This is a genomic window from Ornithinimicrobium pratense, from assembly GCF_008843165.1.
In the GTDB taxonomy this organism is placed as follows: domain Bacteria; phylum Actinomycetota; class Actinomycetes; order Actinomycetales; family Dermatophilaceae; genus Ornithinicoccus; species Ornithinicoccus pratensis.
This window is the reverse complement of the sequence record NZ_CP044427.1, coordinates 1-228,831: the sequence shown is the minus strand read 5'-3', so window position 1 is coordinate 228,831 and position 228,831 is coordinate 1. Positions and strand designations below refer to the sequence as shown.

General features: G+C 70.8%; 202 protein-coding genes, 3 tRNA genes and 1 pseudogene (1 of these 206 only partly in view). 93 read left to right on the top strand and 113 right to left on the bottom strand.

Annotation, left to right across the window (positions count from 1 at the left end):
• The 6 genes from FY030_RS01005 to FY030_RS00980 all read left to right on the top strand — a co-directional run.
• Positions 1-475, top strand: the final stretch of a protein-coding gene (locus FY030_RS01005; RefSeq protein ID WP_238348496.1) for a 3-hydroxyacyl-CoA dehydrogenase NAD-binding domain-containing protein. Its footprint begins 782 nt before the window's first position; 475 of the gene's 1,257 nt are visible here — the last part of the coding sequence; its start codon lies off the left edge, out of view; the stop codon is at positions 473-475.
• Positions 472-948: a hydroxyphenylacetyl-CoA thioesterase PaaI gene (gene paaI / locus FY030_RS01000; RefSeq protein ID WP_238348495.1), complete on the top strand. Its 477-nt coding sequence runs from the start codon at positions 472-474 to the stop codon at positions 946-948. Before FY030_RS01005 ends, paaI begins: the two co-directional genes overlap by 4 nt.
• 315 nt (positions 949-1,263) lie before the next feature.
• Entirely contained in the window at positions 1,264-4,632 is a 3,369-nt protein-coding gene (locus FY030_RS00995) for an FtsX-like permease family protein (RefSeq protein WP_158059885.1), read from the top strand.
• Positions 4,632-7,490, top strand: a complete 2,859-nt coding sequence (locus FY030_RS00990; RefSeq protein WP_158059884.1) for an ABC transporter permease — start codon at positions 4,632-4,634, stop codon at positions 7,488-7,490. Before FY030_RS00995 ends, FY030_RS00990 begins: the two co-directional genes overlap by 1 nt.
• A gap of 2 nt (positions 7,491-7,492) precedes the next feature.
• A complete protein-coding gene (locus FY030_RS00985) occupies positions 7,493-8,590 on the top strand; it encodes an ABC transporter ATP-binding protein (protein WP_158059883.1) in 1,098 nt (365 codons plus the stop codon).
• Complete coding sequence (locus FY030_RS00980; protein ID WP_158059882.1) at positions 8,590-9,327, top strand: ABC transporter ATP-binding protein; 738 nt, start codon at positions 8,590-8,592, stop codon at positions 9,325-9,327. The genes FY030_RS00985 and FY030_RS00980 overlap by 1 nt, the downstream gene beginning before the upstream one ends.
• Before the next feature lie 4 nt (positions 9,328-9,331).
• On the opposite strand, the gene FY030_RS00975 is transcribed toward FY030_RS00980, so the two are convergent.
• Positions 9,332-10,225 (bottom strand): M56 family metallopeptidase, encoded by an 894-nt coding sequence (locus tag FY030_RS00975; protein ID WP_158059881.1) that lies wholly within the window; start codon positions 10,223-10,225, stop codon positions 9,332-9,334.
• A 3-nt stretch (positions 10,226-10,228) separates the two neighbouring features.
• On the bottom strand, positions 10,229-10,615 hold the full coding sequence (locus FY030_RS00970; RefSeq protein WP_158059880.1) for a BlaI/MecI/CopY family transcriptional regulator: 387 nt from the start codon (positions 10,613-10,615) through the stop codon (positions 10,229-10,231).
• Positions 10,616-10,685: 70 nt separating this feature from the next.
• On the opposite strand from FY030_RS00970, the gene galE reads away from it, so the two are divergent.
• From galE to purB, 3 genes are read left to right on the top strand one after another with little or no spacing between them, the layout of a single operon-like run.
• Entirely contained in the window at positions 10,686-11,717 is a 1,032-nt protein-coding gene (gene galE / locus FY030_RS00965) for a UDP-glucose 4-epimerase GalE (RefSeq protein ID WP_158059879.1), read from the top strand.
• Between the two features lie 48 nt (positions 11,718-11,765).
• On the top strand, positions 11,766-12,110 hold the full coding sequence (locus tag FY030_RS00960) for a hypothetical protein (protein WP_158059878.1): 345 nt from the start codon (positions 11,766-11,768) through the stop codon (positions 12,108-12,110).
• 19 nt (positions 12,111-12,129) lie between these two features.
• Positions 12,130-13,596: an adenylosuccinate lyase gene (gene purB / locus FY030_RS00955; RefSeq protein WP_158059877.1), complete on the top strand. Its 1,467-nt coding sequence runs from the start codon at positions 12,130-12,132 to the stop codon at positions 13,594-13,596.
• A 173-nt stretch (positions 13,597-13,769) separates the two neighbouring features.
• Here the strand turns inward: purB and FY030_RS00950 are convergent, their stop codons facing one another.
• Both FY030_RS00950 and FY030_RS00945 read right to left on the bottom strand, forming a co-directional pair.
• Positions 13,770-14,198 carry a hypothetical protein gene (locus tag FY030_RS00950; RefSeq protein WP_158059876.1) on the bottom strand — a complete coding sequence of 143 codons (429 nt, stop codon included), beginning with the start codon at positions 14,196-14,198 and terminating at the stop codon, positions 13,770-13,772.
• The gene (locus FY030_RS00945; RefSeq protein WP_158059875.1) at positions 14,185-14,379 is read right to left on the bottom strand and encodes a helix-turn-helix transcriptional regulator; all 195 of its coding nucleotides are present in this window, start codon (positions 14,377-14,379) and stop codon (positions 14,185-14,187) included. Before FY030_RS00945 ends, FY030_RS00950 begins: the two co-directional genes overlap by 14 nt.
• Positions 14,380-14,559: 180 nt before the next feature.
• Between FY030_RS00945 and FY030_RS00940 the strand changes: the two genes are divergently transcribed.
• The 3 genes from FY030_RS00940 to FY030_RS00930 all read left to right on the top strand — a co-directional run bounded on the left by FY030_RS00940 (position 14,560) and on the right by FY030_RS00930 (position 17,520).
• Positions 14,560-14,841 carry a metal-sensitive transcriptional regulator gene (locus FY030_RS00940; RefSeq protein ID WP_158062561.1) on the top strand — a complete coding sequence of 94 codons (282 nt, stop codon included), beginning with the start codon at positions 14,560-14,562 and terminating at the stop codon, positions 14,839-14,841.
• Positions 14,842-14,907: 66 nt separating this feature from the next.
• Entirely contained in the window at positions 14,908-15,186 is a 279-nt protein-coding gene (locus FY030_RS00935) for a heavy-metal-associated domain-containing protein (protein WP_158059874.1), read from the top strand.
• Positions 15,187-15,270: 84 nt separating this feature from the next.
• A complete protein-coding gene (locus tag FY030_RS00930) occupies positions 15,271-17,520 on the top strand; it encodes a heavy metal translocating P-type ATPase (protein ID WP_158059873.1) in 2,250 nt (749 codons plus the stop codon).
• A 49-nt stretch (positions 17,521-17,569) separates the two neighbouring features.
• Here the strand turns inward: FY030_RS00930 and FY030_RS00925 are convergent, their stop codons facing one another.
• The 10 genes from FY030_RS00925 to FY030_RS00880 form a co-directional block, all read right to left on the bottom strand.
• On the bottom strand, positions 17,570-18,217 hold the full coding sequence (locus FY030_RS00925) for a VOC family protein (protein ID WP_158059872.1): 648 nt from the start codon (positions 18,215-18,217) through the stop codon (positions 17,570-17,572).
• 44 nt (positions 18,218-18,261) lie between these two features.
• Positions 18,262-19,068: an RNA methyltransferase gene (locus FY030_RS00920; protein WP_238348494.1), complete on the bottom strand. Its 807-nt coding sequence runs from the start codon at positions 19,066-19,068 to the stop codon at positions 18,262-18,264.
• A 15-nt stretch (positions 19,069-19,083) separates the two neighbouring features.
• On the bottom strand, positions 19,084-19,914 hold the full coding sequence (locus tag FY030_RS00915; protein ID WP_158059871.1) for an HAD family hydrolase: 831 nt from the start codon (positions 19,912-19,914) through the stop codon (positions 19,084-19,086).
• Between the two features lie 123 nt (positions 19,915-20,037).
• Complete coding sequence (locus FY030_RS00910; protein ID WP_158059870.1) at positions 20,038-21,288, bottom strand: ABC transporter permease; 1,251 nt, start codon at positions 21,286-21,288, stop codon at positions 20,038-20,040.
• On the bottom strand, positions 21,285-22,169 hold the full coding sequence (locus FY030_RS00905) for an ABC transporter ATP-binding protein (RefSeq protein ID WP_158059869.1): 885 nt from the start codon (positions 22,167-22,169) through the stop codon (positions 21,285-21,287). The genes FY030_RS00910 and FY030_RS00905 overlap by 4 nt, the downstream gene beginning before the upstream one ends.
• Before the next feature lie 124 nt (positions 22,170-22,293).
• Positions 22,294-23,049 carry a response regulator transcription factor gene (locus tag FY030_RS00900; protein WP_238348493.1) on the bottom strand — a complete coding sequence of 252 codons (756 nt, stop codon included), beginning with the start codon at positions 23,047-23,049 and terminating at the stop codon, positions 22,294-22,296.
• A gap of 79 nt (positions 23,050-23,128) precedes the next feature.
• Positions 23,129-24,502, bottom strand: a complete 1,374-nt coding sequence (locus FY030_RS00895) for a sensor histidine kinase (protein WP_158059868.1) — start codon at positions 24,500-24,502, stop codon at positions 23,129-23,131.
• 171 nt (positions 24,503-24,673) lie between these two features.
• Positions 24,674-27,046 carry an HNH endonuclease signature motif containing protein gene (locus FY030_RS00890; RefSeq protein ID WP_158059867.1) on the bottom strand — a complete coding sequence of 791 codons (2,373 nt, stop codon included), beginning with the start codon at positions 27,044-27,046 and terminating at the stop codon, positions 24,674-24,676.
• A gap of 340 nt (positions 27,047-27,386) precedes the next feature.
• On the bottom strand, positions 27,387-28,205 hold the full coding sequence (locus tag FY030_RS00885; protein WP_158059866.1) for a class F sortase: 819 nt from the start codon (positions 28,203-28,205) through the stop codon (positions 27,387-27,389).
• Positions 28,206-28,285: 80 nt separating this feature from the next.
• On the bottom strand, positions 28,286-29,335 hold the full coding sequence (locus FY030_RS00880; RefSeq protein ID WP_158059865.1) for a hypothetical protein: 1,050 nt from the start codon (positions 29,333-29,335) through the stop codon (positions 28,286-28,288).
• Between the two features lie 202 nt (positions 29,336-29,537).
• Between FY030_RS00880 and FY030_RS00875 the strand changes: the two genes are divergently transcribed.
• The gene (locus tag FY030_RS00875; RefSeq protein ID WP_158059864.1) at positions 29,538-29,999 is read left to right on the top strand and encodes an NUDIX domain-containing protein; all 462 of its coding nucleotides are present in this window, start codon (positions 29,538-29,540) and stop codon (positions 29,997-29,999) included.
• A gap of 22 nt (positions 30,000-30,021) precedes the next feature.
• Here the strand turns inward: FY030_RS00875 and serS are convergent, their stop codons facing one another.
• Positions 30,022-31,299 carry a serine--tRNA ligase gene (gene serS / locus FY030_RS00870; protein ID WP_158059863.1) on the bottom strand — a complete coding sequence of 426 codons (1,278 nt, stop codon included), beginning with the start codon at positions 31,297-31,299 and terminating at the stop codon, positions 30,022-30,024.
• A gap of 90 nt (positions 31,300-31,389) precedes the next feature.
• On the opposite strand from serS, the gene FY030_RS00865 reads away from it, so the two are divergent.
• Complete coding sequence (locus FY030_RS00865) at positions 31,390-32,400, top strand: diacylglycerol/lipid kinase family protein (protein WP_158059862.1); 1,011 nt, start codon at positions 31,390-31,392, stop codon at positions 32,398-32,400.
• 30 nt (positions 32,401-32,430) lie between these two features.
• On the opposite strand, the gene FY030_RS00860 is transcribed toward FY030_RS00865, so the two are convergent.
• Positions 32,431-32,871: a DUF4446 family protein gene (locus FY030_RS00860; RefSeq protein WP_158059861.1), complete on the bottom strand. Its 441-nt coding sequence runs from the start codon at positions 32,869-32,871 to the stop codon at positions 32,431-32,433.
• Positions 32,872-32,949: 78 nt separating this feature from the next.
• Between FY030_RS00860 and FY030_RS00855 the strand changes: the two genes are divergently transcribed.
• Positions 32,950-35,292: a hypothetical protein gene (locus tag FY030_RS00855; RefSeq protein WP_158059860.1), complete on the top strand. Its 2,343-nt coding sequence runs from the start codon at positions 32,950-32,952 to the stop codon at positions 35,290-35,292.
• Here the strand turns inward: FY030_RS00855 and FY030_RS00850 are convergent.
• Complete coding sequence (locus tag FY030_RS00850; RefSeq protein WP_238348492.1) at positions 35,240-36,103, bottom strand: glycosyltransferase family 2 protein; 864 nt, start codon at positions 36,101-36,103, stop codon at positions 35,240-35,242. The two genes, FY030_RS00855 and FY030_RS00850, sit on opposite strands and share 53 nt — an antisense overlap.
• 19 nt (positions 36,104-36,122) lie before the next feature.
• Complete coding sequence (locus FY030_RS00845) at positions 36,123-37,028, bottom strand: DUF5926 family protein (RefSeq protein WP_158059859.1); 906 nt, start codon at positions 37,026-37,028, stop codon at positions 36,123-36,125.
• Positions 37,029-37,065: 37 nt separating this feature from the next.
• Between FY030_RS00845 and FY030_RS00840 the strand changes: the two genes are divergently transcribed.
• The 3 genes from FY030_RS00840 (at position 37,066) to lgt (ending at position 39,158) form a co-directional block, all read left to right on the top strand.
• Positions 37,066-38,133, top strand: coding sequence for an enoyl-CoA hydratase/isomerase family protein (locus tag FY030_RS00840; RefSeq protein WP_158059858.1), 1,068 nt, complete (start codon positions 37,066-37,068; stop codon positions 38,131-38,133).
• Between the two features lie 90 nt (positions 38,134-38,223).
• Positions 38,224-38,574 carry a prolipoprotein diacylglyceryl transferase family protein gene (locus FY030_RS16675; protein ID WP_238348491.1) on the top strand — a complete coding sequence of 117 codons (351 nt, stop codon included), beginning with the start codon at positions 38,224-38,226 and terminating at the stop codon, positions 38,572-38,574.
• Positions 38,511-39,158, top strand: a complete 648-nt coding sequence (lgt, locus tag FY030_RS00835; RefSeq protein WP_337692505.1) for a prolipoprotein diacylglyceryl transferase — start codon at positions 38,511-38,513, stop codon at positions 39,156-39,158. Before FY030_RS16675 ends, lgt begins: the two co-directional genes overlap by 64 nt.
• Before the next feature lie 122 nt (positions 39,159-39,280).
• Here the strand turns inward: lgt and FY030_RS00830 are convergent, their stop codons facing one another.
• Positions 39,281-40,786, bottom strand: a complete 1,506-nt coding sequence (locus tag FY030_RS00830) for a UDP-N-acetylmuramoyl-L-alanyl-D-glutamate--2,6-diaminopimelate ligase (protein WP_158059857.1) — start codon at positions 40,784-40,786, stop codon at positions 39,281-39,283.
• Between the two features lie 73 nt (positions 40,787-40,859).
• On the opposite strand from FY030_RS00830, the gene FY030_RS00825 reads away from it, so the two are divergent.
• Genes FY030_RS00825 through FY030_RS00815 form a run of 3 tightly spaced genes read left to right on the top strand, consistent with a single transcriptional unit; the run spans position 40,860 to position 44,754 of the window.
• Positions 40,860-42,251, top strand: a complete 1,392-nt coding sequence (locus FY030_RS00825) for an SLC13 family permease (protein WP_158059856.1) — start codon at positions 40,860-40,862, stop codon at positions 42,249-42,251.
• On the top strand, positions 42,248-44,275 hold the full coding sequence (locus FY030_RS00820) for a sensor histidine kinase (RefSeq protein WP_158059855.1): 2,028 nt from the start codon (positions 42,248-42,250) through the stop codon (positions 44,273-44,275). Before FY030_RS00825 ends, FY030_RS00820 begins: the two co-directional genes overlap by 4 nt.
• Positions 44,272-44,754 (top strand): response regulator, encoded by a 483-nt coding sequence (locus FY030_RS00815; RefSeq protein WP_158059854.1) that lies wholly within the window; start codon positions 44,272-44,274, stop codon positions 44,752-44,754. Before FY030_RS00820 ends, FY030_RS00815 begins: the two co-directional genes overlap by 4 nt.
• 25 nt (positions 44,755-44,779) lie before the next feature.
• Here FY030_RS00815 and FY030_RS16670 read toward each other — a convergent pair whose 3' ends face one another.
• The 6 genes from FY030_RS16670 to FY030_RS00790 form a co-directional block, all read right to left on the bottom strand.
• The gene (locus FY030_RS16670) at positions 44,780-45,247 is read right to left on the bottom strand and encodes a hypothetical protein (RefSeq protein WP_238348490.1); all 468 of its coding nucleotides are present in this window, start codon (positions 45,245-45,247) and stop codon (positions 44,780-44,782) included.
• Complete coding sequence (locus FY030_RS00810; RefSeq protein WP_238348489.1) at positions 45,244-46,764, bottom strand: alpha-amylase family glycosyl hydrolase; 1,521 nt, start codon at positions 46,762-46,764, stop codon at positions 45,244-45,246. The genes FY030_RS16670 and FY030_RS00810 overlap by 4 nt, the downstream gene beginning before the upstream one ends.
• 91 nt (positions 46,765-46,855) lie before the next feature.
• Positions 46,856-47,782 carry an ABC transporter permease subunit gene (locus tag FY030_RS00805; protein ID WP_202879736.1) on the bottom strand — a complete coding sequence of 309 codons (927 nt, stop codon included), beginning with the start codon at positions 47,780-47,782 and terminating at the stop codon, positions 46,856-46,858.
• Entirely contained in the window at positions 47,779-48,984 is a 1,206-nt protein-coding gene (locus FY030_RS00800; RefSeq protein WP_158059853.1) for a carbohydrate ABC transporter permease, read from the bottom strand. Before FY030_RS00800 ends, FY030_RS00805 begins: the two co-directional genes overlap by 4 nt.
• The gene (locus FY030_RS00795) at positions 48,981-50,312 is read right to left on the bottom strand and encodes an ABC transporter substrate-binding protein (protein WP_337692469.1); all 1,332 of its coding nucleotides are present in this window, start codon (positions 50,310-50,312) and stop codon (positions 48,981-48,983) included. Before FY030_RS00795 ends, FY030_RS00800 begins: the two co-directional genes overlap by 4 nt.
• Before the next feature lie 190 nt (positions 50,313-50,502).
• Entirely contained in the window at positions 50,503-51,051 is a 549-nt protein-coding gene (locus FY030_RS00790; RefSeq protein WP_158059851.1) for a SprT-like domain-containing protein, read from the bottom strand.
• A gap of 53 nt (positions 51,052-51,104) precedes the next feature.
• On the opposite strand from FY030_RS00790, the gene FY030_RS00785 reads away from it, so the two are divergent.
• From FY030_RS00785 to FY030_RS00775, 3 genes are read left to right on the top strand one after another with little or no spacing between them, the layout of a single operon-like run.
• On the top strand, positions 51,105-51,491 hold the full coding sequence (locus FY030_RS00785; RefSeq protein WP_158059850.1) for a DUF6394 family protein: 387 nt from the start codon (positions 51,105-51,107) through the stop codon (positions 51,489-51,491).
• Between the two features lie 30 nt (positions 51,492-51,521).
• Positions 51,522-53,324, top strand: a complete 1,803-nt coding sequence (locus FY030_RS00780) for an NAD-binding protein (RefSeq protein ID WP_158059849.1) — start codon at positions 51,522-51,524, stop codon at positions 53,322-53,324.
• A 24-nt stretch (positions 53,325-53,348) separates the two neighbouring features.
• Complete coding sequence (locus tag FY030_RS00775) at positions 53,349-53,849, top strand: DUF3806 domain-containing protein (RefSeq protein WP_158059848.1); 501 nt, start codon at positions 53,349-53,351, stop codon at positions 53,847-53,849.
• A 50-nt stretch (positions 53,850-53,899) separates the two neighbouring features.
• Here FY030_RS00775 and FY030_RS00770 read toward each other — a convergent pair whose 3' ends face one another.
• Positions 53,900-54,472: an LURP-one-related/scramblase family protein gene (locus FY030_RS00770; protein WP_158059847.1), complete on the bottom strand. Its 573-nt coding sequence runs from the start codon at positions 54,470-54,472 to the stop codon at positions 53,900-53,902.
• Positions 54,473-54,631: 159 nt separating this feature from the next.
• On the opposite strand from FY030_RS00770, the gene FY030_RS00765 reads away from it, so the two are divergent.
• The 5 genes from FY030_RS00765 to FY030_RS00745 all read left to right on the top strand — a co-directional run bounded on the left by FY030_RS00765 (position 54,632) and on the right by FY030_RS00745 (position 59,227).
• Complete coding sequence (locus FY030_RS00765; RefSeq protein ID WP_158059846.1) at positions 54,632-54,865, top strand: heavy-metal-associated domain-containing protein; 234 nt, start codon at positions 54,632-54,634, stop codon at positions 54,863-54,865.
• A gap of 41 nt (positions 54,866-54,906) precedes the next feature.
• The gene (locus FY030_RS00760; protein ID WP_158059845.1) at positions 54,907-56,883 is read left to right on the top strand and encodes a heavy metal translocating P-type ATPase; all 1,977 of its coding nucleotides are present in this window, start codon (positions 54,907-54,909) and stop codon (positions 56,881-56,883) included.
• A 255-nt stretch (positions 56,884-57,138) separates the two neighbouring features.
• The gene (locus tag FY030_RS00755) at positions 57,139-57,609 is read left to right on the top strand and encodes a pyrimidine dimer DNA glycosylase/endonuclease V (RefSeq protein WP_158062556.1); all 471 of its coding nucleotides are present in this window, start codon (positions 57,139-57,141) and stop codon (positions 57,607-57,609) included.
• A gap of 36 nt (positions 57,610-57,645) precedes the next feature.
• Positions 57,646-58,182 carry a pyridoxamine 5'-phosphate oxidase family protein gene (locus FY030_RS00750; protein WP_158059844.1) on the top strand — a complete coding sequence of 179 codons (537 nt, stop codon included), beginning with the start codon at positions 57,646-57,648 and terminating at the stop codon, positions 58,180-58,182.
• A gap of 124 nt (positions 58,183-58,306) precedes the next feature.
• Positions 58,307-59,227 carry a glucose 1-dehydrogenase gene (locus FY030_RS00745; protein ID WP_158059843.1) on the top strand — a complete coding sequence of 307 codons (921 nt, stop codon included), beginning with the start codon at positions 58,307-58,309 and terminating at the stop codon, positions 59,225-59,227.
• Between the two features lie 42 nt (positions 59,228-59,269).
• On the opposite strand, the gene FY030_RS00740 is transcribed toward FY030_RS00745, so the two are convergent.
• Positions 59,270-60,661 carry a cryptochrome/photolyase family protein gene (locus FY030_RS00740; protein WP_158059842.1) on the bottom strand — a complete coding sequence of 464 codons (1,392 nt, stop codon included), beginning with the start codon at positions 60,659-60,661 and terminating at the stop codon, positions 59,270-59,272.
• Between the two features lie 92 nt (positions 60,662-60,753).
• On the opposite strand from FY030_RS00740, the gene FY030_RS00735 reads away from it, so the two are divergent.
• Positions 60,754-61,434 carry a TetR/AcrR family transcriptional regulator gene (locus FY030_RS00735; RefSeq protein ID WP_158059841.1) on the top strand — a complete coding sequence of 227 codons (681 nt, stop codon included), beginning with the start codon at positions 60,754-60,756 and terminating at the stop codon, positions 61,432-61,434.
• Positions 61,431-62,348 carry a TIGR01777 family oxidoreductase gene (locus FY030_RS00730; protein ID WP_158059840.1) on the top strand — a complete coding sequence of 306 codons (918 nt, stop codon included), beginning with the start codon at positions 61,431-61,433 and terminating at the stop codon, positions 62,346-62,348. The genes FY030_RS00735 and FY030_RS00730 overlap by 4 nt, the downstream gene beginning before the upstream one ends.
• Positions 62,349-62,592: 244 nt before the next feature.
• On the opposite strand, the gene FY030_RS00725 is transcribed toward FY030_RS00730, so the two are convergent.
• Together FY030_RS00725 and FY030_RS00720 are read right to left on the bottom strand one after the other, a co-directional pair.
• Entirely contained in the window at positions 62,593-63,297 is a 705-nt protein-coding gene (locus tag FY030_RS00725; RefSeq protein WP_238348488.1) for a class I SAM-dependent methyltransferase, read from the bottom strand.
• 212 nt (positions 63,298-63,509) lie between these two features.
• Complete coding sequence (locus FY030_RS00720; protein ID WP_158059839.1) at positions 63,510-64,094, bottom strand: maleylpyruvate isomerase family mycothiol-dependent enzyme; 585 nt, start codon at positions 64,092-64,094, stop codon at positions 63,510-63,512.
• A 51-nt stretch (positions 64,095-64,145) separates the two neighbouring features.
• Between FY030_RS00720 and FY030_RS00715 the strand changes: the two genes are divergently transcribed.
• Entirely contained in the window at positions 64,146-64,976 is an 831-nt protein-coding gene (locus tag FY030_RS00715) for a helix-turn-helix domain-containing protein (RefSeq protein WP_158059838.1), read from the top strand.
• Between the two features lie 180 nt (positions 64,977-65,156).
• On the top strand, positions 65,157-65,624 hold the full coding sequence (locus FY030_RS00710) for a GNAT family N-acetyltransferase (protein WP_158059837.1): 468 nt from the start codon (positions 65,157-65,159) through the stop codon (positions 65,622-65,624).
• Positions 65,625-65,717: 93 nt separating this feature from the next.
• Here the strand turns inward: FY030_RS00710 and FY030_RS00705 are convergent, their stop codons facing one another.
• The 16 genes from FY030_RS00705 to FY030_RS00630 form a co-directional block, all read right to left on the bottom strand.
• On the bottom strand, positions 65,718-66,929 hold the full coding sequence (locus FY030_RS00705; RefSeq protein ID WP_192498667.1) for an MFS transporter: 1,212 nt from the start codon (positions 66,927-66,929) through the stop codon (positions 65,718-65,720).
• Between the two features lie 118 nt (positions 66,930-67,047).
• Positions 67,048-68,256 carry an ATP-binding protein gene (locus FY030_RS00700; RefSeq protein WP_158059835.1) on the bottom strand — a complete coding sequence of 403 codons (1,209 nt, stop codon included), beginning with the start codon at positions 68,254-68,256 and terminating at the stop codon, positions 67,048-67,050.
• A 170-nt stretch (positions 68,257-68,426) separates the two neighbouring features.
• Positions 68,427-68,708, bottom strand: coding sequence for a WXG100 family type VII secretion target (locus FY030_RS00695; RefSeq protein ID WP_158059834.1), 282 nt, complete (start codon positions 68,706-68,708; stop codon positions 68,427-68,429).
• A gap of 175 nt (positions 68,709-68,883) precedes the next feature.
• Positions 68,884-73,632, bottom strand: a complete 4,749-nt coding sequence (locus FY030_RS00690) for an FtsK/SpoIIIE domain-containing protein (protein ID WP_158059833.1) — start codon at positions 73,630-73,632, stop codon at positions 68,884-68,886.
• Positions 73,633-73,636: 4 nt separating this feature from the next.
• The gene (locus FY030_RS00685; protein ID WP_158059832.1) at positions 73,637-76,600 is read right to left on the bottom strand and encodes a LysM peptidoglycan-binding domain-containing protein; all 2,964 of its coding nucleotides are present in this window, start codon (positions 76,598-76,600) and stop codon (positions 73,637-73,639) included.
• A 29-nt stretch (positions 76,601-76,629) separates the two neighbouring features.
• On the bottom strand, positions 76,630-77,598 hold the full coding sequence (locus FY030_RS00680; RefSeq protein WP_158059831.1) for a hypothetical protein: 969 nt from the start codon (positions 77,596-77,598) through the stop codon (positions 76,630-76,632).
• A gap of 16 nt (positions 77,599-77,614) precedes the next feature.
• Entirely contained in the window at positions 77,615-78,427 is an 813-nt protein-coding gene (locus FY030_RS00675) for a hypothetical protein (RefSeq protein ID WP_158059830.1), read from the bottom strand.
• Complete coding sequence (locus FY030_RS00670; protein ID WP_158059829.1) at positions 78,387-78,848, bottom strand: Tad domain-containing protein; 462 nt, start codon at positions 78,846-78,848, stop codon at positions 78,387-78,389. Before FY030_RS00670 ends, FY030_RS00675 begins: the two co-directional genes overlap by 41 nt.
• An 11-nt stretch (positions 78,849-78,859) precedes the next feature.
• Positions 78,860-79,324 carry a TadE family protein gene (locus FY030_RS00665; protein ID WP_158059828.1) on the bottom strand — a complete coding sequence of 155 codons (465 nt, stop codon included), beginning with the start codon at positions 79,322-79,324 and terminating at the stop codon, positions 78,860-78,862.
• Between the two features lie 99 nt (positions 79,325-79,423).
• The gene (locus FY030_RS00660) at positions 79,424-79,921 is read right to left on the bottom strand and encodes a TadE/TadG family type IV pilus assembly protein (protein WP_158059827.1); all 498 of its coding nucleotides are present in this window, start codon (positions 79,919-79,921) and stop codon (positions 79,424-79,426) included.
• Positions 79,890-80,096 (bottom strand): hypothetical protein, encoded by a 207-nt coding sequence (locus tag FY030_RS00655; protein ID WP_158059826.1) that lies wholly within the window; start codon positions 80,094-80,096, stop codon positions 79,890-79,892. Before FY030_RS00655 ends, FY030_RS00660 begins: the two co-directional genes overlap by 32 nt.
• A gap of 122 nt (positions 80,097-80,218) precedes the next feature.
• A complete protein-coding gene (locus FY030_RS00650; RefSeq protein ID WP_238348486.1) occupies positions 80,219-81,160 on the bottom strand; it encodes a type II secretion system F family protein in 942 nt (313 codons plus the stop codon).
• The gene (locus tag FY030_RS00645; protein ID WP_238348485.1) at positions 81,157-82,116 is read right to left on the bottom strand and encodes a type II secretion system F family protein; all 960 of its coding nucleotides are present in this window, start codon (positions 82,114-82,116) and stop codon (positions 81,157-81,159) included. The genes FY030_RS00650 and FY030_RS00645 overlap by 4 nt, the downstream gene beginning before the upstream one ends.
• Before the next feature lie 2 nt (positions 82,117-82,118).
• A complete protein-coding gene (locus tag FY030_RS00640) occupies positions 82,119-83,474 on the bottom strand; it encodes a TadA family conjugal transfer-associated ATPase (protein WP_158059825.1) in 1,356 nt (451 codons plus the stop codon).
• Positions 83,471-84,466, bottom strand: coding sequence for a CpaE/TadZ family protein (locus FY030_RS00635; RefSeq protein ID WP_158059824.1), 996 nt, complete (start codon positions 84,464-84,466; stop codon positions 83,471-83,473). Before FY030_RS00635 ends, FY030_RS00640 begins: the two co-directional genes overlap by 4 nt.
• A 7-nt stretch (positions 84,467-84,473) precedes the next feature.
• Positions 84,474-85,157, bottom strand: a complete 684-nt coding sequence (locus FY030_RS00630) for an SAF domain-containing protein (RefSeq protein ID WP_158059823.1) — start codon at positions 85,155-85,157, stop codon at positions 84,474-84,476.
• Between the two features lie 138 nt (positions 85,158-85,295).
• On the opposite strand from FY030_RS00630, the gene FY030_RS00625 reads away from it, so the two are divergent.
• Complete coding sequence (locus tag FY030_RS00625) at positions 85,296-85,622, top strand: rhodanese-like domain-containing protein (protein WP_158059822.1); 327 nt, start codon at positions 85,296-85,298, stop codon at positions 85,620-85,622.
• A gap of 49 nt (positions 85,623-85,671) precedes the next feature.
• Complete coding sequence (locus FY030_RS00620) at positions 85,672-86,184, top strand: hypothetical protein (protein WP_158059821.1); 513 nt, start codon at positions 85,672-85,674, stop codon at positions 86,182-86,184.
• Positions 86,185-86,190: 6 nt separating this feature from the next.
• Here FY030_RS00620 and FY030_RS16665 read toward each other — a convergent pair whose 3' ends face one another.
• The 11 genes from FY030_RS16665 to FY030_RS00565 form a co-directional block, all read right to left on the bottom strand.
• The gene (locus tag FY030_RS16665) at positions 86,191-86,856 is read right to left on the bottom strand and encodes a putative acetyltransferase (protein WP_238348484.1); all 666 of its coding nucleotides are present in this window, start codon (positions 86,854-86,856) and stop codon (positions 86,191-86,193) included.
• A 79-nt stretch (positions 86,857-86,935) separates the two neighbouring features.
• A complete protein-coding gene (locus tag FY030_RS00610) occupies positions 86,936-87,796 on the bottom strand; it encodes an Fpg/Nei family DNA glycosylase (protein WP_158059820.1) in 861 nt (286 codons plus the stop codon).
• Entirely contained in the window at positions 87,789-88,847 is a 1,059-nt protein-coding gene (locus FY030_RS00605; protein ID WP_158059819.1) for an App1 family protein, read from the bottom strand. Before FY030_RS00605 ends, FY030_RS00610 begins: the two co-directional genes overlap by 8 nt.
• Before the next feature lie 67 nt (positions 88,848-88,914).
• Entirely contained in the window at positions 88,915-89,397 is a 483-nt protein-coding gene (locus FY030_RS00600; RefSeq protein ID WP_158059818.1) for a hypothetical protein, read from the bottom strand.
• A gap of 99 nt (positions 89,398-89,496) precedes the next feature.
• Entirely contained in the window at positions 89,497-89,745 is a 249-nt protein-coding gene (locus tag FY030_RS00595; protein WP_158059817.1) for a hypothetical protein, read from the bottom strand.
• Between the two features lie 11 nt (positions 89,746-89,756).
• Entirely contained in the window at positions 89,757-90,263 is a 507-nt protein-coding gene (locus FY030_RS00590; RefSeq protein ID WP_158059816.1) for a twin-arginine translocation signal domain-containing protein, read from the bottom strand.
• Positions 90,260-90,859, bottom strand: coding sequence for a hypothetical protein (locus tag FY030_RS00585; protein WP_158059815.1), 600 nt, complete (start codon positions 90,857-90,859; stop codon positions 90,260-90,262). The genes FY030_RS00590 and FY030_RS00585 overlap by 4 nt, the downstream gene beginning before the upstream one ends.
• Entirely contained in the window at positions 90,856-91,470 is a 615-nt protein-coding gene (locus tag FY030_RS00580) for a MauE/DoxX family redox-associated membrane protein (protein WP_158059814.1), read from the bottom strand. The genes FY030_RS00585 and FY030_RS00580 overlap by 4 nt, the downstream gene beginning before the upstream one ends.
• Positions 91,467-92,180: a hypothetical protein gene (locus FY030_RS00575; RefSeq protein ID WP_158059813.1), complete on the bottom strand. Its 714-nt coding sequence runs from the start codon at positions 92,178-92,180 to the stop codon at positions 91,467-91,469. The genes FY030_RS00580 and FY030_RS00575 overlap by 4 nt, the downstream gene beginning before the upstream one ends.
• A 73-nt stretch (positions 92,181-92,253) precedes the next feature.
• On the bottom strand, positions 92,254-93,798 hold the full coding sequence (locus FY030_RS00570) for a cell wall-binding repeat-containing protein (protein ID WP_192498666.1): 1,545 nt from the start codon (positions 93,796-93,798) through the stop codon (positions 92,254-92,256).
• A 15-nt stretch (positions 93,799-93,813) separates the two neighbouring features.
• Positions 93,814-95,604 (bottom strand): peptidoglycan-binding domain-containing protein, encoded by a 1,791-nt coding sequence (locus FY030_RS00565; RefSeq protein ID WP_192498665.1) that lies wholly within the window; start codon positions 95,602-95,604, stop codon positions 93,814-93,816.
• A gap of 367 nt (positions 95,605-95,971) precedes the next feature.
• On the opposite strand from FY030_RS00565, the gene FY030_RS00560 reads away from it, so the two are divergent.
• Complete coding sequence (locus FY030_RS00560) at positions 95,972-98,710, top strand: cell wall-binding repeat-containing protein (RefSeq protein ID WP_192498664.1); 2,739 nt, start codon at positions 95,972-95,974, stop codon at positions 98,708-98,710.
• Between the two features lie 120 nt (positions 98,711-98,830).
• Here the strand turns inward: FY030_RS00560 and FY030_RS00555 are convergent, their stop codons facing one another.
• The 12 genes from FY030_RS00555 to FY030_RS00505 form a co-directional block, all read right to left on the bottom strand.
• Entirely contained in the window at positions 98,831-99,673 is an 843-nt protein-coding gene (locus FY030_RS00555) for a TspO/MBR family protein (RefSeq protein WP_158059809.1), read from the bottom strand.
• A 61-nt stretch (positions 99,674-99,734) separates the two neighbouring features.
• Complete coding sequence (locus FY030_RS00550; protein ID WP_238348483.1) at positions 99,735-100,742, bottom strand: ABC transporter substrate-binding protein; 1,008 nt, start codon at positions 100,740-100,742, stop codon at positions 99,735-99,737.
• A gap of 43 nt (positions 100,743-100,785) precedes the next feature.
• Positions 100,786-101,472, bottom strand: coding sequence for an ABC transporter permease (locus FY030_RS00545; RefSeq protein ID WP_158059808.1), 687 nt, complete (start codon positions 101,470-101,472; stop codon positions 100,786-100,788).
• Positions 101,469-102,104, bottom strand: a complete 636-nt coding sequence (locus FY030_RS00540; protein WP_158059807.1) for an ABC transporter permease — start codon at positions 102,102-102,104, stop codon at positions 101,469-101,471. Before FY030_RS00540 ends, FY030_RS00545 begins: the two co-directional genes overlap by 4 nt.
• The gene (locus FY030_RS00535) at positions 102,101-103,171 is read right to left on the bottom strand and encodes an ABC transporter ATP-binding protein (RefSeq protein ID WP_158059806.1); all 1,071 of its coding nucleotides are present in this window, start codon (positions 103,169-103,171) and stop codon (positions 102,101-102,103) included. The genes FY030_RS00540 and FY030_RS00535 overlap by 4 nt, the downstream gene beginning before the upstream one ends.
• A 9-nt stretch (positions 103,172-103,180) precedes the next feature.
• Positions 103,181-105,505 carry a glycosyltransferase gene (locus tag FY030_RS00530; RefSeq protein ID WP_158059805.1) on the bottom strand — a complete coding sequence of 775 codons (2,325 nt, stop codon included), beginning with the start codon at positions 105,503-105,505 and terminating at the stop codon, positions 103,181-103,183.
• Positions 105,502-106,458 carry a WcbI family polysaccharide biosynthesis putative acetyltransferase gene (locus FY030_RS00525; RefSeq protein WP_158059804.1) on the bottom strand — a complete coding sequence of 319 codons (957 nt, stop codon included), beginning with the start codon at positions 106,456-106,458 and terminating at the stop codon, positions 105,502-105,504. Before FY030_RS00525 ends, FY030_RS00530 begins: the two co-directional genes overlap by 4 nt.
• Positions 106,459-106,461: 3 nt before the next feature.
• Positions 106,462-107,610 carry a glycosyltransferase family protein gene (locus tag FY030_RS00520; RefSeq protein ID WP_158059803.1) on the bottom strand — a complete coding sequence of 383 codons (1,149 nt, stop codon included), beginning with the start codon at positions 107,608-107,610 and terminating at the stop codon, positions 106,462-106,464.
• A complete protein-coding gene (locus FY030_RS00515) occupies positions 107,607-108,476 on the bottom strand; it encodes a glycosyltransferase family 2 protein (RefSeq protein WP_158059802.1) in 870 nt (289 codons plus the stop codon). Before FY030_RS00515 ends, FY030_RS00520 begins: the two co-directional genes overlap by 4 nt.
• Positions 108,473-108,937: a glycosyltransferase gene (locus FY030_RS16515; protein ID WP_202879735.1), complete on the bottom strand. Its 465-nt coding sequence runs from the start codon at positions 108,935-108,937 to the stop codon at positions 108,473-108,475. Before FY030_RS16515 ends, FY030_RS00515 begins: the two co-directional genes overlap by 4 nt.
• Positions 108,937-109,548, bottom strand: coding sequence for a hypothetical protein (locus FY030_RS16510; RefSeq protein WP_202879734.1), 612 nt, complete (start codon positions 109,546-109,548; stop codon positions 108,937-108,939). Before FY030_RS16510 ends, FY030_RS16515 begins: the two co-directional genes overlap by 1 nt.
• Positions 109,545-110,699 (bottom strand): glycosyltransferase, encoded by a 1,155-nt coding sequence (locus FY030_RS00505; protein WP_202879733.1) that lies wholly within the window; start codon positions 110,697-110,699, stop codon positions 109,545-109,547. Before FY030_RS00505 ends, FY030_RS16510 begins: the two co-directional genes overlap by 4 nt.
• A 183-nt stretch (positions 110,700-110,882) precedes the next feature.
• On the opposite strand from FY030_RS00505, the gene FY030_RS00500 reads away from it, so the two are divergent.
• Together FY030_RS00500 and FY030_RS00495 are read left to right on the top strand one after the other, a co-directional pair.
• Positions 110,883-111,524 carry a response regulator transcription factor gene (locus FY030_RS00500; RefSeq protein ID WP_238348482.1) on the top strand — a complete coding sequence of 214 codons (642 nt, stop codon included), beginning with the start codon at positions 110,883-110,885 and terminating at the stop codon, positions 111,522-111,524.
• Between the two features lie 94 nt (positions 111,525-111,618).
• Entirely contained in the window at positions 111,619-112,875 is a 1,257-nt protein-coding gene (locus FY030_RS00495; protein WP_158059800.1) for an NAD(P)/FAD-dependent oxidoreductase, read from the top strand.
• On the opposite strand, the gene FY030_RS00490 is transcribed toward FY030_RS00495, so the two are convergent.
• The 3 genes from FY030_RS00490 to FY030_RS00480 form a co-directional block, all read right to left on the bottom strand.
• Positions 112,872-113,615 (bottom strand): CPBP family intramembrane glutamic endopeptidase, encoded by a 744-nt coding sequence (locus tag FY030_RS00490; protein WP_238348481.1) that lies wholly within the window; start codon positions 113,613-113,615, stop codon positions 112,872-112,874. The genes FY030_RS00495 and FY030_RS00490 overlap by 4 nt on opposite strands.
• 59 nt (positions 113,616-113,674) lie before the next feature.
• Positions 113,675-114,469 carry a class F sortase gene (locus FY030_RS00485; protein WP_158059799.1) on the bottom strand — a complete coding sequence of 265 codons (795 nt, stop codon included), beginning with the start codon at positions 114,467-114,469 and terminating at the stop codon, positions 113,675-113,677.
• 149 nt (positions 114,470-114,618) lie between these two features.
• On the bottom strand, positions 114,619-115,419 hold the full coding sequence (locus FY030_RS00480) for a DUF4397 domain-containing protein (protein ID WP_158059798.1): 801 nt from the start codon (positions 115,417-115,419) through the stop codon (positions 114,619-114,621).
• 148 nt (positions 115,420-115,567) lie between these two features.
• Between FY030_RS00480 and FY030_RS00475 the strand changes: the two genes are divergently transcribed.
• Entirely contained in the window at positions 115,568-116,539 is a 972-nt protein-coding gene (locus FY030_RS00475; protein ID WP_158059797.1) for a MerR family transcriptional regulator, read from the top strand.
• Positions 116,540-116,556: 17 nt separating this feature from the next.
• Here the strand turns inward: FY030_RS00475 and FY030_RS00470 are convergent, their stop codons facing one another.
• Positions 116,557-118,017 (bottom strand): tryptophan-rich sensory protein, encoded by a 1,461-nt coding sequence (locus FY030_RS00470; RefSeq protein ID WP_238348480.1) that lies wholly within the window; start codon positions 118,015-118,017, stop codon positions 116,557-116,559.
• 133 nt (positions 118,018-118,150) lie between these two features.
• Here FY030_RS00470 and FY030_RS00465 point away from each other — a divergent pair, with 133 nt between their 5' ends.
• Together FY030_RS00465 and FY030_RS00460 are read left to right on the top strand one after the other, a co-directional pair.
• Complete coding sequence (locus FY030_RS00465; RefSeq protein ID WP_158059796.1) at positions 118,151-118,417, top strand: hypothetical protein; 267 nt, start codon at positions 118,151-118,153, stop codon at positions 118,415-118,417.
• Positions 118,414-119,448, top strand: a complete 1,035-nt coding sequence (locus FY030_RS00460; RefSeq protein WP_158059795.1) for a hypothetical protein — start codon at positions 118,414-118,416, stop codon at positions 119,446-119,448. The genes FY030_RS00465 and FY030_RS00460 overlap by 4 nt, the downstream gene beginning before the upstream one ends.
• 14 nt (positions 119,449-119,462) lie before the next feature.
• On the opposite strand, the gene FY030_RS00455 is transcribed toward FY030_RS00460, so the two are convergent.
• A complete protein-coding gene (locus FY030_RS00455) occupies positions 119,463-121,007 on the bottom strand; it encodes an ATP-dependent DNA ligase (RefSeq protein ID WP_158059794.1) in 1,545 nt (514 codons plus the stop codon).
• Between the two features lie 520 nt (positions 121,008-121,527).
• On the opposite strand from FY030_RS00455, the gene FY030_RS00450 reads away from it, so the two are divergent.
• The 6 genes from FY030_RS00450 (at position 121,528) to FY030_RS00425 (ending at position 127,891) form a co-directional block, all read left to right on the top strand.
• Positions 121,528-122,976 carry a sensor histidine kinase gene (locus FY030_RS00450; RefSeq protein ID WP_192498663.1) on the top strand — a complete coding sequence of 483 codons (1,449 nt, stop codon included), beginning with the start codon at positions 121,528-121,530 and terminating at the stop codon, positions 122,974-122,976.
• A 62-nt stretch (positions 122,977-123,038) separates the two neighbouring features.
• Complete coding sequence (locus tag FY030_RS00445; RefSeq protein WP_202879789.1) at positions 123,039-123,692, top strand: response regulator transcription factor; 654 nt, start codon at positions 123,039-123,041, stop codon at positions 123,690-123,692.
• Between the two features lie 46 nt (positions 123,693-123,738).
• Positions 123,739-124,557 (top strand): DUF4097 family beta strand repeat-containing protein, encoded by an 819-nt coding sequence (locus tag FY030_RS00440; protein ID WP_158059791.1) that lies wholly within the window; start codon positions 123,739-123,741, stop codon positions 124,555-124,557.
• A 126-nt stretch (positions 124,558-124,683) separates the two neighbouring features.
• Positions 124,684-126,459 (top strand): carbon starvation CstA family protein, encoded by a 1,776-nt coding sequence (locus tag FY030_RS00435; protein WP_158059790.1) that lies wholly within the window; start codon positions 124,684-124,686, stop codon positions 126,457-126,459.
• 40 nt (positions 126,460-126,499) lie between these two features.
• Entirely contained in the window at positions 126,500-126,775 is a 276-nt protein-coding gene (locus FY030_RS00430) for a cory-CC-star protein (protein WP_158059789.1), read from the top strand.
• Positions 126,776-126,862: 87 nt separating this feature from the next.
• The gene (locus FY030_RS00425; RefSeq protein ID WP_158059788.1) at positions 126,863-127,891 is read left to right on the top strand and encodes an ArsA family ATPase; all 1,029 of its coding nucleotides are present in this window, start codon (positions 126,863-126,865) and stop codon (positions 127,889-127,891) included.
• A gap of 110 nt (positions 127,892-128,001) precedes the next feature.
• On the opposite strand, the gene FY030_RS16990 is transcribed toward FY030_RS00425, so the two are convergent.
• On the bottom strand, positions 128,002-131,673 hold the full coding sequence (locus FY030_RS16990) for a S8 family serine peptidase (protein WP_158059787.1): 3,672 nt from the start codon (positions 131,671-131,673) through the stop codon (positions 128,002-128,004).
• 239 nt (positions 131,674-131,912) lie between these two features.
• Here FY030_RS16990 and FY030_RS00415 point away from each other — a divergent pair, with 239 nt between their 5' ends.
• Genes FY030_RS00415 through FY030_RS00405 form a run of 3 tightly spaced genes read left to right on the top strand, consistent with a single transcriptional unit; the run spans position 131,913 to position 136,894 of the window.
• On the top strand, positions 131,913-133,661 hold the full coding sequence (locus FY030_RS00415) for an ABC transporter ATP-binding protein (RefSeq protein ID WP_158059786.1): 1,749 nt from the start codon (positions 131,913-131,915) through the stop codon (positions 133,659-133,661).
• Entirely contained in the window at positions 133,658-135,727 is a 2,070-nt protein-coding gene (locus FY030_RS00410; protein ID WP_192498662.1) for an ABC transporter ATP-binding protein, read from the top strand. Before FY030_RS00415 ends, FY030_RS00410 begins: the two co-directional genes overlap by 4 nt.
• A gap of 48 nt (positions 135,728-135,775) precedes the next feature.
• On the top strand, positions 135,776-136,894 hold the full coding sequence (locus FY030_RS00405) for a lycopene cyclase family protein (RefSeq protein WP_158059785.1): 1,119 nt from the start codon (positions 135,776-135,778) through the stop codon (positions 136,892-136,894).
• 16 nt (positions 136,895-136,910) lie between these two features.
• On the opposite strand, the gene FY030_RS00400 is transcribed toward FY030_RS00405, so the two are convergent.
• The 5 genes from FY030_RS00400 to FY030_RS00380 form a co-directional block, all read right to left on the bottom strand.
• Positions 136,911-137,441: a dihydrofolate reductase family protein gene (locus FY030_RS00400; RefSeq protein WP_158059784.1), complete on the bottom strand. Its 531-nt coding sequence runs from the start codon at positions 137,439-137,441 to the stop codon at positions 136,911-136,913.
• A 95-nt stretch (positions 137,442-137,536) separates the two neighbouring features.
• Positions 137,537-138,112, bottom strand: a complete 576-nt coding sequence (locus FY030_RS00395) for a phosphotransferase family protein (RefSeq protein WP_192498661.1) — start codon at positions 138,110-138,112, stop codon at positions 137,537-137,539.
• Positions 138,113-138,116: 4 nt separating this feature from the next.
• Entirely contained in the window at positions 138,117-139,247 is a 1,131-nt protein-coding gene (locus tag FY030_RS00390; RefSeq protein WP_158059782.1) for an ABC transporter permease, read from the bottom strand.
• Positions 139,244-140,431 (bottom strand): ABC transporter permease, encoded by a 1,188-nt coding sequence (locus tag FY030_RS00385; protein ID WP_192498660.1) that lies wholly within the window; start codon positions 140,429-140,431, stop codon positions 139,244-139,246. The genes FY030_RS00390 and FY030_RS00385 overlap by 4 nt, the downstream gene beginning before the upstream one ends.
• 2 nt (positions 140,432-140,433) lie before the next feature.
• The gene (locus FY030_RS00380) at positions 140,434-141,378 is read right to left on the bottom strand and encodes an ABC transporter ATP-binding protein (RefSeq protein WP_238348479.1); all 945 of its coding nucleotides are present in this window, start codon (positions 141,376-141,378) and stop codon (positions 140,434-140,436) included.
• A gap of 96 nt (positions 141,379-141,474) precedes the next feature.
• Here FY030_RS00380 and FY030_RS00375 point away from each other — a divergent pair, with 96 nt between their 5' ends.
• The 4 genes from FY030_RS00375 to FY030_RS16985 all read left to right on the top strand — a co-directional run bounded on the left by FY030_RS00375 (position 141,475) and on the right by FY030_RS16985 (position 147,696).
• The gene (locus FY030_RS00375; protein WP_158059780.1) at positions 141,475-142,194 is read left to right on the top strand and encodes a methyltransferase domain-containing protein; all 720 of its coding nucleotides are present in this window, start codon (positions 141,475-141,477) and stop codon (positions 142,192-142,194) included.
• 44 nt (positions 142,195-142,238) lie between these two features.
• The gene (locus tag FY030_RS00370) at positions 142,239-143,930 is read left to right on the top strand and encodes an FAD-dependent oxidoreductase (RefSeq protein WP_158059779.1); all 1,692 of its coding nucleotides are present in this window, start codon (positions 142,239-142,241) and stop codon (positions 143,928-143,930) included.
• Positions 143,927-145,159 (top strand): cytochrome P450, encoded by a 1,233-nt coding sequence (locus FY030_RS00365; RefSeq protein ID WP_158059778.1) that lies wholly within the window; start codon positions 143,927-143,929, stop codon positions 145,157-145,159. Before FY030_RS00370 ends, FY030_RS00365 begins: the two co-directional genes overlap by 4 nt.
• Before the next feature lie 233 nt (positions 145,160-145,392).
• A complete protein-coding gene (locus FY030_RS16985) occupies positions 145,393-147,696 on the top strand; it encodes an HNH endonuclease (RefSeq protein ID WP_158059777.1) in 2,304 nt (767 codons plus the stop codon).
• A gap of 81 nt (positions 147,697-147,777) precedes the next feature.
• On the opposite strand, the gene FY030_RS00355 is transcribed toward FY030_RS16985, so the two are convergent.
• The 7 genes from FY030_RS00355 to FY030_RS00325 all read right to left on the bottom strand — a co-directional run bounded on the left by FY030_RS00355 (position 147,778) and on the right by FY030_RS00325 (position 154,331).
• Positions 147,778-148,191 carry a hypothetical protein gene (locus FY030_RS00355; protein WP_158059776.1) on the bottom strand — a complete coding sequence of 138 codons (414 nt, stop codon included), beginning with the start codon at positions 148,189-148,191 and terminating at the stop codon, positions 147,778-147,780.
• On the bottom strand, positions 148,191-149,126 hold the full coding sequence (locus FY030_RS00350; protein WP_158059775.1) for a phytoene/squalene synthase family protein: 936 nt from the start codon (positions 149,124-149,126) through the stop codon (positions 148,191-148,193). The genes FY030_RS00355 and FY030_RS00350 overlap by 1 nt, the downstream gene beginning before the upstream one ends.
• Positions 149,123-150,637 (bottom strand): phytoene desaturase family protein, encoded by a 1,515-nt coding sequence (crtI, locus tag FY030_RS00345; RefSeq protein ID WP_158059774.1) that lies wholly within the window; start codon positions 150,635-150,637, stop codon positions 149,123-149,125. Before crtI ends, FY030_RS00350 begins: the two co-directional genes overlap by 4 nt.
• Positions 150,634-152,394: an isopentenyl-diphosphate Delta-isomerase gene (gene idi, locus FY030_RS00340; RefSeq protein ID WP_192498659.1), complete on the bottom strand. Its 1,761-nt coding sequence runs from the start codon at positions 152,392-152,394 to the stop codon at positions 150,634-150,636. Before idi ends, crtI begins: the two co-directional genes overlap by 4 nt.
• A gap of 117 nt (positions 152,395-152,511) precedes the next feature.
• A complete protein-coding gene (locus FY030_RS00335; RefSeq protein ID WP_158059773.1) occupies positions 152,512-152,910 on the bottom strand; it encodes a hypothetical protein in 399 nt (132 codons plus the stop codon).
• 67 nt (positions 152,911-152,977) lie between these two features.
• Complete coding sequence (locus FY030_RS00330) at positions 152,978-153,898, bottom strand: exodeoxyribonuclease III (RefSeq protein ID WP_202879731.1); 921 nt, start codon at positions 153,896-153,898, stop codon at positions 152,978-152,980.
• 43 nt (positions 153,899-153,941) lie between these two features.
• Entirely contained in the window at positions 153,942-154,331 is a 390-nt protein-coding gene (locus FY030_RS00325; RefSeq protein WP_202879730.1) for a DUF2237 family protein, read from the bottom strand.
• A 146-nt stretch (positions 154,332-154,477) separates the two neighbouring features.
• Between FY030_RS00325 and FY030_RS00320 the strand changes: the two genes are divergently transcribed.
• From FY030_RS00320 to FY030_RS00310, 3 genes are read left to right on the top strand one after another with little or no spacing between them, the layout of a single operon-like run.
• A complete protein-coding gene (locus FY030_RS00320; RefSeq protein ID WP_158059772.1) occupies positions 154,478-155,275 on the top strand; it encodes a hypothetical protein in 798 nt (265 codons plus the stop codon).
• A gap of 48 nt (positions 155,276-155,323) precedes the next feature.
• Positions 155,324-155,650, top strand: a complete 327-nt coding sequence (locus FY030_RS00315; protein WP_158059771.1) for an ArsR/SmtB family transcription factor — start codon at positions 155,324-155,326, stop codon at positions 155,648-155,650.
• A 1-nt stretch (position 155,651) separates the two neighbouring features.
• A complete protein-coding gene (locus FY030_RS00310; protein WP_158059770.1) occupies positions 155,652-156,137 on the top strand; it encodes an SRPBCC family protein in 486 nt (161 codons plus the stop codon).
• Positions 156,138-156,236: 99 nt separating this feature from the next.
• Here the strand turns inward: FY030_RS00310 and FY030_RS00305 are convergent.
• A tRNA-Leu gene (locus FY030_RS00305) sits at positions 156,237-156,320 on the bottom strand.
• Between the two features lie 162 nt (positions 156,321-156,482).
• Between FY030_RS00305 and FY030_RS00300 the strand changes: the two genes are divergently transcribed.
• From FY030_RS00300 to pknB, 6 genes are read left to right on the top strand one after another with little or no spacing between them, the layout of a single operon-like run.
• Entirely contained in the window at positions 156,483-157,328 is an 846-nt protein-coding gene (locus FY030_RS00300) for an FhaA domain-containing protein (RefSeq protein WP_158059769.1), read from the top strand.
• Positions 157,328-157,795 (top strand): FHA domain-containing protein FhaB/FipA, encoded by a 468-nt coding sequence (locus tag FY030_RS00295; protein ID WP_158059768.1) that lies wholly within the window; start codon positions 157,328-157,330, stop codon positions 157,793-157,795. The genes FY030_RS00300 and FY030_RS00295 overlap by 1 nt, the downstream gene beginning before the upstream one ends.
• Before the next feature lie 2 nt (positions 157,796-157,797).
• Entirely contained in the window at positions 157,798-159,312 is a 1,515-nt protein-coding gene (locus FY030_RS00290) for a PP2C family protein-serine/threonine phosphatase (RefSeq protein WP_158059767.1), read from the top strand.
• A gap of 32 nt (positions 159,313-159,344) precedes the next feature.
• Complete coding sequence (locus FY030_RS00285; RefSeq protein WP_158062543.1) at positions 159,345-160,730, top strand: FtsW/RodA/SpoVE family cell cycle protein; 1,386 nt, start codon at positions 159,345-159,347, stop codon at positions 160,728-160,730.
• Positions 160,727-162,184 (top strand): peptidoglycan D,D-transpeptidase FtsI family protein, encoded by a 1,458-nt coding sequence (locus FY030_RS00280; protein WP_158059766.1) that lies wholly within the window; start codon positions 160,727-160,729, stop codon positions 162,182-162,184. Before FY030_RS00285 ends, FY030_RS00280 begins: the two co-directional genes overlap by 4 nt.
• The gene (gene pknB, locus FY030_RS00275) at positions 162,181-164,370 is read left to right on the top strand and encodes a Stk1 family PASTA domain-containing Ser/Thr kinase (protein ID WP_158059765.1); all 2,190 of its coding nucleotides are present in this window, start codon (positions 162,181-162,183) and stop codon (positions 164,368-164,370) included. The genes FY030_RS00280 and pknB overlap by 4 nt, the downstream gene beginning before the upstream one ends.
• A gap of 17 nt (positions 164,371-164,387) precedes the next feature.
• Here the strand turns inward: pknB and FY030_RS00270 are convergent, their stop codons facing one another.
• Complete coding sequence (locus FY030_RS00270) at positions 164,388-165,164, bottom strand: DUF881 domain-containing protein (protein WP_158059764.1); 777 nt, start codon at positions 165,162-165,164, stop codon at positions 164,388-164,390.
• 68 nt (positions 165,165-165,232) lie between these two features.
• Here FY030_RS00270 and FY030_RS00265 point away from each other — a divergent pair, with 68 nt between their 5' ends.
• Complete coding sequence (locus FY030_RS00265) at positions 165,233-165,496, top strand: cell division protein CrgA (protein ID WP_158059763.1); 264 nt, start codon at positions 165,233-165,235, stop codon at positions 165,494-165,496.
• Between the two features lie 73 nt (positions 165,497-165,569).
• On the opposite strand, the gene FY030_RS00260 is transcribed toward FY030_RS00265, so the two are convergent.
• Positions 165,570-166,322, bottom strand: coding sequence for a rhomboid family intramembrane serine protease (locus FY030_RS00260; protein ID WP_238348478.1), 753 nt, complete (start codon positions 166,320-166,322; stop codon positions 165,570-165,572).
• Positions 166,323-166,506: 184 nt separating this feature from the next.
• Positions 166,507-167,025: a peptidylprolyl isomerase gene (locus FY030_RS00255; RefSeq protein WP_158059761.1), complete on the bottom strand. Its 519-nt coding sequence runs from the start codon at positions 167,023-167,025 to the stop codon at positions 166,507-166,509.
• 198 nt (positions 167,026-167,223) lie between these two features.
• Between FY030_RS00255 and FY030_RS00250 the strand changes: the two genes are divergently transcribed.
• From FY030_RS00250 to FY030_RS00215, 8 genes are all read left to right on the top strand, one after another.
• Positions 167,224-168,666: a hypothetical protein gene (locus tag FY030_RS00250; protein ID WP_158059760.1), complete on the top strand. Its 1,443-nt coding sequence runs from the start codon at positions 167,224-167,226 to the stop codon at positions 168,664-168,666.
• A 223-nt stretch (positions 168,667-168,889) separates the two neighbouring features.
• Complete coding sequence (locus FY030_RS00245; protein WP_158059759.1) at positions 168,890-171,160, top strand: acyltransferase family protein; 2,271 nt, start codon at positions 168,890-168,892, stop codon at positions 171,158-171,160.
• Between the two features lie 32 nt (positions 171,161-171,192).
• Entirely contained in the window at positions 171,193-172,410 is a 1,218-nt protein-coding gene (locus tag FY030_RS00240) for an ATP-grasp domain-containing protein (protein ID WP_158059758.1), read from the top strand.
• Positions 172,400-173,395: a hypothetical protein gene (locus FY030_RS00235; protein WP_158059757.1), complete on the top strand. Its 996-nt coding sequence runs from the start codon at positions 172,400-172,402 to the stop codon at positions 173,393-173,395. Before FY030_RS00240 ends, FY030_RS00235 begins: the two co-directional genes overlap by 11 nt.
• Complete coding sequence (locus FY030_RS00230) at positions 173,392-174,576, top strand: alpha/beta hydrolase-fold protein (RefSeq protein ID WP_158059756.1); 1,185 nt, start codon at positions 173,392-173,394, stop codon at positions 174,574-174,576. The genes FY030_RS00235 and FY030_RS00230 overlap by 4 nt, the downstream gene beginning before the upstream one ends.
• A 29-nt stretch (positions 174,577-174,605) precedes the next feature.
• Positions 174,606-175,166: an NYN domain-containing protein gene (locus FY030_RS00225; protein WP_158059755.1), complete on the top strand. Its 561-nt coding sequence runs from the start codon at positions 174,606-174,608 to the stop codon at positions 175,164-175,166.
• 91 nt (positions 175,167-175,257) lie between these two features.
• The gene (locus FY030_RS00220) at positions 175,258-176,724 is read left to right on the top strand and encodes a protein adenylyltransferase SelO (protein WP_158059754.1); all 1,467 of its coding nucleotides are present in this window, start codon (positions 175,258-175,260) and stop codon (positions 176,722-176,724) included.
• 48 nt (positions 176,725-176,772) lie between these two features.
• The gene (locus FY030_RS00215; RefSeq protein ID WP_158059753.1) at positions 176,773-177,057 is read left to right on the top strand and encodes a ribosomal L7/L12 family protein; all 285 of its coding nucleotides are present in this window, start codon (positions 176,773-176,775) and stop codon (positions 177,055-177,057) included.
• Positions 177,058-177,120: 63 nt separating this feature from the next.
• On the opposite strand, the gene FY030_RS00210 is transcribed toward FY030_RS00215, so the two are convergent.
• Positions 177,121-177,546, bottom strand: a complete 426-nt coding sequence (locus FY030_RS00210; RefSeq protein WP_238348477.1) for a nitroreductase/quinone reductase family protein — start codon at positions 177,544-177,546, stop codon at positions 177,121-177,123.
• Between the two features lie 47 nt (positions 177,547-177,593).
• Positions 177,594-178,373, bottom strand: a complete 780-nt coding sequence (locus tag FY030_RS00205; RefSeq protein WP_158059751.1) for a glucose 1-dehydrogenase — start codon at positions 178,371-178,373, stop codon at positions 177,594-177,596.
• 148 nt (positions 178,374-178,521) lie between these two features.
• On the opposite strand from FY030_RS00205, the gene FY030_RS00200 reads away from it, so the two are divergent.
• Positions 178,522-179,166 (top strand): TetR/AcrR family transcriptional regulator, encoded by a 645-nt coding sequence (locus FY030_RS00200; protein WP_158059750.1) that lies wholly within the window; start codon positions 178,522-178,524, stop codon positions 179,164-179,166.
• A gap of 51 nt (positions 179,167-179,217) precedes the next feature.
• Here FY030_RS00200 and FY030_RS00195 read toward each other — a convergent pair whose 3' ends face one another.
• The 3 genes from FY030_RS00195 to FY030_RS00185 form a co-directional block, all read right to left on the bottom strand.
• Complete coding sequence (locus tag FY030_RS00195; protein ID WP_192498658.1) at positions 179,218-179,673, bottom strand: SRPBCC family protein; 456 nt, start codon at positions 179,671-179,673, stop codon at positions 179,218-179,220.
• Positions 179,670-180,014, bottom strand: a complete 345-nt coding sequence (locus FY030_RS00190; protein ID WP_158059748.1) for an ArsR/SmtB family transcription factor — start codon at positions 180,012-180,014, stop codon at positions 179,670-179,672. Before FY030_RS00190 ends, FY030_RS00195 begins: the two co-directional genes overlap by 4 nt.
• A 110-nt stretch (positions 180,015-180,124) precedes the next feature.
• Entirely contained in the window at positions 180,125-181,045 is a 921-nt protein-coding gene (locus FY030_RS00185) for a hypothetical protein (RefSeq protein WP_158059747.1), read from the bottom strand.
• Between the two features lie 107 nt (positions 181,046-181,152).
• Between FY030_RS00185 and FY030_RS00180 the strand changes: the two genes are divergently transcribed.
• The gene (locus FY030_RS00180) at positions 181,153-182,346 is read left to right on the top strand and encodes a sensor histidine kinase (protein WP_158059746.1); all 1,194 of its coding nucleotides are present in this window, start codon (positions 181,153-181,155) and stop codon (positions 182,344-182,346) included.
• Positions 182,343-182,972, top strand: coding sequence for a response regulator transcription factor (locus tag FY030_RS00175; protein WP_158059745.1), 630 nt, complete (start codon positions 182,343-182,345; stop codon positions 182,970-182,972). Before FY030_RS00180 ends, FY030_RS00175 begins: the two co-directional genes overlap by 4 nt.
• 211 nt (positions 182,973-183,183) lie before the next feature.
• Here the strand turns inward: FY030_RS00175 and FY030_RS17250 are convergent.
• A pseudogene (locus FY030_RS17250) lies at positions 183,184-184,785 on the bottom strand (transposase).
• Positions 184,786-184,906: 121 nt separating this feature from the next.
• Here FY030_RS17250 and FY030_RS00160 point away from each other — a divergent pair.
• From FY030_RS00160 to FY030_RS00135, 8 genes are all read left to right on the top strand, one after another.
• Positions 184,907-185,113: an excisionase family DNA-binding protein gene (locus tag FY030_RS00160; RefSeq protein ID WP_158059744.1), complete on the top strand. Its 207-nt coding sequence runs from the start codon at positions 184,907-184,909 to the stop codon at positions 185,111-185,113.
• A complete protein-coding gene (locus tag FY030_RS16635; protein WP_238348476.1) occupies positions 185,113-186,843 on the top strand; it encodes a DEAD/DEAH box helicase family protein in 1,731 nt (576 codons plus the stop codon). Before FY030_RS00160 ends, FY030_RS16635 begins: the two co-directional genes overlap by 1 nt.
• Positions 186,750-188,372, top strand: a complete 1,623-nt coding sequence (locus FY030_RS16630; protein WP_337692504.1) for a C-terminal helicase domain-containing protein — start codon at positions 186,750-186,752, stop codon at positions 188,370-188,372. Before FY030_RS16635 ends, FY030_RS16630 begins: the two co-directional genes overlap by 94 nt.
• Entirely contained in the window at positions 188,365-189,048 is a 684-nt protein-coding gene (locus FY030_RS00150) for a DUF4391 domain-containing protein (protein WP_192498657.1), read from the top strand. Before FY030_RS16630 ends, FY030_RS00150 begins: the two co-directional genes overlap by 8 nt.
• Positions 189,049-189,050: 2 nt before the next feature.
• Positions 189,051-191,012, top strand: a complete 1,962-nt coding sequence (locus FY030_RS00145; protein WP_158059742.1) for a site-specific DNA-methyltransferase — start codon at positions 189,051-189,053, stop codon at positions 191,010-191,012.
• A 425-nt stretch (positions 191,013-191,437) separates the two neighbouring features.
• Entirely contained in the window at positions 191,438-192,439 is a 1,002-nt protein-coding gene (locus tag FY030_RS16505) for a site-specific DNA-methyltransferase (protein WP_238348475.1), read from the top strand.
• Positions 192,427-193,320 (top strand): DNA methyltransferase, encoded by an 894-nt coding sequence (locus FY030_RS16500; RefSeq protein ID WP_202879729.1) that lies wholly within the window; start codon positions 192,427-192,429, stop codon positions 193,318-193,320. Before FY030_RS16505 ends, FY030_RS16500 begins: the two co-directional genes overlap by 13 nt.
• 4 nt (positions 193,321-193,324) lie before the next feature.
• On the top strand, positions 193,325-196,435 hold the full coding sequence (locus tag FY030_RS00135) for a type III restriction-modification system endonuclease (protein WP_158059741.1): 3,111 nt from the start codon (positions 193,325-193,327) through the stop codon (positions 196,433-196,435).
• 173 nt (positions 196,436-196,608) lie between these two features.
• Here FY030_RS00135 and FY030_RS00130 read toward each other — a convergent pair whose 3' ends face one another.
• The 5 genes from FY030_RS00130 to mobF all read right to left on the bottom strand — a co-directional run bounded on the left by FY030_RS00130 (position 196,609) and on the right by mobF (position 206,377).
• Positions 196,609-197,070, bottom strand: coding sequence for a hypothetical protein (locus FY030_RS00130; protein WP_158059740.1), 462 nt, complete (start codon positions 197,068-197,070; stop codon positions 196,609-196,611).
• A gap of 309 nt (positions 197,071-197,379) precedes the next feature.
• Positions 197,380-199,827 carry an AAA family ATPase gene (locus FY030_RS00125; protein ID WP_158059739.1) on the bottom strand — a complete coding sequence of 816 codons (2,448 nt, stop codon included), beginning with the start codon at positions 199,825-199,827 and terminating at the stop codon, positions 197,380-197,382.
• Complete coding sequence (locus FY030_RS00120) at positions 199,820-200,419, bottom strand: hypothetical protein (protein ID WP_158059738.1); 600 nt, start codon at positions 200,417-200,419, stop codon at positions 199,820-199,822. The genes FY030_RS00125 and FY030_RS00120 overlap by 8 nt, the downstream gene beginning before the upstream one ends.
• The gene (locus FY030_RS00115) at positions 200,416-202,155 is read right to left on the bottom strand and encodes an SIR2 family protein (protein WP_158059737.1); all 1,740 of its coding nucleotides are present in this window, start codon (positions 202,153-202,155) and stop codon (positions 200,416-200,418) included. The genes FY030_RS00120 and FY030_RS00115 overlap by 4 nt, the downstream gene beginning before the upstream one ends.
• A 412-nt stretch (positions 202,156-202,567) precedes the next feature.
• Positions 202,568-206,377, bottom strand: a complete 3,810-nt coding sequence (mobF, locus tag FY030_RS00110; protein WP_158059736.1) for a MobF family relaxase — start codon at positions 206,375-206,377, stop codon at positions 202,568-202,570.
• A gap of 284 nt (positions 206,378-206,661) precedes the next feature.
• On the opposite strand from mobF, the gene FY030_RS00105 reads away from it, so the two are divergent.
• From FY030_RS00105 to FY030_RS16495, 5 genes are all read left to right on the top strand, one after another.
• Complete coding sequence (locus FY030_RS00105) at positions 206,662-206,910, top strand: helix-turn-helix domain-containing protein (protein WP_238348474.1); 249 nt, start codon at positions 206,662-206,664, stop codon at positions 206,908-206,910.
• On the top strand, positions 206,907-208,136 hold the full coding sequence (locus FY030_RS00100) for a tyrosine-type recombinase/integrase (RefSeq protein ID WP_158059735.1): 1,230 nt from the start codon (positions 206,907-206,909) through the stop codon (positions 208,134-208,136). The genes FY030_RS00105 and FY030_RS00100 overlap by 4 nt, the downstream gene beginning before the upstream one ends.
• Before the next feature lie 272 nt (positions 208,137-208,408).
• On the top strand, positions 208,409-209,437 hold the full coding sequence (locus FY030_RS00095) for a nucleotidyltransferase domain-containing protein (RefSeq protein ID WP_192498656.1): 1,029 nt from the start codon (positions 208,409-208,411) through the stop codon (positions 209,435-209,437).
• Positions 209,438-209,698: 261 nt separating this feature from the next.
• On the top strand, positions 209,699-210,181 hold the full coding sequence (locus FY030_RS17245; protein ID WP_420371866.1) for an HIT family protein: 483 nt from the start codon (positions 209,699-209,701) through the stop codon (positions 210,179-210,181).
• Positions 210,182-210,911: 730 nt separating this feature from the next.
• Entirely contained in the window at positions 210,912-211,055 is a 144-nt protein-coding gene (locus FY030_RS16495; RefSeq protein ID WP_202879728.1) for a hypothetical protein, read from the top strand.
• 27 nt (positions 211,056-211,082) lie between these two features.
• Here the strand turns inward: FY030_RS16495 and FY030_RS00080 are convergent, their stop codons facing one another.
• Positions 211,083-211,889: an SDR family NAD(P)-dependent oxidoreductase gene (locus tag FY030_RS00080; protein WP_158059732.1), complete on the bottom strand. Its 807-nt coding sequence runs from the start codon at positions 211,887-211,889 to the stop codon at positions 211,083-211,085.
• 173 nt (positions 211,890-212,062) lie between these two features.
• Here FY030_RS00080 and FY030_RS00075 point away from each other — a divergent pair, with 173 nt between their 5' ends.
• Together FY030_RS00075 and FY030_RS00070 are read left to right on the top strand one after the other, a co-directional pair.
• Complete coding sequence (locus FY030_RS00075; protein ID WP_158059731.1) at positions 212,063-212,329, top strand: helix-turn-helix domain-containing protein; 267 nt, start codon at positions 212,063-212,065, stop codon at positions 212,327-212,329.
• Positions 212,326-213,630: a HipA domain-containing protein gene (locus tag FY030_RS00070; protein WP_158059730.1), complete on the top strand. Its 1,305-nt coding sequence runs from the start codon at positions 212,326-212,328 to the stop codon at positions 213,628-213,630. The genes FY030_RS00075 and FY030_RS00070 overlap by 4 nt, the downstream gene beginning before the upstream one ends.
• A gap of 262 nt (positions 213,631-213,892) precedes the next feature.
• Here the strand turns inward: FY030_RS00070 and FY030_RS00065 are convergent.
• The 3 genes from FY030_RS00065 to FY030_RS00060 form a co-directional block, all read right to left on the bottom strand.
• Positions 213,893-213,965, bottom strand: a tRNA-Ala gene (locus tag FY030_RS00065).
• Positions 213,966-214,031: 66 nt separating this feature from the next.
• Positions 214,032-214,163, bottom strand: a complete 132-nt coding sequence (locus FY030_RS16625; protein WP_238154388.1) for a DLW-39 family protein — start codon at positions 214,161-214,163, stop codon at positions 214,032-214,034.
• A 37-nt stretch (positions 214,164-214,200) separates the two neighbouring features.
• Positions 214,201-214,277, bottom strand: a tRNA-Ile gene (locus tag FY030_RS00060).
• A 164-nt stretch (positions 214,278-214,441) separates the two neighbouring features.
• On the opposite strand from FY030_RS00060, the gene FY030_RS00055 reads away from it, so the two are divergent.
• The 3 genes from FY030_RS00055 to FY030_RS00045 are packed head-to-tail and all read left to right on the top strand — an operon-like array spanning position 214,442 to position 216,467.
• Positions 214,442-215,377 carry an ABC transporter ATP-binding protein gene (locus tag FY030_RS00055; protein ID WP_158059729.1) on the top strand — a complete coding sequence of 312 codons (936 nt, stop codon included), beginning with the start codon at positions 214,442-214,444 and terminating at the stop codon, positions 215,375-215,377.
• A complete protein-coding gene (locus tag FY030_RS00050) occupies positions 215,374-216,225 on the top strand; it encodes an ABC transporter permease (RefSeq protein WP_158059728.1) in 852 nt (283 codons plus the stop codon). The genes FY030_RS00055 and FY030_RS00050 overlap by 4 nt, the downstream gene beginning before the upstream one ends.
• Before the next feature lie 5 nt (positions 216,226-216,230).
• Entirely contained in the window at positions 216,231-216,467 is a 237-nt protein-coding gene (locus FY030_RS00045; RefSeq protein ID WP_158059727.1) for a helix-turn-helix transcriptional regulator, read from the top strand.
• A gap of 66 nt (positions 216,468-216,533) precedes the next feature.
• Here FY030_RS00045 and FY030_RS00040 read toward each other — a convergent pair whose 3' ends face one another.
• The 8 genes from FY030_RS00040 to dnaA form a co-directional block, all read right to left on the bottom strand.
• Positions 216,534-217,277: a DUF3566 domain-containing protein gene (locus tag FY030_RS00040; protein ID WP_238348473.1), complete on the bottom strand. Its 744-nt coding sequence runs from the start codon at positions 217,275-217,277 to the stop codon at positions 216,534-216,536.
• Positions 217,274-220,006 (bottom strand): DNA gyrase subunit A, encoded by a 2,733-nt coding sequence (gyrA, locus tag FY030_RS00035; RefSeq protein WP_158059726.1) that lies wholly within the window; start codon positions 220,004-220,006, stop codon positions 217,274-217,276. The genes FY030_RS00040 and gyrA overlap by 4 nt, the downstream gene beginning before the upstream one ends.
• Before the next feature lie 106 nt (positions 220,007-220,112).
• Positions 220,113-222,254, bottom strand: a complete 2,142-nt coding sequence (gyrB, locus tag FY030_RS00030; RefSeq protein ID WP_158062540.1) for a DNA topoisomerase (ATP-hydrolyzing) subunit B — start codon at positions 222,252-222,254, stop codon at positions 220,113-220,115.
• A gap of 250 nt (positions 222,255-222,504) precedes the next feature.
• Positions 222,505-223,014: a DciA family protein gene (locus FY030_RS00025; protein WP_158059725.1), complete on the bottom strand. Its 510-nt coding sequence runs from the start codon at positions 223,012-223,014 to the stop codon at positions 222,505-222,507.
• The gene (locus FY030_RS00020) at positions 223,011-224,300 is read right to left on the bottom strand and encodes a DNA replication/repair protein RecF (RefSeq protein ID WP_158059724.1); all 1,290 of its coding nucleotides are present in this window, start codon (positions 224,298-224,300) and stop codon (positions 223,011-223,013) included. Before FY030_RS00020 ends, FY030_RS00025 begins: the two co-directional genes overlap by 4 nt.
• A 15-nt stretch (positions 224,301-224,315) precedes the next feature.
• Positions 224,316-225,404, bottom strand: coding sequence for a phosphogluconate dehydrogenase (NAD(+)-dependent, decarboxylating) (gnd, locus tag FY030_RS00015; protein WP_158059723.1), 1,089 nt, complete (start codon positions 225,402-225,404; stop codon positions 224,316-224,318).
• Between the two features lie 70 nt (positions 225,405-225,474).
• Positions 225,475-226,608, bottom strand: a complete 1,134-nt coding sequence (gene dnaN, locus FY030_RS00010) for a DNA polymerase III subunit beta (RefSeq protein WP_158059722.1) — start codon at positions 226,606-226,608, stop codon at positions 225,475-225,477.
• A gap of 680 nt (positions 226,609-227,288) precedes the next feature.
• Positions 227,289-228,731, bottom strand: coding sequence for a chromosomal replication initiator protein DnaA (dnaA, locus tag FY030_RS00005; protein WP_158059721.1), 1,443 nt, complete (start codon positions 228,729-228,731; stop codon positions 227,289-227,291).
• Positions 228,732-228,831 lie beyond the last annotated feature (100 nt).

Below are 228,831 nucleotides of genomic sequence, written 5' to 3'. Positions count from 1 at the left end.
CTTCGAGCTGACCGACCTCATCGGGCAGGACGTCAACCTCGCGGTCGGAGAGTCGGTATGGCGCCAGACAGGTGAGGATCCCCGCTATGCCCCCACCGACTGGCAACGCGCCCTGGTGCGGGAGGGTCGCCTGGGCCGCAAGACCGGACGCGGCGTCTTCACCTACGCCGAGGACGGCTCCGCTACCGACGCCGCGCCCGACGAGCAGCTCGCGCAGCGTCTCGTGGGCGGCCCGGTGCACCAGGACCCGGTGGCGCGCACCCTGGCGATGCTCGTGAACGAGGGCGTCGACCTCGTCCACCGCGCGGAGGCTACTGCGGAGGACGTCGACACCGCGATGCGCCTGGGCACCAACTACCCCAAGGGCCCGTTCGAGTGGCTCGAGGAGCTGGGCGCGGGCACCGTGCGTTCGGTGTTGACCGAGCTCGACGCCCACTACCCCGGCGGTCGCTACCGGCGCAGCGAGGCGCTGTGAGCGAGACCGATCCCGGTCAGCTGCCCCAGGCGCACCAACGACCCTGGCCTGACCTCCCCCACGTGCGGGACATGTGGTCCGCAGACGAGGCGTCCCGCGCGCTCGGCATCGAGGTGCTCGAGCTCGGCATCGAGGCTGGCGGCCCTACCCCTCTCGGCCACGCCCGGACCCGGATGGAGGTCGGCCAAGCCATGGTCAACGGGCACGACATCGCCCACGGCGGCTACCTCTTCACCCTGGCTGACTCCACCTTCGCCCTGGCCTGCAACGCGACCGGGCAGCTCACCGTCGCGGCCGGCGCCGACATCACCTTCGTCGCCCCTAGCCGGCTCGGGGACGTCCTCGTCGCGGAGGCCCGAGAGCGGGTGAGGTACGGCCGCAGCGGGGTCACCGACGTGACCATCACGCGTGAGAGCGACGGGGCTGTCATCGCTGAGTTCCGCGGGCGCAGCCGGTCGCTGCCCCCGCGATAGGCGCGGGCGGTCCCCATCACGATGGCATCACGGCCTGCCTGGGGTGTTGTCCCGAGACCGGTGCCTACCTAAGATCCCCCGCATGACGTGGCTCGGCTTCGCCCTCGCGCGCGCCCGGGCCGCCTCGGGGCTGCTGCTGACCCTCCTGGCCCTGGTGACCGTCACCACGGCGATCATCGCCGGGACGGTCGGCTACTCGCAGGCCGCGGCAACCACCGCCGCGCGGGGCGCCCTGAGCTCCGGAGAGCCCACCGAGACCGGGGTCCAGGTGCAGACGCGGCTCGCCGAGACCCCGAGGAGCAGGACACCCTGGCCTTGCAGGCCATCGTCGGCGCCTTCGCCCCCGCCCCCGTCGACGTCGGCCGGACGGTGGTCACCGAGCCGCGGCCGGCGGAGCTCGACGGGGAGCCGCTGGCCGGCCGGGTGGTGCTCCTCGGCGGGCCTGACCTCGCTCTGGACGGAGAAGGCTCACGGGTCAGGGACCTGGTCGCGGTCGTGGACGGCGCCTGGCCCAGCCCGGCGGGCAGGGACGTCCCCGAGCAGGGCTCGGGTGCGCTGCACGTGGGCGCCGCGCAGGCCTGGGGGCTCACCGTCGGCGATGTCGTGGTCGTGGAGGGGCAGGAAGTCGAGCTGAGCGCGACGTGGGAGCCCGTCGACCCGCAGGACCCGTACTGGTTCGGAGACGACCTGGCCCGCACCGGCCAGGTGGACGACGACCACGGCCCGCTCATCGTCGACGAGGCCCTGGCCAGGGACATCGGTGCCCCCTTCGTGCGCTGGTCGGTGCGCCCCGACGCCGCGGAGATCTCCCCCGAGGATCTGTCCGTGCTCGCGTCTGGCGCCGAGAGCCTGCGCAACGCGCTGCGTGACGTCGACGGCGTCGGCGTGCGCGGGCTGACCGTCGAGGGCGACCTCGCACCGACCGCGGCCACCGCGGCCAGCAACCTGGCCACCGCGCGCGCCCTGGGCGTGGTCCCGCTCTCGGTGCTCGTCCTCGTCACCGGCCTGGCCGTGGTCCAGCTGGCCCGGCTGCTCACCACCACCCGCGAGGGTCAGGTCCAGCTGCTGGTGGCCCGCGGCGCAGCCCGTCACCAGGTCCTGCTGACCGGCCTCCTGGAGTCCTCGGCCGTCGCTGTGCTCGGTGCCGGACTGGGCGCCGCAGCCGCGTCGGGCGTGATGCAGCTCGTCCCGGGCGGTGACCTCGTCGCAGGGACCGTGCTCACCGTCGCCCTGGTGACCCTGGCCGGGGTGCTGCTCGTCCTGGCCGCGGTCGCCTCGCTGCAGGCCGGGCGCCTAGCCGGCGGTCAGGCGGTCGGCGACCGGTCCGGCCGGGCTCGGGCCGCGACTGCGCTGGCCACGCTCGTGCTCGTGCTCGCCGCGGCCGGCGTGGCCTGGTGGCAGTTGGACCGGGCTGGTTCCCCCCTGGTCCGCCGTCCCGACGGGACGTTGACCACTGACCTCGTCGCTGGGGCCGCCCCCGCGCTGCTGCTGGCGGCGGCCGCCGTGGTCGCCGCCGCGCTGCTCGGCCCGCTCTCCCGCGCCGTCGAGCTGGCGACCCGGCGCTCGCGCTCGGCGGGCAGCCACCTCGCCTCCGCGCAGGTGTCCCGCCACCTGACCGTGTATGCCGTGCCCGTCGTCCTCACCGTGCTCGCCATCGGCGCCACCACGATGGCCGCCCTCTACGCCGGGACCTCCGCCCAGCTGCGCGATGACCTCGCCAACGTCACCGAGGGCGCTCCCCTGCGGGCAGACATGACCCGGCCCCCGGCCACCATCGAGCCGGGCATCATGCCGCCCCCGCCGATGGACCTGACCTCCCTGACCGAGATCGACGAGGCCACGCTGGTCTGGCTGGACGAGAACGCCCGCGTAGGCGACCTCGTCGTCCCGCTCACCGCGGCAGATACCCGTGGCCTGGACGCCGTGGCCAACCGGCTGGCCGGCCACCGCTCGCTGGTCCCGACCGGGCTCGACCAGCTGCGGTCCGAGGACGGCGGCGAGATGCCAGTCGCCGGTGCCATCGAGGTGCCGGAGGGCGTCGAGACGCTCACCGTCGAGCTGGCGGTTGACCGTGAGCTGGACCCGTGGGGGGTCGCCTACCTGGAGAGCCTCCAGGCCTCCAACGAGCAGTTCGTCGAGGCGCTGACCTCGGCGGACCTGTCGCGCGAGGACGAGCTCGACCCCCGGGAGATGACGGTGCAGGAGCTGGAGCAGACGGCCGCGAGTCTGTCTGAGCCCACCGGGGTCGAGATCCGGCTGCTCGTCCGGGATACCGCCACGGGCGTCGCCAGCATGGTGCCGGGAACGCCGGTCGTCGTCCCGGGCCTGGAAATGACCCTGGACGAGGACGAGCTGACCGACATCACCGTGGACAGCACCTCAGCGAGCGACACGGTCCACTTCGCCCTCCGGCCGGGCCGCGGCGTCACGATCGAGGCGATCGAGGTCGTGCTGTTGGGATCGCAGCAATCCCACTTCGGAATGGGCGCGGTCGACTGGTACCTCCAGAACGAGGTCCGGCTACGCCTGGAGGGCGGCAGCCAAGACCTCCTGGCCGACACCGCCGCGGCCTGGGGCTCCCGGGACGCGATGACGCCCGACCAGGCCGCCGATGACCTCGCCGAGCGCGCCGCCAACCTTGAGGAGGGACCCTTCCTCCGGCAGCTGGTCGAGGTCCAGGACGACGGCAGCTGGTGGACCACCTTCGAGTCCAACCATGTGTCGGTCGAGCCTGTGCTCGACACGGACGGCGCCACCTGGACCCTCCAAAGCCACCATTCCATGACGGAGGACCCGACGGAGGGCACGCGACTGACCATCGCACCCGGCGCGGAGTACGTCCGGCCTCCGAACCTGGGTGGCGTCGTTCCGGGTGGGGGGGTCTCGGACACCGAGGAGGATGCAGCCACCAGCGGCCCCCGCGTGCCCGTCGCCCTGACCCCCGACGCGGCCGCGGCGGCCGGTCTGACCGTCGGCGACACCCTCGAGCTGACCATGTCCGGTCAGCGCCGCCCGGCTGTGCTCACCGACCTGGTGCCCGCCGTCCCCGGCCGGGCCCAGCCGCAGGCCGCCCTGGTCGACAGCACCGCCCTGGGCACCCTGCTCGCCACCACCCAGGCCAGCCTGCCCTGGCCGAGCCAGGTGTGGGCCACCCCGGCGGTCCCGGCGGAGGACGCCGTAGCCGTGCTGCGTGAGCAGCCCGAGCTGCGCGCGGTCACCGGCCCGGATAGCGTCACCGTCACCGACGCGACCAGCGCCGCCCGCCTGGTCTTCTGGGTCGCCTCCGCCGGTGCAGTGCTGCTGGCCCTCACCGGCATCGCAGCGGTCGTGGCCACCCTGGTGTCCGGCCGCCGACCCGAGGTCGCTGTGCTGCGCGCCCTGGGTATGGAGCCCGGCGCCCAGGCGCGCTCCCGCGCCGCCGAGCTGGCCGGGGTGGTCCTGGTCGCCGTGCTGCTCGGCCTGGCTGCCGGCTGGTTGGTCAGTGCCCTGGTGGTGCCCGAGCTGGCCTCCTCCACGACCCAGCCCGGGCGGGTGCAGCTGCCGGCCGTCCTGCGGCTCGAGGCCGGGCCGTGGGCGGTCCTCCTCGCCTCCGGCGCGGTGGTGCTGGGCCTGCTCAGCGTGGTCCTCACCCGCCGGGTCCGCGACCAGGCCCTGGACCACGAGTACCGTGAGGAGGTGCGTTGATGGGCCGGCATTCCGCCCCCTCCCGCCGCACCGGACGGCGCGGTTCAGGCGGCCTGACCGCAGGTCGACTCGGCGGCCGGCAGTTCACCGCCGACCCCTGGGTCTCCCTCGGGTTGGCGCTGCTGATCGGTCTGGTCGCCCTGCTCCTGACGGCGGTCCCGCGTGCGCTGAGCGACGTCCAGTCCCGGCAGCTGGTCCAGGACGTCACCAGTCTCTCGGCGGCGCAGCGCGACGTCGTCGGGACGTGGAACCGGACGGTGGAGGTCCCCAGTTTCCAGGTGTGGGCACCCGACCTGGTCGGGCTCGGCGAGGAGGAGCACGAGGAGCTGGTCCAGGACCCGTGGGGACCGTTCCGCGCCGGCGCCGACCGGATCCGGGTCGAGCAGCCACCGCCACTGCGGGACGTGCTGGACCCGGCGCAGATGGTGGCCGAGCTGAACCGCCCTTTCAGCTGGGTCCCACAGGTGGAGAGCGACTTCGTCTCCGCGACCTTCACCCTCACCGTCGACCCGGACCTGACCTCGCACGTGGAACTGGTCGACGGCGACTGGCCGGCGCTGACCTACCGGGACCGCGAGAGCTTCAGTGGCGTCTCCCCGGGGCCGGGTCGCGAGGAGGGCGAGCGGGAGACCGGCGACGACGTGCCGGAGGTCATGCTCTCCCAGGACGCGGCCGACCGGCTGCTCCTCGAGGTCGGTGACGTCATCGAGGACGTCAACGGCGAGACCGTGCTGCTCTCCGGCACCTACCGGGTCAGCAACCCGGACGACCCGCGCTGGCAGCACGTCACGGCGGCCGACCGGCTGGGGATCATCCCGGACCCGGACGCCGGCACCTCAGGGTTCGCGGCGGCGTTCCTGTCCCCGCAGAACCGCGGCGCCCTCGGGCAGCCGGCGACGGTCGACATGCGCCTGTGGTACCCCATCGACCCGACCGGGATCACCGGTCGCAGCGACGAGGTGGCGACCCTCCGCACCCAGCTCACCACCCTGATGGCCCAGCAGCAGGTCCTGGTGCCCGCCGCCGAGGTGTGGGACGGCCCCGACCAGATCCCGGTCTTCTCCGCCGACCTGGCCCCCACCCTGGACCGGATCGCGGCGCAGCAGCGCGCGACCAGCTCCTTGATCGCGGTCGTCGCCGCCGGCCCCCTGGGGGTCGCGCTGGCCGTGGCGGCGCTGGGGGCGAGGCTGGTCGTCCACCGCCGGCGGCCCGCCCTGGCGATGGCGCTCGCCCGCGGTGCCGCACCCACCCAGCTGCGCACGCTGGTGGCCCTGGAGGGGCTGGTGCTCGGCATACCCGCGGCTGTCCTGGGCCACCTGGGCGCGACGCTGCTCCTGCCCGGCTCCACCCCGTGGTGGCGGTGGGCGGTGACCGCGGTGGTCGCGCTGGTCCCGTCGGTGACCCTGGCCGCCTCGCTCGACGACGCCTCCCTGCTCCAGCGACGCACCGACCTCAGCGGGCGCAGCAGCAGCCGGTGGCGGTGGGTGGTCGAGCTCGCCCTGGTCGGCCTCGCCGCGCTGTCGACCTGGCGGCTCCTGGACCGCGGCGCCCGGGGTGACGACGCCGCCGCGAGCGGCGTCGACCTGCTCGCGGCGGCCACGCCGGTGCTGCTGGCCCTGGCGGCCTGCGTGATCACGCTGCGCCTCTACCCACTTCCCCTTGCCGCGCTGACCCGTGCCCTGCGCGGGCGACGGTCGCTGACCCCGTTCCTGGGGGCCGCGCGGGCTCTGCGCGACCCCGCCGGCGGGCTGGTCCCCGCGCTGGCCGTGGTGCTCGGGACCGCCATCGCCCTGGTCAGCGCAGTCCTGCTCTCCACCGTGACGCGGGGGGCCGAGGTGGCGGCGTGGGAGAACAACGGCGCCGCGATCCGGGTGACCGGGCCGCCGTTGACCGACGACCTGCGCGAGCGACTGGAGCAGGTGGACGGGGTCGCCGCGGTCGGTGGCATCGCGGACAGCGGGCAGACCGCCAGACTCGACGCAGATGGCAACCGTCGAGCGGCGCGCGTCTGGCTGGTCGACGAGGCGGTGCAGCGGGTGCAGGCCGACGCCCCGGTCGACCTGCTACCGGCGGAGCTCTTCGCCGCTGGTGCCGACGGCCGGGCCCCCATCGCGACCCTGCGCAGCCTGAGTGCGGACGACGACGTGAGCGAGGGGCTCACCCTGTCCCGGGTCGGTGACGTCGAGGTGGTGGCGCACCTGCCTGAGCTGCCGGGAGCCGCACACGCCGGTGGCGTCGTCGTGGACCGCGCCGTCTGGGAGGCCACCGGGAGCAGCGGCCCGCTGGCCAACATCATCCTCATCGGTCTGGCCGACGGCGCCGACGCCGACCAGGTCGCGGCCGGGGTCGAGCACACCATGGGTGAGCGCTCCGGGGTGCGGACCACGGTGGCCGAGCAGCTGAGGTCGTTCACGCAGGCCCCGGTGACCGAAGGGCTGACCCGGCTCTTCGTCGGCGCCACCATCATCTCCGGCCTGCTCACCGTGCTGGCCGTCGTCGTGGTGCAGCTGATGGGCTCCGCCGCTCGAGCCCGACTGCTCGCGGTCCTGCGCACCCTGGGGCTGGCGCCCGCGCAGACCCGTGCCCTCACCGCCTGGGAGCTGGCGCCGCTGCTCGTCGTCTCCACCGTCGTCGGGGGGTTGCTCGGTCTCACCATCCCCTGGGTGCTGCTGCGCGGGCTGGACCTCACCGGCCTCACCGGAGGCCCGGCCCAGCCGGCGCTCCTCCTGGACCCGGTGCTGCTGGCCCTCGTGCTGGGTGCCGTCGTCCTCACAGTCCTGATCGCCATCGCCGTCAGCGCCTGGCTCGCCGGCCGCACCAACCTCGCGCAGGCACTGCGCGTCGGGGAAGAGAGATAACCATGGCCACCGTCCCAGACGACACGACCACCGATGCCGCAAGGACCCGGCAGGAGGAGCGTGCGGCTCAGGCATCCAAGGCTCCCCCAAGGCAGGCACCGGCGGCCGAGGCACTCGCGGCCCGTGGCGACCAGTTTTCCAGCCAGCCTGTCATCTGGTGCGAGGACCTGGTCCGCATCTACTCCACCGAGGGGGTCGAGGTGCAGGCCCTGCAGGGGCTGAACCTGGTGGTGGACGCCGGCGACGTCGTCGCGCTCGTCGGCGCCTCCGGCTCGGGCAAGTCGACCCTGCTGGGCATCCTGTCGGGCCTGGACAAGCCCACCGGCGGCCGGGCCCGGGTCGCCGGGGTGGACCTGCTGACGATGAGCCGGGCGCAGCGGGTGGACTACCAGCGGCACACCGTCGGCTTCGTCTGGCAGCAGACCTCCCGCAACCTGCTGCCCTTCCTCACCGCCGCCGAGAACATCGCGCTGCCCATGGTCATCAGCGGCCGTGCCGAGCGGGCGGCCCGCGTCGGGGAGCTGCTGGGCCTGCTCGGTATCGGCGACCTCGGGGCACGCCGGCCGGCCGAGCTGTCCGGTGGTCAGCAGCAGCGGGTGGCGATCGCCACGGCGCTGGCCAACACCCCCGCGGTGCTGCTCGCCGACGAACCCACCGGCGAGCTGGACGACGCCTCCTCCGCGCAGGTGCTGGACACGATGCGCCAGGCCGCGGGCGAGCTGGGCACTACCGTCCTCGTGGTCACCCACGACCCGACGGTCTCCGACCACGTGCGGCGCACGGTCGCCATCCGTGACGGCCGCACCTCCACCGAGGTGCTGCGGTATGTCGTGACCGACGCCGACGGCACGGTGCGGCAGATCGCCAAGGAGTACACCGTCATCGACCGCGCCGGCCGCATCCAGCTGCCCAAGGCCCACGTCGAGGCGCTCGGGTTGCGCGACCGGGTCCGGATCGAGAAGGAGACCGAGCACGTGCAGGTCTGGCCCGACGACGAGCACGAGCGGCGGAGCGGGGACGAGCCTGTCCCGGCACAGGGCGAGGCGGACGAGACGATGCAGCGCGAGATATCTGCGGCGACACAGGACGAGGAGCGGTGATGGGCAAGCGGACGGCATACCCGGACGAGGCGTCGCTCACGCGGAGCAGCGCGGTGCTGGTCGGCCAAGGGCTGCGTCGCACCTTCGGCAGCGGCGCGACCGAGGTGCACGCGCTGGACGGGGTCGACATCGAGGTGCCCGCGGGGGCGATCACGGTCGTGCGGGGCCCGTCGGGATCGGGCAAGACCACGCTGCTCAACCTGCTCGGCGGGCTGGACCGGCCGAGTGCGGGGCGGGTGCTGCTCGACGACGGGCGGGTGCTTTCCGAGCTGGCCGAGAAGGAGGTGCTTGCCGTGCGGCGGCAGCGGATCGGTTACGTCTTCCAGAGCTTCGGGCTGGTGCCGGTCCTGTCCGCCGCCGAGAACGTGGAGGTGCCGCTGCGGCTGCAGAAGGTCGCGGTCGGCGAGCGGACCGAGCGGGTCGAGCAGGCGCTGGCCATGGTGGGGCTGGAGCGGCACGCGAAGCAGCGGCCGTACGAGCTCTCTGGCGGTCAGCAGCAGCGGGTCGGCATCGCCCGGGCCTTGGTCTCGCGGCCGGACATCCTCATCGCCGACGAGCCGACTGGGCAACTGGACTCCGAGACCGGCGCGCTCGTCATGGACCTGCTGGCGCGGGTGACGCACGAGCAGCAGATCGCCTCGGTCGTCTCCACCCACGATCCGGTCCTGATGGGTCGGGCCGACCAGGTGGTGCAGCTGCAGGACGGCAGGCGAGTCGCCCCCGACGCCGACCGCTGAGCCCTCAGACCCACCACAGCAGCAGCACCAGCGTCACCGGGAGGCCCAGCACCGCGACCGTCCCCCCGGTGAGGGTGGCGCGCAACCGGCGGGTGGGGGGTGGTGCGGCGAGCAGCTGCAGGCGGGTCCCGACCTGCGTGGTCGCGGCACTCAGGGCGTGCTCGCGGGAGGCTTGGCGGGGGCCGAGTGGGTGAGGGGCCGCCATCGCCACCAGAGCCCGTGCCAGTGCCGGGGCTGAGGCGCGGGCGGCGGCGCGGTGGTCGGCCAACACCTCGACGAGCAGGCGCACCTCAAGCATGGCGGCCTGCGCCCGGACCGGGGCGGGGACCGCCTCGTGCAGCACGGTGAACAGCTCCAGGAGCAGGTCGTGGCGGTGGTCCAGGTGGGCCTGCTCATGGGCCAGCACCGCGCGCAGCTCCACCGGGCCCATCCGCTCGATCGTGGTGCGGCTGAGGACGATCCGGTCACCCTTGCCCGGCAGGCAGAAGGCAGTGGGTGCGGGGTGTGCCAGGATCCGGACGGGGTCGGGCACGGCGCCACCCTCGAGGCCCTCCATACGCTCCCCCAGCAGGTCCACCAGGGCCCGGTGCTCGGCGCGCAGCCGACGCAGGTCGGTGCCGACGCGGTGGCCGGACCACAGGACCCGGGCAAGCATGACCGCGGAGACCGAGATCGCCAGGCCGAGCAGGAGCGGATGCCCCAGACCCCGGCTGAGTGCGGCGACCGGCGCAGCCAGCAGCGCGCACACCACCCCGGAGATCGAGACGGACTGCCACAGCAGCAGGGCCCGGGCGGGGTCGTAGCGCTGCGGCCGCCAGTGGGCCAGGGTCCGCGGCACCACCAGGGTGAGCAGCAGCGCGCTCACGATGAGCGCTACCGTGACGAGGGCTCCCGCCACGGGTCAGCCGTGACGCTGCTCGACCTCGGCGAGAGCGGCTCGCAGGTCATCGAGCTCGGCCGGGGAGGCGTCGTCCAGGAAGTGCAGCATCGCGACACGGCGGTCCGCCTGCACGGTGTCGAAGGCGGAGCGCAGTGCGGTGGCAGCCAGCTCCTCACGGCTTGCCGCGGCGGTGTAGCGCCACGCCCGACCATCACGCGTCCGGTCGGTCAAGCCCTTCTTGGCCAGCCGGTCCAGCACGGTCATCACGGTGGTGTAGGCCAGTTCCTTGTTGCCGGCCGCCAGCAGCTGGTCCATGACGTCCCGCACGGACAGATCCGGTCCGTGGGACCAGAGGGCATCCATGACGGCGCGCTCAAGGTCGCCAAGGGAGGTTGAGCGAAGGGGCATCTTCTTATTCTACTGCACCGTGTCGTAGTCAGGACAGACGTCCGGGCGGTGTTCTGGCAGGATCGTGTCCATGCACGTCCTCGTCACCGGCGGAGCCGGTTACATCGGCTCCCACACCGTCCTTCAGCTGGTCGCCGCGGGGCATCAGGTGCTCATCGTCGACGACTTCTCCAACAGCCGCCGTAGCGTGCTGGACCGGCTCGCCGAGCTGGCGGGGGGGCCCATCCCGAACCGCGCCTTCGATGTTGCCGACGCCGAGCAGCTGGACGCCCTGCTGACCGAACAGGAGCGGGAAGGTGTGCCGGTCGACGCGGTCATCCATTTCGCGGCGTTCAAGGCGGTGGGCGACTCGGTCGCCCACCCGCTGGCCTACTACCGCAACAACCTCGGCGCCACGCTGGCGGTCGCTGAGGCGATGGTGCGGCACGGCATACCGGACCTGGTCTTCTCCTCCTCAGCGACCGTCTACGGCGCGGACGCCCCCGTCCCGATGACCGAGGACCTGCCGGTGTCGGCCACGAACCCGTATGGGTGGACCAAGGTGATGAACGAGCAGATCCTGCGGGACGCCGTCATCGCCCACCCCGGCCTGCGCGTGGCACTCCTGCGCTACTTCAACCCGGTCGGCGCCCACCCCAGCGGCCGGATCGGTGAGGACCCGGCGGATGTCCCCAACAACCTGATGCCCTACCTCGCCCAGGTCGCGGTCGGCCGGCGGGAGAAGCTGTCGGTCTTCGGCGACGACTACAACACCGTGGACGGCACCGGGGTGCGCGACTACATCCACGTCGAAGACCTGGCCGCCGGCCACCTGTCCGCCCTGGACCACCTGCGCGCGCAGGACGAGCCGCTGTCGGTGTGGAACCTGGGCACTGGGCGAGGCACCTCGGTGCTGGAGCTGGTCGCCGCCTTCGAGCAGGCCAGCGGCCGACCGATCCCCTACGAGATCGTGGGCCGGCGCCCAGGCGACATCGCCAGCTCCTACGCCGACCCCTCCCGCGCGGAGGCGGAGTTGGGCTGGAGAGCGACGCGGACGGTCGAGGATATGTGCGCCGACACCTGGCGCTGGCAGCAGTCCAACCCCGAGGGCTATCCCGCCTGAGGTCCGCTCGCAGGGCGCAGGGCCCGGGGATCGGCTAGGTTCGCCTGCATGGCCGACATCGACCCGATCTGGTGGATCATCCTCGCGGTCGTCGTGCTCGCCGCCCTGATCGTGTGGGCCCTCATCGCCCGCAGGAAGCGTCTGGAGGCCGCCCGCAACGAGGCAGCCACCCTGCGCACCCGGGCCCAGCAGGGCGAGGGCATCGCGGCAAGCGCTGAGGAGCGGGCCGCCCACCTGCAGACGCAGGCCCGCGACGCGCAGAAGAAGGCGGACGAGCTCTACGCTCAGGCGGAGGACGCCACCCGGGAGGCCCGCGAGCGGCGCGACCGGGTGACCGACACCTTCGTGGACGCCGACGAGGTCGACCCCGACGCGAAGAAGAAGCGGCACTAGGGCCTGCGAGAATACGGGCATGCTGCCTGCTGCCCGCACCCCTCTCGCCGAGCTTTCCCCACCCATCGCGCTGGGTGCCCTGGACGGTCGCTACCGGGGCGCCGTGGTCCCCCTGGTGGACCACCTCTCCGAGGCCGCGCTCAACCGGGCCCGGCTGCACGTCGAGGTCGAGTGGCTGATTCACCTGGTCACCCAGGACGTCATCCCCGGGGCCGACCACCTCGCGGAGGAGGAGCAGGCCCGCCTGCGTGAGCTGGTGACCCGCTTCGACGCCGCCGCGATCGAGGAGCTCGGGCAGATCGAGGCCGAGACGGTGCACGACGTCAAGGCGGTCGAGTACTACGTGCGCCGACGCCTCCTCGGGATTGTCGGGGAGCAGCGCGCGGCCACGCTGGGCGAGCTCGTCCACTTCGCCTGCACCAGCGAAGACATCAACAACACCTCCTACGCCCTGATGGTGCGCGGCGCGGTCGAGCAGGTCTGGTTGCCGCGTGCGCGGGCTCTGGTCGACCAGCTCACGGGGATGGCGCGCGACCTCGCCGAGGTGCCGCTGCTGGCGCACACCCACGGACAACCGGCGACGCCGACGACCATGGGCAAGGAGCTGGCCGTGCTGGCCTGGCGACTGACCCGGCAGCTGGACCGGGTGGGCAGCACGGCCTACCTGGGCAAGTTCAACGGCGCCACCGGCACCTTCGGCGCGCACGCGGTAGCAGTGCCGGGAGCGGACTGGCAGCAGGTCAGCCGATCGTTCGTGGAAGGGCTCGGGCTGACCTGGAACCCGCTCACCACCCAGATCGAGAGCCACGACTGGCAGGCCGAGCTCTACGGCGACATCGCCCGGTTCAACCGGATTCTGCACAACCTGTGCACCGACGTGTGGACCTACATCTCGATGGGCTACTTCGCCCAGGTCCGGGGTCAGGGCACCGTCGGCTCCTCGACGATGCCGCACAAGGTCAACCCGATCCGCTTCGAGAACGCCGAGGCCAACCTGGAGGTGTCCAACGCCCTGCTGGACGTGCTCGCCTCGACCCTGGTCACCAGCCGGCTGCAGCGCGACCTCACCGACTCCTCCATGCAGCGCAACATCGGCACCGCGCTAGGGCACAGCCTGCTGGCCGTCGACAACGCCTCCCGTGGTCTGGCCGGGCTGGACGCGGTGCCCGCGGCGATGGCGGCCGACCTCGACACGAACTGGGAAGTGCTGGCCGAGCCGATCCAGTCGGTGATGCGGGCGCTGGCCGCACGGGGCGTGGAGGGCATGGCCAACCCCTACGAGCGGCTCAAGGAGCTGACGCGGGGACGGCGGATCGGCCAGGCGGAGCTGGTCGAGTTCGTCCAAGGGCTGGGTCTGCCCGCGGAGGAGGAGGCGCGCCTGGCCGCCCTCACACCCGCCTCCTACGTTGGGATCGCCCCTGTGCTGGTGGAACACCTCCCTGCCGGCCCCCGGACGCAAGACTCGGCACCCGTCCAGGGTTCGTGAGGGACGGCCCTCGTCTGGGAGGACGCAGGGCTGCTGCGCGAGGCCGATGACTGCGCCAGGCAGCTCCTGGCGGGGATCCTCGACGAGGCCCAGGTGCCGACCATTGCGGTGGCCGGGTCGGCCAGCACGGGTGCTGCCGCCACAGATCCGACGGCGGACACAGGTCCGTCCGGTCAGCTGCGCCGGGCGATCACCACATACGCGACCACACCCACCGCCAGCTGGGCGATGAGCAGGAAGAACATGACCATCGCCACCTCGGCCCCCAGCCCGATCGCGACCGCTGCGGCGCCCGTGAGCGGGAAGGCGGCCAGGCCCAGGACCGCCAGGGCGCGGGTCAGCAAATCGTCGTCGCGCTCGTCGCCGGAAGAGGTGAAGGCACGCTCGAAGGAGGACGCCTTGTCCGGTGCGCGAGAGACCCGCCAGAGCACCACGGCGAAAGCCACCAGGCCCACCGCGGCGCCCTGCAGGAAGCCCGTGCCCATGTTGCCTGGGCCGTGCTCGCGTAGTAGCAGGCCGACCCCGACGACGACGACAAGCAGGATCAAGACGCTCAACAGGGTGCCGGTCTTCTGCCGGGCGGTGAGCTCACGGGTCCACATGGAAGATCTCCTCGACGGTGGTGTTGAAGTGGCGGGCGATGACGATGGCCAGCGGAAGGGACGGGTCGTACTTCTCGGTCTCGATCGAGTTGATCGTCTGCCGCGAGACGGACAGCTGCTCGCCGAGCTCCCGCTGCGACAGGCCCGCGGCCAGCCGGAGCCTCCTGACCTCGTTGCGCATCGACCCTCCTGTGGTCGTCGGGACGGTTGCTTGGGCGACAAGCGACCTTGACATGTCAAACCTACTTGACTTCACGCGGCCATGTCAAGGGACCTTGACTCAATCCGCTTTTCTGGCCGGCCTGCGCAGCCCGCCCGACTTGTCGCTTATACCCCAAGGGGGTATCCTGGTCCTATGTCTGTGCGCGGGTACACCGGGACCAAGGACGACTACCTCAAGCGGCTGCGCCGTGTCGAGGGACAGGTCCGCGGCATCGCCCGCATGGTCGAGGAGGACACGTACTGCATCGAGGTCCTCACCCAGGTGAGCGCGGTGACCAAGGCGTTGCAGGCAGTGAGCCTGGGACTGCTGGAGGACCACATCGGCCACTGCGTGGTCGATGCCGCGGCCGAGTCTCAGGAGGCCAAGGATGTCAAGGTCCGCGAGGCCGCCGACGCCATCGCCCGGCTCGTCCGCAGCTGAGCCCCCCGGCCTGACCCGTCCCACGGGCCGGCGCACGGCATACCCACCACCATCCAAGGAGAGAGCATGACCGAGCAGCAGCACAGCGACCCCCCCGCCGTCGAGCAGGCCGAGGAGACCGGCCAGGTCCAGACCACGAAGGTCGTCGTCAGTGGCATGACCTGCGGCCACTGCACCTCCGCGGTGACCGAGGAGCTCAAGGAGGTCCCCAGCGTCCTCGAGGTCCGGATCGACAATCTGGTCGCCGGCGGCGACACCGACGTCTTCGTCGACTCCGATGGTCCGCTCGACCTCGAGGCGGCCCGGGCCGCCGTCGAGGAAGCGGGCTACACCGCCACCATCTGACCGAGCCCCGCACCTGGCCCACCCCGTCGAGACGTTCGCGTGTCACCGTTGGGGCCTCACGCGTGTTCTGTGGAAGAGAGAAGCATGAGCAGCAGCACCAGCACCGCCCGGCACGACCGCTCCGCCGCGGGCGGGCCGGTGGCATCTGCCGGCCTTCAGCACATCGACCTCGACATCACCGGCATGACCTGCGCGTCCTGCTCGGCCCGGATCGAGCGCAAGCTGAACAAGCTGGACGGGGTGCAGGCCAGCGTCAACCTGGCCACGGAGAAGGCGAGCGTCGACTTCCCGGCCGACCTGTCGGTGGCCGACATCGTCACCACGGTCGAGAAGACCGGGTATGGCGCCTCGCCCGTGCAGGAGGAGCGCGGCGGTCTGGCCCCGGCCATGACGCACGACGTGGTGGACCGGGACTCGCTGCGGCTGCGGATGATCGTGGCCAGCGTGCTGGCCTTCGTGGTCTTCCTGCTGCACATGGTCCCTCCGGTCCGGGACGCGCTGGGCACGGCCGGACACTGGCTGCAGTTCCTGCTCACGCTGCCGGTCTACTTCTGGGCCGGTTGGCCCTTCCACCGGGCCGCGGCGATCAACGCGCGCCACCTCGCCTCAACCATGGACACCCTGGTCTCGGTCGGCACCACGGCCGCGATGGGGTGGTCGGTCGTGGCCCTGTTCACCGGGTTCAGCCACGATATGTACTTCGAGGTGGCCGCGGTCGTGATCGCCTTCCTCCTGATCGGTCGCTACATCGAGGCCCGGGCCAAGGCTCAGGGCCGCTCGGCGCTGACCTCGCTAATGCAGCTGGGAGCCAAGGAGGTCGCCGTGCTGCGGCACGAGACCGGCAGCGGCGCCTGGAGCGAGCACCGGATCCCGGTGGAGGAGCTGGCCGTGGGGGACCGGTTCGTGGTCCGGCCCGGGGAGAAGGTCGCGACCGACGGCCGCATCGTCGACGGCACCAGCACGATCGACGCCTCGATGGTGACCGGTGAGTCGATGCCGGTCGAGGTAGCCCCCGGGGAGGACGTGGTCGGGGCGACGGTCAACGGCCACGGCCGGCTGATCGTCGAAGCCGTGCGGGTGGGCAACGAGACGACCCTGGCCCGGATCACCGCCCTGGTGGAGCAGGCCCAGACCGGCAAGGCCCCGATCCAACGGCTCGCCGACCGGATTTCGGCGGTCTTCGTACCCGTCGTGCTCGTGGTGGCGCTGCTGACCTTCGCGGTCTGGCTCGTGGTCTCCGGCGGCGACGTGGCCCGCTCACTGATGCCGGCGGTGGCCGTGCTGATCATCGCCTGCCCCTGCGCTCTGGGGCTGGCCACGCCGACCGCCCTGCTCACCGGCACCGGACGGGGAGCTGAGCTGGGCATCCTCATCAAGGGCCCGCAGATCCTGGAGTCCACCCGCCTCGTCGACACGGTCGTCCTGGACAAGACCGGCACGCTCACCACCGGCGAGCCCGTGCTCACCGAGGTCGTCCCGGTCGGCACCCTGCCGGCCGACGCAGCGTTGAAAGCCGCGGCCAGCGTCGAGACCGGCAGCGAGCACCCGGTGGCCCGCGCGATCGTCGAGGGGGCTCGCGAGCGCGGCGTCCACCCCTCCCCGATCACCGACTTCGTCAACCTCCCCGGGCAGGGCGCCCGTGCCCGCATCAAGGACACCGCGGTCACCGTCGGCAAGCCGGACCTCTTCGAGCAGGTGCCCGAGGCACTGGCCCAGGTCCTGGCCGCCGGGACCGGCACCACGGTGCTCGTCGGCTGGGACGGGGTGGCCCGCGCCGCGATCACCGTCGCGGACACCCCGCGCCCCAGCAGCGCCTCGGCCGTCAGCCGGCTCAAGGAACTGGGTCTGACGCCCTACCTGCTGACCGGCGACAACGAGCACACCGCCCGTCGCGTCGCCCAGGTGGTCGGGATCGACGCCGCCAACGTCGACGCCGGCGTGCTGCCCCAGGACAAGTTCGAGCACGTTGTGGCCCTGCAGGAGCAGGGCCGGGTGGTGGCGATGGTCGGCGACGGTGTCAACGACGCGGCTGCCCTCGCCCAGGCCGACCTGGGTATGGCGATGGGATCAGGCACGGACGTGGCCGCCGAGTCCGCGGACATCGTGCTCATGCGCTCGGACGTGGACACGGTCGCCGACGCGATCGGACTGTCCCGCAAGACCCTGCGGATCATCAAGGAGAACTTGGTGTGGGCCTTCGGCTACAACACCCTGGCGATCCCGCTCGCCGCGCTCGGCCTGCTCACCCCGCTCATCGCGGGGGCCGCCATGGCGCTGTCCAGCGTCTTGGTCGTGCTCAACAGCCTGCGGCTGAAGGGGTACGCACGTCGCTGAGCATGCGTTCGCGAGCAGAGCTGTGAGCGATAAGGGTTGAGCGCGAGGCTCAGATCTCCACGTCACCCCGGTCGGTGGTGAAGGTCACGTGGAATAGGCAGGGGTGCTCGTCGTCCTCGACGAAGCCGAACTCGATTTGGCTCTCGAAGGCACCCGCGGGCGCGTCGCTGATCCCCAGCCAGTCCCGGACCTGGTCGACGTCGCCGCCGATCGTCAGGCCCTTCAGCCGGACCGTGGAGGTCCCCAGCTGCGAGGGGTGGTCCTCCGGAGGGCAGTCCCAGCGCACGAAGAAGGGCTGGTTGCCATTGTCGATGACGTTCTTGACGCCGATCTGGTGCCAACGCAGGTCCACGCCCTGGGGGGTGTGGCGGTTGCCCTCGACCGCGGCGCGGCCGAGACGCTGCTCCACTGGGGCGAGGTCGTCGACCGCGACAACCCAGGCCATCCAGCCGCCACCGCGTGCGGACCGCGCCCGCACCGCCTGACCGAAGGGCATCTTGTCGGAGGAGGGGTGGTCGAGCACCTCCACCACCTCCAGGTAACGCCGCTCAGCGAGGGGCAGGATGATGTTGCGGGTGCCGAACCGGGGGTGCACCCCGCCGTCGCACGGGGTGACGTCGAGCAGCTCCCCCAGGCGCTCCGCCGTCGCCTGCAGACCCTCGGGGCCTGCGGCATAACTGACGTGGTCGATACGCATGCCGTCATCGTGACACACCGCTGCGGGCGCGCAGACATGGCCCCTCACCCGCGCTGGCGGACCGCCTCATACACGATGATCGCGGCGCTGGTGGCGACGTTGAGCGAGTTCGCCCGGCCCACCATCGGGATCCGCACCCGGTGCTGGGCCACGGCGACCATCGCCTCGGTCAGCCCCGTCTTCTCCGCCCCGACCGCGATCGCGACAGGGCCGCGGTAGTCCACCTGGGTGTGCGTCGTGCCCGTGTCCGGGGTCGCCGCCACGAGGGGTATGCCGTGTGCTCGCAGCCAGTCCACGGTCACCGCGGAGGTGTCGCTGGCTACCGGGACGGAGAACACGGTGCCCTTGGAGGCCCGGACGGTGTTGGGGTTGCCCCAGTCGGTGACCGGGTCCGCGGCGACCACGGCGTCCACCCCCGCGGCGTCCGCGGTGCGCAGCATCGCTCCCAGGTTGCCCGGCTTCTCCACCCCCTCGCAGACCAGGATGAGCGGGTCCTGCGGCAGGTCCAGGTCGGCGCACCGTCGGTCGACCGTGCCGACGACCGCGAGGAAACCGTCCGGCCCTTCCCGGTAGGCCACCTTTTCGAAGGCTGCGCGCGAGAGCTGCACCAGGTCGACGCCAAGCTCCCCGGCCTTCTGCACCAGGCCTCCGGTGCGCGCCTGCTCCCCCATCAGCTCGGGACAGATGTACAGCTCGGCCGGGACCACGCCCGCGTCCATGGCCAGCCCCAGCTCCTCATACCCCTCCACGAGCGTCCGGCGCTCCTGCTCCCGCGTCCTACGCCGGCGCAGGGCCAGCAGGGTCTTGAGCCGCGGGTTAGCCGGGGAGGTGATGGTCAAGGGTGCGGGCACGACGCGCTTTCTCCGTCAGACCCACTCGGCGAGCACGCGGTCAAGGACAACCGCCAGGCCGTCCTCCTCCACGGTCGCGGTCTGCTCGTCCGCAGCTGCGACCACCTCCGGCGGCGCCTGCCCCATTGCCACCCCCAGCGCCGCCCACTGCAGCATCTCCACGTCGTTGCGCTGGTCCCCGACGGCGACGGTCCGGTGCGGCTGGATGCCGAGCGAACGACGGACCAGCTCCAGGCCGGAGGCCTTGCTCACCCCTTCGGGCGCCAGGTCCAGCCAGGCGCTGTAACCGACCGCGTAGGAGACGCCGTGCAGACCGATGCGCTCCACCAGCCGGCTGAACTCCTCCGAAGTGGCGTAGGGGTCGCGGAAGGTCACCCGGGTCACCGGCTTGGCGGCGAGCTCCTCCAGAGGCACCACCGTCTCCTGGCCCCACAGCTCCCCATGGGGGAAGTTCATGCTCACCTTGAAGCCGACGCCCACATCCTCCACCGCGATGAGCGCCTGCGGCATCTCGCGCCGGACCAGCTCGATCGCCGGGCCCGGGTCGAAGGTGACCACGTCGACGAGCCGGTAACCCTCCTGCGTGTCTTCGTCGATCTCGAGGGTCACCGCCCCGTTGGAGCACACGGCCGCTCGTCCCTGGGTACACAGCCCCAGCGCGTCCATCACCGGCAGGGTCGCTTCGAGCGAGCGGCCGGTGGCGATCACCACGGTCACCTGGGGCACGGACTCCAGAGCCCGGATTGCGTCGGCCACCCGCGGGGCCAGGTGCCCGTCGTGGTGCAGGATCGTCCCGTCGATGTCGAGGGCGATGAGAAGCGGCTGGGCCGCGTGGGTGCTGGTCACCCTGGCAACACTAACGACCCGCGATCGACGACGACGCCCCGCCGGTGACCGGCGGGGCGTCGTGCGGACGGGGTAAGTCGCTCTACCGCTGTCGTGACGCGCGCGGCATACCGACGGGTCGGGTCAGTCCTTGCGGCCTAGCGCGCCACGCCAGGTCAGAGCGCCCTGCGTGTGGAGCAGCGCCCGCTCGTAGAGCTTCGCCCCGAGCCAGATCGACCCCGCGCAGAAGAGCGCGACGAGGGCCAGCGCCAGCAGCGGCTCCCAGAGGGCAGTGTCGCCCTCGACGATCCGCATGGGCATCACGAAGGTGGAGGCGACGGGGACGAAGGACAGGACCTCTCGCAGCGTGCCCGAGGAGTTCAGAGCAAGGATGAAGATCACGACCAGGAACATGGTCAGCGGCATCGAGGTGGACTGCACGTCCTCGGTGCGTGAGGCCAGCGCCCCCGCGGCCGCCCAGATGCAGGCCAAGGCGAGGAAGCCCAGGACGAAGAACGGCAGGTACCACAGCAACGCCTCGGCGATGCCTGGCAGCGCCACGTCGAACCCGGTGAGCGGCATGGCCACCAGGGCGACGACCACGATGAGGGCGATCTGCCCGAAGGCCAGGATGGTGTTGCCCAGGACCTTGCCGAGCAGCAGCTGGCGGACCGGGATCATCGCGGCCAGGATCTCCACAATCCGCGACTGCTTCTCCTCCACAACGCTGTTGGCGATCTGCAGCCCGAAGGTGAGGGCGGCCATGTAGAAGAGGATGGCGAAGACGAAGCCGAGGATGAACTGCATGAACCCTGGCATCCCGTCCTCGGACTCCGACAGGTCCACCGGGATCAGGACCGAACCGGCAGTGAGGTCTTCGACGCTCAGGCCGGCCGCCTCGGCCCGCTCGGTGAGTGCCTGGGTCCGGACCGCGTCGGACAGGACGCTATCGAGGCCCAGTGAGGGCGCCCCGTCGGACAGCAGCTCCCACGCGCCGGGCTCACCCACCAGGGCGGCGTCGACGTCGCCGTCACGGACCGCCTGCTCGGCAGCCGCACGGTCCGCGACCGTCTCGGCGGTCAGGCTGGCCTCCTCGTCCTCGGCCTGCAGGGTGGTCTCCGCCTGCTCGACGACGGCCGCGGCGGGCTGGCCGGTGACCGCGACCTGGTAGCTGGCCGCGCCGCCGCCGAAGAAGGACGGCAGCACGAGTGCGGCGATGAGGAAGACCAGGGTCAGGACGGTGCCCCAGATGAAACTGCGGTCCTTGAGCTTGACGGCGATCTCGCGCTGCAGCACCAGGGTCCACGGGGACCGTGTGGCGCTCGCGGTGGTGCCCTCCTGCCCGGAGGCCTGGCTGGCGGGGGGCGTGTTGCGGGGGTCGGTCACGGTGCTCATGCGATAGCCACCTCTCGGTAGATCTCGGACAGGGTCGGGATGACTCGGCTGAACTCGCGGACGCCGCCGCGGGCGACGGCCTCGCTGAGCAGCTGCTCGGCGGCCTGCTCGTCCACCGGCGCCAGCAGGACGCTGGGGCCGTCCAGGTCGACGATCTCGATGCCCGGCCGGCCCCGGACCCAGCCGGTGTCGCCAGTCATGGTGAGCCGGTAGCGCAGCGGGGCGCCGCTGCGCAGGTCGGCCGAGGTGCCCTGGGCGACAACGCGGCCGGCGTTGAGCACGACGATCGAGTCGCAGAGCCGGTCGACGAGTTCCAGCTGATGGGAGCTGAAGAGGACGGGGACCCCGGCCGCGGTGTGCTCGCGCAGCAACTCGCTCATCTGGTCCACCGCGGCCGGGTCCAGGCCGCTGAAGGGCTCGTCCAGGACCAGCAGCAGCGGGTCGCCGAGCACGGAGGCGATGATTTGCGCGCGCTGCTGGTTGCCCAGGGACAGCTCCTCGACCTTGCTGGTCAGCCGCTCTCCCAGACCGAAACGGGTGAGCAGTTCCTGGGAGCGGTCCTGGGCGGCGGCACGCGTCATACCGTGCAGCTGGCCAAGGTAGGTGAGCTGGGCCAGGACCGGCTGCTTGGGGTAGAGCCCCCGCTCCTCGGGCATGTAACCGAACCGGCTGCGCTCGGCGCGACCGGCCGGGCGCCCGCCCCACAGGACCTGGCCGGAGGTCGGGGCGAGCACGCCCATGGTCATCCGCATGGTGGTGGTCTTGCCGGCACCGTTGCCGCCAACGAAGCCCACCATGGCCCCAGCGGGGACGGTGAAGCTGACGTCGTCGACTGCGGTGACGTCGCCGTAGCGCCTGGTCAGGCCCTGCAGTTCGAGCACGGTTCTCCCCTTCGTCGTAGCGGCCGGATCTCGACCGTGCCACCACGCTAGTGAGTGGGGGTATGCCGCACATCGGCTACAGGCGGGAGATTCCGTCTCCCCCCTGGGGCGGAGAAGGAGGTGCTCAGGCGGGCCGGACCAGCCCGGAGTCGTAGGCGCTGACCACGGCCTGGACCCGGTCCCGCACGCCCAACTTGGCCAGGATGTTGGAGACGTGGGTCTTGATCGTGGCCTCGCTGACGAAAACCTGCTGGGCGATCTCGGCGTTGGACAGCCCTTTGGCGACCAGGACGAGCACCTCTCGCTCGCGGCTGGTGAGCTGGGGCAGCGGTTCGGCGGTGCGGTCGGCGGCGGGCGGGGCAGGTGCTCCGCGTCCGTCGCTGAGGGCTGCTGAAGGGCTCACCGGGCCAGGTGCCGTGGTGCTGCTCCGGCCAGAGACAGTGGCGCTGCCGGAGCCTCCCGCCGTCATCGCACCGATCACCCGTCGGGTCACCTCGGGAGCCAGCAGCGCGTGCCCCTGTGCCACCGTGCGGATGGCGTCGACAATGTCGTCGGCGTCGGCGTTCTTCAGCAGGAAGCCGCTGGCGCCGGCGGTGAGCGCGTCGAAGAGGTAGTCGTCACGGTCAAAGGTGGTCAGGATGATGATCTTGACGTCCGTGGAGGCGCTGGCGATCTGGCGGGTAGCTTCGATGCCGTCGAGGACTGGCATCTGCACGTCCATGAGCACCACGTCGGGGGTCAGCTTGGGGACCGCCTCGACCGCCTGTGCACCGTCGGTGACCTGACCCACGACCTGGATGTCGTCCTCGGTGGACAGGATCATCGCAAAGCCCTGCAGCAGCAGCGGCTGGTCGTCCACCAGCAGCACGCGGATCGTCACGGATGTCCCCTCGGTGGCTCGGCTGGCTCAGTGGTGGGCGGCCTCGGCAGCGTTCTCCGGCTCCTCCCGGCCCAGACGATCAGGCCCGGGTCGGCACGAGCGTCTGCCCGCTCTCCACCGCACGACCGTCCAGCGGGAACCATACTCGCACCCGCCACCCATGGCGCCCGGTGCGAGGCCCGCTCTCGACGCCGCCGCCGAGGTACTGGGCGCGCTCCCGCATCCCGAGCAGGCCCAGCCCGGACCCCGATGTCCCGACACGGGGGGTCCCGTCGTCGACGACCTCCACCTCCACCTGCTGAGCCTGCAGGTCGACGCGGACCACCGCCGAGGCGTTGCGGGCGGTCGAGTGCCGGCGCACATTGGCCAGGGCCTCCTGGACGACGCGGTATGCCGAGAGCTGCACCGGCGCGGGCACGTGCGCCCCTGCTCCGGGCTCGGACTCGACGAGCTCCACGGTGACGGTGCAGGTCGGGGTACTCGCCTCGGCGGCCAGGGTGGCCAGGTCGAACAGCGTGGGCTGGGGGCTGCGCAGGCCTTCGTCAGCGTCCGCCGAGCCGGCCTCGCGCTCCCCGCTGCGCAGCGTGCCCAGCAGGTCCCGCATCTGTCCGACCGCGCTGCGGGAGGACTGCTCGATCGCCGCCAGGGACTCCCGTGCGGCGTCCGGGTCGCGGTCGAGCACCCGCCGGGCAGCCGCAGCCTGCACACCCATCACCGATACGTGGTGGGCGACGACGTCGTGCAGCTCCCGGGCGATCCGCAGGCGCTCGGCGACCACCGCCTGGTCGCGTAGCCGGAAGTTCTGCGCCTGGATGGTCCGATGCCGTTCCGCGGAGCGGTGCCGTTCGAGGGCTCCCCGCCAGCTGACGAGGCCCAGAGCGATGGCGAAGCCGAAGTAGATGATGTTGACCAGGATCGTGTAGAGGATCAGAGCCATTACCGGGCTGAGGAAGCCGTACCGCTCTATCCCCTCCTCGGCCAGGTTCTCGGCAATCTGCGTGTAACCGGACCCCAGGGCGAGCCACCAGGCCAGCCATAGCGCCATCACCAGGAGGACTGCGAGCGTGGCGAGCACTGCACCGCGCCGGTCCCGCGCCCAGGCGATGCCGGAGAAGAAGAGGAAGAACGCTAGCAACTGCATCGGCAAGGAGGCCATGACGACGGGCATCAGCTCGCCGGCGACGATGAAGTGGGCGGCGGCCAGCAGCATGACGGTCAGCGGAGCGATCCGTCGGAAGGCCACCAGCACCGCGCCGGAGACGACCGCGACATACTGCGCCCCCATGCCGAACGTCTCGTCGGCCAGGCCGCCCCCCATCCTGATGAACTCCAGCCCGATGGCGGCCACCACGAAGGCGAACACGGCCCAGTGCACGTCTTGGCGTCGATCCGCCGAGGTCGCCACCCTCTCCCAGCGCTCCTCGGCGCCGAACCAGCGCTCCAACCGTTCCATGGTCTGCCTCGCTCTCGCCGATCTTCGTCGGCTGCCCGCTTCCGTGCTGTCCGGCCTGACCGCTGCCTGCCGGATCAGCCTAGGTGCGTCTGGAGAACCGGGCCTCCCCCTGAGGAGGGAGTTCCATGGTCGCTGTTGGGTTGACGTCCGACCTTAGACGGAGCCGCCCGCTCAGAAGGGCGGGTCGTCGTCGTGCCGCGCGCTCCAGGGTGCCGGCCGGGCCTGCTGGTCCGAGGCGGCGCGGTCGGTGAGGTGCCAGCGGTGGCCGCCGGGATAGCGCGGCCGGTCACCGTCGCCAGGCTCCGCGGGGCTCGCGTTGCTGTCCGTGGCAGGCGGTGCGGTGCGGGTGGTGGCGGCGGTGGCGGCGGCGCCGGTCTGGGCGGCAGGGGAGGGACCGGGGGTCCGTCGCCCGGTGGCCGGGTCGGTGTGGGACAAGGAGATGGTGATGTCGCCGCCGAAGCGGGCCAGGTGGGTTTCGTCGTAGGTGTCGTCATCGCCTTCGTTGAGCCGTTCGCCACGATCGCGGTAGCACAGGGCGTGGTAGACCTCGGTGTTGATCTGGTCAGCCACGTCCTCTTCGGGGACGGCCGCGACGCGGTCCAGGGCATCGACGATCAGGGTGACGAGCTCGCGGTAGTCGTGCACGCGGGTGCGGTAGACCCTGGACAGGGCCGTGGTCCAGGTGACGTCGCGGTTGGCGTGCAGGACCGCGTCCCAGGCTTTGGCGGTCTTGGGGTCGTGGTGCCAGGTGTCGAGCAGTTGCCCGTTGCTCTCCCGCGTGTGACCACCGGGGGTGCCGTGCTCGGTGACGTGGTCGACCTGACAGCCCCCGGCATGGTGCTCACAACCCGGCGCCCGACAGGTCACGTCCGCCGCCGCCAGCTGGGCCCGCATCGACGCATCGAAGCTGTAGGCGGTGGTGGAGCGTTCCAGGCAGCGTCCGTCGGACGGGTCCACCAAAAGTCGCACGAGGGTGCTGCCCGGTGAGAGTGCCAGGCGGCGGACCAGGTCTGGGCCCACGAACCCCGGGTACTTCCCCAGCACCCGACCCGTCCACGCCACCCGGGGCACGTTCCGCTGCCCGTGGGCAGAGTTCTCCTGTGGACCCGGCTTGTCGTCGCCTGCGTCCTGGCGGGCTTGCTGGCTGGTCTTGTCGATGTCGTGGTTGCGGGCGGCGCGGACCGAGGGCAGGCAGGCCGGACACCCAGCAGCGCCCGTGTGACCACCCTCCCCGTCCGTCTCGCCAGCTGCCTCACCGGCCTCCCGGCTCACTGCGACTGCCTCGCCGGCCTCCCGGCTCTCGCCGGCTCCTTCGCCGGTCGGGTCGCTGATCTCATTGGCGGGACTGGTGGTGGTGCGGTGGACGCCGGGTAACTGGTGGGCGGTGGTGGGGTCGTGCAGCGCCAGCAGTGGCACCACGACCTGCAGCACCGCCGCAGGCAGGGCGGACAGGGCAGCGATGACCTGCGGGGTCCACCCCGCCGCAGCCAGATCCTCCGGGGTAGGTGTGGTGGTGGCGGCGAAGATGTCCAGGTCCGGCAACTCGTGCGCCCCGACCGTGGCATGCCCCAACAACGCGATACCAATGTCGTTAGCCAACTGCGTCACCGTCCGCGCATCCCCCGCACCCCGCGCCGCACGGGCGGCCCTGTCCAACCGATCCCCCAGGGCCAAAACCTTCAGGGTGGTCCCGGTGAAACACACCTGCGCCGTACCGTCCTCATTCACCCGGATCGACATCGACCGGGCCCGGTAGGCCGCCTCCCTGGCCGCCCGCGCCTCCTCCACCGCTTTCACCGACGCCTCATCACCAGGGTCGGGGCAGGCCGCGACCTTGGCCACCTCCCGCTCCAACGCCACCCAGAACGCCCCTAGCCCCCACGGCCCCGCAGCCACGGACCCGTCTGCCTCGAGCCGTTCCGGCACGCACGTGCCCGGGTCATCACCCAACAACACCGTCGCGACGTGCGCGGCATCCGCCGCGGACAAGCGTGCCTTGTCGCACGCCCGCCACAACCCGCGAACCAACACCCACGTCACCGTCCCCCGGGCCAGAGCCGAGGTCACCGGGGCCCGGAACGCCGCCGGCGCCGTCGCGACCGCCACCATCGACGCGGTCTCCGCCCGCGACCACCCCGTAGCCGGAGCCAGGTCCTGCCGCACCCGCGCCTTCGCCCGCCACCGCCACCGCTCCCGACCCGTGGCCGACAACTCACCAGGGTCGGCCAGGCCACGGCGGGCCAACTCCACCCGACCCATCGCCACCACCCCCTCACCCACCGCCACCAACCGCACCCGCTCCAGGCGCGAGATCACCTGGTTCACCGCCTCCACCGCCCCCTGCGCCCGATCCGCCGTCGCGCACAACGCGTCCACCGACCCCTCCTCCTCCTCCACCTGGGCGGTGCTGCCTCCTTCCACCGCCGACACCGAGGACGGCACGAACCCCGTCCCTACCCCCGCCACCGACCCACCCGACGACACGGCCCCCGCCAACAACGCCGCATCCGCGAACACCGTCACCGCCCCCGCATCCAACCCCACCCGTGACAGGACAGACTCCAACTCACCCCGCAGCCGCCCATCACCCGTGGCCGGACCCCCGACCGCCTCCGCCGCCACGTCACCACGGTCATCACCAACTCCCGACGCGCCCCCGCGTTCACCATCCCGCCTCACCCCGACCACCCCCTCCAGCGGCCTCACCCCGGCCCGACACCCCCGCCCGGAACCCCTCCCCGACAGTTCGTGACCGGTACCCACATAATAGAACACCTGTACGACATACCCAGGGCTCGTCCACAGCGTGTCGGTGATCTTTCAGGACACCGGCGGTCCTACATCAAGAGTCAGCCACAGTGATGGTGCAAGGGGCGGACGCACGTCATCCCCTCAGCGTGGCCTGCACCACCCAGTTGTTCACGCTGTGGCCGGTCAGGTCCAGGCCCTGGGCCGGGTCGCAGGAGAAGATCGAGACTGTGCGCCCTGGCTCCGCAAGCCGCCAGACCCAGGCGTACTCGGCGTCCGCCTTCTCCGTGACGTCGTTCTTGGGCACTGACAGCGCGTCCATGTCGGCCTCGAAGACCGCTTCGGAGCCATCGGCGTAGCCGATGGTCACCACGTCACCTGCCCGCACCTCTCCCAGCCTGTAGAAGACGTCCCGACTGCCACCGTGGGTGGTGTGCCCGGCCAGGACGCCGGGGTATGCCGAGAGCTCCCCCGGCACGGTGGCCCAGTCGGGCGGACCGTACCAACCCACGACGCCTGACGGGGGGTTCAGCTCCTCACGCTCGTTCAACTGCGTGAGGGCGACCGGCGCGTCGACGAGGACGTCCGCCGCACGGGTGATCCGGACGTGCACGGGCCCCTCGCTCACCTCGGCCGGCGCCGGGTCAGTGACGGTTGGCGCCGGCTCCGTCGTCGCACTGAAAGTCGGGGCGGCCGACGGTGAGGGCGCGGGCCCGGAGGTCCGCCCCGGGGAGACGGCCGTCGGCCGCTCCTGCTCCGCCGGGACCGAGGTGGCCACCGGCGCAGAGGTCGTGGCCGGATGGGTCGGGGGCTGCACCTGGTCCGCGACAGTGGGGACCCCGCCCCGCCAGCCCCAGAAGGCGATGAGCGCCCCCACAAGCACCACGGCAACCAGCAGCGCCAGGCCCGCCGTACCCCTGGCCCGCCGTGCTCTGGCGTTTTGGCTAGTGGCCACGGTGTGCTCCTCACCTCAGGTGGTGGACGCACCCCCACGCAGCCATCGGGCTGCGCGGGGTCGTCCGGGCAACGACGTGCTCAGCTGCTCCGACGCACCAGCGCCGCCCCGGCCAGGACCATCAGACCCAGGCCGAGGGCCATCGTGGAGGCGCTGGCGCCACCGTCGGTCTGCACGCGACCAGGGACCCGGTGACCCTCCCCAGGCTGGGCGGGAGCACCGGGCTCGCCCGGCTCACCGGGAACGCCCGGGCCGTGAGCGCAGTCCTGCTGGACCTCCACCTCACCGTCACCGGCGAAGAAGAGCTCGTCCTCAACGGGCTCAGCGGCCTCGTCCACGCCCACGAAGCTGACCCAATAGACCAAGCCGTGGGTGATCTCCGCGGTGTGCGACTGACCTGGGGCGAGGAAGATGTAGTTCTCCTCGCCGCCCCAGTCATCCTCGTCCTCGATCCCGAACCAGAGGACGGTCACGTCCTCCTCCGCACGGCTGGTGAAGGTGATCGTCTCGCACCCCGCCTCCGCGACCGTCCACTGCTCCTCCGGCAATGTGGGGAAGCCCCAGTCATCGCAGTCCTCGGCGAAGGGGGCGCCGGTCACCGTCATCGGCCCGTGGAGCACGGTCAGCTCCGCCGGGGCGCCGCGGCGGTAGACGACAACCCTGAAGGTCGCGGACTCACCCTCGTCCAGGTGGTCGCTGTAGATGAACGCCTGGCCGTCGTAGAAGCGCTCGGTGCGCAGCGTCTCCCACATGCCGTCAACCTCCTCGTGGAGCGCCAGCCGCAGATCGTCGGAGTCGGCGAGGGTCGTGACTGCCACGTTGTACGAGCTGTCCCAGCATTCCGGACCGACGTACTCGACCTCGAAGTCTTCCGGCGCGGGGCCTACTCCCGGCTGCTCCGCAGGGGGCGGCTCCTGGGTGTTGGCGGCGTCATCAGTGGCGTCATCAGTGGCGTCATCAGTGGCGTCATCAATGTCGGCTGCGTCGTCGGAGGCGTTCTCGTCGTCGTTGACGGCCGTCTGCGTGGCGGAGTCCGGTGCCCCGGCGGCCCACGCCGGCGCGGACGTCAGACTCAACGCGAGGGCCAGTGTGGCGAGGACCGCGAGGAGGAAGGTGAGGGGACGAGACACGACCAGAGGTCGGGACATGAGCTGCTCCAGGAATGGCTCAAAGGGGTGCGTCCCGCAGAACGCGAGCCGGGCGGAGCAACGCCCCGTCGCGGGGAAGACTAAGGCATTTTTCAGCGGCCGAGAAGAGTCGGGAATACCCAACTCGATGTGATTCAGGTCACATGCGTGCGGGCCAGCCGCCGCAGCCCGCTACGTTAACCGTATGCCGGTCGCTCCACATATCGCCCAGCTCCGAGAGCAGGTGGGCCACGACCTGCTCTTGTTGCCGTCCGTCGCCGTGCTGCCGATCGACGAAAGTGGGCGCGTCCTCCTGGCGCGTCAGACCGACTTCGGCACCTACGCCACGGTCGGGGGCGCCATCGACGTCGACGAGTCACCCCTGGACGCCGCGCATCGGGAAGCACGCGAGGAGATCGGTTCAGACGTCGTGATCACCGGACTCATGGGGGCCGTCGGGGGCCCGGAGTTCCGCATCACCTACCCCAACGGCGACCAGACGGCCTACGTCTGCGTCGTCTACGAGGCCAAGCTCAGCGACGCGGGCGCCCTCCACCCGGACGGGGTCGAGGTGGACCAGGTCAGGTGGTTTCAGCGCATCGAGCTCAACAACCCCGAGGTGGGACCGTTCGCGCAGGCGACCTTCCGGGCGATCGGCTGGATCTGACCAGATCGGGTCTGTCCGCGCCTCACCGGGCCGCGAGCGTCTCCATACCTCCCAGGAAAGGTCGCAAGGCCTCCGGGACGCGCACGGTGCCGTCGGCCTGCTGGTGGTTCTCCAGCAGCGCCACGATAGGCCGGGTGCTGGTCGCCGCGGTGCCATTCAAAGTGGCCACGACCCGTGTGCCGGACCCGTTCGGGTCCCGCTCCCGCGTGTTCAGCCGGCGCGCCTGGAAGGTGGTGCAGTTGGAGGTGGAGGTGAGCTCGCGGTACCTCTCCTGCGTCGGGATCCACGCCTCGCAGTCGAACTTGCGCGCAGCCGGCCCGCCGAGGTCACCCGCGGCGACGTCGATGACCCGGTAGGGCAGTTCGAGCGCGTCGAGGATCCGGCGCTCGACCCGCAGCAGGTTGGCATGCTCGGCCTCCGCGTCCTCGACCCGGCAGTAGACGAACATCTCGGTCTTCTGGAACTGGTGGACGCGGAAGATGCCCTTGGTGTCTTTGCCGTAGGACCCCGCCTCGCGGCGGTAGCAGGTGGAGGTCGCGGCATACCGGAGCGGACCGGCTGAGAGGTCGATGATCTCGTCGGCGTGCAGGCCGGCGAGTGCGACCTCCGAGGTGCCGGTGAGGTAGAGGTCGTCGGCGGGCAGGTGGTAGACCTCGTCCGCGTGCTCATCGAGGAAGCCTGCGCCGAACATCGTCCCCGGCCGCACCAGGTTGGGCACGACGAGCGGGCTGAAACCCTCCTCCTGCGCGATCTGCTGCGCCAGCCCCATGAGCGCGTGCTCCAGGCGAGCCCCGTCCCCCTTGAGGTAGTAGAAACGGGCACCGGACACCTTGGCGCCCCGCGCCATGTCGATGATGCCCAGGGCCTCACCGATCTCCAGGTGATCCTTGGGCACAAACCCGTCGTCGGCGAAGTCGCGCGGGGTTCCGACGTGCTCCAGCACCACGTAGTCGTCCTCCCCGCCCACGGGGATGCCGTCCATGATGAGGTTGCCGATCTGCGCCATGGCCGCGTCCCGCTGGGCCGCCGCGAGGCTGGCCACGGAGTCCAGCTCCTTGACCCGGCCGGCGAGCTTCTTCACCTGCGCGAGCAGTTGGTGCTTCTCCTCCCCTTGCGCCTGGGCGACCTTCTTGCCGAAGGCCTTCTGCTCCGCGCGCGCGGTTTCGAATGCGGACAGGGCCTCCCGATGCCGCGTGTCCGCGGCCAGCGCCGAGTCCACCGCCAACGGGTCGGCTCCGCGAGCCTGCTGGCTCAGGCGGGCACGGTCAGGGTCGGCGCGGAGGTCACGGAGGTCGAGCATGCCGCCAGCCTATCCGGGCCGTCCAGGGGTTTCGCCGGTATGCCGTGCGCCCGCGACGCTAGCCACCGCCCGCCGGATAGCGTGAGGCCCATGCAAACTCAGGCGACGGCCGCAGTCGTAGTGAACCCGACGAAGTTCACCGATCTTGGCCTCGTCCGTCGGCGTGTGCAGGCGGCGTGCACCCGCAACGGCTGGTCCGCGCCGATGTGGCTGGAGACCACCCCGGAGGACACCGGGCAGGGGCAGGCCCAGCAGGCGATCGCAGCCGGCGTCGACCTGGTCTGCCCGCTTGGTGGCGACGGCACGGTGCGCGCGGTCGCCTCGACGATGGCCAACACCGGCATCCCGGTGGGCCTGCTGCCAGGGGGCACTGGCAATCTGCTGGCCCGCAACCTCGACCTGCCCATCGACTCCCTCGGCCGGGCGCTGGAGATCGCGCTCACCGGAAAGACCGCCGCGATCGACACCTGCGTGCTGGAGCTGGTCCGCCCCACCTCGGGCGAGCTCGCCAGGCGGCTGCGGGACGAGGATGACCCGGCGCGGACCATCGACTTCCGGGACGCGGTGGACGACCGGACCTCCGAGGAGGTCCGCGAGCAGCACCGGTTCCTGGTGATGGCCGGTTTGGGCTTCGACGCCGAGGTCATGGCCGCGGCGCCCGAAGGGCTCAAGGCGCGGATGGGCTGGTTCGCCTACCTGGTGACAGGGCTGCGTCACCTCAAGGGGCCGCAGTTCACGGTGGCGCTCAAGGTGGACGATGCCGAGCCGATCCGGCGCCGGGTGCGCAGCCTGATGGTCGGCAACGTCGGCCGGCTGCAGGGTGGGATGGAGCTCCTGCCCGACGCGGTGGTGGACGACGGCATGATCGACGCGGTGCTGCTGTCGCCGGAGGGCATCGTCGGCTGGGCGGCGATGACCGGCCAGCTCATCACCCGACAGCGCATCGGCCACTCCCGCGTCGATCAGCTCCAGGCCCGCGAGGTGCGGGTGGTCTGCGACAAGCCGGTCGAGATCGAGCTGGACGGCGACACCCTCGGGGCGGTCTCGGCGATGCGGGTCGTCGTGGACCCCGGCAGCCTGCTCGTGCGCCTGCCGCCCTGACCCTGGGGGCCGGCCGGAGGCGGTCGGGCGTCAGTCCTCGCTCCCCGTGCGGGCGGCGTCCAGCGCCTGGCGTTCCTCGGGGGTGAGGACGATCTCGGAGTCTCCCCCGACGATGCCCTTGGCGTAGGTTCGGCTCTCCCCCCGCGCATGGATCGAGCTGATCACCATGCCGTCGCCGGTGTCGTCGACAATCGCGGCCGAGAAGCTCATCCGCCCGCCCATGTCGCCGAACGCGTCATACCGGACGACGGCCACGTGCCGCAGCGCCTGCGCGAGGTCACCGCGGAGGGCGGCCACCTCACCCTCCAGCGCGTCCAGCCGCTCCCGCTCCGGTGTGGTCGGCGCCCCCGCGTCGATCAGCGCCCGCAGCCCCCGGTCGACCACCCGCAGGCGCACCCAGGCCACCACGGCGAGCAGCAGCGCGAGCACCGCCACCCCCACCGCGACCCAGGTCAGCAGCTCATGGTCCACGGGCCAAGGGTATGCCGTCCAGGCTCCTGTCGGTCACGCGTGGGACCATGCCGTCACCGACCGGCAGGAGGTGAAGGTATGCGGTCACGTCGCACCGTGGGCGCCTGGGCGCTCGTCGTGTCCGTGCTGGCCGCATGGCTCCTGGCGACGGTCGCGGTGTGGGCAGGGCTGGCCCCGTCGGTCGCGGAGCCCGAGGAAACGGTGGCGCTGGGCACCTCGGCTGACCTGCCGACCGAGGACCGTCAGGTCGTGCTCGTCGGGATCCCCGGCCTGACCTGGGACCTCGTCTCATCGGACACGGCACCGGAGCTGGTGCGCCTGGCCCGGGAGGGCGGGTCGGCGGCGCTGGTCCTACGCGGGACCCACGAGGTGACGTGCGAGGCCGACGCCTGGCTCACGGTGGGGGCAGGGCAGCGGGCCGCGACCGACGTGGAGAGGTGCGGAGACGCCGAGGGCGTCGGCGTGGAGGGCGTCGGCGTCGAGGGCGTCGGCGTGGAGGGGGGTGACGTGGAGGTGGGTGACGCGCAAGGGACCCCCGAGACGGGCGCCCAGACCGCGATCGCCGAGACGCAGATCGAGGAGCAGCGCTGGCGCTCCTGGCAGGAGGCCGCGGCCGGACGGGCACTTGGCCCGCAGCTGGGCACCCTGGCCGGGCTGGCGGAGCAGGGCGGGACGTGCGTCACCGCCTACGGCCCCCCAGCGGTCATCGGTGCCGCCGACGCGGACGGGAGAGCCGAGGTGGTGCTGGACGCCGGGAAGGACCCGCTGTCCGCTCTGGAGGTCGCAGCAACCGGGCTGAGCGACTGCCGCATCCACCTGGTGTCCGGGCCGTTGGTACATCCGGGTGACCGCAGCGACGTGATGCCCGAGGTCAACGCCGCCGTCGCACGGCTCGCCGAGTCGCTGCCGGACGGGACCACACTCCTGGTTGCAGGACTGGGCCATGACTCCGCCTCCGGGCCGGACGCCCAGGTGCTGGTGGCTGCGCCCGTCGGCGAGCACCCGGGAGCAGCGGCGTTGACATCGGGGTCCACCCGCCAGGCGAGCCTCGTGCAGCTCACCGACCTGACGCCGACCCTGTTGTCCCTGGCCGGCGTCGAGGTGCCCTCCTCGGCCCGGCTGGCAGGTGAGCCCGTGGTCGCCGGGCCGGCCGTCCGAGGGCCGTTTGGCGGGCTGTTCATGGGTGAGCAGGGGGCGGGTGAGCAGAAGGCGAGCGACGGGGCAGGTGGCGAAGTGATCGCCCCAGCGAGGGACCTCGCCGACGGGATCTCCTGGGTCAAGAGGGTGGCTCCGTTCGTGCTCGGCGTCCTGGTCGCCGCGGCGCTGGCGCTGCTCGCTGTTGGCGCGGCGTTGTTCCGGTGGGGAGGGCCGCGCAGCCGTGCTCGACGCACCGGCCGCGTCCTCATCCTCGGCGCTGCGAGCTTCGCGCTGGCCGGGCCGGTGGCGACCTGGCTGGCGGGGCTGCTCCCCTGGTGGCGCGCCGGCCAGCCGGCAGTGGCGCTGCTGGCTGGTATCGCGCTCTGGACGCTGGTGGTCGCGGCCGTCGCCTGGGCAGGCCCGTGGCGCGCTCATCCCCTCGCGCCGCCAGCGGTGATCGGTGCGATCACGCTGGTGGTGGTCTACGTCGACGTGCTCTGGTCCGCGCGGCTTGGAATGGTGTCCGTGCTGGGACTGCAGCCGATCACCGCGGGTCGCTTCTACGGGCAGGGCAACGTGGGCCTGGGGATCGCCCTTGGCGCGACCCTCGTGCTGATGGCTGCACTGCTGACCTGGCTGCGCGAGCGCCCCCGTCAGGCCGCGGGCGCCGTGGCTGCCATCGGAGTGGGCGCCGCGGTGCTCAACGGCGCGCCGACCGCAGGTGCCGACTTCGGTGGAGTGCCGGCCCTCGTGGTCGCGACCGGACTGCTGATCCTGCATGCCCTAGGGATCCGGTGGGCCTGGCGCCCGTTGCTCGCGGTGGCGGTCGTCGGTGGCTTGGCGGCCGCGGCACTCATGGTCCTGGACTGGCTGCGCGGGCCGGAGCGGCGCACCCACCTGGGCGGCTTCGTCCAGTCGGTCCTGGACGGGGATGCCGGGGGCATCATCGCCCGCAAGCTGTCGCAGAACGTCGGGATCCTGCTCGGCTACCCGATCGCCTGGCTCGTGATCCTCCTCCTGGTCCTGGTGATCCTCGTCGTCGTCGGGCGACCCTCATGGTCGGCCGGGCTCTGGCAGCATTCCGGCACCCGCCCGGTGGCACTGGCAGGGGTGGCTGCGATGGTCCTGGCCTGGCTGCTCAACGACTCCGGCCTGCCCGCGATGGGCGCCTGTCTGGCGGTGCTGATCGCCGCGGGGCTCATCGTCCTGGCCCGCCCTGAAGCCTCGCCCTTCAGGGCCGTTGGTCCTCGCCCTCCCGGGACAGTCGTCGGGAGGCGGAGCTGACGGCCGTGGTGACCCTGCGTGCGGCGCCGCGCGCGCCCCGGCCGGCCAGTCCCCGCGCTCCTCGCATGGCCATCCCGGCCCGAGCGAAGACCTTCTCCTTGGCTCCCGAGCGGTCAACCAGCGCCCGGGTGACGTCAGCGAGCTGACGCGCCCGGTGCGCCTGCGAGCGCAGGTCGCGGCCGGTCACCCGGTGGTGCAGCTCGCACGGCACCTCCAGCACCCGGCCACCCGCCCGGAGCACGTCGACGGTCAGCCCCACCTCCACCCCCCAGCCGGACGCCAGCGGCAGCGCCGCATCCAGGGCCTCGCGGCTCAGGCAACGCTGACCCGAAAGCGGCTGCGTCGGGGTCCAACCGGTCAACCGGCGGATGCCGTCACGTGCGGTGCGGACCACGATCCCGAAGCCGCCTCCAGGCCCCCTCTGGGGCGGCAGCACGGCGATCGTCATGTCCGCCTCACCGATCAGCACGGGTTCGACCACCGGCCCCAGGTTCCCGGCCGAGCTCTCGAGGTCCGCGTCGACGAAGAGCACGGGCACCCCGGGCGCCAGCTCGGCGGCCCGGGCAGCGCCGGTCGTCATCGCCGCGGCCTTGCCCCGGTTGCGGTTGTGCCGCACCACCTCGACCCCGCCGGTCCACTCCGCGACCGCTGCGGTCTGGTCGGTCGAGCCGTCATCGACCACGATCACCGGACCGACCGAGCCGATCTGCTCCAGGGCGGCGATGGTGATCCCGATGCGGGCCTCTTCGTCCTTGGCCGGGATGACCGCGACCACCTCGAGGGGCCGGGGGGAGGAGGGCAGGGCGCTCACGGCATACCCACGTCGGGTGTCAGCGCAGGGTGACCTGGCGGGAGACCAGGCCGTTGCGCGCACGGCGCTCCTCGGCGGTCAGCTCGCCGCCCTGCTCCAGCGCCTTCATGTAGCGCGCCTGCAGCTGCGACAGGGCATCGGCGTGGGCGTCGGCCTTGCTCTGGGGGTCCACCTCGATGACCGGGACGAGCAGCCCGCAGGCACGGAAGGCACCGAGCAGGTCGGTGTCCTCACCCAGGGTGTGCTCGCCGGCGGCGGACAGGCGGGAAAGAGCCTCGAGAGCGGTGTCCTCGTCCTGGCTAAGGATCCAGCGGATATAGCTGCGCCCGCTCATGTGGCACCAGAATGCTGAGGGCGCGCCCTCGACCCGGGCCATCGGCACGGCAGTGTCGTTCATCTCTTGCAGGGCCGCCTTCTGCTCCTCGGTGGCGTTCTCGCCGAGCCAGAAGCCGAAGTCCTCGTGCACCTCGACCTTGAGGCGCTGACCCTCAGGCAGCAGGTCCTGCAGCCGGGGGGTGTCGGCGGTCGCCGGGCGCACCGAGTTGATCGACGTGCCCGGCTCGCTCACCACCGCGGTGAGGATCGCCTGGGCCACGTCGCGGGAGGCGTCGCCGCTGGAGGTGCGCGACTGCAGGGCCACCAGCACCTCGCCGGTGTCGCGATGCACGGCCGGCATCGCGGCGGGCAGGACGGACACGAGGGTCACCTCGCGTTCCCCCGCGGGGACGTCACGTCCGCTGATCTGCAGACCCTCGGGGACGACGACCTGCACGGTTGCGGTCGCTGCGGGCAGGATCTCGCGCATCGCCACCCAGTCGCTCTCGTCGGCCAGCCCCTCGAAGGGCCGCGCGACGAACGGCGCGCGCCGCGCCTTCTGCTCGGACGAACCCGTGGCCTGCCGCTTCTTGCGTGATGCCTTACCCATGCGGGGGAGTCTACGTGCGTCGTTAGAGTGGCTGGACATGAGCGAGGAACAGCTGAGGTGGGAGCCCGCGGCCGGGCACGGCGACCAGGTCTTGTCTGCGGTGGATGGCCCTCTCGGGCGGGTCCGCCTGAACCGGCCTCGGGCGATCAACGCGCTGGACAGGGCCTCGGTCGACTCGCTGCGGCAGGTGCTCACCGACTGGGCCGAGGAGGATGGTGTGCACGCCGTGCTGATCGACGGCGCCGGCGAGCGCGGACTGTGCGCCGGCGGCGACGTCCGGGCGCTGCGGGAGGCGATCCTGGCGGGGGACGTGCAGTTGCCGGTCGACTACTGGGCGGCCGAGTATGCCCTCAACCAGCAGGTCGCCGACTTCCCCAAGCCCTATATCGCCTGGATGGACGGCATCGTCATGGGTGGCGGGCTCGGGGTGTCCACGCACGGGTCGGTCCGCCTGGTCACCGAGCGCACCCAGCTGGCGATGCCCGAGGTGATCATCGGCTTCTTCCCCGACGTGGGGGTGCTGCACCTGCTCGCGCAGGCTCCCGGCGAGACCGGCACCCACCTGGCTATGACCGGGTCGCCAGTGAGCGGCGCTGACGCGGTGCTGCTGGGGCTGGCCGACGCGCAGGTGCCCAGCGACGCATACGGCCAGGTGGTGGACACACTGCGGGAGGACCCGACGCTGGGTGCCGAGGCGCTGGTGCAGCGGGTAGGGGCGCTCGGCGGGGACGAGGCCGAGTCGTGGCTGCAGACCCAGCGGGCCTGGGTCGACGAGTGCTACGCCGGTGACGACGCCGCGCTGATCCTCGAACGGCTGCGCTCCCGGCCCGAACCCGAGGCCCGAGAGGCGGCGCAGACCATCGCTTCACGGTCGCCGCACTCGGTCGCGGTGACCCTGGAGGCATTGCGTCGAGCGGCATCCCTGGACCTGGGCGGGGTCCTCGCCCAGGACTTGGCGCTGGGCCCCGCGTTCGCCCAGCATCCCGATTTCGCCGAGGGGGTCCGCGCCCAGCTGGTGGACAAGGACCGCTCGCCACGCTGGACCCACGCCTCTGTCGCCGACGTCCCCCGCTCGGAGGTCCTGGCCGCCTTCGGCCCTGGGTGAGACCGCCGGCTGGATCAACCGTGGGCGGGACCCGTTCTCGGGATGCGAGGTGTCCTGCCGCATACAGAGGCACCGGCTAAGGTCGGTTGCGTGCTGCTGCTGACCGACCTGGCCCACCTCGTCTCCGATCCCGGGGCGCTGGTCGCCTCCTCGGAGCCGCTGCGGTGGGATGAGCTCGGGCTGCGGCAGGGGATCGAGATCGGGCCGCTCATGCTGCGGTTCTACTCGCTGGCCTACCTGGCCGGCATCCTCGGTGGCTACTGGCTGCTGGCCCGGATGATCCGCCGCCCCGGCTCACCGATGGACCGGGACCAGCTCGACACGCTGATTCTCGGCCTCATCATCGGCATCATCGGGGGGGCCGGCTCGGCTACGCCCTGTTCTACAACCCCAGCCTGTTCACCTCCCTGGACCTGTTCAAGCTCTGGGAGGGCGGGATGAGCTTCCACGGCGGGCTCATCGGCGTGCTGCTCGCCGTGGGCTGGGTGGCCTGGCGACACCGGCTCAACGTGCTTCGGGTGACCGACTATGTCGCCACCGTAGTGCCGCTGGGCATGCTGCTGGGACGGCTCGCCAACTTCATCAACGGGGAGCTGTGGGGTCGGCCGGGTGATGTGCCCTGGGCCATGATCTTCCCGGCCGCCGACGACCAGGCCCGGCACCCGAGCCAGCTCTACCAAGCCCTCGGGGAGGGCCTGATCCCACTGCTGGTCCTGAGCTGGCTGTTCTGGCGGACCGGGGCCCGGCTGCGGCCGGGGCTGCTGGCCGGTGTCTTCGCCGTCGTCCTGGGGCTGGCCCGGTTCGTCGTCGAGTTCTTCCGCCAGCCGGATTCGCAGTTGACCTGGCTGGTCGAGGCGACCGGGCTGTCGATGGGCCAGTGGCTGACCGTGCCGCTCGTCCTGTTCGGCGTCGGTCTGCTGTGGTGGGCACTGCGCCACCCGCCCGTTCAGGCACTGGACGAGGACCCGGGCGGCAACGGGAAGCCCACCGCGGGGCAGGAGAGGCCGGGCATCACCTTGCTCTGACCGCACCGGACACGCAGACCGTGTCGCCGGTCGGGGACAGACCGTGTCGCCGGTCGGGGACAGACCGTGTCGCCGGCCAGGGGCAGACCGTGTCGCCGGCCAGGGGCAGACCGTGTCGCCGGTCAGACGTCCGCACGGCGACGGGCGGCCAGCGCGCGACGGGCCTCCTCGATCTCCACCCAGGGGATGAGCTCGGTGCCGCGCTCCAGGGTCTGCTCCGGGCCCTTGCCGGCCAGGACCACCGTGTCATCGGGGCTGGCCTCGTGCACGGCATACCGGATCGCCTCGGTGCGGTCGCCGATCGAGACGAAGTTGTCGTTGCCCGCTTCGCGGGCGCCCCGCTCCATCTCCGCCAAGATGTCCTGCAGCGGCGTGGTCCGGTGGTCCTCCTCGGTGAAGACCGCGTGGTCCCCGTAGGTCGTCGCCACCCGGCCTAGCGGCGCCCGCTTGGACGGGTCGCGCTGACCGCCCGCGGAGCCGATGACCACCCACAGCTCGCCGTCGGTGGTCACCCGCACCGTCTCCAGCGCCTTCTGCAGGCTGGGCGCGGTGTGTGCGAAGTCCACGATCACGCGCGGCTCACCCGCGCCCCGCTCCACCATCTCCATCCGGCCCGCTACCCCCGGGAAGGTCGCCAGGGCCTCCACGAGATCCTTCAGCCCGACGCCGGCCCCGGAGACGCCAGCCATGGCGGCGAGGGCGTTGGCCACGTTGAACCGGCCGATCATCGGCAGGGTCGCCTCGGCGACGCCCTCGGGACTGTGCACGGTGAAGGTGAGGGCTTCCGAGCTCTCCCGCACATCGGCGGCCCGCCAGTCGGCCTCCCTGCCCTCGGCGGAGTATGAGGTGAACGTCCCGCCGTCTTCCTTGGCCAGTGGGATGAGCCGCTCGAACCAGGGCTCGTCGTCGGCGTTCAGCACGCTGTGGCGGGAGCGCTGGACCAGCTTGGCCTTGTCGGCGAAGTACTGCTCCATCGTCCCGTGGAAGTCGAGGTGCTCGCCGGTGAGGTTGGTCCACACGCCGACGTCGTAGGACACCCCGCGGACGCGGTCCATCGCCAGCGCGTGGCTGGAGGACTCCACGACGGCGTGCGTGGCCTCGTGGGTGACCATGTCGCGCAGGATCTGCTGCACCTGCGGCGCCTCGGGGGTGGTGAAGTGCGCGGGCGGCTGGCGCAGCACCCCGTCGGGCAGCTCGTAGCCGATAGTGGCCAGCAACCCGGTCCGGTGACCGGCCCGGCGCAACAGGTGCAGGGCGATCGCGGAGGTGGTGGTCTTGCCGTCGGTGCCGGTCACACCCAGCACGGTCAGCCGGTCGCTGGGCCGCCCCGCCACCTCGGTGGCCGCGTCGGCGAGCGCTTCCCGGGCGTTGGCCACGACCAGGTAGGGGACGTTGCAGACGGTGCTGGTCGGCAGCCCTTCGCCGATGACCGCCACGGCCCCGCGCTCGATGGCGTCGCTGATGAAGCCATGGCCATCGAAGTGGGCCCCCCGAATGGCCACGAAAGCCTGGCCGGGGCGGATCCAGTTGGCCTGGTGGCTGACCCCGGTGACCACCACCCCGCTGGGGTGACTGGGGGTGTCGACCAGCTCGGCATCGAGGGCTGCGACGAGGTCCAGGAGCTCCATGGCCCCACCCTAGTCAGCGGCTGCCAGGGATGCCCCCCTGCCTCGGCGTGCCCGTCGGCCATAGCCTGGGGCCATGGCCGCGCCCACCACCTTGCCGCTGTCCCGCAGCCGGGTGGCCGGTCTACTCGCCGCGCTGTTGGCCTTCCTGGCCCCGCTGGCCCTCGACGTGCCCGGGCTGGACGAGCCGGGCGAGCGGATGCTGGCGATCTTCCTGATGGCGATCGTGCTCTTCGTCAGCGAGGCGATCCCTCTGGTCGCGACCGCGGTGCTGGTCATCTTCCTCGAGGTGCTGATGCTCACCGAGCAGGCGCTCCTGCCGCTCGCAGAGCCGGCCGCCAGCTCCCGGGAGATCTGGGCCACCCTGGCCGACCCGGTGATCATCCTCTTCCTGGGCGGCTTCCTCATCGCCGACGGTGCCGCGAAGTACGCCCTCGACCGCAACCTGGCCGCGCTCATCCTCACACCCTTCCGGAGTGATGCCCGCCGGGCGATGCTGGCGCTGATCCTGATGACCGCCGTGCTGTCGATGTTCATGTCCAACACCGCGACGACAGCCACCATGTTCGCCGTCCTGCTGCCGGTGCTGGCCGGGCTGCCGAGCGCGGCGGCGCGGACGGGTTTCGCGCTGGCGGTGCCCGTCGCGGCCAACGTCGGCGGCATCGGCACCCCGGTCGGCTCCCCGCCCAACGCCATCGCCCTGGGTGCCCTGGCGGCGCAGGGGGAGACGATCTCGTTCATCTCCTGGATGGTCGCGACCGTCCCGCTGATGCTCCTGCTGCTGCTCCTGGCCTGGGCCTACCTCGGCTGGCGCTACGTCCCGGCCCGGACCCCGCTGGCGCTGAATCTGAGCACCAACTTCGACCGGTCCCCCGCCGCGATCGTCTTCTACCTCACGGCTGGGGCGACGGTGCTGCTGTGGCTGACCGAGGCGGTGCACGGCATCCCCTCCACCACGGTCGGCTTCCTGCCCGTCGTGGTGCTCCTGGCCACCACGGTGATGACCGGCGACGACGTGCGGGCGCTGCAGTGGCCGGTGCTGTGGCTGGTCGCCGGCGGGATCGCCCTGGGGCACGGCGTCGCGAGCAGCGGGCTGGACGACTGGCTCATCGGGCTGGTCGACTGGTCAATGCTGCCGCCCGCGATGCTGTTGCTGGTGCTCGCAGGGATGGCGCTCCTCCTGAGCGCCGTCATCTCCAACTCGGCCATGGCCAACCTGCTGATCCCGATCGCGCTGGCCCTCGCCGGCACGCTGGGGCTAGACATGGTGCTCGTCGCGCTCGTGGTGGCGGTCGCGTGCGGCCTGGGCATGTTCCTCCCGGTCTCGACCCCGCCCAATGCGATCGCCTACGCCACCGGCACCGTGACCACCGCGCAGATGGCGGTTGCCGGCGCGGCGGTGGGGGTGCCCGGGACCCTCGTCCTGGCGCTGGTGCTGCCGCACTACTGGTCCTGGATCGGGATATGACTGTCGCCACGGGCCGGTCCTCCGGCCCTCCAGAACAGGGGGACGCCCTCCCCTGCGCGGTGGTGGTCGGCGCCGGAGAGCTGGCCGCGGGGGCAGCCCAGGAGCTGGCTGGCGTCTGCGGGTGCGTGCGACGGACCGAGAGTGTGGCGCAGCTGGAGAGCTGGGAGCCGGAGGCGGGCCGCTGGGTGGCGCTGGTGCTGCTGGTCGACGACCACGACCTGCCGGCGCTCGACCACGTCGTGCACGCCCTGGTCGGACGGCCCGCCTTCACCCAGGCCCGGCTGCTGGTGGTCACCGCCCGATCCTCGCTGACCGATATCTCGGGCAGCGTGGACTCCGGTCGCATCGACGGCGTGGTCGCCGCGCCCTGGACGCCCGGCAACCTGGCCCGGTATGCGCAGGCGCAGATCGCCCGCGCGACCGTCCTGGCCGGACGTTCCGAGCTCGGCGACGGGCCCACGCCCGCGCTCCTGCGGCACTTCTCCAGCGGGGCCGAAGATGCGGCGGCAGAGTTGCTGCAGCTGCTGGAATCGGTGCTGGGGCCGCGGCCCCGGGTGCACCTGCGCGAGGGCGTGCGGATCACTGTGCCCGAGGGTTGGCTCAACCAGATCTTCCTGGTCGTGCGCGGGCGGGTGGCGTTGACCGTGACGTCCGACGCCGGGGAGGTGGTCCTGCACCACGCCTCGACCGGGCCCCTGGTCGGCCTGCTCGCCCTGACCGAGATGACGCAGAGCACGGTCACGGCCCGCACCACGACCGAGTGCGAGATGGTCTCGCTGACCCTGGACCAGCTGGACTACGCGCTGGCCCGCGAACCCCGGATCGGCGCGACGCTGACGGCGCTGGCCATGCGCGCCCTTGCCACCCGGCTGCGCAGCTCCGAGCGGCTGCACGTCAAGAACGCAGCCCTCACCGCCGAGCTGCGCGCCACGGTGGCCGAACTGCGGGCCACTCGCGCCGAGCTGGTCGACCAGGCACGGCTGGCGACGCTCGGCGAGCTGGCTGCCGGGATCGCCCACGAGCTGAACAACCCGGCCGCCACGGTCACCCGGGGCGTCGAGCACCTGTCGACCGATCTGCGCAGGCTGCTCGCCCCGGAGCCATCGTCGGCGCGCCGGGGCCGGGGGGCGATGCGTCGACTGCGGGGAGGACGCAGAAGGTCCGGCGCACCCGGCGCGGGTGCCTCCGCCGTGCTCGATGCCCTGGTCGCGGCCGAGGACCGCGATCACGTCCCCGCCCGAGATGAGCGCGCCCTCCGGCGGTCGCTGAGTGGGACCGTGTCCGACCCGACGCTGGTCCGTCGGCTGGTCGCCGCCGGTGTCACCGACCCCGGCCGTGCCCGGGCCCTGCTCGAGGGCCCGCCGGAGCTGCTGGCCCGGGTCGAGGACGCGGCCGGGATCGGGGCCGCTCTGCGCGCCGTGCGCGTGGCGGGGCACCACATCGCCACCCTGGTCTCGACGCTGCACACCCATGCCCGACCGCAGTCCCCCGAGCAGGACCTGATGGAGCCGACCGACGTCGGCGCGACCGTCCAGGACGCCCTGCTGCTGCTCGATCACCGTCTGCGACAGGTGCCGGTCGAGGTCGAGGTCGAGGCCGACGAAGGGCTGCCACCGGTCCTCAGCGGTCCCGGGCTGCTCACCCAGGTGTGGACCAACCTGGTGACCAACGCCGCCGACGCGCTTGCCCGGGAGGGCGAGGGGCGGATTACGGTCCGGGTCACCGGATGTCGACCCGCCGACCCGGCCGGCCCGCATGTCGCACCTGCGGCGATCCTGGTCGAGGTCGAGGACGACGGGCCGGGCGTCCCGGAGGGTCTGCGCGAGCAGATCTTCACGTCGCGGTTCACCACCCGACGCGGGGTGGTGCGCTCCGGTCTGGGCCTTGGTCTGAGCATCGTGCGGAGCATCGTGGCCCGGCACGGGGGGCGGGTCACGCTGACCTCCCAGCCGGGCCGGACCGTCTTCAGCGTCGTGCTGCCGGCGGCGGGCTCCCCGCCGTTGACCCCCGAGGAGGAACGATGAGACTGGCCGTGCTGGTGCTCGAGGACGAGCCTGACGTCCGTGAGGCTCTGGAGCGGGACCTGGAGCCCCTGGCGAAGCACGTGCGGGTGGAGCCCGCCGAGGACGCCGCCGACGCCCGTGCGGTGATCCGGGAGATCGCCGCCGACCACGACCTGCTTGCCGTGGTGCTCGCCGACCACCGGCTACCAGGCACGACGGGTGTCGACTTCCTGGTCGAGCTCGCCAACCAGCCGGAGACCGCGCACGTGGCTACCGTGCTGGTGACCGGCCAGGCCGACCACCAGGACACGATCCGGGCGGTCAACCAAGGGGGCCTGGACTACTACCTGGCCAAGCCCTGGGCCCCGGAGGAGCTGCGGTCCGTGGTGCGCACGACCCTGACGGACGTGGTGGAACAGCGCCGGCTGGACCCGTTGCCACACCTGGCCGCCCTGGACGCGGTCCGGGCTATGGAGCTGGTGCGGCGCCGCTCGGAGTAGCAGCACTCCGCCCTCCGCCCCCTGGTCAGTGCACGAGCCACACCGGCTGGTAGGTCGACAGATGGACCGACCCGTCGGGGCTCAGATTGGGCGGGTAGCCGTTCAGCGCGTCCTGGGCGTGCTCCAGCTGCAGGCCGTGCTCGCGGACCCACCAGGCGGGGACGGTGCGAGGCTGCTCGGTGATGTTGTAGAGCCCGATCATCGGACCGACAGGGTGGCGTCGGACCACGGCGAAGACACCGGGGTCGGGCGTCGCGACCAGCTCGGGGGCGACGCCAGCGTGCAGGTGGGGCAGGGTGGTCCGCACCCTGGCCAGGTGTCGCAGGCCGGTCAGGACCCGGCCGATGGGTGACTCGGGCTCAGCGCGCGCCTGCTGGACCCGGCCCCAGTCCAGCGCTGGTCGGTGCGCCCACCGGTTGTCGTCGGCGTGCTCGGGCACGGACGCCCAGTCGGGATCGTTGAGCGCCGCGACCTCGTCCCCCGACCAGATCACCGGGATCCCCCGAAACCGAAGACGATCGCGTAGCCGACCAGCAGCCGCGCCACTGCCTCGTCCACCGCCGCGGTCGCGGCCTCTAGCTCCTCCATCGCCGGGGCCGCGCCCAGCTCTTCCAGGGCCACCTCCAGCCCGGCAAGGCTGGCGGCCGACCCAGAGATGCGCATGTCCCCGGTCGCCGGGTTGTGCTGGAAGACCAGGCCCCGCGCCGTCGACCCGGCGAACTGTCCGGAGTAGAACTCGGACAGGAACGTGCGATGGCCCCAGCCGTGTACCCCCACCGCGCGGGCGTCCGCGTCGTCGATGGCCCAGCCGATGTCGTCGTGACAGCGCAGATAGGTGATCCAGGCCGTCGTGGCCGGGACCGGCGGGAAGCGGCCCAACGCGTGGGTGGCCAGCCGGCTGTCCCGGCTGGCCAGCATCGACCAGATCTGCACCATGAGACTGTTGTGATAGGCGAGATCGGAGACCTTGCCGTGGTGCGCCCCCTGGCCCAGGTAGTGCACGAGCTCGTTGGGGCCCACGATCGCCTCGGCCTTGAAGGCGAGCGCGGGTGTCGCGATCCGGGTCAGCGCGCGCAACGCCTGGGTGAGCTGGTGCACCTCGGGCTCGTTCTGGCACTGGGTGCCCATCCGCTTCCACAGGAAGGCGATGGCGTCCAGGCGCAGCACCTCGACCCCTTGGTTGGCCAGCAGGAGGATGACGTCGGCCAGCTCGCAGAAGACGTCAGGGTTGTCCCAGGCGAGGTCCCACTGGTAGGCGTTGAACGTCGTCCATACCCACCCCTCCAGCTCGTCGTCCCAGGTGAAGCTGCCGGGCGCGAGGCCCGGGAAGACCTCCGGCAAGGTGGCCTCGTAGGCGTCGGGCAGGGTGCGATCGGGGTAGACATGGAAGTAGCGGCGGTAGCGCTCGTCACCGGCACGGGCCGCCTGCGCCCACGCATGTTCGCGGGCGACGTGGTTGAGCACGAGGTCCAGGCACAGGCTGATGCCCTCCCCGCGCAGGCTGCGGGCCAGCTCGCGCAGGTCCTGCATCGTGCCGAGGTCCGCCCGCACCTGCCGGTAGTCGGCCACCGCATAGCCACCGTCGTTGGGTGCCGGACGCGGTTGCAGCAAAGGCATCAGGTGCAGGTAGCTCACCCCGAGGTCGCGCAGGTGACCAACCCGGTCGGCCACCCCCGCCAGACCCGTGTCCGGCGCGGCGAGCTGCTCGGCGTACGCGGCGTAGCCCACCACCGCGGGTCGCTGGAACCAGTCCGGCTCAAGCAGGCGACGCTCGTCCAGCAGGTGCAGCTCGTCCTCGCGGTCCCGGTATGCCGCTGCCGCCAGCACCAGCGCGCGGCCGGCCACCGCCTCGCGGTCGGGGTAGGGCGACAGCCCGTCGAGGAGGTCCGGCCACCAGCGGGCCACCCGGAGTGTGAAGGTCGTACGGCGGTGCCCCGGGAGGGCAGCCAGGATCGTGTCGAGCCGGGCTCGGGCGCTCTCGGGCAGTGCGGTGGGCCAGGGGCTGCTCACCTAGCCATCCCACCACACCGCACCGACCCGGGCCTGCCGTGCTGGCGGGCCCGGGTCGGTGCGGTCACGGGACGGGTGGGTCTGAGCAGGACTAGCCCTTGACGGCACCGCTCGTCATGCCGCGGACCAGGAAGTTCTGCAGCGCGAAGAAGACGATCATCGGCACCACCATGGAGATGAAGGCACCTGCGGTGAGCAGCTCGGCGCCCTGACCCTGAGTGCCCAGCAGCTGCTGCAGCTGGACGATCACCGTGGTGTTGTCGGGCGACAGGAACAGCTTGGCGATGAGCAGGTCGTTCCACACCCACAAGAACTGCAGGGTGGCAAAGGCCGCCATCGCGGGCATCGCCATCGGGGCCACCAGCCGCCAGAAGATCTGGAAGTTGGAGCACCCGTCGATCCTGGCTGACTCAACCACGCTGAACGGCAGCGAGGCCATGTAGTTGCGCAGCACGTAGATGCACAGCGGCATACCAAAGCCCGTGTGCAGCAGCCAGACCGCGAGGTACTCCCCGGAGATCCCGAGGCCTCGCGGACCGAAGAGGTCCAGCAGCGGCTGGAAGGCCACGTGGATCGGCACCACCATCACCGCGACGATGGTGATGAACAGCGTCTCCTTGAACCGGAACTGCAAGAAGGTGAAGGCGTAGGCCGCGAAGGCGGCGAACATGATCGGGATGATCGTGGCCGGGATGGACACGGCCAGCCCGTTGATCAGCGCCGTCCCCATGTTCGCCTGGTCGAAGACCGCTGTGTAGTTGGAGAGGGTCCACGAGGTCCCAAACGGGTTGATGATCGCCTCCCACCAGCCGCCGGACAGGGCGTCGTCGCGGCTGCGGAAGCTGGTCACCAGCAGACCCACGGTGGGCAGCGTCCAGAGCAGCGCCAGCAGGAACATGGTCACCATCGAGAACGGGCTGCGGCGGCGTCCGTCCTTCATCCGTTTCTGGGTCTTGGTCCGGGTAGCCGGCCTGGACGTGGGGTCCGACGTCGACGGTGTCGTGGTGTGAGCGCTCATCGCATGGCCTCCTGCTTCCGGAAGTCCCTGACCTGGTAGATCAGGATCGGGATGACCGCCACCAGAAGGACCACGATGAGCGCAGTCGCCCGGCCGGCGTTCTGGTTGGTGAACAGCTCGCGGAAGAACATGTTCGCGATCACGTCGGTGTTGTTCCGGCCGTTGGTCAGCACATAGACGATGTCGAAGACCTTCATCACCAGGATCAGGACGGTGATGAAGACGGTGACGATCGTGCCCCAGATCTGCGGGATGACGACCTGCCAGAAGATCTGCAGTTCGCTGGCCCCGTCGATCCGGGCCGCCTCGATGGTGTCCTCGGGCACGTTCTTGATCGCCGAGGACAGCAGCACCATCGCGAACCCGGTCTGCAGCCAGATGAGGATCACCATCAGCAGCAACGAGTTCAGCCGCCCGGTGGAGATGTCCAGCCAGGGCTGGGGGTCCATGCCCAGCACGTTCACCGCGAAGGCGTTCAGCACCGCGATCTGCGGCTCACCCGGGGGGCGGTAGCCGTAGATCGTGGTCAGCCAGATCGTTGAGGCAGCCACGAAGCTGATCGCCATCGGCAGGAAGATGAAGCTCTTGCTCCACTTCTCGCCGCTGGCTGAGAGCTTGTCCGCCAGGACCGCCACCGCGACGCCCAGCGCCACCGTGACCGCCGGCACGATCGCGATCCACAGCAGGTTGTTGAAGATCGCCGACCAGAAGGCGGAGCTCGCGAACAGCGCCTGGTAGTTGGCCCAGATCGGCTCGGCATACCGGGTGCTGTCGCGGTTGGCGAAGCTGTAGTGGATCGTCTGGATGGTCGGGTAGAGCAGCATCAGCCCGATGAGGCTGAAGCCGGGCAGCAGGAAGGCATAAGGCATCACGCCGTGCTCGAGCCGACGTGGCAGCGCCTCGATGGCCAGGTTGAGGAACCAGAACAGCACCGCGGCGCCACCGACGCCGGCAACCAGGCCGAGGGTGGCCATCAGGATCCTGCTGTTGAAGAACCAGCCGGGGTACCAGGCGAAGGCCAGGAAGAGGTTGCCGAGGAACCAGACGGTCAGGGCGATGCCGAGCACGCCGATGAGCAGTTTGACCGGCTGCAGCCCTGCGTCCTTGGGGCCGGTCGAAGGGGTCTGCTGCTGGACCGCGCTGACGTCCGGGCTCTGCGGCACGTCCTCCCCGACCGGGGGGGTGGACTGGGACGTGGTCATTGGTCATCCCCCACGTCGGACTGGTCCTCGGCAGCCTCCTCGGGCCACTGCTGCTCGATCTGGTCGACGACCTGCTGGGCGTCCTTGTCCCCGGCCTGGAACTCCACCATGCCGGTCCAGAAGGTGCCCGAGCCGACCTCGCGGGGCATCACGTCGGAGCCGTCGTAGCGGAAGACGTCGGCGTCCACGGCCATCTGTGCGATCCCGCGCGTGGTCTCGTCCGGGTAGAGCGAGAGGTCGAAGGTGGTGTGCGGGCTCAGCCAGCCACCCGCCTGCGCCCACGGACCGCCGAAGTCGGCGCTGGTGAGGAACTCCATCACCTCGATGGTGTCGGTGTCGTAGCTGAACGCCGCAGCGAGGTCACCTGCCCCCAGGATGGGCTGGCCGTCGTAGCCGTCCTCGGCCCGGGGGAAGATGAAGGTGCCGACCTCCTCGTCGAGGTTCTCCTGGACATCGTCGGGGAGGAAGCCGGTCGCGAAGTTGCCCTGGCGCATGAGGTAGCACCCCGGGTCTTCCCTGAACGCGGGGTTCATGGCGTCCCCGAACGGAGTGTTGAGGATGCCCTGCGAGCCGCCCAGGACGTTGCCCTCCTTGTTGGCGAGCTCGCCGTAGGCCTCGAACGCCTGCACCACCAACTCGTCGTTGAACGGCATCCGGTGGTAAATCCAGTCGTCGTACACATCCGGGCCGTGCAGCCGCAGCATGTACTCCTCGATCCAGTCCGTGCCCACCCAGCCGGTCGCCTGGTCCGCCTGCCAACCGATGCACCAAGGGGTGGCCCCGGTGTCGGCACGGATCTGGTCGGCCAGCTCCTGGAGCTCGGCCAGGGTCTCCGGCTCCATGTCCCAACCCGCCTCCTCGGCGGCTTGCTTCGGGTACCAGACGATCGACTTGACCGCCATCCGCATCGGGGCCGCGTAGACCCGGCCCTGGTAGCGGGCGGAGTCGAGGAAGCCCGGGACCAGCGAGGCGTGCAGGGCGTCGTAGTCGAGGAAGGCGTCGATCGGCACAACATGACCGGCGTCGGCCATGTTCATCACCCCGCCCGGCTGGGGGAACAGGCCGATGTCGGGGGGGTCACCGGCGTTGACCCGCACCTGGACCGTGTTGGTGAAGTCCTGGTCGCTGACGTAGGTGATGCTGATCCCGCTCTCCTGCTGGAACTCCTCCAGCGAGGCCAGGAACTGCGCCTCCTCGTCACCTCCGAACGCCCCCATGATCGAGACGCTGCCGTCTCCCTCCTCGGGCTCGCCGACACCGGCGGCCGCGGCATTGCCGCGACCGGCATCGGGGTTCTGCAGACATCCAGTGAGGGTCAATGCCGCCACTGCCGCGATCGCGGGGGGCGCAAGCCTTCTCCACCGTGAGTTCGCCACCATTGGCTCCTTCCGCCGCGGGGTCGGTGGCCTGTGGCCGGGAGCGGCACACGCATGCTGACACCGACACTCCTGGGCTGACGGTAATACAGGAGAGTGCTCCAGATCACACTGGAGCACATCACGCTTTGGTCACGGTTGTTCATCCCCGCCCGGTAACCTGCCCGGTCGCGCCGTCCTGGGCGCGCAGCTGGGCCAGCACGCGCGCCATCTGTGGACCCAGCTCCTGGTCCGTCACCGGCACCCCGTCGTGGGTCCACCGCAGCACTCTGTCCAGGGTCGACCGGCCACGGCACCGTGTGCACACCAGGACCCGGGTGGGCCGCCGATGTCGGTGCACCACGTGCCCCGCCACGCACCGGCCCTGCCAGCGTCCCGGCACCGCCGGATCCTCGCCCGCCGCGTAGCACCGCCGCCCGGTCGACCCGATCGCCAGGGCGCGGGCCCGCCATACCTCGTCGTGGCCGTGCCCAGGGCCGACCAGGGCGTGCGCGATCTCGTGCAGGAGGGTCTCACGCACCTGGGCCTGGTCGTGCGCCCGCGTCAGATGAGGGCTGAGGGTGATCAGCCGGTCGTCATAGTGGCAGGCCCCGGCGCGGACCCGGGCGCGGTCAAAGGCGAACGTCCAACCGGTCAGCGCGTGCTCAGCCAGCAGGCTCTGCGCCAGCGCGGCGGCCCGGTGCATTTCCATACCTTCCAGGGTAGGAACCGCCTCCGACGCACCTGCGGGGTTATGGTCGGCGTGTGAACCTAGAGAAGGTCGTCTTCGGCTTCTTCGTGCTGATGGCCGCGACGTTGAACTTTGGCTACGTCCTCGGGGACATCAGTGACCCTGATCTGCACAACGTCTACGAGCTCTACGCCGCAGTGGTCGTCAACATCATCGCCACCATCCTGAAGTTCGGAGACCGCACCCAGATCGGTGCCGTGCACCTGGCCACCAGCCTCGTCGCCAGCATCCAGCTCATCATCGCCGCGCTGGTCTGGGTGTGGGCCAACCACGTCGACCCGGTGGAGGTCACCGGCGCCCACATGGCCAGCGTCGTCTCGATCGCCGCTGGGGCCCTGCTCGCCAACATCGTCTCGATCATCCTGCTCGTCGTCGAGACCGTGTCCTACCGGCGGCGCTGACCGCTCCAGGCGGAGCAGCACGGCATCACGATGGCAAACCTGCTGAAGCGGCTGCGGGGTGGCAGGCCGGCGCAACCCCGCCCCGACTCGCTGAGACGGGTCGAGGTGGATATCCCCGCCGAGCCCCCCTCCACCGACGCCCTCTTTATGGTGCTGCGGCGCATGCGCACCCCGCTGGTCGTCGTGATCAGTGTCTTCGCGGTCATGACCTTCGGACTCTCGGTCATACCCGGCACCCCTGAGAACCCCCGGGCGCTGACCGTCTTCGAGAGCTTCTACGTCATCAGCTACACCGGCCTGACGATCGGTTTCGGCGAGGTCCCGCACGAGTTCAGCACCCAGCAGCGGATGTGGGTCGTCCTCACGATCTACGCCGCAGTGGGCGCGTGGAGCTACTCCATCGCCTCACTGCTTGCCCTGGTGCAGGACCAGACCTTCCGTCAGGCGATCGCGCTGCAGCGCTTCACCCGCCAGATGCGGCGGGTCAAGGACCCTTTCGTGCTCGTCGTCGGTTACGGGCACGCCGGGGAGGCGGTGTGTCGAGCGCTCGATGACCAGGGCCGGGCCTTCGTCGTGCTGGACCAGGACAACAACCGGATCCAGCAGCTGGCCCTGGACGGGTTCACCACCGACCACCCTGCCTACGCAGCGAGCGGGCGGGACCCCCGGATGCTCGGGCTGGCCGGCCTGGCGAGCGAGCACTGCGAGGCCGTGGTGGCCCTGACGGACAACGATGAGACCAACCTGTCGGTGGTGATGACCGTCAACCTGCTGCGGCCCGAGCTCATGGTCATCGCCCGGTCCGGCGACCGGGAGCATGCCCAGCAGATGCACGACTTCGCCGCAAACGTGATCATCAACCCCTTCGACCGGTACGGTGCGTACCTGGTCATGGCGCTGCGCCGGCCGCACGCCTTTCGGCTGGCCTCCTGGCTGATGAGCAAGCGCACGACCGAGCTGCCGGACCACCTGGAGCACCTGACCGAGGGCCGATGGGTCGTGTGCGCCGACGACACCTTCGGCTTCGAGGTGACGCGCGACCTGGAGAGCGCGGGACTGGACGTGGTCGTGGTCGACCCGGCCGACGGACGGCCTGACGTCAAGGACGCGGTGGGTTTCGTCGCCGGTGCCCGGTCCGACATCATCAACCTGGCCCTCGCCGCGCACGCCCGGATCGAGAACAGCGAGCTCTTCATCGCGGTGCGGCAGAACTCCACGGTCAATGAGGTCCCCCTCACCGCCTTCGACCCCGACTCCGTCTTCATCCCCACCCAGCTGCTCGCCCGGGAGGCGGTGGCGCGGATCACCTCACCCAACTACTGGAGCTTCGTCGACCATGCACTGCACGAGGACGACGAGTGGTGCGAGCAGGTGATGGAGGACATCGTCTCCGCAGTCGGAGTCGAGACCCCGGTTTCCCAGCGCCTGGACCTGAACCTCGCGCACGCGCCGGCGGCGGTGCGGTGGATGCGTAGCGAGAAGTTGCGGATCAAGGACCTGCTGCGCGACCCCGAGGACCGCGACGTGCAGCTGGCCGCCTACCCGGCTGTGCTGGTCCGCGACGGTCGCCGCACCTACAGCCCGGACCTGGGACTGACGGTGCAGGAGGATGACACCCTGTTGCTCCTGGGCCGGGGAGGCGACCTCGACCTCATCGTCTCCACCCTCTTCGACGACTCCGCGGTGGAGTACATCGCCACCGGCCGCGAGGTCGCCAGCGCCTGGGCCTTCCGCCGGCTGCAGGTGTGGCGCTGGTCCCGCCGCGGCCACCACAGCCGTCTGCCCAGCGCCCCCGAGCGCCGGCCGCCCTACCCACCGCGGCCCCCGGTCTAGCATCCTGCGCACTAGGCTGTCCGGATGAGCTTCCTCGACCGGCTCAAGAGGGTCGCCTCGACGCGGGAGGGCGAGCCCGAGCCACGGGTGTCGACCCTGCCGGACCCCGGCGACGAGCCGCTGGCGGACCTCCCCCTGACCCCCGAGACGCGCCGGATCGGCGAGGAGGAGAAGGCCCACATCGCCCAGGCCCTCGAGGCGCTGGCCACCGAAGGCGTCGATGTGGACGACCTGGCCTCCATCAGCGCCGGCCTGGACCGTGCGCTCGCGTCCTGGCTGACCGACCGAAGCGGCGACCACGACGCAATCGTGCAGCGGTATGCCGTGGCGATCGGTGAGCACCTGCATCGCCACACCGACCTGGCCTGGGAGGTCGTCACCGACGCCTTCGGCACCGACCTGGCGGTCGCCGCGGGCGACTTCGTCGTAGTGCCGGCCAACCTGGTCGCGGTGCGGTGGATGCGGCGCGAGCAGGGCTGGGTGCCCTCGGTCGTGGGTCACCTCGTCACGGTGCGCAGCTGGTAGCACTGGCCGACCGTGGACGAGAGGGCCTCCCGCTGACCGGGCTGACCGGGTCAGCTGGAGGACGCGGCGGCCGAGCCGTCGTCCTTGGCCTTCATCAGATCGATCGCGATGACCGTGCCCAGGATGACCTGGCGCAGCCGGGGGCTGGCGCCGGGTAGGAAGGTCACCGCATACCGCTGCCCGCCGAACAGACTGGTGGCCAGCCCGGCCCACCGCCGCGAGATCTGGGCCACCGGCTCGTTGCGGACCAGGATCGAGTAGTCGTAGCCGAAGAAGGAGCCGCGCACCTCGAGCGGGTCGCCACCGTCGGCGGGCAGGAAAGAGACTTTCTTGGCGAAGAGGGTGAACTCCCGGCGCAGGGTCCCCAGCGGGTGGTCCGCCCCGTCCAGCACCTCGTAGGTGTCCCGGCTCATGAAGTTCATCACGTCCCTGAGCCGCAGCACCTGCGTGCCGTCCGGCTCGGTGACCAGGAACTCCCGGTTGCCGCCGAACATTCTCGCCATGGCGCTGCCTTGCGTGGTGATGCGGCCGACGACGTCGTCGCCCTCGTGGATCTCGAAGTCGCTGCGGAAGAGCCGGGTGAGCTGGTCGATGACTAGCGCGTCGGCGTCGATGAGCCCCATGGGGACTGTTCTACCAGTCCCCGTGGGGACTGTTCTGCCAGCCCCGGGACTACCCGGTGGCGCGGACTTGACCTACGTCAAGGACCTGCGGCCGCGATCTTCGTAAGTTGCCAGTGACGGCCCCGCGGAGGGGACTCGCATCACACCGGGAGGAACATCATGACCACCACCACCAGCACGAAGACCATCCTGCGCGCCGAGGGCTTCTCCTGCCCCAGCTGTGTGGCCAAGATCGAGAAGCAGGTCGGGCGGCTCGAGGGCGTGGAGTCGGTGAGGGTGCACTTCGCCTCCTCCCGCGTCGAGGTCCAGCACGACCCCCTCGCGGTCAGTGCCGACGACCTCGTCGCCGCGGTCGGCAAGGCGGGCTACCCGTCCAAGCCCGCCGCCTTCTGAGGCATCGACTCCACCGCAAGCACGCAGAGAGAAGGGAACGCATGAACAAGGTCCAGACCTGGCTGCACGGCCGGTGGGCCGTGCCTGCGGCCGCCGGGCTCCTGATCCTGGCCTCGGTCGCGACCAGCCGGCTCTGGCAGCCCCAGCCCTGGGGTGACCTGCTGATGGTCGCCGCCGCGGTCGTCGCCGGAGCCCCCGTGGTGCGCAAGGCCTGGTCGGCGCTGGCCGTCAAGGTGATCGGCATCGACCTGCTGGTCTCCATCGCCGCGATCGGCGCGATCATGATTGGCGAGTACTGGGAGGCCGCCGCGGTGACCTTCCTGTTCGCCATCGGGCACGCACTGGAGGACGGCACGCTGGCCAGGACCCGCTCGGCCCTGGCCGAACTGGTCGCGGTGGCGCCGGACGTGGCCATCGTCCTGCGCGATGGCGAGCAGGTCGAGGTGGCTGCCCACGAGGTGGGCCTGGGCGAGGCCGTCCTGGTCAAGAACGGCGCCAAGGTCCCGGTCGACGGGTTGGTCATCGGTGGCACCGGAGCGCTGGACGAGGCCTCCATCACCGGCGAGTCCATCCCGGTCGAGAAGACGACCGGCGATCAGGTCTTCGCCGGCACCATCGCCACCAGCGGCTTCCTGCAGGTCAGGACCACCGGCGTCGGCGCCGACACCACCCTGGCCCGGATCATCCACCGGGTCGAGGAGGCCCAGGACGCCAAGGCCCGGACGCAGACGTTCATGGACCGCTTCTCGTCCTGGTACACCCCGGCGATCATCGTGCTGGCGATCGTGCTCGGCCTGTCCACCGGTGACATCGTCCTGGCCCTGACCCTGCTGGTCATCGCCTGCCCGGGCGCCCTGGTCATCTCCATCCCGGTCTCGATCGTGGCCGGCATCGGCCGCGGCGCCAAGGACGGCATCCTGGTCAAGGGCGGGGAGTTCCTGGAGACCTCCGCCAGGATCGACGCCGTCGCGCTGGACAAGACCGGCACCCTCACCGAGGGCCGCCCGCAGCTGACCGACGTGGTCGTGCTCGACACCGATCTGGGTCCGGACCACCCGCCGGTCGACGAGGAGGAGGTGCTGCGATATGCCGCCCGCGCCGAGGCCGGCTCCGAGCACCCGCTGGCGCGTCCCATCCTGGAGGCCGCCGCCGAGAAGGGCCTCGCAGTGCTGGGCCTGCCCCAGCACACCGAGCCGGTCCCCGGCAAGGGCATCGTGGCCACCCTCGACGGTCACCGCGTCGCGGTCGGCAACCTGGCCCTGCTCCAGGCCGAGCAGGTCGAGGGCAGCGAGGACACCGGCCAGGCCGCGCAGGTGGTGGCCGACCTGGCCGCCCGGGGCCGCACCCCGATGGTCGTCGCCTGCGACGGCCGTGCCATCGGCGTGGTCGCCGTGGCGGACACAGTCCGCCAGGACGCCCCGGAGATGGTGCGTCGGCTGCACCGCGCCGGGGTCAAGAAGGTCGTCATGCTCACTGGCGACATCGAGCCGGTCGCCAGAGCCGTGGCCCAGCAGGTTGGGATCGATGAGGTCCGGGCCGGGCTGCTGCCCGAGGGCAAGCTGGAGGCCGTGGACGAGCTGCGCCAGCAGGGTTACACCGTGGCCATGGTGGGCGACGGCGTCAACGACGCCCCCGCCCTGGCGACCGCCGACATCGGCGTGGCGATGGGCGCGGCTGGCAGCGGCGTCGCCATCGAGACGGCCGACATCGCCCTGATGATGGACAACCTGCTCAAGCTGCCCGAGGCGGTCTCGCTCGCCAAGCGCACGGTCGCCAACATGCGGCAGAACATCGTGATCGCGCTGGCTACCGTGGTCGTGCTGATGGCCGGCGTCCTCTTCGGTGGCGTGACGATGGCCGTCGGGATGCTGGCCCACGAGACCTCGGTGCTGGTCGTCATCGTCAACGCCATGCGCCTGCTGCGCCGCAAGGAGGACCCGGCCGCCCGGGCCACCGGCGCCCGTCCGAGCGCCTCATCCTCCGCGCCGAGCCGGGAGCGGGTCCCGCAGCGGGCTTAACGTGCTCCGGGCGGACGGCCAGCAGAGCGTCCGCCCATGGCCGGACGTGGACAACGTTCTGCACCGCAGACAACGTCGGCGACGTTGTCTGCGGTGCAGGACGTTGCCTGTCTCCCATGACCTCCCTGAGGATGGTCGCGTATTCCCCTTTCTAGGATTGAGGACAGATCGTCGAAGAGAGCCTCATCGAAGCTACGACCGCTGCCCCGCGACCACCGACTGGCGTCCGGTGGACGAACCGTGTCTGATCGGATGATGCGTCTGTGGAGCCTGCACCCTGCACACCTGGACCGGCGGGGCCTGGTCGCCCTGTGGCGCGAGGCCCTGCTCGCACAGGCCGTCCTCGCCGGCCGGACCCGCGGTTACCGCCACCACCCCCAGCTCGAGCGCTTCCGCGCCTGCCCTTCCCCCGGAGGCGCGGTGGCGGCATACCTGGACGTGGTGCAGCAGGAGGCTGCGGTGCGGGGCTACCGCTTCGACCCGGCCCGCGTGGATGAGGTGCAGCGGTGGGAGGGGCAGCTCACGCTGACCACCGGCCAGCTGGACCTCGAGCGCGCGCTCCTGCTCGACAAGCTCGCGGTGCGCAGCCCGACGGACCACGTGGTGCAGCAGAAGCTTGAAATGGGGGCGCATCCCCTGTTCGCTGTGATCGCCGGTCCTGTCGCCCCGTGGGAGCGGGCCGGCGGCGCACCGGTCCGACCTGCCGACCCAGTGGTGCGCGACTAGCGTCGCGAGAGCACAGGAACCTACGGAGGAGAACCCATGACCCAGCACCAGGACCGCGGCACCGACGACAGCGTTCGGGTGAGCGATGACCCCGCCGACGTGGAGAAGGTCCGCAACCTCATCTCCGACATGGACGTGGCCATGCTGACCACCGCCGACTCCAGCTCCCCGGACCGTCGCCTGATCAGTCGGCCGCTGTCCACCCAGGTCGCCGAGGACGACGGCGACGTGCTCTTCCTGGTGCGCGGCGGCAGCTCCGTCGCCGCGGACGTCCGCGCAGACCCCCGCGTCAACGTCGCCTACTCCTCGATGAAGGCGTGGGTGTCGCTGACCGGCACCGCCACCCTGATCGAGGACCGGGACCTGGTCGAGCAGCTGTGGTCCAAGGGCGCAGCGGCCTTCATGGAGGGCGGCCCGGGCAACCCCGACAACGTCGTCCTCAAGGTCTCCGGCGACACTGCGCACTACTGGGGCGGCGAGTCGCTGGTCGGCACCGCGGTGAGCACCGTCAAGGCGCTCACCGGCAGGAACAAGGACGACGAGGGCTCCTCCACTGTCGTCGAGCTGCCCTGACGCTCGACCACCGTCGCGGGTCCCGCCCCCAGGGGTGAGGGGTCCGTTCCAGGGTGCGACCACCGTGCGTGGTTCGCAGACTGGACAGGACGGCACACGCCATACCGAAGCGAAGGAGACACCCATGGCTTCCGAGGACACCGACACCACCCAGACCGACCAGCTCGTCTTCCAGGACCCGGTCAAGCGCTACCCCGTGATCAGCCCGCCGGAGCAGACCCAGGAGGAGCCGGGGTTGCAGTCCGAGATGACGCCGAAGCCGGACATCGGCGAGTTCTCCTACCGCGGCACCGGCCGTCTGGAGGGCCGCAAGGCGCTGGTCACCGGGGGCGACTCCGGCATCGGCGCAGCGGTGGCCGTGGCCTTCGCCCGGGAGGGCGCCGACGTGGCCATCCACTACCTGCCGGAGGAGGAAGTAGACGCCGATGAGGTCGTCCGGATCATCACCGAGACGGGCCGTCAGGCGGTCAAGGTGCCCGGCGACCTGATCGACCCCGAGCAGTGCCGGGATATCGTGCGCCGCGCCGCCGAGGAGCTGGGCGGGCTGGACATCCTGGTGAACAACGCGGGCAAGCAGGTAGCCAACGAGAGCCTGGAAGAGACACCGGACGAGCAGATTCAGCAGACCTTCCAGATCAACATCATCGCGATGTTCACCCTCACCCGGGAGGCCCTCAAGCACCTTCCGGCAGGGTCGGCGATCATCAACACCACCTCGATCCAGGCCTACGAGCCGTCCCCGCCGCTGCTGGACTACGCAGCGACCAAGGCGGCGATCAACAACTTCAGCAAGGGCCTGGCCCAGGAGCTGGCGCCGAAGGGGATTCGCGTCAACGCCGTGGCACCCGGGCCGATCTGGACGCCGATCCAGCCCTCGCACGGCCAGCCCACGGAGGACCTGCCGGAGTTCGGGCAGAGCGTCCCCCTGGGGCGTGCCGGACAGCCCACCGAGCTCGCGCCGGCCTACGTCTTCCTGGCCTCGCCCGAGTCGAGCTACGTCCTGGGCGAGACGCTGAACGTCAACGGGGGTTCGCCCACCCCCTGAGCCGCAGCTCAGACCCGCCCTGCGCGAGGCCGCCCGGTGTGCTCACCGGGCGGCCTCGTAGCGCTCCAGCGCCTCCCGCCGCTCCTCGGCGTGGTCGACGATCCGGCGCGGGTAGTCGTGGGAGTAACCATCCTCCTGGTCCCACGGCCGGTGGGCGGACGCCCCCGGCAGGTGCCGCAGCTCGGGCACCCACCGGCGCACGTAGTCACCGTCGGGGTCGAACTTCTCCCCTTGGGTGACCGGGTTGAAGACGCGGAAGTAGGGCGCAGCGTCGGTCCCCGTGCCCGCCACCCACTGCCAGCCGTGGTTGTTGGAGGCTAGGTCGCCGTCGACGAGTCGGTCCAGGAACCAGCGCGCACCGACCGGCCACCACACGTGCAGGTCCTTGGTGAGAAAGCTGGCGGTGATCATCCGCACCCGGTTGTGCATCCAGCCGACCGCGAGCAGCTGGCGCATCCCCGCGTCGACCATCGGATAGCCGGTCCGGCCCTGCTGCCAGGCGAGGACCGCGTCCTCCGGGTCGTCGTAGCGCAGCTGCGCCAACGCCGGCCGCAGATCGCTCCAGGCGCTGGCGGGCTGCTGGTGCAGGACGTCGGCGTAGAACTCGCGCCATGCCAGCTCGGTGACGAAGGTCTGGGCACCCTCCCCTGTCTCCTCGGCCAGGTCGGCGAGCAGCGTGCGCGGGTGGAGGGCCCCGATCTTCAGGTAGGCCGAGAGTCGGCTGGTCCCGTCGATCGCCGGGCGGTCCCGGTCCTGACGGTATGCGGGGAGGTCCTGCTCGCGGAACTCGCGCCAGCGCCGCAGGGCTGCCGTCTCGCCGGCGGGCGGCAGCTGCGGCAGGCCGTCGAGCCTGAGCGCCTCGTCGAGCAGGCGCCGCGCTTGGTCGTCGGAGGGCAGGTCGAGCACGTCGAGCCGGTCGGATCGGGGGGCCGGCGTAGGCCAGCCGTGCTCGCGCCAGGCTCGGGCGAACGGGGTGAACACCTTGTAGGGCTCGCCCTGTTTGGTCCGCACCAGGCCTGGGCCGACCGCATAGGGCGTGCCGGTCTCCACCCACCCGGTGCCGTCACGGTCCCTGAGGTCCTGGAGCGCCGCGCGGACGCGCCGGTCCCGGCGCACGCCATACCCGTTGGTCTCACGGGACAGGTGCACGCTGGCCGCCTCGACCTCGCGGACGACCTGCGGCACGACCTGGGCAGGGTCGCCCAGGCGCAGCACGAGCCGGCCGTCGAGGTCCTCGTCGAGAGCCCGCAGGGAGGCGGCCAACCAGGCCCGGCGGACCGGGCCGCCGGCTTCCCACAGGGCCGGGTCGAAGACGAAGAGCGGCACGACAGCAGCGCCGGGGCCGGCTGCATCCTGAGCGGCGAGGAGCGCCGGGTGGTCGCCGCGCCGCAGGTCACGGCGGAACCACAGCACCGAGGGTGAGGAACGGGTCATGGCTCACCCTGACACGGTCCGGCTCCGCGAAGCCGGTCCCGGCCAGGATGGCCTATTTTGAACATGTTCAAAACACGGTGTAGGTTGCGAATATGACCACCAAGGCGGAGCGCACCCGGGAGCTCCTGGTCGAGACGGCGCTGCGCCTGTTCCGGGAGCGCGGTTACGAGGCGACGACCATGCGCCTGATCGCACACGAGGCGCGGATGTCACCAGGCAGCGCGTACTACTACTTCGAGGGCAAGGACGCCCTGGTCCATGAGCTGTATGTGCGGATCCAGCAGGAGCACCGGCAGCGGGCACTGCCGCTCCTGCAGGACGGGGCGGGGCTGGCGGACAACCTGCGCACGGTGCTGCATACCGGCCTGGACACCATGGCGCCTTACCACGCGTTCGGCTCCACGATGCTGCACGTGGCACTCTCGCGGTCATCGTCGGTCAGCCCCTTCTCGGAGGAGTCCGCGGCCGCCCGCGCGGCGGCGACCTCCCTCATGCGCGAGGTGCTGACCGTTTCGCGGGGCCCCCGCGGGACCTCGACCCACCCCCGGCTCGCGGAGCTGTTGTGGCTGGGCTACCTGGGGGTCACTCTGCATTGGGTCACCGACACCTCACCGGACCAGCGGCGCACCCGTGTGCTCGTCGACGGCGTGGCCCCGATCATCGCCCGCACGGTGACGCTGAGCCGGCTGCCGGTGGGGCGGCGGCTGGCCGGGGACGTCTTCCGCTTGATGGACCGACTTGCCTCACCCACCGCTGACAGGAGCGACCCATGAGCACCATCGTCATCGCCGGAGCGACCGGTTTCATCGGGCAGCACCTGTGCCGGGCCCTCCGGGCAGATGGGGTGGACGTGCGGACGATCGGGCGAAGCGCCGGTGACGTCCGGTGGGGCGAGGATCTGCGTCCTGTCCTGGACGGCAGCGACGCGGTGGTCAACCTGGCCGGTCGCTCGGTGAGCTGCCGCTACACCAAGCGGACCGCCGACGAGATCCTCACCTCCCGCACCGAGACCACCAAGGCCCTTGGCGCCGCCCTCGCCGGTTGCACCTCCCCGCCCCCCGTCTGGATCAACTCCAGCACCGGGACCATCTACCGCGACGCCCGGGACCGGCCCCAGGACGAGGCAACGGGCGAGCTGGGCGCTGGCTTCTCCGTCGCGGTCGCACGGGCCTGGGAGCACGAGCTGTATGCCGCACCCACGGGTGTGCGCAAGGTCGCGCTGCGGGCCGCCATCGTGCTCGGGCCAGGTGGGGGTGCCCTCAACCCGCTGATCAACCTGGCCAGGATCGGCTTCGGCGGCACCCAGGGCGACGGTGGGCAGATCTTCAGCTGGCTGCACGTCGACGACATCCACGGCGCCGTGCGGCACGTCATCGACCACGAGCAGATCAGCGGACCGGTCAACCTGGCCACGCCGCACCCGGTCACCAACGCCGAGCTCATGGCGGCAGTGCGCCGGCACCTGGGCCGCCCGGTGGGCGTCCCGCTGCCGTCGTGGTCGCTCGAGGCGGGCGCCCGCATCATCCGGACCGAGGCCGAGCTGGTGCTCAAGAGCCGCTGGGTCCACCCCGCCGTCCTCCTGCGCACCGGCTACGCCTTTCGCCACGCCACGCTGGACAACGCCCTCGCGGCGATCGCCGCCCAGACACGGCGAGGCTTGCTGCCGGTGCAGCTGGGCAACGCATGAGTTGACTCATCTGGGTCGGTCAGCCTCCCGGCCCATCGGTGACGGCGCCCGCTGCACCGCCTTGGCCTGGGCTGCGCCGGTGTCGGCCGGCAGCGGCTAGTCCACCTTGTCGGGCTTGCACAAACTCGCCCCTGGGGAGCCACCGACGGACAGGTCATCGACCCTCATGCCTGCACTGGTTCATCGGATCCGAGCACGACGACACCCCCTGAGCGCACTGTCTTGCCGTGCCCCGGGCGTCGGTTCAGGCGTTCGTCCAGGTGTGGAGGAGGTTGCCGTAGGAGAGCCCGGTGCGGTCCGGGTGCTCGTGTAGCCAGTCGTCGGCGACGTCCTGTGGAAACTCCAGGTGCAGGACCGCTTCAAGGTCCGCGCGGGTGTCGAACTCCCAGCTGCTCATGACGGGGGTGGTGCGGGCGCCCTTGTCAGCCCACCAGTGGAGCGCGTAGGTGTCCTGGCCTTGGCTGGCTGCCCAAGGGCTGGCCTTCAAGAGTGAGGCGAACTCTCCCTCTTCGGTGTCGTTGTCGATCACGACGAGCCTGCCGCCTGGCTTAAGGACCCGCCCGACTTCAACCAGTCCGGGGGTGGGGTCGAAGCCGTGGTGGGGGAAGAAGTAAGCAAAGCGGGCGTGGACGACGTCGACCGAGTCGTCCGCTAGCGGGATGTGCTCGGCGGAGCCGTGTAGCACCCGCGCCCGGCCTGGGCGGGCGCGCGCCAGATCGAGAAGGTTGGCATCGGGCTCGACACCGATGACCTCGGCCGCGCCTTCGTAGCGTGGTAACCAGAACCCCGAACCGCAACCCAAGTCGAGCAGCACGCGACCTTCCCAGGGCCCCTGACGCTGCAACGCCGCCCAGAGAAGGCCGCGCCGATCGATGGCTGCGTTCTCGATCTCATAGAGCGCCGGGTCAACGCCTTGGTTGCCAGCCCGGATGAAGTCCTCAAAGTCCACGACCCGAATCCTGCCCCACACCCTCTCCGTCTCCAACGGATTTAGGCAGCGAGGATGACCACGAGACGCACGACTTCGCCGCCTCAAGGACGGCTGCTCCCGTTGGCCTTCGCCGGGGGTGCAGTGGGTCACCGAAGGCACTTCTTGGAGAGCGATTGGTGGGAGCGAGCCGAGCAATCTCTGGGCCCGAGCGGCTCCTGCGACGCATCTGCTCAGGTGGGTTGCCAGTGTGGGTCGCGGCCAAGCCGAGCGAGGAGACGGTCGGTCGCGGAGGCGCTTGGGGCGACCTCGACGGGTGCGGCGCAGATGCCCTCTGAGTAGAGGGCTTCGCCCCAGCCGTCGGCCGCGGCGTGCAGTACCTGCGCCTCCTCATCGCTGATCGACCACTGCTGGCCGGTGGCGCGAGCCACATCAGAACCGTGCACGACGAGATCCCAGCCGTAGAAGTCGGTCATCGTGGCGCCGATCGTGGTCGGGCCGAAGTAGCCTTCGTACTCCCGCTCCGCGACGCCGTCGTGTCCCAGCACGGCCACCACGTGCTCGCGGTGGACCTCCCACGCGGCGGCGGGGAGGGTGAGGTCAGCCACAGCTCCGGCGTCCAGGCCCCGATCGGCGAGGGAGTCGCGCTGCGTGTCGATCACGTGGGCGACGACGTCCCGGACGCTCCACCCCGCGCACGGTGTCGGGGCATCCCAAGCGTCGCCGGCGGCAATGAGGATGCTGGTGAAGCCGGCGGCCCGGCCAGCGAAGGTCGGGGCGTGCTGATCCTGAGTGGTGGTCGATGTTCTCTGAGTCATGGGACAACCGTGGCAGGACACATAGCCCCGCCGCTTGTGATAATCCGACACATGCCTGCGCCCGGGATCCCGCGTCCGGTCGACCCGGTCGACAGGGCGCACCTGACAGGACTCAGCCGGCCATCGCCGCCGATCCATCGCTACGCCCCGAGCGGCCATCTCGCCGACCTGGTGTCTCGATACTGGATCCCGGTGTGGTCGCTACGCGAGCCCTCCACGCAGAGCACCCTCCAGTACCCAGTGTGCCTGGTCGTGATCAGCGACAGCTACGCCCGGCTGTATGGCGTGGCGCGGGGCCGTTCCAGCGTCACCCTCGAGGGTGAAGGCTGGGCCGTCGGCACCATGCTCAGCCCCGCCGCCGGACGTTTGGTGCTCGGGCGGTCCGTGGCCGAGCTCACCGACACGTGGACGGACCTGACCGGGGTCGACGGCGTTCCCGGCGCCTTGGTGCCCGACGTGCGGGACACCATGGCGGCCGACCCGCACGATCCGAGCGCCCACACGGCGTCGATCGCAGTGGTGGAGCGGTGGCTGGCGGAGTACCTCCCGGTGGACGAACAGGGATTGCTCATCAACCGGGTTGTGGCCTGGCTCCGTGACAACCCCGATGTGACGCGGGTGGAGCAGGTGGCCCGCGAGTTCGGTCTCACCGAGCGCAGCCTGCAGCGCCTGGTGGAGCAGCGGGTGGGGCTGACCCCCAAGTGGCTGGTCAAGCGCCGGCGCCTGCACGACGCGGTGCAGGCGCTCAAGACCGGCACGACCAGGCTGGCTGACTTGGCGGCCGCGCTCGGCTACACCGACCAGGCACACTTCACCCACGACTTCCGCACGATCACCGGCATGACGCCGGGGCAATACCTGCGCGACCAGCCCACCCAGTGATCAACCCCGCAGAGAGTGGGCGTCGTGACCCGCTCATGTGGGCGGGCAGGCCGCAACAGCAGGCGTTCAGGCAGCGTAACTCCGTTGCCCCAGGCCAGTCGGACTGGCACGGTGCTCGGGTGGACTCACGAAGAATGCGCCCGCGGGGACGTGGGCGGGAAGACCTCTTGGACAAGACACATGGTTGAGACAGCAGTGACCATCTCGCGGAGCCAAGACCCCGACGCGGTCCGCCGCATCCTGGGGGCACTCCCGTCCTGGTTCGGGATCCCTGAGGCCAATGAGCACTATGCGCGGGCAGCCAGCGCAAAGGCGAGCTACCTCGCCCGCATCGGTGATGAGGTCGTCGGTGTGGCACTGGTTGACCGCCACTTCCCGGCGACTGGTGAGATCCACCTCATCGCGGTGACGCCGCACCACCACGGCTCGGGTGTTGGCACAGCCCTTGTGACGGCGGTCGAAACCGACCTGATAGCCGACGGTGTCCGCCTGCTCGAGGTCAAGACTGTGGGCCCCTCCTACGAGGACCAGGGATATGCGGCCACACGGGCCTTCTACGCAGCCCGAGGGTTCCTCCCCCTTGAGGAGGTCACGGGTCTGGACTGGGACGGACCCACGGTGATCATGGTCAAGCCACTCATCCCCTAGCGCCGCGGGGCGCACCCGAGGACCCCTGGTGAGGACGAGCCGACGAGGCGAGGTCAACGACAGCGCTCACGCCGCGGGTGGTTCGTCCTGAGGTCATGATCGGCGTAGGTGCCACGGGAGCCAGAGGGCGGAGGTGAGCAGTCCGATCCCGGCGGCGGCTATGGCCGCGCGGGTTGAGCTCAGCGTGGCCAGTGCGCCGAGGGCGGTGATGGAGATCGGCCAGATCATCCGGTTGGTGATGGTCCAGGCCGCCGAGACCCGGGCCATGAGCTCGTCGGGAATCACCGCGAAGCGATGGGCGACGAACAGCGGGTTGAACGCCCCAGCGCACACCAGGAGCAGGGTGTCGCACACGATGATGACGGCTGCGCCCGCCAGGCCGGGTGGGGCGAACGCGATCGGGATGAGCCACACCGCCCGGGCCGCCCCCAGGACCACCATCAGGCCATCACGGTTGCTCACCAGGCGTTCCAGCCGGGGAGCCAGCAGGGCACCGACCAGGCCCCCGAGGGCGGGCACGCCCAGGGCGAGCCCGAACAGCCAGGCAGGTAGACCTAGGTCGTCGAGCATCAGGTACATGATCAACGGGCTGGAGGCCGCGATCATCGCGCCGAAGACCATGGCGTTGATGAACAGTGGCCGCAGCGTGGGGTGGCCAAGGATGAACCTCCACCCGGTGCTGACCTCCCGCCGCCAATGGTGGTCAGGCGCGCGGGGTGGGGGTGCCGGCTCGGGCCTGCGGATCCGGCTGATCCCCAGTGCTGAGGCCAGGAAGGCGATCGCGTTCAGCGTCACCGTCACTGTTGGTCCGACCGCAGCCAGCAGCGAGCTGCCGATCGGTGGGCCGGCGGTCGCGGTGATCCACTGCGTCGTGTCGATCCAGCTGGCCGCTGCGGTCCGCTGATCAACCCCGACCAGCGCCTTCAGGTGCGCGGAACTGGCCGTGTTGTTCAGCACGTGACCCAGCGCGGTGAGCGTGGCCGCGGTGAGCAGGTGGGCGTAGGTCAGGACGTCGGCAAGGTAGGCGATGGGGATGCTGAACAAGGCCGCAGCACGCGTCAGGTCCGCCGCGATCATGACCGGCCGCTTGCGATGGTGCTCGACCCAAGGACCCACCGGCAGCGCCAGTACTCCGGCCACCAGCGCCGAGAAGGCCACGATCACCGACAGGTGCAGCTGGGAGACCCGCAGGACCTCGACCGCGATGAATGGGATCGCCCCGGTCGCCAGCCCGGTACCGGTCTGACTCGTCGCCACCGCTGCCCACAGACGCCCGAAGTCCTCACTCAGCCCCGTGGACGCCACCACAAAACCCTAGACGTGCCCGGTGACGAACCCAGTCAGCCGAACCGCCGGCGCGCACCCCCACTGCCGTCTGCGGCGTGCATGCCTGGGGCGCACCGCCGGCCCAGGGCTGGTCGTGCTAGGTCTGGGCCCGCAGGTAGCGTCCGAAGTGCGGGACGGTGAACGCGATCCGGCCGCGCTCGCCGGAGTAGATCAGGCCCTTCTTCAGGAGGGCGTCTCGGGCGGGTGAGAGCGACTGCGGCTTGCGCCCCAGGTGGGCGGCGATGTCGGCGGTCGCGACCGACTCGACCTCATCCAGCTCCTCCCCCGCGGCCTGCTGCGCCGCGGCCAGGTCGGCCATCGCCCGCAGGTACTCCCGCTCACCCGGGGTCGCCCGCTCGTAGCGGGAGCCGAAGAAGCCGACGGCCAGCTCGGCCTCCGCGGCCGGGGAGGCGACGCGGACGTCCTCGACCTGGATCGGCGACTGCGGCGCCTGGTCCCAGACCTCCTTGCCGTAGGCCTGGATGAAGTAGGGGTAGCCGCCGGTCGCGGCATACATCGCGTCCAACGCCTGCGGGGCCCAGGAGGCGTCCTCGTCCTCGGCGGGCAGCTGCAGCGCCCGAGCGGCCTCCTCCCGGGAGAGGCGGTCGATCCGGTTGTATCGGAAGAGCCGCTCGGAGTAGGACTTGCTTGCCGAGAGCACGGCCGGCAGGTGGGGCAGCCCGGCCCCCACGACGATCACTGGCAGCGCCGTCTGCGACAACTCGTGACAGGCGGCGCACAGGGCCGAGACGTCGTCCGGCTGCAGGTCCTGCATCTCGTCGATGAAGATCGCCACACCCTTGCCGATGTCGGCAGCCAGCCCACCGACATCGGTGAACAGCTCGACGAGGTCGATCTCGATGTCTCCGGAGTCGGCCCGGCCGGTGATGGCGGGGGCGTCGATCCCCGGGTTCCACCGGTCACGCAGCTTGGCCCCCGGCTGGTCCTTCTGCGCGAACGCCTTGATCACCCCTAGGACGTGATCCACCTCCTGCCCCTGCGGGTGCCCCAGCTCGCGCACCGCGACGTGCAGAGCAGCCGCAACCGGCCGGCGCATGCCCTGCTCGGGGCGGGCTTCATACTTGCCGGTCCCCCACCGCGAGCGGACGGCCGTGGAGCGCAGCGCGTTGAGCAGCACCGTCTTGCCGACCCCCCGCAGCCCGGTCAAGACCATGGAGCGCTCGGGCCGCCCCCGGCGGATCCGCTCCAGCACCACCTGGAAGCGGTCCAGCTGCTCGTCCCGCCCGGCGAGCTCGGGCGGGCGCTGGCCGGCGCCGGGGGCATACGGGTTCCTGATCGGGTCCACGATGGGACTGTATGTCGTTCTCTAGCGTGCGCGGTACAAACACGCAGAGAAGTCGAGCATCGCCCCCCAGATGCCGCGATCGTTCCGGTGGGCCGGCCCCCGATCCAAGACAGCCAGAAGGCCAGGCCGCGCCCAGTGCGCGACCCGGCCTTCGGCTCGAAGAGGTCCGCTCAGATGCGGGCGCCCTCGCCGGTGGCCTCGGCCAGGTTGTTGTGCTGGATGCGCACATCCTCCTTGGCCTCGTTCAAGGCGTCGACCAGACGCGGGGTCAGGGTCGGCTTGAACTCCTCCCACGCGCCACGGAACTTCTCCGAGTTGGCACCGGTCCACACGGCGTCGCGCAGGGCGCCGTCAATGTCACCGGACACCCGCTGGATGTCCTCCGCGGAGTTCTGCAGGGTCCGGAAGAGGCGCTCGAGTGTCCCGAGCTCGCCACCAACTGCACCAGCCATGATTGTCTCCATTTCCGAGGGTTTGATCGGTCTAGACCGCACCCCCCAACGTTCCCCTCGGCGGGGCGATCCAGGCATCACGCTATGCAAGGCCCGTGGGTCCTGTCCACCGCTGCGTGGGCATCATCAGGTCAAGCGGAGTGTTTGGCACGAACCTGCCGCGCGGGCCCGTGACCTACCCCGGCCAGATGAGTTGCACGCGCTCGGCTTGACCCCCCGTGATCAGGTAACCCCCGCCCGGCGGGAGGGCCTGGCCGTAGGCCGACCGGTTGAGCCGGGCGCCGAACATATCGGCGTCCGAGCTGCTCTGCGGGCTGAGCATGATGCCACTGCCGGACTTCTTCAGCGTGGCGGCCGGGCCCCGGTAGTGCGACTGCAGGTCACCTGGCGAGCCGGCCCCGACGAGGATCTTGGGCGCGTCCCGCATCGCCTCGAGGGTCTTGACCAGGGCGTCAGCCAGCCAGCCGTCGGCGCCGACCAGCTCCAGGTCATCGACCGCCACCAGCAGCGGTCCATCGGCGGCCGCCAGCTCGGCCAGCTGGGCAGTGACCTCGCTCTGGTCGCTGGTCAGGTCCCACGGCCCGTGCACCCCGGGCCGTCCCGCCAGCGAGCGCAGTGGGCTGGTCCGGGGGGTGACCACGACCACCGGCCAATCCCGGGCCAGGGCGGCGCGCACCATCTGCAGCAGGGCCGAGGAGCGGCCGGTGCGGCGGGAGCCGGTGACGAGCAGGCCCGGGCCGTGGTCGATGGCGTCCAGGTAGCGGATGCCGAGGGTGTCGCCACCGACCGCGACCGGCAGCGAGGTCTCCGGCACGGACAGCCCCTGCTCGACCTCCTCCACCGCCATCCGGTCCGCCTGGTCGGCGTCAAAACGGACCGGCAGCACGTCGACGTGGAAGGGACGGCGGGAGCGGGGCAGCTCGGCATACCGGGCGGTGGACTCCCGCCCCAGCTCCTGCAGGGCTCGCACCTGCGCGGTGCCTGCAGGGTCGGCGTCGAGCAGCGCCACCTGGGTCTCGCGCAGTCCCTCAGCCCGGAAACCCCGGCCCTCGGGCATCGAGTCCGGCACCTGCTTGCTGTTCATCCCGATCGAGGCAAAATCGGACTTGTCCGTCATCCGCAGCATGATCTTGTCGTCCAGCAGCGTCGACATCCGGCCCAGGGACAAGGATCGGTCGCCGGTCATCACCACCCGCACGCCGACCGCGCCGCCCTCCTGCAGGATCTGCTGGAAGGCGGTCACCAGGCGTCCTCCGTCCAGGGCGTCGTAAGCCTGGTAGAAGCCCTCCCACCGGTCGAAGAGGATGAGGACGTAGGGCAGGCGACGGTCCGGCTCGACCGCGGCGCGCTGCTCGGTGATGTCGGCAAAACCGGCCTCGGCGAGGTGCTGCTGACGCTGGCTGATCAGCCCCCGCAGGCGGGTCACGAGTCGGTCCATCCGGTCCGTCTGGTCACGGCTGACGACCGCGCCGACGTGCGGCAGGGTCACCAGGGGCAGGAGCGCGTTGTTGCCGCAGTCCACTCCGTAGACGTGCACGTCGGCCGGGGAGACGTCGCGTGCGACGGCCCCGGCGATCGCCCGCAGCAGGGTGGAACGGCCGCTGCGGGCCGCCCCGACGACCGCCAGGTGACCGCCGGCGCGCAGGTCGTAGGTCGCCACGTCGCGGCGCTGCTCCGCCGGCAGGTCCACGGCACCCAGCGGCAGCACCAGCCGGTCAGCGGTGGGGGCGCCGTGGGGAAACTGCTCCAGCACCTCCTCGAGGGTGACAGCCTCCTCCAGCGCGGGCAGCCACGGGCTGGGCGGGGCTTGGATGCCGGAGGATGCACTGGCCTCCTGGCAGGCAGCCACCAGCGTGGCCAGGTCGCTGGGGATGCTGGCGTCCTCCTCCCCGGCGGCGACCCGGGGTGGGGCCACCCCGAGCTCGCGGAACGGCATACCCCGCAGCTCCACGTCGGCGGCCCTGCCCTGACCGCGGGGCCGACCACCCACTCGGGAGGACTGGAAGGGGATGAGGCTGCTGTGGCCCAGCCGGGCGTAGGCGCGACCGGGCGTCGTCTTGGCGATGTGCGCGGCGTCGGGGGCCTCGATGACGTCCTGGGAGTCGTTGGTGTCGGTGACCCGCAGCGCGATCCGCAGGTTGGTGTTGGACTTGATCTCGGCGCTGACCACGCCGGCCGGGCGCTGGGTGGCCAGAATGAGGTGGACCCCGAGCGAGCGGCCCCGCCGGGCGATGTCCACCAGACCGGTGACAAAGTCGGGCAGCTCGGCAACCAGGGCGGCGAACTCGTCGATGACGATGAGCAGCCGCGGCATCGGCGGATCGTCCGGCCGCCGCGTCGCCAGGTAGTCCTCGATGTCCTTGGCGTCGGCGTCGGCCAGCTGGTGCTCGCGGCGGCGCAGCTCGGCCCCGAGGGACTCCAGCGCCCGCCCGGTCAGGTGGCCGTCGAGGTCGGTGACCATGCCGACGGTATGCGGCAGCCGGTTGCAGTCCTTGAACGCCGCCCCGCCCTTGTAGTCGACGAGCACGAAGGTCATCTCGTCGGGCCGGTTGTGCGCCGCCAGCGAGGCGATGACGGTCTGCAGCAGCTCGGACTTGCCCGATCCGGTGGTGCCGGCCACCAGCCCGTGCGGTCCGTCCTTGACCAGGTCGATGCTGAAGCTGCCGTCGACGCCCTCGCCGACGACCGCCTCCGTGGTCCGCCCGACCTGCTGCCAGCGCTGCTCGATCGCCGCCCCGGTGGGCGGGTCGAGGCGCAGCACGTCCAGCAGCCGGCTCGAGGAGGGGATGCTGGCGGCCGCCTCCTGGGCCGAGACGTCGCGCACCGGGGCGATGGCCCGCCCCACCCGCTCGGCCCAGGCCGGGCTGACCAGGTCGGGCCGGACGGCCTCGACGACCGTGCGTTGGGTGAACCGGAGGCTCATCAGCGGCTCGTCGGCCTGCACGACCGCCCGGCACTCCTCGGGTAGCAGCCGCACGTCGTCGTCGAGGCACAGGAAGGTCATGCCCACCGAGGGGCCCTGCTGCAGCAGCGCCACCATGCCGGGCAGCAACCGCAGCCGCCGCGAGCCGTCGAGGACGACCAGCATCGGGGCGTAGGCAGGGCGGTTGGCCGAGCTCAGCCCCGAGTTGCCCCCGGCCTCGGCCAGTCGTGCCTCCAGGATGCCGACCAGCTCGCCGATCCGTCGGCCAGTCGTCTGGTCATCTACCCCCACCTGCGCCAGCTCGGGGTCGCCGTCGTCGGAGCGCAGGTGCGGGAGCCAGCGGGCCCAGTGCCAGTCCTCCTCACCGTCCTCGGTGGTCAGCAGGGTCATGTCCAGGTCGACGGGCGAGTGCAGGACGGCGAGCTGGGCGAGCACCCAGCGGGCGACCGCGCGGCGCGCGGGGCCCGCGATGCCGGTGACCCCCGACTCGTGCAGCCGCACGGTGACCGGCACGTCGGGGGCGGTCCACACCAGGTCGCCCTCGTGCTCCTCGCGGCTGCTCACCTTGATCTGCACGCTGGAAAGCTGGTCCGCGGTCCCGAACCTGGCGACCAGCCAATCGGGGTCGGTCCTCCTGCGCTCCCACAACCGGGCGCGGGGACCGATGGCCGTCATGAGGATCTCGCCGGGGTCGGCGAAGTCCCGGCGGCGCGCCGTGCGCTCGTCGGTGAGCCCCTCCAGCGCCGCCTGCTGCACCTTGCGGGTGCGCCGGGTGAACTCGGCGAAGTCGGCGCGGTAGCGCTTGCGGTCGCCGGTCCGGCCCATGATCCAGTTGCTCAGCGCCATCAGCGGGGTCAGCACGATGAAGATCAGGGCGGCAGGGCGCTGGTAGATCATGTACAGGGCGACGCCGGCCACCGCGGGGAGCAGGATCATCGGCCAGGGGATCATCTGCGAGACCGAACGCTTGGGCTCGGTCGGCAGGGTGAACTCGGTCTCGCGCGGCGCCGGCAGCAGCCGCGGCGGCCGGTTGTAGTCCAGCGTCGCGCCCTGCGGGCTTGGCGACAGCGAGGCGTCCGGTGCGGTAGGGATGGTCAGCTCCAGCAGGCAGGGGCCCACCGCCAGCGACTGGCCCGGCTCCCACGTCTGCCCCTGGGCGACCTCTTCCCGCTCCAGGTGCAGCATCGGCACCGGGTCCTCCGGGCTGAGCACCCGGGTGCCCGGCGGCAGCTCGGCATAGGTGCTCTCGCCGGCCTTGCGCTGCTTGATCTCCCCGTCGACGTCGAGCACGATCGGCCCGGCCAGCGCGCGGCTGCGCTGCACCGGCTGCTGCAGGGTGCCCAGCAGGTCCGGCTCGGGCAGGAGCTCGACGGACCCGTCCCACTGCACCCGGAGGGTGAGGCACAGGTCGGGTATGTCGAAGCCCTCCGGCAGGGTCACCACCGCCTGGGGGTCGGCACCGACCGGGTGGTCCCCGACCTCAAGTCGGGTAACCAGGCCGGCGCCCGGGCCCGAGGCGATCCGCACCTCGATTAGTCCGGCCGGCTCGGCGAGCACGTCGGACACCGGTGCGTCCAGACCCACGATGGCCCCGTGCCGGACCGGGCTCTGCGACAGCGGCTGGCTCGGGTCGAGCCGCAGCCGGCCCAGGTAGAGCTCGGGGGGTGTCGTGGCGGCGGCAGGATCCTGGGTTGACACCGTGAGGCCCGCTCCGCCGCCGTGGCGCTGGCCCATGGCGCCGGGGAAGCCGGGGGCCTGGTGGGCGCTCGACCCGCCGGAGTTGGGGGCCCCCGCGTGGGCGGCGTCCGGCCCGGCCGCAACCAGCCGAAGGTGCCCTCCCTCACCGTGGCGGCTCTCGGCCAGCGGCGTCTGGAGGCGGCGTCCCAGCGCGAGCGCAAGGTCACCGACGGTGGCGTCGTCCTCGGTCTCCACGACCATGTCGTGCGGGAACGCCGGTGCTCCAGGGACGGTGCTGGCGACCGCCGTGATCAGCAGTCGCACCCGGTCATCCCGACTCGCGTGCGGCAGGTGCCAGGTGGCCTACCAGGGCGGCTGTCTCCGGCTCGAACCCATCGTCGGCCAGCACCGTGGTCATGTCCTGCGCCACCCTGGAGGCGGTGTCCGGGTCGTGGCCGCCCAGCAGACGCAGCAGGTCGCGCCACAGCGCCTGCGAGCGGGGGACCAGGGTCAGTCCCGAGCGCAGGGTCTGCTCGGCAGCAGTGCTGTCGCCGGCGCCAGCCTGCGCCGCCGCGGCCCGCCGTGCCGCCGCGGTGGCCACCACGCGCCCGTCCCGGGCCGCGGCGTGGAAGGCCAGCCAACGGTAGCGGTCGGCCGGGGTGGCCGAGAACATCTCGCCGCGCGCCTGCGCGAGGACCGCGCCGAGCCGTTGCGGGTCGTCGGCGTGCTGCTGGGCGGCCGCGGCCAGCTCCAGCCAGTCCACGTGCACCGCCGGGGACAGGCGCCAGCGGCCCTCGTCATCCCGCGCGAGCAGAGGGACGCCCTGGGGGTCGGTCCCCAGCCACCGGATCGCCGCGGCCAGCGTGGCCTCGACCACGTCGTCCTCGACCCCGCGGGGCCACAGCGAGACCCGCAGCACCGACTCGTGCACGCCGCCAGGGTGCAGAGCAACCAGGCAGACCAGCTCGGTGAGCAGCGCCTCACGGGCCGGGTCGACCTGGTGCGGCGCCTGCACCTGGACCGGACCGAGCAGGCGGACGTGGGCCAGGGCGCGGGACCGGTCGTGCATCGCGCCGGCGGTCCGGACATGCCCAGCACCCGCCTGGGGCAGGGTCGAGACGGCCTCCTGCGGACCCATCGCGGCCACGGTGCCGGTGGCCTGGGTGGCGGCTTCGCTCGCGTCGCGCAGCCAGTGCGCCACCGAGGACAGGTCCTCGTGCCGCAACCGGCGGGCGCTCCCGCTGAGGCCGAGCGCACCCAGGTCGAGCAGCCCTCCCCCGTCGACGGTGAAGCGCCAGCGGGCGGCCAGGGTCTGGCCGACGCACACCGCGGCGAGGCTGTTGCGGCCCTGGGTGAGCAGCTGGGTCAGGCGCTGCGCCTCCTCGGCACCGGGCTGACCGGACAGCACCACCACGTGGGGACGCAGGTCTGCACCGGCACCGGCGAGCCGCCCGGCGAGCACACCGTCGACGCCGAGCCGACGGGTGAGCTCCTCACGCTCCGCGACCCCGGCCTGGAGCCGGCCCAGGACGTCCTCGAGCGAGGTTGCGGCGTGGACCCGGCCGGGCGCCAGGTCGGCGAGGGCATCGGCCCCGGCGAAGCCGACCAGGGTGACCTGCACCCCGTCGGACCAGGGGTGGGTGAGCAGGTCGACGACCGAGGCGAAGGCGACCTCGCGGGCCACACTGACCTCGCCGCCGATGCTGACCAGTCCGGGCGCCGCCTCCAGGTCGACGAGCAGGTCGAATCCATGCGAGACGGCGATGTTGACCAGGGCCGGCCAGGGCGCGGACGCCGCGGGCTGCAGCCCGGCCAGGTCCTCGCGCCGCACGGACCAGACGCGACCGTCCTCGACCTCACGCCAAGGGGCAGGCGGGGCGGCGTGGCCGGAACCGGCGAGGTGCACCAGGACCTGCTCGTCGTTCACGTAGACCGCGGTCGGGTCGGGCAGCGGCAGCTGCTGCTGGGCGCGCCCCTCGGCCAGGACCCGCAGGGCCAGGTCTAGCAGGGCGGCGCGGCCGGGGGTGCCGGCCAGGAGCAGCGCCTCCTCCTGCGTCGAGGGGTCTCCGTAGGGACCCCGGCGCGTCGACAAGGCCAGGGCAAGGCCGGCGAGGATCATGCCGCCACCCAGGGTGAGGTCGCCAAGGTCGACGCCGTTGCGGGCGGGCTGACCGGCCAGCGCGCTCGGCATACCGGCTCCGTCCTGTCCCGCGCCGGCGCGTGTCTCATCGGCATGTACGGCGCCGCTCGCACCCAGGGTGGAACCAGTGGCTGCCCCCGCCTGCAGGTCGCCAGCCCCGTCGGCGCTGCCCAAGTCGATCCCTGTCTCGCCGGCGGCGGTGCCGGCCTCCACCACGGCGGCGGTGTCGGTCTCCAGCGGTGTGCTGGTGAAGGGCAGATGGGCACGCACTGCGGTGATGGCCGGGCCGGAGGCGTCGGCCGGCATGACCAGTTGCCACCCAGGCTGGATGAGGTCGGCGTCGACCAACCGGCGCCCGTCGGGCTGGACGCGCTCCTTGTTGAGCTCGTAGATCTCCTTGTAGCGGAACGGGTCGCCGAGCGTCCGCTCCGAGATGTCCCACAGGGTGTCGTAGTTGCGGCCCTCAGGCGGCTTGACCTCGTAGAACTTGGTCACCTGGGCCTCCGCGCGCGGACCCGCGGCCAGGCCCGCCGCGTCCTGCGCCACCTGCCCGGTGGCCTCGCCCGCCCGCTGCACGGCCGAGTGCACCGAGGCCCCGGGCCCCTCCAAGTTCGCCAGTGCGCTCGACGCGCTTGCCCCGGCGTCGGTGGTGACGACGGCCGTCGGCTCCTGCTGGCCGGGCATGGTGCCGGTGGCCGTGGCAGTGCCTGCGAGCAGCAGCACCCCGGCCACCAGACGCCGGGCCAGCAGCTGCGAGCCACCGCCGGCGGGCACCAGGTGGGGCAGCCGACCGGCCCGGGCAGCCCGCCACTCCGCGACCAGGCAGACCACGAAGTGCGCCCACACCACCCAGATCAGGGCGGCGACGATGTTGATGAGCGCGTCGGAGGTGATCGGCGCGGTGAGCCAGCTGGTGCTGGGGGCCGAGGTCGGCAGCGGGTTGCCGACGAAGTACACGAGCGCCGCAGGCACGCCGACGACGAGCAGCAGGATACCCAGCAGGGAGAGGGCCCCTGCTCCGGCAGCGCGCTCCTGGCGGGGCGGGCGGGGCAGGTGGTCCTCGGCCGTCCGGGGACGGTATGCGCTGCTGGCGCCGCCGCCCTTGTCGGTCTTCGCGCCTCGATCCGGACGTCGAGGTGTGGTGGTGCTCATAGGCTCTCCCCGCTGTTGCCTCGGCCGGCTCAGGGCCGGACCAGCGCCTGGACCTCGTTGACCGGGATCTGCGCCGTGCCTGACTTGGTAAACTCGTGGAACTGCTCCCAGCGGCCGTTGATCCGGGCGTCGACCTGCCACTTGACGTGGATCTCGGCCTCGAAGAAGTCGCCGGGCTGGTTGAGACTGGACTGTTCGTAGGCGTACCAGCACGCGTCGGGCAGAGTCTGCGGGGTGTCGTTGGCATCAGCCTGCGTCCCGGGGCCGGGGCAGGTGATGGACGGACCCTCCCGACCCTCCGGGTAGACCAGCATCTCGGTGATCTTGGCCCGCATCTCCACGCCCGGGGCGGCCAGGCTGACCCGCATCTCGTCGTCGCCGAAGTTGTAGAAGGCGATGTCGTCGTTGACGAACGGTAGGGGGTTGGGCGAAGCCATCAGGACCGGGACGGGCACATTGCCCCGGTTGACGAAGCGGTCCATGAACCGCTGCTGGTTCTCGGTGAGGAAGACCAGGTCTGGGTCGCCGTGCTCGAAGGGCCAGATGCCGACTGCGAGGTGGATGCCGTCAGGCTCGATCTCGAAGGTCTCCGGGTCGATCCCCCGCAGGCAGCGGTGCCAGTACCAGGCGGCGTCATCGCTGTTGATGAGGTTGGCTGCCTGCAGTTCCTCCTCGTTCAGCGGCTCGTCCCAGCACTCCGGGAGCGGGTCATCGCCCAGGATCTCCTCGATGGTGACCCCGCTGAAGGCGTTCGCCCGCACGCAGACACCGCCGATCGAGCTGGGCGAGGCGATGAGCGAGCATGCGCCGTCACCGGTCTGGTAGGTCTTGATCCGGACCTTCTTGCCGTTGTTCCAACTCCCACCGCCGTCACCGGGCTTGACCGGGGGATCGCCGAGCGCGGCCGCCTGCGGGGCGAGGAGGGCGAGGCTGACGCCGGCGGCAGCCAGGGCCGCCAGGCCCCGGCGCAGGGCTCGGGTTCTGCGCTGCGTGGTCATGTCGGTCCTCCCCAGGTCACCAAAGGCGGGCTGGCACGTCAGTGGTCAGGCAATCGTATGCCCCGGCCCACATCGCCTCAACCAGCCAGGCGTCCGGCTCCGCCGGGTCCTCGACCAGAGCGTACTCGACAGAGGTGATGGTGGTATCGGTGAAGCCCTCGGCGCCCAGGGCGAAACCGGTGGAGATGATGCAGCCCTGGACGCTCGCTGTGCCGTCCTCGTCGCCGGGACCGATGTCCAGCGGGGTGAAGGGCAACGGCCCTGGGTAGGTCTTGCCGAACTCGTCCCCGAGGTAGTCCATCAGGGCCTCGTGCTCGTCCGGGTCGAGGGTAGCCAGCCAGTCCGCGCGCTGGGGGTCGTCGGCGTTCACGGCGCGGGCGAACTCTGCGTTGAAGCGCAGCACGGCCTGCAGCCGTGGATCGTCGGCGAACGCCTCGGAGACGTCCCCCGGAACCCGGCCTGGCTCGGCCGTGAAGGTGGCCCACACCTCGGGCTCGTCGTCCTCGACCGGGGGTTGCGTGGTGCGCGCGTCCACATCCACGGCGTCCGGGGCCGTCGCGGGCTCGGTTGTCCCGTCCGCGCCGTCCGCGCCGTCCGCGTCGTCCGCGGGGGGCCGGCTCGCGGTGGGCGTCGGGGTCGGGTCCGTCGTGCTGCTGGCGAGGGCACCCGGGGCGACGGTCGCGGCGCCGTCGGGGCCACCGCTGCCGCCGGCGCAGGCCCCCAGGGCCAGCACCACAGGGAGCAGGAGCAGGCCGGCCGGTCGCGCCGTCGCTCGGCGCCGGCTACGGCTACGGCTCTGGGACGGGCTCAGGGACGGGCTCAGGGACATCGAGCACTCCTTCGACAGGCTGGGCCCGGCCCTCGCCGGACGCGGACAGGGACTGGACGCCCACCATCCCAAGCAGGGTGGTGGGGATCTGGGTCTGCACTCGGACGACCACGACCAACGGCCGGGGCGGGCCCTCGGGGGCCGGGTCGAGGCGGATCAGCTCGCAGCCGGTCACGTGCTGCTGTCCGAGGACCGTGGAGCAGTACTCGGCGACCAGGTCGCCCGCCTCGGCGGGATCCAGCGCCAGCGGCAGTTGGGGCTGGATCGCCTGGGCCCCGGCACGAGCCGCCTCCTCGGCGTAGGCGACGGCCTGGCCGCGGGCGTTGAGCTGCCGGGAGGCGTCGATGACCAGCCCGGCCAGCATGAGCATGACCAGCGCCATGATCGGCACGATGGGCAGGATCGAGCCCCGATCGCTCACCCCCACCCCCCTCACGGTGAGATCCCGCGCCTCTGGTCGATGACGGAGGAGAAGGTCGCTGTCGGGGTCATCGTGCCCGGAGCCCCCGGCAGCCCGATGTCGGAGAGGCTGTAGCTGCAGCTGGCCCGAATGGTCAGCGTGCTCCCCGGCTCGAAGGTGCCGGTCAGCATGACGGCCGCGGTCTCCCCGCAGCCGGTGACAGCCTCGGTGTTCTCCTGGACCACCGCGAGCGCGTTGGCCCTGGCCTCCTCGACCGAGCGGGACTGGGTCGCCACCCGCGCGGCGTCGCGGGCACCGGCCTCGAGGTGGCCGTTGGCCCAGGCCACGCGGCCGTAGGTCCACGCCAGGGCCAGGAGCAGAAGCACGATGGGAGCGGCGAAGGCCATCTCCAGCGCGATCGAGCCGCGCTCGCGCCGTCGGCCGCGCCGCGGTGGCCGCCGGTGCGAGCCGGTAGGGCCAGCGAGGTCGGTGGCCATGCGGCTCCTCTCCGTGTGGGCGGTGCGGTCGTGGGGGTATGCAGCGGGGTATACGGGCGAAGTATGTCGGCTGGCGGAGTCTGCGGGGGTGGGACGGGGCTAGGAGCCGGCCGGCTCCAAAAAGCGTTCGACGGTGCCCGAGGCCTCGGCGCTGGCGGTGAGGTCGAGGCCGGGGACCAGGGTGATGACCCGCCCCGTGACGGTCACGCTGACCCGGGCGCTCCCGTCCCCCTGCTCCAAGTAGCTGCTCTCGGCCGAGGGGTCGACCAGCCCGGCGCCCCCGACACTGGCCGCGAACCGTTCGGTGCGCTCCAAGGCCGGGTCACGCAGCAGCGCATACGTCTCCTGGTCCTCGGCGAGCCGCAGCTGGGAGACGCCCTCGCGGGCCGCCTGGGTCGCGGCGGCCCGGCCGTAGAAGAAGAAGGCCGCCTGCAGGCTGAAGAAGATCAGGGCCAGCAGGGTCGGCGCGACGATCGCCAACTCGAGGGCGGCGCTGCCACGCTCCCGGGCGTGCCGCCGCCACGGGAGAGCGACGCGCCGGCGGCCCGCCACCGGGCCGGCCACGTCAGCAGGTGCCGCCGGGGCCGAGATTCCCACACTCCTGCACCGTCGCGGCCCGGGACTCGATGACGTTGTAGACGGCGGCGCCGATGAGGGCGGCCGCGACCACCACGACGGCTGCGATCAGCGCCCATTCCAGGGCCGAGGCCCCGCGGTCCTTCCGGGCCAGCAGGTCGCGGCGCACCCGGTGCAGGTAGGTGACAGGCTTCATCCTCGTGCTCTCCTCGTCATGACGAGCGTGTGCTCATGGGGCCAAGTGTGGAGGTGGTGGTCCGGTCTCTGCCCCTGACCCCCGCCTGATCTTCCCACGCCGCACACGCTACGCCAACCCGGTCATGTGGGCTGGGCCATCAGAGCCGTCAGGGCGGGGTAGGCCAGGTAGATCAGGAAGGCGATGACGAGGAGCATCTGCGCGACCAGCATCGACTGCGACCGCTCCCCCTCATCACCCTCGGACTCCGAGAGCGCCTTGCGGCGCATCGTGGCCGCGCGGGCCGACAGCGACTGCCGGATCTTGGCCCCATCGTCCGCCGCGAGGAGCAGAGCTCCCGACAGGCTCTCCAGCTCCTCCAGGCCGATGTCGCGGCCGAGCTCGCCGAGGGCCTCCCACGGGGTGGTGCCGAACAGGCGGGCGTTGGCCAGGGTCTGGCGGATGCGGACCATGGACCAGTGGTCGCTGACCGAGGAGGCGGCCAGCAGAGCCTCGGGCAGGCCGCGCCCGCCGGCCAGGTTCATCGAGACCAGGTCCAGGAAGATCCCGACCGTGCGGCGGAACTCACGGCGACGCTTGTCCGCCTCGGCGCGCAGGGTCAGGTCCGGCAGGAAGAAACCGAGCAGGCCCAGCAGCAGCGCTACCCCCAGGGGCAGGGTGCTGCCCAGGTCCAGCCCGCCCAGCCGGGCCGCGCCCCAAGCCAGGGGTGCGACCAGGATCATGATCAGACCGCTCACCACCTTGGTGGCCAGCATGGCGCCCACGCTGCGGTTGAGGATGGTCAGGTCTGTCCGGTGCCGGGACAGCTGCCAACCGCGGCGGGCCGCCACGACCTCCAGCCGGTCGGCCAGGGTGGTCATGACGGTCCGCCCCCGCCGGCTCATCTCTGCGAAGGAGGTGTCGAAGTCGCTGAGGGTGTGGGTCTGCATGGACCGGGACCCGGCGTCGATCCGGGCCACCAGGGTGGCCACCCCGGGGCGGGGCCGCAGCAGGGCCCGGACGAACAGGTACACCCCTAGCCCGGCCAGGCCTCCGGCCAGCATGGGCCACAACAACGGGGTCACCGGCGGTCACCGTCCCGGGCGCCGCCGCGGACGGCTTCACCCTCACGCACGCCGTCCTCGACCTGCCCCATGAGCCGCTCCATGTCACGGGCCCGGGCGGTGCGGTCCACGACGAGGAAGCGGCTGATCTGCTCCGGCTGGGAGAGCCTGCGCATCCACAGCAGCCCCGCCCCGAACACGGCGGCCACCAGGACCAGGACGATCTGGCCCTCCAGGGTGCCGTAAGGCTCGACGTAACGCTGGTTGAAAATTGCCAGCCCGCCCATGACGCCGAGCACGAGCCCCACGATGATCTTGACCGACCGGCGGATCGAGCGGCGCCCTGCCGCGATCCGGCGGCGCATGTCCAGCTCCTCGCGGGTGGACTGCGCGAGCGCCCCGAGCACGTCCCGCAGGCCTGGTCCCCGCAGCCGCGCATTGAGCACCAGCGCCGAGCAGATGACGTCGGCCGAGGGGTCGTCCAGGTCCTCGGCGAAATGGATCAGCGCCTCGGGCAGCGGCTCCCGGATCCGCAGCCGGTCCACCATCAGGTTGAGCGAGGGACGGATGGTCGCCCCGGCGTTCGTGGCCGTCGCCGGGATCGCCTGCTCCAGGCCCACGGCCCCGGCGATGGTGTCCCGCAGGGACTCGGTCCAGGTGGCCAAGGCCTCCAGGGTGTTGATCCCGCGTGTCTCGGCGCGGGCGTCGCCGGTGAGCTGGTCCCAGAAGGCGACCAGCATCCCGATGCCGACCCCGGCCACAACCCAGCCGGTGAGCAGCAGCACCAGCAGCCCGGAGACGACACCCAGGGAGAGCCTGGTGGTGACCCCCTTGAGGGTCACCCCGCGGAACCGGCTGGGCGTGCCCGGGTCCCGCTCGGGCAGCCCGACGACGGCGAGGACGGCGACATACAGGCCGAGCCCGATCAGGGCGCCGGTCGCCATCGGCAGCAGCAGCTGGTAGAGCCCCCCGCCCACGCTCACTCCCAGCGGTGGAGCATGGCCGGGGAGTAGCCGTACGCCACCAGGTCGTCGATGCACTCGATCGGGGCGCGGGCACGGGCGACACCGTCGGGGCCGGCGGCGAAGACCTCTGAGGAGAGCACCCGCCCGTCGATCCCGGTGACCTCCCGGATCGACTGCACCCCGCGGGCCATCCCCCCGCCCGTGGCGTGGTCGTTGCGCTTGCGCATGAAGACCACGAAGTTGATCGACCCCGCGATGAGCATGTGCGTGGCCTCGACCGGCAGGTTCTCCTCCGCCTGCAGGGCGTAGGTCGCGATGCGGTTGAAGACCTCCATCGAGGAGTTGGCATGGATGGTGGACAACGAGCCGTCGTTGCCCTGGCTCATGGCGTTGAGCATGGTGACGATCTCATCGCCGAGCACCTCGCCGACGATGACCCGGGAGGGGTTCATCCGCAGCGAGCGCCGGACTAGCTCGGCCATGGTCACCGCGCCCAGGCCCTCGGAGTTGGGCAGGCGCTCCTCGAAAGCCACGACGTTGGGGTGCTGGTCCTCGAACTTGTCCAGGCCCAGCTCGAGCGCCCGCTCGACGGTGACGAGCCGCTCGTGGGCCGGGATCTCGGCCGCGAGAGCCCGGAGCATGGTGGTCTTGCCGGAGTTGGTGGCGCCGGCGATCATGATGTTCTTGCGGGCGTGCACCGCGGCCCGCAGGAAGTGCATCACATCCTCGGAGAAGGTGCCGGTGGCGCGCAGGTCCTCCAGGGTGACCTGCCCCAGGCGCGCGCGGCGGATCGACAGGCTGGGCCGCTGGCACACGCCCATGACGGCCGAGAGGCGGGAGCCGTCGGGCAGCCGCAGGTCCAGTTGCGGGTTGGCCGAGTCGAACGGCCGGGAGGTCAGGCCGACGTTGGCGGCCAGGATCTGGATCAGCTCGATGAGCTCCTCGTCGCTGTCGGCGACGGGCGGGGCCATCTCCTCGCGGCCGTCGGCGTAGCCGACGAAGACCTTGTCGCAGCCGTTGATGTCGATGTTCTCGACGTCACGGTCCTCCAGGAGCGGCTGCAGGCGGCCGACGCCGAACAGGGCGGCGTGGATGGCCCCGGCGATCCGCTCCTCCTCTGCCGCGCTCGGTGGGACCCGGCCCTCGGTGATCTGGAGGGTGGCGTGGTCCTCGAGGACCTGGACGATCAGGGAGCGCGCGTAGTGCCGCTCGTCCTCGGCGCTCATGGGTCGCCGTCCAGCGACCTCGTCCCGGCGGCGCTGCTGGTTGAGCCGGTCGGCGACCTGGGCGCGCAGGGTGCGGACGAGGTTGTTCGTGGCGGTCAGCTCCTCGCGGCTGCCGGGGATGATGTCCGAGCTGGTCAGGCTCATCGCTGGACCCTCCACTTCTTCTTCTTCAGGTCACGGCGCGACATCGGCCGGTCTGCGTCGGGCTGCTCCTTCTGCGCCGCGCCAGCGTCCGCGCCGCCGTCGGGAAGACCAGACGCATCCCCGGCCTCGATCGCGTCGGTCGAGCCGGCCTGGGCGCCCGAGCCAGCTGGGCCGGCCTGGTCGACCTGGTCTGCTCCCCGCCCGGCCGGCGCGGGGTCCGGATCGGGCGCAGCGCCGTCGAGCAGGCTGCGCACCCGCTCGACGAGGGATCGTCCCGAGCGCACCAACATGGTCCGCTCCGGACGCACGAGCAGGTCGCCGTGGAACATCCGCTCGGCACGTGGCTCGTGCGCCACCATCCCCAGGTGGTGCACCTCGGGGACGTCGGTCAGCACGGTCGCTAGTGCGGAGGACGCCTCGGCCTGCTGCTGGACGTCGGCGATCGCGACCAGCCCGACCAGGGGTGCGTCGGGCCCCAGCGTGGCCAAGGTCCGGGTGAGGGCCGTCAGGCGCTGACGCATGTGCAGCACGCTGGCGGGGGTGGGGCGGATGACCCCGATGAGCATGTCGCTGCGCTCTGCCAACGACATCTGGCTGGACCGGACGCTGAGTTGCCCGAGGTCGAGGACCACGTCGGTTCCCGGCAGGTCGTGGAAGTTGCGGCCCAGGATCGGCCAGAAGGCGGCGGAGGCCTCGGCCTGCTCCGGGGAGTCCAGGCCCACGAGCACCCGCTGCCCGCCCTGGACGACCTGGCTGTGGTCGAGGACCACGCCTGGGGCCAGCCCATGCCGGGCTAGCGGCAGCAGGGTCAGCAGACCAGGGCGCTGGGTCAGCGCCATCCCGGCGTCGGTGGGCAGCCGCATGAGCAGGTCCCCGCCCGCGGGGTCCGCGTCGACCAGCAGCGTCGGCCGGGGCCACAGTGCGGCGGTCAGCATCGCGGTGCTGGTGGTGCCGGGGGCGCCCTTGGCCGAGAAGAAGGAGATCAGTGCCATGCCGGCCTCACTCGGTGCGCCAGTCCACGCTGGGCGCGGTGTCGGAGGCCAGGATCGAGACGGCCGCCGTGCCGGCAGCACTGGCGGAGATCACCGACGGCGCCGCGTCCTGGGGCAGGAGCAGGGTCACGTGCACGGTGTCCCGGGTCTCCAGGACCGGCCCGACCGCGACCACCTTCGCGGCAGCCACCAGCTCCTCGGCGTCGGTCGCGGCGGCGGTGCCGGAGGGGTCGGTGCGGTAGACGCGGACGATGTCGTTGACCTGCACCGCCGAGGAGGGGCGGCCCACCGAGGCGACGACCACGCCCACCTGCTCGGCGGCGGCAGGGGCCAGCGCCCGGGTGGTGAACATCTGCGCGGAGATGATGCTGCCCTCGGGGACGTAGGCGACCGAGGTGCTACCCACGAACTGCCCCAGGGAGCCGGCGGGCACCACCTGCGTACCGTCGTCGAAGGCGATCTCGGTGACCGAGAAGTCGTCGGCGGTGACGGTCTGGCCCTGCTGGATCGGTCCCTGGGCGACCAGGACCTGGACCCGCTCGCCGGTGCGGTAGACCAGCAGCGCACTGCCCAGTGCGCCGAGCAGGACGAGCAGCAGGGCCAGGATCGCCAGCGCGGGTCGACGGTCGCGGGGACGCGAGGGCAGGCGGTCGCCCGCCGCCCCGGGTCGCGCGGCGGTGGTGGTGCTCATCTGGTGGCTTACCCCTTCTCCAGTCGGCCGGTCGAGGCCGGCGCAAGGATGCGGCGCCAATCCTAGCTGCCGGGAGTGCCGTCCCACCCCCCGACCGAGGACCCGCACCCTGGCCAGGTCGGTGGCAGGATGGAGGGCATGGACCAGATCCCGACCGTGAGCGTGACCGACCTGCCCGACGACGCCGTGGTGGTGGACGTCCGCGAGCCGGACGAGTGGGCCGCTGGGCACGCCCCGGGCGCGGTCCACATCCCGCTCGGCGAGGTGCCAGAGCGTCTGGCGGAGCTGCCCGAGGGCGAGCCGCTGCCAGTGGTCTGCCGCAGCGGCGGCCGCTCGCAGCGGGCCGTCCAGTGGCTGGTGCAGCAGGGCTTCGAGGTCGTCAACGTCGACGGCGGGATGCGCGCTTGGGGTTCAGCCGGCAAGCCGCTCACGAGCGAGCACACGGATGAGCCGTACGTGCTCTGAGCCGGCCTCCCCAACCCGGTGCCCCTCGAGAGCCTGACGGGGGCAACCCATGACCACGAGAGCCACCTCCCGCACCGCGCTGACCCTCGCCGTCCTGGCTCTCCTCGCCAGCTGCGGCACGACCGCCACGCCCCCGGGAGGACCGACCACCATGGAGCCCACCTCGAGCGCCGCGCCGGGGAACGACGCCCGGGCCGCGCAGCACCGCACGCTGGCGATCCTGGAGCAGGTCTACGACCAGCTGCAGGCGCCCGACACACCGCCGTTGGCCGAGCAAGCGGCACCTGGCGCAGAGGCAGTCTGCACCCTTGACGAGTCCGACCCCGCCATGGCCTGGACGGAGATGGTCTTCCTGACCGTGGACTCCCCCGCGACCCAGGCCCGCCTGGCGCGAGAGTGGCTCGCCGCCGAAGGGTATGAGCAGACCCAGTCCCGGCAGGGCGGCACGATCACCAGCCACCTGTTCGACGGCTACACGGTGACCGTGGCCGAGTGGCCCGACGGCCGGGTGGAGCTGAACGTCGAGTCGCCCTGTCTGGCCGCCCCGGCGGATGGACGCTGAGGGCCCTTACTGCTCGCCCGTGCCCGGCGGGAGCGTGAAGACGCGCCCCTGCCAACCGAAGACGCGGGCCGCGTCGACCGCGTCGGGGCGCACGTCGGTGTAATGCACCATGGCCCGACCCACCGTGTGCCCCAGGTGGTCCTCGATCTCGCGGTGTGCCCGGGTGAGCACCTCGTGCGTGAGCTCGGGCTCGTGCAGAAGGGGCAGGAGGGGTATGGGGTGTCGCGACCCATCGGCCTTGGGCGCCCGGGCCTCGTGGTCGTCGGGGTGGCCGACGAACACCGGCCTGCCCGCCCGGAGCAGCTCCTCGACCAGGAGCGCCGTCGCGGTGCGGACGGACCCGTCGGCCACCCGCAACGTGCCTTCCCCCAGCACCGCCACCTGCCCGCGACGCAGGAACGGCGCGACGCGCCATACCCCCGCCGGGCTCGCTGGGACCTGCTTGGCGGCCACCACCTTGGCCAGCTCGACACGGACCTCACCCGTGCGGGTCCGGACCCGCACCGACTGCTCGTCCCGTCCGACCAGCTCACCGAGCGCGTCAGTCGCCCGTTCCCCGCCCTCGATGAGCGAACGTACGACGACACGCCGGCCAAGCGGTATGCGGCGCAACACCGCCCGGGGGTCGGGCCACTCGTTGTCTGTGTCTGTGTCTGTTCGGGAGGGTGGCATGGCGATCGAGGCTACCCTCTCGAGAACATTCTATAGGAATCTAAACTCTTCGTAAGACGGCCATATTGAACGAGCGAGCCTACTTGAGGAATCGGCTCGTGCGGCGGTCGGCGAGCGGCTTCCCCCCGGTCTGGCAGGTGGGGCAGTACTGCAGCGAGGAGTCGGCGAAGGCGACCTCGTGCACGCTGTCCCCGCAGACGGGACAGGGCTCGCCAGTGCGGCCGTGGACGTTCATCCCGGCCCGCTTGGCGTCCTTGAGCTCGGCGGCGGGCTTCCCGGAGGCAGCGAGCACGGCGGCCTCCAGGGTGGTCCGCAGGGCCCGGTAGAGCTCGCCGACCTGCTCAGGCGTCAGGGAGGCAGCCAGGGCGAAGGGCGACAACCGGGCCGCGTGCAGGACCTCGTCGGAGTAGGCGTTGCCGACGCCGGCGAGCACGGACTGGTCCCGCAGCACGCCCTTGACCTGGGTGCGCCGGCCGGCGAGCAGCGAGGCGAAGGCCTCCTCGTCGAACTGCTCGGCCAGCGGGTCGGGTCCAAGAGAGGCGATGCCGGGCACGGCGGCCGGGTCGGTCACCACGTACGCCGCCAGGCCCTTCTTGGTCCCCGCCTCGGTGAGGTCGAACCCCGAGCCGTCGTCGAGCCGCACTCGCAGCGCGATGGGGCTCTTGCCCGGACGGACCCGGGTGGCGGGCACCTCGTCATACCAGCGCAGCCACCCGGCCCGGGCCAGGTGGAAGACCAGGTGGGTGCCGTCAACGTCCACATCGACGAATTTGCCGTGCCGGGCCACCCCGTCCACGGGTGAGCCGACCAAGGCGTCCGGCGGGGGCGCGTAGGTCTTGAGCACCGCGATCGAGCCCAGCTCGACGTCGGTGACGACCTGGCCCACCATGCGCCCGGCGAGGAAGTCGACGAGTGCCTGCACCTCCGGCAGCTCAGGCATCACCGGGCTCCATGCGAGCGGCCTCGTGCAGCAGCTGGTGCAGCCCGAACCCGTTGGGAGCCTTGAGCATGGGCGTGCTCACCCGCTTGCCGAGCAGCTCGTCGGTCGCGAACGGCAGGCCTGAGGAGAGCACCTGCTCGGCCGGGGTCAGCTCACGGACCGCGACCGCCCTGACCGCCTCGGGATGCTCCTGGACGAACTCGCCATAAATGACCGGGTCATGCTGGCCGTCGTCCCCGACGAGGATCCATCGGATGTGCGGGAACTCCGCGCGCAGGCGTCGCAGCTCACGTTCCTTGTGCTCCTGACCTGAACGGAACCACCCGGTGTTGGTCGGACCCCAGTCGGTGAGCAGCAGCGGCCCGACCGGGTAGTCGTGCCGGCGCAGGAACCGGGTCAGGGACGGGGCGGTGTTCCAGGCCCCCGTGGACAGGTAGAACACCGGCATGCCCGGGTGCTCGGCGGCCAAGGCGCGGTACATCGCGCTCATCCCCGGCACCTGCTCCCGGACCATCTCGGAGCGCACAAAGGTGTTCCAGGCCGCGATGAAGATGCGGGGCAGGTGGGTGACCATGACGGTGTCATCGATGTCGCTGACTAGGCCGACCTCGGCCTGCGGGTCGACGACCATCACCGAGACCGACAGCCTGTCCCCGTTGTCGAGGGCCAGCTGCGCTTCCTGCCACCCGGGGGCTAGCCCGTGCCCGGTGACCTCGACGTCGACGTAGCCGCCCCGGTCGGAGAGGGCGGTGGTCTGGGCCTGCCCGAGCCGGACCGTGACCCGGACGCCGTGCGCGGGCGCGGTGAGGAAGTGGCGGTAGCCGCGCTGGGCGATGTCGAGCAGGGTGTCCTCGGCGTGCGTCATCGCCTTGCGCGCCTCCTCCGGCTCGTGTCGGGAGAGCACGATGCGGGCGAAGACCCGGGCCTTGTGCGTGCTTCCGTAGCCGGTGAACCCGGTCACCCGTTCGTGCCAGCCGCGTCGACGCAGGCCGTTGCCGATACGCCGGCGGACGGAGTCCTCGATGCGGGCGGCGATGTGGGGACGCGCCATACCCGACACCCTAGTCGGCCCCGGTGGGTGGCCGGTCCGCGTCCGAGCCGACGAAGCGTGCACCCCCTCACCCGCCGTGCGTCGCAGCGGCGGCAAGGAGCAGGGCAGCGGCGAGCACCGAGCCCGTGCGCTCCAGCACGCGGGAGTGCCGGGCCAGGAAGGCCTGCCAACCGGGGGCGCCGAGTAGGACGTACTGCAGCACGGCCAGCGACCGGGACAGTCCGAAGGCCGCGCCGAGCACGACCGCCCAGCCCGGGGGCAGCACCAGCAGGAGCACGAAGGCGGCAGCGACGTAGGCGGCGGCCGAGGGGATCAGCGTCCGCCATCCGCAGCCGTACTCGAGCCCGAAGAGGAAACCGCCCCGGCCCATGCCGCGCTGGAAGACCTCCTGAGGGATGAGCTCGGTGCGCTGCGGCAGCCGCAGGCTGGGCGAGCGGACATCGAGCAGCACCAGTCCGACCGCCACCGTCGCGAACAACCCCAGGCGCACCGGTGCCGGCACCGGACTGACCAGCCCGGACAGCACCGCCAGGACCAACCCGGTGCCCACCCCGCCGAGCGTGGTACCCGCCGCGAAGGCCGCCCAGAGCGGGAGCTGCAGTCGAGGGCCTCGGACCGAGGCCACCAGCGCCCACGCGCTGTTGACGCCTCAGGTGGAGCCGGACAGCGCCAGGCCGGCCACGACGATGCCGAACAGGGCGGGGACCAGCCAGGAGGCCGTGCCGCCCACCTGTCCGAGCGTGGTCAGCGCCGCGATCGCCAGCCCGGTGGCGCCGACCAGCAGCAGCAGCGACAACGGGTCCGCCGCCCAACGCCGGACCGGGCCGATCCCGGCCGCCGCGTCCAGGATGACCGGGAGGTCGCCGCCTTCCCCGTTCCCCGGACCAGCCGTAGTCATCGGCCTCCTGCTCAGACGATCCACGGGCAGATCGTGGGCGTGCAGCTGCCGCTCGAGGAGCAGGTCCAGCCGTCCGAGCAGCGCCACGTGTTGCCGTCGCTGAACTTCCAGTGCCAGGAGTCGTAGATGCCCTGCCAGCAGTCGTCCGGACGGTGCAGGAAGTAGCGACCTCTCCCCGGGCCCTGCTTGTGCCAGGCGACCAGGTTGCCCGCACCGGACCGGTAGCGCCAGCAGCAGGACTGGTCCAGGCACATGGGGGAGGGACCGCACTGGATGCCCTGCTCGGTGTGGTCGCTGGCGTAGGTAGCGCACGGTCCGGTGGTGGTGCTGGTCCAGTCCTGGAAGTAGGCCGCCTCGGCCCGCTCGGCGCCCCGGTTCACCCAGGCCAGCGACCCCAGCCCGACCACGGTCCCGGCGCCCAGGACGCGAGTCAGGAAGCCACGCCGGGTGGGCCGGTCGCGCATCCGCTCCCGCAGCCAGGAGGTGTCGGCCTCCGGCAGGTCCTCAAAACGCATCATCGGCTGGTCTCCTCCACGGTGAGCGGGGCGGGGGTGCCGGCCCGGCGGAGCCAGGCACCTAGGTCGGTGTCCTCATCGGGCAGGGTGGCCGCGCGCACCACACCGTCAGGGTCCAGGACAAGCAGGTAGGGCGTGGCCGGGACCGCGAGCCGGTCCAGCAGGTCCCGTCCCTGCGAGACGCAGCAGAGCCGCCGCACACCGTCCGCGTCCGCCGTGGCCGGACCGCAGGACCCGGTCGAGACGATGGTCAGCCCCGCGCGCCCGTCGGCGAGCAGGGGGTCGGCGGCCAGGGCCCCCAGCGTCATCGTGCACGAGCTGCAGCCAGGGGCCACGAAGGCCACCACAGTCAGGTCCGCCCCGTCGTGGCGCACCCGGTCCACGACGTCCATCGGAGCGGTGAAGCCGATCAGCTCGCGGGTCGTCCTGGCCCCCGCGCCGGCGACCGCCCGGGCGCTCGGAGCACCGGTGGTGCCCGGGGCGCCGGTCTCCAGCTGGCGGGTGAGCAGAGAGACCTGGCGCAGCAGGCCGGCCAGCCCGAGGGCCAGCAGCAGGATGGCCACCCAGGCCAGCACCAGGGCGGAGGCGGTGAAGGTCATCGGGCCCCCCTGGCGGGCCGCAGGGTGGTCAGCGCCGTCGGGACCGCACGGGCCGCGGGCAGCGCCGCGGTCGCCAGGGCGAGGGTCAACCCGGCCGCCACGACCACGAAGGCCTGGGCCAGGAGCGGCGCCTCGTCGGTGGGCAGGGCTGACCAGTCCGGCGCACCACCGCTGATGCCGCCAAAAGCCGCGGCGACGGCCAGGGCCAGCAGCACACCGGCGCGGGCGACCGCCCAGTGGGAGACGGGAGTGGTGCCCAGTCCGCAGCCGCAGGGCACGTCCGCAGCTCCCCGGGTGCGGCGCAGGACGAGCGCGAGGTATGCGGTAAAGCCGGCGAGCAGCAGCGCGGCCGCCCCGGCCGCGAGAGGCAGGGCGACGGTCGGGACGGGGCCGAGGGCGCCGCGGCCCAGCACCCCGAGCAGGACGGCGGCGCCGAGCACGAGCTCCACGGGCGGGAGCACGGCGGCGACACCCCGCCGCAACCCGGGCGGCAGCACGTCGTGGGCGGCCAGCGCCGCCTTCGTGCCTCGACGGTCGCGCAGATGGCCGGTGGCGGCGGCTAGCAGGACGAGGCCGACGGCGATAGCTGCGGCTGCGGCGATCAGGCTCATGGGGCCAGCTCCACCAACACCTCGGACAGCGAGGTCAGAACGAGGTCGACCGCCTCGTCCTCGCCGGGCAGGCCGTAGGTGACGAAGTCTCGACTCTCCAGGACGCCGTAGCGGTGGCGTTCCTGCTCACCGGACCGGGTCAGCCGGCCGCCCCGGACCGGCACCCCCGGGCGGTCGCCGTCCAGGCCACCGGTGCGGGCCCTCCGACTGTCCAGCAGATATCCGTAGCCCTCACTCCCGCCACCCTCAGCCGGCGGGGGCAGCTCGACGACCTGGGCGATCGACAGGGTGCGGTAGGGCGACCAGGTCACCCGGCCACCGGGGGTCAGCACCGCACCGAGAGGGTCGGCCTGGACGTCGACGTCGGTCAGGAAGCCGGTGAGGGACTCCAGGTCCACGGTGGGCAGCGTGAAGCCGAAGAGCTGGTGCTCACCCACGTCGATCGCCCAGCCGACTCCCTGCGCCGGGTCTGCGGCATAGCGTCCGTGCCGCAACATCCGTCCACCGCGCAGGGCGACCTCACGGTCCAGGGCGGTCCCGGTGATCTGGAGGAAGAAGGACAGATCGGCTGGGCTTCCGGCGGTGACCTGCATCTCGCCTGCGCCCTCCAGGGCTAGGACGCCCAGGCTGGTGCCGCCGGGCAGGTCGACGGCGTCGGGGACGTCGATGCGCACGGCCTCGCCGTTGAGCAGGCGGTGGGTGGTCTGCATGCTTGTCCTTCGTCGTTGCGTGGTCGTGCCGGTGCTGCGTGGCGCTCGGGGCTGGGCTCAGGTGCGGACCCGCTCAGCCGACCCGCGCGCCGACCTGGTCCATGACCAGCGAGCTGAGGGCGCCCGGCCCCCCGAGCAGGACGCCGCGGGCGGCGTCGAGAGAGGTGATGGCCTGCCTGGCTGCACCGGGCAACGAGGTCGAGCGGGAGAGCACCACCGGCACCCCTTGGCTGCCGGCCCGGGCGGCGCCCACGAGGGCATCGGGGAAGGTGGCGCCGGTGGCGACGTAGACGCGGTTCTGACCGGTCGGGAACTGCCCGGCAACGGCGGCCGAGACCTGGTAGCGGTCGCCCCCCGTGACGCGAGTCACCGCGCCGGAGGTGTGGGAGCGCAGGTCAGTGACGACCCGGTCCTGCACCGCGACCGGTCCGCCGACGACCACGATCCGGCCGGGGTTCAGCCTGGCCACCTCCGTCTCAATCGCCTGGGGCAACTCATGGGGCCTGGTCAACAGCAACGGGGCCCCCTGACGGCCGGCCAGGGCACCGATGGACAAGGCGTCGGGGAAGTCGGCGCCGCTGGCGACGTAGAGGACCGGGACGCCAGGGCGGTAGCTGCGGGCCAGACCGGCCGAGACGTCGTAGCGGTTCTCGCCCTGGACCCGCGTGGTCGTCCCCGCGTAGGCGGAGGCCGCCTGCTCGACGGCGGAGCTGACCGCCCCGGTCCCGCCCAGGACCACGAGCTGCTGGGGGCGCAGCCGCCCCAGCTGGGTCCGGGTGGCGGTGGGCAGGCTGCCCGGGCGGGTGAGCAGCACCGGCGCATCCTGGTGGCCCGCCAGCGCCGATGCGCTCAGGGCGTCCGGGTAGTTGGCCCCCGTCGCGAGATAGGCGACCGGCACCCCCGCGGGGTAGGTCTCGGCGATCCGGGCGGCCGAAGCGTAGCGGTCGGAGCCCGAGATCCGGCTCACCGGCGCAGTCCGGCAGGTGTAGATCTGCAGGTTGTCCACGTCCCACGTGCTCTGCACCCCACCCTTGGTACGGTGCTCGAACCAGGCCCCCAGCCAGCCGTTCTCATCCAGCGTGGCCGCGGTGACGTCGAAGACGCGGCCGGCCCAGCTGCCGGTGGCGGGCACCCGCAGGTCGACGGAGTTGACCTGGGTGCGGGTGTAGGAGGAGTCCGGCTGGGAGCTCTTGGTGGCGAAGGCGAGCATGGTCCGGGTGTTGCGGGTGCCCTGGACATAGGGCAGGAACATGTGGTCGACCGGGTCGGAGGAGTCCACCAGGGCCCGGGCCGCGTAGTTGCCCTCCACGCCGGTGATCCGGTACCAGCCGTTGTTGAACCGCTGCTGCGGGATGACCTCGAAACCCTCCCGGTGCAGCAGTGAAGACCGGGTGGTCCCCTCGGGGCAGGGCGCCTGACCGGCCAGGTCACCCGTCCAGGACACGGCGGTCGCCGAGGCGGCCGGTGCATTGGCGTTGGAGAGGGGGGAGGTGGCAGGACCCGCCTCGGCAGGGACCCCGTCCCCCCCGGCCAGCAGGGTCGCGGCAAGGCTCGCCGCGAGCGTGACGGCCAGGGCTGCGCGCCAGCTGGCGCCGCGTCGGGTGCGGGCCGCAGTCATGGGCATCCCCCGGCGTCAGCGCCCGGCGTTCGCGAGGGAGGCCTCGAACTCGGCGGCGCGCTCCCGCTCAGCCTGCTCCTCAGCCTCCCGGTCGACCTGCTCCTCAGCCTCCCGGTCGACCTGCTCGGTCTCCTCCCGCTCCCGCTGGGCGGCCAGGCCCGGAGGTCCAGGGACGTGGCCGGCCTCGACCGCCGCGGCCTCGACCGCTCTCCACGTCGGGCCGTCGACGACCCCGGTCGCCTCCAGCTCGGCAGCCTGTTGGACCTCGCGGACCGTCTCGGCGGTCAGGGGCCCGAAGTCACCGTCCGCTTCGACGCCCAGGAGCGTCTGCAGGAAGGTCACGGCACCGCCGGCGTAGGTCGGGATCGGGGCGCCGTCCTCGGCATACTGCGGCTCCTGCGACTCGTGGACACCGTCGGGGTCGGCCGCTTGGTCGACGTCGCCCTCCCGCAGCTCCAGATCGCGCAGGTCGATGGTCGGGTGGACGGCCCGCTCCAACAGGGTCCAGGTCAGGGGGGTCACGACCGCTGGCTCCTCGCCGCGGCGCTCTGCCTGGATCTGCAGGACCGGGACGGTGTCCTCCCACTCACGCAGCGCCTGCGCGGTCAGCGGGCCGAAGTCGCCGTCGGGCTCAGCGCCCAGCGCCTCCTGGAGCAGCACGACGGCCGGCCCGGTGTCACCCTCGGTCAGCGTGGTGCGCAGGTAGGGGGTGAACTCGGTCTTCTGCCACTCCTGCGGCAGGACCGCCTGCAGACCGAGCGCGAGGTCGGGCAGCGACAATCCCTGCAGCCCTGCCTGGGTCAGGTCGTCCGGGACCCCCGTAGCGGGCACGTCGTGCTCCAGCTGCCACTGGACCAGGGCGTTACGAGTCTCGTTGTCCAAAACCCCGGTGGCCGGGACGCCCAGCTTCTCCTGCAGGGTGGCCAGCCCCGTGTCGGCGCCGCCCGGCTGCACCTGCGGCAGCCCGGTGAGCGGCGGGAGGACGTCGGCGCTGGGGCAGGCCTGGCGGCGGGGGAAGACGTGCAGGGCGGAGTACTGGCCGGCGATCTCGCACGGGCCCAGGTCGGGCTGGGTCACGGCCACGCCGGTCCACCACGAAGTGTTCATCTGGGCGCCGTCCCAGGTGAAGGCGAAGTGGATGTGGTCGTCGTGAGGGTGCCCGGCGTAGATCTGCCAGCCGTTCCAGCGGTCCCAGACCTGCCGGTTCCAGATGAGGTTCTCGATGCCGAAGCGGGCGGCCATCTCGCCGTCGTTCTCGGTCAGCCACTGCGCCACGGCGTCACCGAGGCGGCGGTCCATGGGGTCGTGGGCGTTCAGCACCCAGTCCAGCGCGCGGCCGTCGTGGTGGAAGCTGTTGTAGGGGACGCAGGGGCGGGAGCCGCTGTAGCCGGGCCGGTCGTAGTGCTCGAAGACCAGCAGCGCGAAGGCGGTGATCCCCGGCCGGTCCTGGGGGTCGCAGGAGAACTGTCGGGTGTAGGGCCCCAGCTCGTCGACCTCGACAGGCAGGAACTCGTTGACCGGCGGGGCGGGCACGGGGTAGGCCTCGTCGGGCGGCAGCGGGCTGAACGTGGTGGGGCCGGCGGCATGTCCGTTGGCGACGAAGCCCCCGACGTAGGTCAGGCCACCCCCGGGCTCGGCCGGCTGGTCGGCGTCCTCGGCCGGCGGCTCGACGTCGTCGGCGGGCGGTTCGACGGGCTCGACCGGAGGGGCGGGCGCGGCCGGTGCCTGACCCTGCTCGGGCGGAGCTTGACCGGTGGCGAGGGCTGCTCCTGACCCACCCATCAGCAATCCGCAGGCCAGCAGCATGCAGATGCCACTTCGTGCGCCCCGCCCCTGGCGACGCACGCCCCCTGATCCTCGCATGCGAACTACCCCTGGTTCCTCGTCGTGGCGCTCCCGCGCCGGCCCGTCATCACTGCGTTGTCCTGCGACCTCGGCCACCCACGTCGGCGACCGGGCCCTCCGACCTTATGTCCCCGCGGCGGTCGACGCTAGGGGGGTCGCGGCTTTCTCGCCAACTCTGGGTGAACAAAGGACCGGTTGGCGCCTCATATGTCCCACCAGTCACTTTTGTCACAGCGGTCCTGTTGGGCCCCATAACTGGTCGGTTACCTTCTCCCCAGCACACATCGATGCCGATGGGTGCCGTGACCCCCAACGAAAAGAGAACCCCATGTCTCAGCGTAGGTTCGCGCCGCCGCGCGCGGCCTTGGCGGCGACAGCAGCCCTGGCCCTGGTGGCCAGTGGCGCCGCCATGGCATCGTCCACCTCCCCCCTACCTCCGGCTGGTGCCTCCGTCCCGGCGGCCCCCGTAAGCCCAGCGGAGGAGGTCACCACTGACCGGATCTCCGGAGCCGACCGCTACCACACGGCGGCGGAGATCTCCCGCGCCTTCCCTGCTGGCACCGACACGGTGATCGTCACCACGGGTCAGAACTTCCCGGACGCCCTGAGCGCAGCCATCCCGATGCCGGTGGCCGAAGCCATAGCGATGGGCACCGCGGGTGCCACTGAGGTCATGGCCCAGTCCCAGATCCCCGTGCTGCTGACCCGGCCTGGGTCGCTGCCCAGCGCGACCGCCTCAGCGCTGCGCGACCTCGCGCCCAGCAGCATCATCGTCGTGGGCGGCGCGCAGGCTGTGTCCGACGAGGTGCTCGAGGAGCTGCGGGTCTACACCGACGACGTCGTACGCATCGCAGGCGACGACCGGTACGCCACGTCGGCCAGCATCGTCGACGCCCACCCCACGGGTGTGCCGGTCCTGTTCGTGGCCACCGGTGACGACTTCCCCGACGCCCTTGCCGGCGGCGCCGTCGCGGGCCGGGACGGGATGCCGTTGCTGCTCACCGCCCCCGACCGCCTCCGGGGCGTCACCGCCGCGGCGATCACCCGACTGGCACCGCAGAGCATCGTGGTGCTCGGCGGTCCCGGTGCCCTGTCCGACGAACGACTCGCGGAGATCGCCGAGCTGGTGCCGGACACCACCCGGGTCCACGGCTCGAACCGGTACGCCACGGCCGCCGCGCTTTCACAGACCTACGAGTTCGACACCGAGGCCCACCTGGCCAGCGGCGCCGACTTCCCCGACGCCCTCACCGGTGGCGCTCTGGCCGCCCACCTCGGCGAGCCGCTCCTGCTCACCCGTCCCGACGGTGCGCCCAACTCCACGATGGCCGCCCTGGACCGCATCTCCCCCCAGGCCATCACCATCTTCGGCGGCCCGATCGCCGTCCAGGGCGCCGTCCTCGACGTGTTGGATGTCGTGCTCCCGGCCTGGGCCGACGAGCTGGTGGTGCAGCTCCTGGCGTTCAACGACTTCCACGGGCACCTGTCCGTCGACCCGGGCGCCCGGCTCACTCCCACCCAGGATCCCGAGCAGCACGCCGTGGGTGGCGCGGTCAACCTCGCGACCACGCTGGACATGCTGCGGGTGCGTTCCTTCCCCGAGCAGTCCCTCACCGTGTCGCCGGGTGACATCATCGGCGGCTCCACCTTTGTGTCGGGCCTGTTCCAGGACGAGCCGGCGGTGGAGGCGATGCACGTCGCCGGCCTGGACGTCGCCAGCGTGGGGAACCACGAGTTCGACGAGGGGGTGGAGGAGCTGCTGCGCATGCAGGACGGCGACTGCCACCCGGAGCTCGGCTGCTTCATCGAGGACGAGCCCTACCAGGGCGCGGACTTCCCGTGGCTGGCGGCCAACGTCGTCTATCGCGACACTGGCGAGCCCATCCTGCCCGCCACCGAGGTCCGCACCGTGGACGGCGTCGATGTGGGCTTCATCGGCCTGACCCTCGAGGGCACACCGAGCCTGGTCAGCCCGGGTGGCGTGGCCTCGATCGAGTTCCTCGAGGAGGTCGAGACCGCAAACGCCTACGCAGCGCACCTGCAGGAGCAGGGTGTGGAGACGATCGTCGTGCTGCTGCACGAAGGTGGGGCCGTCACCGGCGCCTACGACGCCTGCGACGACCTGACCGGGCCCGTCGTCCGGATCGCCGAGGAGCTGGACCCGGCCATCGATGCCGTCATCTCCGGGCACACCCACCAGGCCTATATCTGCTCGGTGCCCGACCCGGCCGGCAACCCCCGACTCGTCACCAGCGCGAACCAGTACGGTCGGGTGGTCAGTGACCTGACCCTCTCCGTCAGCCGGACCACCGGTGATGTCGTGCGCGAGCGCAGCTCCGCCAACAACCACCTCGTGCTTCAGTCCGTCCCGGACCACCCCGAGATGGCCGAGGTCGTCGCGAAGTGGGAGGCACTGGCGGACGTCGTCGCCGGCACGGTCGTCGGCACGATCACCGAGGACATCACCGGTGACGCCGGTGGTGACCGCGGGATCGAGACCCCGATGGCCAACCTGGTCGCGGACTCCATCCTGTGGGGCACCTCAGCCCCGGAGGACGGCGGTGCACAGGTCTCCTTCATGAACGTCGGCGGTGTGCGGGCCAGCCTGCTCTACGACCAGATCAGCAACGAGGAGGAGCCGGGTGAGGTCACCTATCAGGAGGCCTACAACGTCATGCCGTTCGGCAACATCTTGGTCTCCATCGATCTCACCGGCGCCGACATCAAGGCCGTCCTGGAGCAGCAGTACGTGTCTGGCCGGGGCCGACAGTACCTCGCCCTGGGCGTCAGCGAAGGCTTCACCTACACCTGGGACGACTCGCAGCCCGAGGGCAGCAAGGTCGGCAACATGGAGCTGGACGGCGAGCCGATCGACCCGGAGGCAACGTACCGGGTCTCCACGCTGAACTTCCTGGCCGAGGGTGGCGACGACTTCGCCGCCTTCACCAACGGCACCGACCTGCTGGGCGGCCCGGAGGACCTGGCCAACCTGGTCGGCTACCTGGGCGCAAACCCGGGTCTGACCGCCCCGGACACCCGTCGCCAGGAGATCACCCCCGAGCCGTAAGGTTCCGGGCCAAGGTCGGTCCCGCTGACCGGGCCCACCCTGACGCCACCACAAGAGCCCGCCACCGCACCCAGCGGTGGCGGGCTCTCTGCGTCCCTGAGACCTGGTCCCCCTGTCAGGTCAGGCCTGGCTGTCGTCGCGGGTGCGCTGGGGAAGGAGAAAGACGATCAGCAGGCCCACGACGCAGAGGGCGGCGAAGGCGGCGGCATAGCCGACCACCGTGCTCTCCAGGTCCCCGGTGAAGCGGCCCCAGGACACCCATGACAGGCCCCAGACGACCGCGGCAGCCAGCGCGGCGCGGAAGACGGGCTGACGGGTGCGGCTGAGCAGGAAGGCGACCAGCCCAACCACGACGAGCAGCACCGCGGCCGTGGTGATCGTCGATGCGGTGCCGTCCTCGGGCACCCCCAGCCCCACCAGCCAGGAGGCGACGTTGGCGCAGGTCGCCACGCAGATCCAGCCCAGGTAGAGCCCGAAGGTCAGCGAGACGAAGACCGCCGGGGCCCACCCTTCCGACGACAGGGTGGCCGTGCGCGCCAGGACGAACCCCAGCGACGCCGCGATGCCGAGGATGACGAGTACCGAGACCAGCACCCAGTCGGCGAAGACCACCATCAGCCAGATCCCGTTCAGCGCGATGGAGACCGCCGCGGGGAGCCGGGTCACCGCCGCCCACCGTGAGTCGGCGGCCACCCACTGCCAGATGACGTAGGCGCCGAGCAGGACGTAGATCACCGACCAGATCGAGAACGCGGGACCGTCCGGGGCGATCAGGGTCGTGCTGTCGGTGAACAGCCCGTCCCCCTGGTCGCTGACCCCGTCATCGGTGCCGATGAGGCCGGTGCCCAAGAGTGTCCCCACGAGCCACACCACGGCAGCCACCGACACCAGGATCTGGTCGCGGCGCAGGGTCGACGGGCGGGACGCGGGCGGTGACGAGGCCGAGGCATGGCGTGTGCTCATCCGGCCACGCTAGCCAGACCGGCGGCCGCCTTCGCGGTGTACCGCACCCGGGCCGGGGGCCTCAGAGATTCTCGTCGACGAACTGCCGCGCCACGTCCGCGGGTGCTTGTCCGTCGCTGAGGACCTCAACCATCATCGCGGTGAGGTTCTCCGTCGTGAGGGCCGCGGAGACCGCGTCCAGAGTCTGCTCCACCGTCTCGTCGACGACGTCGGCGGAGGCCAGTGGCACGACGTTCTGGGCGGCGAAGAGGCTCTCCGGGTCCTCCAGAACCACGAAGCCGTTCTCCTCGATCGCCGGGTCGGTGGTAAAGATGTTGGCGGCGTCGACCTGACCGCTGGCCAGGGACTGCACGCTCAGCGTCCCGCCGGCCGACAGCGAGCGGAAGGAGCCGAAGACCACGCCGTAGACGCCCTCCAGCCCGGCCACCCCGTTGGGCCTCGACTCGAACTCCGGCGGGCCGCCCAGCGACATCTCCCCGGCCACGTCCACCAGGTCACCGATCTGGTTCAACCCGTGCTCCTGCGCGGTCTGCTCGGTGACGACGATCGCGTCCTTGTTCTCGGCCTCGCTGTGCTCCAGCAGCATCAGGCCCTCGGGCAGGTTCTCCTCGACGTCGGCTCGGACGTCCTGCGTGGAGGTCGCGGTGATCTCCGGGTTGAGCCACGTGCCCAGGCCGCCGAGGTACTCCGGGATGAGGTCGATCGAGCCGTCCTGCAGACCGGGCAGGTAGGTCTCGCGGCTGCCAATATTGAGCCGGGTGTCGACCTCGACGCCCGCGTCGGACAGAGCGGCCGCGTAGATCTCCGCGAGCAGCTCGTTCTCCGCAAAGTTGGCCGAGCCGATCGTGACGGTCCCTGCCTCACCGGTCGCCGGCTCACCGGGCGAGGCACCGTCCTCGGCACCTGCGGTGCCCTCGCCGCCGTCGGTGCCGTTGCCGGTGCCGGGGTCGGCGTCCGGGTCGAGGGGGTCATCACCGCCCCCGCAGCTGGCCAACCCGAGGGCTGCGGTCAGGGTCAGGGCAGTGATCGTGGTGCGGCGCATGGCGTCCTCCTGGTGGGCGGCCTCCACGGTGACACGGGTGCAGGGTCGCGCGCCACCGGGAGGCTTCGGCTCAGCCCGGTCGTGCCCGCAGTCCCGGTGAGACCGCCAGCCGCTGCACGCCCGCGAGCACCAAGTCGACGACCAGCGCGAGCGCGGCGACGGTGAGAGCACCGCCTGCCATCTCCTCGTAGCGGCGCGCGGCCTGGCCGTCGATGAGGAACCGGCCCAGCCCGCCGACCCCGACCACCGCCGCGATCGTCGCGGTGGCGATGATCTGCATCATCGCCGACCGGACGCCGGAGAGCAGCAGCGGCAGCGCGGCAGGGAGCTCGACCTGGCGGAGCACCTGAGTCCCGGTCATGCCGACCCCGCGGGCGGCGTCCCGGGCCGCCGGGTCCACGGACTCGACGCCGGCGTAGGTGCCGGACAGGATCGGGGGGACCGCGAGCAGGACGAGGACGATGACGACCGGCGCCTCGAAGGCCAGTTCGCCGCGCAGCCGCGGCAGCAGGAGCATGATCGCGATGAAGAGCACGCCCAGGCTGGGGATGGCGCGGAAGGCCCCGGCCAGGTTGATCGCCAGCCAGCGCCCGCGACCGGTGTGCCCGATGTAGAGGCCGACGGGGACCGCCACCGCCGCCGCGAGCAGCAGGGAGACCAGCGAGATCCGCAGGTGGGTCCCGGTCTGGGCGAGGATCCCGCCGGGACCGGTCCACGACCCCGGGTCGGTCAGCCACTGCCAGGTCAGCTCGATCATCGGGCCGCCCGCAGCCAGGGGGTCAGCAGCCGTGATCCCAGCGTGATCGTCAGGTCCAGCGCCAGCGCCAGCGCCACGCTGGCCACGACACCCACCACGATCGGCTCCAGGGTGTTGCGGCTGAAGCCCTGGGTGAACAGGCTGCCCAGCTGGCTGACCCCGATGAGTGCGGCGACCGAGACCATGGAGACGTTGCTCACCGCCGCGACCCGAAGCCCCGCTGTGAGGACGGGGACGGCGAGCGGCAGGTCGACGACCAGTGTGCGCCGCAGCTCGCCGTAGCCCATGGCGGTCGCCGCCTGCCGGGTCACCGAGGGCACCGAGGCGAACCCGTCGGCGACGGTCCGGGTCAGCAGCGCGACCGTGTAGACAGTCAGCGCGATGAGCACATTGGAGTCGTCCAGGATCCGGGCGCCGGTGATGAGCGGCAGGATGATGAACAACGCCAGGGAGGGGACCGTGTAGAGCAGTCCGGTGCCGGCAAGGAGGGTGGGGGCTGCCCAGCGGTAGCGGGCCGCTGCCCAACCCAGCGGCAGCGCGATGAGCAACCCGCAGAGCAGGGGCACCACGGCCAGATAGAGGTGGCGCAAGGTGAGGTCCAGCAGGGTGGACCAGGCGACCCCGCCGATCACCGCCGTGGACTCCTGCCCAGGGCGGCGAGGATGTCGTCGGCGCCGACCACACCGGCCAGCCGTCCCTCCGCGTCGACGACCACGCCCTGACCGCTGGGGGAGGACAGGGCGGCGTCCAGGAGCAGCCGGGCGCTGTCCCCGACCCGGGCGACGTTGCCGAACCGCTCCACCCGGTCCTCCCGCACGGGCCCACCCCAGCCAGTGGCCTCCACCCAGCCCAGGGGCATCCCCTCAGCGTCGGTGACCAGCACCCAGCCGGCGCCGGCGCGCACGCTGGCCCCCAGCCGCACCGTGTCGACCGGCTGCGGCGCCACCTGCACCTGGGTGAAGCCCAGCGCCCGGTAGCCCCGGTCCTTGCCGACGAAGCCGGCCACGAAGTCGTCGGCCGGGTGGGCGAGCAGCTCCCCCGGGCTGGCCAGCTGGGCGAGCCGCCCACCCTGGCGCAGCACGGCGACCTCGTCGCCCAGCAGGAGGGCCTCGTCGATGTCGTGGGTGACCAGCAGGATGGTGATGCCCAGCTCGCGCTGGAGCCGGCGGACCTCCTCCTGCAGATCGGCCCGGACGACGGGGTCGACCGCGCTGAACGGTTCGTCCATGAGCACGACCTCCGGGTCACTGGCCAGCGCCCGGGCCACCCCGACCCGCTGCTGCTGGCCGCCGGAGAGCTGAGCGGGGTAGCGGCGGGCCTGGTCCGCCGTGAGCCCCACCGTCTCGATGGCGGTCATCGCCGCCTCGCGAGCGCGGGCGCGGTCCCAGCCGAGCAGCCGGGGCACAGTCATGACGTTGGCCAGGACCGTGCGGTGCGGGAAGAGACCGGCATGCTGGATGACGTAGCCGATCGAGCGCCGCAGCTGCGCGGGGTCGCCCCGTGAAACGTCCTCATCGTCGATGAGGATGCGGCCCTCTGTGGGCTCGACCATCCGGTTGACCATCCGCAGGCTGGTGGTCTTGCCGCAACCGGAGGGCCCGACCAGGCAGGTGATACCGCCCCTGCGCACCTCCAGGCTGAGGTCGTCCACGGCGACCGTCGAGCCGTAGCGCTTGGTCACTCCGTCGAAGCGGATCATCGGCTCACCCTACGGCCGGCCCTGCCGCCACCGCTCCAGCACGACCTCGGGCTGCACCGGCTCGACCCAGTCCTGGGGCAGCCACGCCGGCGGCATCGGCTCGCCGTGCAGGTGGTGCCGGCCCTTGTGCCGGCGGGCGGTGACCCGCACGCCGGAGGTGCCCTGGTCCACCAGGGGCGACCGTGGCAAGGACACCGCGCCGGTCAGGTCGAGGGGGTAGGCCGTCCACGGCACCCTGGTCACCGCCACCGGCCGGGTCACCTCGACCGTGGCGCGGGCCCGGGCCAGGACCGCCGTGTCCGGGGAGCCCGGGTGCACGCGCGGGTCGGCAACCTCCGGCGGGAGGGCGGACGGTCCCGCCCAAACGCCGACATCCCCGAGCCGCAGCAGCGCCTCGACCACCACGACGACCTGTCCGGGTGTCCACCCCTTCGTCCGGACCACGGCCACCACGTCCGGCTGGGGGTGCGTCCATCCCCGGCCCCGGACCAGGGGGTGCGGCAGCAGGGGCGAGAGCCGCAGGGTCTCGGCGTTCTTGACCACGGCCACCTGCTCGGCCCGCCCGGCGAGGTCCGGCCCGTCGTGCCAGGCGACGGCCTCGGGCACGTGGCACAGGTCGGCGCCGGCGAGCCAGCATCGCCAGGCCAGCTCCCAGTCCTCCCCGCCATAACCGGTCAGGCCCTCCTCGAACCCACCGGCCGCATCCCAGACCGGCCGGGTCAGTGCCATCACCGCGGAGATGACGAACCGGAAGGAGCCGTCGTCGGCGGCCCTCAGGTGGTCGCTCGCGCGGTAGCCCTGGTCCAGCCAGGCGGGCTCGGGCAGCTCGTCCTCCGGCGGCGGGGGCCAGGCTCCCGTCAGGTGCGCATGCCGGCGCCGGCCCAGGGCCAGGGTCGGAGCCTGCAGGCAGGTCCGTTGCAGCGCGGCGACGTAGGTGTCCTCGGGGACGGTGTCACCATCCAGGAAGCACAGCACCCGGCCGTGACTGTGCCGCGCACCCAGGTTGCGGGCCGCCGACGCCCGGAACCCGTCGCGGTGCTGACGGACCACCCGGATCGACCGGACCGCGCCCGCGTCTACGCCCCGGTCGAGGGCGTCAAGGTCAACACCGGGGCCGGCACCGACGTCGGGCGGCTCCGGGGAGCCGTCGTCCGCGACGACCACCTCGAGGTCACCGACCACACCGGTCTGTGCCTGCAGGCGGGCCAGGATGAGATCGAGCAGGCGCTGGTCGCGGTAGTAGGGGACGACCACCGACACGGCCGGCCGGGTCGCCACCTCGTGCAGCGCGGACGCTGCCTGCGCCCAGCTCGGCCCGAGCGGCGTCCCGTCACGAAGGACGGTCGTCACCGGGTCGGCCAGTGCGTCGGCGACCGCGCGGGCCAGGTCGGGGGGCCGGACCAGCCGGACGGCGCCGGGCAACCGGCGCGCCAGCTCCTCGGCGTAGCGGGAGGTGAGCACCAGGGGTCGCCGGCCCGCGGCGAGCCAGGTCGCGACCGAGCCGGAGGCCGAGACGTGTCGGTGGGCGGCGACGGGCACCGTGGCCGCGGAGGTGGCGACCAGCCGGGGCAGGTCGGCGTCGTCCACCCAGCCGCTGGTGGACCAGGTGACCCCGGCCGCCGCGGCGCGCGCCTGCAGCTGCCCGAGCAGATCCTCATGACCCTCGGAGGCCCGACCGAGGTTGCGCACCTCGATCCGGCGGCCGGCGAGCCTGGGGTCGCGGGCGGCGAGCGCCGCCGCGTCCACCACCTCCTCCAGCCCCTTGCCCGGGTAGACGAAACCCAGCGTCACCACGGTGAGCACCCCGGGCTCGCCAGGGTCGGGGTCCTCCCAGCCCTGCGCCGCGGCGCGCTCGATGGGCAGGGGCACCACCCGGGTGCGGGACAGGACCGCCTCGGCCTGGAGAGGACAGGCCCAGCGCAGGACGGCGGCGAGCAGCAGCCACTCGTGGCGGCTGGCGACAACCACTTCGTCGGCGGAGGCGGCCAGCGTCGCGTAGAGGCGGGAGCGGGCCGGGCGGGATCGCCCGTCGGAGCGTTGCGGCAGGTCGTGCAGGACGGCAGTGAGCCGGGCGACCCCCCCGATGAGCCGGCGCCAGGTGGTGACAGCAGCCTCCGCGTCGCCGGCGACCAGCCGGTCGGTCACCTGCACCACGGCCACCCGGCCGGCCAGGGCCCCGTCCTCGAGCTCGTCCAGCCGCCGGCAGCGCAGCAGCTCGACATCCTGACCGTGGACGGCCGCGAGGTGGTGGTGCAGTCCGAGCCCGTGCCTGGTCACCCCGTGCTGCGCCGGCCCGGGCACCACGTGCAGCAGCGGGTGTCGCAGGCGGGTCACGGCCTCCATCCAAGGTGGCGCAGCACGGCACCCTTCTTCGCCAGGCCGACCTCCACGACGCGGGGGTGGGCTGCGTAGAACTCCTCGTGGGCCGCGGCCACCTCCTCGTCGCTGACCTGCTCGCCCCGGACCACCCAACCGGTGCGCGCTGCGGAGGGGTCGTGGCCCAGGGCGTCTAGCACCTCGGGCCGCAGCGGGGTCATCACCTCCGAGAGCAGAACCCGCCCGGGGTCGCAGACCTCACCTCCGGCGCCGACCTCGTCGATCACCCGCTGGGCCAGCGCCAGCAGCACCGGGTTGCCGGGATGGTCCACCGTCCAACCCGCCTCCGCCCCCGTGCTGCGCACCACGTCGCTGATCACCAGGGACCCCTGCTCGCCCTCCCGCCGCTCCAGCTCGGCGATGGAGGCCTCCGCGCCCGCGCGCACCGCCGTCGTCGGCATCTCGGCGGGCCCGCTCCAGCCGGCGGCCTTCCCGAGCCGCCGAACGTCGTGGTAGGGCACGAGCGGGGGGTCGCTCACCCCGGGGTCCTCGTGGCGGACCAGCACCTGCTCGGGGTAGAGCGCGGTGGAGAAGTAGTTCGGGATGAGCACGACCCGGGCGCCGCCTCGCAGCCGGGCCGCGACCTGGCGGGTCCCGAGCGGCAGATCGCGATACCCCTCGGCCACGGACTGGGCGACCAGCACGTCGGCCCATCCCAGCAGACGGTCCAGCTGCGGCAGGTCCTGGAGGGTCAGCTCGTGCACCGGAGGCATCCGCACCGACTGCACCGTCCCGGCCGAGGCCAGGCTGACCCGCAGGGCCTCGGCCTGACAGTTGCCGTAGACGAGGACCCGGGGCCCGGGGGCGTCATCCCGGCCGGCCCCGGTGCCCGCGGCGGCGGACCGAGTGCCCGGGAGCCGCTCCAGCCCGTAGAACGCGCCGTAGTGCCGCATGCGCCGGTCAGGGGCCATGGCTTACACCAGTTCCGCCGCCGCCGCGTCCACCCTGTCGCCCTCCACCACGGCGGCATACACCCCCGCGTGCAGGGCGGCGATCTGGCTGCGCTGGTCCTCGCGCCGGGCCCGCGTGCACCCCTGGGGCGGCCCGTCAACGGCCCGGGCGAGCAGGCCGACGAGCTCACCGGTCAGCCGCCGTGACGGCAACGCCAGATCCTGGGACATACCCTGATCATTCCAAATCAGCACGGCGCCCGCACCCTGCTCCGCGAGGTGCCCGATGTCGGGCGTCAGCGCCCACGTGCCCAGATCACGGCACGCCTCGACCCACCCGGAGTGGGTGCCCCACGCGTAGGGCAGCACCGAGACGTCCAACGCGGCCAGGTAGTCCCACAGCTCCTCGTCCCCCAACCGGGGCGCGAGCACCAAGTCCACGCCCGGGGGCGGCGCGCCGGCCAGGCGCCGCCACCAGCTCGCCACCGCGGGATCGTGCCGGGTTACTGCCGGGTCGAGCACCTCAGGGTGCGCGCGGACCTCGAGCTCGACCATAGTCCCGGTGGCGCGCAGCACCGCGGTCGCCTCGACGAGCGCGGGCAGCAGCGGCATCGGCGCAAGGTTGGTGCGCAGGCTCTTCAGGTGCACCCCGACCCGCAGCGGGCCAGGGTCGGTGGTCACCCTCCGGCCGATCCGGTCCAGCGGTGCGACGTGCGGGTGCGGGACGACGAGGGGTCGGCGGCCGAAGTCGCGCTCGACCACCGCCGCGGCCCCCTCCGTGAGGGTCAGCAGCCCGTCGGCCGCCTCGACGAGGAGCGCGAGGTGCTCGCGGTGGCGGGTCTGGTCGACCAGGTGTGGATGGTCGATGTCGTGCACGGTGTAGACCAGCGGCAGGCCCGCTGCCCGCACCGCCCGCAGCCACGCGGCGAGCTGTGCCGTGCTGCGACCCTCGGTGCCGAAGTGCAGGTGGAGCACATCCTGCTCCCGGGCGTGCCGGCGCACCCAGTCCGCCTCCAGCGCCGGGTGTGGCCACCACTGCCCGGTAGGTGCCCCCGGGACCGGCGGATCCGGCAGGTGCACCACCGGGCTGCTGCCCACGTCGGCGGCGGGCAGCAGGTGCTGCACGTAGGCGTGCGCAGCCGGCACCTGGCGGACCCGTAGGGGCGAGCTCACGCGGTCACCCGCCAGCGACCGTTCTGATCCGGTGCTGCCAGCCCGCGCTCGCGGAACCCCTCGAGCCAGCCCTCCATCGGCCACCAGCCCCAGCGGTCGGCGAACACCCCGGCGTTGCGGACGACGGGCTCGAGCTGGTTCAGCGGCGGCGACGGAGAGGGGTGGTGCTGGTGGTATGCGGTGGCCCCGCCGACCCAGGTCAGGCTGCCGCCGCGGGCGCCGACGACCTGGGCGAAGTCCGTGTCCTCCCCGCCGTAACCCACGTAGTCGGGGCAGAAGCCGCCGATCGCCCAGAAGTCGACCACGGTCATCGCGAAGGACAGCGACCAGAACCGGTTGAGGTCGGGCTCGGGCAGGTGCTCCCCCGGGGCCAGCCGCACCCGGTCCGGCCGGTGCTCGCCGGCCTCGGGGAGCAGCCCGAGGTGGCCGGTCCAGTCGCGCTGCCCAGCTGGCAACGGGGGCAGGTAGGCGACGTCGCCACCGAGCACCGCCGGCGAGGGCCGCTGCCCCGTCAGGGCCTCCAGGGCGCCAGCGTAGGCGGCCACGGTCGTGGGCCCGGGGATGCAGTCGACGTCGAGGAAGACGAGGTGGTCGGCTCCCTGCGCAGTGGCCTCCGCCGCGGCGAGGTTGCGGGCGGCCGCCAGGGGCAGACCACGCGGGTCGGCGGGCACGTCGACGACAGTGCGGCGGGTGGAGCCCCGCGCCCCCGCGTCGGCGGCCACCCGGGCGACCTCGGGGTCGTCCATGGCGGCCACGACGTGCAGGTCCGGTTCCCTGGTCCCTTGCGCCAGGCCGGCGATCTGCCCGCGCAGGTGGTCGTGGCGACCGTGTGCGATGGTCAGGACGGCGACGAGCGGGTCAGTCATGAGGCCCTCCGCCGCGCGTCGCCCGGGCTGAGCCGGCGGGCCAGGTCCTCAAGCCGGGCTGCGGCCTGCACGGCCCCGTCGGCCCCCCAGGCCGACCAACCCTCCCCTCCCCGCCCCAGGGCCTGCTCCAGTAGTTCGGGCCAGCGGTGATCGCGCGGCCACCCGTAGCCCACCGCGGCCAGGCCGAGGCGGTCGAGGGCGTGCACGGTCGCGGCCTGCTCCTCGTAGGGCCGCGGCTGCGCCAGCACCACGGCGGGGCGGCGGGCCCAGGCGACGTCCGCGACGCTGCCTTGCCCTGCGTGGGTGACGACGACGTCGGCGGCGCACAGCTCCGCCGCGAGGTCGGCGGCCGGCGGGAAGCCCCCGCCGCGCACCGTCCACTCCCAGCCCGGGGTCGCTGCGCGGGCTCCGTCGATGTCCTCAGCTGAGAGCGGGTCGCCCCCCTGCCCCCAGAGCACCATCACCCGACGGTCCCCCGGGGCACGACCAGTCCCCGTAGGCGCGTCATCCCTGCCCCGAACGAGGGCGCGGCCGGGCGGCCGGTCGACGCGACCAGGGCGCTGATCCCGCCCACGTGCCAGGCCTTCTCCCACCAGTCGGCGTGCCAACCGGCGTCGAGGTGAGCCGCGTAGGGCCAGGGTGCCAGCAGTGCCTCGGCGGCGTCGTAGGCCAGGGCGTGCACGCTGTCGGTCCGGTCGCCGGGCATCGCGCCGACCACGACCGGGATCCCGCACAACCGCGCCAGGAGCGCCACCTCGACGGACACGTCGACCACGAGGAGCGCGGGCCGCTCGTGCACGAGCCGGTCGACGATCTGCCACTGTCGCCGCAGCAGCCCGGGGTGGTGCCGGGGCACCCAGTGCAGGGTCTCGCCGGCGGTGACGTCCGCGAGCGCCGGGTCCTCCACTGCGGGGTCGTCGTCGCGGGCCAGCTCCACCCACTCCCCGGGCCAGCCCTCCGGCGCGGGGCCGCTGCCCAGCCCGGTCACCGGCGCGGTCAGCGCACGGGCCACGGCGGTCGCTCGCCGCCGGTGGCCCTGGCCTTGGTGGTGCACGTAGTAGGCGATCCTCATGCCACCCCCCAGGCGGGCACGCGGCGGACCTTTCGCCCCATTGGCCGCCCGCCCGGGCGGGCGGGCCCGGCCTCGGCAATATGCTCGTACAGCCGCACGTAGTCGTCGACCATGCGGTCCAGGGAGTGGTGGGCGACGGCATAGCTGCGGCAGTCCTGACGCGACAGGGCCAGCACCTGCGGCAGCAGGGCAGCGCCGCGGGCGACGACCTCGTCCTCGGTCCCCGCGCCGTCCGGCACGGGCACGAGCCGGCCCACGTCGGGACCCACGACCTCGGGCAGGCCGCCCCGGGCCAGCGCGAGCACGGGCGTGCCGCAGGCGAGTGCTTCGGCCGCGACCAGGCCGTAGGGCTCGTCCCAGGCCGGTGTCACCAGCGCTGCCGCGCTCTGCCCCACGAGCTCGGCGAGGTCGGGGGCGCGCAGGTGACCGGCGTACTCCACCTCCGGCCCACAGAGGGGTTCCAGGACCTCACGGAAGTAAGCCTCGTCCGAGACAGGGCCGGCCAGGACGAGCGGTAGCCCGGCGGCCCGGGCTATCCGCGCCGCCAGGTGCGGGGCCTTCTCGGGCACGATCCGGCCCGACCAGACCAACCGCTCCCCACCCGGGCCCGGGCGCCACGTCCCTGTGTCGACGCCGTTGGCGACGACCTGGGCCGGCAACAGGTGCGCCCACGCGCGCGCCGTGTGGCGGCTGACCGCGCTGGCGTGCACCGGTGGGCCGGGAAGGCCCCGGGCGCTGGCCAGTGCCGACTCCAGCCAGGGGGTGGGCGGGGTGTGCAGCGTCAGCACGGTGGGGATGGGCAGGGTGGGAGCCATCGCGGTCGGCAGGTAGTGCAGCGAGTGATTGTTGACGATGTCGACGTCGCGCCGCGCGGCGAGGGAGAGCATGAGCCGCAGGTAGGCGTGGTGCCGTTGCATCGAGCCCTCCTCGGGCATCGAGACGTCCTGGCGGGCAGCCGGCGAGAGCTCCAGCTCCTCCGGCCACAGGTGCTCCACCCCCGGGATGGGCTCGGTGCCCCGGGCGGCGAAGACGCTGACCCGGTGACCGCGGTCCACGAGCCCGTGGACGAGGTGCCAGGTCAACGACTCCAGGCCACCGGCGAAGGGCTGGCTGATCGGGTGGCGCGTGTGCGCGATGACCACGACGTGCACGACGCTCCCATCTCTGCCCCGACGACGATGATGCCCCTGCAGAGGGAGGACAGGAGCACCGCCAACCGGGGAGACCCGGTGGATGATCAGTGTCCGTCGCGACCCCACTCGGGTCCACCCGAAGCGTACCCTGCGGCGTCCGGCTCGAGGCATCCTCCCGAGGGAGACGGTTAGGATTCGGGTGTGAACCCCGTGACCGTGGCCCTGCGCGATGACTACGACGTGGTCGTGCACGGCCTGGAGGCGATGCTGGCCCCCTTCGCCGATCGGGTGCAGGTGGTCGAGCTCAACCTCGACACTGCCACGATCACCCCGGTGGACGTCACCCTCTACGACACCTTCGCCCAGAACCAGGCCGACTCCGAGGACATCGCCCGGCTGGCCAGCAACCCCACCAACGGGCGGATCGTCGTGTACTCCTGGAACGCCCAGCCCGAGCTGGTGCGGCAGGCCCTGGACCGGGGCTGCGCCGGCTACGTGGACAAGTCCACCGCCGCCGAGGATCTGGTGTCCGCGATCGAGCGGATCGCGGCCGGTGAGGTCGTCACGCTCATCCCTGCGTCCAAGCCGGCCGGAGAGCCGCTCACCGGCCATTGGCCCGGGAAGCAGCACGGTCTGTCGGCACGCGAGGCGGAGATCCTGGCGCTGATCACCCAGGGCATGACCAACGAGAACATCGCCACGCGCGCCTACCTGTCGATCAACACGGTGAAGTCCTACATTCGCACCACCTACCGCAAGATCGGCGTCACCCGGCGCAGCCAGGCCGTGCGCTGGGGCATGGAGCACGGCATGCTCCCCGACCACCACCGCGAGCTGCGCTGACGGCACCAGCGGGCCGGATCTCGACCTGGGCTTAGCGGGCCCCCCGGCGGCAGCCGACAAGACGGAACACCGATCCCCGCCTAGGCTGTGCCCCATGCCTGGAGCCGAAGTCGTCGTCGTCGGAGCCGGTATGGCCGGCCTCACCTGTGCCCTCACCCTGCAGGAGGCGGGTGTGCCGGTCCGTGTCCTGGAGGCCTCCGACGCCGTAGGAGGCCGGGTGCGCACCGACCGCGTCGACGGCTTCCTGGTCGACTGGGGCTTCCATGTGCTCAACCCCGCCTACCCGATGATCAAGGCGGTCGCGGACGTGGACGCCCTCGACCTGCAGCCGTTCACCAACGCGGTCGCCTGCCGCAGCCCTCGGCACGGTGATCTGGTCATCCTGGCCGACGTGCGCCGCGAGCCCCAGCTGCTCCGCCAGACCTTCGCGTCGGGCAAGCTGCACCCCGCGAGCCTGGCGGCGCTGGCCCGCTGGTTCGCCCCCGGCATGCGCGAGGAGTACATCGTCACCGGGGAGGGTGACATGACCATCCGCGAGGCGCTCGACCAGGCCGGCCTGAGCGGCCCGCTGCGCAAGGTGGTTGCCGGCTTCCTCGCCGGGGTGCTGCTGGAGGACGAGGGACGGACCTCCAACGCCTTCGCGCTCCTGCTCGCCCGCAAGTTCCTCAAGGGCACCCCCTCGCTACCGGCCCAGGGGATGCAGCAGCTGCCCGAGCAGCTGGCGGCGGCCCTGCACACCCCGGTGGAGCTGAACACCCCCGTCGTGGAGGCCGTGGGAGGCCGGGTGCGCACCGCCGGCGGGGAGACGATCGAGGCCGGGCTGGTCGTCGTGGCCACCGACCCGGTAACCGTCGAGCAGCTGACCGGCCGGCCCGCTCCGGCCGGCAAGGGCGTGACCACCCACTGGTACGCCATGGACGAGGCCCCGACGGACCTGAAGACGATCGTGCTGGACCAGTGCGACCGCCAGGGGCCCGTGCTGACCACGGCGGTCATCTCCAACGTCGCTTCCAGTTACGCCCCCGTCGGACGGCACCTGGTGCAGGCCTCGTCCCTGCTGCGGCCGGGGCAGGACCCGGTGGCCGACGCGGATGTGCTCACCCACCTGAGCCAGATCTACGCCACTGACACCTCCCGCTGGGAGCTGGTGCGCCGCCACGACATCCCCTACGCCCAGCCCGAGCAGCCGGCACCGTTCACCAACCGCTCCGCCCTCGAGGTCGAGACGGGTCTGATCCTGGCCGGCGACCACGTCGACACCGCGTCAGTGCAGGGCGCCATGGTCAGCGGCCGGCGAGCGGCGGACGGCTGGTTGGCCCGGATTGGGGCCGCCACCCCGGCCGGGGCCTAGCCGACCGGCGCTGAGCCGAGCGCAGTCAGCAGCGGCGGCAGCAGTAGCAGCATCGACACCGACCAGGTCACATGGGTGACCATCGGGCCCAGCACGCCACCGGTCACCCGGCGCTGCGCCCCGACGAGCACCCCCAGCAGGGCCGCCGCGAAGACGAGCATGAGGTTGCCGGTGGCCGCGGTGACCAGGGTGTAGAGCACGGTCGTGACCAGCACCGGCCGACGGGTGACTGCGGCGTAGAGCGCCCCGCGGAAGAACACCTCCTCCGCCAGCCCGTTGACCAGCGTGATGAGGACGATGACCGGCAGGGGCGCGGAGCGTGCGTGGTCGAGCACCGCGTTGACCGGGTCGCGCAGCATCGGCACCTGGGCGACGACGACGGCGCCGGCGCAGAAGACCCCCACGGCGAGCAGGCCCAGCGCCAGCGACTGCACCAGCGGCCTCGCCAGGCGACCATCCCGGGTCCAGGCCCGCCCCAGGTGCATCCGACCCGCCAGCACCGCTCCCCCTAACCAGACCAGCGCGAGCAGCCCGGTGAGCAGCAGGAAGAGAGGCTCCCCCGGGGGCACGTTGAGCCCGACCCCCAGGATCACCGCCCCGACGACCAGGGTCAAGGCGCAGACGATGCGGCGCCGCCGCAGAGCCACCGGGGTGTCACGGTTGTCGCGGGGCACCTTGCGGACCAGGGCCGCGTCCAGGAAGTGGCGCAGCTCGTCCCTCCGCAGCCCGCGTCCGTCCACACCCTCACGGTATGCCGTGCCCCCGCCCTTGAGGCGGCTCGAGCGGTCTCGCCGCCGCGTCACGACGCCGCGGGCACCGGCGCGGCGGTGACGATGACGTTGTCGCGGTAGCCGGAGCGCTCCGGCTGCCAGGGCCCGCCGCAGGTCACCAGACGCAACTGCGCTGGCCCGGACCGGTCGAACAGCATCCCGACGTCGAGCTCGGCCTTGGGCACCGTGCGACGGCCGGTGACCTGGTAGTCCACCGCGCTGCCGTCCTCCAGGGTGACCGAGACGAGATCACCGGCCCGCAGGTCGGTGAGCCGGGCCAGCACGCCCTTGCCCGCGGCGAGGGTGTCGACGTGACTGGCCAGCACCGCGGACCCCTCCCCCTCGCCGGGGGCTGCACCGTAGCGGTACCAGCCCACGTCGAAGCCGCTGGCCGGGATCTCCATCTGCCCATCGACGTCCACCCCCACCGGGACCACGTCGACGGTGATGTCCACGGCCGGGATCTCCAGGCCGACCGGCGCCGTGGTCGCGGTCCGCTCCGGGGCCGTGGCGGGCCGTCGGGCCTCCTCGGGCACCAACGGCACCGTGCGGGTGCTCGCCGGCGCCACGGCGCGGTTCAGCCCCACCCTCCCGGCCAGCTCGTCGGGGTCCGTGGCGCCCTGCGGCGCAGCTGTCGCGGCGGTGCCATCATCGAGGGCCGCCAGGGCGTTCACCGCGGGCCCGTCCGCCGACGGGTTCTCGGTGAAGTCGGCGGGGGTTCTGGTCGCGAGGGCCAGCACGACCGCGGCGACGAGGAGCGCGTACCCGCCCGCCAGCACCGCCCACCACAGCCGGCGTCGCCCATGCGTCCGCTCGTCAGCCATCTGGCACCTCCTTCGTCACCGGGCCGCCGAGGGGATCGTTCCCCCCGGCGGCCTCCCGGTGTGAGTCCGGGCAGCCCACCCGGGCCTGGTCGGGTCGACGCCGGATGGCGACCACCGCAACCTCAGGCTGGTGACGTCATCCTGCCTCGTCACTGGTGCGTAGCGAGCCGGCGGCTGGCCAGCGCGACGCCTGCCGCACCCGCGGCGGCGAGCACCCACAGGACGGTGGAGCCGCTGCCCATGAGGCCAGCCTCACCGCCGGGGACGCCGCCCGGGTCGCCGTGCAGCCCGTCGATGGTCTGGACCGCGAGGTCCAGGGTGTCGTCGTCCAGCGAGCCCCAGGCGTAGACGATGGTGTTGGTGCCCTCGGCGAGCGCAAGGTCGGCAGGGCCGAGCACGACGGTGTCGGTGCCGGCCGCGACCACGTCGGCCGAGACGGTGCCCGCCGGCAGCTCCAGGACTTGCTCGTTCGGGTTCTCCAGCGCCTGGATGACCGCCTCGCCACCGGCTCGCACGTCGACCGCCGGGGCCGCCGCGGTGTGCCGGACCGTGAGGCGAGACTCGCCCGCCTCGAGCTGGCTGGTGTCGTTGGCGAAGGCCGCCAGGGTGGGCGTGCCGTCGGCAGCCAGGTGGGCCACCAGGGTCAGATTCGCGCCCCCGGGGACCTCCAGGCCCTCGGCGGAGATGGCCGGCTCGTCGGCCTCCGGGTCGGACCCGTCGGGGTAGACGGCGACGTCGTAGCTGCCGGCCGCCAGGGTCAACGGGTCGGTCAGGGTCCCGGGCGCGAAGTCCGGGATCGCCTCCTCCCCGTTGACATAGACGTCCACGGTCAGGCCCGGCACCCCGTGCAGCACCGAGACGGAGGACTCGTGACTGTCGGCCAGTGCGGGGACGGCGGCGGTGACGGCCAGAGCCAGCCCGCCGGTGAGGGCAACTGCGGTGCGCTTCATGGTTTCTCCTCGGTGCTTCCTTGGGGCCTGGGTGAAGCTGTCCGGCGGTTCCGGCTCTGATGCCGAGCATGGCATACCTGTCTAATGTCTGTCTAGTGTTCTCTTCAGTGTTCTGTCCAGTGCTTGTTCACGGTTGTAGGGTGGCCGCATGCCCACGCCCCTACCCACGATGCGCATCGGAGAGCTGGCCACCCGTACGGGGGTAAGCGTGCACGTGCTCCGCGTCTGGGAGCGGCGTTACGGCCTGCTCACCCCGGGCCGGTCGGCAGGGGGGTATCGCCTGTACGGACCGCAGGACGAGTGGCGGGTCCGGGAGACCGCCCGGCTGCGCGAGGAGGGCATGCCAGCCGCCCAGGCGGCGGCGACCGCGCTGCACGCCTCGCGAGAACTGCCGCCCGAGCTGGAGCACCTGATCAGCCCTACCAACAGCACAAGCCCCAGCGAGACCGAGCGCGATGGGGCCGGTGACGGACTACACGATGCGGGTGTCTCCCGGCTTCGCGAGCGGCTGCTCCAGGCGATCGGTGAGTTCGACGGCACGGCCGCGCAGGCGATCCTCGACGTCGCCCTGGAGCACCTCGGGGTGGAGGGCGCCATCGCACACCTGGTCATGCCGGTCCTGCACGAGACGGGCAACCGCTGGGCGGCCGGGAGGTTCACCGTCGCCCAGGAGCACTTCGCCAGCAACCTCATCCGCATCCGGCTGTCCAGCCTCAGCCTGACCTGGGACGCCGGGACCGGTCCGATAGCCGTCCTCGCCTGCCCCTCCGGCGAGCGGCACGACCTGGCGCTGCTCGCGTTCGGCGTAGTGCTGGGCCGGACCGGCTGGCGGGTGCGCTACCTTGGCGCCGACACCCCGCTGGCCACCCTCGGCTCCGCCGTGGAGGCGCTGGAGCCCGACCTCGTCGTGCTGTCCGCGGTGCGCGAGCAGCCGCTGGCCGAGGCCGCCGACCACCTGGCCGAGCTGCCCGAGACCGCTGCCGCCCTGGGCAGGGCGCAGGTGATCGTCGCCGGCCCAGGCGCGACACCGGAGGTCGCGGCCCGCTTGGGGGCCACGCGGCTGGAGGGTGACCCGGTCGAGGTGGCCCGCCGCCTGGCAGAACGCCGGCGGCAGGCCTGAGTGCCGGGCGCCCCGGGTCAGCGGTTGCGCCGGGTGAGCTCGCCGGAGAGCACGGTGGCAAAGGCGCACCACGCCGCATAGGGGGTCAGGGCCCAACCCCTGGTGTCCCGCACCCGCCCGGCGCGGCGTGCGAGGTCGGCGGCGCTGACGGCGAGCGCCGCGCTGTGCACGACCGCCAGAGCGGGGCGGTGGGCCCGGAAGAAGCTGGCACTCCAGGAGGCGTTGAGGACCAGGTTGAGCCCGAGGGCGCGCTGGTAGGCCCGCCGCTCCCGGCCCGCCCGTCGGGCGCCCTCGCCCTCGCCCGCCGCTCGCCGGTCCAGATCATCGAGAGTGAGCGCAGAGACCGCCGCGATGTCGGCGTAGAGCGCGGTCCACACCACGGGGAAGACCCCGGCAGGGGGCTGCCAGGCAGGTTTGTCCAACAAGCGGTACCACCGGCTGTCGGGCGCGGTCAGCAGGCCGCCGAGGACGGAGGTGGCCACGACCGCCGCCACACCTTGGCGCAGCCGCCGCAGGGCGGTGTCCGGCGCCACCTCCGCCATGGCTGCGCGCACCGCGTCCCGGTACGCCGTCCGGCCCCCGGGGGGCGGGCCGACCAGGGTAAGGATGTCGTCCTCGCGGCAGACCACCTCGTGCACCAGCGATCCCACGAGCGGTTTGGCGACCCCCGCGTCGACCGGGGTGACCACGCCGACCCAGTGGCTGGCCAGACGAGGGGTGAGCACCGGCACGGTCGCGATCAGCCGGCGCCGCTGGCCGGTCTCCTGCGCGAAGACCTGCATCATCTGCTCGTAGGTCAGGACGTCGGGGCCGCCGATGTCGAAGGCCCGGTTGATCTCGGCGGGCAGCTCGGCCGCCCGCACGAGGTAGTGCAGGACGTCGTCGATGGCGACCGGCTGGATCAGGTTGTGCAGCCATTTGGGGGCAACCATGACGGGCAACCGGGTGGTGAGGTGCCGCAGCATCTCGAACGAGACTGACCCGTCGCCGATGACCGTGGCAGCCTGGAGCACGGCCGTGGGCACGCCACTGCCCAGCAGGATCCGCCCGACCTCCACGCGGGAGGCCAGGTGGGCGGACAGCGGGCCGTCCGGGTGCAGGCCGGAGAGGTAGACGAGGCGGCGCACCTCGCCGCGGCGCGCGGCGGCCCCGAACTTGCGGGCCAGACGGCGGTCGCGGGCCACGAAGTCCCCGTCGCGGTCCATGCTGTGCAGCAGGTAGTAGGCGACGTCCAGGGCCTGCTCCCCGTCCGGGCCGAGGGCGCGGTCCAGGTCGTCCGGGGAGCGGGCGTCCCCCTCCACGACCTCGACGTCGTCCCGCCAGGCGCCGGGGAGCCGGCCAGCGTCCCGGGTGAGCACCCGCACAGACCAGCCGTCCTGCAGGAGCCTGGGCACCAGGAGCCCGCCCACGTAGCCGGTCGCCCCGGTGACCAACGCGCGTCGACCGCCCATGCCCCTCGCTCCGTCCGTGTGACTCATGTTTGTCCGAGGCTAGGCAGGGTGTTGGGCCCGTGCAAGGTGGGTAGCCGGGGACGGCGCCGGGACAGGAGGGCGTGCGGGCCGTTAGGGTGGACGGGCCGAGGGCAGACGGAACGGGACCAAGGGGAGTCGGATGCCGTACATCGACATCGAGGCCACAAGGCAGGCCGCGCGCCGGGTGGTCGACGCGGGGACGGACGTGGAGGGTGCGTGCCGGGACTCACGGTGTACCGACGCTGCCGCCGAGCTGCAGGGCTCCCGCACCCTCGCGGCGCTCGAGCCCTTCCGCGGCCTGGTGGACCGGAGGCTATGGCTGGTGCGCGGTGAGCTGCGAGTCGTGGGCACGGCCATGGGCGAGCTGGCCGAGCGCACCGCCACGGCGACGGGAGACGCCCCATGACGACCCACCCCCTGGTCAGCCCGTGGATGCTGCACGACGGGGCAGGCGTGCGCGCCGCCGGGGAGCGGTTGCGCGAGCTGGCCGGGCTCCTGGGCGGGGTCGAGGTCACCGTCGCATCGACCCTCGGCTCGCCGGTCACAGCCCTGGGCTGGCAGGGCCAGGTCACCGACCGGGCCGAGGAGGCCTCCAGCACCGCCCGCACCATGCTGACCCGCCTCGCGGACTGCTGCGATGCGGCCGGGACGGCCCTGCTGGAACTCGCCGCGGCGATGGCATGGCACGGCCCCCGGCTGGTCGAGCTGCTCTCCGACGGCGGCGGCCCGGGCCCCCGCTTCGGCTCACCCGGAGGCCCCGGGCCGATCTTCGGCGCCGAGCCCCGCGACCCGTCCATCGGGCTCCCCGGACAACCGGGCGATCCGGCAGGGGCGAGCCTGCAGTCGGGCGTCGGCAGCCTCACCGTGGAGCCGTGGCGCGAGGTCCTGCCCGTGGATGACCGCGAGCGCCTGGTCCGGCAGCACGTCGACGACCTCGAGGTGCAGGATCAGCGCTGCCACGACCGGCTCGCGCAGGTCCGCGACGACCTGGAGGCGATGTTCCCCCACGGCACCTCCCCGGAGTTCCTGCGCAGTCTGGTGCCCTCGCAGGTGTGGCGCGAGCTGGCGGCGGGCGGGATCATCCGGCACACCCTGCCGATCCGTAGCGATCGGAACCCGGTGGTGGACCCGAGGAGGGTGGGACCGATCCGGCATACCCTGCCCATCCGCAGCGAGCTGCGGCCCGGCTGCTTCCGGGTGGTCGAGCCACCCGTCCGCCATACCCTGCCGATCCGCGAGGGCCATCGGCCCGGCGACTTCCGGACCGAGCCACCGGTCCGCCATACCCTGCCGATCCGCGAGGGCCATCGGCCCGGCGACTTCCGGACCGAGCCACCGGTCCGCCATACCCTGCCGATCCGCGAGGAGCGGACCGTGCTGGCGGGCGCCGACGTGGATCCGGGGCCGGTGACGACGGTCGAGCCCATGGACCGCTGATCCGCCAGGCGCATTCACTGCAGGGCGTCGAGCGTGTCCGCCTCCTGCGGCCCCTTGTCGTCGCGGTAGCGCAGCACCCGCGCGAAGCGCAGCGCGATCCCGCCGGGATAGCGCCGCGAGGTCTGCACCCCGTCGTAGGCGATCTCCACGACCTGCTCGGGGTGGACGTGGACCACGTGCCCCTCGCGCCCGGTCTCCAGGCCGAGGAAACGCTCCGTCTGCCAGGCCAGCACTGAGTCGGTCATGCCCTTGAAGGTCTTGCCGACCATCACCAGCTCCCCGGTCTTCGGGTCGCGGGCGGCCAGGTGGATGTTTGACAGCCACCCCTGACGTCGCCCGCTGCCCCACTCCACGCCGGTGACGACCAGATCCGCCGTCCGGCGTGGCTTGACCTTCACCCAGCCGGCCCCGCGCCGGCCGGCGGCGTAGGGGGCCGCCGGGTCCTTGACCACCACGCCCTCGTGCCCGTGGGCCAGGACGTCGTCGAAGAAGGACCGGGCCGCGACGGGGTCGCTGGTCACCAGCCGGTCCACGCCCAGGTCAGGCGCCAGCTGCCGCAGCGCCGCCCACCGTTCCTGGGCCGGCTCGTCCAGCACATCTCGCCCGTTTAGGTGCAGCAGGTCGAAAAGGTATGTCGTCACCGGGGTCCTGCGCGCCAGCGCCCCGGGGTCGGCGCTGGAGGCGGTGCGTGCCCCCGTGACCTGGAACGGGTGCGGGCGCCCGTCGTCCTGCAGGGCGATGACCTCGCCGTCAAGGACCGCGGTCGTCGCGTCCAGAGCCCCGAGCACCCTGACCACTTCGGGCAGGCGGTCGGTGATCTCCTCCAGGCTGCGGGTGAAGAGGCGCACCACCGGGCCAGACCCGCCGGAGGTCTCGGGCCGTGCGTCCAGGTGGATCTGCAGCCGGATCCCGTCCAGCTTCGTCTCGATGCCGACCTCCCGCGACCCGTCCACCGCCTCCTCGACGGACGGTGCGGAGCCGGCCAGCATGGGCCGCAGCGGGCGCCCCACCTCCAGCCGGATGCGCTCCAGCGCCTCGGCACCGCCGGCGAGCGCGGCCCGGGCCACCGGGCCGGGGAACCCGGCCAGCATGACGGCGCGCCGGACCAGGGCCTCCGGCACGTCCGCGGCCGCAGCGATGGCCGGGAGCAGGACGCCGTCACCGGCCCCCTGCCGCAGCTCGCCGGTGATGAGCCCTGCCAGCCAACGCTGCTCGGGCCCGGTGGCGCGGGCGAAGAGCTGATCCACCGCCGTCGCGCGGGTGGCAGTCGACCCGGCCCCGCTCTGCGCGCGCAGGTCCTCCAGTGCTGCGTCGACCTCCAGCACTGCCATCGTCGACCTGGCTGCCGGGTCCGGCAGGGTGCGCAGCCCGCGCCAGCCGACGCCGACCGTGCGCTGGGGCAGGGTGCCGGCCAGGTAGTCGGCCACCACCTCGACCAGCCGGGCCGAGTCAGCCGCTGCCGCCTCCCGAAGGGTCTGGGCCAGCAGCGCGGTCTTGGCCGTGCGCGACCGGGTGGCAGCGACCGCGGCGGAGGTCTCGATCACGCGGGCGAGCTGCATACCTGGGGAGTCTGCACCAGCCCGGGATGTCCTGCCTGGCGAGGAGCGTATCCGGAAGGGGGCTGGAGGTGTCCACGGGAAAACTTGACCAACTCCTTACCCGTTGTATACCCGGTGTTGGTGATGCCCGACGTACAGTAGTAAGTGACCGCTACCGAAGGTCGAAGTCTGCTCCCTCAGACGTCGGCCGACACGGTCCAGGTGCACCGGCTGGCACCGCACACGGAGGGATCTCATCGCTCCGGAGTCGCGACCACCGGGGGGCGGGTGCACCGGGGAAGGGCGCGCGGGAAGTCACGGGCCCAGCGCGCTCTTCCCCCATGCCCGGCGCCCAGCAGGCCGACAGTCTGGCGCGACTGGGCGGCGCGTTCCGGCCGACAGCCCGGGGGCTAGCCCCCCACGGTCCCGGGGGTGAACGTTCTGTCGGGGGGTGTTGGGGGTCACTACGGTGGTGTTCATGAGCAGCCCCGCACTTCCCGCGTCCGGCGGACTACCCCCCTATGCAGCCCCTGGTCTACGCATGCAAGATCCTCCTGCCCTGCCCCGGCTGACCGGCCCCGGCGAGGGTTGGGACGGGCAGGATGACCGCGCCCCCGGCCAGCTCCGCGCCGCCGGGGCGGCGGAGACGGCACAGACTGCTCCCGGCGACGCGCCGGGCTCGCGGCCGGGTGAGCGGCACGTGTGGTCCTGGGGTGAGCGCAGCAGGACCGCCCTGTGGTCGGTGGCGCACGTGACGACCAGCGTGTTCACCGCCGTGGCCGCGATCGTGCTGGTGTCGCTCGCGATCGCGGGTTTCTTCTCCCTGCCCGCCATCGGTGTGGGCATGCTGCTGCTCACCCCGGCGATCTGGGGCGCCTGGGGTCTGGCTCGGGTCGAACGGCACCGGATCGCGGCCTTCCTCGGGATCGACATCGGCGATCCGGCCCCGTCGTCCGCCCCGCCGTGGCTGCGCACACTTGGCCTGGACCAGCCACGGCTCAAGTCGCTGGGCTGGGCGGGCCTGCACTCGTTGTGGGGGCTGGTCAGTGCCAGCCTCCTGCTCACGCTGGCGTCGCAGGCGCTCATCCTGGCCTCCCTGCCGCTGTGGGGCTGGACGGTGCCGCGGGTATGGGTGCTGTGGGCCATCCCCGTCTCGACAGGACCGCTCTCCCTGAGCCTGCTGTGCGGTCTCGGGCTGCTGCTGCTCGCGCTGGTGCCCGCCGCGGCCCGCGGGCTCGCCGGTGTCGACGTGGCCCTGGCCCGGTGGCTGATCGGCTCCGACCCGCAGACCCAGCTGCGGGCCATGAGCCAGCGGGTGCAGACCCTCACCACGACCCGCACCGAGACCCTGGACTCCGTCGAGGGCGAGCGCCGCCGGATCGAGCGGGACCTGCACGACGGTCCACAGCAGCGGCTGGTCTCGGTGGCGATGAACCTCGGGCTGGCCCGGGACGCCCTCGACCGCAACCCCGACGATCCCGCGGCCGCACGCCTCGTGCGCGACCTGCTGGACGAGGCGCACGCCTCCAGCAAGGAGGCCATCACCGAGATGCGCCAGGTCGCGCGCGGGATCGTCCCGCCGATCTTGGCCGACCGGGGCCTGGACGCCGCCGTCTCCGCCCTGGCCGACCGTTCCCCGGTGCCGGTCACGGTCACCTCGCGGCTGCCCTCGGGCCGCCTGGAGCCGACCGTCGAGGCGATCGCCTACTTCTGCATCTCCGAGGCGCTGACCAACGTCACCAAACACTCCGGCGCCTCCCGGGCCACGATCGAGCTGGGCACCGCCCGGGGGCTGGACGGCGACCTGCTGGCCGTGACCATCACCGACGACGGTGGAGGCGGTGCGGTCGTCGGGGCGGGCACCGGGCTGACGGGGCTGCGGCAGCGGGTCGCTGCCGTGGACGGTCAGGTGCACGTGCACTCCCCGGTCGGCACCGGCACCACCGTGGCCATCACCCTGCCGCTGAGCCTGGCCGGAGGACAGCGATGACCGCATACCCACAGGCGAACGGACCCGCCGGACAAGACGCGCCCGACGGGCAGGCCCGGCCCCTGCGCGTCATTCTCGCCGAGGACTCGGTGCTGCTGCGGGACGGCATCGTCCGGCTGCTCACCGCCACCGGTTTCGACGTGGTCGCCGCCTGCCCGGACGCCGAGAGCTTCCTCGCCGCGGTGCGTGAGCACCGCCCCGACCTGGTCGTCGTCGATGTCCGCATGCCGCCCACCTTCACCGCCGAGGGCCTGCAGGCCGCGCTCGTGGTGCGCGAGGAGCTGCCCACGACCGGGGTGGTCGTGCTCAGCCAGTACGTCGAGGAGCGCTATGCCACCGAGCTGCTCGCCGGGCGGCCCCGGGGGGTCGGCTACCTGCTCAAGGACCGCGTCGCCGACACCAGCGAGTTCGTGGAGGCGCTGAGCACGGTCGCCGGCGGCGGCACCGCCCTGGACCCCGAAGTGATCGGTCAGCTGATGTCGCGCGCCCGCAATGTCGACCCCCTGGAGCGGCTTACACCGCGCGAGCGGGACGTCATGCGGCTCATGGCGCAGGGCCGGACCAACTCTGCGATCAGCCGCGAGTTGTGGATCGGTGAGGGCGCCGTGGAGAAGAACGTCTCCTCGATCTTCACCAAGCTCGAGCTGCCGCCGACCGGGGACGACCACCGGCGCGTGCTGGCCGTGCTGCAGTGGCTGGAGCACGGCGGTGAGTGAGCGGGTCCGGACCGGGCGCCCGAGCCCGGAGCAAGCGGCTCGGGGCATGCCGAGCCTTCCCCCGGCGCGGGTGCGCAGCTCGCGGCCCGGGTATGGCGTGCTGCGCGGGGTCGGCGTACTGGTCGCCGCGGTGATGATCACCGGGTCGAGCCTGTCCCTGGTGCCGAGCATGGCGCGGCAGGAGGCGACGAGCGTGCAGGCGCTAGAGGGCGCATCCCTGGACACGCTCGAGGAGACGGGCACAGTACTGGTCGAGGGTGGCCGCGGGGACGTGGTGGTCCGGGAGATCCGGGCGGGCGAGTCCCCGACCGTGACGCTGAACTCCCGGTGGTCCTTCCGGGAGCCCGAGCTGCGGGTGGGGCAGGGCCCCGACGAGCAACTGGTCGTCTCCGCGCCGTGCCCGGGCGGCAACTGGGGCAACTGCGCCGCCGACGTCGAGCTGTCCGTGCCGCCCGGCACCGCGGTCGAGGTGCGGGCCTCCCTGGGTGACGTGGACATCATCTCGACCGGGGACGTCACCGTGCTCAGCAGCATGGGCGACGTGACGGTCGGCGGCGACCCCGGCCAGGTCGAGGTGCAGACCGACCTGGGCGACATCCAGGTCAGCGGCACCCCCCAGACGGTGCTGGCCGAGGCCAGTCTCGGCACCATCCGGGTGCAACCCCAGGAACCCCCCGCCCTGGTGTCGGCCACCACCAGCCTGGGTGACGTTCACCTGGAGATGCCGGGCGGGGTGTCCTACGCCGTGGACAGCGAGACCAGCCTCGGCGACGAGGTCATCCGGGTCTCCCGCGACCCGGCCGCACCGCATACCCTCCGGGCACGGACGAGCCTGGGCACCATCCGGATGGTGCCGGTCGGCTGAGACGTGTGTGACGTGAGTGACTGACGTTACAAGTTGATAACGATGTGGACGGCGGTCTGACTGCTCCGCCGGCGACCGCTACGGTCGGGGCGTCGCTCGCTTGCCCCCTCACCGGAGAGAACTGCCATGAACTCGCTCACTCTCGCCCTCATCGGCGCGGCGATGGTCCTTGCGGGGTACGCCCTCTACTCCAAGTTTCTCGCGGAGAAGATCTACGCCCTGGACGACTCCCGACCCACCCCGGCCGTCATGCTGGATGACGGCGTCGACTACGTCCCGACCAACAAGTACGTGCTGTGGGGCCACCACTTCACCTCGGTCGCCGGAGCCGCGCCGATCGTCGGGCCCGCCGTCGCGGTGATCTGGGGATGGCTGCCCGCCTTCCTCTGGGTCACCATCGGCACGGTCTTCTTCGCCGGCATGCACGACCTGGGCGCGCTGTGGGCCTCCATCCGCAACCGTGGCCAGTCGATCGGCGCCCTGTCCGGCCGCTACATCGGGGCGCGTGGCCGCAACCTGTTCCTCGTCGTGATCTTCCTGGTGCTGCTGATGGTCAACGCAGCCTTCTCGGTCGTGATCTCCAACCTGCTGGTCGGCACGCCGACGGCGGTCATCCCGACCTGGGGTGCCCTGCTGGTGGCACTGGCCATCGGGCAGGCCATCTACCGCCTCAAGTGGAGCCTGCCGCTGGTCTCGGTCGTCGGCGTCGTCGCGCTCTACGGCCTGATCCTGCTCGGCGACAACGTGCCGCTGGCCCTGCCCGAGACGGTGCTGGGCCTGCCGGACCGCTCGGTCTGGATCATCCTGCTGTTCCTCTACGCCGGTGTCGCCTCGATGCTGCCGGTGTGGATGCTGCTGCAGCCGCGCGACTACATCAACGGTCTGCAGCTGTTCATCGCCCTGGGCATCCTCTACGGCTCGGTGCTCATCGCCCGCCCGGAGGTCGTCGCCCCGGCCTACAACACCAACCTGCCCGAGGGCACACCTTCGCTCGTGCCGCTGCTGTTCGTCACCATCGCCTGCGGCGCCATCTCCGGTTTCCACGGCATGGTCTCCTCCGGCACCAGCTCCAAGCAGCTGGCCAAAGAGGGCGACGCCCGCTTCGTCGGTTACTTCGGCGCGGTCGGCGAGGGTCTGCTCGCCCTGGGCTCCATCATCGCCACCACCGCCGGCTTCGCGACCCTGGCCCAGTGGGAGGACACCTACCAGGCCTTCAACGACGGCGGCGTGAACGCGTTCGTGCAGGGCGGCGGCCGGATCGTCGAGGCGGGGCTAGGGCTGCCACAGTCACTCGCGGCCACGATCATCGCGACCACCGCGATCCTCTTCGCGGCCACGACCATGGACACCGGCGTGCGGCTGAAGCGGTTCGTGATCCAGGAGATCGGGCAGATCGCGGGGGTCAACCTCAACCGCATGCTCGCCACCGTCATCGCGGTCGGCGTCGGCCTGGCGCTGACCTTCGGCGCCGGCGCGGACGGCTCCGGTGGCATGCGGATCTGGCCGCTCTTTGGCACCACCAACCAGCTTCTGGCCGCGCTGACGCTGTCGATCGTCACGATCATGCTGCTCCGTCGCGGCCGCAGTCCGCTGCCGACGCTCATCCCTCTCGTCTTCCTGGGGGCGATGACCATCTATGCACTGTTGGTGCAGCTGGGGACCTTCTGGGAGCAGCGCGACTGGCTGCTGCTCGTCCTCGACATCGTCATCCTCATCTCCGCGCTGTGGGTCATCGTGGAGGCGTTCATCGCGATGAAGAGCGCCCGTGCCTACCCCGGGGACGACGACCAGGAGCTGGCCCTGGAAATGGAGGCCGTCGCCGCCGGCAGCGCTCCCCGTCGGGGCGGAAGCTCCACGGGCCAGGGGCACCCGCAGGAGGGGACGCCGCCCCCGGCCCCCTGACCGGTCGAGGGGTGGCGGCCCCACCGCATACCCTGAACAGATGAGCCAGCCCCCGCAGCCCCGCAACCGCCTCGCCGAGGTGGTGGCGGGGCTGCGGGAGTTCTACGCCGGGCCCTACCGCCAGACCTTCGCGCGGGCGCAGCAGGACGAGGACGACCTCTTCCTGGTGATCGTCCTGGCGGAGGCGCTGGGGGTGCCGAACCCGGCCAGCTACTACACGGTCGAGCTGCTGCCAGTGGTCTACGACCAGTTCCACGACTGGCACCGGCGCATGGGCATGGACCGCAGCCCGCTAGACCACTTCTCCTGCTGCTGACCGGACACCTCCGCGCCGCGCTGCACTGCCCGCACCGCTTCGACTGCCCGCACCGCCCAGCTACCTACCCCCACCTCGGAGACCTGCATGAGCGATCTGACCCAGCTCGCAGCCAGCCGCGACGTGCTCTTCGTCGGTGGCAAGGGGGGCGTGGGGAAGACCGCCGTGGCCTCGGCCCTGGCACTGCAGCAGGCACGGCTCGGCCGCCGGACCCTGGTGGTCTCTACCGACCCTGCCCACAACCTGGGGCACCTGTGGCAGCGCCGGGTCGGCGACGCGCCAGTCGAGCTGGCGCCCCTGCTGCGCGGGATGGAGATCGACCCCGCCCGCACCACCGACGAGCACCTCCGGGCGGTCCGCGCCACGATGGAGCGGATGATGCCTGAGCACCTGCAGGGCGAGGTCCGCAGGCATCTGGAGCTGGCCCGCGAGGCTCCCGGCACGCACGAGGCGGCCGTGCTCGAGAGGGTCGCCGAGGTGATCGAGCAGCGGGCCCCGGATGAGCTGGTCATCTTCGACACCGCACCCTCCGGCCACACCTCACGGCTGATGGCGCTCCCTGAGCTGATGCAGGCATGGACCGAGGGCCTGCTCCGACGCCAGGACCGCTCGGCAAGGTTCGGCGCGGCCCTGCGGGGACTGGACCGGCAGCCCGACGCCGGTGACCAACGGGCGGCAGAGATCGTCGGCAGCTTTGCAGGCAGCCGTCGGGTCGGCCGACGGACCGACGATCGGCGGGCTCGTCGCGATGCCGAGATCCGCGCCGTCCTGGACCGTCGGCAGGGTCGTTTCCGGGCGTTGCGTGAGGTCCTCCAGGACCGCGAGCAGGCCGCCTTCGTCATCGTGCTGGCCGCCGAGCGGCTGCCGGTGCTGGAGACCATCGAGCTGGAGCAGTCGCTGCTGCGGGCCAGCATGCACGTAGGAGCCCTGGTCGTCAACAAGCGCTCGCCCGCCGAGGCCGGCCCCCTCCTGGCCGCGCGGCGGGAGGTCGAGGAAGGATATGTCGACCAGCTCACCCGCGCCCTGCCCGACCTGCCGCTGCTGCAGGTGCCCCTCCTGCCGGGCGAGGTCCTGGGGGAGACCGGCCTGGACCGGCTTGCCGAGCACCTGGTCTAGAAGGCGCCACCGCGACCCAGCCATGAGGAAGCCCCCCGGACCACAGTGGACCGGGGGGCTTCCGAGTTGTCCTACCCGCTGAGCGGGTCGTCAACCAGAGAGGTCAGACCTCACTCGTAGACGTACTCGCCCAGGCCCTCCTGCACCTGCAGGGCGATGGCGTCGAAGCCACCCACCAGGGTGATCGCCTGGGCGCGCAGGGCGTCCAGAGCGGTCATGGTGGCCGCCGGCACCGAGTCCGGGCGGGTCAGCAGGACAGGTCCGCCGTTCAGCGCGGCAGCCGGAGCCGCAGCGAGAGCGTCGGGGAAGTCCCTGCCCGTGGCCAGGAAGGCCTCGGCGGTCGGCGAGGAGAAGAACTCCTGAGCCACCGTGGAGGCGGTGCGGTACCGGTCCAGGCCACCGAGGCGAACCACGTCGGCATAGCCGCCAGCCTGCTCGGCAACGGTCTGCGAGACCGCGGTCTCACCACCGATGACGTAGATGGTCGACGGGTCGAGCCGCTCCAGCTCGTTCATGGTCGCGCCGGGCAGCCCGTGCTGACGGGTCAGCAGCACCGGTGCGCCCTCGACGCCGGCAGCGGCCGCCGCGGACAGTGCGTCCGGGAAGTCCATGCCGCTGGCGATGAGCACGATGTCCGAGCTCTCCCACTCCTGGGAGATGGCCGCCGCCGTGCGGTAGCGGTCATGACCGGCGACGCGGTCGACGTCGTCGGTGTAGTCCGCCAGCTCCTCCATGACGTCGTCGGTGACGACGGTGTCGCCACCGAGGACCACGATCCGGTCCGGCGCCAGGTCCCGCAGCGCCATCCGGGTCGAACCGGGCAGCTCGTCCGCACGGGTCAGCAGGACCGGGCCCTCCTCGGCCACCGCGAGGGCACCGCCCGCGACGGCGTCCGGGAAGTTCAGCCCGTTGGCGATGAAGACCGTCTGCACACCGGGCTCGAAGCGCGTCACCGCGAGCTCGGCGGCGGTGGCGTAACGATCGTGACCCTCGACGCGGGTGACGACCGGGGAGTCCACCAGGCCCTCGTCGGACCAGTCGATCGTGAACGCCGGGCTGGTGTAGGACTCCACGCCCGGCTCACGGTCGTCGTTCCAGGCGCTGGCCTTGGTGACGTCGATCTGCATCACGTAGTCACCGGAGGGCAGCCGCTCGCGGGCCCCGTTGTCGGTCATGACCATGCCGTCCCAGGCGTAACCCGTGATGGCGTTGCGGGTGGAGCTGCGGGCCAGGTAGTCCACCGAGGAGACGGTGCCGAGGGACTCCCCAGCGGTGCCGTCCTCGTTGGCCGCGAAGACCTCCCAGGTCATGTTGCGGGCCTGGTGCTCGAAGTGGATCGCGAAGACCGGGTGCTCGCCCTGCGCCATCGTGAAGACGTAGTCCTCATCGACGGGGGTGTAGACGACGTTGGGGTCGACGCAGTCGATGCCGCTCCAGAACGCGCAGGACTCGACGGTCACCAGCGCCGGGAGCTCCTGGGTGACGTTGCCGTCACCGTCGATCATGTCGGCCAGCACCTCGATGTCCTGCAGGTCGAAGGCCGACCCGCCGTAGGCGATCGAGTAGGCCGGGGAGTCCTCGCCCTCGGTCAGGTGCAGGTAGCCACCGAAGGTCGGGTCCATCGGGTCACCCTCTTCGCCCTCCAGCGACGGGGAGGTGACGTCGAAGGTCAGCTCCGCCGAGCCGTTCGCGGGGACGGTGACTGACTCCGGGTGCTCGACGTCGGCCTCGACCAGCCAGTAGCCGAAGACGTTGGCGGTGCCCGAGGTGGACACAGCACCCTCGTGGGTCACCGTGTAGGTGATCTCCTCGCCGGTGTGGTTGTGCACCGTCACCGTGTTGGTGGAGGTCTCACCCGCGAGCTGCTGGCCCAGCTGGACCAGCCCCGGTTCGGCGGTGACGTCGGCCTCGATCGCCCGGTCGACCTGGATCAGGCCGCTGCCCTGGCGGTGCACGACCTCAAGACCCGCGGTCGGCGCGATGCTCAGCCCCACCTGGGTCGAGGAGTTCTGCAGCCGCAGCTTGACGTCCTCGACGCTCAGGTCGGGGTGGGCCTCGAGCAGCAACGCCGCGGCGCCGGCCGCGTGCGGGGCCGCCATCGAGGTGCCGGAGAGGGTGGCGTAGCCACCGTCCTCCAGCGGGTACGGCGCGTAGATCGAGCCACCGGGCGCGGAGACGTCCGGCTTGAACATCAGGTCAGCGGTGGTGCCGAAGGAGCTGAACGAGCTCATCAGGCCACCGGACGGGTTCGGGGCCTCGGCCTGCTCGTCGGTGAAGGTGATGGTGACACCGTCCGAGGCGAGCGCCTCCGTGGCGAGCCGGCTGCCGTCCTGCTGCATGACGCCCATGACCGGCACGGTGATCGGCGGGTCTCCGGCGACGCTGGCGTTCAGCGCGCCCGCCGCGTTGTTGTAGATCACCACACCGGCCGCGCCGGCGTTCTGACCGTTGAGCGCCTTGCTGTGGAAGGTGCACTCACCGCGCTGGATCAGCACCCAGTTGCCCTCGATCTGCGCGGCCTCCTCCTCGGAGAAGGGCTCGCAGTGCTGGGCAGCCGTGGTGCCGGGCTCCGCGAAGGCGAGCAGCTGCGCCGTGCCCTCGGTGGGCGGGGTCGGAGCCGGGGTGCTCGTGGTGTAGGGCACCGGCTCGCCGTCCTCGTCCAGGAAGGCATTGGACCGGACCGAGACGTTGTCGACCGAGCCGACTCCGATGGTGTCCCGGCCGACGCCGGGGGCGCCGCCGGAGTAGAGACCGTTGGCGCCGGAGTTGCCGATCGAGGCCACGACGACCACGCCCTCGCGGGCCAGCGCGTCGGTGGCACGGGCGGTCGGGTACTCGGCCCAGGATGAGAAGGCCGAACCGATGGACAGGTTGACGACGTCCATGTCGTCTTCCAGGGACTTCTCCATCGCGTGCAGCATGATCTCGGCCGTCGTCGAGCCGGCGCAGCCGAAGACGCGGTAGGCCCCGATGATCGAGTCGGGGGCCACACCCACGACCTCGCCACCGGCCGAGGAGATGCCGGCCACGTGGGTGCCGTGACCCTGGCAGTCGTCCGGGTCCTCGTCGGGCATCGGGATCGGCTGGTATGCCGGGTCACTGGGGGCGGCGTTGAAGCTGTCGCCGACAAAGTCGTAACCGTAGGCGACGCGCTCGGTCGGGAAGGTGTCACCGTCGGGGGTGCCCCCACCGCCGAAGTCGGGGTGGTCGTAGTCGACACCGGTGTCGATGATGCCAATCCGCAGGCCCTCGCCGGTGTAGCCGAGCTCGTGCGCCCGGTCCACGCCGGTCATGCCCACGGCGGAGTGCATCTGCGGGGCGTGGTGGCCGCCGCTCGGCCGCTCCGGGGCCTCGATGAGCCCGATGGGGAAGATCGCCTCAACCACGCTGGAGGTCGCCAGGGAGGTGAGGGAGCCGGCGTCTGCGGTGACTGCCAGGCCGTTCCACAGCGTGTCGTACTCGCTGGTCACCTCGACCGAGACACCAGCCGACTGCGCGTGGGCCAGGAACTGCTCGCGCTGGCTCTGGATCACCCGGGGGGAGCCACCCTCGGTGGTCGCCGGGGCGGCCAGCTGGACGAAGTAGCTGTTTGGCACGAGATCGGCGCCGGTCAGGCCGCCGTCTTGGATCTTGCTCTCCGGCGCGGGGGACCCCGCACCAAGGTAGGCGTCGTCGTCGGCCGACGCTGCGAGCGGAGCCAGCATGGCTCCGGTCAGCGCGACGACCGCGACACCCGAGAGAGCACGACGCGGGGTCGAACCCCGTGGCGTAGGTGAGCTCACGAATGAATCTCCTTTGATCTCCGGTGCGTCGCCCGGACGGCGAGCACCCCTTGACCCTAGGCTGCGCTCCCCCAGATGTGACCCCCCAAGAATCACGATTCCATCACGATCAGATCACAGGTCAATCACCGCTAGCCCTCAGGTCTCGGCGCCTCAGTCACACATGCCACAGAGGTAACTCACGTCACAGGAAAGGGCGGCTGCCGAGGACTGTCAGTCCTGGGGTACACAATCATCCGGTGCTCTTTCGTCTCCTGCGCCACCACCTGCGGCCCTACCGAGGTCTGGTGGCCGCGGTGCTGGTGCTCCAGCTGGTGGCGGCGATCGCCGCGCTCCTGCTGCCCTCCCTCAACGCCGACATCATCGACGACGGGGTGGCCCAGGGGAACACCGCGCTGATCTGGCGTCTGGGCGCGGTCATGCTCGGGGTCAGCGCGGTCCAGGCGCTGACCCAGATCGCCGCCACCTGGGCCGCCGCCCGGGTGGCGATGGGGGTCGGCCGCGACGTGCGGGCCGGTGTCTTCGACCGCGTGCTGAGCTTCTCCTCGCGCGAGCTGGGGCAGTTCGGCGCGCCCACGCTGATCACCCGGAGCACCAACGACGTCCAGCAGGTGCAGCAGGTGACCTTCATGGCCCTGGTCATGCTGGTCGCGGCACCGATCACCGGCGTCGGTGGCGTGATCATGGCGATCCGGCAGGACGTGGGGCTTTCTCCCCTCATCGCTGTCGGGGTCACCGTGCTGCTGCTGGTCATGGGCCTGATCATCTGGCGGATGGTGCCGCTGTTCCGGGCCCAGCAGAAGCAGCTGGACGCGGTGAACCGGGTGCTGCGCGAGCAGATCAGCGGCGTACGGGTGGTCCGGGCCTTCACCCGTGAGCGCGAAGAGACGCAGCGGTTCCGAAAGACCAACACCGAGCTGACCAGGATCGGCCTGTCGGTCGGGGACCTGATGGCGCTGATGTTCCCGACGGTGATGCTGGTGATGAACCTCTCCAGCGTGGGCGTGATCTGGTTCGGCGCGCAGCGGGTGCAGGCCGGCGTGATGGACGTGGGGGCGTTGACCGCCTACATCAGCTATCTCATGCAGATCCTCATGTCGATCATGATGGCGACGATGGTGGCCACGATGTTGCCCAGGGCGGCGGTCTCGGCCGGGCGGATCCAGGAGGTCCTGGGCACGCGCACCACCGTTGTCGCGCCGAAGGTCCCCGCGACCCCCGGTCAGCCGTCGGACGGCCGACCCGGCACGGTCGAGCTGGAGGGGGTCGGCTTCACCTACCCCGGGGCCGAGGCGGCCGTCCTGAAGGACATCGCCTTCACCGCCCGGCCGGGCACCACCACGGCCATCGTGGGCGGCACCGGCTCGGGCAAGACCACGCTGCTGCGGCTCATCCCCCGCCTCGCCGATGTCAGCAGAGGCAGCGTGCGGGTCGACGGCGTCGACGTGCGGGACCTGGCCCCCGAGGACCTGTGGACGCGAGTCGGCCTGGTGCCGCAGCGGCCCTACCTCTTCTCCGGCACCGTCGCCTCCAACCTGCGCTTCGGCAACCCCGACGCCACTGATGAGCAGCTCTGGGGGGCCTTGCGCATCGCTCAGGCGCAGGATTTCGTGGCCGCCTACGACGACGGCCTGGAGCACCCGATCGCGCAGGGTGGCACCAACGTCTCGGGCGGACAGCGCCAGCGCCTGTGCATCGCCCGGGCCCTCGTCGCCCAGCCCGACATCTACCTCTTCGACGACTCCTTCTCTGCCCTCGACCTGGCCACCGATGCCCGCCTCCGTGCCGCGCTGGCACCCACGACCCGCGACGCCACGATGATTGTGGTCGCCCAGCGCATCAGCACGATCGTCGACGCCGACCAGATCGTGGTGCTGGAGGCCGGCCGGATCATCGGTCTGGGCACCCACCGCGAGCTGCTCCAGACCAACCAGACGTATGCCGAGATCGTCCGGTCCCAGGAGCACGGAGGCGGGGAGGCGGCATGAGCAGGCAGGAACCAGAAGAAGGGACGGCCCAGGGCGGACAGGGCGAGCAGGGCGCTCCCACCCGGCCTCCAGGCGACGCGGCGGGCGGTGGTCCGCGCGGTCCCCGGCCCGGCGGGCATGGCGGGATGGGGGTGCCGGTCGAGAAGCCCAGCGACTTCGCCGGCTCGGCCAAGCGGCTGCTCGGCCGGCTGGGGCCATACCGGATGCTGATCGCCCTCTCGGTCCTGCTGACCGTGGGTGCCGTCCTGCTCTCGACCCTCGGGCCACGGGTGCTGGGGCGGGCCACCGACGTGATCTTCGCCGGCTACCTGGGCAACCGCCTCGGCGAGGCCTTCCCCGAGGGGACCAGTGTCGACGCGGCCGCGGAAGGGCTGCGTGCCCAGGGTCAGTCGACCTTTGCCGAGATGATCGAGGGCACCCCCCACCTGGTGGTTGGGCGGGGTGTCGACCTCGGCGCCGTCGGTCGGACGGTGCTGCTGGTGGTCGCGCTCTACGCCGGGTCGGCGTTGCTGATGTGGGTCAGCACGCGGCTGGTCAACCGGATCTCGATGTGGACGGTGCGCGACCTGCGCAGCGACGCCGAGGACCAGCTGCACCAGCTGCCGCTGGCCTACTTCGACGGCCGCCCGCGCGGGGAGATCCTCTCCCGGGTCACCAACGACCTGGACAACCTGCAGCAAACCCTGCAGCAGACCTTCGGGCAGCTGCTCAACGCGCTGGTCACCGTGGCCGCGATCCTGGCCATGATGCTGTGGATCAGTCCGATTTTGACCCTGATCGCGCTGGCCACCATCCCGGTCTCGGTGCTGGTCACGATCCTCATCGCCCGTCGCAGCCAGAAGCTCTTCAAGGCCCAGTGGGCCCGGACCGGCACGCTCAACGGGCAGATCGAGGAGGCCTTCACCGGTCATGAGCTGGTCACCGTCTTCGGGCGGCGTCAGGAGCTCTCCGCCTCGATGCGGCAGACCAACGACCAGCTCTACGACGTGACCTGGCGGGCCCAGTTCATGAGCGGCGTGATCATGCCGGCGATGTTCCTCATCGGCAACCTGGGGTATGTGCTGGTCGCCGTCGTCGGCGGGCTGCGGGTGACCACCGGCTCCCTCTCGCTCGGCTCCGTGCAGGCCTTCATCCAGTACTCCCGTCAGTTCACCCAGCCGGTGACCCAGGTGGCCTCGATGGCCAACCTCATGCAGTCGGGGGTGGCCTCCGCCGAGCGGGTCTTCGAGCTGCTCGACGCCCAGCGGCAGGTGCCGGACCCGGCGGACGCCGAGCCGGCCGGGCGGCAGGCGGGCAGCGGCCGCATCGTCTTTGCGGACGTGACCTTCTCCTACGGCGAGCAACCGCTCATCGAGGACCTCTCCCTGGTCGCCGAGCCGGGCCAGACGGTGGCCATCGTCGGGCCGACCGGTGCCGGGAAGAGCACCCTGGTCAACCTCATCCTGCGCTTCTACGAGCTGCAGGGCGGACGGATCACCCTGGACGGCCGGGACATCACCACGATGACGCGCGAGGATCTGCGCTCCCGGGTCGGCATGGTGCTCCAGGACACCTGGCTGTTCGAGGGGACGATCGCCGAGAACATCGCCTACGGCCGGCCTGGCGCCTCGCGCGAGGACGTCCGGGCCGCGGCCGAGGCGGCCTACGTCGACCGCTTCGTGCAGCACCTGCCCGAGGGTTACGACACGGTGCTGGACGACGGGGGCTCCACGGTCTCGGCCGGCGAGCGCCAGCTCATCACCATCGCCCGGGCCTTCGTCGCCCAGCCCTCGCTGCTCATCCTGGACGAAGCGACCAGCTCGGTCGACACCCGCACCGAGCTGCTCGTGCAGGAGGCGATGGCCCGGCTGCGTGCCGACCGCACCAGCTTCGTCATCGCCCACCGGCTGTCCACCATTCGCGATGCGGACCTCATCCTGGTGATGGAGCAAGGGCGCATCGTCGAGCAGGGCAGCCACGAGGAGCTGCTCGCAGCCGACGGCGCCTACGCCCGCCTGCACCGGGCCCAGTTCGCCGGGGCCGCCGTCGCGGTGGACGGTGTCGACGGGGGTCCGCCGCAGGGCTGAGCTGTCCGGCCCACCCGGCCGCATAGGGTCTGGGGCAGGAGGTGAGCCATGGTCGACGTGGCCGTCGTCGGGCTGGGCCCGGCGGGACGCGCGCTGGCCTCGCGGCTGGTGGCCCGGGGCGCGTCCGTGCTGGCAGTGGACCCGCGACCGCAGGCGGTGTGGACACCGACCTACGGCGTGTGGGCCGAGGACCTCGGTGATACCCCCGCGGGGGTGATCCGCTCCCTGATCCGGCGCCCGGAGATCCGTGCGCACGGCCACCACGTGCTGCCGCGCCGGTATGCCGTGCTCGACAACGCCGCCCTCCAGCGCGCCCTGCCGCTGCAGGGGGCGCAGGTGCGGGCCGAGCGGCTGACCGACGAGGAGGTCGTGGCCCTGCGCCGGGAGGCGGCCGTGGTCGTCGACGCACGGGGCGCCCGGCCCGCGGGGCCGCGGTCGACGGACCCTGCCCCCGCCCAGACCGCCTACGGGATCGTCGTGCCCGCGGCCGAGGCCGCGCCGGCCCTGGGCGGCGCCGAGGGGCTGATCATGGACTGGCGCACCGACTGGGCGCCGCCCGGTTCGACGCGGGGACGGGGGCCGGCCACCTTCCTGTACGCCATACCCCTCGGGGACGGCACGGTCCTGCTGGAGGAGACCTGCCTGGCCGCGGCTCCCGGCCTGCCGGTCGAGGAGTTGAAGGCCCGGCTGCGGCGCCGGCTGCTCGCGCGCGGGATGGGCGCCTCGGCGATCGAGGAGCCGCTCGCCCGGGAGGTGGTCCGGATCCCGATGCGTGGCCGCGGTCGCAAGCCGCCAGGTGGCGTCCTCGCGGTGGGGACCGCGGGGCGCGGGGGCAATATTGTCACCGGCTACTCCGTCACCCACTCGTTGCTCAGCGCCGACGCCCTGGCCGCGCGGATCGTGCAGGGGCGTGTGCCCCGGCAGGTCGACCCGCTGGGCCCGAGCGACGCCGTGCGGGAGGCGGGTCTGCGGGCCCTGCTGCGCCTGGACGTCGAGGGCACCCTGGACCTCTTCGACGCCTTCGGGCGGCTGCCGGGGGCGCGGCAGCGGGCCTTCTGGTCGCGCGAGGCCCGGGCGGGCGGCATGGCGGCCTCGATGTGGGGGATGTTCACCCGGATGCCGCCGCGTTCCCAGCTGGAGCTGGCCCGGGCCACGCTGGGCCGGTGAGCACCGGTCAACAGTCTCAGGCGGGCACGTAGGACAGCCGCACGACGTCCTGGCCCACCCTGCGGTGGTCCTGCAGCCGCAGCGGCGGACGGGGGCCGGTGAAGTACGGCGCGCCGCCACCCAGCACCACCGGGTGCAGGTAGATCCGGTACTCGTCGATCAGGCCGAGATCGGTCAGGAAGCCCGCCAGGACGGGGCCGGCCACCTCGATCTCCCCCTCGTGCTCGGCCTTGAGCCGGCGAACCCCGTCCGCGAGGTCGCCCTTGAGCAGCTCGGCGCCCGGACCGACCGGCGCCTGCGACCTGGAGACCACCCACTTGCGTTGGGCCCGCCAGGCGGCGGCGAAGGCCTGCTCGTCGGTGCCCCACCGCGGGTCGTCCTCCTCCCAGTAGCGCATGAGCTCATAGGTCCGGCGGCCGTAGAGAGAACCCGTCTGCCCCCTGGCCTCATCGACGAAGTGCCGGAACAATGTGGAATCCGGCGCGAACTCCGTGTGGTCGACGTATCCGTCCAGGGACTGGTTCATCCCGAACACGAGCCGGGCCATCATGGCCCCCTTTCCTCGCCACGACCCGCCCACCGGGCCTACGTGCATCGTGCTCCTGACCTGCCCGGCCTGGCAAGGGCGGGGAGGACGTCGGCTCAGGGACCGGCGGGGAAGACCTCGCGCAGGCCGCGCAGGCCCTTGGCCTCGAACGCCTCGTCCCCGACCTGGTGGGCCCAGACGGCCGTGCCGATGTGCTCGGCGAGCACGAGGCTGGGCCACCACCACACGTCCCGCGGGTCTGCGCCATACCCGGTGAAGAAGGCCCGCTCCAGGTCGGGCCGGCCCCGCCAGGACCGGTCCTGCAGCCGGAACAGGTCGGTCGCCCGCGGGCGCAGGTCGGCCCGGCCCAGGTCGATGAAGGAGATGACGCCGTCGTGGACGACCCAGTTGCGGGGCGACAGGTCGCCGTGGGTGGGCACCAGGTCGACCTGCCCGTCCGCGCACCCGAAGGCCCGGACGCGCTCCACCACGTCGTGGGGCATGCGGTGCGGGTGGGTGAGCCACCGCAGCGCCCGGTCGCGGCGCTCGGCGAGCCAGGTGCTGCTGGGTCGCCCGGGTTGGCCGTGGAGCTGGACGAGCCGGGGGACCCGCCGGTCGGTCAGGAGCGGCGCGGTGAGCTCTCGGTGGCCGCGCAGCTCGTGCTGGGTCCTGGTGAGGCCGGGCACGTCCACCGGTTCACATGGCCCTGACCAGACTGCGGCGCAGCAGGACGGACCCGGCCACCAGCACCACCGTGGCCATCCCAGCCAGCACGGCCAGCTGCGGCAGCACGTCCAGGACACCCGCGTCACGGCGCTGGATCTCGGCCAGCGCCTCGTAGGCCCAGGCGTGCGGCGTGAACATGGCGACCCGGCGCAGGCCGTCGGTGAACAGCTCCAGGGGCACCATGCAGCCGCCGACGGCGGCCAGGATCATCCCGGCACCAACGGTCACCCCGCTGGCGGGACCCTCGGCGTCCATGACCACGCCCACCACCATCGCCAGGCCGGCGGCGATGAGCCCGAAGAGGGCCACGACGACCAGGACGCTGGACATGGACCCCCAGCCCACGCCGAAGAGCAGGCTGGACATGCCGATGATCCACCCGGCCTGGAAGAGCGCGATGACGAGACGGCCCAGGGCCAGCCCGATGACCGTCTGGCCCGCGGTCACAGGCGCCGCGAGCCCGCGACGAACGGCTCCGCTGCGGCGGGCCTGGATCATCGCGCTGGAGGCACCCAGTGTGTTGAGGAAGACGAACAGGAGCATCTGCGCGCTGGCCCCCACCTCGAACCGGCCGACGTCGGCGAACTCCTCGGTGAGGGCGTTGTCACTCTCGACCCGCACCCGGACTGGCTCCCGCTCGGGCGGCCCGGCCGCCACCTGCTCCGCCTCGTCGGGGTCCACGCCCGCCCGGGTCAGGGCCTCGACCCGGGCCGCCCCGACGGCGACCTCGTCGACCGCGGCCCGGACCATGAGCTCGACACCGGGGTGGGGCTCGCCGACGGACACCAGCTCCACCTGCCACGGGTCCTCGAGGCCAACGACCACGCCCAGGTCGGCCGCGCCGTCGCCCACCGACCGCACGGTCCCCTGGCGGCCAGGGTGACGGTCGACCTCCATCCCCACCGCCCCGAGCTGGGCGCCGATGTCCTCGGCCACGGGGCCCTCGCCCCCGAGCGCGACGCGGCCCACCGGGCCCTGCCCGGACTGCAGGCCGAGGACCGCCACCAGGATCAGCGGCAGGGCCAGGACGAAGAAGAGGTTGAACCGGTCGGAGAGGAAGCGGCGCAGCTCGAGCGCCGCCAGGGCGAGGACGACTCTCACAGGGCATCCTTCCGGCTCGGGAGAACCCGCGCGACGAGCAGCGCCACCGCGGTGAAGGCGATCAGGGTGAGCAGCACCGGGGTCAGGTCGGCCAGGCCCCCGCCGCCGGCGCTGATGCCCAGCCCTCGCCCGAGGGCCGCGACCGGGTTGATCTGCACCACCTGGGCGACCCAGCCGTCGACGGGCAGGCGGAAGAAGCTGCCCCCCGCGACGCCGAGGCTGATCGCGATGACCGACAGCGCCAGGCTGGCCTGCTCGGGGGTGCGGGCGACCTTGAGGATGATGAACATCACTGAGGTGGCGGCGACGACGACCGCGACGACGAGCGGGAGCACGACCCACCAGGAGCCGAAGTGAACGCCGTCGAGCAGGGCTGTCCCCGCCAGCAAGATGGTGCTGGTCGAAGCCACGCCCAGCAGCACGGCGACCACGGCCTTGGCCGCGGGCACCAGCCACCGCGGCAGGGGCAGCGAACGCAACCGCCCCAGGATCCCCCACTCGCGCTCGGTCAGCAGGGTGAGCACGATGAAGCCGACGGTGAAGAACAGGAACATTCCGGCTTGCCCGGAGACGATGCCGGAGGTGAGCGACAGGCTCTCACCCCTGACCTGGCTGCTCGTCCAGGCCAGCTCGGGTCGTGACTGACCCAGCTCTTGGGCGAGTGCGCCCAGCTCCTGCTCGGACAGGTCGGCCCGTTCGGCTGTGGCCGCAAGCGCTGCCGCGTCGGCGTCCATCTGCGCGACGGTGGAGCGGACGATGTCGGCGACCACGTCGCCGGACAGGCCGGCGTCCGGGCCGACCCGGACGATGACGTCGGAGCCTGGCGTCGCGCCGCCGGACATCGCGGCCCCGAAGCCCTCCGGAAGGACGACACCGACCCCTGCCTCGCCGGCCTCCACCAGGGCCGGCACCTCCTCGGCCACAGCGGTCAGCACCGTCACCGGCAGGGCCTGCTCGGGCAGGGCCTGCAGCGTCCCCGTCACCGCCGCCGCCGGCTCGTCACCCTCGGGCGCGGCCACCGCCACAGTCACGGGGTCGAGCTCGACATCGTCCAGCCCCGCGAAGGCCAGGGAGAAGACGAAGGCCAGGGCTAAGGGGATGACCAGCGCGAAGAGCAGCATCGAGCGGTCGCGCAGGTGCTGGCGCACGTCGTGCGCGACCAGGGTCAGCAGGGCCCGGGCCACCATCAGTCCCTCAGCGCCTTGCCGGTCAGGTGCAGGAAGACTGACTCCAGGTCCGGGCGACTGATCTGGACATCTTCCAGCTCCATCCCGGCCCGGGTCGCGGCGGTCACCACCTGGGTGACCACCGCGGCCGCACCCCGCACCGTCAGGTGCAGGCAGAAGCCGTCGCGGACGACCTGCTGCACCTGTGGCAGCGCGGCGACGGCCGTCTCGGCCTCCGCGACCTCACCGGCTCCCGTGAGCGTGATGGTGTCGGCGCCCCCGGTCAAGGACACCAGCTCCTCGCGGGTGCCCTCCGCCTGCACCCGGCCCGCGTCCATGATCGCGATCCGGTCACACAGCCGCTGCGCCTCCTCCATGTAGTGGGTCGTGTAGAGCACCGCCATGCCCTCCTCGGTCAGGGCCTCCACCGACTCCAGGATGGCGTTGCGCGACTGCGGGTCCACCCCGACCGTGGGTTCGTCGAGGATGAGCAGGGTCGGCCGGTGCAGCAGCCCGATCCCGATGTTAAGCCGACGCTTCATCCCGCCCGAGAACTCCTTGGCCGGCCCCTTGGCCCGGTCCTGCAGGCCCACCAGCTCCAGCACCTCGGTGACCCTGCGGCTGAGGTCCGTGCCGCGCAGACCCTGCAGACGGCCGAAGAAACGCAGGTTGTCACGCGCGGAGATCTCGGGGTAGATCGCCAGCTCCTGGGGCACCAGCCCCAGGTGGCGCTTGGCCTGCATCGGCTCCTTGAGCATGGAGCGGCCGGCGACCCGGACGCTGCCCGCGTCCGGTGTGAGCAGCCCGGCCATCATCGAGATCGTCGTCGTCTTGCCGGCCCCGTTCGGTCCGAGTAGGCCGACGGTCTCACCGGGCTCAATCCGCAGGCTCACCTCGTCCACCGCGATCAAGGATCCGAAATGGTGAACCAGGCCGGTCGCCTCCAGCGCGGGGGTGCTCGTCACACCTCTCACATTAACTCCCCCGGCCGGGGCCGAGCGGGGGGGCTTCACCCCGTTCTGCGCCGGGGTTATCCCCCCGGCCCTACTAGGCTGCTCGGTATGCAGCTTGCCCAGCAGTTCGACCGCGCCGCCGGACGCTACGACGTGCTGACGAGGCTGAACCCCGGCTATCACGGGGCGCTGCGCAACGCGGCCACGGCGCTGGTGACGAGGCTGCGGGGGTCCTCGGCTCCGCTGCGCCTCTGGGACCTGGGCTGCGGCTCCGGGTTGTCCACGCAGGCACTCGTCGACGCGGCCGGGCCGGACGCCACAGTCGTCGGTCTGGACGCCTCCCCCGGGATGCTGGAGCAGGCGCGCGGCAAGGACTGGCCGGCGGGGGTCCGGTTCGTGCAGGCCTACGCCCAGGACCTGCCCCAGGTCGCGAGCGAGCAGCTGGACGGGCCTGCCGACGGGGCGTTCGCGGCATACCTGATGAGGAACGTGCCGGAGGACCAGCGCGATGCCACGGTGGCCGCCATCCACGACCAGGTGCGCCCCGGCGGCTGGGTGGCGCTGCAGGACTACCACGTCAAAGGCGACGGTGTGGCGAGCACGGTGTGGACCCTCGTCTGCTGGGGCGTGGTGCTGCCGCTGGCGGTGGTGCTGCGCGGCAACCCGGCGATCTACCGCTATCTGTGGCGCAGCGTGCTGGCCAACGACAGCACCCTCGAGCTCTCCGCCCGCCTGGACCGGGCCGGGCTGACCGAGCAGACGTGGAGCACCGCCCGCGGCTGGCAGCGCGGGATCCTGCACACCGTCCTGGCCCGCCGCCCGGACTGACCCGGCCGCCCGACACGCCCACTCCATCGAAGCAGAGGACCACCATGGCCCGCACCGTTCCCCCCGGCCGTGACCGCGGCGCAGTCCGTCACCCCGCCGCCCCCGGTGCCGCACGCCTGACCGAGGCGCGGCACGTTGTCGTGGTCGGCGGTGGCATCGCCGGGCTGGCCTCCGCGGCCGTGCTCGCCGAGCGCGGCGTGCAGGTCACCCTCGTCGAGGCGTGCGAGCAGCTGGGCGGACGGGTCCGGGCGTGGTCGCTGGGCGACGGCCGCACGATGAGTCGCGGCTTCCACGCCTTCTTCCGGCAGTACTACACGCTGCGCTCCCTGCTGCGCCGCGCGGACCCAACGCTGTCCCGGCTGGTGCCGGTGCCCGACTACCCCCTGCGCCGCGGGGACGGGCTCACCGACTCCTTCGCCGCCCTGCCCGTGACCCCACCGGCCAACCTGGCGGCCTTCGTCCTGCGCAGCCCTACCTTCCCGGTCTCGGCCCTGCCCGCGGTGCACCTGCCGAGCGCGCTGGAGCTCATCGACGTCTCCTACCCCGCCAGCCACGAGCGCTATGACGGTGAGTCCGCGCAGGACTTCCTGGACCGACTGCGGTTCCCCGACGGCGCCCGCCACCTGGCGCTGGAGGTCTTCGCCCGTTCCTTCTTCGCCCACCCCAGCGAGTTCGGTGCCGGGGAGCTGGTGGGGATGTTCCACACCTATTTCACGGGCAGTTCCGAGGGGCTGCTCTTCGACGTCCCCGACGACGACTACGACACCGCCCTGTGGGCGCCGCTGGGTCGCTACCTGACCGGGCTGGGCGTCGACGTCCGCCTGGGGGAGCGGGTCGGCTCGCTCACGCAGGACGAGGACGGGGTATGGCTAGTGCGCACCGAGCCCGGCCCGCGGACCGAGCCGGGCGAGGGGGACGGGGGCGGCGAGGACGTGCTCCTCGCGGATGCGGTCGTGCTGGCGACCGACCCACGGGCGACCCGATCGCTGACGGCCGACCTGTCCGCCAAGAACTCCGCCCAGCAGGACTGGCACCGCCGGGCGCAGGCGGGGAGCAACGCACCGCCGTTCGCGGTGCTGCGCCTATGGCTGGACGGGAAGGTGACCCCGGACCGGGAGGCCTTCCTCGGCACCAGCGGCTACGACATCCTCGACAACGTCACCGTGCTGGAACGGTTCGAGGACGGGGCGGCGAGCTGGGCCGACGAGCACGGCGGATCGGTGGTGGAGCTGCACGCCTATGCGGCCGACCCCACCCGTGACGCCGACCTGGCGGGGGACAGCCCGCACGGACTCAACCTCAGGCGCCTGCGGGAACGGCTGATGACCGCGATGCACAACGTCTACCCGGAGACCGCAGGCCTGGGTGTGGTGCACGAGGAGCTGCTCGTCGACGACGACTGCGGCCTGGTCGGCACCGGCCCCTGGCGGGAGCGGCTGACGGTCGACACCCCCTACCCCGGTCTGGTGCTCGCCGGCGACGGGCTGAGGGTCGACTGGCCGATCGCGCTCATGGAGCGGGCCGCCGTGACCGGCGTGCTGGCTGCCAACCAGTTGCTGGCCGGCTGGGGGGTCCGGGGCGAGGACATCTGGACGGTGCCCCTCGAGGGCATCCTGCGCCGGCCCCGCTCGGCCGTGGCCAGGCTGGGGCGCGCGGTGCGTGGCCGCATACCGGTCTGGTCGGGTGCCGGGAGGCGAGTTGCTCAGGCTCCGCAGGCCATCCAGCCCGGCCGATGACCGACCGGCGGCGGGCCGTCCGCCCGGGCGAGCCGAGCACCCCGACCCTGGAGCGTGAGGACCCGGACGGCGGCAGCGGGGTGAGCGCAATCTGGCGGGTCCGCGGGCTGCGCGAGGCCCGGCAGGTGCTGCGCGCCCGCCACGCCACCACCCAGGCCGGCTTCACCGCCGAGAAGATCCCCCAGCGGCTCAAGCTGCACCCCATCCTCGTCTCGGACGGGCCGTTGCACGACGATCAGCGGCGTAAGGTGGCGCGCTTCCTGGCGCCCAAGGTGGTCCAGGACCGCTATCCCGGGCTGATGCAGGCGTCGGCGGACCGGCTGCTCGGCGAGGCGACCCGGGCCGGGAGCTGCCGGCTGGACGACCTGGCGCTGGACTACACGGTCGAGGTGACCGCCAAGGTGGTCGGCCTCACCGAGTCCTCAGTGCCGCGCATGGCGCGGCGGCTGGTCACCTTCTTCAACCAGCCGCCCTTCGACATCACCCGTGCGGACCTGGGCCGGAGCGGGCGGCAGTGGGCCTCTGCGGCGGTCAACGGGCTGCTCCCGGTGATCCGGTTCTGGTGGCACGACGTGCGGCCGGCCGTGCGCTCGCGGCGCCGACAGCCGCGCGAGGACATCATCAGCCACCTCATCGCCGAGGGGTACAGCAACACCGACATCCTGGTCGAGTGCGTCACCTACGGCACCGCGGGCATGGTGACGACCAGGGAGTTCATCACGATTGCGGCCTGGCACCTGCTGGCCGACGAGGAGCTGTTGGAGACCTACCTGTCCGGTGAGGAGGCCACTCGGATGGCGATCCTGCACGAGATCATCCGGCTGGAGCCGGTCGTCGGTCACCTCTACCGGCGGGCGCAGATGGAGGTCCCGATCGGGGGGCACGAGGGGCAGCCCGCTGACGTCGTAGTCCCCGGGGATCTCATCGACGTGTGCATCCGCTCGGCCAACGTCGACCCCGATGTCGTCGGCCCGGACCCGCTTGACCTGTGCCCCGGCCGGCAGCTGCCGACCGGCGTCAACCCGGCCGGTCTGGCCTTCGGTGACGGCGAGCACAAGTGCCCCGGTCAGCCGCTCGCGATGCTGGAGTCCGACGTCCTGCTGCACGCGCTGCTGTCCACGCGGCCCCAGGTGGTGCGGGAGCCCGAGCTGGGCTGGGACGACCTCATCGAGGGCTACACCCTGCGGGGTCTGGAGCTCCAGCTGACGGAGCCGTCGTCTACGGGTTGAGGCGCGCCGCCCTCTGCTGATCGTCGACGCGACACGGCGGCGAGCCGCACCTGAGCCGCACCTGAGCCGCACCCGAGCGGTGCCGGCGGTTCCCCAGTTCGGGTCGTCTTAGGCGCGAGATGCCTGGGGCCGTAAGTCACCCACAAGGCTCGTCCACAACCCTTCCTTTCATCGAACACTTGTGCTAGTATGGTGTGTAGGACGAAGCCATGGTCGCCGGGGAGGGGGACGCGATGGACACACCACAGGCAACGGCACAGCCTGGGCAGCCGGAGGGGTGCTCGGCGTTGGAGCAGCGGCTGGTCGACTACGCCCAGCTGAGTGACCTGGGTGACCTGACCGCGTCTGGCCTGGCGGCGTTGGCGGAGCGGCGGGCCCGGTTCGGGTTGCGGGTGGCCACCCCTGCCCCGGCGTGGGTCAGGATCCAGGTCGAGCTCGAGGCCCCGGCCACCGACGCCGACACCGACGCCGTCGCTGGGACCGAGGCGGTGGTGGGGGCGCATGAGTCGGTGGTGGCGGTGGATGCTGCTGCCCGGGCCCGCAGCGTGGTGGAAGCAGACCTGCTGCAAGCGGCTGCGGAAGTGCTGGGTGAGTGCCGGGCCCGGGTCCTGGACCGGCGCGGTCTCACCGGTGTGACGCTGTCCCCGGCGACCCGCCGCAGCGTGGACGCTGCCGTGCGGGACGTGGCGGTGATGGAGCTGGAACTGGCCACTGGCACCAGCACCGCTGAGGCCCAGACCCTGCTCGCTGTCGCCACCACCGGCGGCGAGCTCCGTTCGATGCTGCTGGGCGCGCTACGTCGCGGGCAGACCCGTTGGGTGCAGGTCAAGACGTTCTGGGAACGCACTCATGCTGCTCGCCTCACGTCCGACCAGCGGCTACTGGTGGCCTATGCCCTGTTCGGGACCGACCCGGCCCTGGCGTGTGCGGAACGGTTCGACCCCGACGGTGAGCTCGACACGGACACGGTGTGGGCGCACCACCCCTACCAGGCGGCGTTGGCGCGGGAGATCACCGCCTGCACCGGCCAAGACCCCGACGCTGATGCTTCCCGGCGGCGTCGTGCCTACGCCAACCGCCGCGTCCAGGTCCGCCTGCACGATGACGGCACCGCCACCCTGACCCTGACCGGACCGGCCGTCACCATCGCCGGCATCCGCCACCGCCTCGACACCGCCGCCCGGGCCCTACGCGCGGCCGGGGAAGACCGGACCCTGTCCCAGTTACGGTTCGACATCGCCGCCGCCCTGCACCTGCACGGCACCCTGAACCTGCCCAACATCGACGTGGACGCTGTGGATGAGGTGCTGGATGAGGTCCTGACCCCCGAACGCCTGGCCGAGCTCATCGCCGTCGTGCACGGCCAACCCAAGATCCACGCCCAGATCATCATCCCCGTCGACGCCCTCAAAACCGGGCTACCCCTCTGCCCCGCCTGCGCCCAACACATCCACCCCACCACCAGCCACCCCAACACCGGCACCGGCACCGGCACCGGCACCGGCACCGACGACACCAGCGGCGCCAGCACGGACGGTGAGGGCTGCACCAGCAGCACAGACTGCACGGACGGCACGGACCTGCTGCACGATCTCCAGCCTGACGATGCGAACCCGGTGACCCCGTGGGGCCACGCCAACCGCGGCGGCAGCAGTCCTCCACCATGGGCCACCCCACCCGACGACGGGCCACCACCGGAGAATCAACCGGCAGGCCAAGAACCACCAGACGAAGCAGCGCCAGCACCAGCACCAGATCGCGAACCCCTGCCCGGGCGTGAGCCCCTACCGGAGCGCGGATCTGCTCACTCGCCGTTGTTGGATCGGGAGCCGCCGGGTCGGGGCCTGGTCGGGGAGCTGATCGGTTCCCACCCCATGTTCCTCACCCCCGGGCACGCCCGAGAGCTGGTCCTGCTACCCGGCACGACGCTGCACCGGTTGCTGACCGACCCCGCCGACGGGCGCCTCATCGAACGCACCATCACCACCTACCGGCCCGACACCGACCTGCGCCGCCAGGTCCTGGCCGCCGACCTGTACTCCCGCGCCCCCGGCTCCCGCCTCACCGGCCAAGCCCTACAGATCGACCACGTCACCCCCTACGCCACCCCCGGCGGCACCACCACCGAGACCAACCTCGCCGCCCTCGACAAACGCACCCACCACCACAAAACCCTCGGCCACTGGCAGATCACCATCGGCACCCGCCGGGACCTGACCTTCACCACCCTGCTCAACCAACACCGCTCCACCCGAGTCCACGACTACAACCAATACCTGCACACCACCCACCCCGAAGACCTCGACCAACGCCGAGACCTCGCCTCCCACGCCGTCTACGCCCACGAGACCCAACACCAACAACACCTCCACCGAGCAGGCGACCGCACCACCCTCCGCGACGAAGCCTGGGTCCAGCTCACCCACACCCACCCCGACACCGGCCACACCCGCACCGGCCCCCACCCCGAAACCCCCACCGTCCAAGACCTCCTCAACATCCCCACCCAAGACACCCCCGACGACCAAGAACAGTGACCCCATCGATGCCAGGCCCCGCCCGCCGGACACCCCAACCGGGGCACCGCCCAGCAGCGCCCAGCAGCGCGCTCCAAGGAACTAGCTGCGCACCTCGATCGGACCGCCTGCGGTCCCATCGGTCTCGGGCATCTTGTGCCGGTATGTCCACGAGGTCAGGGCGGTGGCGAGCATGGCGATGAGCACCCCTACGAAGATGTGCAGGGCCCGCTGGCCCGTCTCCCCAAGACTGATCTGCACCGCGATGGCGACGGTGAGGCCCACGGCCAGCCAGAGGTTGACCGGCCCGGCGGAGCGGCGCAGCAGGACATACGTCAGGGCGCTGAGCACGGCGACCGTCAACGTCACCCAGGCCCCCACCTCGTGGAACCGGGCATAGCGCGACTCGCCGCCCAGCATCGCCGCCGCCCAGCCGGCCTGGCCGATGACCGCGCTCAGCAGCACGGTTGCCGCCAGTCGAAGCGCGATGAGGTGCGGGTGGGGCAGGGTTGGCATCACCGGCGGACCAGGTTGCGCGAGGGCCCCCGCAGGAGGACGTCACTGAGGATGGCGACCTTGGTGCGCCGGGGGACCCGCCGCCGTTCGGAGAAGACGTCGTAGTCCGCCTCCTCGATCCGCCGCAGGATCAGCGAGTACATGCGCAGGGCGGTCGCCACGCACCGGGCGCTGGGCTTGGGCAGCATCCCGACCCCGCGCGCAGCATCCCGGTAGAGAGCCCGGTTACGCTCGATCTGCTCGGCCATCATCGCCCGCCACTGCGGCGTCACCGTGCGCTCCCACGGGTCAGTGCCGTGCCGGTCCAGGTCCTCCTGCGGCAGATACACCCGGCCCCGGTCGAGGTCCTCGCCCACGTCCCGCAAGAAGTTCGTCAGCTGGAAGGCCAGGCCCAGGGAGCGGGCCGGCCCCTGGGCCAGAGGGGTATGCGGCTCCAGCACGGGCAGCATCATCTCGCCGATGACCGCGGCCGAGCCCTCCATGTAGCCGGCGCGCAGCTCCTCCCACGAGGCCCAAGTCTCCCGCGTCAGGTCCAGCTCCATCGCCCGGAAGAACCGGTCGAAGCACGCCGGGTCGGTGCCGCGGCGCCGCAGCGAGTCGACGACGGCGGCCATCACCGGCTCGTCGCAGCCGCCAGCCGCGAGCGCCTCGGTGAAGGCCTGCTCGAACAGGCGCAGCCGGACCGCGGGGTCGTCGTGCATGGGCACCGCCAGGTCGACCTTCTCCGGCTCGTCGACGATGTCGTCGGCCAGCCGGCACAGGGCGTAGACGGCGTACACGTCCACGCGTTGCTCGGGCGGCAGCAGCAGGGCACCCCAGTAGTAGGTGGTGCCGTGCTGACGGGTGAGCTCGGCGCAGCGCTGGTAGCCCTTGACCAGCAGCGGGTCCGACGGGCGGTGGGCAGAGCCCGCGGAGCCGGACCCGGTCAGGCTCATCCCAACATCTCCTGGACCCGCAGCGCGGCGAGCCGGCCCGACGGCAGCACCATCGGCACCCCGACACCCGGCACCGTCCCCGACCCGGCGAACACCAGCCCCGGCACCCGCCGGTCCACGTTGGAGGGGCGGAACGGCCCGGTCTGGGGGAAGGTGTGGGCCAGCGCGAACGGGGTCCCGGCTGCCATCCCCATACTCTGCCACTCCAGGGGCGTGACCAGCTCCTCCTCGAGGATATCGGTCGGATAACCGGCGCTCTCGAGGAAGCCGAGCAGCCGCTCGCGCATCGGTCCCCGCTCCCGCTCCCAGTCGATCTTGCCAACGTCGAGGTTGGGCACCGGCTCCAGGACGTAGAGGGTGCTGTGCCCCTCGGGCGCCGCCTCCTCGTCGTCGAGGGAGTGCACGGTGACCAGCCTCGACGGGTCGCCCATGAGGGTGCCACGCTTCATCAGGTCCTCGAAGGCACCAGCCCACTCGTGGCCGAAGTGGATGTTGTGGTGGGCCTTGCCCTGAGGGACGCCGCGCGCGCCCACGTGCCAGACGACCGCCGAGGGGGAGTAGTTGCCGCCCAGCACCCCGTTCACCGCCCGCGGGGCCCCCAGGTCGGGCAGCAGCTGCTCATAGGCGGTCGGCAGGTCGAGCGTGCAGACCACGGCGTCCGCGGCGATCGCCTCGCCGTCCTGGGTCACCACACCCCGGACCCGGCCTCCGGTTCGACGGCCTGGCAGGCCTCGGCGCCGGCCCTGCCCGTCCCGCAGGAGCTCGGTGACCGTGGTGCCGTAGCGGATCTCGGCGCCGGCGTCGCTCGCGGCGCCGGCCAGCGCCTCGGGCACCGCGCGCATCCCGCCGCGGGGGAAGTAGACCCCCTCGATGGAGTCCATGTAGGTGATGACCGCGTAGATGGCCAGCGCCTCGTCCGGGGCCAGCCCGGCATACATCGCCTGGAAGGAGAAGAGCCGGTGCAGCCGGTCGTCCTGGAAGCGCTTGCGGATCGTCGGTCCCAGCCGGCCGAACCCACCCATCGCGATCAGCTGCGCCGCAGCGCGGGGCCGCGCGAGCAGGTCGGCAGGGCTGTCGAAGTTCCGGTCGATGAAGTGCGGCATCTCGGCCTCGTAGAGCTTGCGCAGCCAGACCACGAAGTCGTCGAAGGCCGCGGCGTCCGCGCTGCCGCACTCCCGCTCGATCTCGGCCCGCATCGCCTCGTGGCCGTGCCGCACGGTCAACTCCGAGCCGTCGGCGTAGAAGGCGTGGTAGGCCGGGTCGAGCAGCTGCAGCTCCAGGCGCTCCTCCAGGCTGGAGCCAGCAGCCCGCAGCGGCCGGTCGATGAGGTCCGGCATGGTCAGCACGGTCGGACCGGTGTCGAAGGTGAAGCCCCCGCGCTCCAGACGTCCAGCGCGCCCGCCGGGGACGTCATCGCGCTCCAGCACGGTGACCCGGTGGCCGGCACCGATGAGGTGGCACGCCGCCGCGAGCCCGGACAAGCCGGCCCCGATGACCACGACGTGGCTCATGAAGACCTCCAGGCCACCAGACGCGCCGTCTCGCGCAGGCCGGCCACCCCTTCGGGGGTCAGCGAGGAGCCGACCAGCGCGGCCTCCGCCGCGGCGATCTCGGCGATGATGCGGACCTCGACCTCCTCCCGCACACCTGCTTCCTCCAGAGCCTGCTGCATCAGCGGCACGTCCGACTCCCGCGCCTCCGGGGTCCCCACCCGCTCCATGGCGGCGGCGGCCTCCCCCTGCAGGTGCTCGTTGCCCAGGACCCAGATCAGCGTCGACTTGCCCTCGCGCAGGTCGTCCCCAGACGGCTTGCCGGTGACGGCGTGGTCACCCCATACGCCGAGCACGTCGTCGCGCCACGCAAAAGCCCTGCCCAGGTGCCAGCCGAAGCGGCCCAGCTCCTCCCGCTGCTGCGGGGTCGCGCCGGCCGCCAGTGCACCCAGCTGCAGGGGCCGCTCGATCGTGTAGGCGCCCGACTTCAGCGCCGCAACCGCCTCGGCGTGGGCGAGGTCGGTGCGGCGGGCGGCCGCCCCGGTGAGGTCGGCGCGCTGGCCCACGATGAGCTCAAGGTTCAGCTCGTACCAGTAGTCGCGCATCACCGAGGGCAGCGTGTGCACGAGCCGGTCAGCCTCGCTGTGGGCAAGGTCACCGAGCAGCAGGGCGATGTTCTCCCCGAACCGCAAGGGGTCGCCGTGACCACCGGCCGCCCGGTGCCGTCGGTCCGCGACGACGTGGGCAGAGGGGCGTCCGCGGCGTTCGCCCGACTGGTCCATCACGTCGTCGTGCAGCATCGCAAACAGGTGCAGCGTCTCCAGAGCCGCCGCCACCCGCACGACGTCGTCGTGGCCGCGGGTGTCCAGCTGGCCCCCGCTGGCGACGAAGCCCCAGTGGCACATCTGTGGACGCAGCCGCTTGCCCTGCCCCACCAGGAGGGTATGCAGCCACTCGGGCAGGTCCCCCGGGTCACCGCCGAGGACGTCGGGCTCGCCCGCGGGGGCGATCGCCCCCCAGACCTGGCGCATCCAGGTCAGCTCCGAGCTCAGCAGCGCGTCGACGGCCGACAGGGTCGCCGAGGCCGGGACGGCCGCGGCCTCGGGACCCGGCATGCCGTTGACACCGCCCGCCCGGACACCGCCCGCACGCCTGGCGAGCGGCAGCCGCTCTTGCTCGTCCGCCAGGAGTGGCACCTGCAGGGCCGACCACGGGCTGTAGACCGCGGGTGTGGCGCGGATCGCACTCACCAGGTCGGTCCAGGACACCCAGGCGTGCTCGCTGACCTCATCAGGGTCCGGGCGTAGCTCGCCCGCGGCCCGCCCTACCAGGACGGGGCACAGCTCATGCTCGACGATCCCGCTGGCGTCGACGGCCCGGTAGCGGAAGTCGGGCAGCACGAGCTGCAGGTCCTCCACCTGCACGCCCAGCTCCTCGCCCAGCCGGCGACGGACCGCGACACCGAGCTCCTCCCCGGGCCGGGGATGGCCGCAGCAGGCATTGCTCCACACCCCTGGCCAGGTGAGCTTGCCGAGCGCCCGCCGGGTGATGAGCACCCGGCCCTGTTCGTCGAAGAGGTAGAGGGAGAACGCCTGGTGCAGCGGGGTGTCCCCGGTGTGCACGCTGGTCCGTGGGGCGGCGCCGAGAGGAGTCCCGTCCTCGGCGACGAGGACCACCTGGTCGGTCTGGGTCACGCTCACCTGGTCCCTGCTCCCGTCCTGCTGGTGGCTCAGGCCGGCCGGAGCGGCCCTGCGTGGCTCACCCCGCTTGCTGTCCATACCTTGTCTAACCTTGCCGAGCGTACCGCATCGATGCCGTCACAACCACCCCGTCACCAGGGCCTCCACCAGCGCGGACCGTCCCGCGCCGGTGCGCCTGGCCGACACGACGCGGTCTCAGACCGGGCCGTCGAGGACGTCGTCCTCGGCCGGGATGGCATCGGGGTCGTCGCCGCCCAGCATCTGGTCCGGGGCCGGGCCCGTGCCGTCCACGCCCTCGCCGCTCAGGTCGTCGGCACCACCGAGGATCCCCTCCGGCTCCGGCGCGCCATAGGCGGTGCCGTCCTCCGGCAGCTCCTGGGCGATCCGCTGGTCGATGGTCTCCTCCTCGGGCTCGTCCCCGAACTCCGAGTGGATCGGCATGCGGTCCGGGGGGCTCCACGGCACGTCATCGGTCGAGCTGGGCTCATCCAGGTTGACCTCCGCGGTCTCCTGCTGCTCGGCGGTGCGGTCCATGATGCCGAACCCGTCGTCCCGGGTCTGCTCGGACTGGTCGTCAAAAGACTGATCGCTCATGCCCCCACGGTGCCTGCCCGAGGCTCACCCGGCAACACGAGGCCGTTTGTCAGGTCTTGCTGGGCCCTCAGGGGCCGTAGTCGACGACGACTGCCCCGTGGTCGCTGACCCGGACGCCGTCCTGGCCCTGGCGGTGGACGTGCGCCGTCCTCGCCCGCCGGGCCAGCCCCGGGGTGGCCAGGTGGTAGTCGATCCGCCAGCCCTCGTCCCGCTCGAAGGTGCGCCCCAGCCAGCTCCACCACGACCACGGCCCGGGGGTGTCTGGGTGCAGCAGCCGGACGACGTCGACGAGGGTGCGGGCGGAGAGCTGGTCTCCCATCCAGGCCCGCTCCTCGGGCAGGAAGCCCTCCGAGCGCTGGTGGCGCCGCCAGTGCGCGACGTCCAGCTCGGTGTGCGCGACGTTGAGGTCCCCGAGCAGCACGAACTCCCGGCCCCGCGCACGGGCTGCTCGGCGCGTCCGGTGCAGCTGACGGGCGAAGGCGGTCAGGAAGCCCATCTTGCGGGCATACCTGGCACCGCCGTCCGGTGCCTCCCGCATCCGGCCCGCCACCTGCAGGTGGGCAGGCAACCCGCCCTTGGGCAGGTAGAGGCTGGCCACCGTCACCGGCTCGTCGGCCAGGTCCACCTCGACGTAGCGGCCCTCGGGCACGAACCGCGACAGGCCACGGGCCAGGGGTATGCCGTCCCCCGCCTCGCTCAGGTCGGTGGCCGCTGTCCCGGGCCGGCGCACCAGGACCGGGGCACCCCAGGTGCGCACCGCCGCCGGGGCCTGACGGGTCAGCACGGCGACGCCGTTGCGGCCCGGGATCGTGCCGGGGTCATAGGTCAGGTGGTGGTCGCCGAAGACGTCAGCGGGCAGCGCATCCGCCGGGCAGCGCACCTCCTGCAGGGCGGCGACGTCGGGCGCACACCCGTGCAGCCAGGCGCCGAACCCCCGACGCTCGGCGGCCCTGATCCCGTTGACGTTGAAGGTCGCGATGCGCAGCACCCGGCGATGGTAGGCGCGGCTCCTGCGGGTCAGGTCGCCAGGCTCAGCCGTGGGTCAGACCGGAGACGTCGTCGGGCACGTCGACGGCGTGCTGCTGCAGCAGCGTCAACGGCACCACTTCAAGCACCGACTCGTGGGTGCTGGCCAGCACCACCGGCGCCCCGCAGCCCGCCCGCTGCGCCTGCAGCCATCGCACCGCGACGACGCACCACCGATCACCGGCCCGCAGCCCCGGGAAGGACCACATGGGCCGGGGGGTCACCAGGTCGTTGCCGACCCCCAACTGGTGCTGCAGGAAATCCTCGGTCATCACCGCACATACGCCGTGCACCCCTAGGTCGTCCGGCGTGACCTCGCACCGGCCCGACCGGGTGAACCCTGTCATCGGGTCGATGCCGCACTCCTGCAGCTCACCGCCGAGCACATTGCGCATGGACAGATCATGACAGTCCGACCGGGCCCGCGACAGGCTCGGGGCACTCCCGTCGTCGGGACGCGAGAGCACCGACCTCATGCACCGAGCTGACAGCGGGCGGCGCCGTTTCGGGTGTTTGCCCACTGCCCGGGCAGGATGGGGGCATGACGTACGACATCACCCTCTACCCGCGCACGCCCGGCCAGAGCTGGGCCGACGTCGTCGCTGCCGACGAGCAGGACGGCCCTCCGGTGGACGAGGCGGCCCTCCAGGCGGGCGTGGCCGCGTTCCGCCGGATCGAGGCCCGGCTGCGGGAGCACCTCACCGAGCCGGTCGAGGTCTGGGTCGCGGAGGAGACCGACGGTGACGTCTTCGGCGAGCTCACCGCGTCCGAGAGCGGTCTGCAGGTCGAGCTCTACGACCGCTCGGCCTCGGTGTCCTTCCCGGTGCGTGCCCGCGAGGACCGGGCGCACTTCCTCGACCAGGTGCGGCGGGCCGTGCGGATCGTCGCCACGGAGACCGGCTACGAGGCCTACGACCCGCAGACCGGCCGCTCCTTCGACGGACTCATTGAGGAGGAGGGGCTGAGCCCCGATGACCTGACCCACCTCACCCCCGCCGCACCGTCGACCGTCACCGCCGGCGAGACCACGGAGCACCCGGCCGCGGCGGGCGGCGCCGGGGCTGCCGCACTGCAGCAGATGGACCCCCGGATGCTGCGCCGCCGCTCGATCCTCTACATCGTCCTGGGTGCCATCCTGGCCGTCTTCGCGTTCCTGCGCTTTGCCGAGGGCGACACCGGCTGGTTCGCCTGGCTGATCGCCGGGTTCGCGGCCTTCAACCTGATCGCGGGGGTCATGCTCCGCGGCCTGTCCAAGCAGGCGGAGGCCCGCGCCGAGGCCGGTGACGCGGCTGGTGACACGACCGACGACACGACCCCGGGCGGTCCCGCAGCCCCCTGACGCAGGGACCCTTGACAACATACAACCAAATGGTTGTATGTTGGTCTCATGGACGGGACCAGCGAGCAGCGCGCGGACGCGATGTTCCACGCGCTGGCCGACCGCACGCGGCGCGACATCCTGCGCCGGGTGCTGGCAGGCGAGCACTCGGTCTCCGCCCTGGCGGCGAACTACGAGATGAGCTTCGCCGCGGTGCAGAAGCACGTCGCCGTGCTTGAACGAGCCGGCCTGATCACCAAGCGTCGCGAGGGCCGGCAGCAGCTGGCCAGCGGTGACGTGCAGGCCGTCCGCTCCGTCGCCTCGATGCTCACCGAGCTCGAGGACATCTGGCGCGGTCGCATCGACCGCATCGACGCACTCCTGGAAGAGGACTGACATGCCTGTCATCGACATCACCAAGGACATCGACACCCGCACCATCATCATCACGGCCCAGTTCGCCGCCCCGGTCGAGCGGGTGTGGGCCGTGTATGCCGACCCCCGCCAGTTGGAGAAGGTCTGGGGACCGCCGCAGTACCCGGCCACCTTCGTCGAGCACCAGCTGGCCCCCGGTGGCCGGATGACCTACTACATGACCAGCCCCGAGGGTGAGCGCTTCGGCGGCTGGTGGGAGATCACCGAGGTGGACGAGCCGCGCAGCTTCAGCTTCCGCGACGGCTTCGCGGACGCCGATCTGCAGCCGCTGCTGGACATGCCCGTCTCGGAGAACACCTTCACCTTCGAGACCGCCGACGGTGGCACCCGCGCGGTGTTCACCTCCGTCTATGCCACGGCCGAGGGGCTGGAACAGGTCCTGGCCATGGGTGTGGAGGAGGGCGCGACCTCGGCGATCAACCAGATCGACGACTATCTGGCCGCCTGAGCAGGGCGGCCACGGGGCGCGGCGCACTGCCACCCTCAACGCGAAGGTCCCGGTCGGATTGCTCCGGCCGGGACCTTCGTCGATACAGCTACCTTGACGTGCGCGAGGGGGGAGTTGAACCCCCACGTCCTTTCGGACACACGGACCTGAACCGTGCGCGTCTGCCTATTCCGCCACTCGCGCGAGTGCCGGACAACATTAGCACGGAGGCGACCTGCCCCCGAAATCCCCGATTCCGCCCTCGGGCGGGGCCGCAAGGTCCAGCCTTCTGCCAGTCCCGGACAGTACGATCCATGGGGCAGGAGTGACGTCCTGCCGGTTGCCACCAGCACAGGAGGAAGCGCCGTGGGAGTCTTCGACAAGCTCGAACGCCGACTCGAGCGCGCCGTCAAGCAGCCCTTCGCGCGGATCTTCAAGGCCGAGGTCCAGCCGGTCGAGATCGCCTCGGCGATGCGCAGGTCCATGGACGACCGCGCCGCGGTCCTCGGACCTGGCCGCACCATGGTCCCCAACGTCTTCACCATCGAGCTCGCCGAGACCGACTACGAGCGGCTCTCCTCCTACGACCGCGCCCTGACCGACGAGCTGATCGCCGCGGCCGAGGACCACGCCGATGCCCAGCGCTACGTCTCACCTGGTCCCTACGAGGTGCGCCTCGTCTCCGGCGACGACCTGGAGACCGGCATCTTCCGGATCCGGCCCGCCAGCAAGGACGGGCGGCGCGGCAGCGCGCCCGAGCCACGGCGGCGGCCCACGCCCAGGCCGGAGCGGGACCGGTCGGCCGACCAGGGTGAGGACCGCGAGAGTCAGGACCACGTGGACGCCGGGGCTGCATACCGCCGCCCCACCCAGACTGCCCAGGCCCCCGTGCAGCCCCGCCGGCCGGCATCGAGCGGGCACGCGCCGGTCACCCTGGAGGTGGATGGGCTACGAATCCCCCTCACCGGGGCCGTGTCCACGATCGGCCGGGACGAGAGCTGCACCGTCGTCGTCGACGACGCGGGCGCATCCCGGCGGCACGCCGAGATTCGCATCACCCACGACGGGCCGCACCTGCAGGTCCTCCTGCGCGACCTCGGCTCCACCAACGGCACCTATCTCAACGGCGAGCAGGTCGGCACCGAGGAGCTGCGCCGCGGTGACCGCATCACCCTGGGCCGCACGCACCTGACCGTCGACCTGGAGGCTTGATGGGGGAGCTGACCCTGAACCTGCTGCGCCTCGGCATCGTGGTCCTGCTCTGGGCCTTCGTCTTCTCCGTCGTGGGCGCGCTGCGCGGTGACCTCTACGGCACCAGGGTCCTGTCCCGCAACGCCGGCCCCGCCCGGTCGCGCGAGTCCCGTGCCGAGACCCGGCAGCGCCGCAAATCCCCGACCCACCTGGTGGTGACCGAGGGCCGGCTGCGCGGCACCTCGGTGCCCCTGCACGAGGCTGGCGTGCTCATCGGCCGCAACCCCGAGTGCGCCCTGGTCCTCACCGACGACTACGCCTCCGGGCGCCACCTGCGCATCTACCCGGGAGCCGACGCCTGGTATGCCGACGACCTGGGGTCCACCAACGGCACCGTGGTGGACGGCGAGGAGATCGGCACCGGGGCCCGTCTCGATCCCGGCGCGCAGATCCGGATCGGCCAGACCGTCCTCGAGCTGCGCCGCTGACCATGCCCGTCGCCCTCCGCTACGCCGCCCGCAGCAATGTGGGACTGGGCAGCAAGTCCCGCAACGAGGACTCGGCCTACGCCGGGCCCGAGCTGCTAGTGCTCTGCGACGGGATGGGCGGGCACGCGGCCGGTGACGTCGCCTCCTCCCTGGTGGTCGGCGAGCTGGTCCACCTCGACGGTGAGGCGCACGGCGCCGACGACTCCCTGGACATCCTGGAGCGGGCCATCGAGGAGGCCAACAGCCGCCTCGCCGACGTGATGGAGGTCTACCCGGACTCCGACGGGATGGGGACCACCTGCATCGCGATGATCCGCGCCGGCACCAAGTTGGCGGTGGCCAACATCGGCGACTCCCGGGCCTACCTGCTGCGCGGCGGACGGCTGACCCAGATCACCAAGGACCACTCCTTCGTCCAGCAGCTGCTCGACGAGGAGCGCATCAACGAGGACGAGGCGCTGCACCACCCGCAGCGCTCCCTGGTGACCCGCGTGCTGACCGGCCGGCCCGAGGACCAGCCCGACCTGTCCCTGCGCGAGCTGCACCGCGGCGACCGGCTGATGATCTGCAGCGACGGCCTGACCGACTACGTCTCCCGGGACACCGTCGCCGAGATCCTCGGCGAGACCGGCCGGACGCCCGGGGAGGTCGCGGAGAGCCTGATCCAGACCGCACTGCGCGCCTCCACCCGCGACAACGTCACCGTCATCGTGGCCGACGCCGTCCCGCCGGGCGACGGCACCACCAAGCCGCAGGTGGTCGGCGCGGCCAGCGAGCGCCGCGGCGTGCAGCGGGTCTCTGCCCTCACCCCGGCGGAGAAGGCGGCCCAGCTCAGCCGGGAGGCCAGCGGTGTCCCCGCCGCCGTCGACCCGCCGGTGCTGGCCGAGGAGCAGACCAGTCGGTTGGCCCGTGTCCTGCGCGGCTCACTGGTGGCGCTGTCCCTCGTCGCGGTCCTCGCGATGGCGCTCTGGGGCGGGTGGACCTGGAGCCAGCGGCAGTTCTACGTGGGCGATCAGGACGGCCAGGTGGCCATCTTCCGCGGGCTGTCCCAGGACCTGGGCCCCATCCCGCTGTCCACGGTCGAGGAGGAGTCCGACGTCCCCGTCGAGGCCCTGCCCGCCTATTACCGTGACCAGGTCCGCCGCACCCTGTCCGCAGACGACCGCGCCGGGGCCGACCGCATCGTGGCCGACCTGCGCGACCTGGTCACCAGTCCTGAGCCGACCCGTCCAGCGCGCGGGTCCGGCGCGCAGAACTGCACGCCCCTAGTGCTCCTCCCGGACGGGAGCACCGCCACCGCGATCCCCGCCGACGCCGAGGCCGTCACGGTGGCCAGCGTCGAGGAGGGCCGCGAAGAGCTGGCCGCCGGGCCGCTCACCGCGGCCCTGCTGGAGCGCCTCGGCCTGGGCGCCGGGAGCCTGGGCGGTGCGGCCGGCGCGCCCGAACCCACCGGTGCCTCCACCAGCGCGCCCCGGCCCTCCACCGTCGCCGTCGTCTGGCCGGAGGACTGCCCGTGAGCGCCTTCCCCACCCCCTCGACCATCACCCAGATGCAAGTGCGCAGCGGCCGCACCATCGAGCTGCTGCTGCTGCTCCTGGCGGTCGGGATCGTCGCCCTGGCCTACGCCAACGTCAACCTGGCCGCCGTCGACCGCCTGCCCGAAGACGCCTGGTGGCACGTCGCCGGCTTCGGCGGACTCGCCCTGGTCCTGCACCTCGTCCTGCGCTGGCGGGCCCGGTATGCCGACCCGCTGATGCTGCCCATCGCCACCCTGCTCAACGGGCTGGGGTTGGTGATGATCCACCGCATCGACCTGGTCAGTGCCCCCGGCGGGACCACCAACGTCGCCGACCGGCAGCTGCTCTGGACCGGCCTGTCCGTCGTGATCGCCGCCGTCGTGCTCATCCTCGTCCGTGACCACCGGGTCCTGCGTCGCTACACCTATATCGCGATGGCCGCCGCCTTCGTCCTGCTCCTGCTGCCGATGGTCCCGGGGCTCGGGGTGGAGGAGTACGGCGCCCGGTTGTGGATCCGGCTCGGGCCGTTCAGCTTCCAGCCCGGTGAGGTGGCCAAGATCGGCCTGGCCATCTTCTTCGCCGGCTACCTGGTAAGCACCCGCGACGCGCTCTCCCTCGTGGGTCGCCGGATCCTGGGCCTGCAGCTGCCCCGCGGACGGGACCTGGGCCCCATCCTGGTGGCCTGGCTGCTGTCGATGCTGATCCTCGTCCTGCAGCGTGACCTGGGGGCCTCGCTGCTCTACTTCGGCCTCTTCGTGGCGATGCTCTACGTGGCGACCGAACGCACCAGCTGGATCGTTATCGGCCTGTCCCTCTTCGTCGGCGGTGCGCTGCTGGCCTGGCAGCTGTTCACCCACGTCCAGAGCCGGGTGATGCTCTGGCTGGACCCGTTCGCCGCCGGCCAGTCCGACCAGGTCGCCAAGGGGTTGATGGGCCTGGCCCACGGCGGCATCTTCGGCACCGGGCTGGGCGAGGGTTATCCCTACCTGACCTACTTCGCCAACAGCGACTACATCATCGGCAGCTTCGGGGAGGAGCTCGGCCTGGTCGGGCTGTTCGCCATCCTCCTGCTCTACGCCCTGCTCGCGGAGCGAGGGCTGCGCACCGCGATCGGCGCGCGGGAGGGCTTCGGCAAACTGCTGGCCGTGGGGCTGTCCTTCACCCTGGCCCTGCAGATCTTCGTCATCGTCGGCGGCATCACCAGGGTCATCCCGCTCACCGGCCTCACCACACCCTTCCTGTCCGCGGGCGGCTCCTCCCTGCTGGCCAACTGGATCATCGTCGCGCTGCTGCTCCGGATCAGCGACCACGCCCGTCGCCCCGTCTCCGAGCGCCGCCAGAACGAGAGCCGCCAGAACGAGAGCCGGCAGAACGAGAGCCGGCAGGCCCGCACGGCCGAGCAAGAGGTGCCGCAGTGAACACCCCCATCCGCCGGCTGGCCGTGGTGATCTTCGCGATGTTCACGGCCCTGCTCATGGCCAGCACCTGGATCCAGTTCGTGCAGGCCGACGACCTGCGCGAGCGGGCGGACAACCGGCGCACGCTGATGGACACCTACAGCCGGGACCGCGGAGCGATCCTCGTCAACGGCACCGCTGTGGCCCGGTCCGAGCCCACCAACGACGAGCTGCGCTGGCTGCGGGTCTACGACACCCCCAGCCGCTATGCCCACATCACCGGTTATTACTCCTTCATCTATGGCGCCGGGGCCGGGCTTGAGCGCACCACCAACAGCCTGCTCGCCGGCACCGACGACAGCCTCTTCTACCAGCGCCTGGCCGACGTCATCACCGGCCGGCCGGCCACCGGCACGAACCTGGAGCTGACCATCGACCCAGCCGTGCAGCAGGCCGCGGTGGACGCCCTGGGCGACCGGCGCGGGGCAGCGGTCGCGCTCGACCCCAGCACCGGGGCGATCCTGGCCATGGTGAGCAGACCGGCCTACGACCCCAATGCGCTGTCCAGTCACAACCTGGCGGCCGTAGAGCAGGCCTACGCGGAGCTGGCCGACGACCCCGAGCGGCCGTTGATCAACCGCGCCATCGGTGGCGATCTCTACCCGCCCGGGTCGGTCTTCAAGCTGGTGACCGCGGCCGCCGCGCTGGAGAGCGAAGACTACGAGCCGGACACCGAGCTCGTCGGTCCGCTCACCTACACGCTGCCGGGCACCAGCACCGAACTGCCCAACTTCCAGGGGGCCGCCTGCGACCCGGAGGGCCGGCCCACCCTGGCGGTCTCCATCCAGGTCTCGTGCAACACCTCTTTCGCCTGGCTGGCCGGGGAGCTGGGCGCCGACGCCCTGCGCGAGCAGGCCGAGGATTTCGGCTTCGGGCAGACGCTGGAGACGCCGCTGCCGGTGACCCCGTCCTCCTACCCTGCCGAGCTCGACGAGCCCCAGCTGGCCCTGACCGGCATCGGTCAGCACGACGTGCGCGTCACTCCCCTGCAGGTGGCGATGATGGCAGCCGGCATCGCCAATGACGGGGTGGTGATGACGCCATACCTGATCGAGACGCTCCGGGGGGCCGACCTGGAGGTGGTCGACCAGACCAGCCCCCGCACCCTGTCCCGGGCCGTCTCGCAGTCCACGGCGCAGGAGCTGACGGAGATGATGACGATGGTCGTGCAGCGCGGCTCGGGCCAGCTGGCCCAGGTCCCGGGCGTGGAGGTGGCCGGCAAGACGGGCACTGCCGAGTTCGGCTCGCAGGGCGGAGCACACGCCTGGTTCACCGGCTTCGCACCCGCGGACGACCCGCAGATCGCGGTCGCCGTGATCGTCGAGTCGGCGAGCGACAACTGGGTCGGTGAGACCGGAGGAGTGGTGGCCGCGCCGGTGGCGCGGGCCATGCTGCAGGCAGGAGTGGACCGATGAGCGACGACCCCACCGAGGCCGCACCCCAGCCGCCGCAGCAGGACCCCCGCCTGCTTGGCGGGCGTTACGAGCTGGGTGCGCTCATCGGCCGCGGCGGGATGGCCGACGTCCACCTCGGTCACGACCTGCGGCTGGGCCGGACCGTCGCGATCAAGATCCTGCGCACCGACCTGGCCCGGGACTCCTCGTTCCTGTCCCGCTTCCGGCGCGAGGCACAGGCCGCCGCCGGCTTGTCCCACCCCAGCATCGTGGCCGTCTTCGACTCCGGGGAGGAGATCGTCGAGGAGTCCGGTGGGGCGGAGCTCCACGTGCCTTACATCGTCATGGAGTACATCGAGGGCAAGACCCTGCGCGAGGTGCTCAACGAGCAGGAAAGCCTGGGTCCCGAGGAGGCGTCCCGGATCACCGCGACCGTGCTGTCCGCCATGCAGTACGCCCACGAGCGCGGGCTGGTACATCGCGACATCAAGCCCGCCAACGTCATGGTGACCGAGGCCGGCGGGGTCAAGGTGATGGACTTCGGCATCGCCCGAGCCCTGGCCGACACCGCCGCCACGATGACCCAGACCCAGGCCGTGATGGGCACAGCCCGATACCTGTCCCCCGAGCAGGCCCAGGGTCTGGACGTCGACGGCCGCTCCGACCTTTACTCCGTGGGCTGCCTGCTCTACGAGCTGCTGGCGGGCCGCACGCCCTTCCAGGGCGACCCGGTCTCGCTCGTCTACCAGCACCTCGGGGAGACCCCGAAGGTGCCCAGCACTCACCGGCCGATCCCCGAGGAGCTCGACGCGATCACCGTCCACGCCCTGGAGAAGCGGCCCGAGGACCGCTATCAGGACGCCGACGACTTCCGGGCCGACCTCAACGCCTTCCGGGCCGGGGAACCGCTCTCCGACGCGGCGACGGCCTCGCTGCAGTCGGTGCTGGCGGCGAGGGCCGGCGGCGCGGTCGCGGGCGGTGCCGGAGCGGGCGCCGTCGCGCACGCCACCCAGCCGGTCGCCCGGTCCCAGTCCCAGGGCGACCACTCGGGGTATGCCAGCCCGGTGGCCGGGCTCGGGGTGGGCAGGGCCTCCTACGACGACGACCGCTACGAGCGCACCGACGAGCTTCCCGTGCGGGAGCGCCGCCATCCCGGGGCGGTGCTGCTCCTCGGCGCGATGTCGCTGCTGGCCGTGGCCGGCCTGGCGTGGGTGCTTTACCTCGTGCTGGGTCCCGGCGCGGACGACGGTCCGCCGATGGTGGCGGTGCCCTCCACTGTGGGCAGCACCGAAGCCGCCGCGCGCACCCAGCTCGTGGGATTGGGCTTCGTGGTCCCCGAGTCACGGTTCCAGGAGGACGAGCAGCCGTCGGGCACGGTCATCGACCAGATGCCGTTGACCGGTGAGGCGCCAGAAGGCGCGGAGATCCGCCTGGTGGTCTCCTCGGGGCCGGCGGCGCTAGCCATCCCGCGCGTGCAGGGCATGGAGGAGGGGGCGGCCCGCGCCCAGCTCGAACGGGCCGGTTTCACCAACGTTCGGGAAGGGGTCGAGCAGGAGAACGACCCGGACTGGGCCAGGGGGGAGGTCATCGACACCACCCCGGCCGCCGGCAACGAGATCGCGCGCGATGACGAGATCGTCCTCACCGTCTCCTCCGGCCAGGTCGAGGTGCCCGACGTGGTGGGCGAGACCCGGGACGACGCGGTGCTGGCACTGTTCCAGCAGAGCCTGAGACCTGAGATCGAGGAGGAGCCGACCGCCGACGTCGAGCCCGGCACCGTGCTGCGGCAGTCGGCCGAGGCCGGGGCGATCGTGGACCAGGGCAGCCCGGTGACCCTGACCGTGGCGATCGAGCCGCCGACAGCGCCAACGACGATCCGGGAGACGATCACCGCCACCCCGACGCCCACCCCCCCGGAGCCGACCAGCCCGCCTGAGCCCACGGAGCCGACGAGCCCACCTGAGCCCACCGAACCGACCAGCCCACCCGAGCCCACCGAACCGACCAGCCCACCCGAGCCCACCGAACCGACCAGCCCACCCGAGCCCACGGAGCCATCCAGCCCGCCCGACCCCACGGGTCCAGGCGCCGTGCCGCCGGGCCAGGGTGGCGTCCCGCCGGGCCAGGGCGGGAGCCCGCCAGGGCAGGGCGACCCACCCGGACGTGGTGACGACCCGCCCGGACGGGGTAACCCCCCTCGTCCCTGAGCCTTCGCTCTGTTGCCTCAGTCGCCGTCGGTGCGGACGATGTTCGCGTGCTGGGGTCGGACACTGCCGACGAAGGCCGGCAGCTCGGTCTCGCCCAGGTCCGCGACCTCATAGCCGAGTCCCACGGCGGCAGACCAGTCCCGGTAGGTCTGCACCACGGGGTCGGCCTCCAGCGCGGCATGCAGGGCCTCGGGGTCGCCGATCGCGGTGACCGTGTAGGGCGGGGAGTAGACACGGCCCTGCAGATAGAGGGTGTTGCCGACGCACTGCACGGCGCTGGTGGCGATGATGCGTTGGTCCTGGACCATGATCGCCTCGGCGCCGCCGGCCCACAGGGCGTTGATCACCCCCTGCAGGTCCTGCTGGTGGACCACGACGTCGTCGACGGAGTAGCCCTCGGGCAGAGTGTCCCGGGTGTAGCCCGCGTCGTCCAGGGTCACCGCGGTGGCTGGGCCGCTCACGGCGGACAGTCCGACGACGGGGGCCAAGGTGTCCGCGGTGTTGACGATCTGGCCGGTCTGGCTGCTGGCGCGGGCATCGCGCAGCGCGTGCACCTCCTTGCCCAGGGTCTCCGCCTGCTGGGTGAGGCTGCGCACCTGGCGGTCCCTGGCCGTGATCAGCTGGGGCAGATCGCTCGGGGTCCCGGTGGGGTCCTCCCGCGCGAGGGAGGCGCTGGTCCCGAAGAGGAGACCCGCCAGGAGGCAGAGCACGGTGACCCCGATCCGGCCCCCCGAGCGGCCAGGAGGACCGCTCGGCCCGGGCTGCGGGTCGGCTCTTGGCTTGGCGGTGTCCATCGCCACCACCCTAGCCGCGTATCCTGACCTGCAAGCTCAACGCCGACGACCCGCCGAAGGAGAACGCCGTGCCCAAGTCCCGCGGCCGAGACGGAGCCCGGCAGCGCGCCGGAGCAGCCACCGACACCGGTCCCCAGACGCAGTCTCTGCCCAGCAACCCTTCGTGGTTCGTGCCCATCATGTGCGGGCTGATGATCCTCGGCGTGCTGTGGGTGGCGACCTTCTACATCACCGCGGGCAACTGGCCCGTCGGCGACTGGGGCTACTGGAACCTCGGCATCGGCATGGGCCTGATCATGGCTGGCTTCGTCATGGCCACCCGCTGGCGCTAGGCCTGTCCACAGACGACCCGGTCATCCACAGGTCATCCACAACCTGGGGATAACTACACCGGTGTAACTCGGCTCAGACGAGCGTGAAGGCCCCCGGGCCCATGACGGCCAGGATCCGCCACACCGAAAGCGCGACGAGCAGCACGGCGACGCCGGCGAGCGCGGGCCAGATCAGCCGCCGTCGGCGCTGGGCCTGCTCCGAGCGTCCCGGCGCCGAGGTCAGGGTCAGCAACCCGCCGATGGCCGCGCCGGTGATGGCACCCCCGACGTGGGCCTGCCAGGCGATGCCGCCGACGAAAAAGGGCAGGGCCAGGTTGATCCCGATCATCAGCAGCAGCGTGCCCGGGACCGAGCCCGCCCGCAGCGCCATCACGACATACAGGAAGAGCAGGCCGAAGATCGCGCCGGACGCACCGACGACCGGGACGAACCAGCCTGGGTTGGGAGTGGCCAGCAGCAGCACGCCCACCGATCCGCCGATGGCGCAGAGCAGGTAGGTGGCGAGGAACTTCGCCCGACCCATCGCCTGCTCCAGGGTCGGCCCGAAGGCGAACAGGATGTACATGTTGAACAGGATGTGCAGCAGGCTGCTCGGGGAGTGCACGAATGCCGAGGTCAGGAAGCGCCAGGGCTCGCTGCCGCCCAAGAAACCCCGGAAGGCCAGGGTGCTGGTGACGGCCGGGTTGGCCAGCTGGCCGATGTAGACCGCGATGCACAGACCCAGCAGCGTCCAGGTGACCAAGGGGCGGTCGTCAACGCGCACCGGCGCCCCGAACCGGGTCTGCGGCGTGGGGATAGTGCGGCTGCCCTCCCGGACACAGTCCACACACTGCACTCCCACGGCAGCGGGCCGCTGGCAGTCCGGACAGGTGGGTCGGCCACAGCGCTGACAGCTGATGTAACTGACGACGCCGGGGTGACGTGGACAGACGGGGACGGCAGACGGGCCGTCCGGCTGGTCGCCGGGCGGCCCGTGGGTGGGGCTGCTCACCGGATGCTCGGCGGGGAGGTCACTCGCCGACGGAGACGCGCTCGACGACGACCGGCTCCACCGGCTTGTCGTTGGCGCCAGTCGGGACCGCGGCGATGGCGTCGACGACATCGCGGGAGCCCTGGTCGGCCACCTCACCGAAGATCGTGTGCTTGCCCTGCAGCCAACTGGTCGCCTCGACGGTGATGAAGAACTGCGAGCCGTTGGTGCCCTTGCCCATGCGCTTGCCGGCGTTGGCCATGGCGAGCATGTAGGGCTGGTTGAAGTTGTGGTCGGGGCTGATCTCATCGTCGAAGGTGTAACCGGGACCGCCGAAGCCCTCACCCAGGGGGCAACCACCCTGGATCATGAAACCCGGAATGATCCGGTGGAAGATCAGCCCGTCGTAGAACGGCTGTGGGGAGGTGCGCCCCGCCTCGTCCTGGTACTCCTTCTCACCCTTGGCCAGACCCACGAAGTTCTCGACCGTCTTGGGTGCGGCGTGGGGGAAGAGGACCAGGTTGATGTCGCCGTGGTTGGTGTGCAACGTGACGTTCATGCGCCCCAGTCTCGCACGCGGTGACCAAGGGTCCAGCCCGAGCGGTGTGCTGCCGGGGTATGCCGGGGTATGCCGGGGTATGCCGGGGTATGCCGGGGCGAGGTATGGGGCGGCGAGGGGTCAGGGTCGGGGGTCAGGTGGAGTTGACGGCGCTGACAAGGCAGGATGGGGATCAGACCCACGACGAGGAGGCTCCCCGTGTTCTTCAAGACCGATGCCGAGCGTGCAGCCAAGCAGGCCGCCCAGGCCAGACATGACGCAGGGGAGGCAGGCGCCAGCGTCGCCACCGGCGCGCGCAATCTCAGTGCGGCGGCCTTGGCCTCGCTCGCCGAGGTCACTGCGCCGCAGGACGACAAGAAGGGTCGCAAGCACGCGCGCAAGACCAAGGCCAAGGCGATGAAGCTGGCCGAGAAGAACAAGCTGGCCGCGGCGAAGGCCGCGGACAAGGCCCGCAGCCACGGTGTCAAGGCCGCCGGGCACGGGCGCAAGGAGCTCGACCGCCGCAGCGAGAAGGCGGGCGGCAAGCTGGCCGCCTACGCCGGCACCGCCGGGACCCTCGCCAGCGGCGCGAGCCACCACGCCGCCGACGCGGTGAAGGAGCGGGGCGGTTATGTGGCCGAGGCTCTCCGCGAGCAGGGTGGCCACGCGGCCGAGGTGCTGCGCGAGCGCGGCAGCGGTGTCGCGCACGCCGTCGCCGGCAAGGCCGGGCCGGCCGCCCACTCCGCCGCCCAGGGCGCGGGGCAGGCCGCCGGGGCCAGCGCGGCCCTGATCGCGGCGTTGACCGCAGCCGCCCGCGACAAGGCCGCCGAGACCCGTGCACGCGCGCTGGCCGGGCTGGACCACGGCGTCGACACCGCGGTGCCACGGGCCCAGGAGGGCGTGGCGGCCGTCGGCCCGCGCGTGGACCACCTGCGCGACGTCATCAACGAGGAGCTGCTGCCCAAGCTGCAGGCGATGCTCGGAGATGTCCAGGACGGCAAGGACAAGGCCATGTCCAAGCAGGGCGGCGGGGTCGCCAAGCGGACCGGCCCCAAGAAGCGCAAGCGCAAGGGCGGGGTGCTGATCACCCTCGGCCTGCTGGCCGCGGCAGGCGCCGGCGTCGCCTACTGGCTGGCCCAGCAGAGCAAGGCCCCAGCCACCGACCCCTGGGCCCAGCCCGTCACCGTCGACTCCGACACCGACCCGTGGGCCTCCACGGCACCCACCAGCGAGGTCCCCGGCGCCCCGGGTGCCGCGGTGACGGGGACGGGAGTGGCTGCCACGGCTCCGCTGGCGGACGCCCACCTGACCGACAGCGAGCTGGCGCAGGGCGCTGGCGGCGCCGCTGGCGACGACCCGCTGGCCGCCTCCTACCCGGCCGCGACGGACACCGGCGCGAGCACCGGCAGCACCACCTCCGCCAGCACCAGCACCTCCTCTGCCAGCACCAGCACGAGCGGCACCACCACTGACGGCCTGCCCCACATGCTGGCCACGGACGAGATCGACGAGCTGGCCCGCCCGGCTGGCACGCCGGTGGACGAGCAGGGCGAGGGCGAGTCCCCGACCGAGGAGATCGAGGCGGCGCGCGCCCAGTCCGACCAGCCCCTCACGCAGGACCGGGCCCAGGACGGCGAGGACCCCGACACCCCCCGGGCCTGACGCCCCGACCCGCACGCCGCACAGGGCGCCGTCCCCACCGGGGACGGCGCCCTTGCGCATGTGGAGCTGGCCGGCCAATCCCCGCCCCGTCAGGACTGGCACGCACCACCCGAGCACCGCACCACCCGAGCGACACACCGCGCGCGTCCCCGGACGTGGGGGACCGCCGCCCTAGGCTGCCGCTGAACCCTCCCGTGGACAGCGAAAGGAGGTGGGTCGGCGGATGTCCGTGCCTGCACGTGACCCTGCGCGTCCGTCGACCCACGAGGCGCCCCGCGCCTACATCGACCACCAACCCCGCCGCGTCGTGCACCGCAGCCCCGACCTGCGCCTCCCGGGCAGCCCGCAGGGCGCCCCGGTGCTCGAACCCACCCCCCGGCGCAAAGGGCCCCGCAGGGGTGGCCGCGGACCGCACGGGGTCACCCCCCGTCCCGGCAACATCCCCGGGCTCGACGGGCTGCGGGCCATCGCGGTGGTCGCGGTCCTTCTCTTCCACTTCCTGCCCGCCACACTGCCCGGCGGCTTCCTCGGCGTCGACGTCTTCTTCGTCGTCAGCGGCTTCCTCATCACCACATTGCTGCTGCGCGAGATCGACTCCCACGGCCGCGTCGACCTGCTGAACTTCTGGCGCCGACGCGCCCGGCGACTCCTGCCGGCATTGGTCCTGGTCGTCGTCACCAGTGTCTCGGTCGCCCGCCTCGTCGGCGGTGACCTGCTGGTCGGGATCGGACGGCAGACCCTGGGGGCGCTCACCTTCACCAGCAACTGGCTGGAGGTCGCAGCCGGGGCCAGTTACTTCCACAGCACCAGCCCCATCCTCTTCGTCAACTTCTGGAGCCTGGCCGTCGAGGAGCAGTTCTACCTCTTCTGGCCACTCGCCCTGGTGGTGGCGTTGGCGTTGACCCGGACCACGCGCCAGCGGGTGTGGGCGGTGGCCGGTCTGGCCCTGGCCTCCACCGTGCTGATGGCGCTGCTCTACACCCCGGGCGAGGACGCCACCCGCGTCTACTACGGCACCGACACCCACCTGATGGGCGTCATGGCCGGCGCCGCCTTCGCACTGGCGTGGGCCGACCCCCAGCTGCGGGCCGGCCTGCGCACCGCGCTCTGGCGCCGCTGGCGCGGCGTCGCCGTCCTGGCCGCCCTAGTCATCCTGCTGGCGCTCATGCGGTGGACGACCTTCACCTCGACGTTCACCTTCCGCGGTGGGATCGCTCTGGCGACGGTGGCCACACTCGTGCTCATCGCCGGCCTGCTGGAGGCGCCCTCGCCATGGCGCAAGATGATGTCGTCGCGACCCCTGGTCTGGGTCGGCGAGCGCTCCTACGGCATCTACCTGTGGCACTGGCCGGTCCTGGTCATCGCTGGTGCCCTGGTGCCCTACACCGACGGGACGACCCGGGGGTATGCCGTCCTGCTGGCCGCCCTGCTCGCCACCCTCGTCCTGGCCGAGCTCTCGCTGCGCCTGGTCGAGCGGCCGGTGCGGCGGCACGGCATGCGGGCCAGCGTCCGCGCGCTCATCGCGTGGGTGACCACCCCGTGGCAGGTCAGCCGGGTGCCCCGGCTGGTGGCAGCCGGCCTGGCCCTGCTGCTCATCGGCACCGCGGTCGCGATCGCCACCGCACCGGAGAAGTCGGCCACCCAGCGGCAGATCGAGGAGACGGAGTCGCGTCTCACCGACGGGGGTGTGCTGGGTGCCGCCGCGGTCGCGAACAGCACCGACTCCGCCGGGCTCGGGGCCGAGCTGGGCATGGGCGAGGAGGCCGAGGGCGCAGGCGGCGAGGCGCCCGGCGAGGGGGCGCCGGCCGACGCCGCTGCGGCGGACGCCGACACCGACGCTGACGCCGATGCGTCTGGCGATGACCTCACCGAGGACACCGCCGGGGAGGCTGCGGATGAGGACGCCTCCGCCGAGCCCGAGGATTCGCAGGAGGGTGAGCCGGCCGGTGAGGTGGCCTCAGTCAACGGGTTGCCCTTCACCGCCGACGAGGACGGCCTGCTGGTGCCGGCGGGCTCCCAGCTCACCGCGATCGGCGACTCGCTGGTCGTGACCAGCGCCGACGGCCTGGCCCACCGCTTCGACGGCATCAACTTCCTGGCGCAGTCCAACCGCCAGTGGGGGCAGGCCGAGGAGGTGCTCACCGCGGCGCTGGCCCAGGACGCGATCCGGGACAACGTCGTGCTCCACCTGGGCACGAACGCCGGCGTCGACGAGGCCGGGCTGCGGGCGGCCCTGGACACCCTGGGGCCCGAGCGCAATGTGGTGGTGATGAACCTCTACGTGCAGGCCACCTTCACCGAGTCCTCCAACCGGATCATCGACGACGTCGTCGCGGACTACCCGCACGCCGTCGTCGGCCGGTGGTCGCAGACCATCGGCCAACGCCCCCAGGACCTGCAGGCTGACCGCGTCCACCCGGACATCGCCGGCATGCACGTCTACGCCGAGGTCGTCGCCCGCGGGTTCGACGAGCTGGCACGTCGCAGCACCTGACGGCAGCGCCGGACTATGGCAGGCTCAGCACCGTGAACATCGTCTTCGTCGAGCCGCACTTCCCCAGGAACCAGCGCGAGTTCCCGCGGGTGCTGGCCCAGGCGGGGGCCAACGTCATCGGGGTCGGCGAGACCCCAGCCGACTACCTGGACGACGAGCTCCGGAGCACGATGGTGCACTACGAGCAGGTCGGCTCGGTGACCAACTTGGGCGAGATGACCGAGGCGGTCCGCCGCATCCAGGACAAGGTCTGGGTCGACCGGCTGGAGTCCACCATCGAGGCCCACCAGCTGGTGGCCGCCCAGGTCCGGGAGGCGCTCGGCATACCCGGCACCTCCGTGCACACCACCTGGCTGTGCCGCGACAAGCCGTCGATGAAGGAGGCCCTGCGCCAGGCCGGGGTGCCCACCGCGGCCTCGACCGGCGCTGACTCCGCCGAACAGGTCTGGGACTTCGCCCGCCAGGTCGGCTACCCGCTCATCCTCAAGCCCCGGGACGCCGCGGGTGCCGCTGACACGATCCGGGTCGACGGTGACACCGAGCTGGGCGCGGCGCTGTCGTCGATGGGCAACTACCCCTCGATCGCGGTGGAGGAGTTCATCTCCGGCCACGAGGGCTTCTACGACACCCTCACGATCGATGGACGGGTCGAGCTCGACTTCGTCTCCCACTACTTCCCGGGCGTGCTGGAGGCCATGCGCACCCGGTGGATCAGCCCGCAGTTCGTGGCCACCAACCGCATCGACGGCGGCGGGCTCTACGAGGAGATCCGCGAGATGGGCCGCCGGGTGGGCGACGCGCTGGGCATCGGCACCTCCGCCACCCACATGGAGTGGTTCCACGGGCCCAAGGGGCTGAAGTTCTCCGAGATCGGGGCCCGCCCTCCCGGGGTGGGCTGCTGGGACCTCTACAACGCCGCCAACGACATGGACGTGTATGCCGCGTGGGCGGAGGCGATCGTGCACGGCCGGGTCAGCCAACGGCCCAGCCGCAGCCACAGCGCCGGCATCATCGCGCTGCGCCCGGACCAGGATGGGGTGATCCACGGCTACAGCGGGCTGGAGGACGTGGAGAACCGATACGGGCGGTGGATCATCGACGCCTACATCCCCAGCCCTGGCACGGGCACCCAACCGGTCGCGGCCGGCTACATGGCCAACGCCTGGATCCGGATGCGGCACCCGGACTTCGACACCCTGCGCCAGATGCTTGACGACGTGGGTCGCACGGTGCACGTGTATGCCGGCTGAGCCCCGCATCACGCTGCTAGGCCCGCAGCGCGAGCCTCACCTCCAGGACGTGGTGCGCTCCCTCGAGCTGGAGGGGTGCCGCTTCGCGACCATCACGGCGGGGTGGCGGGAGCGAGAGGGGGAGGACGAGGTCCTCGACGCCGAGCTGGGCGGCAACACGGTGAACCTGAGGCTGTGGCGCTTGCTGCAGCAGCTGTGGGAGGCCGACCCCGAGTTGGAGGCCGCCGACCGGCAACGTCGCCACGTGCTCGGCGAGATGCAGGAGCTCTACGTCATCGGGCTGCAGAAGGCGGCCGAGGCGCTGCGTGAGATCCACTCCCTGGAGTCCCGCGACGAGCGGGCGGTGCAGATGGCCACCGATGACGTGCTGGCGATCATGCGCGACATGGACGACCGGCACCGGCAGCGGGTCGCGGAGGTGCACCTGGAGTTCTACGCCACCTATGAGCCCGAGCACCGCCCCGCCGTCACCGAGGCCCGTTTCCTGGTCGGACGCCGGATCGCCGACTGCGACGCGGTCGTCATCCCCGGCGGCCACGTGGGGGTGCTGCTCGGCTCGCTGCACATCGCCAACCTGGCGCCGGCGCTCGCGGCGCCCAGCCCGGAGACCGCTGAAAACCCTGACCCCGCGCCCACGCTCTACCGGCCGATCATCGCCTGGGGTGCGGGCGCGATGGTGCTCACCGAGCGCGTGCTGCTCTTCTACGACGACTCGGTCGTAGCCCCCGCCGTCTCCGAGGTGCTCATGGACGGGCTGGCGCTGACCCGGGGCCTGGTCGCCCTGCCCAACGCCACCGCCCGCCTGACGGTCAAGGACCGTGCGCGCATGGCCGTCCTCGCCAGGCGGTGCGCCCCCCGGCTGCCGGTGCTGCTCGACCCCGGCGCCCAGGTGACGCTGACCGTGGGCGGTGAGGTCCCGACCGGCGCGAGGATCGTCGACCCCGACGGCAAGGTCGTCCGACACGACCGGGAGGCCACCGGATGAGCCTGCTGCCCACGCCATACCCCACACCGCCCCGCCACAAGGGCAAGCTGGCGATCAACGAGCTGCGGACCCGCCCGAACCTGGACGAGAACGCGGTCAACGCCTTCCTCCACGAGCGCGAGGTGCCGATCGTCGAGGGCTCGCGGTGCACCTTCCTCTACAAGGGGGAGGTGGACGCGGTCGCCGTGCAGCACCGCATCGTCAACCAGCCACAACATGTGCCGATGCGGCGGGTGGAGGGCACCTCGCTGTGGTACGTCACCATCGAGCTGCCGGCGCAGAGCCGGGTGGAGTACCAGCTCCAGGTGCGTGCCGGGGACGCCGCCGAGACGATCAACGACCCGCTCAACCCGCGCCTGGCGCACAGCCCGGTCGGCTCCTCCAGCGTCTGCCAGGCCGCCGGCTATGAGGTGCCGCACTGGTCCCTGCCGCAGCCCGAGACCCGGCCCGGGGAGCTGGTCGACTTCCCGCTGGCCAGCAAGGCGCTGCGCCGGATGACCCACAACCGGGTCTACCTGCCGGCGCGGTTCCGGCCCAGCAGCCACTACTCGTTGCTGGTGGTGCACGACGGCGATGACTACGTGAACTTCTCCGCGATGCGCACGGTCCTGGACAACCTCATCCACAGCATCGACATGGCCGAGACGATCGTGGTCTTCTCCAACCCCGGGGACCGGATGCGCGAGTATCCGAACTACGCACCCCACGCCCGGCACCTGACCCACGAGCTGCTGCCCGCGATCGAGGAGCGCTGGCCGGTGGTCCGCCGCGCCGACGCCCGCTGCCTGATGGGCGCCAGCTTCGGCGCCGTGGCCGCTCTCACCACCGCCTACCGCAACCCGGGGGTCTGGGACAACCTCTTCCTGCAGTCCGGGTCGTTCGTCTTCACCGACATCGGCAACGACCACGGCGGCGGTCCGGCCTTCGACCCGGTGGTGAAGTTCATGAACCGCTACCGGGCCCGGCCGCGCAAGGTGGCCAACCGGATGTTCATCACCTGCGGGGTCTACGAGCCGCTCATCGTGCCCAACCGCTCGATGGTCCCGGTCTTCGAGGCCACCGGCGCCCAGGTGCGCTATCTGGAGTCTCGGGACGGGCACTCCTGGGAGAACTGGCGCGACCGGCTCCGCGATGGTCTGTCGTGGATCTTCCCCGGGCCGCAGAAATATGTCTATGAATGATGGTAGAGATCTAAAGAAAGTATGAGGTAATACCTGTGGACAAGACGTCATACCTGTTGGTCGACGGTGAGAACATCGACGCGACGCTGGGCAACTCGATCCTCGGCCGGCGCCCGCACCCCGACGAGCGGCCGCGGTGGGACCGGCTGCTCGCCTTCACCCAGGAGCGGTGGGCGCAACCGGCCAAGGGCCTGTTCTTCCTCAACGCCAGCACCGGCCTGCCGATGGCCTTCGTGCAGGCCCTGCGGGCGCTGGGCTATGTGCCGGTCCCGCTGTCCGGAAGTGCCGAGGACAAGGTCGTCGACATCGCGATCCAGCGGACCCTGGAGGCGCTCGGCGAGCGCGATGACGACGTCATGCTGGTCAGCCACGATGGTGACTTCCTCGAGGCGATCACCCCGCTCATGGACGGCCAGCGCCGCGTCGGCCTCATCGCCTTCGAGGAGTTCCGCAACTCAGGCTTCCACGACCTGGTGCGCCAGGGGATGGAGTTCTTCGACCTCGAGCACGACACCAGGGTGTTCAACGCCCCGCTCCCGCGCCTGCGGATCATCCCGATCGAGGAGTTCGACCCGCAGCAGTTCCTCTGAGTCGGGGATTGAACGGGCCCGCCCGTTCGCCCCGCCCCTCGCACGACCGCTCAGGGCGTCACCTGGGGCATGCTGACGTAGTCTCGATGAGGTGAGCCTCGCCGGTCCGACCACCCTGCAGCTGCAGACCCGCTTCGCCCAGGAGCTGCCCGAGCTCGCCCTGCGCTGGCAGGCAGAGCCGGCCCCCGATCCCTCGTTGCTCGTGCTCAACGAGCCGCTGGCCGCAGAGTTGGGCCTGGACCCAGCCTGGCTGCGCGACCCCGAGGGCGTGCGTCTGCTGCTCGGCCTGCACGTGCCTGCCGGGGCCACCCCGGTGGCGCAGGCCTACGCAGGGCACCAGTTCGGTGGCTACTCCCCACGTCTGGGTGACGGGCGGGCGCTGCTGCTCGGCGAGCTGGTCGACGCCGACGGGCGCCTGCGGGACATCCACCTCAAGGGCTCGGGCCGCACGCCGTTCGCCCGGGGTGGCGACGGGTTGGCTGCCGTCGGACCGATGCTGCGCGAGTATGTCATCAGCGAGGCCATGCACGCCCTCGGCATCCCCACGACCCGCTCGCTCGCGGTCGTGGCCACTGGACGTCAGGTGCGCCGGGAGACCGTGCTGCCGGGCGCGGTGCTGACCCGCGTCGCGAGCAGCCACCTGCGGGTCGGCAGTTTCCAGTACGCCCGGGCCACCGGCGATCTCGACCTGCTGCGCCGCCTGGCAGACCACGCGATCGCCCGGCACCACCCCGGAGCGGGGGAGGACGAGCAGCCATACCTCGCTCTGTTGCGGGCGGTGATCGGCGTCCAGGCCGCGCTGGTCGCACAGTGGATGCTGGCCGGCTTCATCCACGGGGTGATGAACACCGACAACATGACGATCTCGGGGGAGAGCATCGACTACGGGCCGTGCGCCTTCATGGAGGCCTACGACCCGACGACGGTCTACAGCTCGATCGACGTCGGCGGGCGCTACGCCTACCGCAACCAACCGGGGGTGGCGCAGTGGAACCTGGCCCGGCTGGCGGAGACGCTGCTGCCCCTGGTGGACGAGGACGAGGAGCGTGCGGTCGAGCTGGCCACGGAGACGCTCGGGTCGTTCGCGGGGGAGTACGACGCCGCCTTCGCCGCAGGTATGCGGCGCAAGCTCGGGCTGACGGGAGCGGTGGAGGACGAGACGCTCGTCCCGCTGGTCAGCGACCTGTTCTCCCTGATGCGTGAGGCCCGCGCCGACCACACCTCCTTCTTCCGCAGCTTGGGTCCCGCCGCGCGAGGTGACGCTGAAGCCGCGCGGGAGGTGGTCCTAGACCTGGCGGGCTTCGACGCCTGGCTCAACCGCTGGCGCGCCCTGGGCCCGGATCCGGAGGCGATGGACCGGGTCAACCCCGTCTACATCCCCCGCAACTACCTGGTCGAGGAGGCCCTGACCGCCGGCACCGAGGGCGATCTGGATCCGCTGCACCAGCTGCTGGAGGCGGTCACCGACCCTTACCGCGAGCGTCCTGGGCTGGAGCGCTACGCGACCCCCGCACCCGAGGACTTCGGCCGCACCTACCGGACCTTCTGCGGGACCTGAGCCACGCGGAAGGCTGTCCCCCCGTCGTCGAGGGGTAGGTTTCCTGGCATGTTCGGACAAGACAGGCAGCTGCAGGCACAGGTCGAAACCCTCACCCGCGAGGTCCGTCTCCTAGAGGACCTGGTCGCCCAGCTGGCGCGCCGGGCGGGGGTGGGCACCGGCGAGCTCGCCGAACTGCGCGGACAGACCCGCCCCGGCATCACCCCGCAGATCCGCGCGCTGGTGGCTCAGGGCAAGCACATCGCCGCGATCAAGGCCTACCGCGAGGAGACGGGCGCCGGGCTCAAGGACGCCAAGGACGCCATCGACGCCTTCGCCGCCGACCAAAGCTGAGCTCGCCCGAGGTCGGGCCAAGGTGTCGCCGGGCGAGTAGGTCATCTGTCGAGGAGTCCGCGATCAGGCCGGTGGCGGGAAGCTGATGCGCATCAGCCGGCTGTCGGCCCAGTCTTCGAGCCGGGTCGGCCGGATGGTGCCGGGGTCGTGGGGCTGGTTGAGATCCGCGACGATCTCCGCCAGCACGGCCTGACGTTCAGCGGGGGCAGTGACCGGCGAGGCCCGTGCAGGCAGATCTGCACCGACCCCGTTCTTGAGGTGGAAAGTGAAGGTGGGATTGGCCAGAAGGTTCGCATGCCAGTCGGTAGCACCCCCGCCGGCGCCGCTACACAGGTAGGTGACGCCCGCAGCTCGGTAGAAGAAGATCTCGATGCGGCGTGGCCGACCGGTGCGGCGTCCCAGTGTCGTGATGTCGATGATCCGTTCGCTGGTGCCTGCGGCGGGGGTGATCTCGATGGCTCGCCGGACGTGATCGGGCAGGTGCGACAAGGACGCGTCCCATACGGAGTCGTGGCCTCCGGTCGCCTCTGGACTGCTCATCCGGTTTCGGCCTGAAGGGCGGGCCCGAGGAGGAGACCACCGTCGATGACGTACTCCGACCCCGTGATGAACGACGCGTCTGATGACGCGAGGAACAAGAGGAGCCGGGTGACGTCGGCCGGCTCTCCAAGTCGGGGGATGGCGAACGGCTCGGGTGAGTAGAAGTCGGCGATTGCCGCGGTGGCACCGGCTGCTGGTTCTTGGATGAAGGGGGTCGCGATGACGCCGGGGTGGATGGTGTTCACGCGGATGTGGTCCCGGCCGAGCTCGAGCGCTGCCGTGTGGGTGAGCCCTCGCACAGCCCACTTGCTGGCGACATACGGCGCGTAGTGCGCGGTGCCGCCCAAGCCCATGGTCGAGGCGATGTTGACGATGGCTCCCCCTGCTGCGCGGCGCAGAGCGGGGGCGGTGACCTTGATGCCGAGGAAGGTCCCGGTGAGGTTGACGTCAAGGATGCGCGACCACGTGGCCTGGTCTGTCTTCTCGATCGGCGCTGGCGGGTTCTGGACGCCCGCGTTGTTGACGAGCACGTGCAGGGCGCCGAAGGTGCTCTCGGCGGCTAACACAGCGGCAGACCACGAGCTCTCGTCGGTGACGTCGAGGTGGGTGAAGCGAGCGCGGGTCCCGAGCTCGTCGGCGAGAGCGGCGCCGCGTTCGGCGTCGATGGCGCCGATCACCACGTTCGCCCCCTCTGCATGAAAGGCGCGTACGTGGCTCGACCCCTGGCCACCGGTCCCACCGGTCACGAGCACGGTCTGGTCGTCGAAACGGGGCATCAGATGTCCTTCGGTACATGGGTGACTGACCGGGGATCATCAGTGATGATGAACGGCGGGCCAATGGCGAGCCAGGTGACTCACCATTGTGCCGACCTTAGACTCCCCGCGATGGTGAGTCAAGTGACTCACCTCGTACGCTCGGTCCATGAGCAGGGTCGTGTCGACGTATCACCAGCGCGTCGCCCAGGAGAAGCGCGCGCTGATCTTGTCGGCCGCGACCGCACTGTTCCTCGAGTTGGGCTACGCCCGGACCTCGCTGGCGCGGATCGCGGAGAGCTCGGGCGTTTCGCGGGCCACTTTGTTCAAACAGTTTCCGAGCAAGGCTGCCCTGTTCGAGGCCATGGTCACCGAGTCCTGGTCATCCGCTGAAGAAGAGGATCCTCCGCCAAGAGGCAACATCGTTGAGGGGCTCGGCATCATCGGTCGCCGCTACGCCGACTTGTTGAGCCGCCCCCAGATGACCGACCTGTTCCGAATCGTCATCGCCGAGCTGCCGCGATTCCCCGAACTCGCCCATGCGCAGTTCTCGCACGGGAAGATGCCCTACTTCGAATCCGTACGCGGCTACCTGCTAGCCGAGCACGAGGCGGGTACCGTGCGGGTCGAAGACGTGGAGCTGGCAGCCACCCAGTTTCTGGGCATGATCTCCAACTACGTCTTCTGGCCGACACTCCTCGTGCCGGGCTGGGAGGTGAGCGCTGATCGCGTCGCTCAGGTGGTCGACGAGGCCGTTCGCACCACCACCGCCCGGTACGCCGCGCCTGGACCGGGGCCGTCGACCAACGACTGATGCCCACCGACCCCGAATGAGTCCCACCGCCATCAGGAGTTGCTGCCTCAGCTAAGTCGCGGCCTCGGCGCCCGCCTCTGCTTCGAGGGCGGCCTGGAGATTGCCCAGCACGAACTCCCAGCCCTGTCGGTAGTCGTCTTGTCCGCTGCTCGGGGTTCGGTGCCGGACGGTGACCGAGGTGCCGCCGTCTATCTCGGCCAACTCGACCCGGACGGCATCCTCGGAGTCCTCGCTGTCCCAGCGCCAGGTGAGTTCGAGGACGTGCGGCTCGTCCACTGAGACCACCTCGCCCTCGACCCCAGTCTGGCCCTCCTCGCTGCGGGCCGACCACCGGCCACCCGAGATCGCCTCCATCTCGTAGATGGTGTCCGGCCAGTGCGGCCACCACCAACGCACCAGGCCCTCGACGGTGGTCCACGCCGCCCACACGTCGGCGATCGGGGCTGCGACCTGCTGGTGGACGACGAGCTCGGTGAAGTCGTCCACGGGGGTGTGGTTCGTGGTCACGATGGGTCCTCCGGGGGGTGCGGCGACAGGGATGGTGTCTCAAAACTGGCGGCGAGCTGCCCCAGCTGGGTTGTCCAGAACGTGCGGGTGCGGTGCAACCAGGCCTCGGTCTCGACGAGGGCCTCCGGGCGCAGGCTCACCGTGACTGTCCTGCCCTGCTTGACGCGACGGACCAGGCCAGCCTCCTCAAGCACGCCGAGGTGCTTGAGGGTGGCCGGGAGGCTGATTGAGGTCTCCCGTGCGAGCTGGGAGACGGTCGCGTTGGTCGTGGCCAGACGCGTGACCATGTGTGCACGGTTGGGATCGCCGAGAGCGGCGAAGACGTCCACATGGTTAACCATATGGATAAGTATGGCTGGAGCTCAGTCAGGCGTCAACACCCACGGGCGCTTGGGCAGAAGAGGATGAGAGTCACGTCTCGGCGACCCCGGTCGATCCGCGTAGGGGGTGGTCACCGGCCCCGCAGCCGTAGCGCCAGGGCCCCCACACCGGCGAACCCGGCGGTGGCGCGGGCCAGCGACGCGCCCACCGTGGCCCAGTCGACCGTGCTCTGACCGGCCAGCTCGTTCGGCACGAGCAGGACCACAGCCAGGTAGCTGCCCCAGGCGGCCAGCGCACCTGTGCCTACGAACGCCAGGACCACCGTGCCGCGCCCCGCGGCCGGCCGGGTCAGCGCCAGGAGCGACGCGGCCACCACGCCGGCCACCACGAGGTCGATCACCCGGTTGCTCTGCGGCACGTCAGCGAGCACGGCATCGGCGATACCGGCCACCACGACGAGCACGGTCGCTGCGCGCAGGGCGACGCGGGCACGTGCACCCGACGGCAGAAGTGGGAGGTGGCCCCACCGCTGCCAGGCATAGATCGCAAACGCCCCCAGCAGACCGATCGCGAGGCCGGTGAAGCCGGCGTAGACCGCTGCGTAGACCCAATCGGCGATCGGCGGGGTCTCTCCGGTCGTGGGCTGCGCGGGGCTGACCGCCTGCCAGACCAGGCTCACGGGCATGGTCACCAGGATCTGCCCGAGCAGTCCGGCACCGATCCACATCGGGGGCAGCACCAGCCACAGCGGGGCCCGGATGCCGCGGCGGAAGAAGAAGACGCCGGCCAGGATGAGCGCCACGACGTCCAGTCCCATGGTCACGGCGTTGAGCACCAGCATGGCGATGCTAGATCCGAACTCCGGGTCCTGCAGGCCAACACCCGACCCCGACAGCCAGGCGATCTTCAGCGCGAGGTAGGGCAGCGTCATCAGGGCGGCAAAGGCCGCGAGCGAGCGGCGCACCGGGCCGACGCGGGGCAGTCCGGGGGGTGGGCTGGCGCCCTCCCTGGACGCGCTGGTGGCTGCGGTGGTTGTCTGTGGGATGTTCATGCCTCTACCGTCCCGCCGGTATGCCGTGCCCCACCTCACGCGCACGGGTGGTCCGTCTCCCTCGCTGGGGGGAGCGTGCAGCGAGGTGCCACTGGGAGGATGGGGGCATGGTCACCCGCTGGACGAAGGGATTGCTCCACCTGCTCGTGGGCGGCGCCTGCGCGGCACTGGTGGCCTGGTTGGTCTTCGGCTTCAGCCAGACGGTGGTCCACACCACTGGTCCGACGCGTGTCGCAATGGCCGCCCTCGTCCTGGTGACCGTGGTCCTCGTGGCGTGGCTGCTGCTGGCTCCGCCGGTGCGACCCGCAGAGGTCGCGCTGGCTCGGGCCCTGCTGGAGGTCGACCTGCCAGACCCCGCGGACACCTCGTCCTGGGGCGCCCGCGGCCGGGGTCTGGTGTGGGCCGCCGCGGTCATCGTCCTGGGCGGTGTGTCGCTGCTCGCCCTGCTGTGGTGCCTGCCGCAGGGTCTCGCCATGCTGGTGCTGGCCTTCGGTGATGCCTCCGGCCGGGTGCTGCCCGCCGGACTCGCGCGTCTTCCCACGGTCCTGCTGGTCCTGCTCGGGCTGCTGGTGGCCGCCACCGGGCTGCTCGTGCAGCCGCTGCTGGTCGCCCTGCTCCGGACTCTCGCTCCGCGCACCCTCGGACCCACGGCCGAGGACCGGTTGGCCCACGCCGCGCAGCAGCGCCGCGAGATGCTCCGCGCCAACGAGCTGGCCCGGGAGCTGCACGACTCGGTGGGGCATGCCCTGACCGCGATCGGCGTGCAGGCCGAAGCGGGAGCCCGGGTTGCGGACGCTGACCCGGCCTTCGCCCGGCAGGCCCTGGAGCAGATCTCGATGACCACGCGGGCGGCCGTCGCCGAGCTGGACGACGTGCTGGGCACGTTGCGCCGGGGCGACCCACACCCGCCGGGGGCACCGTCGCTCCGGGATCTGCTGGCACCCTTCGGGACGGACGGGACGGCGACGGTGCGGTTCGACCTCCCCGGTGAGGTGGACGGCACGGTCGAGCACACGGCATACCGGGTCGTGCAGGAAGCACTGACCAACGCGCGCCGCCACGGCGCGGGCACCCCCACCGGCTCGGTGCGTCTGCAGGACGGGTGGTTCGAGGTGCTGCTGGAGAACCCCGTGGCGACGACGGACGGCTCCGCGCCCCGCACCGGTGGCCACGGTCTGCTCGGCATGCGGGAGCGACTCGCCCTGTTGGGCGGCACGCTGCAGGCAGGTCCGGTCACGGTCGACGGCGAACAGCGGTGGCGGCTGCTCGCCCGCTTCCCCGCCCGGAAGCGGCACTCATGATCCGAGTCCTGGTCGTGGACGACGACGCGATGGTGCGGTCCGGCTTCGCGGCGATCCTGGGGGCCGAGCCCGATATGGAGGTGGTCGGGCAGGCTGCCGACGGCGCGGAGGCGCTGACGCGGAGCCGGCAGCTGACCCCGGACCTGGTCCTGATGGACGTCCGGATGCCCAGGGTGGACGGGATCGAGGCCACCCGACGGCTGCTGCGACTCGATCCGGCGCCGCGGATGCTGGTCGTGACCACGTTCGAGCACGACTCCTACGTGCTGGAGGCGCTGGAGGCTGGTGCGCACGGGTTCCTGCTGAAACGGGCCGGCGCCGACCAGCTGGTGCACGCGGTGCGCACGGTGGCCGCTGCCGACGGGCTGCTGTTTCCCGAGGCCATCCGCGACCTGGTCCGCACGGCCCGCACCGAGCCCACCCGCCAACTGCCGCAGCTGTCCGGGCGGGAGGCTGAGGTGCTGGCCCTGCTCGCCCGTGGGCTGTCGAATGCTGAGATCGCCGGCGAACTGTATCTGGGGCACGAGACGGTCAAGACGCATGTCCGGTCGCTGCTCACGAAGCTGGGGGTGCGTGATCGCACGCAGGCGGTGGTGGCCGCCTTCGAGTCCGGCTTCGTCAGCTAGCCCCGTCCGGTCCGGCTCCGCGACCAGGGTGCCCGCGATGTCGAGCGGCCACGCGCGAGGCGTCAGCCGCTCCGCACTTTCCTGAGTACGGGCACGAAAGAGGCCCCCGTGGCGGGAACAGTCTCTGGCCTGGGGTGAGAGGACTGGAACCCTTGACCCCCTGCTTGCAAAGTCCACGGGTGGGGTACGCGAGGACCCATATCCCCGCAGTTCAGGGCGTTGCACAGCACTCAATCGCGCCGATTGCGTACCCCACTGCAGTACTTTTCTGGGGTACGGTTCGACGTGCGTAGGTGACGAAGCAGGGGGCCATCATCACCGCCCTGGGAGCGACGATGGCTCGGCGCCATCTTGCCCGTCTGTGGAGTGCCGCCGATGCGGCGTCCAAGGTGGGCCCAACGCCCGAGGTATGCGACAGTGTCAAGGGACAGTGGTACTTCCCGGTAGGCGGACAGTAGATCTCCCCGCTGGCGGACCGTTCATCTCCCTGTCCGCGGTCAGCTGATGTCCCTCGAGCGGTCAGGTTAAGGGGATCACCCCCGCGTCCGGTGGTGGCCTCGGCCAGGCGTAGTGAGGTGCCCTCGGTGATGAGGACGTGGGCGTGGTGCAGGAACCGGTCGACTGCGGCGGTGGCCAGGGTCTTGGGCATGACCGTGTCGCACCCGGAGGGGTCGATGTTGCTGGTGACCGCCGGGGAGCGGCGCTCGTAGGTTGCATCGACAAGTCGGTACAACGCCTCGGCGGCGGCCTGCCCGAAGGGCAGCATGCCGATGTCATCAAACGACGATCGGCTCGGCCCGGGTGATCCTGGCCAGACCTTGCTGACCGTCCCGTCGACCGCCGCGCGCCCGATCGCGGCCGTGAGGGACTCCAGGGTGAACCAGGACACCCGCCTGTCCAACCGGTGCTGCTGCTTGTCGGTGAGCAAGTCACACCCGGTGTGCAGGGTGCGGCGGGCTGTACAGCGGGTCGTGGTGGCACCGTGCCCGCGGGTGGCCGGCTGGACACGACGCAACCCTTATCCAGGGCGTCCCGACCAGGGGGACGACATGGATGGAGTTGAGCACGGTGACCGCGTCCGAGAGTTCTTCGGAGGTGGCGGTCTTGAACCCGGAGAACCCGTCCATCGCCCACGACCTGCACCCCCTCGCGCCAGGCTTGGTCGCGGTCGGCCAGCCAGTCCTTGAACGCCTTCTTGGAGCGGCCCTCGACCATGTCCAGCAACCGCGAGGGCCCGGTGCCGTCACGGACGGGGGGAGGTCCTTGATGACGGTGACGTACTTGCCACCGCGGTGGGTGTGCCGTCACACGTGCTCAACGACGCCGACCACGCGGACACCGTCGAGGCGGGCCGGGGCGTCGATAGGCAGGCGCTGGCCTGCGGCCAGGACCGCGTTCGCTGGCGGTGTTCCACGCCACGCCCAGGCCTTCGGCGACGCGCGCCCTCGACAGGTGCTGGCAGACGATCCCGACCAGGCCCCACCACAGGCCGGCGCGGGAGATCTTGGCCCGCGGTTCGGCGGCTGCGGTGGTGTCCAGGCGCCACACGTGCGAGCACTCCGTTCACCGGTAGCGGCGGACGGTGACCAGTAGCGTCGTGGGGCGCCACCCGAACGGCTCGTGCGCCAGCTCCCGGGTCACCGTGTCCCGAGGGACGCCCTGGCAGCCGCACCGCCGGCGCCAGACATCCGGCTCGACGACCCGGCAGGATAGGACGGCACGGTCGGGCTTGAACCGTTGGCCGGTGACCTAGGCCGAGCTCGTCCAGGCCGGTGAAGGTCGTCAGGGCGGGTGAGGGTAGCGTCAGGCACATCGAGGTCTTCCAGGTCGGCGGTGTGAAAACTTCCATCATGGGAAGACCTCGACCCTCACCACGACAGCGACGCGCCAGCCCCCTACACCGTCATCTGTGAAAAGCGGTTAACGTGAGACGCGTGTCCGAACCCTTGGTGTCTGCTGACGTGATCGCCGAGCATCCCGGGGTAACGAAGGACAGCCTCTACACCTGGATCGCGAAGAAGGGCATGTCGGCCCAGCGTGTCGGTCGCCTGTGGAAGTTCAGGGTCACCGAGGTCGACGACTGGGTACGTAGCGACGGCGCCGACGAGACCGCGAAGGCCCCGAAGAGGGGGATGTGCTGATGGAGGTCATCGACAACCTCAACCGCCTACTCGGCGACGACATCAGGGTCACCCTCACGCGCGGCTCCAAGCTCCGCATCGCCGCCTCGACCTTCTCGATCTACGCTTTCGAGGCACTGCGCAAGGAGCTGGAAGGCGTCCGGGAACTGGAGTTCATCTTCACTGCTCCGACGTTCGTCGCCAGCCAGGCCACGGACAAGGTGAAGAAGGAGCGCCGAGAGTTCTACATCCCGCAGACCAAGCGGGAGTCCAGTCTGTACGGCTCAGAGTTCGAGATCCGGCTGCGCAATAGGCTCACCCAGCGCGCGATCGCCCGGGAGTGCGCGGACTGGATCAAGCGCAAGGCCACGTTCAAGTCCAACAACACCGGCGCTCCGATGCAGCAATTTGCGGTGGTGGACGAACACACGGCCTACATGCCACTCCAAGGCTTCACGTCCGCCGATCTCGGCTACGAGCGAGGAGACGCGGTCTCCAACCTCGTCAACAAGATCGACGAGGCCCCGCTGACCTCGGCCTACCTCCAGACCTTCGACCAGATCTGGTCGAGTCCCCAGAAGGTCGAGGACGTCACCAAGCTCGTCCACGAGCACATTGCAAGCGTGTACGCCGAGAACAGCCCTGAGCGGATCTACTTCCTGATCCTCTACAACCTCTTCTCGGAGTTCCTCGAAGACATCAGCGAGGACGTGCTCCCCGACGACCTGACCGGGTGGCGCGACTCGGAGATCTGGAAGAAGCTCTACAACTTCCAGCGTGACGCCGCCGTGGGCATCATCAACAAGCTCGAGACCTACAACGGCTGCATCTTGGCCGACAGCGTCGGCCTCGGGAAGACTTTCACGGCGCTGGCTGTCGTCAAGTATTACGAGAGCCGCAACAAGTCGGTCCTAGTGCTCGCGCCGAAGAAGCTCGAAGACAACTGGACGACCTACAACAGCCCCTACGTCACGAACCCCTTCTCGGCCGATCGCTTCAGTTACCACGTCCTCGCCCACACCGACCTTTCCCGCCACAAGGGCTACTCTGGCCAGCTCGACCTGAGCAAGGTGAATTGGGGCAACTTCAACCTCGTCGTGATCGACGAGTCCCATAACTTCCGCAACGCCGACTATGCCGAGGAAAAGGAGAGCCGCTACCAGCGGCTTATGCACAAGGTCATCCAGAGTGGCGTGAAGACGAAGGTCCTCATGCTGTCGGCCACCCCGTCAACAACCGCTTCAACGATCTCAAAAACCAGCTACAGCTTGCCTACGAAGGCGAGTCCGAGCAGCTATCCGCAAAGCTCGACATCAACAAGTCGGTCGAGCAGGCCTTCCGCGAAGCACAAGCCGTCTTCAAGGAGTGGTCCGAGCTCCCCGCCGAGGAGCGCACCACCGAGGCGATTCTCCGCATGCTCGACTTCGACTTCTTTGAGCTGCTCGACGCGGTCACCATCGCACGTTCACGCAAGCACATTCAGTCGTTCTATGACACCGCCGATATCGGTGCCTTCCCCAGCCGACTCCAGCCGGAGTCGATCCGCGAGCCGCTCACTGACCTGCCGCAGGCGCCCGCATTCAACGAGATCTTCGAGCAGCTCCAGGTACTCAACCTTGCCGTCTACACCCCGCTGTCCTACGTCTTCCCCAGCAAGATGCAGAAGTACGTCGACATGTACGCCGTCCAGGGCGGCACCGCCCGCGGCAACCTCGGCATGGCCGGCCGGGAGCAGGGTCTCAAGACCCTGATGACGGTCAACCTGCTCAAGCGGCTGGAGAGCTCGGTCGAGGCGTTCCGGATCACGCTACGCAAGGTTGAAGCCGCTATCGACCACGCGTTGCGCGACCTCGACGACAAAGACGGTCAGATCGCTGACATCGGCGCGGCCTTCGGCGAGATCGAGGCCGATGACGACGACTTCGAGGTCCCGGCGGCACCATCGGTCGGCAGGAAGTATCAGATCGACCTCGACGACATGGACACCCTCTCGTGGCGCAACGACCTGTGGCACGACCGGGAGACCATCCGCGAGCTCGTCGAGGCGATGGACCTCATCACCCCGGAGCACGACCGAAAGCTCCAACGGCTCCAACAAGTCATCAGGGACAAGGTCTCGAGCCCGCTCAACAGCGACAACAACAAGGTGCTGCTCTTCTCGGCCTTCGCTGACACCGCCCGATACCTCTACACCAACCTGAAGCAGACCCTCCACGCCAGCACCGGCATGGAGCTCGGCCTGGTCACTGGCGCCACTCGCCCCAAGACGACCCTGGGCGACGGCTTCGACTTCCAGAAGTTGTTGACGTTCTTCTCGCCCGGTTCGAAGGACAAGGCGGTCGTGTTCCCTGATGAGCCCGGCGAGATCGACCTGCTGATCGGCACCGACTGCATCTCCGAAGGCCAGAACCTCCAGGATTGCGACTACGTCGTCAACTACGACATCCACTGGAACCCCGTACGCATCATCCAGCGCTTCGGCCGCGTCGACCGCATCGGATCGAAGAACTCCCTGATCCAGATGGTGAACTTCTGGCCCGATATCAGCCTCGACGAATACATCAACCTCAAGGAGCGCGTCGAGAACCGCATGGTCATCGCCGACCTCGCGGCCACCGCCGACGACAACCTCCTCACCCAAGAGTCGAACGACACCAAGTTCCGCAAGGAGCAGCTCCGCCGGCTGCAGGACGAGGTGATCGAGTTGGAGGATGTGCGCACCGGCGTCTCCATCACCGACCTCGGGCTCAACGACTTCCGCATGGATCTGCTCAAGTACTTGGAGCAATACGGCGACCTCGCCTCTTCGCCCAAGGGCCTCCACGCAGCCGTCCCCGCCGACCCCGAGCGTGGTCTGTGCCCCGGAGTGATCTTCGCTCTGCGCAGTGTTGATGAACGGACGAAAATCAACCGCCACAACCGCCTTCACCCGCACTACCTGATCTACCTCGATAACGACGGCAAGGTCATCACCGACCACACCGAGGTCAAACAGCTCCTCGACCTGATCCGGGCGAGTTGCCAAAGCGCGTCTGAGCCAATCCCCGCTGCGTATCACGCCTTCAACCAGCACACAAGCGAAGGCGCCGAGATGGGCGTCTACTCCAACCTTCTCACCGAGGCCATCAACTCCCTCATCGAGGTCACAGAGCAACGCGACATCGACAGCCTCTTTTCAGGCGCCAAAACCACTGCCCTGCAACAGACTTTCGAGGGACTGGATGACTTCGAGCTAATCGCCTTCCTTGCCATCGTCGAACCCGAGGCGACCGGTGACTGACCTCATCCGTTGGCCCGAGACCGCGAAGGTGAATCAAGTCATTCCGAAAGAGCGCCTATACGCCGAGGCCAGTGCGGGTACTGCGCTCAAGCAGCGGTTCGTCAACGAGGTTCGGCGGGTCCGCTGGGCCTACAAACTCGGCGAGGAGTCACTCCGTCTGGCGCCCGGCGAGTCCATCACAGAGATCCAGGTTTTCGTCGTTGACCTCAAGGGCTCCAGCCTCAACAACTCCGTGCTTGCCTCCATCGACAAGGCCATTCCCAGCCAGATCATCTTCGAGCTGCGGCGCGAGGACGGCCTGTGGATCGGGCAGGCAATGGCCGCCACCCACAAGCGGGCGGGAGGCAAGGCCAAGGCCACCGACTACTTCCACACCGGCTGGATTGAAAGCGCCCAACCACGGGTCCCACTGCCGGCCGCCCTCGACATGAACGGCCTCTACAGCCAACTGGTGGGTCGTCTGCTCCCCCACCCCCTCAGACCGGGCGAAGAACTCTCGGAGGCCCTCGACCGGTTTGGACGTATCCGCGAACTCACCCGCAAGATCGCCGCGTTCGAGAAGACGCTGCGCGCCGAACCACAGCTCAACCGCAAGATCGCACTCCGCAGGCAGATCCACGAATGCACCGCAGTGCTCACCGAGCTGACCGACCCCGTACCGAGCAACAAGGAATGACCGTGGACAAGCTCAAGATGCACTCGCCGGACCTGACCCAGCGCAACATCGACGCCATCAAGGGGTTGTTCCCCACGGTCGTGACCGAGACCGTCGACGCCGACGGCAACCCGGTCCGCGCGGTCGACTTCGACGCGCTCCGTCAGGAACTCACCGATCACGTCGTCGAGGGGCCGCAGGAGCGCTACCAGCTCGACTGGCCAGGCAAGCGCGCCGCCGCATTCGCCGCCAATGCGCCCATCGCCAAGACCCTGCGTCCGGTGCGGGAGGACTCGGTCAACTTCGACACGACGAAGAACCTGTTCATCGAAGGCGACAACCTCGACGCCCTCAAGCTGCTTCAAGAGTCGTACCTCGGCAAGGTCAAGCTGATCTACATCGACCCGCCGTACAACACCGGCAACGACGAGTTCGTCTATCCAGACGACTATTCCGAAGGGGCGGACGAGCACCTCCTGCGCTCGGGACAGGTCAACAACGCAGGTGAACGGCTCCGCTCGAACCCCGACTCCAACGGGCGTTTCCACTCCGACTGGCTCGACATGATCTATCCCCGACTGAAGCTTGCGAAGTCGCTACTCACCCCAGACGGGTACATCGTCGTGAGCATCGACGACGCCGAGTTCTCCGCGCTGGAGCTTCTACTCGACGAGGTGTTCGGGGCCTCGAACAAGCTCGCCGTCCTCGTATGGGACCGTAACCGCAAGAACGACGCCAGGTTCTTTTCTGTCGGTCACGAGTACATGATTGTATATGCACGCAACAAATCCATTCTCACCGAACGCGGCACGCGGCTGAGGGAGCCCCAGAGCGGGATCGTCGAAGCGCGCGAGTTCATCGCTGACGCGACCGCGCGCAATGCTGACGACTGGGAGGCAACGCAAGCGGAGTGGCGGAAGTGGACCTCGTCCTTCCCCAAGGACGATGAGCGTCGCAAGTTGGGGCGCTTCTCGAAGGTCGGACCGCGGGGACCGTACCGGGACGACGGCGACATTTCCTGGCCAGGAGGCGGGGGCCCTCGCTTTGACATCCTACACCCGGCGACCGGGAATCTCTGCAAAGTCCCGCCGCGCGGGTGGGTCTTCTCCACGAAGCAGCGCTTCGACGAAATGGTTGCCAACGGGCACGTGGTGTTTGGCCCTGACGAGACAACGCTTCCGCGCCTCATTCGCTACTTGTTCGAGTCGGAAGGGCTGGTGATGGGTTCCGTCCACTACAGCTACGCGCAGAGCGCAGCCGTGGACTTCATGAAGCTCATGGGTGCCAAAGTCTTTGACAACCCGAAGAACTGGAAGGACCTTCGTCGGATCATCGAGTACCTCACCGAACCCCATGACATCGTGGTTGACTTCTTCGCGGGTTCGGCATCCACAGGGCACGCAGTGCTCGACCTCAACGTGGCGACGGAGAGCCAGCGGCGCTTCATCCTCGTGCAGGTTGCCGAACCGGTCCCCGAGAAGAGCGTCGCGGAGACACACGCCTACGAAACGATCTCAGGGATCGCGCGTGATCGATTGCGTCGCGTCGGCGACGCCATCGGCACTGCCAGCGCGACTGACGCGGGCTTCCGGATGTTTAGAGTGGACACCACGAACATGGCCGACACCAGCACAACCGCCGACGCGCTCGGCCAGGGAAAGCTCACCGGGATGATTGACAGCGTGAAGCCTGATCGTACCGACGACGACCTGCTCTTCCAGGTGCTTCTCGACTGGGGGCTTGACCTTGCCGAGCCGATCAAGGTTGAAGTGATCGAAGCCCGACGGATTCTGTCCGTAGCTAACGGTGCCCTGATCGCGTGCTTTGCCGGCGAGGTCACCGATGGTGTTGTGAAGGCGATCGCGCGGCGGCACCCTCTACGCGCAGTGTTTCTGGACGCGGGCTTCGCCAACGACGCCGCTCGCATCAACGTCGAGCAGATCTTCCGCGAGGTGTCACCCGCGACAGAGGTAAGGGCGATCTGACACGATGAAGATCCAGTTCAAGGTCCAGCAGTACCAGACCGAGGCTGCCGATGCCGTCGTGGAGGTGTTACCGGGCAGCCGTACGCCGATGGTGTGGAGGACGGGATCGACCCCGGCAAAGAGGAGGCGCAGACCCTGCAGGAGGACGTCGGTCTGCGCAACGCGGAGGGCGCTTGCGCAGGCGCTGCACAACCACCTCATCCCCCAAGACCACATCAACGACAACGATCCCATCAGGCCAGGCGAAGGACTCGGACGTGCCTTGACCGGACGGGATGCACCGAGCGCTCACCCGCGAGATCGCCGCGCTGGAGACGAAGCAGCGCACCGCCACAGCTCAGCCGCAAGATCGAATTCCGCAAGCAGATCAAGGAAGGCGCCGCTGTGCTCAACGAGCTGACCGACCCCGTACCGAGCAACTAGGAATGACCGTGGAGAAGCGCAAGATGCACTCGCCAGACCTCACCCAGCGCAACATCAACGCCATCACCGAGTTGTTTCCCACCGTCATCACCGAGACTCTCGACCCCGACGGCAACCCCGTCCGCACGGTCGACTTCGACGCGCTTCGCCAGGAACTGTCGGAGCACATTGTCGAAGGACCGCATGAGCGCTACCAGCTCGACTGGCCAGGCAAGCGCGCCGCCGCCTTCGTCGCCAACACGCCGATCGCCGAGACACTGCGCCCTGTGCGCGAAGAGTCCGTTGAGTTCGACACCACCAAGAACCTCTTCATCGAAGGCGACAACCTCGACACCCTCAAACTCCTTCAGCAGTCATACCTCGGCAAGGTCAAACTCATCTACATCGACCCGCCCTACAACACAGGAAACGACTTCATCTACGACGACGACTTTGCCGAGTCGACCGCCGACTACCTCGCCCGCTCCGGCCAGAAGTCGGAGACAGGCGACCGCCTCGTCGCGAACACTGAGGCCAACGGCCGTTTTCACTCCGACTGGCTGAGCATGCTTTATCCCCGACTCAGACTCGCGAGGAACCTGCTGGCGGAAAACGGGTTGATGTTCATCAGTATCGATTCCGGCGAGGTTGCTTCACTGCGACTGATGTGCGACGAGGTGTTCGGTGCGAGCAACTTCGTTGACGCCCTGGTGTGGCAGAAAAAGGTGAGCCCCTCAAACGACTCACAGTTCTTCAGCAACGACTACGAGACCATCCTCGTATATGCGCGGCTCAAGCGCCCGGGCGTGATCGAGCGCCTTGAGCGCAACGACCAGCACAACAAGTACTACACGAATCCGGACGGCGACCCTCGTGGGCGATGGAACTCAGTTGTCGCGACTTCGAACAAGACTGCGGCCGAACGTCCGAACCTGTACTACCTGATCCGAAACCCGAGCGGTGTCGAGGTATGGCCCCCCGTACGGCCTCGTGGAAGTACTCCCGCGATGCCATGCAGAAACTGATCGACGACGGCCGGCTCTACTGGGGCGCGGATGGACAGTCAGCTCTGCCTCGTATCAAGAAGTTCCTTTCGGACGCGGGCAAGGTTGTGCCCAGGAACGTCCTCCACCACCAGGAGTACGGCAGCACTCAGCTCGGGGCGACTGAGTTCAGGGAGTTGATGGGTGACATTCCCTTCGACTACCCGAAGCCGTCAAAACTGATCGAGGGGCTGCTCGCGCTCTCGCCGGTAGATGCCGAACCGACCATCGTTCTCGACTTCTTCGCGGGCTCTGGAACCACTGGCCAAGCCGTGATGCAGGCTTCCGCACGTGACGGGCACCCCAGGCAGTTCATTTTGGTCCAGCTCCCGGAGGAATTACCGAACGCGAGCGCAACGGCCACTTGCCGGACGATCGCAGACATCGCGCGCGAGCGGCTGCGACGCGCTGGCCACGCGGTTGCCAATTCTGCCAGCCTCGTAGGAGACGGCGTTGACGTGGGCTTCCGTTCGCTGCGCGTTGCCACGACCAACATGGCTGACACGCTCGCCACGGCGGACGACCTAATGCAAATCGCGCTTTCCGACGCTGTCGGCAGCGTGAAGCCCGACCGGACCGACGAAGACCTGCTCTTCCAAGTGCTGCTCGACTGGGGGCTTGACCTCGCCGAGCCGATCGCGGTCGAAGACGTGGGTGCGCGACGAGTCCTGTCGGTCGCCGATGGCGCTTTGATCGCCTGCTTTGCGGACGAGATCACCGACGCCCTAGTGAAGGAAATCGCCAGCCGACACCCGCTGCGCGTAGTTTTCTTGGACGCTGCCTTCGCAAGCGATGCTGCGCGCATCAACGCCGAGCAGATCTTCCGAGAGGTGTCTCCCGAAACCGAGCTAAGGACGATCTGAACCCATGAAGCTCCAATTCAAGGTCCAGCATTACCAGACCGAGGCCGTCGATGCCGTGATTGGGGTGTTCGCCGGGCAGCCGTACGCGGATGGGGTGAACTACCGCATCGACCCCGGCAAGGACGCGGCGATCGCCCTGCTGGACGAGGCGGGCCTTCGCAACGCTGAAATCCAGGTCAAGCCGACACAGCTGTTAGAGAACGTTCAAAAGGCTCAGGCTGCTCGCGGCCTGACGCTTTCGAAGGAACTGGTCAAGTCACCTGCGGCGCCGATCAACCTCGACATCGAGATGGAGACGGGCACGGGGAAGACCTACGTCTACATCAAAACGATTATGGAATTGCACAAGCGGTACGGCTGGTCGAAGTTCATCGTCGTTGTGCCGTCGATTGCGATCCGCGAGGGCGTGAAGAAGTCGTTCGACATCACCGCCGAGCACTTCCAGCAGCACTACGGCACCAAGCCGCGGACCTTCATCTACGATTCGTCTCGCCTTCAGGAGCTGGAGCGGTTCTCCTCCGATTCAGGTGTCCAGGTCATGATCATCAATGCGCAGGCGTTCAACGCTGCCGCAGACGCCGAGCAGAAGGCGGCCGAGGGCAAGCGAGCATCTGAAGCAGCCCGGCGGATATTCCGAGAACTTGATGACTTCCAGTCGCGCAAGCCGATTGACGTGATCGCCGCGAACCGGCCGATCCTGATCATCGACGAGCCCCAGAAGGTTGAAGGGGCGGGAAAGAATGCCTCCAAGACCCTCAAGGCGCTGGGTCTCTTCCGCGCCCTGTTCGCGCTGCGCTACTCGGCCACCCACAAGATCGAACGCAACCAGGTGCATCGCCTCGACGCGGTCGATGCCTACAACCAGAAGCTGGTCAAGAAGATCGCAGTGCGCGGCATCACGGTGAAGCACCTGGCCGGCAGCACCGCCTACCTGTACGTGGACGGGATGGAGGTCGGCAAAGGTGCGGACTTTCCGAAGGCGCGTGTCGAACTGGAGGTGCAGACCACTCAGGGCATTAAGCGGCAGGTCAAGCGGCTGAGTCAGGGCATGAACCTGCACGACATCTCCGGTGGCATCGAGGCGTACAAGGGCCTTTTCATCCGAGACGTTGATGCGAACCGCGATATCCTCGAGCTGAGCAACGGCGACATCATCGGCGCCGGTGAAGTGACCCAGGACGTGGCCCAGGACCAGAAGCGACGCATCCAGATCCGCGAGGTCATCCGCGCCCACTTCGAGAAGGAGCGCGAGCTGTTCGCGCAGGGTATCAAGACATTGTCACTGTTCTTCATCGACGAGGTCGCCAAGTACCGCGACTACGAACGCGAAGACGCCCTCGGCGAGTACGCGCGCGTGTTCGAAGAGGAGTACGACGCAGTGCTTGCCGACTACCTCGGCCAACTGGACCTCGACGAAGCCGCCGAGCGGTACCGCGAGCACGTCGAGGCGATCCCCGTGCGCTCGACCCACGAGGGCTACTTCTCCATCGACAAGAAGACCGGCCGCTCCATCGACGGCAAGATCGCCGCGCGCGGTGACGTCGCGGGCCAATCGGACGACGTCGACGCATACGACCTGATCCTCAAGGACAAGGAGCGGTTGCTCTCCTTCGAGGAGCCCGTGAGATTCATCTGGTCACACTCGGCTCTGCGCGAGGGCTGGGACAACCCAAACGTGTTCGTCATGGGCATGCTCAAGAAGAGCGACAACACCACCACGAGACGGCAAGAGATCGGCCGCGGCCTGCGCCTGTCAGTCGACCAGCACGGCGAACGGATGGACAACCCCGTCACCGTCCACGACATCAACGAGCTGACCGTCGTCACCGACGAGTCCTACACCGACTTCGTCACCGCGCTCCAGAAGGAAATTATCGAGACGCTGTCGGCACGTCCGCGCAAGGCGAGCGTCGACTACTTCACCGGCAAGCAGATTAAACTCGCCGACGGGTCCACCAGCGTGCTCGAGAAGGCGGTCGCCCAGGCGCTGTACAACCACCTCATCCGCAACGACTACATCGGCGACGACGGCTTCGTGACCCAGGAGTATAGGAACGCCCGAGCCGACGACACACTCGCCGCGCCCACAGCAGATGCGCTCAAGCCAGTAATAGACTCCATGTGGCCGCTCGTAGATGCGCTCTACCTCGACTTGCCCAACCCGCCCGACGGCCGCAAGCCGAAGAAGATCCCGTTCAACGAGGCGAACTTCAAGAAGCGCGAGTTCCAAGAACTGTGGGGCCGCATCAACCACAAAGCCGTCTACCAAGTCGAGTTTGACTCCGCCGAGCTGATTATGAACTGCATTCGCGTGCTCGACGCGTCGCTCAACGTCACGGTGATGCAGTACCTCGTCGAGGCCGGCAAACAGGTCGTCGGCCTCGAAGTCGAGCAGCTCGAAGCTGGCACCGGCTTCAAAGTCTCCGAGACGAAGGTCGAACACTCGGCAGTGTCGGCGGGATCGACCGTGCAGTACGACCTGCTTGGTGAGATCGCGGAGAAGACCAAGCTCACCCGCCGGACCTGCGCGGCGATCCTCACCGGAATCAACCCCGGCACGTTCGCGAAGTTCAAGCAGAACCCAGAGCATTTCATCACCGAAGCCTCCCGGCTTATCAACGAGCAGAAGGCCACAGTCATCGTCGAGCATCTCAGCTACGACCCACTCGACGACCGATACGACTCCTCAATCTTCACCGAGAACCAGACCGCCCAGGACCTCTCGAAGGCCGGCGACAAGCTCACGAAGAGCGTCTATGAGTACGTCGTCACCGACTCCAAGGTCGAGCGCTCGTTCGTCGAGAAGCTCGACGTCAGCAAAGAAGTCGTCGTGTACTCCAAGCTGCCACGCGGGTTCTTCATCCCGACCCCGGTCGGCCACTACAACCCCGACTGGGCCATCGCCTTCCGCGACGACACCACGAACATCAAGCACGTCTACTTCGTCGCCGAGACCAAGGGTTCCATGTCGACGCTGCAACTCAAAGGTGTCGAGAACGCCAAGATCGAGTGCGCTCGGAAGTTCTTCGCCTCAGTGGCCGAGAAAAGCAACCAGGACGTGAAGTACGGCGTCGTCACCGATTATGCCGAGTTGATGCAACTGGTTACCGGCTGACCGCGCCGGTGCCGCTGACCCCCCCCCCCGGCCGATTCGCCATACGCACTTGGACACTCTCCCCGTTCGTTCTTCCCCGAATGCCTGCTCGGACGCCGAGGCGGCGCTGACCTCGGTGGTCGTGACCTGCTACCTACCCGGGGTCTCGATCCGGCAAATGGGCAACCTGCTTGCTAACGGGGTACCACCGGCCCTTCTACATCGTAGGTCGCGTTCGCCGCGGGGAACGCCGCCGTGAGACGCCGCTGTATCGCGTCTATTCGCGGCTCGACGAGTGGTCCCGGTCGGCTGATCCGAGCGGCCAGTTTATTGGGCCAGGTCACGTAGACATCGCAGGTGTGGAAATCTCCCCCGATCAATGGCCAGTCGGCCTCGACTAAACACAGGACACTGACTATGTCGCTTTCGAGGTCGTCGAGGGCGTGCTGGACGAGTTCGGCCTGCTTGAGCTCGCCGTCGACCAGGCGCGTGCAGTCGCGGGTTCCGACGACAAGCTTCTGCGTGCGGGGAGAGAACAAGCCGCCCTCCTGCCGAGAGACCTTCCCTGGTGTTTGGCCGTACTCGCTCCACTTCGCCGACGGCGACCTGATGATCGGTGGAGTGCTCTCCTTCCACGATCTCGAGGCCACAGTCACGTCGCTCTATAGCTGGCTCGCTGAGACGTCGCCGAGGCGACGTCGCGGCTTCTCGGCGGAGAATCCTGTGACGGAGTACCCCTTGGTCGACGCATAGGCGGGCCGCCTTGGCTGGGGGGCGCCGCCTCCCGCAACGCCGCAGGTCTCTCTCCTCTGTTCTGTGCACGCCGACAGAGCGGTGTTCCCCGGAGCACACCTTCTGCCAGCACGAACCAACCGACCGGCGGCATGAGCGTGAGCTCGGGCAAGCCAGCGAACTGGTGACAAACGTTTCTCCGCAACGCACTCGTGACTTGTAGCGGGGGCCGGTCAGCCCGCGATTGCGGGATCTGGCGTCCACAAGTGTCGAGTGATCCCATGATCTTGTTCGAGCGCCCGTTCGCCCAGCTCGATGGTCAGCAACTCGTCACCTTCGTAGGCGGGGCTGAGTTCCAGAGTGAGGTAGTCGAATAGTTCGCGTTCGTGGACCGCGACGATTACCTGTCGTTCATGCTGTTTCGCGAGCATCCGGATCAATCCGGCGAACTGGGCCACGTGCACTTCGTCCATGGCCTGAACGGGGTCATCGAACACGAGACATGGGATCACTGGATCCACGGCGAGGTGGAGCGCAAGGAAGAGTGATAGGGCCGCCGTGTTGAGGTTACCCGCGCTGAGCATCATCTGCGGAGAACCCCCTTCCCCTCCTTCGCGGTGAATCGTTCGAAGGGTTAACTCCAGACCGGATTTCGACGACGTGGGAATGCCGAATGACGGGATGAAACCTTCGTTTGGGGCGAGACGAGAAAACAGGCTCATCCAGACGTGGTTAAGCGACTGAGTGAAGACTCGCTGGACCACGTTGGTCCTGACCTCGGTGGCCGCATCATAGATAGCGCGGGCCACCGCTTGACGTCTTCGGCCTTCCTTGACGCAGGCCTCCCATTCGCTCTTGCGCTGTGCGGCGCTGGCTACTCGTGCAACGGCGTCGGCCTGACGTCGGAGCGCTTGCTCCATCTGCTCTACCGCCGCGGTCGCGTCGCGGTGCGCGTCCGCTTGCGAACCGATTTCACCTAAACGGGATCCTGCAGCGGTGGACAGGATCTCCCATAGAGCACGGACGGATTCTTCGTCTGGTACCGGATGTCCCAGGATGTCAGCGCATCGTGCGAGTTCAGTCCGGGCGAAATGGTCTTCGCTCGTCGCCGTTTCTAACTCTTCAAAGCGCCGCCGTGCTCGTATTGCGGCCGTGCGCAGGCTAGACCCGGCCTCGACCGCCGGCCGCAACATCTGCCACGCGTCCCGGAGGCGTGTGAGTTCGGCTGCGCGCTCTTCGAGCTTTCGTAGCTGCGCGTGTTCGAGGAGCGCGGCCGTGGTCTTCTCCAGGTCCGCCTCAGATCGCACGATCGTGGCGAGGAGGGCATCGCGTTCTTTCCGAAGGTCGAGGAGACGTTGTCCCTGCTCGCTGAGCTGAGCCACCTTGGCGTCAACATGGGAACTTAGGTGTCCTGATCCCAGCTCGGCATAGTCGCGATCGCAGACTGGGCAGACGTCGCTCATGATAACTGTCCGGACAGACGCGAGCGCTTCGACAAGTGCCGTCGCGTGTTCCTGCGCGTCGAGGAGGCGCTCCTGCAGAGGCTCAAGGCGTCGCTGGTCGGCGTCGATGCGCGATTGTGTGGTTTCCTGTTGAGCCCGGAACGCTGTTTGGGAGTCCAGGCGGCGTTGCACGTCGTTCAGCGCCTGTTCGATATTTGCGCCTGGATCAGTGTCGAGGACGACGCCGGCCGCGCCAGCTGCGCGTTGCCAAGCCTGAATGTCAGACCCTTCCTTGCTGTCCCAGCGCTTGAGCCGCTGTTGGGCTTGATCCAGTTGGTCACGCATGTCGGTGAGCTCATGGGCCGAGGGCCGTGCAGCGGCCGCATCAAGGCGCCCTCCCAGTGCGAAGAGGTCACGCTGGACGGCCAGCAACTTGGCGCGTTCGGTGTCGAGGTCCTGGTCGGCCACGGTCCGGCGTATGGCGCGAATGAGATGGTCATCCCCACCGTCCTCGACCAGGGTAAGGGCTTCGTCGGTGGGGGGACCTTCGAGTGGCATGAGGCCGAGCGATCGGGCGGCGGCGTGGACTACAGCACGGGCGCGGACGACTTCCGTTCCGACCTGCGTAAGGTCGCGCGTGGTCTCGGTTAGATCCGCTGTTGCACGGTCAGCTCGGTTTGCGGCGTCCGCGAGGTGGTCGGCGAGCTTCTTAAGGGAGCGGAGGTCGTTAGCGGCGCTCAGGCCGGTGCGGAGGGCGTCGAGTTGCTCTAGGCCGAGCAGTTCGTTGACGAACTGGGCGAGCGCCGATTCCTGCTTTCCTTCTCGATGCTGATAGATCTCTAGTAGGCGCCCAAGAGAGGCTTGGTCCAGGTAGCAGCGTTCGCCGTAGAAGTTTGAGGCTTCAGGTGTCAGGGCTGGGGTTCCTTCGATCCTGCTGCCGCCGGCGGTAAGGGGTGCGTTGGGCCCCTCGTTGTTCGTGAAGGAGCGGTCCACCTCGACACGGACGGTGGCGAAGTCCTGTCCGAGAGTGGGCAGGTGAGCGGTGTAGCGGGGGTCTTGTCGTTGCAGGCTTCGGATCTGGCCCGTCAAACCGAGTTCAAGGGCCGAGAGCACACTCGTCTTACCTGTGCCATTGGCTCCGTGGATTAAAACGATAGGCGCGTCGAGCGGCAGGGTCCGTGTGCCGTCCAGACGTCGGAAGTCGGAGATCGTGATGCTTCGGATAGGGACGTCAGCCATCGAAGGCACCTCCAGGTGAAGTGGCGACGATGCCGACGTTGACGTAGTCGCGGAGGGCCCCGCGCGCCTCGTCGGCACCTCCAATCGCGGCTCGTACCAGCGCGATGTGGTCCGCGGTGTCCGGTCCGAGCCCAAGAGTTGCCAAAACCTCGTTGAGGGGGTCGCCCCCGTGCATGATGACCGCGGCGGGAAGGTCGAGCGGGAGCAGGACAGCGATGGCGCGTTCGACCTCCGCCTGGCTGGGGTCCGCGGACTCGACTTGTAGAACGCGCGCGTGGCGCTCGAGCTCGCTTTTGTCCTTGGCAGCACGCCCGCCGACGATCACGAGGGTGACCGGCCTCCGGGACTGCGTCAGATCAAGAGAACGGGTTAGTCCCGCAAGAAGCCGTTGAAGACGAGGCGCTGGAAGCCTGTCGGTGGTGACCAGGACGAGGTCGTGGGAACGTTGGGTGCCGCGCGCCGCTGCTTCGAAGTCGAACTCCATGCCGGCGACGGTCAGCGGTTTTGGGAGGCGCTGATAGCCGCCGCGCTCCAGCACGGCGATCACCATTTCGAGCGGCGCGGTCTGCGGCGCGGCCTGCGGCGCGGTCACGAGAATCCTCCGGCAAACTTGAAGGCGGCGTAGAGATCGTCCGCGGAGTCCGCAGCAGCGTAAAGATCCTCAATGCTGACGCGGCCGGCGCCGGCTGCGCCCACACGCCCATACTTGGACCGCGGCGAACGTACGATAGGTGACGGCTCTCGCTCGGCCAAGACGATGAGCGTGCTGGGGTCATCCTCGTCGGCTAGCCCTTCCACGGTAAGCGTGATCGCAGCGCGGGCGTCTTTCACAAGGAAGACGCGTACCTCGTGCGGCCTCGATGCCCTCTCCGGCCCGGCAAGCCTGAGGACGCCCTCTTCGGCTGCCTCGGTCGTCCCCGGGAGGAGCGTCCAGTCGCCAGCCAAGTGGCCCCGCCCGAGCAGTGAGATCGCCAGTGCGAGGCGCCCGAACGCCACTGTAGGAAAATCCGGGTTCTGCAAAGCTTCGCGGATCGGACGGTCGGAGAGGGGCTCATAATTGGCGCCACCAATGGCTGGAGCGCCTCCAGTCCGAAACACGCTAAGCATCAGCGTGATCAGATCAATCAGCTGCGCAAGAAACTTTAAGTTGTCGGAATCCGCGCTGGCAGCCACGGTGTCGCGGAGTTGTCGGAGGTCGAAGTCCGGGCGCTGAGCCTGGGCCGCACTCCAGCCTGGGTTTGCCGGAAGGCACGACAGGAAGGCGAGAAGCTTGTCAGTTAGCGTCCAGAGCAGAAGCGCCAACAAAGTTGGCTTCGCGTACGAGCCAAGGACTGCCGAGTCGTTGATCTCAGCCGAGTGACTTTCGTACTCGGTCCGGTAGGTCGCCTGAAGGATGTGGCGGTGGTGAGGCTGCAGTTGCTCCTCGGCCAACACGACTGCGGGCGGCGTATGTGGCCAAGGTCGCTGAAGATCCTCGATCGACCGGGCGATCATGGTGTGCATGTTCGCGTCCTGGAGAGAAAGGCCGATCACAAGGGACGGCTGGTCCGTATAGAGAATCTCCAAGTGCCTTCGCATGACCCGGTTCTCTTGGCGTTCGGTCCAGCCGGAGATCTGCTGGTGCCGAGCAATGAGGAGCGCCCTATACGTGGCCTCGTCGTCGCGTGCACAGACCGCGCATCCGTGGAACTTGATCAGTTGGGCCCTGCGGGCGCTTTGTCGGAAGTCGTCGCCTTTGACGATGACACGAATGACCGTGTCTGGCTCGCTGGTCAACGCTGCGAGTGCCTGCTCGATGAGCCCGTCCCAGTTAGCGGTAACGGCCGAGCGGACGACGCCCTCTAACATCAGTAATGCGATGCAAAGATGTTCCACATCTGGTTCGAGTGTGGGATCAGCGTAGGTGCCAGGGACGTCCAAGCCAGACCAAACAAGATAGTCAGCGGGCTGCTCCGACACCGGGATGTCGAGGACTTCGGCGTACCTGGAAGTCAAGCGCCAAGCGATCGCGTCGCAGTCTGCCCACGAGGCCGTCGGCGTGGTGAGGTCGATGGCATCGATGTCGTCCTGAGACAGGCCGGCAAGGACCAGCGCCTCGTTAAGCGCTGCCAGGTACGTACATCCCGGGTTGATGTGATCGATGTTGGCGCGGAGCATTTCAAGGACGCGGACGAGGAGATCTGGGACGTTGGGAACCACTTCGCGCGAGATGCCCGATCCGAGCCACAGAACGTAGTCACCATCTGTGAAGGACGCGGCGAAGTCCGAGGCTCCTTGGTCAAGGCCCGCTAGCACCCCGGAAACGGTGCGGACGGGCGAGTGGCTCATCGGGTGAGCTCCGCTGAAGCGGCGCGCTCTTGGGCGCGACAGCGGTCACCGACGGTGGGGATCTCCTGCACCGGCCCATACTGGCACGGTCGCCGTACCCGCTCTGGCGGCGGGCGCATGACACACCGGCCGCAGTGTGAAGACGGGCGTTCGGGAGTGAGGGTCGATTTGTCCGTACGGGTCTACCGCGGACTAGGGGCCCGCACCTGCCCATTCTTGGGGATGCGATGTACAGCGCGCGGGCGGAAGCACCAACCCCTCGATTCGCAGTGTCCGACGGTGCGGAGGATTCGCCAACCGTCCGACTCCAGCGTGTCCGGTCACAAAGAGGGTCGCCTCCACCCATCCGCTCATCGGCGGTACAGCGATGTATCGACCGCGCGCTCCCGCATTATTGCGTGGGAGCGCTCGGTCATAGCGACGGGCCAGACAGGTGCCGCGTAGCACCGCCGAGGAGTCGTTGACGCTCTGCCTGTCGTTGACTGGCTCGGAGCCTGTCGGGAGCGGTGTCTGCCGTGGGCGTGGAGGAGACCGGTGACGGCACCGCCAGCTGGCGGATGAGGCGGCTCTGGTGCCTGGCTGCCTGGGGTTCTTTGATGGGCGGACCCGCCGGGCTCGGCTCGGTGGGTGGGATGTCGTGGGCGGCGCGCCAGACGGCGAGGTCGCCGATGAGCTGGTCGTCGACGTCCGGGGGCAGTGTGCGTTGCCAGGGCACCCGGTCGGACGCACCCGACTGCCGGGCTTCGTCGGAGACGCGCTGCTTGAGGTCGTCGATTCGCTGGGTGAGCCGGTCGAGGTAGTCGCTCGTCTCTGAGTCCTGTCGAAGCACGTGTGGGACGTCGGCCAGCCAGGGCAGGGGTGCGTCCCGGTGGGAGGGTGGGGTTGTCCCAGCGATGCGCCAGGTGAGGGCGGCGGCGGGGTCGTTGGCCTCAGAGAGGGACTGCGTGCCGCGGTACCAGGTGGCCTGTTCGAATACGCTCTGCGGTGGCGTCCCGTCGACCCACTGCAGCGCGAGTTGGCCGCGCAGGTGCGGGTAGGCCGGTTGCCCGGTGATGCCAGGCACCCGGTGCTCGAGTGCGTCGTCCAGCTGCGCCATCCGCTCACGTCCGAGGTGTTCTTGGGCCAGGACCGGCAGGGCGTCCTGGTAGGCCAGCACCGCCTGCCGTAGCAGCTGGGCGGCGTCGCCGCGCTCGACGGTCGTGGCGGAGAGGGCACGGCCGTCGCGTGCGAGGATGTCGGTGAGTACCTGCCGCGGCTCCACGGCCGTGTCCTCGACCTCAGGCCCCACGCCGTCCAGAGAAGCGATAGGCGTGGCGAGGTACAGGTGATTCGTCTGCCGGCCGCGGGAGAGGGCGACGTACAACGCCTGGCGGGACTCTGTCCCGGTGAGGACGGTGTGGGTGGTGTCGACGGTCGCGCCCTGCGCGCCGTGGATGGTGCTGGCATACCCCAGCCGCACGTGCTCGGCCACGTACTCGGCGGGCAGGGTGACGTGGCCCGGCTTGCTCCGGGGTTTGTGGGCCCGGCGTTCTACCGTGGCGGACCCGTCGGGGTGGACCGCCAGGACACGCCATCGGTCACCGTTCTTGGCCCAGGACCCGTCCCCGGCACGCAGGGTACGGTCGTTGCGGCGGGTGACGACCGTGTCACCGGCGCTGGCACGGGTGCCGTCGGACAGACTCACCTCACGTGGGGGCGGTTGCCCGGTGGTGTCTAGGCGGTCCTGCCGGGCGCGCTGGTTCAGCTCACGCACGGTGTCGCGGGTCGCAGCCAGCAGCAGGCTGGACAGGCCGGCCTGCCGGTCGGCCCTCCAGGCGCCGTACGCCGCCTCCGCCACGTCCCCGGCGTCGCCAGTGTGGACCCGGCCGTGGTCCAAGTAGTGGTCCAACGCGGCGGGGTCACCATCACGGATCGCGAGGGTAGCGCCTCCTTCGGCGGGGTCGGTGAACCGGTGCAGCTCGGTGAGAGTGGCGGTGGTGCCGTGTGCGTACCCCTGATCGGCCAGGTCACGGAACACCCCGCCGGCGGCCACGGCGGACAGCTGCTGGTCATCCCCGACCAGCCGCACGCTGCCACCGGCGTCGAGGACGTGCCGGACCGCGTCCGCCAGGTCGCGGGTGCCGGCCATCCCGGCCTCGTCGATGAGCACCAACGTCCCCGGCCCCACGCGGTGGGTCCCGATACCTGCCTTGTCGGAGGCTGCGTGGCCAGCGGTGGTGGTGGTCTGGTGGAGGTGCTTGGCGAGGGTGTCGGCGGGGATGCCGGTGGCACGTCCCAGCTCTTCGGCCGCGACCGCGGTAGGCGCCAGCCCGAGCACCTGACCACCCGAGCTTTCCCAGGCCCGGGCGAGCACGCGCAGGGCGGCGGTCTTGCCGGCCCCTGCCGGCGCGAGGGCGACCTGCAGGCGGCACCCGCTCGCGGCCAGGTTGTGGACCATCGCCGCCTGCGACCGGTCCAGGCTCAGACCGTCCGCACCTTGGGTGGCCAGGACGGTCTCGACCACGTCCACTTCGACTCGGCGGCCGTCTCGGCGCAACCCCAGGCCGAGCAGCTCGTCCTCGGCGGCCAGGATCGCCTTCGAGGTGTAGGCCTGGCTGCCGTGCACCGTGTGCGCGGACTGCCCGTCCGGTCTGCGCAGCACCTCCGGCTCGCCCAGATCCGGGCGCACCCCGACCGGCACCGAGAACCCCTCCAGCACCCACCGCTGCACCTTCGCCCCATACCGCTCCAGCTTGTCGAGGGGTACCTGCGCTGTCCGGAGCTGACGCAGGGTCTCGGCGCGCACGTGCCAGATCTGCCACGTCGCCCGCGACCCCTCCAGCACCGACACCACGCGCGCGGCGACGACCTGAGGACGCACCTCCCCAGCCCGCTGTCCCCGGACGCGTCCCTGGAGCGTCCCCACCCCGTGACCTTCAGCAATGCCCGCGCCCCCACCGCGTCCCCGGTTGCGCCCCCACCCCGCTCCCACCGCCGAAACGACCATTTCCTGAGGACTCTTTCCGTCAGGGGCGAGGACGGTCGTGGCCTGCTCCCGCCACGCGGCGCGCTGCTCCGCCTCCGAGCGCGGCTCGTGCTTGCCAGGGCGGGTCTCCAGGTTCGCTTGCTGCGCCAGGGCCAGCGACTCGATGGTCGTGGGGGTCCGGCCGTGGTCGGCCAGGAAGGTCGAGGCGAGCTCGCGTCGCCGGGCCTCGATCGCCTGTCGTCGGGACGACCAAGTAGCGAGCAGGGCAGGGTCGATACCTTCGATCTCCCGCACCGGCCGGCGCCCCTCGACGCCGGGGCGGCCGACGAATCGAACACCGAGCCGCTCCACGAGCCCGGCCTCCAGGTGGGTGTTGTAGTGCTCGGAGGCCATCACCTTGGCCTTAAACAGCATCCGCCCGTCCAGCGTCAACCACCGTCCGCCCTCCTCCTGCAGGGACTGGACCTTGTTCGAGACAACGACGTGGGTGTGCAGGTCCGGGTCCCCGGTCCGCGAGTCGCGGTGGTCGAACGCCGCCGAGACCAGGCCGGTGACGGGGACCTGACGGATGCCCCCCTTGCCCACCCGCGTGAACGCCACCTCGGTCTCCAGCATCGCCAGCGTGGCGTGCACCGCGTCCTCGTGCGCCGCTTCGACCTGCGCGGCGACCTCCGGAGGGGCAAGGGCCCACAAGGCCGAGACCGACTTCACCGGCGAGAATGTCAGGTCGAACCCGGCCACCGGCACCTGCGCCGGCCGTGACGCCTTGGCGACGAACCTCGTCAGCTCGGCCTCGTCCGCCGGCGCGCGGCCCTGCCGAACCTCGAACGCCTCCCGAGCGACCTGGGTGCGGACCCGCGCCCGCTCCTTCGCCGGGATCGGGGCGTTCCACGCCAGCCCCCGGGAGGTGTTGTGCTGACTGAACGCCCGCGCCGTCACCTGCCTCAGGGACGTCGCATCGAACGTCGGGAACGCTCGCCCTAACGCCCCCCACCCCCTCGCGGCGCCCTCGGGCTCGCCGGAGCGGGGGTGGCGGCCCTGACCGAACAGCAGCTTCATCTGCTCTTCGGTGACCACGTCCCCCTCGGCCAGGTCCAGCCCGGCCAGCCCGATGCCGAGCCAGCGACCCGGTGCCTCACCCTTCTCCTCGTAGTACGAGGCGAGCCCGACGTGCCGTTTCTCGGTGGCATCGTGGGCCGCGACCTGCTTCGTCAGGTAGGTGTAGCCGCTGCCGGCGGCGAGCTTGTGCATCGTCATCACACCTCCTAAAGCGGACCAGCACACTCTGGGGTTCACCCAACCGCCACCAAGTTCACCGAGTGCACCAGGTGTGTCCTCGATCTGCTGTTGCAGCGCTGTCGGTCGGTCGCGGAACTGCTCAGAAAAAGTTGAGCGAAAGTGAGTCCCAGCGGGGGGTCTCGCGCTTTAGGGGGTAGACGGGTTCCTCGCTCGGTGAGTTATCCACAGGATTGGCGAGGTGCCTGTCTGGTCCGCACGGGATCTGGCCTACTGGAGGTTGGTCCCTGACGAAGGGAGTGGACATGTCAACGATGGCAAGCAGGAGTTCGGGGCAGCAGCGCAAGGCGCCGGTCGGGCCGATCCAGCGGCGGTGGTACACCGTGGACGAGGTCGCGGAGATGCTCGGCTACGGACCGACGAAGGTCCGGATGATGTGCATCAGCGGGGACCTGCGGTCGCTGAAGGACGGGGGGTCGCGTCGCATCCTGCCGGCGTGGGTCGACGAGTACGTGGCCATGCGGGCCGCCGAGGCGGAGGCGGACTGGCCGTGAGCAGGCGAGCCAACGGCGAGGGGTCGATCTACCCGTACCGGAACGGCTTCGCCGCGCACGTGTGGATCACCACCCCCGCGGGCCGGCGCCAGCGCAAGTCCGTCTACGGGAAGACTCGTCCCGAGGTCCACGAGAAGTGGCTGCGCCTGCACGAGCGCGCACGACGTGGACCGATCGTCCCGGTCTCCCCCAAGCTGCGCGACTTCTTGGAGCAGTGGCTGACGGAGACCGTGCGCCCCGGGCTCTCACCGGCCACGGCGAGCAACTACGAGATGTTCTCCAGGCTCTACATCGTGCCCGACCTGGGGGACCGCAGGCTCGAGAAGCTGGCAGTCCGCGACGTCCAGACCTGGGTCAACGAGCTGCGGGTGCGCTGCCAGTGCTGCTTTCAGGGCAAGGATGCCGCACGACCGGAACCGCAGTGCTGCGCGCGTCGGCAGTGCTGCCACGAGGTCGCCTCGGAGTGGACGGTCCATCAGGCGTGGCGGGTGCTCCGCGGGGCACTGACCCAGGCGATGCGCGAGGAGCTCGTGTTCCGCAACGTGGCCGCGCTCGTGCGCGTGCCAGTGCCCCGGGCGAAGCGATCGGCCGTGTGGTCGGTGGACGACGCCCGGCAGTTCCTCGAGTCGGCCCGTGACGCCGCGGATGCGTTGTACGCGGCCTACGTGCTGCTCCTCGTGCTCGGACTCCGGCGAGGTGAGGTGCTCGGACTGGCGTGGGAGGACGTCGACCTGGAGCAGGGCGAGGCGTACATCGCCTGGCAGGTCCAGCGGGTCGACGGCCAGCTGCTCCGGCGGCGGACGAAGACCCCCTCGTCGGATGCGCCACTGCCCCTGCCGGACATCGCCGTGGGGGCCTTGCGGCGGCACCGGGCCGAGGAGAATCGGCGGCGGCTGGCCGCCGGCGACATGTGGGGCGACTGCGGCCTGGTCTTCACGACCCGTCTCGGCGACCCGGTCGATCCGCGCAACTTCCACACGGCGTTCAAGACCCGGGCGCGGAAGGCCAGCGTTCCGATCATCCCGGTCCACGCCACGCGGCGGACGTGCGCGAGCCTGCTCGTCTCGCTCGACGTGCACCCTCGCGTGGCGATGGCAGTGCTGCGTCACAGCAGGATCTCGATGACCATGGAGGTCTACTCCCAGGTCTCTTCCCAGGCCACACGCGAGGCGCTGCGCCAGCTCGGCGGACGGTTGGGTGATGACACGGCTTTGCAGGACGGGTGAAGGGACGTTACGCCGACGATGCACTCTCTCAAGCCGATCCGCGGCGACACCCGACTTGAGGACCTGCCCGTCGAGGAGTGGGCCTGCGGGCTGCGGCCTCTTGGTCCTGCGTTCTACCGGGGTGGACCTGGTCGACGTCGTCGGGGCCGCGACGCTGGTCTGCACTCGCTAACCCAGGCCGCCGACAGTTAGGGGGTTTGGTTGCGCCTCGCCTGACCTCCCTGCGGTCGTTAATGACCCAAATCCTCCCCTCGACCCAGTATCGTTGCGCCATGACAGAGTCCTTAGTCGTCAGCCAACTCTTAAATGAGTACTCCAACATCTCCGCTGCGAAAGCGTTGGCCGGTAGGCGTATAGATCAAGCCAGGGCTGCGCTGGGATCGTCCCAAGAGGAGGGGTTGGACGTAGTAGCATTCGGCTCCTTGGCCAGACAAGAGGTGACGCGCGAGAGCGACTTCGACTACTTAGTACTGGCGACGAATCTTCCCGAAGACCTAGAGACGGCGGCTAACCTGCTGACCAAGGCAAACGAACTGCGCCGGTCGTGGTTCATAGAAGAGGGCATGACAGAAAAAGAAGTCCCCGGCCCCGGGGCCTCGGGAGTTTTCGGCCGAGCGGTTGGCGCGTTCGACCTTATCGATCAAATTGGGCTCCAGCAAGACACGAACCATTCATTGACGCGTCGCATGCTGCTGCTCGAGGAGTCTGTAAGCCTCATGAATCAGGACGTTTATGATTCCGTCATCCAGACCACTCTCAGGAGGTACCTGACAGTAGGTAGTACCCGTCCCGACAAGGTCCCTAGGTTTCTCTTGAACGACGTAGTTCGCTACTGGCGCACCATCAGCGTTGACTACCAAGCCAAGGCTCGGGAAGGTATAGACAGCTCTGGATTGCGTTACCTTAAATTGATAATCCCCCGGAAGGTCCTATTTGCAGGGACCGCCATGTCCCTGCTGCTCTGCGGGCGGGAGGGGTTCCACACTGCTGAAGTACCTGACCTCCAAGACCAGGTGCGCATGCCTCCGATCGATCGCCTCGTGCAGGGGTACCCCGTTGCACCACCTCCCGTGCAGGACGCAATGCGAGAGGTCCTGAGCGTTCTCGACACGTACCTGGGGTGTAGTGGTAACCCCGAGTGGAGGAGTCTCGTGAAGCAGGGCCGCAGGGGCGCCGATGCGAACCCGCCGGAGTTCCTGGCCATGTGTGATGCCGGGGATCGCCTACAACAGGGCTTGGAGGTAGTCTTCTTCGACTGGGACGTGGTCGCGGCACGGTCGCGCCAGATGCTCGCCTTCTGAGGTCTGTCGGTGGGCGGTGCGATGGTGCGAACATGATCCTACGAGGACTGGAGCGAGACATGGTTTCTGATGTAGCGGAGCAGGTGCAGCAAGGCCTACGAGCCTTGGTAGTGGAGCAGGTGCGTGCGACCCCGGAGGCGAAGAGAAGACTCGCCGATGGGTTGCAAGTGCCTGAAGCGAGTGTGGACCGCATGCTGACGGCTGAGCACTGGGAGCTACCGCTTGCGTTGTCAGCTGCCCAGTTCCTTGGGGTGAAGGTAAGTGTCACTCGCAGTCAGTAACCGACTGGGGGACCTACCCGTCCCTTCCCCCCCATGCGAGACGTGTGGCTTCCAGCTGTGGCATCCCATCGCCCCTCTTAGTGTTACGGACGTCGGTCTGTACGACGACGCTCGCTTCCCTGGCCGCATGATCGTTGGTCTGCGCGGCCACTACGATCACTTCGACGAACTCCCTGTAGAAGTGGCGGCGGCTTTCATGGTGGACGTACAGCGCATCAGTGGGATATTGAGAAAAGGCCTCGGGGCACATAGGGTGAACGTGGCGATCCTGGGAAATCAAGAGCCTCACGTTCACGCGCATGTCATTCCCAGATACTCCGTTCGAGAGCCGCTACCCAAGAAATCTCCTTGGCAAGACCCCCGAACTCGAGAAGTTCTAGAGGCAGTCGAGCGGGAAGACATAATCCAGCGAATTTGTTGGTGGCTAGACCACCCATCTTCTACCTATGACAGGCGGGATTAAACCCATTACCAACCTTGCCCCTAGCCATGCGCGAGTCATAGTTTCGACTAAATTGGAGCACAACGAGACGTTTACAGGCGCTTAAAACCGTATGGTACGCTTAAAACCGTATGGTAGGTGACGCGACCACGGTAGGTGGCTCACCTGTGACAGCGTACGTGCTGCTCGTAGTGTTGACGGTTTAGGCACCGCGATGGCGCCCATGACGTTCCTCATCGACGCACTGACCATGGCCTAACGCGAGCAGCCCTCCCAAGGCTCGCCGACGAAGTGGATTGGCGGATGGGGGGGACCCATCGAGGGGAGCAGAAGGCGGGTGCATGCCCGTCTTTCGGTCCGTGCTGGTTGCCTCGGCCAGGCCGCTCGGACTGGCGTGGGAGGACGTCGACCTGGAGCGGTGCGAGGCGTACATCGCCTGGCAGGTCCAGCGGGTCGACGGCCAGCTGCTCCGGCGGAGGACCAAGACCCCCTCCTCGGACGCCCCGCTACCCCTGCCGGACATCGCCGTGCGGGCCCTCGAGCGGCACCGAACCGAGGAGCACCGGCGACGGTTGGCTGCCGGCGACATGTGGGGCGACTGCGGCCTCGTCTTCACGACCCGCCTCGGGACCCACTCGACCCGCGCAACTTCCACACGGCGTTCAAGACCCGCGCGAGGAAGGCAGACGTCCCGATCATCCCGGTCCAAGCCACACGGCGGACCTGCGCGAGCCTGCTCGTCTCCCTCGACGTGCACCCGCGAGTGGCGATGGCCGTGCTGCGGCACAGCAGGATCGCGCTGACCATGGAGGTCTACTCCCAGGTTTCATCGCAGGCCACGCGCGAGGCACTGCGCCAGCTCGGCGGACGGCTGGGTGATGACACGACCGGGTAGGCACACCACGACCGGCCCGGCGAGGTGTCAGCGCAGGTGGCTGGCCCCGTTGAGGTCGAGGACCGCCCCCGAGGCCCACTCCGCCCGCGGGTCGGCTAGTGCGAGCACGGCATCGGCGACCTCGTGGGGCCGGGCGACCCGGCCGAACGGGCTCTGCGCCCGGGTGGCCGCCGCCCGGTCCCCTGTCAGCGCGTACCCGGCCATCTCGGTCTCGATGAAGCCCGGTGCTACCGAGGTCACCGCGATCCCGTGCCGACCCAGACGCAGCGCCATCGACTGGCCGAAGGAGTGCAGGCCGGCCTTGCTCGCGCCGTAGGCCGGGATGTCCGGTTCGCCCCGGTAGGCGCCGCGGCTGCCTACGTTGACGATCCGCCCGACGGGGACGCCGTCTGCGGGCGGCGCGTCGATCATGTGCCGGGCCACCTGCCAGGTCAGGTGGGCCGGGCCGAGCAGGTTGGTCTCCAGGGTGCGCCGCCAGATCTGCACCCACTCGGGGTAGGAGGTCTCCTCTAGCGGGTGGTCGCCGCGCCGGCCCCTGCCCTCCCACGGGGCGGTGAGCATCGCCGCGTTGTTGACCAGGACGTCGACCCGGCCCAGGGCCCCGATCGCTTCGGTCGCCAGTCGCTGGACGGCGTCCGGGTCGGCGAGGTCTGCCTGGACGACGGCATGCCCGTCGCCCGGGAGGGAACGGCATACCTCGTGCGCGGCCCCCTCGCTGCCCAGGTAGTGGACGACGACTCGGTCACCCCGCGCCGCGAAGGCGCGGGCCACCGCGGCCCCCACGCCCCGGGAGGAGCCGGTGACCAGGACGCCGCGGGAGGGATGGGAGCTCATGCTCCCATCCTGTCACCCCGGCGGGGCGCGAGAGTTGCGCGACCTGGCGCACACCGCAATGTCATGGTTCGACGACAAACCAGAATGTCGTGGTACCGTGACATCCGGAAATGTCGCACACACGTGACATCCGTCCGCACACACGTGACATCCAAGAGCGTAGAGGTGGTCCCATGCTCACCACGGTGCGAGACCTGGGTGCCGCCGTGCGCCGAGCACGACGGGCGGCAGGGCTCAGCCAGCAGGCCCTTGCGGATCGGGCGGGGGTCTCCCGCCAGTGGCTCTCCCGCCTGGAGTCAGGGAAGGGCCCCTCGGCCGAGATGGGCAAGGTGCTCGACGTCCTCGCCGCACTCGGACTCGCGGTCGACCTGGTCGCCACACCCCTGCCCGAGGCCCAGGACGATGACCCGTTTGCCGGTCTCTTCGAGGACGGCTCATGACGGCATACCTGAACGTCTACCTCGACGGCATCCTCGCCGGACAGCTGGCGCAAGCCCCCGCCGGGGCGCTGGCCTTTGCCTACGATGGGGCCTACACCGCCCGTGCCAGCCCCACACCGCTCTCGCTGTCGATGCCGCTGAGTGGGTCGCGGCACTCGAACCGTGTCGTCTCCGCCTGGCTCGAAGGGCTGCTCCCGGACAACCTTGCCGTCCGGGAGGAATGGGCGCGCAGGTTCGAGGTGTCCCCGCGCAACCCGTTCGCCCTGCTCCGGCACGTCGGGCGCGACGCCGCCGGGGCCGTGCAGGTGCTCCCCGTCGACGTCGACCCCCCCGATGCCGCTCAACGCACCGGGGACGTCCGCCGGCTGACCCACGACGAGCTGTCGGACCTTCTCCTGCGGCTGACGGTCCGCGACCACGGCTGGGAGGTCGGTGCCGGCTCTGGACGATGGAGCCTGGCGGGAGCGCAGAACAAGGTGGCGCTCCACCGCCTGGATGACGGCGGGTGGGGTGTTCCCCAGGACGCGACGCCGACGACGCACATCCTCAAGCCGACCCGCGCCGACACCCGTTTCGAGGACCTGCACGTCAACGAGTTCGTCTGCCTGCGTGCCGCTGGTCTCCTGGGCCTGCGCGTCGCCCGGGTGGACCTGGTCGACGTCGGTGGGGCCAAGACGCTGGTCGCCACCCGCTACGACCGAGGCCGCGGGCAGGACGGGGTGTGGTTGCGCCTGCATCAGGAAGACCTGCTGCAGGCCATGAGCTACCCACGGTCCAAGAAGTACCAATCCGACGGCGGCCCAAGCGTGAAGAACGTCGCCTCGCTCCTGTCGACGCTGGCCCTCGCGGACCGCGATGCCGTGCGGTCGGCATTCTTCGACGCCTTCGCCTTCAACGTCCTGGTGGGCGGGACCGACGCCCACGCGAAGAACTACTCCCTGCTCCTGCGCGGGCAGCGCGTGGCCATGGCACCCCTCTATGACGTGGCGTCCTACGCCCCGTACCTCAAGAAGGGCGAGGCGGTGCGGAGCTCGATGAAGGTGGGGCGCACCTGGCTCGTCCGCGACGTGACCGTCGAGGACTGGGTGACTGTCGGCCTCTCCCTGGGCCTGGAGGCGACGGAAGCTGTGGATCGCGCGGAGCGCCTGCGCACGGGCCTGCCCGAGGCCGTCCTGGCAGCGGCTGAGGAAGCACCCGCGCCCTTCGTCGAGGGTGCACGCAGTGTCGCGGCCGCCGTCGCTGAGCAGGGCCACCTCACGGCTCCGCGCCTCCCGCGCTCGCCGCACGCACAGCCGACGTAACCCGCTATCCCGGCACGCACGTGCCACCGTCGCGCCTGCGTTGGCGCCGATTCCGATACATGCAGTTGTGCGCATGTGACCGCGAACGCGCTTTCCCGAACAATCTTCGAGGACAGGACTGGCGTGTCGAGCCTGATACTGACGCCCCTGACCCCATACCTGCAGGTCAGGCCCATGATCGTCGGACTTGCTGCCGTACTTTCCTGGGGTACGGGCACGAAAGAGGCCCTCCCCGCAAAGCGGGAAGGGCCTCTGACCTGGGTGGAGGCGACCGGACTCGAACCGACAACCCCCTGCTTGCAAAGCAGGTGCGCTACCAATTGCGCCACGCCCCCAGGGGGGATGTTCAGTTGTTCGACCTGGCCGCCGACAGTGCCGACGAGCGGTGGTGCAGGCTGCGGTCAGCGACCGGAGTCGGTGGGCACCTCGTCGGTGGCCTCGGCCCAGAGCTCGCGCTCGGCCTGCTGGTCCTGCATCTTCTTCAGCGCGGCCAGACCGGCGGCGGCAGCGGCGAGGAGGAGGAAACGCTTCATACGATCAGCTCCCTGGGGGTCGGGATCAGCGGGGTGGTGGTGGGCCTAACTGGACTTGAACCAGTGACCTCTGTCTTATCAGGACAGCGCTCTAACCGACTGAGCTATAGGCCCGTGACGACGTCCTCACAGGTGAACACGCGCGCGACGATCGAGATTACCGCACAGACCGCGGCGGACCAAAACAGCGTCCGCGCCCTGCCAGTGCGGGTCCCTGGTCCTCGCAGCACCGCCAGAGGTGTTGCACGGTCCGTAGTACACATACTACATTTCGCAGCATGATCACTGAGCAGACCGCCATCCGGGCCCGGGGTGTGACCATGGCCTACGGGGACAAGGTGGTCCTGGACGACGTGCACCTGGAGATCCCGCAGGGCCAGGTGGTCGTGCTGCTGGGACCCAACGGGGCGGGCAAGACGACCACCATCGAGATCCTCGAGGGCTTCCGCCGCCCATCCAGCGGGCAGGTCGAGGTGCTCGGGCAGGACCCCGCCCGCGCTCCAGAGGCGTGGCGGGCCCGGGTGGGCGTCGTGCTGCAAAGCTGGCGGGACAACGCGACCTGGCGGGTCAAGGACCTGCTCGAGGTGGCCGCCACCTACTACGAGCCCTACGGGGACGAGCGCACCGAGCGCCCCTGGCCCCCGGACCAGCTCCTGGACCGCGTCGGCCTGACCGAGCATGCCCGCAAGCGCATCGACAAGCTCTCCGGTGGGCAGCGCCGCCGCCTGGACATCGCCGTCGGGCTCGTCGGGCGCCCCGAGGTGCTCTTCCTCGACGAGCCCACCACCGGCCTGGACCCTGGTGGGCGTCGAGACATCCACCACCTGCTCGCAGACCTGTCCGACCTGTCCACGACGATCCTGATGACCACCCACGACCTGGCCGAGGCCGAGGTGGTGGCTGACCGGATGCTGGTGCTGGCCGGCGGGCGGCTGATCGCCGATGACAGCCCCGACGCGCTGCGCCTGGCCTTCTCGGCCAACAAGGAGGTTCGGCTGCGGCACCGGCAAAGCGGTGAGGTGAGCGTGCACCCCACCCCCGATCCCACGGCATACCTGACCGAGGTGCTGACCACCGGCTCCGGTGAGGTGGAGGTCGTCGAGGTCCGGGGCGCGACCCTGGAGGACGCCTACCTAGACCTGGTCCGCCGCGCCGACGCCGGTGAGGACTTCGCCGAGGCCGCCGGCCTGCTCGCCGAAGGAGCTGCCCGATGAACGGCCGCATCCCCACCTCCGTCCTGCGCGCCGCGGCCAAGCAGGCGCGCGTCGCCATGACCCGCAAGTACTCCAGCCCTCAGGGACTGGGAGCGATCGGGATCGCCGCCTTCCTGGTGGCCATCATCTGGTTCTTCCGCGACGCCGACTTCATGGACGCGGTCGGCGCCGCGGCCTACCTCTTCGCTGGCTTCCTGGCCCTGACTGTCATCTCCGGGGCGATGCTCACCATCGCCAGCGAGATCCAGCTCGAACGGGAGTCTGGCACCCTGCTACGCGCCAAGGCGATCCCGCACGGCATCACCGGCCACCTCCTCGCCAAGCTGATGTCGGTGCCGGTCGAGCTGGCGATCGCCGTCGTGCCGATGCTTATCGGCATCGCCCTCATCACCCCCGAGGCCCTTCCCTCCGGGGCCGGACGCTGGGTCGTGCTCGTCGCCACGATGCTGCTCGGCACGGCCTCGATGCTGCCCTGGGGGGCCGTGCTCGGCTCGATCTTCCGGACGATGATCGGGATGAGCGTGGCCATGCTGGTGATCTACGGCGTCACCGCGGTCTCGGGCTTCTTCTTCCCGGTGACGATGCTGCCCGGGTGGGCGCAGTCGCTGGTCCAGCTGACCCCGATCTACTGGGTCGGGCTCGGCCTCCGGGGGGCGATGCTGCCCGAGTCGGCGGCCGCCGTGGAGATCGGCGGGGTATGGCGCAGTGAGCTCACCGTGCTCGTGCTCGTGGGCTGGGCGGTCCTGGGGTTGGTCCTGGCCACGGTCTTCCTGCGGCGGATGGCCCGGCGGCAGTCAGGGTCGACCGTGGCCGCCGCCCGCGAACGCGTCATGGCGCGAGGCTACTGACGGCGATGGTCACCACGTCGTCCGAACCGATCCACAACCGCCTCACCATGCTGCGTGCCGAGCGCGGCATCTCTCGCCGCGAGCTCGCCGAGGCCCTGGGTGTGCACTACCAGACCGTGGGCTATCTCGAGCGCGGCGAGTACGCCCCCTCGTTGCACCTGGCCCTGCGCATCGCGGCCTACTTCGAGGTCCCGGTCGAGGTGGTCTTCTCCCTCGACCCGTTCCCTCGCCTGGGCAGCTGACCGCTCGCACGGGTCACCGTAGAGCACGCGCCCGGTCGACGGCGTTACTCGTGGAAGATCGCGGTATTAGTCGTCGGAGAGGGTCAGCTGGGCGCCACCGACCAGGGCGGCGCAGATGTTGTACAGGAAGGCCGTGAGCGTGGCCAGCGCGGTGAGCAGGAAGACGTTGAGGATGCCCAGCACCGCAGCCAGGGCAGTCACCCGGGTGAAGCCCAGGTAGTCTTCGAGGTTGATCGAGGGACCGCCGGTCTCGCCGCTGGTGACCTGCCCGAGGAACTCGTTGATCGTGGCGAAGACGTTCATCCCCGACAGGACGGTCCACAGCACCGCCACCATCACCACGCCTGCGATGCCGAGGGCGACCGAGACCAGGAAGCTGATCTTCAGCACCGACCAGGGGTCGATCCGCTGCGCGGTGAGCCGCACGCGGCGTGGCGCACCCCGGCGGGGAGGACGTGAGGCAGGACGCTGACCGCTGGGACGCGGGTCGGCGCCTCGGGGACGGTCACCGGCCGAAGCACCGCCACCGGAGGTCGAGGGCCGTCGGTCACCCTGTTGTCCGCCGCGGCCGGCGCTCGCGCCGGCCGCCGATCCGGAGGCCAAGCCTGCGGTGGTGCCGCGCAGTGCCCGAGCCTTGCGAGCGGCCAGGTCACGACCCTGCGCGGTCCGCGCCATCGCGCCGTCCCGCATCCGGTCAGCGCCCGACCGGTCCTGGCCTGAACCAGACCCGCCGTCCGTGCGGCCCCCAGGACTGGCGTCACCGTCCGACGACGAGGACCGGCCTCCCGACGGGTCGTGCGTCGTGCTCATGCGTCGTCTCCTGTGCCCTGCTCGTCCCCGGACGCCTCCTCAGCGTCCAGCCGGTCCGCGGCCGGGCCTGCCTCGGACCCCTCCGACGGTACGGCATCGGCGGCGCCCTGGCCGTCATCCGCGCCGTCGACCGCGAGCTCCTCCTGCTCCTCCGCAAGGTCCTCAGCGGCCTCGGCCTCGGCGACGGCCGCCTCCAGCTCCTCCTCCACCTCGGCGGTGGCCTCGGGGTTGCGGGCTACGGCGACGATGGAGTCGTTGCGCCCCGGAGTGGCGAAGATGACCCCGGCGGTGTCCCGCCCGGTGGAGCGGACCTGGTCGATGGGGGAGCGCACGACGTTTCCCCGCTCCATGACGACCATCACCTCATCGCCCTCGTGGACGGTCAGGGCGCCGACGAGGTCGCCGCCCTTGCCGTTGGTCTTGGCCACCTTGATGCCCAGACCGCCACGGCCCTGGACGCGGTACTGCGAGATCGGGGTGCGCTTGGCCATCCCGGTCTCGAACACGACGAAGACGTAGGGCTCCTCACCCTCCGGCACGACCTGCATCGCAAGCAGCTGGTCGTCCCCGCGGAACTTCATCCCGGTCACGCCGGACGTGGCACGGCCCATGGGGCGCAGCGCCTCGTCGGTGGCGGTGAACCGCACCGACTGGCCGCCGCGGGAGACGAGCACCACGTCGTCCTGTGCGGACGCCAGCGCGGCGCCGACCACCTCGTCGCCCTCGCGCAGGTTGATCGCGATCAGTCCGCGGGACAGGCGCGAGTCGTAGTCGGTGAGCCGGGTCTTCTTCACCAGGCCGTTGCGGGTGGCCAGCACCAGGTAGGGGGACTGCTCGTAGTCCCCGATGGTCAGCACCTGACGGATCCGCTCCTTGGGCTGGAAGGCCATCAGGTTGGCCACATGCTGGCCCTTGCCGATCGGCCCGCCCTCGGGGAACTCGTAGGCCTTGGCGCGGTACACCCGACCCTCGTTGGTGAAGAAGAGCATCCACTGGTGGGTGCTGGTGACGAAGAAGTGGTCGACGACGTCATCGGCCCGCAGCGCCGCCCCGCGGCGGCCCTTACCGCCACGGTTCTGGGCGCGGTACTCGCGCACCGGTGTGCGCTTGACGTAGCCGCCCCGGGTGATCGTGACGACCACGTCCTCCTCGGGGATGAGGTCCTCCATCGACATGTCACCGTCGAAGGGCACGATCTTGGAGCGACGCACGTCACCGAACTTGTCGACGATCTCCGCCAGCTCCTCGGAGATGATCTCCCGCTGGCGTTCCGGCGAGGCCAGGATCGCCTCGTACTCGACGATCATCTCCTGCAGCTCGTCGTGGCGCTGCTGGATCTCGTGCCGCTCGAGGGCGGCCAGCCGGCGCAGCTGCAGGTCGAGGATCGCGCGGGCCTGGATCTCGTCGATCTCCAGCAGGGCCATCAGCCCTGAACGGGCCTCGTCCGCGCTGGGGCTGCGCCGGATGAGCGCGATGACCTCGTCGAGCAGGTCCAGGGCCTTCAGGTAGCCCCGGTAGACGTGGATGCGCTCCTCGGCGTCCCGCAGGCGGTACCGGGTGCGCCGGACGATGACCTCGACCTGATGGTCCACCCAGTGCCGGACGAAACCGGAGATCGGCAGGGTGCGCGGCACCCCGTCGACCAGCGCCAACATATTGGCACCGAAGTTCTGCTGCAGCTGGGTGTGCTTGTACAGGTTGTTGAGGACGACCTTGGCGACCGCGTCCCGCTTGAGCACGATGACCAGTCGCTGCCCGGTGCGACCCGAGCTCTCATCGCGAAGGTCCGCGATGCCGGACATGCGGCCTTCCTTGACCAGCTCGGCGATCTTCTTGGCCAGGCTGTCCGGATTGACCTGGTAGGGCAGCTCGGTCGCGACCAGGCAGGTGCGGCCCTGGATCTCCTCGACCTCGACGACGGCCCGCATGACGATCGAGCCCCGGCCGGTGCGGTAGGCGTCCTCGATGCCCTTGCGGCCCATGATGAGGGCGCCGGTGGGGAAGTCCGGGCCGGGGATGAGCTCCAGCAGCTTCTCCAGCAGCTCCTCCCGGGTGGCCTCGGGGTGCTCCAGCAGCCACTGGGCACCCGCGGCGATCTCGCGCAGGTTGTGCGGGGGGATCTGCGTCGCCATCCCGACCGCGATGCCGGCCGAGCCGTTCACCAGCAGGTTCGGGAAGCGGGCGGGCAGGACGGAGGGCTCCTTGTTGCGTCCGTCGTAGTTATCGACCATGTCGACGGTGTCCTCGCGGATGTCGCGCACCATCTCCATGGCCAGCGTCGCCATGCGCGCCTCGGTGTACCGGGGGGCGGCCGCACCCTCGTCACCAGGGGTGCCGAAGTTGCCCTGTCCCTGGATGAGCGGGTAGCGCAACGACCACGGTTGGACCAGCCGCACCATCGCGTCGTAGATCGCCGAGTCGCCGTGCGGGTGGTAGTTGCCCATGACGTCGCCGACGACGCGGGCACACTTGGAGAAGCCGCGGTCGGGGCGGTAGCCGCCGTCGTACATGGCGTAGAGCACGCGCCGGTGCACCGGCTTCAGGCCGTCGCGCACGTCGGGCAGGGCCCGCGAGACGATCACGCTCATCGCATACTCGATGTAGCTGCGCTGCATCTCGGTGTTCAGGTCGACGATGTCGACCTTGTCGACCTCCCCGGGCGAGCGGTCGACCCTGGCGGTCGTGGGGTCGGGGTTCTGCGGCAGGTCTGGGGTCTCGTCGTCAGCCATCGGTCACCTTGTGTCGTCAGATTTCGTAGGAGGTCTGGCCGGGCTCGCGCGCCCGAAGGGTGGTTGGGGGGTGGTCGGAGTGACAGGCATCCGTGCCCCCGACAACCTAAATGTCCAGGAACCGCACGTCGCGGGCGTTGCGCTGGATGAAACCGCGGCGGGACTCCACGTCCTCGCCCATGAGGATGGAGAAGATCTCGTCGGCCTTGGCCGCGTCGTCCAGCGACACCTGCAGCAGGACCCGGGTCTGCGGGTCCATCGTGGTCTCCCACAGCTCCTGGGCGTTCATCTCACCCAGACCCTTGTACCGCTGCACGCCGGAGTCCTTCGGGACCCGCCGGCCTGCGGCCAGACCCCGCTGCATCAGCCCGTCGCGCTCACGGTCGGAGAAGGCGAACTCGTGGTCGGCGTTGGTCCACTTGATCCGGTAGAGCGGCGGCTGGGCGAGGTAGACGTAGCCAGCTTCGATGAGCGGGCGCATGAAGCGGAAGAGCAGCGTGAGCAGCAGGGTCCGGATGTGCTGGCCGTCGACGTCGGCGTCGGCCATCAGCACGATCTTGTGATAGCGGCTCTTGGCGAGGTCGAAGTCCTCGCCGATGCCGGTGCCGAAGGCACTGATCAGCGCCTGAACCTCCAGGTTGGCCAGGACCTTGTCGATCCGGGCCTTCTCCACGTTGAGGATCTTGCCGCGGATCGGCAGGATCGCCTGGTGGAAGTAGTCCCGGCCGGCCACGGCCGAGCCACCGGCCGAGTCACCCTCGACGATGAAGACCTCGGACTTGGCCGGGTCCTTGGTCTGGCAGTCCTTGAGCTTGCCCGGCAGGCCACCGGACTCCAGCAGGCCCTTGCGCCGGGTCGCGTCGCGGGCCTTGCGCGCGGCGATCCGGGCGTGGGCGGCGTGCACGGCCTTGCCGACGATCTCCCGGCCCTCGCGCGGGTGCGCCCCGAGCCAGTGCCCGAACTGGTCGGTCATCGCCGACTGGACGTAGCCGCGGACCTCGGAGTTGCCGAGCTTGGTCTTGGTCTGGCCCTCGAACTGCGGCTCACCGAGCTTGACCGAGATGACCGCGGTCAGACCCTCCCGGATGTCCTCCCCGGTGAGGTTGACGTCCTTGTCCTTGAGCAGCTTGTTCTCGCGGGCGAAGTCGTTGACCATACGGGTCAGCGCCGCCCGGAAACCCTCTTCGTGCGTGCCGCCCTCGTGGGTGTTCACCGCGTTGGCGTAGGTGTGCACCGACTCGGTGTAGGCGTTGGTCCACTGCATCGCCACCTCTATCGAGAGCATCCGCTCCTCGTCGGCGGACTCGAAGGCGATGACCTCCTGGTGGACGGGCTCGCTGCGCTTGCTCTTGTTGAGGTGGGTCACGTAGTCGAGCAGGCCGTTGTCGTAGCGGTAGACGACACTGCGGGGCTTGACCGCGCTCTTGCCGGTGCCACCACCGCCCTTGCCCTCACCCGCAGCCTCGGTGGCCTCGGTGGCCTCGGTCTCTTCGCCACGCACGTCGGTCTCGAGGTCGTCCAGGCCCTCGTCCAGCGCGTCGACGGGCGCCACCTCGCGGGGCCGCTCGTCGGTCAGCGCGATGGTCAGGCCCTTGTTGAGGAAGGCGTACTGCTGGAAGCGGGCGCGGATCGTCTCGAAGTCGAAGACGATGGCGTCGAAGATGTCGACGCTGGGCCAGAAGGTGATGGTGGTGCCGGTCGAGCGCTCGTCGTCGTCGGCCGCTGCCCGCTCGGCCAGGGGCGCCTGCGGCACCCCGAGGTGGTAGGTCTGCTCGAAGACCTGGTCGCGCTGGCGCACCTGCACGTCCAGGCGCTCGGAAAGGGCGTTGACCACGGAGGAGCCCACGCCGTGCAGACCGCCGGAGACCTTGTAGCTCCCACCGCCGAACTTGCCGCCGGCGTGCAGCTGGGTGAGCACGAGCTCGACGGCCGGCTTCTTCTCCACCGGGTGGATGTCGGTCGGGATGCCGCGCCCGTTGTCGCGCACCCGGACCCCGCCGTCGGCGAGCAGGGTGACGTCGATGCGGTCGGCATACCCTGCCAGTGCCTCATCGACGGAGTTGTCGACGATCTCCCACACCAGGTGGTGCAGGCCGCGCGCGCTGGTGGAGCCGATGTACATCCCCGGGCGCTTGCGGACGGCCTCCAGGCCCTCCAGCACGGTGATCGTCGAGGCGTCGTAGGCCGGGGCGGTCGCCAGAGACTTCGGCTTGCCCTCCTGCGCGGGAGCCTCGGGCAGCTCCGGCATCGCAGGCTCCACCGGCTCATCAGGTCCGATCTGGGGTCCGACAGACGACAAGGGGGCTCCTTCACAGGATGGGCAAAGACGTCTCAGTCTACCCGTTCCGAGGCCGGAATCCGACTTGCTACAGGGTAATTCGGGCAGGGTATGCCGCGTCAACGGCCCGTGAAGGCGGTTCTGACGGCTTCGACCCCCGGTCTGCACTCCCCCCCTCGCACCCGCACCCTCACCGGCTCGCCGCCCGATCTGGCCATTCTCAGCCGTAGGTGTCCCGGGGGCCGGGTCCACCGGAGGACAGCGGGCCCTTGCGCCAGTGCGGTCCCGCCGGGCCCTGCACCTGGATGTCGGTGACGACACCCGTCCCGACCTGCGCTTCGATCCGGGCCAGGATCGAGGACTGGAGCAGGCGCATCTGGGTGGCCCAGGCGCTGGATCTGGCCCGCACCGTCAGGACGGTGCCTTCGAAGGCGATCACCTCAACGTTCCGCGCGACCTGCTCCCCGACGATCGCCGGCCATCGGCCCACCACGGAGCCGACCTGCACCTCCGCGTCCCACCCGCGGCTGGCCACCAGCCGCTCGACCTCGTCCCCGACCAGGAGCGGGTCGCGACCGGTGCGCGCGGTCGGCTGCTGCCCCGCGGAGCGTCGCCGGCCTGCGGAGGCCGGTGAACCGGGCCGCAGCCCTTTCTCCCGCGCCGAGCGCCTGGCCCGGGCCAGCGCCTCCCGGGCGGCATGCAGGGGGTCTGGCGGCTCCTCCGTGGTCACGGCCGCCCCGGAGCCTCGGGGCCGTTGACCTCACCGGGGCCGTCGGGTGAGGCCGCGTCGCGCGGCGTCACCGAGCCCAGCACCACGTCCAGCACCCGCCCGTCGGCACCGAGCAGCCGGGCCGGCACATCCTCGGCCACCGCCGCCGTCACCAGCACCTGCTCGCAGTCGGCCACCAGCTCGGCCAGCCGCTCCCGACGGCCCACGTCGAGCTCGGCGAAGACATCGTCCAGGACGAGCACCGGGTCCGTGCCCAGGTCGTGGCGCAGCAGGTGGAAGCCGGCCAGGCGCAGGGACAGGGCCAGGCTCCAGGACTCGCCGTGGCTGGCGTAGCCCTTGGCCGGCAGCTCGCCCAGGGTGAGGACCAGGTCGTCCCGGTGCGGGCCGACCAGGCAGACCCCGCGCTCCTGCTCCTGGCGACGCACCTGCTCGATCGAGGCCAGGATCGCTGCCACGACCTCGTCCTGGTCGGGGACCTCACCGGCGGCGACCTGCTGCGCGACCGGGGACTGCGGGTCCAGGGAGGAGCGATAGGTCGCCTCGGCGGGAGACTCGCTGTCGCTGATCGTCCGGTAGGCCTGGGCCAGGTAGGGCCGCAGGTCGCGCAGCAGACGCAGCCGGGCGTAGAGCAGTGCCCCGCCGATCTGCGCCAGCTGCTCGTCGAACACCGCCAGCGTGGCCAGCGCCGCAGACCGGGCCTCCTCCAGGCTCTCGCCCGGGGGCAGGCGGGGGCCGGGCCCGCGGCGTGGGCCGGAACGGCTCGGTTCGCGCCAGAGGTGGGCCGCCGACTTCAGCAGCGCGCCGCGCTGACGCACGGCCCTGTCGTAGTCGGCCCGCACCCCGGCCCACCGCGGCTGGCGGGCCACCAGGAGATCGTCCAGGAGGCGGCGGCGCTCGGCCGGGTCGCCCTTGACCAGCGCCAGGTCCTCCGGGGCGAAAAGCACGGTGCGCAGGGTGCCGAGCACCTCCCGCTGGCGGGCTACTGGCGCCCGGTTTAGCCGGGTCTTGTTGGCCCGGCCCGGCACGATCTCCAGCTCGACCAACGACTCACGGCCCTCCCGCACGACGGTGGCGCGCACGATCGCCGACTCGGCCCCCGCCCGGACCAGAGGAGCATCCTGGGCGACGCGATGCGAGGCCAGGGTGGCCACATACCCGGCGGCCTCCACCAGGTTGGTCTTGCCCTGCCCGTTGCGGCCGAGCAGCACCGTCACCCCCGGGACGAGGTCGACCTCGGCGGAGGGATAGCTGCGGAAGTCGGCGAGGGAGAGGTGGGAGAGGTGCACAGGCGTCGCGCCGGGCTAGCCCCGGTCGTCAACGTCACCGGTGCCCGAGGTCGGCCCGGTAGATCCGCCGGTCGACCCGCTCCCGGAGGAGGGCCCGGCGTCGTCGGCGCCCTGCTCCTGCGCGGCGGACGTGCCACCCTGGTCCACCCGCGCACGATCCTCGTCACGCTTCGGCTCCGCCGCCTGGTGGACCTCCACCTGACCCGCGTCCAGGCCGTCAAGCATCTGGACCGCGTGCCCGCCGAACTGGCCGCGCAGCGCCGCGACCATCTGCATGGCCGGGGAGTTCTCCTGGCGGGAGGCGAACCGGGCGAAGAGCGCCGCGGCCAGCACCGGCATCGGCACCGCCATGTCGATGCCCTCTTCGAGGGTCCAGCGGCCTTCGCCCGAGTCGGTGGTGTACTCGCTGACCCCGTCCAGGTCGGGGATCTCCTCCAGGGCCTTGACTGCCAGGTCCAGCAGCCAGGAGCGCACCACGGTGCCGCGGCTCCAGGCTTGGAAGCAGCCGTGCACGTCCTTGACGATCTCCTTGGCGGCGAGCAGCTCGTAACCCTCGGCGTAGGCGTGCATGAGGCCGTACTCGATGCCGTTGTGCACCATCTTGGCGTAGTGCCCGGCGCCCACTTCGCCGGCGTGCACGAAGCCTTCCTCGCGCGGCCCCTCGGGGCGCAGCGCGTCGAAGATCGGCATCGCCTTGTCCACGTCCTCGGCCCGGCCGCCGACCATCAGCCCGTAGCCGTTCTCCAGCCCCCAGATGCCGCCGGAGACCCCGCAGTCCAGGTAGCCGATGCCCTTGGGCGCCAGCAGTGCGTCCAACTCGAGGTCATCGGTGTACTTAGAGTTGCCGCCCTCGATCACCAGGTCGCCCTCGGTCAGCAGCTCGGCCAGGTCCTCGACCGTGGACCGGGTTGGCTTGCCGTGCGGCACCATCACCCAGACCACCCGCAGGCCGTCGTTGTCGATGGCCTCGAGCAGCTCTTCCAGGCTGCCGACGTCCCGCAGATCCTCGTCGAGGTCGTAGCCGACCACGTGGTGGCCCGCGCGGCGCAGCCGCTCGCGCATGTTGCCACCCATCTTGCCCAGGCCGATCATGCCGATTCTCATCTTTGCTCCTCGTCGTCGGGGGTGGGATGGGGTATGCGGTGGGGGCGGGCAGGCGCCGCGGCCGGGGGATTCAGCCGGCGAAGCGCACTGGCATCAGGACGTAACGGTAGGACTCGTCGGACTCCCCGTCGACCTCACCCTGACCGGAGATCACGGCCGGCCGCGAAGGCTGGGTGAAGGCCAGGCGGGTGTACGGGGCGCCGAGCACGCCGAGGCCGTCCAGCAGGAACTGGGGGTTGAAGGCGATCTCGACGGGTGGCCCGGTGAGGGTGGCCTCGACCGCCTCGCTGCCCTGGGCGTCGTCACCGGTCCCGGCCTCGATGGCGACGTGGTCCTCGTTGAAGCGCAACCGGATGGGGGTGTTGCGCTCGGCGACGAGGGCGACGCGCCGGACGGCCTCGATGAGGCCCTGGGTGTCCACGACCGCGACCGTGTCCACAGAGGTGGGAAAGATCGAGGTGACCTTGGGGTACTCGCCGTCCAGCAGCCGGGTGGTGGTCCGCCGCTGGCCGGCCTCGAAACCGACCAGACCGTCGCTGCGCGAGGCGTCGCCGAAGGCCACGTCGACCGAGCCGGCGGCCCCCAGCGCCTTGGCGGTCTCGGACAGTGTCCGGGCCGGGATCAGGCTGACGTGGTTGGCGTCGGAGGTGCCCGGGTTCCAGGTGAGCTCGCGCATCGCGAGCCGGTAGCGGTCGGTGGCCAGCATGGTCACCCGCTCCCCGTCGACCTCGACTCGGACCCCGGTGAGGATCGGCAGGGTGTCGCCGCGGTCGGCGGCGATTGAGACCTGGTGCACGGCCTGGGTGAAGACGTCGCCGGGGATGGATCCGCTGGGCTGCGCCTGCGCCGGCAGCTGGGGGTAGTCCGAGACCGGCATCTGGATGAGGGAGAAGCGGCTGGACCCGCAGGTGAGCTGCACCTTTGCCCCTTCGGTGGCCACCTGCACTGGCTGGGCCGGAAGGTTGCGCGAGATGTCGGCGAGCAGCTTGCCCAGGACCAGGACCTGGCCGCCCTCCTCGACGTCGGCCTCCACGGTCACCGTCGCGGAGACCTCGTAGTCGTAGGCGGAGAAGGTCAGCGTGCCCTCCTCGTCGGCCGTCAGCAGCACACCGGCCAGGACGGGGACGGGAGGACGGTTGCTCAGGCCGCGGACGACCCAGGCGACGGCCTCGGAGAGGACATCACGCTCGACACGAAACTTCACGACGGTGGCCCTTCGGCGATCAGGACATGGATGTGGGATGCCAACTCTGCCACGTCCTGCGCGACGGTGTCCCACGGCCTCGTGCTTTCGGTGGACCGTCCGTCGGCTCACCTGGTTGCTGGCGTGTCTGCTTACCTGTCTGCTCACTGGCCACCGGCACCCTCGCCCTCAGCCCCAGGGACGTGGATGAAATGTGATTCGTTCTAGGGACTAGTCGTCGTCATAGGGCCTGTGGACACTGTGGATAACCGGTCCCGGCAGGGGCTGTCCGTGCAGGTCGCAGGGCCTGGGGCACCGGCCGCCAGCATGTGTATGCCCTCTGGACACGTTGGTGGACCACCGCCCTGCCGGTGTGGACGGTGCCGGCCCGTCCCCATGACTGACCTGGTCGTGCACCGTCCGTCCCCAGGCTGACCTGCGCTGACGCGCACCTTGTCCACAACGCCGTACACAACCCCACGGGCGTCTTGAAGCGCCCCATGAGGAGCGCCCAACGGGACGAATGTGACGAAGATGAACGGGAGTCAACAATGCACAGCTCATCCACAACCTGTGGACAACCGAGGCAAGGGTGCGACCCCGCGGGCTGGGGTCTGGTGCCGAGGCAGGTCTGACTCACCGGCCCGGTGCAGGCCTGACCGCAGGCCCTGAGGTCATATCGATGGCGGTCAGGGCTCGGGTCAGCGGGCGGAGGCCTTGCGGATGATGCCGGTGAGCTCGGCAATCTGGTCGTACAGCGCTCGCCGCTCGCCGATCTGGGTACGGATCTTTCGCTCGGCGTGCATCACCGTGGTGTGGTCACGCCCCCCGAACGCCTGGCCGATTTTGGGCAGCGAGAGCTCGGTGAGCTCGCGGCACAGATACATCGCGATCTGTCGGGCGTTGACCAATGTGCGAGACCTGGAGGTGCCGCACAGCTCGTCCTTGGAGATCCGGAAGTAGTCCGAGACCTCGTCGATGATCGTCATGACGGTGATCCGGGAGGGGTCGCTGCCAGGCACGATGTCCTTGAGGACGTGCTGGGCGAGGTCGTTGGTGACCTGCTGCCCGGACAGGGACCCGAAGGCCATCACCCGGATCAGTGCTCCCTCCAGCTCCCGGATGTTGGTGGTGATCCGGGTGCCGATCAGCTCTAGGACGTCGTCCGGCATCTGCATCCGCTCCTGGGCTGCCTTCTTGCGCAGGATCGCCAGCCTGGTCTCAAGGTCCGGCGGCTGGACGTCCGTCAGCAGGCCCCACTCGAAGCGGCTACGCAGGCGCTCGGCAAAACCGGAGAGGCGCTTGGGCGGCTGGTCGGAAGTGATCACGACCTGCTTCTCGCTGTTGTGCAGGGTGTTGAAGGTATGGAAGAACTCCTCGACCGTCTGCTCCTTGCCCTGCAGGAACTGGATGTCGTCGATGAGCAGGAAGTCCACGTTGCGGTAGCGCCGCTGGAAGGCGCCGGCCTTCTCATCGCGGATGCTATTGATGAAGTCGTTGGTGAACTCCTCGGAGTTCACGTAGCGCACCCGGACGCCCGGGTAGAGGCTGCGGGCGTAGTGACCGATGGCATGCAGCAGATGGGTCTTGCCTAGACCGGACTCGCCGTAGATGAACAGCGGGTTGTAGGCACGGGCGGGAGACTCGGCCACCGCCAGCGAGGCGGCGTGCGCGAACCGGTTCGAGGGCCCGGAGACAAAGGTGTCGAAGGTGTACTTCGGGTTCAGCCGGGCGTCGTCGGCGATCCCGGTGACGGCCGGACCGGCCGGACCGGCCGGAGTCTGCGGCACCGCGGCGCCCGGGCCTGGGCCTGGGCCTGGGCCGCGGGTGCCGACCGGCGGCTCGGGGGCGAGGTCGTCGTCGTCGTCGACGGCCTGGCGCAGATCCTCATCGACGGTGATCGCCAGCCGGATGTCGTGCCCCAGCTCACGCGACAGCGAGTCCTCGATGGGCTGGCGCAGAGTGGTCTCCAGCATCTCCTTGGTGTGCGGGTAGGGCACCGCCAGGAGAGCGTTGCTGTCCAGCAGGCCGAGCAGCTTGGTCAGCCGGAGGAAGGCCTGTTCCCGGGGCTGCAGCCCGTTCTTCTCCAGATCGGCCACGACCCGCTGCCAGATGGCCTGGTGATCGACCGGGAGCGGGGTCATGGGCGGACAACCCCTCTCAGGTCATGGGACAACGAGCTACCCCCCAGTTATCCACAGGATGTGGAAGACCGGTGGATGAGCGGGGTCGGAAGCGCCGACG

Excerpts from the sequence above, each read along its gene's own strand:
- FY030_RS00990 (WP_158059884.1), top strand. The coding sequence starts at position 4,632 with ATGGGCCGGCATTCCGCCCCCTCCCGCCGCACCGGACGGCGCGGTTCA.
- FY030_RS00985 (WP_158059883.1), top strand. The coding sequence starts at position 7,493 with ATGGCCACCGTCCCAGACGACACGACCACCGATGCCGCAAGGACCCGG.
- FY030_RS00980 (WP_158059882.1), top strand. The coding sequence starts at position 8,590 with ATGGGCAAGCGGACGGCATACCCGGACGAGGCGTCGCTCACGCGGAGC.
- FY030_RS00970 (WP_158059880.1), bottom strand. The coding sequence starts at position 10,615 with ATGCCCCTTCGCTCAACCTCCCTTGGCGACCTTGAGCGCGCCGTCATG.
- galE (WP_158059879.1), top strand. The coding sequence starts at position 10,686 with ATGCACGTCCTCGTCACCGGCGGAGCCGGTTACATCGGCTCCCACACC.
- FY030_RS00960 (WP_158059878.1), top strand. The coding sequence starts at position 11,766 with ATGGCCGACATCGACCCGATCTGGTGGATCATCCTCGCGGTCGTCGTG.
- purB (WP_158059877.1), top strand. The coding sequence starts at position 12,130 with ATGCTGCCTGCTGCCCGCACCCCTCTCGCCGAGCTTTCCCCACCCATC.
- FY030_RS00950 (WP_158059876.1), bottom strand. The coding sequence starts at position 14,198 with ATGTGGACCCGTGAGCTCACCGCCCGGCAGAAGACCGGCACCCTGTTG.
- FY030_RS00945 (WP_158059875.1), bottom strand. The coding sequence starts at position 14,379 with ATGCGCAACGAGGTCAGGAGGCTCCGGCTGGCCGCGGGCCTGTCGCAG.
- FY030_RS00935 (WP_158059874.1), top strand. The coding sequence starts at position 14,908 with ATGACCGAGCAGCAGCACAGCGACCCCCCCGCCGTCGAGCAGGCCGAG.
- FY030_RS00930 (WP_158059873.1), top strand. The coding sequence starts at position 15,271 with ATGAGCAGCAGCACCAGCACCGCCCGGCACGACCGCTCCGCCGCGGGC.
- FY030_RS00925 (WP_158059872.1), bottom strand. The coding sequence starts at position 18,217 with ATGCGTATCGACCACGTCAGTTATGCCGCAGGCCCCGAGGGTCTGCAG.
- FY030_RS00910 (WP_158059870.1), bottom strand. The coding sequence starts at position 21,288 with ATGAGCACCGTGACCGACCCCCGCAACACGCCCCCCGCCAGCCAGGCC.
- FY030_RS00895 (WP_158059868.1), bottom strand. The coding sequence starts at position 24,502 with ATGGAACGGTTGGAGCGCTGGTTCGGCGCCGAGGAGCGCTGGGAGAGG.
- FY030_RS00875 (WP_158059864.1), top strand. The coding sequence starts at position 29,538 with ATGCCGGTCGCTCCACATATCGCCCAGCTCCGAGAGCAGGTGGGCCAC.
- serS (WP_158059863.1), bottom strand. The coding sequence starts at position 31,299 with ATGCTCGACCTCCGTGACCTCCGCGCCGACCCTGACCGTGCCCGCCTG.
- FY030_RS00865 (WP_158059862.1), top strand. The coding sequence starts at position 31,390 with ATGCAAACTCAGGCGACGGCCGCAGTCGTAGTGAACCCGACGAAGTTC.
- FY030_RS00855 (WP_158059860.1), top strand. The coding sequence starts at position 32,950 with ATGCGGTCACGTCGCACCGTGGGCGCCTGGGCGCTCGTCGTGTCCGTG.
- FY030_RS00845 (WP_158059859.1), bottom strand. The coding sequence starts at position 37,028 with ATGGGTAAGGCATCACGCAAGAAGCGGCAGGCCACGGGTTCGTCCGAG.
- FY030_RS00840 (WP_158059858.1), top strand. The coding sequence starts at position 37,066 with ATGAGCGAGGAACAGCTGAGGTGGGAGCCCGCGGCCGGGCACGGCGAC.
- FY030_RS00830 (WP_158059857.1), bottom strand. The coding sequence starts at position 40,786 with ATGGAGCTCCTGGACCTCGTCGCAGCCCTCGATGCCGAGCTGGTCGAC.
- FY030_RS00825 (WP_158059856.1), top strand. The coding sequence starts at position 40,860 with ATGGCCGCGCCCACCACCTTGCCGCTGTCCCGCAGCCGGGTGGCCGGT.
- FY030_RS00820 (WP_158059855.1), top strand. The coding sequence starts at position 42,248 with ATGACTGTCGCCACGGGCCGGTCCTCCGGCCCTCCAGAACAGGGGGAC.
- FY030_RS00815 (WP_158059854.1), top strand. The coding sequence starts at position 44,272 with ATGAGACTGGCCGTGCTGGTGCTCGAGGACGAGCCTGACGTCCGTGAG.
- FY030_RS00805 (WP_202879736.1), bottom strand. The coding sequence starts at position 47,782 with ATGAGCGCTCACACCACGACACCGTCGACGTCGGACCCCACGTCCAGG.
- FY030_RS00800 (WP_158059853.1), bottom strand. The coding sequence starts at position 48,984 with ATGACCACGTCCCAGTCCACCCCCCCGGTCGGGGAGGACGTGCCGCAG.
- FY030_RS00790 (WP_158059851.1), bottom strand. The coding sequence starts at position 51,051 with ATGGAAATGCACCGGGCCGCCGCGCTGGCGCAGAGCCTGCTGGCTGAG.
- FY030_RS00780 (WP_158059849.1), top strand. The coding sequence starts at position 51,522 with ATGGCAAACCTGCTGAAGCGGCTGCGGGGTGGCAGGCCGGCGCAACCC.
- FY030_RS00775 (WP_158059848.1), top strand. The coding sequence starts at position 53,349 with ATGAGCTTCCTCGACCGGCTCAAGAGGGTCGCCTCGACGCGGGAGGGC.
- FY030_RS00770 (WP_158059847.1), bottom strand. The coding sequence starts at position 54,472 with ATGGGGCTCATCGACGCCGACGCGCTAGTCATCGACCAGCTCACCCGG.
- FY030_RS00765 (WP_158059846.1), top strand. The coding sequence starts at position 54,632 with ATGACCACCACCACCAGCACGAAGACCATCCTGCGCGCCGAGGGCTTC.
- FY030_RS00760 (WP_158059845.1), top strand. The coding sequence starts at position 54,907 with ATGAACAAGGTCCAGACCTGGCTGCACGGCCGGTGGGCCGTGCCTGCG.
- FY030_RS00755 (WP_158062556.1), top strand. The coding sequence starts at position 57,139 with ATGCGTCTGTGGAGCCTGCACCCTGCACACCTGGACCGGCGGGGCCTG.
- FY030_RS00750 (WP_158059844.1), top strand. The coding sequence starts at position 57,646 with ATGACCCAGCACCAGGACCGCGGCACCGACGACAGCGTTCGGGTGAGC.
- FY030_RS00745 (WP_158059843.1), top strand. The coding sequence starts at position 58,307 with ATGGCTTCCGAGGACACCGACACCACCCAGACCGACCAGCTCGTCTTC.
- FY030_RS00740 (WP_158059842.1), bottom strand. The coding sequence starts at position 60,661 with ATGACCCGTTCCTCACCCTCGGTGCTGTGGTTCCGCCGTGACCTGCGG.
- FY030_RS00735 (WP_158059841.1), top strand. The coding sequence starts at position 60,754 with ATGACCACCAAGGCGGAGCGCACCCGGGAGCTCCTGGTCGAGACGGCG.
- FY030_RS00730 (WP_158059840.1), top strand. The coding sequence starts at position 61,431 with ATGAGCACCATCGTCATCGCCGGAGCGACCGGTTTCATCGGGCAGCAC.
- FY030_RS00720 (WP_158059839.1), bottom strand. The coding sequence starts at position 64,094 with ATGACTCAGAGAACATCGACCACCACTCAGGATCAGCACGCCCCGACC.
- FY030_RS00715 (WP_158059838.1), top strand. The coding sequence starts at position 64,146 with ATGCCTGCGCCCGGGATCCCGCGTCCGGTCGACCCGGTCGACAGGGCG.
- FY030_RS00710 (WP_158059837.1), top strand. The coding sequence starts at position 65,157 with ATGGTTGAGACAGCAGTGACCATCTCGCGGAGCCAAGACCCCGACGCG.
- FY030_RS00695 (WP_158059834.1), bottom strand. The coding sequence starts at position 68,708 with ATGGCTGGTGCAGTTGGTGGCGAGCTCGGGACACTCGAGCGCCTCTTC.
- FY030_RS00685 (WP_158059832.1), bottom strand. The coding sequence starts at position 76,600 with ATGAGCACCACCACACCTCGACGTCCGGATCGAGGCGCGAAGACCGAC.
- FY030_RS00680 (WP_158059831.1), bottom strand. The coding sequence starts at position 77,598 with ATGACCACGCAGCGCAGAACCCGAGCCCTGCGCCGGGGCCTGGCGGCC.
- FY030_RS00675 (WP_158059830.1), bottom strand. The coding sequence starts at position 78,427 with ATGTCCCTGAGCCCGTCCCTGAGCCCGTCCCAGAGCCGTAGCCGTAGC.
- FY030_RS00665 (WP_158059828.1), bottom strand. The coding sequence starts at position 79,324 with ATGGCCACCGACCTCGCTGGCCCTACCGGCTCGCACCGGCGGCCACCG.
- FY030_RS00655 (WP_158059826.1), bottom strand. The coding sequence starts at position 80,096 with ATGAAGCCTGTCACCTACCTGCACCGGGTGCGCCGCGACCTGCTGGCC.
- FY030_RS00640 (WP_158059825.1), bottom strand. The coding sequence starts at position 83,474 with ATGAGCCTGACCAGCTCGGACATCATCCCCGGCAGCCGCGAGGAGCTG.
- FY030_RS00635 (WP_158059824.1), bottom strand. The coding sequence starts at position 84,466 with ATGGCACTGATCTCCTTCTTCTCGGCCAAGGGCGCCCCCGGCACCACC.
- FY030_RS00630 (WP_158059823.1), bottom strand. The coding sequence starts at position 85,157 with ATGAGCACCACCACCGCCGCGCGACCCGGGGCGGCGGGCGACCGCCTG.
- FY030_RS00625 (WP_158059822.1), top strand. The coding sequence starts at position 85,296 with ATGGACCAGATCCCGACCGTGAGCGTGACCGACCTGCCCGACGACGCC.
- FY030_RS00620 (WP_158059821.1), top strand. The coding sequence starts at position 85,672 with ATGACCACGAGAGCCACCTCCCGCACCGCGCTGACCCTCGCCGTCCTG.
- FY030_RS16665 (WP_238348484.1), bottom strand. The coding sequence starts at position 86,856 with ATGCCACCCTCCCGAACAGACACAGACACAGACAACGAGTGGCCCGAC.
- FY030_RS00610 (WP_158059820.1), bottom strand. The coding sequence starts at position 87,796 with ATGCCTGAGCTGCCGGAGGTGCAGGCACTCGTCGACTTCCTCGCCGGG.
- FY030_RS00605 (WP_158059819.1), bottom strand. The coding sequence starts at position 88,847 with ATGGCGCGTCCCCACATCGCCGCCCGCATCGAGGACTCCGTCCGCCGG.
- FY030_RS00595 (WP_158059817.1), bottom strand. The coding sequence starts at position 89,745 with ATGACTACGGCTGGTCCGGGGAACGGGGAAGGCGGCGACCTCCCGGTC.
- FY030_RS00590 (WP_158059816.1), bottom strand. The coding sequence starts at position 90,263 with ATGATGCGTTTTGAGGACCTGCCGGAGGCCGACACCTCCTGGCTGCGG.
- FY030_RS00585 (WP_158059815.1), bottom strand. The coding sequence starts at position 90,859 with ATGACCTTCACCGCCTCCGCCCTGGTGCTGGCCTGGGTGGCCATCCTG.
- FY030_RS00580 (WP_158059814.1), bottom strand. The coding sequence starts at position 91,470 with ATGAGCCTGATCGCCGCAGCCGCAGCTATCGCCGTCGGCCTCGTCCTG.
- FY030_RS00575 (WP_158059813.1), bottom strand. The coding sequence starts at position 92,180 with ATGCAGACCACCCACCGCCTGCTCAACGGCGAGGCCGTGCGCATCGAC.
- FY030_RS00570 (WP_192498666.1), bottom strand. The coding sequence starts at position 93,798 with ATGACTGCGGCCCGCACCCGACGCGGCGCCAGCTGGCGCGCAGCCCTG.
- FY030_RS00565 (WP_192498665.1), bottom strand. The coding sequence starts at position 95,604 with ATGCTGCTGGCCTGCGGATTGCTGATGGGTGGGTCAGGAGCAGCCCTC.
- FY030_RS00560 (WP_192498664.1), top strand. The coding sequence starts at position 95,972 with ATGTCTCAGCGTAGGTTCGCGCCGCCGCGCGCGGCCTTGGCGGCGACA.
- FY030_RS00555 (WP_158059809.1), bottom strand. The coding sequence starts at position 99,673 with ATGAGCACACGCCATGCCTCGGCCTCGTCACCGCCCGCGTCCCGCCCG.
- FY030_RS00545 (WP_158059808.1), bottom strand. The coding sequence starts at position 101,472 with ATGATCGAGCTGACCTGGCAGTGGCTGACCGACCCGGGGTCGTGGACC.
- FY030_RS00535 (WP_158059806.1), bottom strand. The coding sequence starts at position 103,171 with ATGATCCGCTTCGACGGAGTGACCAAGCGCTACGGCTCGACGGTCGCC.
- FY030_RS00525 (WP_158059804.1), bottom strand. The coding sequence starts at position 106,458 with ATGGCCCCTGACCGGCGCATGCGGCACTACGGCGCGTTCTACGGGCTG.
- FY030_RS00515 (WP_158059802.1), bottom strand. The coding sequence starts at position 108,476 with ATGACTGACCCGCTCGTCGCCGTCCTGACCATCGCACACGGTCGCCAC.
- FY030_RS16515 (WP_202879735.1), bottom strand. The coding sequence starts at position 108,937 with ATGGTGCTCTGGGGGCAGGGGGGCGACCCGCTCTCAGCTGAGGACATC.
- FY030_RS16510 (WP_202879734.1), bottom strand. The coding sequence starts at position 109,548 with ATGAGGATCGCCTACTACGTGCACCACCAAGGCCAGGGCCACCGGCGG.
- FY030_RS00495 (WP_158059800.1), top strand. The coding sequence starts at position 111,619 with ATGCCTGGAGCCGAAGTCGTCGTCGTCGGAGCCGGTATGGCCGGCCTC.
- FY030_RS00485 (WP_158059799.1), bottom strand. The coding sequence starts at position 114,469 with ATGGCTGACGAGCGGACGCATGGGCGACGCCGGCTGTGGTGGGCGGTG.
- FY030_RS00480 (WP_158059798.1), bottom strand. The coding sequence starts at position 115,419 with ATGAAGCGCACCGCAGTTGCCCTCACCGGCGGGCTGGCTCTGGCCGTC.
- FY030_RS00475 (WP_158059797.1), top strand. The coding sequence starts at position 115,568 with ATGCCCACGCCCCTACCCACGATGCGCATCGGAGAGCTGGCCACCCGT.
- FY030_RS00470 (WP_238348480.1), bottom strand. The coding sequence starts at position 118,017 with ATGAGTCACACGGACGGAGCGAGGGGCATGGGCGGTCGACGCGCGTTG.
- FY030_RS00465 (WP_158059796.1), top strand. The coding sequence starts at position 118,151 with ATGCCGTACATCGACATCGAGGCCACAAGGCAGGCCGCGCGCCGGGTG.
- FY030_RS00460 (WP_158059795.1), top strand. The coding sequence starts at position 118,414 with ATGACGACCCACCCCCTGGTCAGCCCGTGGATGCTGCACGACGGGGCA.
- FY030_RS00455 (WP_158059794.1), bottom strand. The coding sequence starts at position 121,007 with ATGCAGCTCGCCCGCGTGATCGAGACCTCCGCCGCGGTCGCTGCCACC.
- FY030_RS00450 (WP_192498663.1), top strand. The coding sequence starts at position 121,528 with ATGCAAGATCCTCCTGCCCTGCCCCGGCTGACCGGCCCCGGCGAGGGT.
- FY030_RS00440 (WP_158059791.1), top strand. The coding sequence starts at position 123,739 with ATGCCGAGCCTTCCCCCGGCGCGGGTGCGCAGCTCGCGGCCCGGGTAT.
- FY030_RS00435 (WP_158059790.1), top strand. The coding sequence starts at position 124,684 with ATGAACTCGCTCACTCTCGCCCTCATCGGCGCGGCGATGGTCCTTGCG.
- FY030_RS00430 (WP_158059789.1), top strand. The coding sequence starts at position 126,500 with ATGAGCCAGCCCCCGCAGCCCCGCAACCGCCTCGCCGAGGTGGTGGCG.
- FY030_RS00425 (WP_158059788.1), top strand. The coding sequence starts at position 126,863 with ATGAGCGATCTGACCCAGCTCGCAGCCAGCCGCGACGTGCTCTTCGTC.
- FY030_RS00410 (WP_192498662.1), top strand. The coding sequence starts at position 133,658 with ATGAGCAGGCAGGAACCAGAAGAAGGGACGGCCCAGGGCGGACAGGGC.
- FY030_RS00405 (WP_158059785.1), top strand. The coding sequence starts at position 135,776 with ATGGTCGACGTGGCCGTCGTCGGGCTGGGCCCGGCGGGACGCGCGCTG.
- FY030_RS00400 (WP_158059784.1), bottom strand. The coding sequence starts at position 137,441 with ATGGCCCGGCTCGTGTTCGGGATGAACCAGTCCCTGGACGGATACGTC.
- FY030_RS00375 (WP_158059780.1), top strand. The coding sequence starts at position 141,475 with ATGCAGCTTGCCCAGCAGTTCGACCGCGCCGCCGGACGCTACGACGTG.
- FY030_RS00370 (WP_158059779.1), top strand. The coding sequence starts at position 142,239 with ATGGCCCGCACCGTTCCCCCCGGCCGTGACCGCGGCGCAGTCCGTCAC.
- FY030_RS00365 (WP_158059778.1), top strand. The coding sequence starts at position 143,927 with ATGACCGACCGGCGGCGGGCCGTCCGCCCGGGCGAGCCGAGCACCCCG.
- FY030_RS16985 (WP_158059777.1), top strand. The coding sequence starts at position 145,393 with ATGGACACACCACAGGCAACGGCACAGCCTGGGCAGCCGGAGGGGTGC.
- FY030_RS00355 (WP_158059776.1), bottom strand. The coding sequence starts at position 148,191 with ATGCCAACCCTGCCCCACCCGCACCTCATCGCGCTTCGACTGGCGGCA.
- FY030_RS00350 (WP_158059775.1), bottom strand. The coding sequence starts at position 149,126 with ATGAGCCTGACCGGGTCCGGCTCCGCGGGCTCTGCCCACCGCCCGTCG.
- crtI (WP_158059774.1), bottom strand. The coding sequence starts at position 150,637 with ATGAGCCACGTCGTGGTCATCGGGGCCGGCTTGTCCGGGCTCGCGGCG.
- idi (WP_192498659.1), bottom strand. The coding sequence starts at position 152,394 with ATGGACAGCAAGCGGGGTGAGCCACGCAGGGCCGCTCCGGCCGGCCTG.
- FY030_RS00335 (WP_158059773.1), bottom strand. The coding sequence starts at position 152,910 with ATGAGCGATCAGTCTTTTGACGACCAGTCCGAGCAGACCCGGGACGAC.
- FY030_RS00325 (WP_202879730.1), bottom strand. The coding sequence starts at position 154,331 with ATGCGCAATGTGCTCGGCGGTGAGCTGCAGGAGTGCGGCATCGACCCG.
- FY030_RS00320 (WP_158059772.1), top strand. The coding sequence starts at position 154,478 with ATGACGTACGACATCACCCTCTACCCGCGCACGCCCGGCCAGAGCTGG.
- FY030_RS00315 (WP_158059771.1), top strand. The coding sequence starts at position 155,324 with ATGGACGGGACCAGCGAGCAGCGCGCGGACGCGATGTTCCACGCGCTG.
- FY030_RS00310 (WP_158059770.1), top strand. The coding sequence starts at position 155,652 with ATGCCTGTCATCGACATCACCAAGGACATCGACACCCGCACCATCATC.
- FY030_RS00295 (WP_158059768.1), top strand. The coding sequence starts at position 157,328 with ATGGGGGAGCTGACCCTGAACCTGCTGCGCCTCGGCATCGTGGTCCTG.
- FY030_RS00290 (WP_158059767.1), top strand. The coding sequence starts at position 157,798 with ATGCCCGTCGCCCTCCGCTACGCCGCCCGCAGCAATGTGGGACTGGGC.
- FY030_RS00285 (WP_158062543.1), top strand. The coding sequence starts at position 159,345 with ATGCAAGTGCGCAGCGGCCGCACCATCGAGCTGCTGCTGCTGCTCCTG.
- pknB (WP_158059765.1), top strand. The coding sequence starts at position 162,181 with ATGAGCGACGACCCCACCGAGGCCGCACCCCAGCCGCCGCAGCAGGAC.
- FY030_RS00270 (WP_158059764.1), bottom strand. The coding sequence starts at position 165,164 with ATGGACACCGCCAAGCCAAGAGCCGACCCGCAGCCCGGGCCGAGCGGT.
- FY030_RS00255 (WP_158059761.1), bottom strand. The coding sequence starts at position 167,025 with ATGAACGTCACGTTGCACACCAACCACGGCGACATCAACCTGGTCCTC.
- FY030_RS00245 (WP_158059759.1), top strand. The coding sequence starts at position 168,890 with ATGTCCGTGCCTGCACGTGACCCTGCGCGTCCGTCGACCCACGAGGCG.
- FY030_RS00235 (WP_158059757.1), top strand. The coding sequence starts at position 172,400 with ATGCCGGCTGAGCCCCGCATCACGCTGCTAGGCCCGCAGCGCGAGCCT.
- FY030_RS00230 (WP_158059756.1), top strand. The coding sequence starts at position 173,392 with ATGAGCCTGCTGCCCACGCCATACCCCACACCGCCCCGCCACAAGGGC.
- FY030_RS00215 (WP_158059753.1), top strand. The coding sequence starts at position 176,773 with ATGTTCGGACAAGACAGGCAGCTGCAGGCACAGGTCGAAACCCTCACC.
- FY030_RS00205 (WP_158059751.1), bottom strand. The coding sequence starts at position 178,373 with ATGCCCCGTTTCGACGACCAGACCGTGCTCGTGACCGGTGGGACCGGT.
- FY030_RS00200 (WP_158059750.1), top strand. The coding sequence starts at position 178,522 with ATGAGCAGGGTCGTGTCGACGTATCACCAGCGCGTCGCCCAGGAGAAG.
- FY030_RS00190 (WP_158059748.1), bottom strand. The coding sequence starts at position 180,014 with ATGGTTAACCATGTGGACGTCTTCGCCGCTCTCGGCGATCCCAACCGT.
- FY030_RS00185 (WP_158059747.1), bottom strand. The coding sequence starts at position 181,045 with ATGAACATCCCACAGACAACCACCGCAGCCACCAGCGCGTCCAGGGAG.
- FY030_RS00180 (WP_158059746.1), top strand. The coding sequence starts at position 181,153 with ATGGTCACCCGCTGGACGAAGGGATTGCTCCACCTGCTCGTGGGCGGC.
- FY030_RS00175 (WP_158059745.1), top strand. The coding sequence starts at position 182,343 with ATGATCCGAGTCCTGGTCGTGGACGACGACGCGATGGTGCGGTCCGGC.
- FY030_RS16635 (WP_238348476.1), top strand. The coding sequence starts at position 185,113 with ATGGAGGTCATCGACAACCTCAACCGCCTACTCGGCGACGACATCAGG.
- FY030_RS16630 (WP_337692504.1), top strand. The coding sequence starts at position 186,750 with ATGCAGAAGTACGTCGACATGTACGCCGTCCAGGGCGGCACCGCCCGC.
- FY030_RS16505 (WP_238348475.1), top strand. The coding sequence starts at position 191,438 with ATGACCGTGGAGAAGCGCAAGATGCACTCGCCAGACCTCACCCAGCGC.
- FY030_RS16500 (WP_202879729.1), top strand. The coding sequence starts at position 192,427 with ATGCAGAAACTGATCGACGACGGCCGGCTCTACTGGGGCGCGGATGGA.
- FY030_RS00135 (WP_158059741.1), top strand. The coding sequence starts at position 193,325 with ATGAAGCTCCAATTCAAGGTCCAGCATTACCAGACCGAGGCCGTCGAT.
- FY030_RS00125 (WP_158059739.1), bottom strand. The coding sequence starts at position 199,827 with ATGGCTGACGTCCCTATCCGAAGCATCACGATCTCCGACTTCCGACGT.
- FY030_RS00115 (WP_158059737.1), bottom strand. The coding sequence starts at position 202,155 with ATGAGCCACTCGCCCGTCCGCACCGTTTCCGGGGTGCTAGCGGGCCTT.
- mobF (WP_158059736.1), bottom strand. The coding sequence starts at position 206,377 with ATGACGATGCACAAGCTCGCCGCCGGCAGCGGCTACACCTACCTGACG.
- FY030_RS00105 (WP_238348474.1), top strand. The coding sequence starts at position 206,662 with ATGTCAACGATGGCAAGCAGGAGTTCGGGGCAGCAGCGCAAGGCGCCG.
- FY030_RS00095 (WP_192498656.1), top strand. The coding sequence starts at position 208,409 with ATGACAGAGTCCTTAGTCGTCAGCCAACTCTTAAATGAGTACTCCAAC.
- FY030_RS00080 (WP_158059732.1), bottom strand. The coding sequence starts at position 211,889 with ATGAGCTCCCATCCCTCCCGCGGCGTCCTGGTCACCGGCTCCTCCCGG.
- FY030_RS00075 (WP_158059731.1), top strand. The coding sequence starts at position 212,063 with ATGCTCACCACGGTGCGAGACCTGGGTGCCGCCGTGCGCCGAGCACGA.
- FY030_RS00070 (WP_158059730.1), top strand. The coding sequence starts at position 212,326 with ATGACGGCATACCTGAACGTCTACCTCGACGGCATCCTCGCCGGACAG.
- FY030_RS16625 (WP_238154388.1), bottom strand. The coding sequence starts at position 214,163 with ATGAAGCGTTTCCTCCTCCTCGCCGCTGCCGCCGCCGGTCTGGCCGCG.
- FY030_RS00055 (WP_158059729.1), top strand. The coding sequence starts at position 214,442 with ATGATCACTGAGCAGACCGCCATCCGGGCCCGGGGTGTGACCATGGCC.
- FY030_RS00050 (WP_158059728.1), top strand. The coding sequence starts at position 215,374 with ATGAACGGCCGCATCCCCACCTCCGTCCTGCGCGCCGCGGCCAAGCAG.
- FY030_RS00045 (WP_158059727.1), top strand. The coding sequence starts at position 216,231 with ATGGTCACCACGTCGTCCGAACCGATCCACAACCGCCTCACCATGCTG.
- FY030_RS00040 (WP_238348473.1), bottom strand. The coding sequence starts at position 217,277 with ATGAGCACGACGCACGACCCGTCGGGAGGCCGGTCCTCGTCGTCGGAC.
- gyrA (WP_158059726.1), bottom strand. The coding sequence starts at position 220,006 with ATGGCTGACGACGAGACCCCAGACCTGCCGCAGAACCCCGACCCCACG.
- gyrB (WP_158062540.1), bottom strand. The coding sequence starts at position 222,254 with ATGCCGGAGCTGCCCGAGGCTCCCGCGCAGGAGGGCAAGCCGAAGTCT.
- gnd (WP_158059723.1), bottom strand. The coding sequence starts at position 225,404 with ATGAGAATCGGCATGATCGGCCTGGGCAAGATGGGTGGCAACATGCGC.
- dnaA (WP_158059721.1), bottom strand. The coding sequence starts at position 228,731 with ATGACCCCGCTCCCGGTCGATCACCAGGCCATCTGGCAGCGGGTCGTG.